At 48.0% G+C, this 230686-nt stretch carries 206 protein-coding genes, 4 tRNA genes, 2 rRNA genes and 1 riboswitch (2 of these 213 only partly in view); of the genes, 70 read left to right on the forward strand and 142 right to left on the reverse strand.

The window, feature by feature from the left end; all coding sequences use genetic code 11:
• Window positions 1-363: the final stretch of a phosphodiester glycosidase family protein gene (locus ACKTT9_RS32170; protein WP_407869208.1), read on the forward strand. The gene continues 1146 nt to the left of window position 1, outside the view; 363 of the gene's 1509 nt are visible here — the last part of the coding sequence; its start codon lies beyond the left edge, outside the window; the stop codon is at window positions 361-363.
• Window positions 364-456: 93 nt separating this feature from the next.
• Here the strand turns inward: ACKTT9_RS32170 and hemL are convergent, their stop codons facing one another.
• A complete protein-coding gene (hemL, locus tag ACKTT9_RS32175) occupies window positions 457-1755 on the reverse strand; it encodes a glutamate-1-semialdehyde 2,1-aminomutase (protein WP_407869209.1) in 1299 nt (432 codons plus the stop codon).
• Between the two features lie 72 nt (window positions 1756-1827).
• Between hemL and ACKTT9_RS32180 the strand changes: the two genes are divergently transcribed.
• Complete coding sequence (locus ACKTT9_RS32180; RefSeq protein ID WP_407869210.1) at window positions 1828-2487, forward strand: Crp/Fnr family transcriptional regulator; 660 nt, start codon at window positions 1828-1830, stop codon at window positions 2485-2487.
• On the opposite strand, the gene hemG is transcribed toward ACKTT9_RS32180, so the two are convergent.
• The 15 genes from hemG to lonB form a co-directional block, all read right to left on the reverse strand.
• Window positions 2484-3950: a protoporphyrinogen oxidase gene (hemG, locus tag ACKTT9_RS32185; RefSeq protein WP_407869211.1), complete on the reverse strand. Its 1467-nt coding sequence runs from the start codon at window positions 3948-3950 to the stop codon at window positions 2484-2486. The two genes, ACKTT9_RS32180 and hemG, sit on opposite strands and share 4 nt — an antisense overlap.
• Complete coding sequence (gene hemH / locus ACKTT9_RS32190) at window positions 3947-4894, reverse strand: ferrochelatase (protein WP_407869212.1); 948 nt, start codon at window positions 4892-4894, stop codon at window positions 3947-3949. Before hemH ends, hemG begins: the two co-directional genes overlap by 4 nt.
• Before the next feature lies 1 nt (window position 4895).
• Complete coding sequence (gene hemE, locus ACKTT9_RS32195) at window positions 4896-5960, reverse strand: uroporphyrinogen decarboxylase (protein ID WP_127455290.1); 1065 nt, start codon at window positions 5958-5960, stop codon at window positions 4896-4898.
• Between the two features lie 196 nt (window positions 5961-6156).
• Entirely contained in the window at window positions 6157-7152 is a 996-nt protein-coding gene (hemB, locus tag ACKTT9_RS32200) for a porphobilinogen synthase (protein WP_407869213.1), read from the reverse strand.
• 29 nt (window positions 7153-7181) lie between these two features.
• Window positions 7182-8714, reverse strand: a complete 1533-nt coding sequence (cobA, locus tag ACKTT9_RS32205; protein ID WP_407869214.1) for a uroporphyrinogen-III C-methyltransferase — start codon at window positions 8712-8714, stop codon at window positions 7182-7184.
• 5 nt (window positions 8715-8719) lie between these two features.
• Entirely contained in the window at window positions 8720-9667 is a 948-nt protein-coding gene (hemC, locus tag ACKTT9_RS32210) for a hydroxymethylbilane synthase (protein WP_127455287.1), read from the reverse strand.
• 13 nt (window positions 9668-9680) lie between these two features.
• A complete protein-coding gene (locus tag ACKTT9_RS32215; protein ID WP_407869215.1) occupies window positions 9681-10412 on the reverse strand; it encodes a bifunctional precorrin-2 dehydrogenase/sirohydrochlorin ferrochelatase in 732 nt (243 codons plus the stop codon).
• A gap of 2 nt (window positions 10413-10414) precedes the next feature.
• Window positions 10415-11248 carry a cytochrome c biogenesis protein CcsA gene (gene ccsA, locus ACKTT9_RS32220; RefSeq protein WP_127455285.1) on the reverse strand — a complete coding sequence of 278 codons (834 nt, stop codon included), beginning with the start codon at window positions 11246-11248 and terminating at the stop codon, window positions 10415-10417.
• Between the two features lie 33 nt (window positions 11249-11281).
• On the reverse strand, window positions 11282-12685 hold the full coding sequence (gene hemA, locus ACKTT9_RS32225) for a glutamyl-tRNA reductase (RefSeq protein WP_407869216.1): 1404 nt from the start codon (window positions 12683-12685) through the stop codon (window positions 11282-11284).
• 156 nt (window positions 12686-12841) lie between these two features.
• On the reverse strand, window positions 12842-13378 hold the full coding sequence (locus tag ACKTT9_RS32230; RefSeq protein ID WP_127455283.1) for an S-adenosylmethionine decarboxylase: 537 nt from the start codon (window positions 13376-13378) through the stop codon (window positions 12842-12844).
• Window positions 13379-13495: 117 nt separating this feature from the next.
• Window positions 13496-13903: an adenosylmethionine decarboxylase gene (speD, locus tag ACKTT9_RS32235; RefSeq protein ID WP_127455282.1), complete on the reverse strand. Its 408-nt coding sequence runs from the start codon at window positions 13901-13903 to the stop codon at window positions 13496-13498.
• Between the two features lie 326 nt (window positions 13904-14229).
• Complete coding sequence (locus ACKTT9_RS32240) at window positions 14230-14817, reverse strand: non-ribosomal peptide synthetase module (RefSeq protein ID WP_407869217.1); 588 nt, start codon at window positions 14815-14817, stop codon at window positions 14230-14232.
• A 243-nt stretch (window positions 14818-15060) separates the two neighbouring features.
• Window positions 15061-15729, reverse strand: coding sequence for a ribosome biogenesis GTP-binding protein YihA/YsxC (gene yihA / locus ACKTT9_RS32245; RefSeq protein ID WP_407869218.1), 669 nt, complete (start codon window positions 15727-15729; stop codon window positions 15061-15063).
• 23 nt (window positions 15730-15752) lie between these two features.
• Window positions 15753-18098, reverse strand: coding sequence for an endopeptidase La (lon, locus tag ACKTT9_RS32250; RefSeq protein ID WP_407869219.1), 2346 nt, complete (start codon window positions 18096-18098; stop codon window positions 15753-15755).
• A gap of 148 nt (window positions 18099-18246) precedes the next feature.
• On the reverse strand, window positions 18247-19965 hold the full coding sequence (gene lonB / locus ACKTT9_RS32255) for an ATP-dependent protease LonB (RefSeq protein WP_407869220.1): 1719 nt from the start codon (window positions 19963-19965) through the stop codon (window positions 18247-18249).
• Window positions 19966-20120: 155 nt separating this feature from the next.
• On the opposite strand from lonB, the gene ACKTT9_RS32260 reads away from it, so the two are divergent.
• Window positions 20121-20813, forward strand: coding sequence for an N-acetylmuramoyl-L-alanine amidase (locus tag ACKTT9_RS32260; RefSeq protein ID WP_407869221.1), 693 nt, complete (start codon window positions 20121-20123; stop codon window positions 20811-20813).
• Here the strand turns inward: ACKTT9_RS32260 and ACKTT9_RS32265 are convergent.
• The 6 genes from ACKTT9_RS32265 to ACKTT9_RS32290 form a co-directional block, all read right to left on the reverse strand.
• Window positions 20800-21564, reverse strand: a complete 765-nt coding sequence (locus ACKTT9_RS32265) for a divergent polysaccharide deacetylase family protein (protein ID WP_407873160.1) — start codon at window positions 21562-21564, stop codon at window positions 20800-20802. The genes ACKTT9_RS32260 and ACKTT9_RS32265 overlap by 14 nt on opposite strands.
• A 218-nt stretch (window positions 21565-21782) precedes the next feature.
• Entirely contained in the window at window positions 21783-22880 is a 1098-nt protein-coding gene (gene ispG / locus ACKTT9_RS32270; protein WP_315953643.1) for a flavodoxin-dependent (E)-4-hydroxy-3-methylbut-2-enyl-diphosphate synthase, read from the reverse strand.
• 98 nt (window positions 22881-22978) lie between these two features.
• Window positions 22979-24247, reverse strand: coding sequence for an ATP-dependent protease ATP-binding subunit ClpX (gene clpX, locus ACKTT9_RS32275; RefSeq protein WP_127455274.1), 1269 nt, complete (start codon window positions 24245-24247; stop codon window positions 22979-22981).
• Between the two features lie 12 nt (window positions 24248-24259).
• On the reverse strand, window positions 24260-24850 hold the full coding sequence (gene clpP, locus ACKTT9_RS32280; protein ID WP_127455273.1) for an ATP-dependent Clp endopeptidase proteolytic subunit ClpP: 591 nt from the start codon (window positions 24848-24850) through the stop codon (window positions 24260-24262).
• A gap of 199 nt (window positions 24851-25049) precedes the next feature.
• On the reverse strand, window positions 25050-26351 hold the full coding sequence (tig, locus tag ACKTT9_RS32285; protein WP_407869222.1) for a trigger factor: 1302 nt from the start codon (window positions 26349-26351) through the stop codon (window positions 25050-25052).
• Window positions 26352-26461: 110 nt separating this feature from the next.
• Entirely contained in the window at window positions 26462-27361 is a 900-nt protein-coding gene (locus ACKTT9_RS32290; RefSeq protein ID WP_407869223.1) for a hypothetical protein, read from the reverse strand.
• A gap of 173 nt (window positions 27362-27534) precedes the next feature.
• Between ACKTT9_RS32290 and ACKTT9_RS32295 the strand changes: the two genes are divergently transcribed.
• The 4 genes from ACKTT9_RS32295 to ACKTT9_RS32310 all read left to right on the forward strand — a co-directional run bounded on the left by ACKTT9_RS32295 (window position 27535) and on the right by ACKTT9_RS32310 (window position 30919).
• Window positions 27535-27608, forward strand: a tRNA-Arg gene (locus ACKTT9_RS32295).
• A 334-nt stretch (window positions 27609-27942) separates the two neighbouring features.
• Window positions 27943-28302, forward strand: coding sequence for a transposase (locus ACKTT9_RS32300; protein WP_407868515.1), 360 nt, complete (start codon window positions 27943-27945; stop codon window positions 28300-28302).
• Window positions 28303-28307: 5 nt separating this feature from the next.
• On the forward strand, window positions 28308-29204 hold the full coding sequence (locus ACKTT9_RS32305; RefSeq protein ID WP_407873025.1) for an IS3 family transposase: 897 nt from the start codon (window positions 28308-28310) through the stop codon (window positions 29202-29204).
• 599 nt (window positions 29205-29803) lie between these two features.
• Window positions 29804-30919, forward strand: a complete 1116-nt coding sequence (locus ACKTT9_RS32310) for an IS110 family transposase (RefSeq protein WP_407869224.1) — start codon at window positions 29804-29806, stop codon at window positions 30917-30919.
• Window positions 30920-31832: 913 nt separating this feature from the next.
• Here the strand turns inward: ACKTT9_RS32310 and ACKTT9_RS32315 are convergent.
• From ACKTT9_RS32315 to ACKTT9_RS32325, 3 genes are all read right to left on the reverse strand, one after another.
• Window positions 31833-31961, reverse strand: coding sequence for a hypothetical protein (locus tag ACKTT9_RS32315; RefSeq protein WP_258567559.1), 129 nt, complete (start codon window positions 31959-31961; stop codon window positions 31833-31835).
• 70 nt (window positions 31962-32031) lie between these two features.
• Window positions 32032-32145, reverse strand: coding sequence for a DUF4023 family protein (locus tag ACKTT9_RS32320; protein WP_082562468.1), 114 nt, complete (start codon window positions 32143-32145; stop codon window positions 32032-32034).
• A gap of 46 nt (window positions 32146-32191) precedes the next feature.
• The gene (locus tag ACKTT9_RS32325; protein ID WP_407869225.1) at window positions 32192-32548 is read right to left on the reverse strand and encodes a hypothetical protein; all 357 of its coding nucleotides are present in this window, start codon (window positions 32546-32548) and stop codon (window positions 32192-32194) included.
• A gap of 174 nt (window positions 32549-32722) precedes the next feature.
• Here ACKTT9_RS32325 and asnB point away from each other — a divergent pair, with 174 nt between their 5' ends.
• Window positions 32723-34567 (forward strand): asparagine synthase (glutamine-hydrolyzing), encoded by a 1845-nt coding sequence (gene asnB / locus ACKTT9_RS32330; RefSeq protein WP_127455269.1) that lies wholly within the window; start codon window positions 32723-32725, stop codon window positions 34565-34567.
• A gap of 48 nt (window positions 34568-34615) precedes the next feature.
• On the opposite strand, the gene ACKTT9_RS32335 is transcribed toward asnB, so the two are convergent.
• From ACKTT9_RS32335 to ACKTT9_RS32345, 3 genes are all read right to left on the reverse strand, one after another.
• The gene (locus tag ACKTT9_RS32335) at window positions 34616-35266 is read right to left on the reverse strand and encodes an XTP/dITP diphosphatase (protein WP_407869226.1); all 651 of its coding nucleotides are present in this window, start codon (window positions 35264-35266) and stop codon (window positions 34616-34618) included.
• A complete protein-coding gene (gene rph, locus ACKTT9_RS32340) occupies window positions 35250-36008 on the reverse strand; it encodes a ribonuclease PH (protein ID WP_157319244.1) in 759 nt (252 codons plus the stop codon). The genes ACKTT9_RS32335 and rph overlap by 17 nt, the downstream gene beginning before the upstream one ends.
• 177 nt (window positions 36009-36185) lie before the next feature.
• A complete protein-coding gene (locus ACKTT9_RS32345) occupies window positions 36186-37235 on the reverse strand; it encodes a GerMN domain-containing protein (protein WP_127455266.1) in 1050 nt (349 codons plus the stop codon).
• Window positions 37236-37507: 272 nt separating this feature from the next.
• On the opposite strand from ACKTT9_RS32345, the gene ACKTT9_RS32350 reads away from it, so the two are divergent.
• The gene (locus ACKTT9_RS32350; RefSeq protein ID WP_157319246.1) at window positions 37508-38470 is read left to right on the forward strand and encodes a phosphatidylglycerophosphatase A; all 963 of its coding nucleotides are present in this window, start codon (window positions 37508-37510) and stop codon (window positions 38468-38470) included.
• Between the two features lie 31 nt (window positions 38471-38501).
• The gene (locus ACKTT9_RS32355) at window positions 38502-38654 is read left to right on the forward strand and encodes a hypothetical protein (RefSeq protein ID WP_407869227.1); all 153 of its coding nucleotides are present in this window, start codon (window positions 38502-38504) and stop codon (window positions 38652-38654) included.
• 377 nt (window positions 38655-39031) lie between these two features.
• Here ACKTT9_RS32355 and ACKTT9_RS32360 read toward each other — a convergent pair whose 3' ends face one another.
• Genes ACKTT9_RS32360 through ACKTT9_RS32370 form a run of 3 tightly spaced genes read right to left on the reverse strand, consistent with a single transcriptional unit; the run spans window position 39032 to window position 41462 of the window.
• Entirely contained in the window at window positions 39032-40003 is a 972-nt protein-coding gene (locus ACKTT9_RS32360; protein WP_407869228.1) for an MBL fold metallo-hydrolase, read from the reverse strand.
• A gap of 10 nt (window positions 40004-40013) precedes the next feature.
• Window positions 40014-40745, reverse strand: a complete 732-nt coding sequence (locus ACKTT9_RS32365) for a class I SAM-dependent methyltransferase (RefSeq protein ID WP_157319248.1) — start codon at window positions 40743-40745, stop codon at window positions 40014-40016.
• A 39-nt stretch (window positions 40746-40784) separates the two neighbouring features.
• The gene (locus tag ACKTT9_RS32370) at window positions 40785-41462 is read right to left on the reverse strand and encodes a DUF6483 family protein (protein WP_407869229.1); all 678 of its coding nucleotides are present in this window, start codon (window positions 41460-41462) and stop codon (window positions 40785-40787) included.
• Between the two features lie 194 nt (window positions 41463-41656).
• On the opposite strand from ACKTT9_RS32370, the gene ACKTT9_RS32375 reads away from it, so the two are divergent.
• Entirely contained in the window at window positions 41657-41878 is a 222-nt protein-coding gene (locus ACKTT9_RS32375; RefSeq protein WP_145661635.1) for a response regulator transcription factor, read from the forward strand.
• A 193-nt stretch (window positions 41879-42071) separates the two neighbouring features.
• Window positions 42072-42257 carry a hypothetical protein gene (locus ACKTT9_RS32380; RefSeq protein WP_127455261.1) on the forward strand — a complete coding sequence of 62 codons (186 nt, stop codon included), beginning with the start codon at window positions 42072-42074 and terminating at the stop codon, window positions 42255-42257.
• Window positions 42258-42374: 117 nt separating this feature from the next.
• On the opposite strand, the gene ACKTT9_RS32385 is transcribed toward ACKTT9_RS32380, so the two are convergent.
• Window positions 42375-44399, reverse strand: a complete 2025-nt coding sequence (locus ACKTT9_RS32385; RefSeq protein ID WP_407873161.1) for an S-layer homology domain-containing protein — start codon at window positions 44397-44399, stop codon at window positions 42375-42377.
• 175 nt (window positions 44400-44574) lie between these two features.
• On the opposite strand from ACKTT9_RS32385, the gene ACKTT9_RS32390 reads away from it, so the two are divergent.
• The gene (locus tag ACKTT9_RS32390) at window positions 44575-48927 is read left to right on the forward strand and encodes a DEAD/DEAH box helicase (protein ID WP_407869230.1); all 4353 of its coding nucleotides are present in this window, start codon (window positions 44575-44577) and stop codon (window positions 48925-48927) included.
• Between the two features lie 9 nt (window positions 48928-48936).
• On the opposite strand, the gene ACKTT9_RS32395 is transcribed toward ACKTT9_RS32390, so the two are convergent.
• The 4 genes from ACKTT9_RS32395 to ACKTT9_RS32410 form a co-directional block, all read right to left on the reverse strand.
• Window positions 48937-51027 carry a molybdopterin oxidoreductase family protein gene (locus tag ACKTT9_RS32395; RefSeq protein WP_407869231.1) on the reverse strand — a complete coding sequence of 697 codons (2091 nt, stop codon included), beginning with the start codon at window positions 51025-51027 and terminating at the stop codon, window positions 48937-48939.
• The gene (gene nirD, locus ACKTT9_RS32400) at window positions 51024-51356 is read right to left on the reverse strand and encodes a nitrite reductase small subunit NirD (RefSeq protein ID WP_407869232.1); all 333 of its coding nucleotides are present in this window, start codon (window positions 51354-51356) and stop codon (window positions 51024-51026) included. The genes ACKTT9_RS32395 and nirD overlap by 4 nt, the downstream gene beginning before the upstream one ends.
• Window positions 51357-51378: 22 nt before the next feature.
• Window positions 51379-53802 (reverse strand): nitrite reductase large subunit NirB, encoded by a 2424-nt coding sequence (gene nirB, locus ACKTT9_RS32405; protein WP_407869233.1) that lies wholly within the window; start codon window positions 53800-53802, stop codon window positions 51379-51381.
• Between the two features lie 298 nt (window positions 53803-54100).
• Complete coding sequence (locus tag ACKTT9_RS32410) at window positions 54101-55342, reverse strand: nitrate/nitrite transporter (protein WP_407869234.1); 1242 nt, start codon at window positions 55340-55342, stop codon at window positions 54101-54103.
• Window positions 55343-55813: 471 nt separating this feature from the next.
• Between ACKTT9_RS32410 and ACKTT9_RS32415 the strand changes: the two genes are divergently transcribed.
• The gene (locus tag ACKTT9_RS32415; protein WP_407869235.1) at window positions 55814-56461 is read left to right on the forward strand and encodes an ANTAR domain-containing response regulator; all 648 of its coding nucleotides are present in this window, start codon (window positions 55814-55816) and stop codon (window positions 56459-56461) included.
• Window positions 56458-57489 (forward strand): anthranilate phosphoribosyltransferase, encoded by a 1032-nt coding sequence (locus ACKTT9_RS32420; protein WP_407869236.1) that lies wholly within the window; start codon window positions 56458-56460, stop codon window positions 57487-57489. Before ACKTT9_RS32415 ends, ACKTT9_RS32420 begins: the two co-directional genes overlap by 4 nt.
• 46 nt (window positions 57490-57535) lie before the next feature.
• Here the strand turns inward: ACKTT9_RS32420 and ACKTT9_RS32425 are convergent, their stop codons facing one another.
• The 3 genes from ACKTT9_RS32425 to ACKTT9_RS32435 all read right to left on the reverse strand — a co-directional run bounded on the left by ACKTT9_RS32425 (window position 57536) and on the right by ACKTT9_RS32435 (window position 60228).
• Window positions 57536-58096, reverse strand: a complete 561-nt coding sequence (locus tag ACKTT9_RS32425; RefSeq protein ID WP_407869237.1) for a nitroreductase — start codon at window positions 58094-58096, stop codon at window positions 57536-57538.
• Window positions 58097-58237: 141 nt separating this feature from the next.
• Complete coding sequence (locus ACKTT9_RS32430) at window positions 58238-59038, reverse strand: peptidoglycan-binding protein (protein WP_407869238.1); 801 nt, start codon at window positions 59036-59038, stop codon at window positions 58238-58240.
• A gap of 194 nt (window positions 59039-59232) precedes the next feature.
• On the reverse strand, window positions 59233-60228 hold the full coding sequence (locus tag ACKTT9_RS32435) for an SDR family NAD(P)-dependent oxidoreductase (protein ID WP_407869239.1): 996 nt from the start codon (window positions 60226-60228) through the stop codon (window positions 59233-59235).
• Window positions 60229-60309: 81 nt separating this feature from the next.
• Between ACKTT9_RS32435 and ACKTT9_RS32440 the strand changes: the two genes are divergently transcribed.
• Complete coding sequence (locus tag ACKTT9_RS32440; RefSeq protein ID WP_407869240.1) at window positions 60310-60663, forward strand: winged helix-turn-helix transcriptional regulator; 354 nt, start codon at window positions 60310-60312, stop codon at window positions 60661-60663.
• 343 nt (window positions 60664-61006) lie between these two features.
• On the opposite strand, the gene ACKTT9_RS32445 is transcribed toward ACKTT9_RS32440, so the two are convergent.
• The 4 genes from ACKTT9_RS32445 to ACKTT9_RS32460 all read right to left on the reverse strand — a co-directional run bounded on the left by ACKTT9_RS32445 (window position 61007) and on the right by ACKTT9_RS32460 (window position 63574).
• Window positions 61007-61195 carry a VOC family protein gene (locus ACKTT9_RS32445; protein ID WP_407869241.1) on the reverse strand — a complete coding sequence of 63 codons (189 nt, stop codon included), beginning with the start codon at window positions 61193-61195 and terminating at the stop codon, window positions 61007-61009.
• 87 nt (window positions 61196-61282) lie between these two features.
• Window positions 61283-62026 (reverse strand): MBL fold metallo-hydrolase, encoded by a 744-nt coding sequence (locus ACKTT9_RS32450; protein ID WP_407869242.1) that lies wholly within the window; start codon window positions 62024-62026, stop codon window positions 61283-61285.
• A 105-nt stretch (window positions 62027-62131) separates the two neighbouring features.
• Entirely contained in the window at window positions 62132-63028 is an 897-nt protein-coding gene (locus ACKTT9_RS32455) for a pyridoxamine 5'-phosphate oxidase family protein (RefSeq protein WP_407869243.1), read from the reverse strand.
• A gap of 15 nt (window positions 63029-63043) precedes the next feature.
• Window positions 63044-63574, reverse strand: a complete 531-nt coding sequence (locus ACKTT9_RS32460) for an HPP family protein (RefSeq protein WP_407869244.1) — start codon at window positions 63572-63574, stop codon at window positions 63044-63046.
• 157 nt (window positions 63575-63731) lie between these two features.
• Between ACKTT9_RS32460 and ACKTT9_RS32465 the strand changes: the two genes are divergently transcribed.
• Window positions 63732-64706 (forward strand): GntR family transcriptional regulator, encoded by a 975-nt coding sequence (locus ACKTT9_RS32465; RefSeq protein ID WP_407869245.1) that lies wholly within the window; start codon window positions 63732-63734, stop codon window positions 64704-64706.
• Window positions 64707-64915: 209 nt separating this feature from the next.
• Window positions 64916-65905, forward strand: coding sequence for a ketoacyl-ACP synthase III (locus ACKTT9_RS32470; protein WP_407869246.1), 990 nt, complete (start codon window positions 64916-64918; stop codon window positions 65903-65905).
• Between the two features lie 69 nt (window positions 65906-65974).
• Here the strand turns inward: ACKTT9_RS32470 and ACKTT9_RS32475 are convergent, their stop codons facing one another.
• The 15 genes from ACKTT9_RS32475 to ACKTT9_RS32545 all read right to left on the reverse strand — a co-directional run bounded on the left by ACKTT9_RS32475 (window position 65975) and on the right by ACKTT9_RS32545 (window position 78330).
• A complete protein-coding gene (locus tag ACKTT9_RS32475) occupies window positions 65975-66208 on the reverse strand; it encodes a hypothetical protein (RefSeq protein WP_407869247.1) in 234 nt (77 codons plus the stop codon).
• A 15-nt stretch (window positions 66209-66223) separates the two neighbouring features.
• Window positions 66224-67663, reverse strand: a complete 1440-nt coding sequence (locus ACKTT9_RS32480) for a glycosyltransferase family 2 protein (protein WP_407869248.1) — start codon at window positions 67661-67663, stop codon at window positions 66224-66226.
• Window positions 67660-68691, reverse strand: coding sequence for a GT-D fold domain-containing glycosyltransferase (locus ACKTT9_RS32485; RefSeq protein ID WP_407869249.1), 1032 nt, complete (start codon window positions 68689-68691; stop codon window positions 67660-67662). The genes ACKTT9_RS32480 and ACKTT9_RS32485 overlap by 4 nt, the downstream gene beginning before the upstream one ends.
• 4 nt (window positions 68692-68695) lie before the next feature.
• Window positions 68696-69904 carry a glycosyltransferase gene (locus ACKTT9_RS32490; protein WP_407869250.1) on the reverse strand — a complete coding sequence of 403 codons (1209 nt, stop codon included), beginning with the start codon at window positions 69902-69904 and terminating at the stop codon, window positions 68696-68698.
• A complete protein-coding gene (rfbD, locus tag ACKTT9_RS32495) occupies window positions 69901-70797 on the reverse strand; it encodes a dTDP-4-dehydrorhamnose reductase (protein WP_407869251.1) in 897 nt (298 codons plus the stop codon). Before rfbD ends, ACKTT9_RS32490 begins: the two co-directional genes overlap by 4 nt.
• Window positions 70797-71837, reverse strand: a complete 1041-nt coding sequence (locus ACKTT9_RS32500; protein WP_407869252.1) for an NAD-dependent epimerase/dehydratase family protein — start codon at window positions 71835-71837, stop codon at window positions 70797-70799. Before ACKTT9_RS32500 ends, rfbD begins: the two co-directional genes overlap by 1 nt.
• Complete coding sequence (rfbC, locus tag ACKTT9_RS32505; RefSeq protein WP_407869253.1) at window positions 71834-72400, reverse strand: dTDP-4-dehydrorhamnose 3,5-epimerase; 567 nt, start codon at window positions 72398-72400, stop codon at window positions 71834-71836. Before rfbC ends, ACKTT9_RS32500 begins: the two co-directional genes overlap by 4 nt.
• On the reverse strand, window positions 72397-73608 hold the full coding sequence (lhgO, locus tag ACKTT9_RS32510) for an L-2-hydroxyglutarate oxidase (protein ID WP_407869254.1): 1212 nt from the start codon (window positions 73606-73608) through the stop codon (window positions 72397-72399). Before lhgO ends, rfbC begins: the two co-directional genes overlap by 4 nt.
• Window positions 73605-74366 (reverse strand): sugar phosphate nucleotidyltransferase, encoded by a 762-nt coding sequence (locus ACKTT9_RS32515; RefSeq protein ID WP_407869255.1) that lies wholly within the window; start codon window positions 74364-74366, stop codon window positions 73605-73607. Before ACKTT9_RS32515 ends, lhgO begins: the two co-directional genes overlap by 4 nt.
• 18 nt (window positions 74367-74384) lie before the next feature.
• Window positions 74385-75122, reverse strand: coding sequence for a glycosyltransferase family 2 protein (locus ACKTT9_RS32520; protein WP_407869256.1), 738 nt, complete (start codon window positions 75120-75122; stop codon window positions 74385-74387).
• Window positions 75119-76231 carry a glycosyltransferase family 2 protein gene (locus tag ACKTT9_RS32525; RefSeq protein WP_407869257.1) on the reverse strand — a complete coding sequence of 371 codons (1113 nt, stop codon included), beginning with the start codon at window positions 76229-76231 and terminating at the stop codon, window positions 75119-75121. Before ACKTT9_RS32525 ends, ACKTT9_RS32520 begins: the two co-directional genes overlap by 4 nt.
• Before the next feature lie 5 nt (window positions 76232-76236).
• Window positions 76237-77046 carry a glycosyltransferase family 2 protein gene (locus ACKTT9_RS32530; RefSeq protein ID WP_407869258.1) on the reverse strand — a complete coding sequence of 270 codons (810 nt, stop codon included), beginning with the start codon at window positions 77044-77046 and terminating at the stop codon, window positions 76237-76239.
• Window positions 77047-77357: 311 nt separating this feature from the next.
• On the reverse strand, window positions 77358-77597 hold the full coding sequence (locus tag ACKTT9_RS32535; RefSeq protein WP_407869259.1) for a hypothetical protein: 240 nt from the start codon (window positions 77595-77597) through the stop codon (window positions 77358-77360).
• Between the two features lie 68 nt (window positions 77598-77665).
• A complete protein-coding gene (locus ACKTT9_RS32540; protein WP_157325868.1) occupies window positions 77666-78016 on the reverse strand; it encodes a restriction endonuclease subunit S in 351 nt (116 codons plus the stop codon).
• A gap of 23 nt (window positions 78017-78039) precedes the next feature.
• Window positions 78040-78330, reverse strand: a complete 291-nt coding sequence (locus ACKTT9_RS32545; RefSeq protein ID WP_157325869.1) for a hypothetical protein — start codon at window positions 78328-78330, stop codon at window positions 78040-78042.
• Between the two features lie 203 nt (window positions 78331-78533).
• Between ACKTT9_RS32545 and cysC the strand changes: the two genes are divergently transcribed.
• Together cysC and ACKTT9_RS32555 are read left to right on the forward strand one after the other, a co-directional pair.
• Window positions 78534-79154, forward strand: coding sequence for an adenylyl-sulfate kinase (gene cysC / locus ACKTT9_RS32550; protein ID WP_407869260.1), 621 nt, complete (start codon window positions 78534-78536; stop codon window positions 79152-79154).
• Between the two features lie 138 nt (window positions 79155-79292).
• On the forward strand, window positions 79293-80600 hold the full coding sequence (locus ACKTT9_RS32555; RefSeq protein ID WP_407869261.1) for a glycosyltransferase family 2 protein: 1308 nt from the start codon (window positions 79293-79295) through the stop codon (window positions 80598-80600).
• 15 nt (window positions 80601-80615) lie between these two features.
• Here ACKTT9_RS32555 and ACKTT9_RS32560 read toward each other — a convergent pair whose 3' ends face one another.
• From ACKTT9_RS32560 to ACKTT9_RS32585, 6 genes are all read right to left on the reverse strand, one after another.
• The gene (locus tag ACKTT9_RS32560) at window positions 80616-80819 is read right to left on the reverse strand and encodes a hypothetical protein (protein WP_407869262.1); all 204 of its coding nucleotides are present in this window, start codon (window positions 80817-80819) and stop codon (window positions 80616-80618) included.
• A gap of 12 nt (window positions 80820-80831) precedes the next feature.
• A complete protein-coding gene (locus ACKTT9_RS32565) occupies window positions 80832-81224 on the reverse strand; it encodes a hypothetical protein (protein ID WP_407869263.1) in 393 nt (130 codons plus the stop codon).
• Between the two features lie 51 nt (window positions 81225-81275).
• A complete protein-coding gene (locus ACKTT9_RS32570) occupies window positions 81276-81878 on the reverse strand; it encodes a hypothetical protein (RefSeq protein WP_407869264.1) in 603 nt (200 codons plus the stop codon).
• Between the two features lie 119 nt (window positions 81879-81997).
• Window positions 81998-83752, reverse strand: a complete 1755-nt coding sequence (locus tag ACKTT9_RS32575; protein WP_407869265.1) for a glycosyltransferase — start codon at window positions 83750-83752, stop codon at window positions 81998-82000.
• 22 nt (window positions 83753-83774) lie between these two features.
• A complete protein-coding gene (locus tag ACKTT9_RS32580; RefSeq protein ID WP_407869266.1) occupies window positions 83775-84806 on the reverse strand; it encodes a glycosyltransferase family 4 protein in 1032 nt (343 codons plus the stop codon).
• Window positions 84807-84827: 21 nt separating this feature from the next.
• The gene (locus tag ACKTT9_RS32585; RefSeq protein WP_407869267.1) at window positions 84828-85589 is read right to left on the reverse strand and encodes a sulfotransferase domain-containing protein; all 762 of its coding nucleotides are present in this window, start codon (window positions 85587-85589) and stop codon (window positions 84828-84830) included.
• Between the two features lie 201 nt (window positions 85590-85790).
• On the opposite strand from ACKTT9_RS32585, the gene ACKTT9_RS32590 reads away from it, so the two are divergent.
• The 8 genes from ACKTT9_RS32590 (at window position 85791) to ACKTT9_RS32625 (ending at window position 93116) form a co-directional block, all read left to right on the forward strand.
• A complete protein-coding gene (locus ACKTT9_RS32590; RefSeq protein WP_127456591.1) occupies window positions 85791-86201 on the forward strand; it encodes a hypothetical protein in 411 nt (136 codons plus the stop codon).
• 187 nt (window positions 86202-86388) lie between these two features.
• Window positions 86389-87372, forward strand: coding sequence for an SDR family NAD(P)-dependent oxidoreductase (locus tag ACKTT9_RS32595; protein WP_407873162.1), 984 nt, complete (start codon window positions 86389-86391; stop codon window positions 87370-87372).
• Window positions 87373-87385: 13 nt separating this feature from the next.
• Window positions 87386-88099 carry a sugar phosphate nucleotidyltransferase gene (locus ACKTT9_RS32600; protein WP_407869268.1) on the forward strand — a complete coding sequence of 238 codons (714 nt, stop codon included), beginning with the start codon at window positions 87386-87388 and terminating at the stop codon, window positions 88097-88099.
• Window positions 88096-89064 carry a GDP-mannose 4,6-dehydratase gene (locus ACKTT9_RS32605; RefSeq protein ID WP_407869269.1) on the forward strand — a complete coding sequence of 323 codons (969 nt, stop codon included), beginning with the start codon at window positions 88096-88098 and terminating at the stop codon, window positions 89062-89064. The genes ACKTT9_RS32600 and ACKTT9_RS32605 overlap by 4 nt, the downstream gene beginning before the upstream one ends.
• 16 nt (window positions 89065-89080) lie before the next feature.
• Entirely contained in the window at window positions 89081-90175 is a 1095-nt protein-coding gene (gene wecB / locus ACKTT9_RS32610) for a non-hydrolyzing UDP-N-acetylglucosamine 2-epimerase (RefSeq protein ID WP_407869270.1), read from the forward strand.
• Complete coding sequence (locus ACKTT9_RS32615; RefSeq protein WP_407869271.1) at window positions 90165-91154, forward strand: polysaccharide biosynthesis protein; 990 nt, start codon at window positions 90165-90167, stop codon at window positions 91152-91154. The genes wecB and ACKTT9_RS32615 overlap by 11 nt, the downstream gene beginning before the upstream one ends.
• The gene (locus ACKTT9_RS32620) at window positions 91151-91987 is read left to right on the forward strand and encodes an SDR family oxidoreductase (RefSeq protein WP_407869272.1); all 837 of its coding nucleotides are present in this window, start codon (window positions 91151-91153) and stop codon (window positions 91985-91987) included. The genes ACKTT9_RS32615 and ACKTT9_RS32620 overlap by 4 nt, the downstream gene beginning before the upstream one ends.
• A 79-nt stretch (window positions 91988-92066) precedes the next feature.
• Window positions 92067-93116: a hypothetical protein gene (locus ACKTT9_RS32625; protein WP_407869273.1), complete on the forward strand. Its 1050-nt coding sequence runs from the start codon at window positions 92067-92069 to the stop codon at window positions 93114-93116.
• 20 nt (window positions 93117-93136) lie between these two features.
• Here the strand turns inward: ACKTT9_RS32625 and ACKTT9_RS32630 are convergent, their stop codons facing one another.
• The 7 genes from ACKTT9_RS32630 to ACKTT9_RS32660 form a co-directional block, all read right to left on the reverse strand.
• Window positions 93137-93343: a hypothetical protein gene (locus ACKTT9_RS32630; protein ID WP_407869274.1), complete on the reverse strand. Its 207-nt coding sequence runs from the start codon at window positions 93341-93343 to the stop codon at window positions 93137-93139.
• Window positions 93344-93354: 11 nt separating this feature from the next.
• Window positions 93355-94329, reverse strand: coding sequence for a CotS family spore coat protein (locus tag ACKTT9_RS32635; protein ID WP_407869275.1), 975 nt, complete (start codon window positions 94327-94329; stop codon window positions 93355-93357).
• A 31-nt stretch (window positions 94330-94360) separates the two neighbouring features.
• Complete coding sequence (locus ACKTT9_RS32640; protein ID WP_407869276.1) at window positions 94361-95410, reverse strand: CotS family spore coat protein; 1050 nt, start codon at window positions 95408-95410, stop codon at window positions 94361-94363.
• 39 nt (window positions 95411-95449) lie between these two features.
• Entirely contained in the window at window positions 95450-96604 is a 1155-nt protein-coding gene (locus ACKTT9_RS32645; RefSeq protein WP_407869277.1) for a glycosyltransferase family 4 protein, read from the reverse strand.
• 68 nt (window positions 96605-96672) lie between these two features.
• A complete protein-coding gene (locus tag ACKTT9_RS32650; protein ID WP_407869278.1) occupies window positions 96673-98598 on the reverse strand; it encodes a DUF707 domain-containing protein in 1926 nt (641 codons plus the stop codon).
• Window positions 98599-98625: 27 nt separating this feature from the next.
• Window positions 98626-99492: a UTP--glucose-1-phosphate uridylyltransferase GalU gene (gene galU, locus ACKTT9_RS32655; protein WP_127456578.1), complete on the reverse strand. Its 867-nt coding sequence runs from the start codon at window positions 99490-99492 to the stop codon at window positions 98626-98628.
• Between the two features lie 43 nt (window positions 99493-99535).
• The gene (locus ACKTT9_RS32660) at window positions 99536-100861 is read right to left on the reverse strand and encodes a UDP-glucose dehydrogenase family protein (RefSeq protein ID WP_407869279.1); all 1326 of its coding nucleotides are present in this window, start codon (window positions 100859-100861) and stop codon (window positions 99536-99538) included.
• Between the two features lie 260 nt (window positions 100862-101121).
• On the opposite strand from ACKTT9_RS32660, the gene ACKTT9_RS32665 reads away from it, so the two are divergent.
• From ACKTT9_RS32665 to ACKTT9_RS32690, 6 genes are read left to right on the forward strand one after another with little or no spacing between them, the layout of a single operon-like run.
• Window positions 101122-101898 (forward strand): glycosyltransferase family 8 protein, encoded by a 777-nt coding sequence (locus ACKTT9_RS32665; protein WP_407869280.1) that lies wholly within the window; start codon window positions 101122-101124, stop codon window positions 101896-101898.
• Window positions 101899-101929: 31 nt separating this feature from the next.
• On the forward strand, window positions 101930-103051 hold the full coding sequence (gene glf, locus ACKTT9_RS32670; protein ID WP_407869281.1) for a UDP-galactopyranose mutase: 1122 nt from the start codon (window positions 101930-101932) through the stop codon (window positions 103049-103051).
• Between the two features lie 26 nt (window positions 103052-103077).
• Complete coding sequence (locus ACKTT9_RS32675) at window positions 103078-103854, forward strand: hypothetical protein (protein ID WP_157325910.1); 777 nt, start codon at window positions 103078-103080, stop codon at window positions 103852-103854.
• A gap of 11 nt (window positions 103855-103865) precedes the next feature.
• A complete protein-coding gene (locus ACKTT9_RS32680; protein ID WP_407869282.1) occupies window positions 103866-104645 on the forward strand; it encodes a hypothetical protein in 780 nt (259 codons plus the stop codon).
• 13 nt (window positions 104646-104658) lie between these two features.
• Complete coding sequence (locus ACKTT9_RS32685; protein ID WP_157325912.1) at window positions 104659-105429, forward strand: hypothetical protein; 771 nt, start codon at window positions 104659-104661, stop codon at window positions 105427-105429.
• A gap of 25 nt (window positions 105430-105454) precedes the next feature.
• The gene (locus ACKTT9_RS32690) at window positions 105455-106420 is read left to right on the forward strand and encodes a GDP-mannose 4,6-dehydratase (RefSeq protein WP_407873163.1); all 966 of its coding nucleotides are present in this window, start codon (window positions 105455-105457) and stop codon (window positions 106418-106420) included.
• 1048 nt (window positions 106421-107468) lie between these two features.
• Here ACKTT9_RS32690 and ACKTT9_RS32695 read toward each other — a convergent pair.
• From ACKTT9_RS32695 to ACKTT9_RS32720, 6 genes are all read right to left on the reverse strand, one after another.
• Entirely contained in the window at window positions 107469-107732 is a 264-nt protein-coding gene (locus tag ACKTT9_RS32695; RefSeq protein ID WP_407869283.1) for a hypothetical protein, read from the reverse strand.
• 407 nt (window positions 107733-108139) lie between these two features.
• A complete protein-coding gene (locus tag ACKTT9_RS32700; protein ID WP_407869224.1) occupies window positions 108140-109255 on the reverse strand; it encodes an IS110 family transposase in 1116 nt (371 codons plus the stop codon).
• A gap of 425 nt (window positions 109256-109680) precedes the next feature.
• Window positions 109681-110823 carry a glycosyltransferase family 4 protein gene (locus ACKTT9_RS32705; RefSeq protein ID WP_407869284.1) on the reverse strand — a complete coding sequence of 381 codons (1143 nt, stop codon included), beginning with the start codon at window positions 110821-110823 and terminating at the stop codon, window positions 109681-109683.
• Between the two features lie 26 nt (window positions 110824-110849).
• Complete coding sequence (locus ACKTT9_RS32710) at window positions 110850-111983, reverse strand: glycosyltransferase family 4 protein (RefSeq protein ID WP_407869285.1); 1134 nt, start codon at window positions 111981-111983, stop codon at window positions 110850-110852.
• Window positions 111984-112139: 156 nt separating this feature from the next.
• The gene (locus ACKTT9_RS32715) at window positions 112140-116900 is read right to left on the reverse strand and encodes a WIAG-tail domain (protein ID WP_407869286.1); all 4761 of its coding nucleotides are present in this window, start codon (window positions 116898-116900) and stop codon (window positions 112140-112142) included.
• 103 nt (window positions 116901-117003) lie between these two features.
• Window positions 117004-118170, reverse strand: a complete 1167-nt coding sequence (locus ACKTT9_RS32720; protein ID WP_407869287.1) for a glycosyltransferase family 4 protein — start codon at window positions 118168-118170, stop codon at window positions 117004-117006.
• A 200-nt stretch (window positions 118171-118370) separates the two neighbouring features.
• On the opposite strand from ACKTT9_RS32720, the gene ACKTT9_RS32725 reads away from it, so the two are divergent.
• The gene (locus ACKTT9_RS32725) at window positions 118371-119471 is read left to right on the forward strand and encodes a YheC/YheD family protein (RefSeq protein WP_407869288.1); all 1101 of its coding nucleotides are present in this window, start codon (window positions 118371-118373) and stop codon (window positions 119469-119471) included.
• A gap of 319 nt (window positions 119472-119790) precedes the next feature.
• Here the strand turns inward: ACKTT9_RS32725 and nagZ are convergent, their stop codons facing one another.
• Complete coding sequence (gene nagZ, locus ACKTT9_RS32730) at window positions 119791-121077, reverse strand: beta-N-acetylhexosaminidase (protein ID WP_407869289.1); 1287 nt, start codon at window positions 121075-121077, stop codon at window positions 119791-119793.
• A 90-nt stretch (window positions 121078-121167) separates the two neighbouring features.
• A complete protein-coding gene (locus ACKTT9_RS32735; protein ID WP_407869290.1) occupies window positions 121168-121464 on the reverse strand; it encodes a transposase in 297 nt (98 codons plus the stop codon).
• A 223-nt stretch (window positions 121465-121687) separates the two neighbouring features.
• On the opposite strand from ACKTT9_RS32735, the gene asd reads away from it, so the two are divergent.
• Window positions 121688-122476 carry an archaetidylserine decarboxylase gene (gene asd, locus ACKTT9_RS32740; protein WP_127456566.1) on the forward strand — a complete coding sequence of 263 codons (789 nt, stop codon included), beginning with the start codon at window positions 121688-121690 and terminating at the stop codon, window positions 122474-122476.
• A gap of 15 nt (window positions 122477-122491) precedes the next feature.
• Window positions 122492-123745, forward strand: a complete 1254-nt coding sequence (locus ACKTT9_RS32745) for an MFS transporter (protein ID WP_407869291.1) — start codon at window positions 122492-122494, stop codon at window positions 123743-123745.
• Between the two features lie 71 nt (window positions 123746-123816).
• On the opposite strand, the gene ACKTT9_RS32750 is transcribed toward ACKTT9_RS32745, so the two are convergent.
• The gene (locus ACKTT9_RS32750) at window positions 123817-125256 is read right to left on the reverse strand and encodes an NAD-dependent malic enzyme (RefSeq protein ID WP_127456564.1); all 1440 of its coding nucleotides are present in this window, start codon (window positions 125254-125256) and stop codon (window positions 123817-123819) included.
• 77 nt (window positions 125257-125333) lie between these two features.
• Window positions 125334-127028, reverse strand: coding sequence for a PLP-dependent aminotransferase family protein (locus ACKTT9_RS32755; protein WP_407869292.1), 1695 nt, complete (start codon window positions 127026-127028; stop codon window positions 125334-125336).
• A 132-nt stretch (window positions 127029-127160) separates the two neighbouring features.
• On the opposite strand from ACKTT9_RS32755, the gene ACKTT9_RS32760 reads away from it, so the two are divergent.
• Together ACKTT9_RS32760 and ACKTT9_RS32765 are read left to right on the forward strand one after the other, a co-directional pair.
• The gene (locus ACKTT9_RS32760) at window positions 127161-127751 is read left to right on the forward strand and encodes a GNAT family N-acetyltransferase (protein ID WP_407869293.1); all 591 of its coding nucleotides are present in this window, start codon (window positions 127161-127163) and stop codon (window positions 127749-127751) included.
• Window positions 127752-127865: 114 nt separating this feature from the next.
• The gene (locus ACKTT9_RS32765) at window positions 127866-129176 is read left to right on the forward strand and encodes an aminotransferase class I/II-fold pyridoxal phosphate-dependent enzyme (RefSeq protein ID WP_157325945.1); all 1311 of its coding nucleotides are present in this window, start codon (window positions 127866-127868) and stop codon (window positions 129174-129176) included.
• A gap of 422 nt (window positions 129177-129598) precedes the next feature.
• Here the strand turns inward: ACKTT9_RS32765 and ACKTT9_RS32770 are convergent, their stop codons facing one another.
• The 3 genes from ACKTT9_RS32770 to ACKTT9_RS32780 all read right to left on the reverse strand — a co-directional run bounded on the left by ACKTT9_RS32770 (window position 129599) and on the right by ACKTT9_RS32780 (window position 131755).
• Window positions 129599-130081, reverse strand: coding sequence for an SRPBCC family protein (locus tag ACKTT9_RS32770; protein ID WP_407869294.1), 483 nt, complete (start codon window positions 130079-130081; stop codon window positions 129599-129601).
• Between the two features lie 31 nt (window positions 130082-130112).
• The gene (locus tag ACKTT9_RS32775) at window positions 130113-131441 is read right to left on the reverse strand and encodes a DRTGG domain-containing protein (RefSeq protein ID WP_407869295.1); all 1329 of its coding nucleotides are present in this window, start codon (window positions 131439-131441) and stop codon (window positions 130113-130115) included.
• Window positions 131442-131554: 113 nt separating this feature from the next.
• Complete coding sequence (locus ACKTT9_RS32780; protein WP_127456559.1) at window positions 131555-131755, reverse strand: hypothetical protein; 201 nt, start codon at window positions 131753-131755, stop codon at window positions 131555-131557.
• A gap of 240 nt (window positions 131756-131995) precedes the next feature.
• Here ACKTT9_RS32780 and ACKTT9_RS32785 point away from each other — a divergent pair, with 240 nt between their 5' ends.
• Window positions 131996-132403 carry a cytochrome-c oxidase gene (locus tag ACKTT9_RS32785; RefSeq protein ID WP_407869296.1) on the forward strand — a complete coding sequence of 136 codons (408 nt, stop codon included), beginning with the start codon at window positions 131996-131998 and terminating at the stop codon, window positions 132401-132403.
• Window positions 132404-132749: 346 nt separating this feature from the next.
• Here the strand turns inward: ACKTT9_RS32785 and tatA are convergent, their stop codons facing one another.
• The 4 genes from tatA to ACKTT9_RS32805 are packed head-to-tail and all read right to left on the reverse strand — an operon-like array spanning window position 132750 to window position 136307.
• On the reverse strand, window positions 132750-132947 hold the full coding sequence (tatA, locus tag ACKTT9_RS32790; protein WP_127456556.1) for a twin-arginine translocase TatA/TatE family subunit: 198 nt from the start codon (window positions 132945-132947) through the stop codon (window positions 132750-132752).
• 53 nt (window positions 132948-133000) lie between these two features.
• On the reverse strand, window positions 133001-133732 hold the full coding sequence (gene tatC / locus ACKTT9_RS32795) for a twin-arginine translocase subunit TatC (RefSeq protein ID WP_407869297.1): 732 nt from the start codon (window positions 133730-133732) through the stop codon (window positions 133001-133003).
• Window positions 133733-133771: 39 nt separating this feature from the next.
• Complete coding sequence (locus ACKTT9_RS32800) at window positions 133772-135493, reverse strand: GMC family oxidoreductase (RefSeq protein WP_407869298.1); 1722 nt, start codon at window positions 135491-135493, stop codon at window positions 133772-133774.
• Window positions 135494-135527: 34 nt separating this feature from the next.
• Entirely contained in the window at window positions 135528-136307 is a 780-nt protein-coding gene (locus ACKTT9_RS32805) for a gluconate 2-dehydrogenase subunit 3 family protein (protein ID WP_407869299.1), read from the reverse strand.
• Between the two features lie 201 nt (window positions 136308-136508).
• On the opposite strand from ACKTT9_RS32805, the gene ACKTT9_RS32810 reads away from it, so the two are divergent.
• On the forward strand, window positions 136509-136877 hold the full coding sequence (locus tag ACKTT9_RS32810; RefSeq protein WP_407869300.1) for a c-type cytochrome: 369 nt from the start codon (window positions 136509-136511) through the stop codon (window positions 136875-136877).
• Window positions 136878-136918: 41 nt separating this feature from the next.
• On the opposite strand, the gene ACKTT9_RS32815 is transcribed toward ACKTT9_RS32810, so the two are convergent.
• From ACKTT9_RS32815 to ACKTT9_RS32880, 14 genes are all read right to left on the reverse strand, one after another.
• Window positions 136919-138631, reverse strand: coding sequence for an adenine deaminase C-terminal domain-containing protein (locus ACKTT9_RS32815; protein ID WP_407869301.1), 1713 nt, complete (start codon window positions 138629-138631; stop codon window positions 136919-136921).
• A 21-nt stretch (window positions 138632-138652) separates the two neighbouring features.
• Window positions 138653-139714, reverse strand: coding sequence for an ABC transporter ATP-binding protein (locus tag ACKTT9_RS32820; RefSeq protein WP_407869302.1), 1062 nt, complete (start codon window positions 139712-139714; stop codon window positions 138653-138655).
• A gap of 15 nt (window positions 139715-139729) precedes the next feature.
• Window positions 139730-140518, reverse strand: coding sequence for an ABC transporter permease (locus ACKTT9_RS32825; RefSeq protein ID WP_157323358.1), 789 nt, complete (start codon window positions 140516-140518; stop codon window positions 139730-139732).
• A 4-nt stretch (window positions 140519-140522) separates the two neighbouring features.
• Complete coding sequence (locus tag ACKTT9_RS32830) at window positions 140523-141344, reverse strand: ABC transporter permease (RefSeq protein WP_127456548.1); 822 nt, start codon at window positions 141342-141344, stop codon at window positions 140523-140525.
• A 27-nt stretch (window positions 141345-141371) separates the two neighbouring features.
• Window positions 141372-142304 carry a nucleoside hydrolase gene (locus ACKTT9_RS32835; RefSeq protein WP_407869303.1) on the reverse strand — a complete coding sequence of 311 codons (933 nt, stop codon included), beginning with the start codon at window positions 142302-142304 and terminating at the stop codon, window positions 141372-141374.
• A gap of 75 nt (window positions 142305-142379) precedes the next feature.
• Window positions 142380-143474 carry a PotD/PotF family extracellular solute-binding protein gene (locus tag ACKTT9_RS32840; RefSeq protein ID WP_407869304.1) on the reverse strand — a complete coding sequence of 365 codons (1095 nt, stop codon included), beginning with the start codon at window positions 143472-143474 and terminating at the stop codon, window positions 142380-142382.
• 256 nt (window positions 143475-143730) lie between these two features.
• Complete coding sequence (locus ACKTT9_RS32845) at window positions 143731-144081, reverse strand: DUF2294 domain-containing protein (protein WP_127456545.1); 351 nt, start codon at window positions 144079-144081, stop codon at window positions 143731-143733.
• Between the two features lie 279 nt (window positions 144082-144360).
• Window positions 144361-144442, reverse strand: a tRNA-Leu gene (locus ACKTT9_RS32850).
• A gap of 15 nt (window positions 144443-144457) precedes the next feature.
• A tRNA-Gln gene (locus tag ACKTT9_RS32855) sits at window positions 144458-144529 on the reverse strand.
• Window positions 144530-144546: 17 nt separating this feature from the next.
• Window positions 144547-144619: transfer RNA gene (locus ACKTT9_RS32860), tRNA-His, on the reverse strand.
• 179 nt (window positions 144620-144798) lie between these two features.
• Window positions 144799-147718: ribosomal RNA gene (locus ACKTT9_RS32865) — 23S ribosomal RNA — on the reverse strand.
• 215 nt (window positions 147719-147933) lie between these two features.
• A 16S ribosomal RNA gene (locus ACKTT9_RS32870) occupies window positions 147934-149469 on the reverse strand.
• The 16S and 23S rRNA genes sit together here with 3 tRNA genes alongside, the layout of an rRNA operon.
• A 278-nt stretch (window positions 149470-149747) precedes the next feature.
• Complete coding sequence (locus ACKTT9_RS32875; protein ID WP_157326734.1) at window positions 149748-150026, reverse strand: hypothetical protein; 279 nt, start codon at window positions 150024-150026, stop codon at window positions 149748-149750.
• A 149-nt stretch (window positions 150027-150175) separates the two neighbouring features.
• The gene (locus ACKTT9_RS32880; RefSeq protein WP_407869305.1) at window positions 150176-151399 is read right to left on the reverse strand and encodes an S-layer homology domain-containing protein; all 1224 of its coding nucleotides are present in this window, start codon (window positions 151397-151399) and stop codon (window positions 150176-150178) included.
• Between the two features lie 216 nt (window positions 151400-151615).
• On the opposite strand from ACKTT9_RS32880, the gene ACKTT9_RS32885 reads away from it, so the two are divergent.
• The 4 genes from ACKTT9_RS32885 (at window position 151616) to ACKTT9_RS32900 (ending at window position 156174) form a co-directional block, all read left to right on the forward strand.
• Window positions 151616-153259: an FAD-dependent oxidoreductase gene (locus ACKTT9_RS32885; RefSeq protein ID WP_407869306.1), complete on the forward strand. Its 1644-nt coding sequence runs from the start codon at window positions 151616-151618 to the stop codon at window positions 153257-153259.
• A gap of 152 nt (window positions 153260-153411) precedes the next feature.
• On the forward strand, window positions 153412-154188 hold the full coding sequence (locus tag ACKTT9_RS32890) for a DeoR/GlpR family DNA-binding transcription regulator (RefSeq protein ID WP_407869307.1): 777 nt from the start codon (window positions 153412-153414) through the stop codon (window positions 154186-154188).
• Window positions 154181-155005: a Cof-type HAD-IIB family hydrolase gene (locus ACKTT9_RS32895; protein ID WP_407869308.1), complete on the forward strand. Its 825-nt coding sequence runs from the start codon at window positions 154181-154183 to the stop codon at window positions 155003-155005. Before ACKTT9_RS32890 ends, ACKTT9_RS32895 begins: the two co-directional genes overlap by 8 nt.
• Window positions 155002-156174, forward strand: a complete 1173-nt coding sequence (locus ACKTT9_RS32900) for a sugar MFS transporter (RefSeq protein WP_127458725.1) — start codon at window positions 155002-155004, stop codon at window positions 156172-156174. The genes ACKTT9_RS32895 and ACKTT9_RS32900 overlap by 4 nt, the downstream gene beginning before the upstream one ends.
• A gap of 53 nt (window positions 156175-156227) precedes the next feature.
• Here ACKTT9_RS32900 and ACKTT9_RS32905 read toward each other — a convergent pair whose 3' ends face one another.
• The 3 genes from ACKTT9_RS32905 to ACKTT9_RS32915 form a co-directional block, all read right to left on the reverse strand.
• Window positions 156228-156773, reverse strand: a complete 546-nt coding sequence (locus ACKTT9_RS32905; protein ID WP_407869309.1) for a hypothetical protein — start codon at window positions 156771-156773, stop codon at window positions 156228-156230.
• A 61-nt stretch (window positions 156774-156834) separates the two neighbouring features.
• Window positions 156835-158265, reverse strand: a complete 1431-nt coding sequence (locus ACKTT9_RS32910) for a DEAD/DEAH box helicase (protein WP_407869310.1) — start codon at window positions 158263-158265, stop codon at window positions 156835-156837.
• Between the two features lie 150 nt (window positions 158266-158415).
• Window positions 158416-158937 (reverse strand): RNA polymerase sigma factor, encoded by a 522-nt coding sequence (locus ACKTT9_RS32915; protein ID WP_246069395.1) that lies wholly within the window; start codon window positions 158935-158937, stop codon window positions 158416-158418.
• A gap of 288 nt (window positions 158938-159225) precedes the next feature.
• Here ACKTT9_RS32915 and ACKTT9_RS32920 point away from each other — a divergent pair, with 288 nt between their 5' ends.
• On the forward strand, window positions 159226-159483 hold the full coding sequence (locus tag ACKTT9_RS32920; RefSeq protein ID WP_157326726.1) for a DUF2573 family protein: 258 nt from the start codon (window positions 159226-159228) through the stop codon (window positions 159481-159483).
• Between the two features lie 51 nt (window positions 159484-159534).
• Here the strand turns inward: ACKTT9_RS32920 and ACKTT9_RS32925 are convergent, their stop codons facing one another.
• Together ACKTT9_RS32925 and ACKTT9_RS32930 are read right to left on the reverse strand one after the other, a co-directional pair.
• Window positions 159535-160311 carry an SDR family oxidoreductase gene (locus ACKTT9_RS32925; protein ID WP_164819836.1) on the reverse strand — a complete coding sequence of 259 codons (777 nt, stop codon included), beginning with the start codon at window positions 160309-160311 and terminating at the stop codon, window positions 159535-159537.
• Window positions 160312-160415: 104 nt separating this feature from the next.
• On the reverse strand, window positions 160416-160874 hold the full coding sequence (locus ACKTT9_RS32930) for a chemotaxis protein CheX (RefSeq protein ID WP_127458539.1): 459 nt from the start codon (window positions 160872-160874) through the stop codon (window positions 160416-160418).
• Between the two features lie 286 nt (window positions 160875-161160).
• On the opposite strand from ACKTT9_RS32930, the gene ACKTT9_RS32935 reads away from it, so the two are divergent.
• Entirely contained in the window at window positions 161161-162852 is a 1692-nt protein-coding gene (locus tag ACKTT9_RS32935) for a PAS domain S-box protein (protein WP_407869311.1), read from the forward strand.
• Entirely contained in the window at window positions 162849-163643 is a 795-nt protein-coding gene (locus ACKTT9_RS32940) for a TIGR01457 family HAD-type hydrolase (protein ID WP_407869312.1), read from the forward strand. Before ACKTT9_RS32935 ends, ACKTT9_RS32940 begins: the two co-directional genes overlap by 4 nt.
• 320 nt (window positions 163644-163963) lie before the next feature.
• On the opposite strand, the gene ACKTT9_RS32945 is transcribed toward ACKTT9_RS32940, so the two are convergent.
• On the reverse strand, window positions 163964-164542 hold the full coding sequence (locus ACKTT9_RS32945; protein WP_407869313.1) for a PadR family transcriptional regulator: 579 nt from the start codon (window positions 164540-164542) through the stop codon (window positions 163964-163966).
• A 12-nt stretch (window positions 164543-164554) separates the two neighbouring features.
• Complete coding sequence (locus ACKTT9_RS32950; RefSeq protein WP_407869314.1) at window positions 164555-166081, reverse strand: MDR family MFS transporter; 1527 nt, start codon at window positions 166079-166081, stop codon at window positions 164555-164557.
• A 223-nt stretch (window positions 166082-166304) separates the two neighbouring features.
• Here ACKTT9_RS32950 and ACKTT9_RS32955 point away from each other — a divergent pair, with 223 nt between their 5' ends.
• Together ACKTT9_RS32955 and ACKTT9_RS32960 are read left to right on the forward strand one after the other, a co-directional pair.
• Entirely contained in the window at window positions 166305-167207 is a 903-nt protein-coding gene (locus ACKTT9_RS32955) for a LysR family transcriptional regulator (protein ID WP_127458534.1), read from the forward strand.
• A 26-nt stretch (window positions 167208-167233) separates the two neighbouring features.
• Window positions 167234-168040: a histidinol-phosphatase gene (locus ACKTT9_RS32960; RefSeq protein WP_407869315.1), complete on the forward strand. Its 807-nt coding sequence runs from the start codon at window positions 167234-167236 to the stop codon at window positions 168038-168040.
• Between the two features lie 53 nt (window positions 168041-168093).
• Here ACKTT9_RS32960 and ACKTT9_RS32965 read toward each other — a convergent pair whose 3' ends face one another.
• Complete coding sequence (locus ACKTT9_RS32965) at window positions 168094-170388, reverse strand: EAL domain-containing protein (protein ID WP_407869316.1); 2295 nt, start codon at window positions 170386-170388, stop codon at window positions 168094-168096.
• Between the two features lie 217 nt (window positions 170389-170605).
• Between ACKTT9_RS32965 and ACKTT9_RS32970 the strand changes: the two genes are divergently transcribed.
• Complete coding sequence (locus ACKTT9_RS32970; protein WP_407869317.1) at window positions 170606-171490, forward strand: helix-turn-helix domain-containing protein; 885 nt, start codon at window positions 170606-170608, stop codon at window positions 171488-171490.
• Window positions 171491-171519: 29 nt separating this feature from the next.
• Window positions 171520-172584: a ParB/RepB/Spo0J family partition protein gene (locus ACKTT9_RS32975; RefSeq protein WP_407869318.1), complete on the forward strand. Its 1065-nt coding sequence runs from the start codon at window positions 171520-171522 to the stop codon at window positions 172582-172584.
• Here the strand turns inward: ACKTT9_RS32975 and ACKTT9_RS32980 are convergent.
• The 3 genes from ACKTT9_RS32980 to ACKTT9_RS32990 all read right to left on the reverse strand — a co-directional run bounded on the left by ACKTT9_RS32980 (window position 172576) and on the right by ACKTT9_RS32990 (window position 174523).
• Window positions 172576-173079 carry a GNAT family N-acetyltransferase gene (locus ACKTT9_RS32980; RefSeq protein WP_407869319.1) on the reverse strand — a complete coding sequence of 168 codons (504 nt, stop codon included), beginning with the start codon at window positions 173077-173079 and terminating at the stop codon, window positions 172576-172578. The genes ACKTT9_RS32975 and ACKTT9_RS32980 overlap by 9 nt on opposite strands.
• Before the next feature lie 40 nt (window positions 173080-173119).
• Entirely contained in the window at window positions 173120-173626 is a 507-nt protein-coding gene (locus ACKTT9_RS32985) for a CYTH domain-containing protein (protein WP_407869320.1), read from the reverse strand.
• A gap of 78 nt (window positions 173627-173704) precedes the next feature.
• Window positions 173705-174523 carry an AraC family transcriptional regulator gene (locus tag ACKTT9_RS32990; RefSeq protein WP_407869321.1) on the reverse strand — a complete coding sequence of 273 codons (819 nt, stop codon included), beginning with the start codon at window positions 174521-174523 and terminating at the stop codon, window positions 173705-173707.
• A gap of 113 nt (window positions 174524-174636) precedes the next feature.
• On the opposite strand from ACKTT9_RS32990, the gene ACKTT9_RS32995 reads away from it, so the two are divergent.
• From ACKTT9_RS32995 to ACKTT9_RS33005, 3 genes are all read left to right on the forward strand, one after another.
• Complete coding sequence (locus tag ACKTT9_RS32995; RefSeq protein WP_407869322.1) at window positions 174637-176343, forward strand: glycoside hydrolase family 2 protein; 1707 nt, start codon at window positions 174637-174639, stop codon at window positions 176341-176343.
• Window positions 176344-176925: 582 nt separating this feature from the next.
• Window positions 176926-177213: a transposase gene (locus ACKTT9_RS33000; RefSeq protein WP_407869323.1), complete on the forward strand. Its 288-nt coding sequence runs from the start codon at window positions 176926-176928 to the stop codon at window positions 177211-177213.
• Window positions 177214-177224: 11 nt separating this feature from the next.
• Window positions 177225-178082, forward strand: coding sequence for an IS3 family transposase (locus ACKTT9_RS33005; RefSeq protein ID WP_407873164.1), 858 nt, complete (start codon window positions 177225-177227; stop codon window positions 178080-178082).
• Between the two features lie 155 nt (window positions 178083-178237).
• Here ACKTT9_RS33005 and ACKTT9_RS33010 read toward each other — a convergent pair whose 3' ends face one another.
• Window positions 178238-179017, reverse strand: coding sequence for an APH(3') family aminoglycoside O-phosphotransferase (locus ACKTT9_RS33010; protein WP_407869324.1), 780 nt, complete (start codon window positions 179015-179017; stop codon window positions 178238-178240).
• A 27-nt stretch (window positions 179018-179044) separates the two neighbouring features.
• Window positions 179045-179629: an AAA family ATPase gene (locus ACKTT9_RS33015; RefSeq protein WP_407869325.1), complete on the reverse strand. Its 585-nt coding sequence runs from the start codon at window positions 179627-179629 to the stop codon at window positions 179045-179047.
• Between the two features lie 242 nt (window positions 179630-179871).
• On the opposite strand from ACKTT9_RS33015, the gene ACKTT9_RS33020 reads away from it, so the two are divergent.
• From ACKTT9_RS33020 to ACKTT9_RS33040, 5 genes are all read left to right on the forward strand, one after another.
• Window positions 179872-181155 (forward strand): erythromycin esterase family protein, encoded by a 1284-nt coding sequence (locus tag ACKTT9_RS33020; protein WP_407869326.1) that lies wholly within the window; start codon window positions 179872-179874, stop codon window positions 181153-181155.
• Window positions 181156-181284: 129 nt separating this feature from the next.
• Window positions 181285-182235, forward strand: coding sequence for a magnesium/cobalt transporter CorA (gene corA, locus ACKTT9_RS33025; RefSeq protein WP_407869327.1), 951 nt, complete (start codon window positions 181285-181287; stop codon window positions 182233-182235).
• 30 nt (window positions 182236-182265) lie between these two features.
• Entirely contained in the window at window positions 182266-182946 is a 681-nt protein-coding gene (locus ACKTT9_RS33030) for a response regulator transcription factor (protein ID WP_407869328.1), read from the forward strand.
• Complete coding sequence (locus ACKTT9_RS33035; protein WP_407869329.1) at window positions 182943-184325, forward strand: ATP-binding protein; 1383 nt, start codon at window positions 182943-182945, stop codon at window positions 184323-184325. Before ACKTT9_RS33030 ends, ACKTT9_RS33035 begins: the two co-directional genes overlap by 4 nt.
• A 96-nt stretch (window positions 184326-184421) precedes the next feature.
• Window positions 184422-186113, forward strand: a complete 1692-nt coding sequence (locus ACKTT9_RS33040) for a S41 family peptidase (protein WP_407869330.1) — start codon at window positions 184422-184424, stop codon at window positions 186111-186113.
• A gap of 2 nt (window positions 186114-186115) precedes the next feature.
• Here the strand turns inward: ACKTT9_RS33040 and ACKTT9_RS33045 are convergent, their stop codons facing one another.
• The gene (locus tag ACKTT9_RS33045; RefSeq protein ID WP_407869331.1) at window positions 186116-186619 is read right to left on the reverse strand and encodes a DinB family protein; all 504 of its coding nucleotides are present in this window, start codon (window positions 186617-186619) and stop codon (window positions 186116-186118) included.
• Window positions 186620-186855: 236 nt separating this feature from the next.
• Here ACKTT9_RS33045 and ACKTT9_RS33050 point away from each other — a divergent pair, with 236 nt between their 5' ends.
• A complete protein-coding gene (locus ACKTT9_RS33050) occupies window positions 186856-187761 on the forward strand; it encodes a phosphotransferase family protein (protein ID WP_407869332.1) in 906 nt (301 codons plus the stop codon).
• Window positions 187762-187818: 57 nt separating this feature from the next.
• Here ACKTT9_RS33050 and ACKTT9_RS33055 read toward each other — a convergent pair whose 3' ends face one another.
• The 14 genes from ACKTT9_RS33055 to ACKTT9_RS33120 form a co-directional block, all read right to left on the reverse strand.
• Window positions 187819-189669 carry a hypothetical protein gene (locus tag ACKTT9_RS33055; protein ID WP_407869333.1) on the reverse strand — a complete coding sequence of 617 codons (1851 nt, stop codon included), beginning with the start codon at window positions 189667-189669 and terminating at the stop codon, window positions 187819-187821.
• On the reverse strand, window positions 189666-190379 hold the full coding sequence (locus ACKTT9_RS33060; RefSeq protein ID WP_407869334.1) for a formylglycine-generating enzyme family protein: 714 nt from the start codon (window positions 190377-190379) through the stop codon (window positions 189666-189668). The genes ACKTT9_RS33055 and ACKTT9_RS33060 overlap by 4 nt, the downstream gene beginning before the upstream one ends.
• A gap of 61 nt (window positions 190380-190440) precedes the next feature.
• Window positions 190441-191940, reverse strand: coding sequence for an extracellular solute-binding protein (locus ACKTT9_RS33065; RefSeq protein ID WP_407869335.1), 1500 nt, complete (start codon window positions 191938-191940; stop codon window positions 190441-190443).
• A 231-nt stretch (window positions 191941-192171) separates the two neighbouring features.
• Window positions 192172-192858 carry a FadR/GntR family transcriptional regulator gene (locus ACKTT9_RS33070; RefSeq protein ID WP_407869336.1) on the reverse strand — a complete coding sequence of 229 codons (687 nt, stop codon included), beginning with the start codon at window positions 192856-192858 and terminating at the stop codon, window positions 192172-192174.
• A gap of 333 nt (window positions 192859-193191) precedes the next feature.
• On the reverse strand, window positions 193192-194898 hold the full coding sequence (locus ACKTT9_RS33075; RefSeq protein ID WP_407869337.1) for a dienelactone hydrolase family protein: 1707 nt from the start codon (window positions 194896-194898) through the stop codon (window positions 193192-193194).
• A complete protein-coding gene (gene rbsK, locus ACKTT9_RS33080) occupies window positions 194895-195791 on the reverse strand; it encodes a ribokinase (RefSeq protein ID WP_407869338.1) in 897 nt (298 codons plus the stop codon). Before rbsK ends, ACKTT9_RS33075 begins: the two co-directional genes overlap by 4 nt.
• A gap of 25 nt (window positions 195792-195816) precedes the next feature.
• A complete protein-coding gene (locus ACKTT9_RS33085) occupies window positions 195817-197922 on the reverse strand; it encodes an ADP-ribosylglycohydrolase family protein (RefSeq protein WP_407869339.1) in 2106 nt (701 codons plus the stop codon).
• A 15-nt stretch (window positions 197923-197937) separates the two neighbouring features.
• Window positions 197938-199098 carry an ADP-ribosylglycohydrolase family protein gene (locus tag ACKTT9_RS33090; RefSeq protein ID WP_407869340.1) on the reverse strand — a complete coding sequence of 387 codons (1161 nt, stop codon included), beginning with the start codon at window positions 199096-199098 and terminating at the stop codon, window positions 197938-197940.
• A gap of 81 nt (window positions 199099-199179) precedes the next feature.
• A complete protein-coding gene (locus tag ACKTT9_RS33095) occupies window positions 199180-200652 on the reverse strand; it encodes an extracellular solute-binding protein (RefSeq protein WP_407869341.1) in 1473 nt (490 codons plus the stop codon).
• Between the two features lie 31 nt (window positions 200653-200683).
• Window positions 200684-201568, reverse strand: a complete 885-nt coding sequence (locus ACKTT9_RS33100) for a carbohydrate ABC transporter permease (protein WP_127458487.1) — start codon at window positions 201566-201568, stop codon at window positions 200684-200686.
• 12 nt (window positions 201569-201580) lie between these two features.
• On the reverse strand, window positions 201581-202507 hold the full coding sequence (locus ACKTT9_RS33105) for a sugar ABC transporter permease (protein ID WP_157319784.1): 927 nt from the start codon (window positions 202505-202507) through the stop codon (window positions 201581-201583).
• Window positions 202504-202815, reverse strand: a complete 312-nt coding sequence (locus ACKTT9_RS33110; RefSeq protein ID WP_157319783.1) for a DUF4387 domain-containing protein — start codon at window positions 202813-202815, stop codon at window positions 202504-202506. The genes ACKTT9_RS33105 and ACKTT9_RS33110 overlap by 4 nt, the downstream gene beginning before the upstream one ends.
• Window positions 202816-202817: 2 nt before the next feature.
• Window positions 202818-204179 carry an acyclic terpene utilization AtuA family protein gene (locus ACKTT9_RS33115; RefSeq protein WP_407869342.1) on the reverse strand — a complete coding sequence of 454 codons (1362 nt, stop codon included), beginning with the start codon at window positions 204177-204179 and terminating at the stop codon, window positions 202818-202820.
• Between the two features lie 40 nt (window positions 204180-204219).
• Complete coding sequence (locus ACKTT9_RS33120) at window positions 204220-205224, reverse strand: LacI family DNA-binding transcriptional regulator (RefSeq protein ID WP_407869343.1); 1005 nt, start codon at window positions 205222-205224, stop codon at window positions 204220-204222.
• 788 nt (window positions 205225-206012) lie between these two features.
• Here ACKTT9_RS33120 and ACKTT9_RS33125 point away from each other — a divergent pair.
• Window positions 206013-207116, forward strand: a complete 1104-nt coding sequence (locus tag ACKTT9_RS33125) for an IS4 family transposase (RefSeq protein WP_407869128.1) — start codon at window positions 206013-206015, stop codon at window positions 207114-207116.
• A gap of 1372 nt (window positions 207117-208488) precedes the next feature.
• Here the strand turns inward: ACKTT9_RS33125 and gcvH are convergent.
• Window positions 208489-208878: a glycine cleavage system protein GcvH gene (gene gcvH / locus ACKTT9_RS33130; protein WP_407869344.1), complete on the reverse strand. Its 390-nt coding sequence runs from the start codon at window positions 208876-208878 to the stop codon at window positions 208489-208491.
• A 161-nt stretch (window positions 208879-209039) separates the two neighbouring features.
• Window positions 209040-209137, forward strand: a riboswitch (glycine riboswitch).
• 206 nt (window positions 209138-209343) lie between these two features.
• Here gcvH and gcvT point away from each other — a divergent pair.
• The 3 genes from gcvT to gcvPB are packed head-to-tail and all read left to right on the forward strand — an operon-like array spanning window position 209344 to window position 213304.
• Window positions 209344-210438 (forward strand): glycine cleavage system aminomethyltransferase GcvT, encoded by a 1095-nt coding sequence (gene gcvT / locus ACKTT9_RS33135; protein WP_407869345.1) that lies wholly within the window; start codon window positions 209344-209346, stop codon window positions 210436-210438.
• A gap of 23 nt (window positions 210439-210461) precedes the next feature.
• Window positions 210462-211814, forward strand: a complete 1353-nt coding sequence (gene gcvPA, locus ACKTT9_RS33140) for an aminomethyl-transferring glycine dehydrogenase subunit GcvPA (protein ID WP_407869346.1) — start codon at window positions 210462-210464, stop codon at window positions 211812-211814.
• On the forward strand, window positions 211811-213304 hold the full coding sequence (gene gcvPB / locus ACKTT9_RS33145) for an aminomethyl-transferring glycine dehydrogenase subunit GcvPB (protein WP_407869347.1): 1494 nt from the start codon (window positions 211811-211813) through the stop codon (window positions 213302-213304). The genes gcvPA and gcvPB overlap by 4 nt, the downstream gene beginning before the upstream one ends.
• 59 nt (window positions 213305-213363) lie before the next feature.
• On the opposite strand, the gene ACKTT9_RS33150 is transcribed toward gcvPB, so the two are convergent.
• The 4 genes from ACKTT9_RS33150 to ACKTT9_RS33165 all read right to left on the reverse strand — a co-directional run bounded on the left by ACKTT9_RS33150 (window position 213364) and on the right by ACKTT9_RS33165 (window position 217893).
• Window positions 213364-213873, reverse strand: a complete 510-nt coding sequence (locus ACKTT9_RS33150) for a DinB family protein (RefSeq protein ID WP_407869348.1) — start codon at window positions 213871-213873, stop codon at window positions 213364-213366.
• 77 nt (window positions 213874-213950) lie between these two features.
• Window positions 213951-214925 (reverse strand): helix-turn-helix transcriptional regulator, encoded by a 975-nt coding sequence (locus ACKTT9_RS33155; RefSeq protein ID WP_407869349.1) that lies wholly within the window; start codon window positions 214923-214925, stop codon window positions 213951-213953.
• A gap of 766 nt (window positions 214926-215691) precedes the next feature.
• A complete protein-coding gene (locus tag ACKTT9_RS33160) occupies window positions 215692-216615 on the reverse strand; it encodes a Gfo/Idh/MocA family protein (protein WP_407869350.1) in 924 nt (307 codons plus the stop codon).
• 9 nt (window positions 216616-216624) lie between these two features.
• The gene (locus ACKTT9_RS33165; protein ID WP_407869351.1) at window positions 216625-217893 is read right to left on the reverse strand and encodes an MFS transporter; all 1269 of its coding nucleotides are present in this window, start codon (window positions 217891-217893) and stop codon (window positions 216625-216627) included.
• Window positions 217894-218025: 132 nt separating this feature from the next.
• Here ACKTT9_RS33165 and ACKTT9_RS33170 point away from each other — a divergent pair, with 132 nt between their 5' ends.
• Complete coding sequence (locus ACKTT9_RS33170; protein ID WP_407869352.1) at window positions 218026-218583, forward strand: hypothetical protein; 558 nt, start codon at window positions 218026-218028, stop codon at window positions 218581-218583.
• A gap of 69 nt (window positions 218584-218652) precedes the next feature.
• Here the strand turns inward: ACKTT9_RS33170 and ACKTT9_RS33175 are convergent, their stop codons facing one another.
• The 5 genes from ACKTT9_RS33175 to sigI all read right to left on the reverse strand — a co-directional run bounded on the left by ACKTT9_RS33175 (window position 218653) and on the right by sigI (window position 224680).
• Window positions 218653-219339 carry a lysostaphin resistance A-like protein gene (locus tag ACKTT9_RS33175; protein WP_407869353.1) on the reverse strand — a complete coding sequence of 229 codons (687 nt, stop codon included), beginning with the start codon at window positions 219337-219339 and terminating at the stop codon, window positions 218653-218655.
• A 152-nt stretch (window positions 219340-219491) separates the two neighbouring features.
• Window positions 219492-221000 carry a leucyl aminopeptidase gene (locus ACKTT9_RS33180; protein WP_407869354.1) on the reverse strand — a complete coding sequence of 503 codons (1509 nt, stop codon included), beginning with the start codon at window positions 220998-221000 and terminating at the stop codon, window positions 219492-219494.
• Window positions 221001-221021: 21 nt separating this feature from the next.
• A complete protein-coding gene (locus ACKTT9_RS33185) occupies window positions 221022-222035 on the reverse strand; it encodes an aldo/keto reductase (RefSeq protein ID WP_407869355.1) in 1014 nt (337 codons plus the stop codon).
• A gap of 393 nt (window positions 222036-222428) precedes the next feature.
• A complete protein-coding gene (locus ACKTT9_RS33190; RefSeq protein ID WP_407869356.1) occupies window positions 222429-223871 on the reverse strand; it encodes an anti-sigma factor domain-containing protein in 1443 nt (480 codons plus the stop codon).
• A gap of 29 nt (window positions 223872-223900) precedes the next feature.
• The gene (gene sigI / locus ACKTT9_RS33195; protein ID WP_127455543.1) at window positions 223901-224680 is read right to left on the reverse strand and encodes an RNA polymerase sigma factor SigI; all 780 of its coding nucleotides are present in this window, start codon (window positions 224678-224680) and stop codon (window positions 223901-223903) included.
• Between the two features lie 196 nt (window positions 224681-224876).
• Here sigI and ACKTT9_RS33200 point away from each other — a divergent pair, with 196 nt between their 5' ends.
• The gene (locus ACKTT9_RS33200; protein WP_407869357.1) at window positions 224877-225518 is read left to right on the forward strand and encodes a helix-turn-helix domain-containing protein; all 642 of its coding nucleotides are present in this window, start codon (window positions 224877-224879) and stop codon (window positions 225516-225518) included.
• Here ACKTT9_RS33200 and ACKTT9_RS33205 read toward each other — a convergent pair.
• Window positions 225489-226118: a hypothetical protein gene (locus tag ACKTT9_RS33205; RefSeq protein ID WP_407869358.1), complete on the reverse strand. Its 630-nt coding sequence runs from the start codon at window positions 226116-226118 to the stop codon at window positions 225489-225491. The genes ACKTT9_RS33200 and ACKTT9_RS33205 overlap by 30 nt on opposite strands.
• 85 nt (window positions 226119-226203) lie before the next feature.
• Here ACKTT9_RS33205 and ACKTT9_RS33210 point away from each other — a divergent pair, with 85 nt between their 5' ends.
• Window positions 226204-227076, forward strand: a complete 873-nt coding sequence (locus ACKTT9_RS33210) for a LytR/AlgR family response regulator transcription factor (RefSeq protein WP_407869359.1) — start codon at window positions 226204-226206, stop codon at window positions 227074-227076.
• A 68-nt stretch (window positions 227077-227144) separates the two neighbouring features.
• Here the strand turns inward: ACKTT9_RS33210 and ACKTT9_RS33215 are convergent, their stop codons facing one another.
• A complete protein-coding gene (locus tag ACKTT9_RS33215; protein ID WP_157318027.1) occupies window positions 227145-227567 on the reverse strand; it encodes a hypothetical protein in 423 nt (140 codons plus the stop codon).
• Between the two features lie 220 nt (window positions 227568-227787).
• On the opposite strand from ACKTT9_RS33215, the gene ACKTT9_RS33220 reads away from it, so the two are divergent.
• Both ACKTT9_RS33220 and ACKTT9_RS33225 read left to right on the forward strand, forming a co-directional pair.
• Complete coding sequence (locus tag ACKTT9_RS33220) at window positions 227788-228198, forward strand: DUF4912 domain-containing protein (protein WP_407869360.1); 411 nt, start codon at window positions 227788-227790, stop codon at window positions 228196-228198.
• 9 nt (window positions 228199-228207) lie between these two features.
• Window positions 228208-230686: the 5' portion of a 1,4-alpha-glucan branching protein domain-containing protein gene (locus ACKTT9_RS33225; RefSeq protein ID WP_407869361.1), read on the forward strand. 356 nt of this gene lie beyond the right edge of the window; the window shows 2479 of its 2835 coding nt (coding positions 1-2479); it begins with the start codon at window positions 228208-228210; its stop codon lies off the right edge, out of view.

Here is a 230686-nt window from a genome sequence, read left to right on the forward strand (position 1 = left end):
CAAAAGCCTGAATCCAGCAATGATCCAGTCAAGAATGGCGGGACATCACAGAATCCTTCAGAAACAAATAACGGTTCTGGCAAACCAACTTCGACGGGGAAACCGCAAACTTCACCGACGACAACACCAACATCAACACCAACGCCGACTCCACCAGCGTCATCAGCAACTCCGACGCCGACACCGGGAACAGGCGGCGGCACAACAGGTTCCGGAGGCTCCTCGACAGGAGCTTCCGCAACACCAAAACCGAGCGCAACACCGACGCCGAGCTCGAACGCTTCGCAGGGCCAGCAGCAGGGTAACAATAACGCTGCAAACCCATCTCAGCCCGTGACTAGTCCTCCAGTGAAAACCGAATAGGTCCGGGCTACATAAGACCGCCAAAGAGGCTGTATCCGAAGTCATCAATTGTAGATGACTCAGATACAGCCTCTTTTGTTGTCCATGCTGGTCTTACAATCTTTTCAACGCTTCGCGATGAGCATCAATCGTCGCCGCGATATCTTCATCCGTATGCGCCGTAGATACGAACATCCCTTCAAACTGCGAAGGCGCAACCGATACGCCTAGATCAAGCAAATGGCCAAAGTAAGCATTGAATTTCGCCAGATCGGACGTTTTGGCCGTCTCATAATTCGTGACCTTCGTCTCGGTAAAGAACGGACAAATCATCGAGCCTACACGATTAATCGTGCTTGCCACACCGAATTCAGCAGCATTGCGCGTAAATCCGGCTTCCAACATGGCGGATTTGCGCTCCAGCTCCTCGTAGACATTCGGCTCGCCCAGTAGCGACAATGTGGCATACCCTGCTGCCATCGCCAGTGGATTTCCGGACAACGTACCCGCTTGATAGATCGGACCAGCCGGAGCCATTTGCTCCATGATGTCCAGACGGCCTCCATAAGCGCCTACAGGAAGCCCGCCGCCTATTACTTTACCCAGACACGTTAAGTCCGGTGTAACGCCGTACAGGCCTTGTGCGCAGTTCTTGTGAACGCGGAAGCCCGTCATCACTTCATCGAAGATAAGCAAGGAACCATATTGCTTCGTAATTTCACGTAGTCCTTCCAAGAACCCCGGTGCTGGAGGGACAACGCCCATATTGCCAGCAATCGGTTCAACGATCAGAGCGGCGATTTCTTCACCGAACTTCTCAAACACTAACTGTACAGAAGCCAGATCATTATAAGGCACTGTAATGGTGTTACTTGCCACACTGCTAGGGACACCCGGACTATCAGGCAAGCCCAGCGTAGCTACACCGGAACCCGCTTTGATCAGCAGCGCATCCGCGTGACCATGGTAGCTTCCTTCGAACTTAACGATCTTGTCGCGTTTCGTATAACCGCGAGCCAATCGCAATGCGCTCATCGTCGCTTCTGTACCGGAGTTTACCATTCGAACCATGTCAATTGACGGCACACGATCAATGACCAGCTGCGCCATCTGAGTCTCCAGAAGCGTCGGAGCGCCAAAGCTCGTCCCCTTCTCGGCAGTCGCTTTAATCGCTTCCAGCACCGCAGGATGAGCATGTCCAACGATAAGCGGTCCCCAAGAACCTACATAATCAATAAACGTGTTGCCATCGATATCCGTAACGCGGGATCCAACACCTTTCTCCATAAACAACGGTGTGAGTCCCACCGCTTTAAAGGCGCGAACAGGACTGTTGACACCACCGGGAATGACCTTCTTGGCTTCTTGAAAAGCGGCTGCAGAGCGCGTGTCGATTCTGCTCGAATTTTCCATAATTTAATACCCCCCGTTAAACTTTCTATGCTAAAATATTGACATTATACCTATAAAAAGGCGGTACCTGACATGCTTGATTATATTAAAAAAGTCCCTTTATTCGCTCGGCTCAATGAAAATCAGCAGAACGCGCTGGCACAGATTTGCATAAGACGCTCTTACAAAGGGAATACCGTCCTTTTTTCCGAAAAAGAAATCGGCAACGTGTTTTATATGGTTGTCAGCGGGTCCGTTAAGATCTTCACAACCGGCAGCTCCGGCGAGGAGAAAATACTGTCCATCTGCAAATCCGGCGAGAGCTTCGGCGAGCTGTCTCTGATTGACGGCAAGCCGCGGTCAGCCTCGGCGCAAACCTTGGAAAACTGTGTGCTGCTTTCCATGACAGCGCAAAACTTCCTCGAGCTGCTGCGCAACCATTTTGATATCACATTGGTCATTATGCAAGAACTCAGCAACCGGCTGCGCGATACGAATCAGCAGGTCTATGATTTAACCTTTTTAGACGCCAGAACTCGGGTTATCAAAAGCTTGATTACATTGGCTAACAAACATGGCATTCGCTCAGAGAACCAGATCACCATCAAGCTCGTGCTCAATTACGATGAAATTTCTCAGCTCGCCGGTGTGCAAAAGGGGATCCTCATGCAAGTGATTCGCGATCTAGAGGAAAAACAAATCTTGGCCATCTCCCCTTCGGACTTCAAGTTGGATCTGGCCAAGCTGCGCTAGACGGAGGCGGAGGTTACAGCCGGCTCCTTAGCGGATTGATGTATGATACGGTCTGCAAGCTGCCAGGCAGCCTCTTTCCCCTGCCTGATGCAGTCAGGAAGACCAACCCCGTGGAAACCTGCCCCTGTCACCAGAACCTGTGGCATTGCGGCATTCAGCTCTTCGCGGAAGCGCGCAATCTGCTCCAGATGACCTACCGGGTATTGGGGCATTGAATGGTTGAGACGCGTTACTTCCGTAAACAGCGGCTCAGCCGTTAAACCGAGCAAGTTACGCAGATCATGGCGCGCTTTGCTGATCAACTGCTCATCAGACCATGCAGGCCATTCCTGCTCGCCTGAGCGGCCGATGTAGCAGCGCAGCAGCACTTTGCCCTCTGGCGCCGTGTGCAGCCACTTGGCGGAGGTTAACGTGCACGCGGTGATCGTGCTGCCCTCATTTCGCGGAACTAGAAAGCCCGAGGCGTCCAGTTCAAACGGAATATCTTTCCGATCAAATGCCATGATGACATTCGCTACGGAAATATAATCGATTTTCTTCAATTCGCTTGCTGGAGGGAAGTGACCCAACATTTGGGCAGCCTGATAAGTCGGCGACGTTACAATCACGCCATCGACGATTTCGCTGCTGCCATCTTCAAATAAGACCTCTGTCTGCTGTCCTGCCTGACGAATAGAAGCAACCCCTAACCCCGTTCGCAAGTCCGCTGACTCCAGTGCTGCCACTAAGCCCGAAACAAGCGACTGGAGCCCTTTCTTGAACGTGACGAAAACCGAACTACGAATCGCTGCAGGCAAATGTGCCGTTTCTTCCGGGACGTTTTTGCGGCTCGCCATCATGCCGAGGATCAAGCTGCGATGCTTCTGCTCCATCGTTCGGAATTGAGGAAACGTTGATTTCAAGCTGAGATTGAACGTATCTCCCGCATAAATCCCCGCTAACAACGGTTCCACAATTCGCTCCAATACTTCCTTGCCTAATCGGCGTTCCAAAAAATGTCCTAAAGACTCATCATTCGTTATTTCACGCTTAGGTAAAACCAGATCTAAAGCTGCCCTCACTTTGCCAAGCGGAGAGATGAGACCTGTTTTCATGAACGGAGTCATTTGTGTCGGAATCCCAAGCACTAAACCCGGAGGCATCCGATGCAGTTTGCCTTGACGCACAATATACGTCTTTTTGGCCTTCGGATTCGTGCCAGTAAGCTCCTGCTCAAGTCCAAGATCATACGCCAGATCAATAATAGGCCGCTTCCGGGCAAGAAAGGAGTCAGGCCCCTTTTCAATAACGAAGCCCTCTTTCTCGATCGTACGAATTTTCCCGCCAAACGCCGCCGCTTTTTCCACCACAGAAATACGAAATGGCCTGCCTTCCGCTTCCAAACGTTTCTTTAGATAAAACGCAGCGCTAAGTCCAGTAATCCCCCCGCCAACGATCATGTAGTGAGGTGTAGGGGTACTCATGACTGTTTACTTTCTTCCTGCCATTTGGTGTAAACAACATCACTAAGTGTTTGCATATATAACGGGTCCGTATTAAGCGATTCCGTTCGTTCTAAATGCAAGCCCAGCTCCTTAGCCAAAGCCTGCGCTTCAATATCAATGTCATAAAGAACTTCCAAATGATCGGATACGAAACCGATTGGGCAGAGCAGAACGTTCTTCACGCCCTCTTCTTTATGAATTTGCTTGAGAACGTCCAAGATGTCAGGTCCGAGCCATGGCATGGCCGTTTGGCCTGCGCTTTGCCAACCGAACTGCCAATTGGTCAACTGTACGCGTTCAGCGATAGCTTTGGAAGTCGCAAGCAATTGATCCGGGTATGGATCTTTCATTTCGAGAATTTTCTCAGGTAAACTATGTGCCGTAAAAATAACACGGATGTCACTCCGCTCCGCAACATTGAACTTCGTTAGCGCCTTTTCGACCCGAGTGCTCAGAGCATCAATCAATTTCGCATGAAGATGGTAATCCAGAACGAAGCTCATCTTAAGTCCAAGCTCCTCTGCCTTGTCCTTCGCCCTCTTCACATAGCCGCCAACGCTCATCGTCGAGTAGTGAGGGGCCAGAACGACTCCTACAGCCTCTGTGATCCCGTCTTTGACCATTTGCTCCACACCGTCTTCAACATACGGCTGAGCGTGCTTCAAGCCTTGATAGCACACAAACTCAACTTCCGGATGCTCGGCGCACAATGTGTCCTCAAGACCTTTGACCTGCTTATTCGTATTTTCGCGCAGTGGGAAGAACCCGCCTACAATCGCTTCATAACGCGCAGTTAATTCGTGCAGCTGCTCAGGCGTAGGCGGATGCCCGCGTCTAATATGCGTATAATACGCTTCCACCTGATCAAGACTTTCCGGTGTCCCGTAGGACATGACTAATACACCAACACGACGTTTTGTCATCCTAAACACCACTCTTTTCTGCTTGTTGAGTTAACACGGAATGCGAGTACGCATGAATGAATGCCGTCAAATCTTTGAGCTTTTCCAGCGACGCTTCCGGGAATAACCCATGTCCAAGGTTGAAAATATAACCTGGCTTCTTCATGCCCTCATCCATAATCGCTTTCGCCTGCTGCTCGATGACATGCATAGGAGCCGTTAGGATATAAGGATCCAGGTTGCCTTGCACCGCGAAGCGCTCGCCTACCCGCTCACGTCCTACCGGAATCGGAATACGCCAGTCCAAACCAATGACATCCGCTTGCAGATTGTGCAAATAAGGAAGCAATTCGCCTGAGCTTACGCCTGGGAAATAGATTTTCGGCTCCTTCAAGTGAGACAGCTCCTTGAAAATCCGCTCCATTGTAGGCAATACATACACTTGGAAATCTGCAGGAGACAACGCCCCTACCCAGCTATCGAATACTTGAACAGCTTTCGCACCTGCGGCAATATGGGATTTCAAATAAGTAATCACCATGTCACCAAGTTTATCCATCAGCGCAAACCAAACAGCAGGTTCAGAGTACATAAGCTGCTTCGTACGAATATAGCTCTTGGACGGCTTCCCTTCAATCAAATAGCTGGCAATCGTAAATGGCGCGCCGGCGAATGAAATCAGCGGAACTTCAAGCTCTTTGTCTAAAATGCGGATCGTCTCAATGATATGGGACAAGTCTTTGTCCACATCAATCGGACGCAAACGTTCAACATCCTGCGCCGTCCGAACCGGTGTATGAATAACTGGACCAACATCCTTGACAATATCAAAATCGATCCCAAGTGAAGCAACAGGATTCATAATGTCTGAATATAAAATTGCCGCATCAACACCAAGCTTCTTAATGGGCATCATCGTAACTTCTGCAGCAAGCTCCGGCTGTTTGCAAATCTCGAGCAGAGTGAACTTTTCTTTAATTTTCCGATAATCCGGATCGTAACGACCAGCTTGGCGCATGTACCATACTGGCAGCGTATCCACCTGTTCTTTCCGGCACGCTTTAATAAAATTGTCGTTGTAGCTCATGAGGCACCTTCCTCTGGTTTCCATCTATTCTCATTCATTATGCCCTAATTATACCCCTGTCACAACCGACGTAAGCTTACGTTTTGCGACAAATGTATGACAAAAGAACCACCCGCTACTAGGTGTGGCAGCGGTTCAATTTCCTCGGGAAACTGCCTGGCTGCGCCTTCTAGGTGGATGGTTCTAACTTTTAAAATTAGCTGTTTTTCAAATAGCGGGCAATATCTTTGGCAAAGTACGTCAGGATAATATCTGCACCGGCGCGCTTGAAGCTCAGCATGGTTTCCATCACGATCGCTTCTTCATTAACCCATCCTTGCAGGGCAGCAGCCTTAATCATGGAGTACTCAGCACTCACATTGTAAGCCACGACTGGCAGGTCGAAATTATCTTTGAGCATCCGAATGACGTCCATGTAAGCAAGAGCCGGTTTCACCATTAAGAAGTCAGCGCCTTCTACAACATCGCTTTCCGCTTCACGCAGCGCTTCTCTTCCGTTCGCAGGATCCATCTGATACGTTTTGCGGTCGCCGAATTGCGGTGTGGAATGTGCAGCATCCCGGAACGGCCCGTAATAAGCTGACGCATACTTCACCGAGTAGGCCATGATCGGTGTATTTTCATAGCCTGCTTCGTCCAATCCGGAACGGATCGCATGAACATAACCGTCCATCATATTCGATGGGGCGATAATATCAGCACCGGCTTTCGCTTGGGAAACCGCCGTTTTGACCAGAAGCTCAAGGGAGGCATCATTCGCAACGTCGGCTGCGCCTGTAATCGGATGATGATGAATGACACCGCAATGCCCTGTATCTGTAAACTGGCACAGACAAGTATCTGCAATAATGAGCAAGTTCGGGTTCAATTCTTTGATAAAACGCGTTGCTTGCTGCACGATACCTTCATCCATGTAAGCGGATGTGCCTTTAGCATCCTTGAAGTCGGGAACTCCGAACAGGAGAATGGCTTGGATACCTAGCGATGTAATTTCGTCAATTTCGGCTTTCAGCATGTCTAATGACAGATGGTAAACACCAGGCATAGAAGCAATTTCGGACTTTACGTTCGTGCCATGGGTTACAAAAATAGGCTGAACCAGATCATTGACCGTCACCTGATTTTCACGAACTAAATTACGAATAGCTGCATTACCGCGTAAGCGGCGATTACGAACAATGGGGAAACTCATAGAAGATTCCGCCTCCTTTTTTAATGCCATTATTTAGGTTGAATCATGCTTTGAACAAGTGAAGCAATGGTGGCCTCTTCAGCCATATACGTAATCGGCAGTCCATATTGACTTACCGTTTCTGCGGTTTTGGGTCCGATACAGGCAATTTCAACACCTTGCAGCAGAGATAAAGGCTCTTCAATGCCAAGCTGCTTCAAGGCTTCAATCAAATTCGTAACGGTGGATGAGCTCGTAAAAGTAATAATATGAATGCTATGATTTTGCAGCAGATGAATGATTTCATCTCCGTCATCCACTGTGAGCACATTCTCGTATACATCAACTTCCGTGACTTGCAAGCCAAGCTCGCGCATCTTAGCGGGCAAATAATCACGCGCCAAATCGGCTGTTGGCAGCAGGACCTTCTGACCGGCTATCAGATCAGCCTGAATGGCCTCCAGCATGCCTTCACCCTGATATTTGCTTGCAAGTACATCGGCGATAATGCCTCGCTCAGCAAGCGCCTCAGCCGTTCTGGGGCCAACAGCCGCAATGCGGGCTTTGCCCATTCTGCGAACATCGATCCTCCGCTCGCGCAGCCGGTTGAAGAAAAACTCCACCCCATTCACACTGGTCAATAAAATCCAATCGTAAGTATGAAGTTCATCTAAAGCCTCGTCCAATGCTTGCTGGGCTTCAGGACGACTTGGCGGCTGCAGCTTGATCACCGGGAACTCGACAGCTTCTCCGCCGAGGTCATCGATCAGATCAACCAGCTCGCTGGCTTGGCTTCTAGCGCGTGTCACCAAAATCCGACGGCCAAACAACGGCTTCTTCTCAACCCAAGCCAGCTTCTCGCGCAGCTTCACAACCTCACCGACAATAATGACAGCCGGCGATTTGAATTCAGCTTCTCTCACCTTCTCCGTGATGTCGGAGAGCGTGCCTGTGATGGTTGCCTGGTCAGCCCAAGTGCCCCATCTGACCAATGCAACCGGCGTTTCAGGGGGCTTGCCGCAGCGTATTAATTCACGGCTGATTTGTTCGATATTCGCAACACCCATTAAGAAGACCATCGTGCCGATTGCTTTGGCCAGATGCTCCCAGTCCAGACCGGAATACGTTTTATTGGGATACTCGTGACCCGTAATAATCGCGAAGGACGACGTGAAATTACGATGTGTGACTGGAATGCCCGCATAAGCCGGAACGGCAATGGAAGACGTAATGCCCGGAATGATGTCATAAGTCACATCGTGCTCTGCAAGCAGCTCCGCTTCCTCCCCCACACGTCCGAAAACGCTGGGATCACCGCCCTTTAGACGCGTCACGACCTTGCCTTGCAAAGCCAAATCTACGAGTAAATGATTGATTTCTTCTTGCTTTAAAATATGTTTGTCCGGAAGCTTGCCGACAAAAATCAGCTCAGCATCCGGTCTGCGATGCTTGAGTAAACGGGGATTCGCCAAACGATCATAGACAATGACATCTGCTTTCTGAATGGCTTCCAAACCACGAACCGAGATCAGCTTCGGGTCGCCAGGACCCGCGCCAACGAGATAAACTCTTCCCTTGTTCAAGTGGCTCACTCCCTTACCTCAGCTAGGATACGTTCAGCGCCTTGTTCAATCAGTTTGCCAGCAATAAGTTCGCCAAGCGCTTCCGGATCACGCCCGGAAGCCGTTTCCTTCAGCATGGTCGCGCCATCCGGCGTTCCGACCATGCCTGTCAGCGTCAGCAGCGGTCCTTCAGACCCGCTGCCTTCTTCGCTTACGCTCGCGTAAGCGCCGAGCGGCACCTGGCAGCCTCCGTTGAGTCTGCCGAGGAATGCCCGCTCTGCTCGCACCGCGAGCGCAGTAGGCTCATGCTGGAACTTGCCCAGCAGGTCCATCACGAAAGCATCGCCGCCCCGGCACTCGATGCAGAGCGCCCCCTGCCCGACGGCAGGGAGGCACTCTTCGGGCGGCAAGTACGCGCTGATGCGATCCTGCCAGCCGATCCGGTGCAAACCGGCTGCGGCCAACATGATCGCATCGAAGTTCTCTTCATCGAGCTTGCGCAGCCTCGAATCAATGTTACCGCGGACCGACTCGATGCGGAGGTCCGGGCGGAGATGCTGCAGCTGGCTGGCACGGCGCAGCGAGCTGGTGCCTACAAGCGCGCCCTGCGGCAGCTCCTGCAGGGAGCCGTATCCGCGCGTGATAAGCGCATCGCGCGGATCCTCACGCTTCGGTATCGCTCCGACCACAAGCCCTTCGGGAAGCTCGAAGGGCATATCTTTCATACTATGGACAGCAATGTCGATCTCGCCGTCCGTAAGCGCCTGTTCGATTTCCTTGACGAATAGCCCTTTGCCCCCTACTTTGGATAAGGTTACGTCCAAAATACGGTCGCCCTTCGTGACAATTTTCTTAATTTCAAATTGACAGTCAATCCCGTGCTCCGCAGCAAGCTGCTTTAAGAGCTCTACCGCCTGCCCCGTTTGGGTTAACGCTAGTGCGCTTTGTCTAGTACCTACAATAATGGTTCTCATCTCTACCCGCCTCCTAAACTCGCTGTCCGAAATCTGTAATCGTTGACCATGAAGGCCGGTCTGTATCCACTTGACCTGCTAATCCATTCGGCCAAGGTCCTCTTTCTATCGCCAAGTAAAGCTTGTCCTTCCAACTGTTGAACGAACCGTCACGAATTTTGTCCAGCACGTCCCAGTCCAGCATTTCTTTGAACATTCGCTGTCTGGCTTGCTTGTCCGCTATTTTACTTTGAACGAGATGCCGTACTTCGCTGAGAAAATCAAGATAAATCTCGTATTCCTCACCGTAATTGTTATCCAGCTCCCGGGCGATTTTACGTGCTGCCGAAGGACTTGCTCCCCCGGTTGAAACGGCAATCACCAGCTTCCCTCTTCGTACAACTGAAGGTTGTATGTACGAGCTAAGTTCCGGCTGATCCACAACGTTGACCAACTTCCCTTGCGCCGTTGCAAATTCATAGACTTGTGCATTTACTTCAGCGCTGTTAGTTGCCGCAACTACCAGTGTAAAAGGCATAAATTCTTCACTGGTCATCATAGACGGATGAAACGTCTGCCTGTGCAGGACTACTTGCGAATGATTGCCCAGTTCGACTAATCCCTCCGTGAATTCCATGCTGATCATTGTCACTTGGGCCCCAGCTTCGAGCAATGAGAAAACCTTACGTTCAGCAACAGGACCACCGCCAATTACCAAACATTGCTTTCCCGCGAGATTCACCATAATCGGGTACGGGTGCTTCATGTTCAATAGCTCCATATCCAGTCGTGAAAACCGGAAACTAAATTGGAAACAACAAAGTTAACCACGACAATGAAAAAAGCAGCCAGGTTCCAAGCGGCTAACTTGTAGCCGGAAATCCGCATCGACTTCTGTTGAAATAAATAGAACGCATAGGCGGCGAGCACAAAGAATGAATTAATCACCTTCGGATCATAGAGTAAATTGTGATTCCCCTCCAGGACAACCCAAACCACGCCAAGACTTAACGCCATCAGCAGCAATGGAGCTCCGATAATGACGGAAAAATACGTATAATGCTCAATTTTCTCAAGCGACGGCAATCGCATCACTGTTTGAGAAAACTTTTTAGCCTTTAACATATTGTGTAAAAACACATACATGCAAGAGAAGATTGCTGCAATGGAAAATGCCACGTAACTGCCGATCGCTAGGGAAATATGTATAAATAAGAGCTCATCGTTGACGTCCCAACCAGCTTTGATCGGCATGACATTCGGGTTTCCAAATATGTTTAAGGCGAGTATGGCGAAACCAAAAACGTTAACAAAAAACACGAACAATTCGATTCGGAAAAATCGGTTGACCAGCAAGGAAATAGACACGATCAACCATGAAAACATAAACAGGACGTCTGTCCCGGCAAATGCCCACTCTGTTAAATGATTGTATAAGTTAATTGCTAAATACGCGGTCTGAAGGACCCATACAAATAAAAGGAGCCCCGTCCCCATCCGTTTTGCGCTTCGGTTCGCATTCGCGAAATCCGAAAAGTAAAACAATAGGCTCAGGGCATACATATAAATCATCGCATCAAACAACCAGCTACGAGTTACCATGGCACCTCTCCTAGGCGATTAGCGCCTTTATTCTCAAGATTTTGCCAGAATGTCCGCGGTTTGTAACCCGCGTACGGACAGTTTCTCTTCCAGAAGCTGTTTCGCTTCCTGCGCTTTCTGCCCGGCTTCCAGCTCTTGTGCTAATTGATTGGCTTGCTCTTGTTGTTCTAATGTCTCTTCCAGGGCAAATAATTTCGTGAAGAGGTCGAGTGCTTCTTCCCCATGGCGTTCTCCCGCCATTTCCTTAATACGCAGGATAGGGTCGCGCAGCACTTGGTTCACGATGCTCTTGGTTAATTTACGAATCACTTTGATTTCACGCTCATCGAGATCAGGCAGCTTATTCAGCATGCTTTCCATCGTCTCTTCGTGAATCTGGCTGGCTTTCGCCTGAAGAGCGTTAATCACCGGACTTACGCCAAGTGTCTTTGTCCACTGTTCAAACACACCGATTTCCGTTTCAATCATTGTCTCAATCTTGGCGGCTTCTTTCTTTCTCTCCTGCAAATGCTTATCAACGATATGCTCCAGATCATCAATATCATAAAGGAACACGTTCGGCAGTTCGCTAATTTGCGGATCCAAATCACGAGGCACGGCAATATCCATCATGAACAGTGGGCGCGATTTTCTCTTTTGGACATAAGACTGAATATCATTTTTTGTTAAAACATAACCCGGAGCACCTGTCGAGGAGATAATAATATCCACCTCAGGCAAATACGATGCCATTTTGTCCATGGTGCACGGAATACCGTTGAATTTATCCGCTAACTCGGCTGCACGCTCAAACGTACGGTTAACGACGATAACTTTGTTAGCCCCGTTCGCATACAAATGCTTAACCGTGAGTTCGCTCATCTTCCCGGCACCGATAATCATAACGGTTTTATTGTTATATGTACCAAAAATCCGCTTACCGAGCTCCACAGCAGCATAAGAAACAGAAACCGGATTATTGCTAATGCCCGTTTCGGAATGCGCCTTTTTGGCTAAAGTAACGGATTGCTTAAACAACGTGTTGAAATAAGAACCCGTCGCTTTCATTTTTTGAGACGATAAAAAAGCTTCTTTGACCTGTCCTAGAATTTGGGTTTCCCCTATCACCATAGAATCTAAACCGCTGGTTACGCGGAATAAATGCTCAATCGCCTTCTCATTTTCATGCATATATAAATGTTTCTGAAACTGAGCCTTGGGAACTTGGAACCACCGCTCAATAAAATGTGTTAAATAATGATTGCACATCTGTGGTCGATCCACAATGGCGTAAATTTCCGTGCGATTGCAGGTGGCGACAATTACACATTCTAAGATGCTTTTTGTTTCTTTCAATTCCGCCAATGCGATCGGCAAATCTTGTTCGGAAAAAGCAAATTTCTCGCGAATTTCAACTGGAGCTGTTCGATAATTAAGACCAACTGTTACGATATGCAAGTGTACCACCTGCCCTTCTTTCATTTTCTATGAACATTATAGCACAGCAAACTATTCAATCCGACAAAATTTTTGAATAAATTATGAATGCTTCACTATGCTCGTTAGTTTTAACAGCATTCGGCTCGCCTATACCTGAATTGGCAAGAAGCCCATTTATTGAAGCAGTTTTTTGCGGAGAAAAGCCGTTAAATTGCTATCGAGCTCCGCCAGTTTCGTGTTTTGGGAAGACACAATATCTCCATTGGAGGCCATGATTTTCTCATATATCTCATACATGCTTTTATATTGCAGCCCCGCTTCTTTGAGCGTTTGCAGTTCATCAGGCTTTAATGCCCGTTCACCGCCGATCTGGAGTCGCTGCAAGTACTGCGATAACTGTATCATACTGGACATGGGAGTGAGATAATCCGATCCTCCTGCCGCCAGTACAAGACGTTCGTGCGTATAGCCCGCAGAGTATAAGGCCTGCTGGCTCGCCGCCAGCTCATCCGTCGTTTTGCTTTGCGCGGCTTCCTCCAGGTAGCTCATTAACAGTTCCATCTGAAATAACGAAACCTGATAAAGCAGATGGGATGCGTCATGTTTTTCTTTATGATGGCCAAGCATTTGTGACAGTTGATAGATGGGCCAAATGATGAGAAACAGAACAATACTGTACAGAACTGCTTTTCTCGTTAATTTTCGTCTCACTGCTTAACTCCCCGCTTCCCTTATTGGACATGTGCCGCAATAACATTGTATGGGAAGAAGGACAAACAAATAACCACGGATTTCTCCGTGGCCATCGTTATTGTTATGTGCAGAACCTTATTTCACAAGCTCTGCTAGCTTAATTTCAGGAGTTTCTACTTGCAATTCACCCATTCCGCGAACTAGTTTCTTCGCATGGAATGTTTCTGGTTTCAATACGGATACCATAAAATCAATTGCTAATTGAGGGTCCACTGTCTCACCGCAAGTATAACAGTCAAGCGCGGCAAAACCTCTCTCAGGATAAGTGTGAATGGAGAGATGACTCTCGGACAACATAACAAGTACAGTTGCTCCTTGTGGTTCAAATTGCTTGGATTGTACAGATAGTACGGTTGCTCCGCATACCTCGGCAGCTTCTACCATCTGAGCCTGCAACCATTCTGCATTGTTCAGAAGTTCGAAATCTACCCCCCAAGTATCTACAGCAACGTGTCTTCCGAAAGTTGAGTATTCAGTTTCCATCTTTCGGTTCCCCCTTCCTAGGAATAAAATGTGTGTAAAAATTTCATCCGCTAGGACCTACGTCATTCACTTCCCGAGGGTATTATCTCTCGCAACATTCAATGTCCTGAGTGAATCCTGGTTCCTATATTGTTTCAACGAGAATAAAAATAACATCTATCGACGAGAAATGCAATAGTTTTTTTTGCCAAAGCCCTTCTCATCCAAGCACGCAATATCTAATCTATGTAGAAGGCGTTTAACTTGTTCATTCGACTCAAAAAGTCGTAATTTGGACACAAAAAAGACCCTTAATCGGGTCTTCCATTTGCATGTATATGTGGTTGTTAAGCCTCCAAAATAAACAAACGATGTGTGAGCTCATTGAGGCGAGTGTCGATCTGCTGATGTTCTCCTTGATCCTGCACCATATTGCGCAAGTCGAGAAGATGATTAATTTGGTCGTAGATCATTTCGATCTCTTGTTCGACTTCTCTCTTTTGGAACATTTCCTGCATGAGGCCAATGGTATCTCGGAACTCATAAATGACCGTTATCAATTGCCCTTTAACTTCTTCAATCTTCACAACAGCGCCGCGTTCATAGTAGTACACCATGGTATAACTGGAATAAATTCGGTTTACCGTCGCGCTTCCTTTGAACTCTGATACAGCTTTTCGCATTAAATTAGCCAGTAAAGTATTACTTAATCTGCAGGATCCTGTACATTCATATAGGCCCGATTTCTTCTCAAATGATAGGACGATTTCTTGACCTGCACCATCTTGAAAAACAACTTCTTGATTGCCATTTTCCAAAACCTTCACTTGCAAAGTCACTTGATGGTCCACAAACATTTGAAAAAACCTGAACATCTCGGCTTCTGTTAACTGGAGGCAGGTCTTGACATATTCAGTCGCTAACCTTTGTGCCATAAAAATCCCTCGATTCTTTGTTTTCAAGCAATGAACAATTACCTTGTTTATTATTATACTACAAGCGGCATTAATATTCCTGCGTGCATTTCATGATAATCCGCCAAATATTCTGAAAAAACCAAGGAAATACGGAATGCCAGTAAATTTTCCCTAGAAAACCTCACTTTCCTGTATGCTTCTTCTTGATTTCCTCTCTCTTTTGGCATCTTGCTCAACTATACGCAAAAACCGCCCTTAGAATCAGGACGGTTCTCGCTGGATTACTTCTTCGTTTGTTTCAATCGTTCCAGCCGGGGCTTCAGCTGCGTCCGCTTCCGGCTCTCCATAAGCAATAGCTTGCTCCAGGATCCCCCACAGCTCGTCCTTCCCGAGCGTAAGCTCAGAAGAGAACATTAGAGGCTGAACGCCTTTATCCATTCCCAGTGTTTCTCGCACGATTTTAAGGTGTTTGGCCCATTGGCTTTTGGGAATCTTATCTGCCTTCGTTGCAACCACGAGAACAGGCACATCGTTATGTCTTAACCATTCATACATCGCTTGGTCATCCTTGGACGGCGGATGTCTTAAATCCACCAGCTGCATGACAAGACGCAACGTTTCGCGGTTCAATAAGTAATTCTCAATGAATTTTCCCCATTGTTCTCTTTTTGTTTTGGATACTTTCGCGTAACCATAACCGGGAAGATCAACAAAATATAAGTCCTGATTTACTTTATAATAGTTCAGTGTTTGGGTTTTACCCGGTTGGGAGCTAGTTCTGGCCAAGTTTTTGCGGGAGATCAAGCAGTTAATGAGCGAGGATTTCCCGACATTAGAACGCCCTGCCAGAGCAATCTCCGGCAAGGCATCCTCTGGATATTGGCTAGGTCCAACCGCACTGATAACAAACTCAGCTTGATTGACTTTCAAGAATGTTCAACTACTTTCTATGGTTATCCGACGTGAGCTGGCGGCCTATTCTTCACAAGTGCATGTTCGAGCACTTGATCCATGTGGCTGACCGGTATAAAGGTCATCTCATCGCGGACACTTTCTGGAATTTCGACGATATCTTTCTCATTATCCTGAGGCAGCAGAATGGTACGAATACCAGCACGATGCGCAGCAAGTGCCTTTTCTTTCAGTCCTCCGATTGGCAGTACGCGGCCGCGAAGTGTGATTTCGCCAGTCATCGCCACTGAGCGGGAAACGGGGATATTCGTCAATGCCGAGATCAAGGCGGTTGCCATCGTTATCCCCGCGGAAGGGCCATCTTTGGGTATCGCACCTTCCGGGATGTGGATATGGATGTCATTCTTCTCGTGGAAGTCAGGAGCAATCCCAAGCACATCAGCGCGTGTTCGCGTATAGCTGAACGCTGCTTGTGCGGACTCCTTCATGACATCTCCGAGCTTACCTGTCAGCGTCAGCTTGCCTGTGCCTTGCATCACGGTCACTTCAATGACTAGTGTATCTCCACCGACTTCCGTCCAGGCCAGCCCTGTGACCGCTCCGATCTGATCCTTCTCTTCCGCTACATTGTACCGGAACTTAACAGGACCCAAGTAGTCCTTCAGGTTCTCTTCCGTTACATGTACCGGCGTGGATGGGTCGGACACGATTTTCTTGGCTGCCTTACGGTTCATCCCGGCAACTTGCTGCTCTAAATTACGAACACCGGCTTCCCGTGTGTAATCACGGACGATTTTCATCAACGCTGCGTCATCAACGACAAGTTGATCTTCCTCTAAACCATGATCTCGCTTTTGCTTCGGCAGCAAATATTTCTTGGCTATCTGCATTTTCTCAATTTCCGTATAGCCCGGGATGTACAGAACCTCCATCCGATCTAACAAAGGACGCGGAATATTGTGAACAGCATTAGCGGTTGTGACGAACATGACATTGGACAAGTCGAACGGAACTTCAATGAAATGATCACTAAAAGTGCTATTTTGCTCGGGATCCAGAACTTCAAGCAGCGCCGATGCGGGATCGCCGCGGAAATCCATGGCCATTTTATCGATTTCGTCTAATAAGAAAACGGGATTATTGGCTCCGGCATTTTTCATCCCCTGGATGATCCTGCCGGGCATAGCTCCAACATACGTGCGGCGATGGCCGCGGATCTCCGCTTCATCCCTGACACCGCCGAGCGAGATGCGGATAAATTGTCTGCCCATGGATCTTGCGATCGAGCGGGCGATGGATGTTTTACCGACCCCTGGCGGACCCACCAAACAAAGGATAGGACCTTTCAGCTTTTTGACCAGCTTCTGTACAGCCAGGTACTCCAGCACGCGTTCCTTCGGTTTCTCAAGCCCGAAATGATCTTCATTGAGAATGTCTTCGGCGATGTTCAAATCAAGATCATCTACGGTCGATTTGGACCAAGGCAGCCCGAGCAGCCAATCAATGTAGTTGCGAATGACGCCGCCCTCTGCAGAGGTTGCCGGCATTTTCTCCAGACGGTCGATTTCTTTCTCGACCTTCTCGCGCACCTTGTCAGGCAGCTCAGCTTCCGCCAATTGACTCCGCAGCTCATCGACTTCGCCTGCGCGGCCTTCCTTATCGCCAAGTTCCTTCTGGATCGCTTTCATCTGCTCGCGAAGGTAGTATTCCTTCTGCGTTTTTTCCATCTGCTTTTTGACGCGTTGGCTAATTTTGCGCTCCAGTTCAAGTACTTCTCGCTCATTGTTGAGAATATTCAGCATTTTCTCAAGCCGCTCGCGCACATCCACGGTCTCCAAAATGTCTTGCTTATCCTTAATTTTGAGCGATAAGTGACTGCAGATGACATCCGCTAAACGGCCTGGCTCATCGATATCGGATACAGCCGCGAGCGTCTCTGGTGTCACCTTTTTAGATAAATTGATATAATGCTCGAATTGGTTCAGGACGGTACGCATCAGCGCATCAATCTCTGGATCCGTAATTTCTTGCTCAGGCAGCTCTCTCGCCGTCACTTCGTAGTATTCATCATTCACGAGGTACTCTACAATCTCAGCACGCAACACGCCTTCTACTAAGACACGTATCGTTCCATTCGGCAGCTTCAGCATTTGCCGCACCTTAGCAATGGTCCCGATGCGATAAATATCTTCTTTGGAAGGCTCTTCAATGTTGATCTCAGATTGAGAGCAGAGGAGTATCATGCTGTCATCCACCATTGCCCGCTCTAATGCTTTAACCGACTTTTCCCGCCCTACATCCAGATGTAGAACCATGCTCGGATAAACCAGCAGTCCCCTTAGAGGCAATAGCGGCAATCTGCGCACCTTGATTTTTCCGGGTCCCATCCTCTGCACCTCCATATATAGGGAGCTCTGAGCCCTGCTCAAAGTCTCTCATTATTGTATTCATCCGTTGCCCTTTACATTTTATCAAAACTGCACAGAAAACACCAATTGGCACCTAACGCGGCATGTGAGGTAATTGCAGCTGAATTTAGGAATCAATCGTATGCTGTGAATTCGCATGCAGAATCGGCAAAGTCGATGAAGCAATTGTTCTTTCCGCGGCAAAAGGCATAGGAATGACATTGTCATGAAGCTCAATTCCCAGCGCAGCACTCAAAACTTCCTCAATGGATTCCGCAGCAATGACCTCTACGCCTGGCAAATCGGCAAACATCTCCTGCCAATTTTCCTTCGGGATGATGACTTTGGTTGCTCCAGCTTGGAATGCTGCCTCCACTTTCGCGACTACGCCGCCTACCGGTTTGACTTTCCCATGTATGCTCATTTCACCCGTCATGGCCAGTTTGTTATCGACTGGAATCCTGTGTATCGCAGAGGCGATAGCTGTTGCCATTGAAATACCGGCAGAAGGCCCGTCAATCGGCACACCACCGGGGAAATTAATATGCAGATCATAATCGGAGGTGTTAAATCCGAGCTTGCGAAGGACTGTCAGCACGTTTTCTACAGAGCCGCGAGCCATGCTTTTTCGGCGAATCGTCCGTGATCCTCCTCCCATTTCTTCTTCATCCACCACACCTGTGATGTTGAATTTCCCTGTACCTGCGACAGCAATCGGAATAGCTGATACTTCAATCTCAAGCAAGGTACCCAAATTAGGACCATACACAGCTAACCCGTTAACAAATCCAACTTGCGGTTGGGCAGGCACTTTGCGTTCAGGTCTGGGAGGGATTTGTGATGAATTTACAACCCATTCTATGTCGGAAGCCGTAATTTCATCTCTTTTATCCGATAAAGCGATACCGGCTGCAAGTTGAATAACGTTCACAGCTTCCCTGCCGTTCGTTGCATACTTCATGACAACCCCGACGGCTGCTTCGCATTTCTTAAAGCCGATCTTATCCAAAGCTTTGCGTGCAATCTCTCCAACTTCTTCCGGTAAAAGAGGGCGGAAAAAGATTTCCAGACACCGTGACCGAATAGCTGGTGGAATCTCACTTGGCGTACGGGTCGTAGCTCCCACTAAACGGAAATCCGCAGGAAGGCCATTTTGAAATATATCATGGATATAACCTGGAATATTCGTATCTTCCGAGCTGTAATACGCGCTCTCAAGAAAAACTTTACGGTCTTCCAGCACCTTTAATAATTTGTTCATTTGCGTTGGGTGCAATTCACCGATTTCATCGATGAACAGAATGCCCCCATGCGCCTTGGTCACAGCGCCTGGCTTCGGCTGTGGAATTCCCGCAACGCCCATTGCGCCTGCACCTTGATAAATAGGGTCGTGAACAGAACCGATTAAGGGATCGGCAATTCCTCTCTCATCGAAGCGAGCTGTTGTCGCATCAATCTCCGTGAACTTAGAATCCGCGCGGAATGGAGATTCCTGATTTTTCTTCGCTTCCTCCAATACGACGCGGGCAGCAGCCGTTTTACCGACACCCGGAGGCCCGTAAATGAGAACATGCTGCGGATTAGCGCCGCACAGAGCGGCTTTCAAAGCCTTCAAGCCTTCCACTTGGCCAACAATATCCTGCATAGAGGAAGGTCTCGTTTTTTCCGATAACGGCTTTGTCAGTGATATGGATCTAAGCTTTCTGAGCTTCTCCAATTCTTTTCTGGATTCTCTATCGACAGCAGTCCGATTCGTCTGTTGGTTACGCAGTAAATTCCAGAAATACAGCCCGATAACAACCGCAAAAAACACTTGAATTACCATTAAAATAATACTTAGACTCATTGTCATGCCTCCTTAGTAAAACCTTAGCGATAACTTCCATTATTCCCGTGTAAAAGAAGGTTAATCCAATCCATGCAAACTTTTGAATGACGTATGTAAGCTCCCTTTATGAAGAAGGATAAGAGATGACCTTTCATGCAAAAGGATGTGGCATTTTGAAGCGCTTATTGACAATCGTCCTTCTTTTTCTGTGCCTCCTCGCAGCAGCAGGCTCTGATGCTTATGCTTTTGCAGGAAACCCCCTGCTCCCCTATGCCGATATCATTATTGATGTAGGCCACGGCGGTGTTGATTCTGGAGCTAAATACGGCAAATACCAAGAAAAAGATATGAACTTAGCAATCTCTAAAAAGACTTACAAACTACTTCAGAAAAAAGGCTACCGTGTCATTATCAACCGAACCGATGATTATGCCTTGAGCCAAGATAATAAATGGTCCTATGGAGGAAGACATCGCAAAGATTTAGCACAGCGATCCGGAATAGCCAACACGATTAAACCTAAATTGATGCTCAGCATGCATATTAACTGGTCAGGCAAACCAAATCGGCGAGGACCACTTGTTTTTCACCAAAATCGATCCGAAAGTATCCTGTTTGCCAATCTGCTGCAAAACTCGCTTAATCGTGTGTACGGCTCAAAGGAACTGCCTATTCTCGGTAAAAAATATTATGTGCTCCGAAATACCAAATACCCGGCTGTCATCGTGGAGTTCGGCTTTATTTCGAATAAATCCGACCGTAAGCTGCTAAGCAGCTCTCACCATCAAGCCAAGCTCGCAGATGCCGTTGCCCGGGCTATTGATGAATACTTTGGGATGGTCAATAATCCTACTATCTCGCGTTAAGATTCACCGTTTGCGAAAGAGGTACAAAGGTTGCATCCTTTTGAATCGTTGGAATGGCCTCTTTGATGACTTGAGCTGTTTTCTTGCCTGGAGGGCCAACATGTCCAATTGCAATGACCAAATCTCTGTCTTTCACAAACTTCTTAAACTTTACCATCTGCTTGCTAATGTGGCTGTAGGTATAGAGGTCATCAAAAAACAGCTGATTTTCCGAAAATGGAACGCCCTTCTGGCCCGCCAATTTCCCGATCAAGCTATGCGGTGTCGTGCGGCTGTCCAATAAAATGAGATTTTTCTCTTTGCAGATATCAACAAGAATATTCATGACTCTTTCATCGGCTGTTGCTTTAGAGCCCATATGATTGTTGATCCCTATCGCATAAGGGACATCCTCTATTGCCGCTACGATCCGCTTATGAATCTCATCACTGGATAAGTCCGTTGTAATGGCTCCCGGGCCAAGCCAACTCTTCTTACCTCGCACTGGCTCCATAGGCAGGTGCAGGATGACCTCATGGCCTTTGTCATGTGCTAGTTGAGCATCTTGCTTGGTAGAGGGTAGAAATGGCATCACAGCTACTGTGAAAGGAATGGGCAGATTCAACATTTCCGTGGTGCCATCCATATTGTTGCCAAAGTCATCAATGACAATGGCCACCTTTTTCGTCTTTGATTCAGCAAAAGGCTGATTGGGGTTCAGGCTATCAGCAGCGCCGGAATGTACGGGCAGCAGGAACAGCGAAATCCCCATCGTAACAGCCAAGGAAATTCGACGTGTTGCAGCGTTCTTTTTTAACAAAATCATGGTCATTCTCCTTCATCCATAGTAAAACTTGCGCGAATTGAGCAAGCTTTCCAGTTCTCTCATTATGCTTCTCTTGCGCCCCAAATATGCGTGCGCTGAATAACAAAAAGCCGTCAAGATCCCTTACAAGGGTTCTTAACGGCTTTCCTTATGTTAAAGAAAAATTAGTGCTTACGACCAGGAATGACGCCTGTTTCTTCATAGGCTTTGACGATGATATCAATTTCTTTCTTCAACTCATCGAGCAGTTCGGCTTCCGGCACCTTACGGATCATTTCTCCATAGCGGAACAGCATACCTTCACCACGAGCGCCTGCAATCCCGATGTCCGCCTCACGAGCCTCTCCAGGACCGTTTACGGCACAACCTAAGACGGATACTTTAATTGGCACCTTAATCTTGGCAATATAGTCCTCCACCTCGTTAGCGATCGAGAACAAGTCAATGTCAAGGCGTCCGCAAGTCGGGCAGGATACGAGTGTCGCCGCGTTCGTAATTAACCCGAACGTTTTGAGAAGCTCACGCGCCACCTTAATCTCTTCAACCGGATCCGCGCTAAGCGAAATGCGAAGCGTGTTCCCGATGCCCATGTTGAGAAGCGTTCCAATACCCGCGGCACTTTTCACTGCGCCCGTAAAGAGCGTTCCCGCTTCCGTAATACCAAGGTGAAGAGGGTAGTTAAAAGCTTTCGCAGCTAGTGAATAAGCGGCAATCGCCATCGGTACATCCGAAGCTTTGAGAGAGACGATAATATCATGAAAATCTAATTCTTCTAGAATGTTGATATGAAATAAGGCACTTTCCACCATAGCTTCCGGCGTCGGATAACCATACTTCTCCAGAAGATGGTTCTCCAACGAACCTGCATTGACACCGATTCGGATTGGAATACCACGCTCTTTACAAGCCTTAACTACCGCTTCAACCTTCTCGCGGCGACCGATATTGCCCGGGTTAATCCGCACTTTATCGATCCCGTTCTCAATTGCAGCAAGCGCTAGACGATGGTCAAAATGAATATCGGAAACTAGCGGAATATGGATCTGTTTCTTAATTTCTTTAATCGCTTCAGCGGCTTCCTTATTGTTCACGGTTACGCGAACTAATTGACAGCCTGCTTCTTCCAGACGAAGAATTTCAGCAACAGTGGCTTTTACATCCGCTGTTTTCGTCGTACACATGCTTTGCATGATGACTTCATTGCTGCCGCCGATGGTCAGATCGCCTACTCGAACGGGCCGCGTGTCTTTTCTATGGAACATTATGGTTTCTCTCCCCATGACACCAAACATCCTCCGCTCCAATTTCCTGTATAAGGAAACCGGATTGGAGGCTGTGTGTTCGTTAATGAAATTATGGGTTACGCACTTTCTTCTTTTTTCTTACCTGACGCTTGTGAACCGTCTTTCGTTGTCAGCACAGGCGTTAGCTTGTTCTGAACAGTCTCCTTGGAGACTACACAAGAAGAGACATCGGTTCTTGAAGGGACTTCAAACATCACGTCAAGCATAATGCTTTCGATGATGGCTCTCAGACCGCGCGCGCCGGTATTCCGTTTAATCGCTTCTTTCGCAATGGCATCAAGCGCCTCTGCGTCGAATTCGAGTGAAACGTTATCCATTTCGAGCATCTTCTGGTATTGTTTCACGAGCGCATTTTTCGGCTCGGAAAGAATACGAACCAGTGCTGCTTCATCCAGCGGCTCTAGGGTAGAGATAACCGGCAGACGACCTACGAATTCCGGAATCAATCCGAATCTGAGCAGGTCTTCAGGAAGTACCATGGATAGGTACTCGCCCGGTTTCAAATCTACTTTAGCTCCGTCTGTGCTGAAGCCGATCACTTTTTTACCGATTCTGCGTTTGATAATTTGCTCCAGACCATCAAAAGCTCCGCCGCAAATAAACAGAATGTTGGTTGTATCGATTTGAATAAACTCTTGATGCGGGTGTTTGCGTCCGCCTTGCGGAGGAACTGATGCAACCGTACCTTCAAGAATTTTGAGCAAAGCTTGCTGAACGCCTTCACCAGAAACGTCTCTAGTAATAGACGGATTCTCGGATTTGCGTGCTACTTTATCAATCTCATCGATGTAGATAATGCCGCGTTCTGCTTTCTCCACATCGTAATCTGCAGCTTGAATCAGTTTGAGCAAAATGTTCTCAACGTCTTCCCCAACATAACCCGCTTCCGTCAATGAAGTTGCATCCGCGATTGCGAAAGGAACATTCAAGATTTTGGCAAGCGTTTGTGCAAGAAGTGTTTTACCGCTTCCTGTTGGTCCTAGAAGAACGATGTTACTTTTTTGAAGCTCAACATCTTCCAGTTTGTTTTGTGAATTGATACGCTTGTAGTGATTATAAACCGCTACAGCAAGTGATTTCTTCGCTTGTTCCTGGCCGATGACGTACTGGTCCAAAATGTTGCGGATTTCCTTCGGTTTCGGAACATCCTTCAGATCCAGTTCTTCTTCGTGGCCTAGTTCTTCTTCCACAATCTCCGTGCAAAGCTCTATACATTCATCACAAATGTAAACTCCCGGACCTGCAACAAGCTTGCGAACTTGGTCTTGGGATTTTCCACAAAAGGAACATTTGAGTTGGCCTTTTTCATCGTTAAATTTAAACATGGGATCACTCCTTTATTTCAAGTCGTTTCGAGTGATAACCTCGTCGATTAACCCGTATGCCTTCGCTTCTTCAGCGCTCATAAAGTTATCCCGGTCGGTGTCTCTTTCGATCTTTTCAAGCGGCTGTCCCGTACGATCCACATAAATCTGGTTGAGTTTTTGTTTCGTTTTGATAATCCAATCCGCGTGAATCTTAATATCGGTCGCTTGACCTCTTACACCGCCGAGCGGTTGGTGAATCATAACTTCAGCATTCGGCAGCGCGTATCGCTTGCCTTTGGCGCCCGCTGTTAACAGCAAGGAACCCATACTTGCGGCCATACCTACACAAATCGTAGATACATCCGGTTTAATAAATTGCATGGTATCGAAGATACCCATTCCAGCTGTTACAGATCCACCTGGTGAGTTGATATATAAGTGGATATCCTTTTCGGGATCCTGAGCAGATAAAAAAAGCAGCTGGGCAATGACCAAATTAGCCACATCATCATCAATGGCAGTCCCAATGAAAATAATGCGGTCCTTAAGTAGACGCGAGTAGATGTCGTAAGAGCGTTCCCCACGTGCCTCTTGTTCAACAACCATAGGAATAAGACTCATTGTACCAACTCCTTTTGTGGCCAAAGCCATGTTTTCCAAATTGGGATTCAGTAACAGTTTAACATGTTTGAGCAGCAAAGTCATTTTTTCAGAAGACCGCTATGTATTCAATGAATTTCTTATGTTTGAAGGCAGTTTGTGGCTAAAATAGGGTAAAAGAAAGGCACGTTGCTTACGTACGTGCCTTTACTTACCTTATTTATACTGCTGCGGAAACATGCTTGCTATTTTCAAGCAAGAAGTCAACCGTTTTTCTAATCACAAGATCATTGCTCAGACCATCTAGGCTGCCGTTAGAAGCAAACAGCTCACGAAGTTCTGCCGTTGATTTTTGGTAGGATGGTGCATATTTCTCAAGTTCCGCGTCAACTTCTTCGTCGGATACTGTGATGTTTTCTGCAGCTGCAATGGCTTCAAGAACAAGGTTGTTACGAACACGCTTCTCAGCATCTTCTCTCATTTGATCTTTCAGCACGCTCTCGTTTTGACCGGAGAACTGGAAGTAAATCTCAAGCGTCATGCCTTGGGAGCGAAGACGTCTTTCGAATTCTTTCACCATTACATCAAGTTCTGCTTCTACCATGGATGCTGGAATTTCAACATCAGCGTTAGCCGCAGCCTTATCAACAACAGCTGTTTCCAGAGCAGCTTCTGAATCTTTTGTTTTGCGCTCTTGAAGACGGTTTTTCAATTCTTCTTTGTACTCAACAAGCGTGTCGAACTCGCTCACATCTTTAGCGAACTCATCATCAAGTTCTGGCAAGTTTTTGCGTTTGATGTCGTGAATTTTCACTTTAAACACAGCCGCTTTGCCTTTCAGATCTTCGGAGTGGTAGTTCTCAGGGAAAGAAACGTTAACATCTTTCTCTTCGCCTTTGCCAAGTCCTACAAGCTGCTCTTCGAACCCTGGAATGAAGGAGTTGGAGCCAAGCTCAAGGGAGTACTTCTCTGCTTTTCCACCTTCGAATGCTTCGCCATCAACGAAACCTTCGAAATCAAGAACAACTACATCGCCGTTAGCTGCTTGTCCTTCTTCAAGAACAACCAATTCAGCATGACGTTGTTGCAGACGGGAAAGCTCGCTGTCCAGTTCTTCGTCCGTTACGTTAGCATCTACAGCTTCAACTTCGATGCCTTTGTAATCGCCAAGCGTTACTTCCGGTTTAACAGTAACCTTCGCTTTGAATTTAAGAACTTGTCCTTTGCCGAATTGCTCTACGTCTACTTCCGGACGATCAACAGGCTCGATTTTAACCTCTTCAATCGCTTGTACGTAAACTTCTGGCAAAATGATGTCTAGTGCATCTTGGTATAGGCTTTCTACACCAAATTTAGCTTCAAAGATTGAACGTGGCACTTTCCCTTTACGGAATCCTGGTACATTTACTTTCGCGGATACTTTTTTGAAAGCTTTATCCAATGCATCTGCGACGCGCTCTGCGCCAACTTCCACTTCAAGAACGCCTACGTTCTTCTCTATTTTTTCCCAACTTGCTTTCATTTTATGCTTTCCCCTTCCAAAAATGTACGATGACATATTTTCACGTTACGCTCATTATAACCATTCTATTATAACATATAACAAATTCATTTCAAGGCGACCTTTCGCCCCTAAAACGGATCGGGGTTAAACTGCTTCACAAACGCCTGCAGCACGAGATGCGCCCGCTTCCATTGCAGCGCCATCGACCCTACAATCCCGTAATTATCTAGCAATTCCTCTTTGTTAACAGAACCGAATAATCGCTCTTGCAAAATCGCGTGCAAGGCGGATGCCCATACGTCAACGGCGCCTTCTTCGGTTTTCAGCAAGTCTGAATAAATGGCTGTTCCATAGGCATAGGCCAAAAATTCCTGCCAAGTTTGTTTGGCAAAATAAACAAAATCCGGCTGGCTTATTTCACTAATATCCCCGACTCTGCGAATCATATCACGAATTTGGGATGGAAAATCCTCCGGGCACAGCGGTGTCTCCTCGATCTGGACGGCAATCCTATTCCCGTTTTTGGGAAACTCAATGAATCCTTGCTCCCCCATTTGCTTAAGCGCCTGCAGCGCCTTGAACTGGATATGCGGGTGCCGCGGTTTTTCGCTAAGCCATTCCTTGATAGCCGAGCCTATGCCGGGTTGATCGATAAAACCCAATTGTTCAAGACTGCTTACTTGCTGTTCCAAATTACCTTCTTTGAGCAAGTCCAACAGTTTCAAGGCATATGCCCCATCATCTGACGACTTCTCATGTATGTATTGCCTTAATAAATCCTCTTCTTCCTCCAAATCCTCTTCCGATGGACTCGGCATAGGGAATAGCTCTTCTGGAAACATGGTTTGCAGCCAAATCCGCAATGCTTCCCACTGCTCGATCTTATCCGATTGGGCAGCTGGAAATTGAAGCAGAAATGTCAGCAGTTGAAGAGCATCGCTATACTGTTCGTTTTTTAGAAACCTAGTAAGTTCCTCTTCGTAATATTGCTCTGTTTTCGGGAAAAGAATAACATTATTCATCGACAACTCGGTTATGTGGATCACCTCAGAAATCTTGGTCTGCTGGTGACAGTTTACTTGATTGTTCGGGTGATTGCAAAATAATTTTAAAACAAGTGTTGACTTCTCTTAAAAAGATATGATAATATAACTCTTGCTTCGCCAAACAGCTACACGCTGCTAGGTAAGAAGAGGTCCATGTCTCAGTAGCTCAGCTGGATAGAGCACACGCCTTCTAAGCGTGCGGTCGGGGGTTCGAATCCCTCCTGGGACGTATTGCAAGGAGAGAAGATCGCGAAATTTCGCGATCTTTTTTTGTTAGAGGGGTAAGCGAAGCTTACCCCTCTATTTGTATAGAACAATCCACTCAATGAAATTTGTTGCTATCGCTTGGCGCTCTTAACAAGCTAAACTTCGGAGGTGAGATAAGTCCTCCGACGGTTCTATAAGAAGGGAACTACAGGGCGTTATTTCATCGAAACAGCCACTATTTTCGCGCGGAGGGGAACTGTGGGCCTCTATTTGTCCGTTTTCCTGTTTAGCCCCCTAATTGTATTGGAGAGTACCTAGGGAAATGAGGTACTATTAAATAAAGGGGGCTGAACGGAATGAGACAACGAAACAATGCATTCAAAGATGTTCGTAACAAAGTGGCGCATGAAGCTTTAGCCGGGATTAAAGTTGGTGTTCTTGCAAGGAAGTATGAGGTCTCACCGAAGACCATTCGAAACTGGGTAAAAGAGTTTCAAGATGAATTTGGTGCAGACGCCCTACCTACGATCGACGAACGCATTAACGACTCCAAACGATTGGCTGAGCTTGAAGAAAAATACAATCGAGCTTTAAAGGCATTGGGGGAAAAGGAACTTGAGAATGAAGTTCTGCGTGAGCTCGTAAAAAAGACGAGCCCTGCCTCAGTGATCGACTCCACGTTGCACAAACGTTTATTGGGCAGGGAAACGCGGTAGTTACAATACTAGAACTTACTGGAGTCGCTTCTTCGACGTACTACGACAGGAGAAAGTCCGAGCAACGAACCACGACGAAGAAAACAATCGCAGTACTTCGTGGTAGACCCGTGACAAATTACTCTTTTACGCGCTCAGGTGAAGCCGTCAGTGATGAGCAGATCGAAGAATGGCTGATGGAACTCGTTTCCGGTGAAGAGCATAGCTATGGCTACTTGATGCTGAATGAATGCTTGCGTATCCAACACAATCTGGTCATCAACAAGAAGAAAACGTACCGCCTATGCAAGAAGCTTGGCATCCTTCATCCGCAGCGGCGAAAGAAGATTCATTATCCACGGAAACTGGCTCGTAACCACACGATCAAACGTTCAAACCAACTCTGGCAGCTCGACATTAAGTACGGCTATGTGGCAGGTTATGACCAGTTCTTTTACATGGCGGGCATCATTGATGTGTTTGACCGCAGTATCGTAGGTTACCATCTAGGCTCTAGCTGCGACGCAAAGCAGGTCTGTCAAGCAGTAAGAACTGCCCTACGTTTACGTTTAACAGATGTTGAGGAAATGCCCATCATACGCACGGACAACGGTCCGCAATTCGTTAGCAAAGCATTCGGCGAGCTCTGCGAGGACGAGAAGATTACGCACGAGCGTATACCGCCAAAGACGCCAAATATGAATGCCTACATTGAATCTTTTCACGCAACACTGGAGCGAGATTTACTCACGAAAGAGGTTTTTGGTACATTCCAGGAAGCATACGACGCCGTTGAAACGTACGTTAATTTCTATAACAATCGACGCATGCACCAAAACCTTGGTAAACGATCCCCAGCTGCATTCATGCAGTGGGCAAGTGCCCACCCGGATCAGTTAGCGGACTACATTCGAGCCGTCTAAAAGAAGAAAACGAACGGAAAGAAGAAAGAAACAAAGGATTTCTAAGAGCAACGTTACTTTCGCTAACAATTCTCCGGAATTAGGGGGTCTGACCGTTTCTTGAAGAAAACGGGTTGAGGCGGTCAAATAAGGCCCTGTAGTTCCGCTGAACGCGGAAACGGGCTGAATTTGCTAGAATAGTGGCCCGTAGCTCCTCTAGGTGTATCGTTGGCCAACTTAACGTTAGTATGAACCCCTCTTCGCCAAAGTGTCTCAGTAATGCTGAATTTGTAGCGGCTATAAAGGTTCTACAACCTCAAAAATTCTTTCCTTTCGGGATCTTAACAAGCTAAACTTCGGAGGGGAGATAACTCCTCTCCAATGGTACTTTACGAAGGGAACTACAGGGCGCTATTTCATCGAAATAGCCACTTCTTCGCGCGAAGGGGAACTGTGGGCCTCTATTTGTCCGTTTTCTTGAAGAAAACGGGATGAGCGGGTCAAATAGTTATGATGAACGCACAACAGCCCCTAATATTTGCTGAATCGTAGGCTAAACTGGTAATGAACAATCAATCCATACCAATCCAGAGCTAATAAGCAAAATAGGAGCTGTTAATATGAAGCATACCACAAAATTCATAGGTTTAGACGTATCTAAAGACAAGATTTCTGTTGCTGTTGCAGACGCTGGACGCGACGAACCTCGCTTCGTTGGGCACTTCCCTCATAAACTGGAGTTCGTAAAGAAAATAATGAGACAACTCGGCAATGCTGAAAACTTAGAAGTTTGTTACGAAGCTGGCCCAACGGGTTATGTACTCTTTCACTGGCTAACTGCGCTCGGTATTACTTGTAAAGTTATCGCCCCTTCCCTCATTCCAGTCCGGACAGGCGATCAAATTAAGACAGATAAACGAGATGCCCTTCGTCTTGCTACACTGTTTCGCGCGGGAGAACTAACAGCTGTGCACGTACCAACTCCTGAACAAGAAGCTCTTCGCGATCTTGTTCGCTCAAGAGAGGATGCGAAAGAGGATCTCCATCGAGATCGCCAACGAGTATTAAAGTTACTTCTGCGGCGTCAAATTTCTCATCCACCTGCCATCAAAAATCGTTGGACACGAAATTACAGAGAGTGGTTGACCAGCTTGAAATGGGAAAGAGAATCTGATCAGCTCATGTTTCAAGAATATTTGCAGGCGATTCATGAATCCGAAAGTCGCCTTCAACGTCTGGAAGCGAGCATTATTCAATATGCTCAAAAAGGGGCTTTGGGTCCAGTCGTTAAAGCACTTCAGGTATTAAAAGGGGTAGCCATCATCTCGGCGCTTACGCTTGTTGCTGAAATAGGTTGTTTTACACGTTTCCGAAATCCTGCCATGCTCATGGCTTACCTTGGCTTGGTCCCACGAGAGCATTCTACAGGACTTAGTACGCGAAGAGGAAGTATTACCAAGGCGGGTAATCGTGGAGTTCGTCGCACTTTGGTTGAATCAAGTTGGAGTTATCGTCATAAGCCATCGATAGGCAGGGAACTTAGAAAACGAATGGAAGGTCAGGAAGGCGAACTTCTGGCTGTCTCATGGAGAGCGCAAATACGGCTGAACAGCAAATACTGTAAACTTGTGTACCGTGGAAAAGAATCTAATGTAGCTGTAACAGCAGTTGCGCGAGAACTAGTCGGATTCATCTGGGAAATCGCGTGTAAAGTCGAACGATCTGTAACGGCCTAAAACCGACAACAGGGTTTAGAGTGCCCAGCCGACAGGCTGGGACAAGACATAGTCTTCAAATCATCCGAGCTGTCAAGTCTAAACGTTGCGCTTCGCGGCCTTGACAGTCGATACTTTAGCAGGAATAAGATACCTAAGTATGGTGAAACAAAAGCAATAATTGGGCCCAGGAGCAAAGTAGGGGTTGAAGAGAGTCCGTGTGAGGCCTTATGCACAACTATAGGTTTGCTAATAGCTGCGTGCGACAATAGTTTACAGGAAGCTCTTCTTAACGAAAGTCATTAACTGCGGTAACCAGCCCGCGAATATCAGGATGCTAGCCGTTGCTTGCATTTTGCTCCTGTGCCGAGTTATTTGCTTACAAAAAACACTCAATTACTCTCGTACTAAAATGGGGGCTTGACAGAGTGCGTTCATATCAAGGCCCTGTAGTTCCGCTGAACGCGGCAACGGGCTAAATTTGCTAGAATAGTGGTCCGTAGGTCCTCTAGGGTGTATCGTTGGTCAACTTAACACTAGTATGAACCCCTCTCCGCCAAAGTGTCTCAGTAATGCTGAATTTATAGCGGCAATAAAGGTTCTCCAACCTCAAAAATTCGCTCCTTCCGGACTCTTAACAAGCTATACTACGGAGGAGAAGACAACTCCTCCAACGGTACTTTACGAAGGGAACTGCAGGGCGCTATTTCATCGAAATAGCTACTTTTTCGCACGGAGGGGAACTGTGGGCCTCTATTTGTCCGTTTTCTTGAAGAAAACGGGATGAGCGGTCAAATAAGGCCCTGTAGTTCCGCTGAACGCGGAAACGGGCTGAATTTGCTTGAATAGTGGCCCGCAGGTCCTCTAAATAGAAAAAGCCGCCAACCTACGGTTGCGGCTTCTTGAAGCATTATTTTAAAATACAAATCCGTTCCTACACAGAAGGCCGATTCGGCTGATGATGGCCAGGCTCAGTTGAATCCAAATTAGACTGCACGCGTGAAGATTGTTTCGAATGATCGATCGTGCTTTGCGCTTTTTGTTTCATACTTTTTTTGCCCATGATGAATTCCCTCCTAGTAAGGTGAGCCCGTAGAGTGATCTCTACAGGCTCTTGTTAATGCCATTAGACTTTAGTGCTTCTTGTGAGGCAAGTTACTGCCTGGCTGACCGTCACCTTGTGTCCTGAAATTCTTCGCGGCTTTCCTCTGCTTGTCGTGCAGCTTGCTAATGAAATGACTATCCATGAGCATTCGCCTCCTGAAGAAAGAATGGCACTACCCCTTTAGAATGTCACGCAAGGTCAAGATTTAAACGCATGGCTAAATTTAGAAGAGCGCCTCTAGCTTCTGCATCTGTTTTGACTCTTTCATAGAGTTCCTCGAAATTACTGCGATTTGCAATGAATTCAGGCTCTGTCTTAATGGCGATTTGCGTCCAATTAATCAGCAAATTCTCCGCTTGTGTCAGTTCATTATAGGCACGGTGCAGGCCAACGCGTTCAATGATATCTTCCATTTCAGTCTGTCCGACTTCTTGGCCCGCCTCTTTCAAATCGGCAATCCGTTTATCCGCTTGATTACTAATTTGCAAAAAATGCTCTCTGGAGGCTAGATAATCGATTTGTGCTTTGGAATGTTTCTTTTTCATGGCCATCACCTTTACTGTTTAGTAATAATAATTCATTAATAATAACAGGCTTGGATTTAAAACACAAAATCTATCCGATGACATTTCTCGCTATTCTTGGACAGACATTATATATTCCCAATTTGCATACCCTTTATCATCATGCTCTCTTCATAAAGAAAGGAAGGAACGTCTATGTGCGGAATAACGGGTTGGATAGATTGGCGGAAAGACTTGACCGGGTACCCGTCCATTCTAGAAAATATGACGGAAACGCTCCATTTGCGTGGACCGGATGCTTCTGGCACCTGGATCTCACAGCACTGTGCCCTGGGCCATCGACGTCTTAGTGTAATGGATCCGGAAAACGGCGCTCAGCCTATGATCCGGAAACAAGGAGACTACACCTATACGATCGTATATAATGGCGAACTTTACAATGCCCCCGAGCTGAAGAAAGAGCTCGAACTGCGCGGACATCATTTTCGAACAACCTGCGATACCGAGGTGCTGCTTGTTGCCTTCATTGAATGGGGGCGGGCTTGTGTAGACCGTCTGAATGGTATCTTCGCCTTCGCAGCATGGAACGACCAGGAGCAGTCCCTCTATCTGGTCAGAGACCGGCTTGGCGTAAAGCCGCTTTTTTATTCTCATCAGAACAGCGTCCTTCTATTCGGTTCTGAGCCAAAAGCCATCCTCGCTCACCCTGACTTTCAGGCGGAAGTCGGTGCAGAAGGGTTGGCCGAGATCTTCGCAGTGGGTCCTGCGCGCACTCCGGGACATGGTATTTATCGCAATATGTCGGAGCTGAAACCGGGACAATGCGCTATTTTTGACCGCAACGGCCTCTCCATCAGAACGTACTGGAAGCTGGAAAGCCAACCTCATCCGGATGATGTTGCAGCGACGGCGCTTCAGGTTCAACAACTGCTGAGCGACACCGCCCAGCGGCAGCTCGTCTCCGACGTACCGATCTGTACGCTGCTATCCGGAGGGCTTGACTCCAGCGCCCTAACTTCACTTGCCGCGGAGCATTACAAAGAAAGCGGAAAAGGCGCTCTGCACACTTTTTCTGTCGATTACAAAGATAATGATAAGCACTTCAAAGCCAATCTCTTTCAACCAAACTCAGATGCCCCTTGGATTAAGCGGATGACAGAGCATCTTGGCACCGAGCACCATTATATTGAGTTCGATACGCCTGAACTAGTGGAATCCCTGAAAACAGCCGTTTTTGCCCGGGATACGCCGGGAATGGCCGATGTTGACGGATCCCTTTATTTGTTTTGCCGGGAAATTAAAAAGGAAGCTACGGTCGCCATTTCGGGCGAAGCTGCGGATGAAATCTTTGGCGGATATCCTTGGTTCCACAACGAAGAAGCCCTCTCTGCCAATACGTTCCCTTGGTCACTGAAATTGCCTAACCGAGTCGATCTGCTGGCACCTGACCTAGTTGACTGGATTAAGCCAGTTGAATATGTCAGCAATCGTTATCAGCAGGCCTTAAGCGAGGTACCGCGGCTAGCAGGAGAAACGCAGCAGCAAAACCGGATGCGGGAAATGTCCTACCTCAACATCACCCGTTTCATGCCGACTCTTCTCGACCGCAAAGACCGCATGAGCATGGCTGTCGGGCTTGAGGTGCGTGTTCCATTCTGCGATCACCGTCTCGTTGAGTATGTGTGGAATATTCCCTGGGAAATCAAAACATCCGGAGACCGGGAAAAAGGCATTTTACGAAAAGCACTCAAAGGCGTTCTGCCTGATGATGTCTTAACCCGCAAGAAAAGTCCGTATCCAAAGACGCACAACCCTAATTATTTAACGGCTGTTCGCAAATGGGTGCTGGAAATTTTGGATGACCCCGGCTCACCGCTGCTGCCCTTCATTGATGTAAAAAAAATACGGGCACTCGCCAGCTCCGACACGAACGACTTCGATCTCCCATGGTTCGGCCAGTTGATGACGGGACCTCAGCTGTTCGCCTATTTGGCACAAGTGGATATGTGGTTGCGAAACTATAAAATATCAATTCGTTAATAGAAAAAGACCTGCTGTCCACTGTTGATGTGGGAGCAGGTCTTTTCATTAGGATTCATTTTGATCAGGAAGCCTATCCAGGAATAATCGTAAAGCTTTGGCGCGGTGACTAATTTCATTCTTCTCTTCCACCGTCAGCTCCGCCATCGTTCTTCCCAGAGAAGGAATATAAAACAGAGGATCGTAGCCGAAGCCACTCTCGCCGCGTTGTTCCGCTATAATGTAACCGGGGCAAGAATCCTCAGCCTCAATGGTTTCATTCGCCACCGGATCGATAAGCGCAAGGGCACAAACAAAGGCTGCCTCGCTTAAAAATTTCGGATGTCCTGCCTCCACAGGCAACCCATCAGCCGCCGCGAACTCGCTCAAAGCTTGGAGCAGTTTGTGATTGTTGGCTGCATCCGTTGCGTTTTCTCCGGCATATCTAGCCGAGTAAACACCAGGGTCACCGCCGAGCGCCTTCACGCACAAGCCTGAGTCGTCTGCAAGGACGGGAACATGAAGATGCGCCGAAATAATCTGTGCTTTGATCCGCGCATTCTCTGCAAACGTCTTGCCGCTTTCGACGATTTCCGGAAGATCCGTATAATCAGCCAAACTGCGGACCTTGTACCCTTTTGGGCCAAAAAGACTTTCAAACTCCTTGACTTTCCCCTCATTGCGGGTTGCAATCACAACAATATTACTTCGTAGCCGCATGTTGTACACCCCGAATACGATCCGCTATAGGGCCTAGCACTTTTGACTGCTCTTCAATCATCGTATGAATCCCTGATTCTGCAAGCGCAAGCAGCTCATCCAATTCCTTGCGTGAAAACGGAGAGTCCTCGCCCGTTCCTTGGATTTCTACAAATTGGCCTTGCCCCGTCATAACAACGTTCATATCCACCTTAGCCTGCGAATCCTCTTCATAGTTGAGATCCAGACGCGGTGTTTGGCCGATAACGCCAACAGAAACAGAAGCTAAAAAGTCGTTAATCGGAAACTTCGCCAAATTTTTATCCGTTGCCAGCTTATTGATCGCGAACGCCATCGCTACGAATGCACCGGTAATCGAAGTGGTTCGAGTACCTCCGTCAGCTTGGATAACATCACAGTCCAGGGTGATGGATCTTTCGCCCAATGCTTCCAAGTTAACGACGGAACGCAGCGCTCTGCCGATCAAACGCTGAATCTCCATCGTCCGTCCGCCAAGCTTGCCTTTGGCCGCCTCACGCTGATTTCTAACTTGCGTGGCGCGAGGGAGCATGGAATACTCCGCGGTTACCCAACCTTTGCCCTGTCCTTTCATAAAAGGCGGGACACGCTCTTCAACCGTTGCTGTGCAAATCACTTTCGTATCCCCGACCTCAATGAGCACCGAGCCTTCCGCATGTTTTATATAATGAGGGGTTATTTTCATAGGGCGCAATTCTTCATTTGTTCTTCCGCCAATTCGCATAAATCGTGTTCTCCTCCTGTCGCTTCCAAGGGAAGCTGAATACTCTTGCCCCATTGTAACAAAGTAGCCGGAGAAAAGCACCCTCATCAAGAACAATGATACCCGGCTGATCAAAAGGATAAGAAAACCTCTATGCAAGATTCCTTGCATAGAGGTCTATGAAGCGACGCAAGCTGATTAGGACTTCGTCGAATTAATATGAGCAGGTCTCGCTACTGGCTTCGTATAGTTCTGAGTACTATCCGAAGATGTAAATTTCACAGCGCCATCCACTTTAATTTGAACTTGCTTAAAGCCTGTGTTCTCCGTCAAGGAAAGAATAACGGACTTCAGAGCATCTTCAGGCGCTTTCTGGTCAGCGCCAAGCAGCTTATTCGAGAAGTCAACCGTAATCAAAGCGTCAGCCGGGCTAATGCTCTTCACTTCCGTTGCGGCGTTCAGAACGCTAGCCAGCCCTTTCTTCTGATCAGGCCCTTTGATCAGCTGATCTACAACGGCTTTAGCTACATTATCCGTTCTTTTGACGAGCCTTGTTACAGGTACATAATATTTGTAGTTTTGATCGTTTTGGTTAAGGAAGTAAAGCGTAACCGGTGTGGATTGCCCGAATTCCGCGTCTTCTGCTTTCTCAAGGTTAATCCCCATGGAACGCGCCAGCGGAGTATCCAGCGGCGTCTTGCCTTTTGGCATCTCTTTAAGATCCTTACCTTCAACACGGAGTTGAACTTTCTCTACCGTTGGGAAATTCGTCAAATTCCAAGTGATTGCTTCTAATATTTTTCTTTCGTTTTGCTGATCATACGTGAGGAACTCTTTTGAAAAATCGACAATGGCGCGTTTGTCTGAAGTTACATTTAAGGAGATGACTTTCGTCCCTTTTGGCAATAATGCCTGGAAGCCAGATGGGAGTAAACTGGAGACCGGACCGCCATCCACCATGTACTCCAGCGTCGTCTTCGCAACCGACACCGATTTCGGTAATCCCAGACTAAGCGGAGCGACGAAGCCTTTGGCATCCTTCACATACACCGTCATTTGGGATGAATTATCGTCGATCATATCGATCGTGACCGCAGCTGATGTCGTCTGAACGTCTGCTTCCGCACCCGTGGTCGGAGGTGCATCAATGTCAGCTTTTTTCCCAGTGCCCAGGACCGAACACCCTGTGGTCAGCAAGGCAATCACCCCCGCGATAGCGGCTGAACGAATCCAATGTTGATGTTTCATTTGCTTATTTCCTCCTTCGAGTTTTCGCAGAAGCCTCTTCTGAAGCGTCTGCCGCTTATTTACTTTTCGGCATGGCCTGTACATTGCTTTTTCGTATTATTATGTATACGGGGATTTGTCCGATTTATAACTACTTTTTGTCCACATGCTCAAAAAAGCAGTCCCGAAAAGCGTCCACCCTTTTTCTGCCCAATCCATGCCTTTTCGGCATCTTAACGCGATATGCTATACTTGTAAAAATAGACAGATTTGATCTAACTGGAGGCGCACAGATGAGAACATTCCTCAAAGATAAAACGCTCATTTTCAACGAATTCCGGGATGAAGTATTCAGTCACTATCCACAAGCCGTCATCGAAGAAGCTGTTGCCCGCCTGCTTGTGGAAATCAAAGGCATCAAAAAAATCCCTTACGAGACGATCACCACGACTTTATTAGGTGTTTTAAGCAAAACAGAAACTTACAACGTCATGACCACACTCATGGAGCTGCAAAAAAAGGTCAAACATGACTCCGAGCTTTTAGCTAGCATGAAAGACCCTGCCTACAACGTACATCGAACCATTGCCATGTCAATCTGTGGCTTGTATGGCAGCGGCGCAGCCTCCCTTTTTGGTTTCATGGATTGTAAATTCCGTTTTTTCTTTCCCACCAAACGCCCTAAATCGTTTATTTCAAAAGGCATTTGCGCGATTGTCGCTTCAACGGCAAGTGTCATCATTTCGGAGAATGTAAAAGTCGATTATTCGCAGCGCAATCTCGCTCTTCTGGCTGAGAGAGGTGTCCAGCTTGAAGATATGGTGGAAATTCTGGACCAGCTTCAGCGTCCCTACAATCCTGACATGGAGCGCAGCCTATGCGAAGAACATATTGTTGCTGTGCTGCGCAAACAACAGACCTTCCATGCGCTGCAGTTGGCGATCAAAATAGACACCGCCGTCGAAGCTGGCGAATTCAATCCGCAATATAATCATATTGTCGGGCAAGACGAAGGACTTTTCGGAGTAGATGAAAGTATCGCAACCGCTGTACCGCTGATGTATGGAACAATTGCGCTTACGAATTTCGGGTACTTGGACAAAGAGAAAATCGGGATCATTAAAGATTTGGACAGCGATCATTCCGAGGGGAAATGCAATACATTTATTGACGATATGGTTTGCGGCATTGTGGCTGCTGCTTGCGGCCGGTTAGCGCATAATAATATTCCTACTTATAGTAAGCCTTTGAAGTAGGGAAAGGCGTGGATGGTCGCGTTTTGCGAACATGCGTAATGCCGAGAAGATGAAGGCCAAGCTAGCGGAGATGCTGGGAAGACTGAAAGCGGTGATTGACGCGCGACGCGAACTCGCGGAGATGTCGAGAACAGGCGGAGCTAGCGGAGATGTTGGGACGATGAAAGCGGTGACTGACGCGTGATGCCAACTCGTGGAGATGCAGAGAACATGAAGGCAGTAACCGCCGCGCGACGCGAACTCGCGGAGTCGCCGAGACGATGAAGGCTGGGAGCTGTTTGAACGAGTCAGGAGTAGGTTAAGGGAACTAGAGGGTGCTATTTATGGGATATGAGCGATTTATAGATTTTAGCGGAACTACAGGACGCTATTTGATCTCAAACCGCCGAATTTCAGCCAAAATCGAGAAAATAGCGGATCGTAGTTCCCTTCAAACCGCGAAGTGACTGTTTCTCGCACAAATAGCGGTCTGTAGTTCCCTCCAACTCGCGTAAAGCCGCCGCCAATGACAAAAAAAGCACATCAACATCCGCTCAACATGGGGATGTGATGTGCTTTTATTTATTTAGCTACGTAGCGCACCAGCTCCGCGGCAGGGTCGACCTGCTGAACGCGGCCCTCCGCTTCCAGCAAGATGAGGTGAGCGATTGTCTCCGACAACGCGAACCTCATCTGATGCACGCTGAGCCGGTCGCCGAAGGTCGCGCGGCACACCTCATAAGCGCTAAGCGGCGCGCTTAGCTGACCCTCCATGAGCGCAAGCCGCTCATGATGATGGCGCACCAGCTCCTCGGTGCGTGCGCCAAAGCCGGACCAAGGCTCCCGGTGCCCCGGGTAAGCCATCTTGACCGGCAGCCTGCCGATCTCCTGCAGGCTGCGCAAGTACTCGCCGAGCGGGTTCTCTTCCACCTCCGGGAGGAAGGAAACGTTCGGCGATATTTGCGGCAGGACGTGGTCGCCGCAAAAGATCACCTCCGCCTCGGCATCGTAGAAGACCAAGTGACCCGCGGCATGGCCGGGGGTCTCCATGGCTTCGTACACGCGGTTCCCGAGGCGCACAGGGCCTTCACGCAGCAGCGTAACCTGCGGCTGCGGGGAAACCAAATCGACGAAGCTCACCATGTGCTTCGTCATCTCCGCTAGCCCGGCTTCCGGGAAGCCGTGCCGGGCAAAAAGCTCCAGCAGCCGCGCCGACATCGGCTGCTCCGGCCCCCACAGGAGCTGCACTTGCGCGTATCCGGTCTCCGAGAGGAGAACCGGCGCGCCCGTGCGCTCCTGGAACCAACCTGCCATCCCGTAGTGATCGGGATGGTGGTGGGTGAGCACGATCTGCTCGACGTGCTCGAAGCCGATCCCGCGCTCCTGCAGCACCTGCAGCCAGAGCGCCTCCGCGTCCGGGGTATGCAGCCCCGGATCCACGACCGTGTACCCTTTGCTGCCGCGAATCAGGTAGGCGTTCACCCAACGAAGCGGAAAAGGCAGCGGCACCTTCACTTGAGTAATTTCATCTGTATGTTCAGTTACGATGTTCATTTGCGAGTCGTCATCCTTCCTTATGCCCTACAAAAATCATCCGGCACGATGCATCAGCCTCATACGGATGACCGTCATAACTGCCGTATACGTGATCTATATGTAAACCTGCTTTTTGCAGCATCGCCTCAAACGCCACTCGGTCGTACAATTTCACCTGTTCCAAATACTTCCGCTCCGGAGATCCCTCCTGCGATATCACAATTCGCTTACGCACACAGCCATCTTCAATGGCTCTCGTTTCGAGAATTTGAATGTCTCCCTCCATCCGCTGTGATTGCGGTACGAGATGAGTTTGAACATAAATCGGATTCAGAAAATCGATAATAAAACGACCGCCCTCTTTTAGAAGACGATGCATCTCGTAAAACACCTTGGCATTCTGATCTTCCTCATCAAAATAGCCAAATGAAGTAAATAAATTCACAACCGCATCAAACTGGCGCCCCAAGGGAACTTCCCGCATATCACCGCGCACCCATGTCACACGCTTCTGCTTATCCAATTCTGCCGCTTCTGTCAAAAGCACTTCAGACAAGTCAACACCCGTGATTTCATAACCAAAATCAGCCAGTGCCAAGGAATGACGCCCCATCCCACAGCACAAATCCAACACCTCGGCCCCTTGCTCCAGGTCAAGCCAATCCATCATTTTTTTCACTTCATGATAAGCGCCTTGCATATCCCGATGCTTATATACTAATAAATAATCATTTCCAAAGCTTTCCTGATACCAAGCCATTTTATCACCTGCAATTTCTATTTATAATCGTTAGAGGTTTTAAAAAGAGTCCAATTTCTGCTGCACCCGGCGCAAGCTTTCTGCGGCTTCTTCCGTACTAAAGTTACCTGCTTCAAGCAACTTTTCTTCGGTATTTAGCAGTGTTTTATAAAAGGAAACGCCTTGCCGCAGGAACTCCGATTGGTCCGGATGGTCCTCCATATAATGAAACAGCACGTCCTCCGCCTTCGCGAAGTCGCCTTGTTTGTCATAATGGGCAAAAAGCAACCTCTTCATTTCCTCCGGAACCATCCAGGCCTTGAGCCGATCCAAACTGGTTTGTATGCGAGCAGCCACTTCTACATTCTCATCATCCTTAGGACTAACTTCTGGAGAAAGAGACAAGTGCAGCAGTAAATCGAGAGATTTTACATAGGCATGGTACGCCTCGTCCATTTGTTCATGCTGCTTCAGCAGATCTCCGTGACCGACGAACATATCTCCAATGACCATCGCTTTCGCCGTATCCAAATTTCCATGATAGGAGAGCAGCTCCAGGATATCCTTGCTTGATAAAGCCATTAACGAACGAACATTGAGCCCGAGTAAATGCCGGCTGGCTTCGTCCAACAGCTGCTGGGCATCTGCCAGTGGAATATGTTCCTTATTAAAAAGAATGCGATGCAGGACCTGAGTCATCTGCTCAATCTGCCGCATAAAATAATCACGTTTGAACATAAGAAACCCTCCTGTGCCCAAATGATATACCTCGTTTCAGCTTACCACGCCTCGGATAGAAACTCAAAAGCGGAAGTCGCCTATTTTTGCATATACACCGCACCATTGGCAGCAGCCCTTCATAAACTAATTTTGACTGTATCCCTAAACCTTGTATTTCCCAATACCCGAGCAAGGAGGGGTGACACACATCCATGGCCAGCGACCACAAAAACAAATTTCTACTTACGAACCGCGAACGCGAAGTATTCGAACTATTAGTGCAGGACAAAACGACGAAAGATATCGCACAGCAGCTTTTTATCAGTGAAAAAACTGTGAGAAATCATATCTCCAATGTCATGCAAAAGCTGAACGTAAAGGGTCGTTCACAAGCGGTTGTAGAACTGATCAAGCTTGGGGAATTAAAGATCTGATTCCGTCAGCAAACGGATCCATGTAAGCCTTCGATGCCTCCTATTGGAGGATTCGAGGGCTTTTATGTTGTTCGCGCGCGCGTTAAAAAGTGAACGTTTTGTTAACCCAACATTTCGACAGTAAATGATCCTTAGCATGTACTATAGTAGTAACTAACAAGTACATTACACCTTTAGGGGGCTATTTCAATCCATGATCGAAATGATTACCGAGCAAAAAAATGTGTTTTCCTTGTCAGAACTCCTGAATGTGGAACCAGGCATTCTGTTTCGACTCTGCCAGTATATTGAGTCAAGGGGCCATCATTTCACGAAATCAGAAGAAGGCGCCTTCCAATTCAATGATAATGATATTGCTGTGATTTTAGCCCATTATTAATGGGCTTTTTTGTTGCCTTGCAAACCACAGTTCCCACGCAAAAAAAGAAGCCCTATGCAGGGCTCCTTCTTCACTCTTTTTCTAACCTCTTCCCTATCTCCCATTGGTCTCTCTCCATCACTTTATCGTGATAGAAGTCACAACCTTATTCGCGCCTTTCAGCTGAATAAGCCGTCCTTCCTTAAATAACGCCAAGTTGCCTACGATAGTCACGCTGGAAGCAACTTGATACACGGTCGTCTGATCCTTGCCATTAATCGATTGCACGATAGAAATCGTGGCAAGCTCGCCTTGCGCATTAAGGGTCGTTCCTTTCAATTTCCCTTGCAGATCAAACGGCAAATTCTCATCAACGCTTTTTGTTACTTCAATATAGATGACTTTATTGTCAGAGGTGCGGATATCGACCTCGTCGCCTACTTTAAGGTCAATGGCTCTAACCTTCACGCCGCCACGATAGACGATGACATCCGGATGCAATGTAAAAGCGGTTGTAACTCCCGATTTCGTTAGCTTCAGCTCGCTATTGGTAACAGCTGCGCTAACGGTGCCGTTATTCGTGATAGGCTGCACCATTTTGGTCACTTCAATATAAATGACTTTGTTCTCGGAGGTGCGAACGTTAACTTCATCCCCAATTTTCAGCTCGGATAGAGCCACTTTCAAGCCATTGCGATACACCACGACATCCGGATGCAGCTTTATTTCAAAATTCACATTGTCTTTCTTGAGCTTTAGTACGTTGTTATTCACCGCTGCCGTGATCGTTCCGCTATTCGTAATTGCTTGTGCCGTTTGTGTTACTTCAATAAAAATAACTTTATTGTCCGAGGTCCGAACATTCACCTCATCACCGACCAACAGAGCGGTAGACGCAACTTTGACGCCATTTCGATAAATAACGATGTCTGGATGCAGCGTATAGTTGGTTGTAACACCTGACTTGGTAAGCTTAAGGACATTGTTATTCACAACGGCTGTGACGGTACCGCTGCTGGATATCGGAACAACCGATTTGGTCACTTCAACATAGATGACTTTGTTATCCGAGGTGCGAATGTTAACTTCATCCCCGATTTTCAGCTCATAAGGACTCACTTTCACACCATTTCGGTAGGCGACAATATCCGGATGGAACTGCAAAGATGAGGTAACGCCCGATTTGGTAAGGGTCAATGTATTGTTGGCAACCGCTGCGCTGACGGTACCGCTATAGATAATGGTTTGCACTGGTTTAGTTACTTCAATATATATAATTTGATTGTTAAAAGTCCGCACACTCACTTCGTCTCCAGCCTGCAAAGCCGAAGGAGCGATTTTCACTCCATTTTTGTAAATGTAAACGTCCGGATGCAAGGCATAGGTTGATGTCGCACCTGAGGTTGTCAATACTAAGGCGTTCCCGTTAACAACACTTTTTACAGTTCCCGTCAGTGTGTTATTTCCTTGTTCCGGCAATTGACCGCCTGTACGATCAAGCAATGCGGCAAGTTGAGCCCGTGTAACCGGCTGATTCGGCCTGAACGTGTTATCCTCAAAGCCATCTACCAGGCCTTTTTCAATGGCCACAGCAACATAACCAACAGAACCTGCAGGAATCTGCTTTGCATCTTTGAACGGCAGGGCCGTGTTCATTTTGGCTTTAGCCTGAGCGTCCAGCTTCAGAGCTTTGACCAAAAGCGTCGTCGCCCATAACCGATCGCCCTCTTTTTGAGGCTGAACGGAGTCGTCATTTTCGGAAAACAGGTCATTTTCCAGTGCAACAGCTACATATCCTACCGCCCAGGCCGGAATTTGATTGGCATCTTTGAAATTGAGATGTGTGCTCATTTTGGCTGAAGATTCTGCTTGGCTGCGAAGCCCCATAAGTCGGACGGCTGCTGTTATCGCTTCAATGCGTGAAACTGTGTTTTGCGGTTTAAAGGTACCATCCTCATACCCCTCAAATACACGCATGGATGCTAAACTCGCGATATAGCGTATGGCCCATTCCGCAGTTTTCAAATCGTTAAAAGTGAGGTGGATTTCGACCTTTCCATCATCTTTCTGATTGCCGTTGCCATTGTCTTTAGCTAAAACAGCTGTGCTGCTCCCCATGATTGTTACGAAAGCAAGGCCCGTCGCAATTACTTTTTTGAGCATCAAGCTTCACTCACACTCCTTCACCTTAGATAACCACATGTATCAGATCAATTCGTATAATTGGTTATTTTTAGGAGGGTACACTTTTATTTTCCTATCTTATGGGCACGCTCATTGGCGAAAGCGCCTACATTATGCTATGTTGGAAGAAATTATGAGCAAGGGAGCGAACGAAATGACGGCACATGCAGAGGGACCTCTGTCTCTTTTCCACCCGATTCTGAAGATGTGGTTTATTTCACGCTTCGGCGAACCCACCGACGTACAGAAGCAGGCATGGAAAGAGATAACTGCCAGGAAGCATACCCTCATCTCTTCCCCTACGGGTTCAGGTAAAACATTAGCGGCTTTACTGCCTTGTATGGATCGCATTGTGAAAATGAAACAGGCTGACGGCGAGCCCTACGCCCCCGGTGTACGCGTACTGGTCGTTACGCCGCTAAAAGCGCTGAATAATGATATTCATGATCATTTGTTTCATTTTATAGCGGAGATCGAGGAGCTTGCCGCCTCATTTGAAAAGGACACCGCCTGGCACGGACTGCGTGTCGGCGTCCGCACTGGTGATACTACGCAGAGTACGCGAGCTTCGATGTTAAAGCATCCACCGGATCTGCTGGTGACCACGCCAGAGTCGCTCTATCTGCTGCTTACCTCGCCGCGCGCGAGAGAAATGCTCAAGAGCGTGGAGCAAGTCGTCATCGACGAGATTCACGCTCTGGCAGCGGACAAGCGCGGCATGCATTTGTCGTTGACGCTGGAAAGGCTGGATGTGTGGTGCGGGCGATCCGTTCAGCGGATCGGTGTCTCTGCCACACAAAAGCCGATCGAACGCGTCGCACGTTATCTCGGCGGATGGGAAGCCGGCGAGCCGCGTCCTGTCGCGATTATCGAGAGCAAAGCCGAAAAGCACTACGCCCTGCAGGTCACGATGCCGGAGCCGGCACGTGCCGGAGCGGATAAAGAGGCCATCTGGACGCCTCTTGTAGAACGTGTGCTGCAGCTAATGGAAGGCTGCCGCACGGTGCTCATCTTCGCCAACAGCCGCAGGCTGTGCGAGCGGTTAACCCTGCGCCTCAATGATCATGTCGGTCATGAGATCGCGCGAAGCCACCACGGCAGCGTAGCCCGCGAGATCCGGCTCGAAGTCGAGCGCCAGCTCAAAGCCGGTGAGCTTCGCTGCCTGATCGCCACATCGTCGCTGGAGCTCGGCATCGACGTCGGCCATGTCGATCTGGTCATCCAGATCGACTCGCCTTTCACCGCTGCCGCAGGCATCCAGCGGATCGGCCGCGCCGGCCACGCCGTCGGCAGCATCAGCCGCGGCGTGCTGCTGGCGCGCAGCCGCAGCCTGCTGCCGGAGCTCGCCGTGCTCAGCCGGCGGATCGCCGCGCGCGACATCGAGGCCATCCGCATCCCGCGGGGCAGCCTCGATGTCCTGGCGCAGCAGCTCGTCGCAATGGTGGCTCTCAGCGACGAGCTGGATGTCGCGCTCCTCGCGCGCTTGCTCGCGCAGAGCGACTCCTTCCGCGAGATGCCGCGGGAGCGCTGGCTCTCGATGCTGGAGGTGCTCGCGGGTTTATACCCCTTCGCGCGTCCGCTCATCGCATGGGACCGCGAAACCGGCCGCTTGGAACGCGTAGCGGCTTCGCAGATGGCCGCGCTGACAGGCGCGGGCACGATTCCGCAGAGCACGGCATATCCCGTGCATCATAACGAAACAGGCCTTCATCTGGGCGAGCTGGATGAAGAGTTCATTCACGAATCGTCGATCGGCGACGTATTCCAGCTGGGTACGGCTTCGTGGCGCATCGTTCGCAAGCGCCCGGAACGCATTTATGTGCAGGAAGCCGAGAACCGGTACAGCGAAATCCCTTTCTGGCGCGGGGAGACTGGCGGGAAATCCTATCAGCTCGGGGTTCAAACGGGATTGCTTTGGCGTGAGCTGCGGGATCGCTTGAATGCGCAGTCTCATACAAAGGGAGATGTCGACGTCCAAGAATGGCTCATGGAGCAGTATTTTTTCGATACAGAAGCCAGTCATGCCCTGATTGGACTCATCCGCAATCAAATTGCGGTCAACACGGTACCGACCGATCAAACGGTTGTTATTGAAACTTTTGCCGATGAACAGAACCAAACGCATTACGTGCTGCACAGCTTATTTGGACGGAAAGTAAACCGGACTTGGCTTATGGCGCTCGAGAAGCATCTGAACCAGAACGGACACCAGGCCATCTATACAAATGCCAAGGACAACGGCATCGAATTGATTTTTCCCAGCTATCAAGAAACGGTTACGCAGGCTATCATGTCCCTTTCTTATAATGAAGCGGAACAATTGGTTATCGGAGCTGTCGCGGAATCCGGCATGTTCGGTGCGGCTTTTCAGCGGCTTGCGGAAACTTCCCTGCTGCTTTCCCGCAGTTTCACACGAATGCCCGCTTGGCTGAAAAGGCTTCGCGGCCAGGAGCTGATGAAAGAAGCACTGCCCTACAAAGAGCGGTTTCCGCTCTTTCAAGAAGCCATGCGCGAATGCTTGGAAGAGCATGTGGATTTGGAGCATCTGCGAAGTATCCTGGACGGGGTGCAAGCTGGTGAAATCCACTTTGCGGTTCATCGCAACCACTTCCCTTCACCGTTGGCGGCTCAATTTCAATCCGATTATGTCGCCCAAAAAATATATGAATCCGATAGCTTATCTCAGGATTTGCAAGTCGAATTACTAGGCTTCAGCCGGCAGATGGCTGCCGATATTTTTGGCGCAGAGACCGTTCGTAACGCGATAAATCCTCAAGTCCTGGAAGACGAAGAAGCCAAACTTTCCTGGGCGGAAGAAGCATGGACGTCAGCTCAACAAGTTTTTCGTTATTTAAAAGAGCGCGGAGACGCCTCCGTCACCGAACTCGTCAAAGCTGGGTCTACCACTGATTCCTCCGCTCAGACATGGATAAAGGAACTGCTGGAGCAAGGCAAAACCTCAGCCATCTCCTTCACCGGCGAGCCGCGTTATATATGCAGCGATGAAGTCACATTTTATACTTCGCTCACCTTAGATCCGCTCTCCAGAACATTCGTCTTCCAGAGGTATGCGGACGGGCGGCTGTCTTTCACCGCTGAGGAGCTCGCGGACCGCTACCAGCTGGAGATTGCGCATATTGAAAGCTGGATTGAAGAAGCTGTCGCTTCCCGCTTATTAGAACCTGCACCTTTCGCCGATCCTGAGGTGGAGTCGCTTTGGACAAGCAGCAAGGTCGCTTCCCGCTTAGTACGCCAATCTCTACAGATTCTGAGACGCGAGAACTCAGCTATTCCTCCGCTCACCTATCTGCTGCACATGCCGCTTATGCGCAAACTCATCGGAAGATCAAGCGTTCCCGGCATAGAGCAGCTGCGAGAAATCATCACGGATTTGCAGGGCTTCTTCCTGCCCGTTTCACTCTGGGAATCCGTTTTCTTCCCGACAAGGCAGTTATCCTACCGGAAACAGGACTTGGATATATTATGTTCATCAGGTGAAGTTTTTTGGATAGGCCACAAAGAAGAGGGTGAAAAAGAAGGTCGCATTGCTTTCTTTCTAGCAGAAAGTTCCACACTATTCGAACCCTGCCTTGCCGGGATGCACCATAGACCTGCCTCTTCTCCAGAACTGCTGAGCCTTATGGAAGCCAAAGGGGCTGTGTTTCTCAGCAAGCTTGGCCTTGAAACTGGAAAAACCCCTTCCTTATTATTAGAAGAGTTGCTCCAGCTTGTCTGGGATGGTCAGGCGGCCAATGATCAGTTCGCGCCGCTGCGGCTTCATGCCACGGGCACTTCTACTTCGAAGAAAGGGGACAAATTCCAATCAGGACTTGGACGTTGGTATGCCCTAAGCACACTGCATAATGCGGCTTTTGATAGGCAATCCTCCGCCATGCAGTGGACGCATCATCTGTTAGAGCGTTATGGTCTTATTACCAAAGACCTCGTCTCTGCGCTCTGTCCCTATCCATGGGAGGCGATTCATACCGCCTTGCGTCAATTGGAAGAGTGGGGGCTTGTCGTCCGAGGGCTGTTCATCACCGATTTGCATGCTCTTCAATTCGCGACGAAAGACTTTATTCGTCTGCTGCATCAGCCAGTGGCACAAGGAACTGACCACTCGTCTTCTTTCACGCTAGTTAGTGCTGTCGATCCAGCCAATCCTTGTGGGCTGCTTGTTCCCTGGCCTGAAAAACCCGGTATTTCCTTCTCCCGCAAAACCGGCAATTACTTAGCTCTCAAAGGCAGCGAGTGGTTGTATTGGATCGAAAACAACGGGAAGCGCATCTACCAGCTCTCTGCACATAGCCATGATTTGGCGGAGACTGCCCACGAGCTCAAGCTCATGTTCCGGCAACTGCTGAAACAGCACCAGCTGCGTAAAATCGTCATCGAGACATGGAACGGTGTCCGTATTTCCGATGCGCCTGAACAGGAGGCTTTGAAGCTTCTTGGCGCAGAAAAAGACCGCACCAGCTTCGTCCTTTGGCCTAGCCAATTAAGCTGATACGGTCTTCTATGCACGTTCCACTTGTACAGCACATATTTTGAACTCCGGCATCCGGCTCGTTGGGTCGAGGGCATCGTTCGTCAGCACGTTGATCGAGTGTTCACCCCCCCAATGGAAGGGAACGAACACCGTACGAGGCTGGATGCCTTCGGTTACCTTCACTTCGAAAACAAGTGAACCCCGGCGGCTCGTTAACCGGATCTTGCTATCCATGCCAAGTCCGATTCGCTTGGCGAGCCATGGATGTATTTCCGCAACGGGTACGGGAGCTTTCTTGTGCAGAGCTTCCGTCCGGCGCGTTTGTACGCCACTCAAATAATGGTTCGCCAGACGCCCTGTAGTTAAGACGAAGGGATACTCGCTATCGATCGGCTCTGCCGGCATTTTCGGCTGAATGCCGAATAATTTGGCTTTACCATCGGGATGATGAAAATAATCGGCGAATAATTGCGGTGTTCCCGGGTGATCAGGGGCAGGACATGGCCAGAATATCCCTTTTTCCTCTTGGAGTTTGTGGTACGTGATGCCGCTGTAATCGGCCTTCCCACCTGCAGAAGCGGCTGCCAGTTCACGAAACACGTCTTCGATACCTTCATATTGAAAATATCTTCCACGCCCCAGCGCTTCGGCCAAACCACAAATAATGTGATAATCGAGCTTGCTGTTTCCTGGCAGCTCCATCGCTTGGGGACGATGGAACACACGCCCCTCCAGATTGGTCATCGTACCTTCCGCTTCTGCGAAGGAAGAACCTGGCAGCAGATAATGGGCGTAGCGTGCCGTTTCTGTTTCAAACATATCCACAACAACTAGCAAATCCAGCTTTTGCAGCGCCCGCTCCACCATGCGGTTATTCGGACTTGAAACTAGCGGATTTGATCCAAGTACAATTAACGCCTTGATTTCACCCTCATCGACCTTCTTCAGAAGCTCGTAGGCGGAGACCCCTTTGCCTGGCAGCTCGTTGGGATCGATGCCCCATACTTTCGCAACATGCTCACGCGCAGCAGGATCTTCGATCGAGCGGTAACCGGGCAGTTGGTCAGCTTTTTGGCCATGCTCGCGACCGCCTTGGCCGTTTGCTTGGCCGGTAACGGCGCCATAACCGCAGCCTTTACGCCCTATTTTTCCCGTAACCAATGATAAATTAATATAATTCAGCGTATTCTCCACACCGTTGGATTGCTGTTCCAGTCCTCTTGCCGTCAAAACGATTCCCGTTTCCGCCTTGGCAAAGCCGCGAGCAATGGTTCGAATAACAGGCTCCAGAACACCGGTCAACTCCTCCACTCTTTCCGGCGTGTAAGATTTCACCGCTTCCTTTAAACTCTCAATGCCAGATGTCCGCTCTTGAATGAAACGTTCGTCGACAAGCTTCTCTTCCAGCATGACATGCAGTAGACCATTAACAAACACAGAATCGAACCCGGGCTGCAAACGAACATGAATATCAGCGACCTTCGAAGTCATGGTATTGCGTGGATCAATCGTGACAATGACCGCACCTTTCTTTTTGGCTTCAAGCAGATACGGCATCATGGTCGGCTGACACTCAGCAATGTTGGTGCCGGCTAGAATGATATATTTGGCATTCGGAATTTCAGACAAAGGCATCGACATGCCTCGATCAATACCGAAAGCTTGGTTGGAAGCCGCCGCTGCGGAAGACATGCAGTAACGGCCATTGTAATCGATATATTTACTGCGCAAAGCAACTCGAGTGAACTTGCCCAGCAAATAAGAAACCTCATTGGTTAAAGATCCGCCGCCGTATACGCCAATTGCATCTGCGCCAAATTCCGCTTGCAGGCTTTGGATGTGATTCGCGATGTCCCTATAGGCGTGGTCCCATGTCACCGTTTGCCAATGCCCTGCTCCGCCAGCCGACTTTACCAAGGGCTCGAGAATGCGTTCTGTATGAAACACGTGATCCAAAGCATTTAAGCCCTTCTGGCACAAACGACCTGTGGCAACCGGGAAGTTCTGGCTTGGTTTGGTAATGAGACCGGCTGTTTTGTCGCTTGTTACGATCTCTAGCCCGCACTGCATGCTGCAGAAGCAGCAATGGGAGGAAGGTTGATCTTTCGGTTTGGTCATACCAGAAACCCAATGAATATAAGGCCATTATGAACTTTCGTCGAATAAGTCCGCACGCATCCCGTATCCGGGGCTTGCACGAGCCCCGTTGAAAGATGGATTTTGCGATCATGCATCGGACAGAAGACATGCTCGTCACAGACGATACCTTCTGCAAGCACGCCTGCTTTATGCGGACATCGATTTTGAATCGCCGTCAGTTTGCCGCTGTTCATCTTGAAGAGGGCTACTTCCTCCCCTTGATACCGAATCGTCTTGCCTGTATTTACCGACAAATCCTCATAAGATACGGCCTCAACCCAAATCATTTGCTCTTCTTGTGTCTTCATGGTCTTCTCCTCCTGAGTGATTTCATTTGGTAAGCTCGACGACTTCATAGAGATCGCGTTGAATTTTTTTGCTATCGATGGCTTGTTTCCAAGGGTCTTTCGTAACGGCCAACGCTTGATCAATCCGGGCGCATAGTTGTTTGCGCTCTTCCTCGTTTTCAACGACAGCACGAATATGCTCAATTCCCAAACGGTGTACCCATTCGCTTGTACGCTCGCCGTATTTCCCGGTTTCGCGATAATATTGCAGATAAGCTTCGGTATATTCAATAATGTCTTGTTCTGTTTTCACGGTTGTTAAAAGATCGCCGACGCGTACCTTCACACCGCCGTTACCTCCGGCATACAGCTCCCACCCGCCATCGACGGAGACGATGCCCAAATCCTTAATACCGGATTCCGCGCAGTTCCGGGGACATCCTGATACCGCGAGCTTCACTTTGGCTGGTGTATTTAAGCGCTCAAAACGCTTCTCCAGCTCGATGCCCACCGCCATGGAATCCCCTGTACCGAACCGGCAGAACGTGTCGCCGACACATGTTTTGACCGTACGCAGGGCTTTACCGTAGGCATAACCGGAAGGCATATCCAGCGCTTCCCACATGGCCATCAGATCTTCCTTTTTCACGCCTAGCAAATCTAGACGTTGCCCGCCCGTGAACTTCACAGTCGGAACATTGAACTGCTCTGCTACTTCGGCAATACGCTTCAATTCCGTCGGATTCGTGACGCCGCCATAAATCCGTGGAACAACGGAATACGTACCGTCCTTTTGAATATTCGCATGCATACGCTCGTTAACGAAGCGCGAAGTGCTATCGTCCTTATACGTCTCAGGGCTAATCATGCCCAGGTAGTAGTTAAGCGCAGGGCGGCATTTGGAGCAGCCCTCTTCATTTTTCCAACCAAGCACGCTCATGACTTCACGTACATGCGACAATCCTTTTTCGCGAATCGCTTCGACAACCTCATCCCGTGTATGTGCTGTGCAAGAACAAATGGATTCTTTAACGGCATTTTTATCGTAGGAGGAGCCTAGCGTATAAGCCAACAAATCGCTGACAAGCGGTTTACATCCGCCGCAGGAACGGGAAGCTGTCGTGCAATTTTTCACTTCTTCAACTGAGGTCAAACCTTGATCTTTAATCGCAGAACAAATCGTTCCCTTCGTTACCCCGTTACACCCGCATATGATCGCATCGTCTTTCATCTCGGCAACACCGGATGCTGCTCCGCCGCCGCTCGCTGAATCCGTCAAAATCGCTGTTTTGGCCATCCCGCTGATATCGGTTTCCTCACGAATCATTTGCATGAGCCGCGTGCCGTCTGACGTATCTCCAAAGAGCACAGCACCAACAATTTTGTTGTCCTTAATGACCACTTTTTTGTATACACCTGTGAACTCGTCATGAATTCGAATCGCTTTGGTGCCTTCTTCATCCACGAATTTCCCGCCAGAGAAAACGTCAACACCAGACACTTTCAGCTTCGTATAAAGAACCGAGCCTTCATAAGGGCCTGTTTCCACGCCTGCCAAATGCTTCGCTAACACAGCGCCTTGCTCGTAGAGCGGCGCAACCAGCCCGTAGGCAACGCCACGGTGCATCGCACATTCCCCAACCGCATACACATTAGGAACACTTGTTTGCATATAGTCATTTACAATAATACCGGGATTGCAGTCTACACCAGAATTTTTGGCAAGTTCTACATTCGGCCGAATTCCCACCGCCATGACAACCAGGTCCGCATCCGTCATGGTGCCGTCTTTGAATTTCAACCCGGTAACCCGTTTGTGACCGACGATTTCTGCGGACTGCTTCGCTAGCAAGAAGTTAATTCCTTGTTCTTCCAGAGCCGCTTGCAGCATTTTGGATGCTGTGCGGTCCAGCTGACGATCCATGATCGCATCTGAAATATGAACGACATCCACTTTCATTCCTAGGTTCAAGAAACCTCTGGCGGCTTCCAATCCGAGTAACCCCCCGCCGATAACAACCGCCTTTTTATACTTTTTCGCGGATTCCATCATGATTTCACAATCACGGATGGTCCGGTAGGCCATGACCCCTTCTTTATCTGCACCAGGCATTGGAATCATGAAAGGATTGGACCCTGTTGCCAAAATCAATTTATCGTAAGGAACGGTTACACCTTTATCGCTCGTGACCGTTTGAGCTGCGGTATCGAGTGCCGTCACAGTTTGGTTGGTATAAAGCGTTATATGGTTGTTTCTGTACCATTCATAAGGATGGATAACAATATCTTCAATATTGGAGTCCCCCGAAAGGACATAGGACAGCAAAATCCGATTATAGTTCGGATGAGGCTCACTCCCAAAAATAGTTACCTCATATTTATCCGGAGCTAGTTTAAGCAAATGTTCAACTGCGTTAACACCGGCCATGCCATTTCCGACTAAAACCAACTTTTCTTTTTGAGTCATGGTCTCATCTTCCTCTCTACTGTGTCTATCTCTATATCCCATTTTGTTACACATATCCCTTTAAAAAAGTCCACTCGGGAGCAGCGATCTGCTCGATACGGATACTCCCAAATGGCAAATATGGGATATGGAGCTTAAGCAGCTCGGGGTGAGCTGCCAAAGACGGCAAGTCGTAAACGTCTTTGCGCATACAGCCTGCAGGAGGGCGCAAGCTGCATGAGCAAACCCTTTACTTCACTTGGCAGAAGCTGCCGATCCTGTTGATAACTCCCCACAGGACCAGCAGTCTACCCGTTACTTAAGCATGAACGCTATCAATGGCTGATGGAGCAACTTTCACTTTGCCGCCGTCGCCAATCCAGCTGCGCTTCCACTGCCCTTGCACAGATGCGATTAAAATAACGCAGCACACGGCGATTGCACTTAAAATAAGGAATCCTGGTGCGAAAGAACCTGTTGCCAATTTCACATTTCCGAGAATTTTAGGTAGGAAATATCCGCCCAAGCCGCCGGCAGCCCCGACAATTCCCGTGACCACGCCGATCTCTGATTTAAAGCGTTGAGGCACAAGCTGGAAGACAGAACCGTTCCCCATGCCAAACGCCATCATAGCGATGAATAACAAGACCGTTGTAACCGAAAGCGCTGGAAGCGTTGAAATCCCCGCCATCATTAATGCGACAACCCCATACAGTCCCATCAGCATCCGAATGCCGCCAATTTTATCGGCTAACCAACCGCCTACAGGCCGGAAGAAACTGCCACCGATTACGCATAAGGTTGTAAAATCAGCAGCACGGACCGGTGAAAGTCCGTATTGTGTATTAAAGAAGATAGTTAAGTACGTAGACATGCCAACGAAACCGCCGAACGTTACGCTATATAAAATACAGAACAACCAGGAATCCTTCTGTTTCAAAACTCTGCCATATTCAACAACCGTTTTGGGTGCTGGTTTGTTCGGGCTGTTTTTAGCCAAAATACTGAAAACAACCAACGTGATCGCAATTGGAATCATCGCAATACCGAAAACAACATGCCAGTCGCCATAATGCTGAGCAATCCGGTTGGCAAAAAGCGTAGCGAAGATTGTCCCGCTGTTCCCTGCTCCGGCGATCCCCATCGCCAAACCTTGATATTGCGGTGGATACCAGGAACTGGCTAACGGCAATGCGGCTGCAAAACTCGCTCCGGCAATACCGAGCATCAACGCTACGAAGTACATATCGCCCATCGTGTCAGCGAACTGCCATCCCCAGAACAATGGGATCAAGGTTAGCGTTAGTCCAATTTGTCCTGTAAGCTTAGGACCAATCTTATCGGTCAGTACGCCAAGCACCAGTCGGAGTACTGCTCCACCTAATGTAGGCAAAGCAACGAGGTTTGCCTTTTCAGCGGCGTTCAAATGGAAATCATTTGCGAGCACGACCGCCAGAGGCCCTAAAATCACCCATACCATGAAGCTCATGTCAAAATATAAGAATGAACTGAACAAAGACCCTTTGTGTCCCACTTGCAGAAAACTTTTCCGATCAACCATGTGCGTCCCTCTCCTTTTGAGGCTTTTCGCCTTCTCCTTTTTTCCTTATCCTGATTGCTCTCTGTCTGCACACCCATGGACAGAAAAGGCCGACAAACATACCCCTACATACATCGGGATGTTTGTCGGCCTCTTTGCCACTGCTGCCACTTCTTCGTGAACAGCATGTTTCGTTGTTTTTTGAAAAGTAAACATAAAAAGCCTATCCGGTTACGTATTTGTAAGGGGATAGGCGCCATTGCCTGCGTTAGGGGCACACCATTGTGCCGATTTCTAACTTGATTATAGTACGGCTTTACACCTATGTCAATAAACGTAACACAAAAAATATTTAAGCCCTCCATTTCACCTATTATATCGACAAAAATCAAATTCATATGCTATAGTAATGCCGTATAACCATTCAAACACCCAAGAAACCTCACATGAAGTTACCATAGAGTAAAAGCTTACAACGATGGAGGTATTCAAATGTTGCAATCATTTATACTGATCGACGAGTTGAAGCAAACTCGCTCAGCTACCTCCTCGCCATCCACAAACGAGATGAGCTATTCTAATCGTACACAAGCATCCATGCCTGACGAGGTATTGAAGGACTTGGGCTTTCGCGTCTATACAGCATCTACCAGTAAAGAAATTTCCTTCATCATTCCTAAAGTTGATGCTGTTTTATTAAGTGTAAGCCCTGATCAAGTGGAAACCTGGCGCAAACGCATATTGGCTGAGCGCAGCCTCCCCCTCTTCTGGTGGTGTGATTCGCACACTTTTCCTTCTAATGAATGCAGAATGGATGCAGGTATAGATGGTTTAATCGGTTCAACGATGAGTCCGCTTGAAATTCACTGCGCTCTGCTATTAGGCGTAAATCACTATTTTCATCGAACCGAATGGCAGCAGGAGCGCGAACAGCTCCTCTCCAAGCTGGAGGAGCGCAAATGGGTCGACCAAGCCAAGCGGATCTTATGCGAGATTAAAGGCATTTCCGAAGCGGAAGCCTACGACTTTTTGCGCAAACAAGCCATGAATGAGCGTAAACGTATGGTAGATGTCGCTACCTCCATCGTCAAAGTGTATCAATTACTACGAGATCAGAATCAAGGAGGCCGCAAACGATGATATCTTTACTAAAAGAAGTAGGACGCGGAAAGCGCGGAGCAAGAGATCTTTCGTATGAAGAGGCATCCCAAGCAGCAGAACTTATGTTAACCGGCGGCGCTACTCAGGCCCAAATGGGCGCATTTCTTGTGGCTGAGCGTATTAAAATGGAATCACCGGATGAGATTAAAGCCTTCATCCACGCGCTGCGTAAACGTACGTTTTCTTATCCGGTACCTGGCAGCATGGACTGCGCAGGACCTTATGACGGCCGCACCCGCACGTTCATTGCGACTCTGCCGACCGCATTTGTGCTTGCGGCTTGCGGTCTCCCGACTACGCTGCACGGCAGCCCGAGCATGCCGCCCAAATGGGGCATCACGCTGACTGACGTGCTGGACGCACTTGGCGTACCGGCGCTAACCTCGTCGCGCGAGGCGCTGGTATCCGCAGCAGCGCGAACAGGCTTCCTATTCGCGCCTACAGAAAGCTGGTGCGCACCGCTTGGCGAGCTGCGCGAGCTCCGCAAGGAGCTCGGCTTGCGGACTGTGTTTAACACCGCCGAGAAGCTGCTTCGTTTCACGGAAGCCCCGTTCATGGCTGTCGGTGTGTTTCATGGTACGGTTTTCGAGAAAATAACGAATTTACTCATCGAACTGGGGATTACCAGCGGAATCGTTGTGCAAGGCATGGAAGGCTCGGAAGATCTATCCATCGAAAAACGTACGAGGACCTACGTCATTCAAAATGGCTCCAGTGAACTATTCATTGTAGATCCTGAAATTTATGAATTAATGGTTGAAGTGCCTGAAGTCGAATGGACAGCGCAGCTGCAAGGTGAAACGGCGATGGCCGTTTTACGCGGAGAAGCTGAACTTCCTTACTTGAACATGGTGCTGCTGAACAGCGCTGTTCGCCTCTGGGTTTCCCAGAAAGCCGGCTCCATTGAAGAAGGCATCTACATGGCCCGTCATGCGATCGAGCAAGGAAAAGCACTTCAGACCTACACCGAGTGGACGGAAGCGATTAAGCCGGTGTCTGCAACTTAAATTAAGTTATATGCCCTCCGCAGAAATTTTCTGCGGAGTTTTTTTATTAGGCCATGACCGTTAAGCGCTCACTAGCCGAAACACGTGCTTGCCCAGCGGGAATCTTGCCGGGATAACCCGTATGCAAGCTGCCAATGATCCTCTCGTCAGGCTGTACTCCGAATGCCTCACGGAACGCTTCCAACTTCAGCAGCGGATAGGTTTCCCAGACCATGCCGATACCCTGCTCCCAAGCCAGCAAGCTGAAGTTCTGAATTAAGCAGGCAGCCGCCGCATAATCTTCTTCGGCAATTGCCGCATTGTCATTCACTTTCAAAATAACGGCGATAAACATGGGCACAGACATGAATTTGTCGTACAATTTCTGACCGATCTCCTTCGCTTTCTGAGGGTCCGGTTCGTTAGCTTCTCTAAACTTGCGAACAATCTCTGCCAGCTTATGGCGGCCTTCCCCTTGTATAATGACAAAGCGCCACGGCTGCGTCATCCGGTGATTCGGCACCCATACGGCCGTATCCAAAAGCTCAGTGACAAGTTCCACAGGAACGGGTTTATTTTCAAACTGATGGACTGACCGCCGTTCTCTCATTAACTTTTTTAGTTCCATAATGCCTCCAATCTATTCTTCAAATTAGTTGATAATGAATGTCCTTCTATTTATCATAAGTGATAATGATTATCATTGTCAATTTATTGCACAACAAAAAGCCCCTGCCCTTCGTTCAGGCAGAGGCTGATAACCTACTATTTACTTCCCGATAAACTGTTGAGTGAACATTTTACCGCACGGTCCTCCGGCAACAATACCGATGCCAATGTGCGTGTAATCTTTGCTTAGAATATTCGCTTTGTGACCAGGCGAGTTCATCAACGCCTCATGCGCGGCTTGCACCGTTTGGTTACAAGCGATATTTTCTCCTGCCGCGTTATAGGTTATACCGAATTTCTCCATCATATCAAAAGGCGAACCATATGTCGGTGAATCGTGAGAGAAATATTTGTTATCGACCATATCCTGGCTTTTGAGTCTTGCTGTCTTGGTCAGTTCAGGATCAGCGACTAGGGCTGCTAATCCCACAGCAGCTCGCTCCTTGTTCACCAAGTCCAACATTTGCTGCTCCTCTGCCGTCAGATCCGCACTCGGAGGAGCTTGGGGTGCCGGTGCAGGTGCTGGTGCAGGTGCTGGCTCAGGCTCGGACGGTGGCGGTTCGGAACGCGGCGGTGCTGGGGTTGGCGGCGTCTGCTTCTTGGGAATTTTCAAATTTCCATAAGCCCATAGGATGGACTGCAGGGTTTGATCATCAACGTTTCCGGTAACCGGAAGGCCGTAACGGCTCTGAAAAGCTTTAACACCAGATTGTGTTTGATTACCATAGTAGCCTGTAATGGGTCCGCTATAGTAACCCAGAGATTTCAGCATCCCTTGAACCGCATAAACATCCGGCCCCTTGGCCCCTTTTCCATAGGCAAAAGCGGTCGTTGAGGTAGAGCAGAACAAAGCGATACAGATAAGTATGATCCAGACATGCTTTTTCTTGCCATGAAACATGCGTTTACGTTCACTCCCTGTCGTCGTCAGTATCATTCGCCCGACACGGGCGACTGCCCTTAGAGTGACCTATTTTTTGGATTTTATCCATTTGCATGAATAATTCGCACAAGAGCTGACATTCCCAGCAATTCACGCCGAGTGCGCGCGGCTAGAGGTGAAGGAGGAGGAGCAAAGCACGGCTATTCCCCTTTTTATATCGTAAACTCGAGGTCAATTAATTTCTCGCTTAATCTCCAAAGTTTTTCTGCCAAATCTGGGTCAATGGTCCTTTGATATACACCTGCTTCAAAAGGATTGCTATCTTCAGCAACCACTTCTGCGATGTCGTTATTCTCACAATAAATGCCGCCCATTCCATCTAGTTGACGGTTTACAGCGCACCAAACGATTGTTGCTGCCCCTTCTTCAATCGTCTTGAACTCATCGTTAAAATATGGTAAAGCACGCTCACCTTTCTCATTCAAAGCGCCCATGGTGCGTAATTCTTCGTCTGACAAGCTGCGTGCCAAGTCCGTAATGATCGTACCAGGATGTACGGTGAATGCACGCACGCCATGTGCTTTCCCCCTCTTGTCCATCTCAACAGAGAATAAGGAGTTGGCTACCTTAGATCTAGCATAGGCCATCCACTTTTCATAATCTTTTTTTTCAAAATTAAGATCTTCCAAATCGATATGATGGAGTTTACCTATTCTTGAAGTGACGGATACTATTCTTGCCTGTTCAGCTTTCTTCAGAGCGGGCCACAAGCGTGCTGTTAATCGGAAATGTCCCAGATGATTCGTAGAGAACTGTGACTCATTACCGTGTGAATCCCTCGTGAGAGGAGTCGCCATAATAGCCGCGGCATTAATCAGAATATCCAGTGGACGATTGGAGTTCAGGAACCTTTGTGCGAAAACATCAATCGACTCTGGCACCATAAGATCCAAGCTCACCAGTTCAACGCCAGGAATACTCTGAGCAGCAACTCTTGCTTTCTCAGGCGTGCGAACAGGAACGATTACCTTGGCCCCTGCTTTCACAAGAACTTTTGTAACTTCTAAACCAAGTCCAGAATAACCGCCTGTGACGATCGCAACTTTCCCAGTTAAATCTTGTCCTCCTAGTGCTTCCGTTGCTGTTGTTCTTGGTCCGAAGCTAGTAGGAATTGGTTTTTGCATCGTTCTTTCGTTATCATTAAACATGTGTAGTACCTCCACGTCGCAATAATTGCTTCAATTTGTAATTAGTAGAATGAATTCATAAACAATGAGGATGGTTTTTTTATGATACATTTTAATAATGCTACCTACCGCTGCACTTCCGAAATTTTCCTGCACTTGATTAGTGGAAAGTGGAAGATACCCATCCTTAATCTATTATCCAATGGCACCTTACGGTTTAACGAATTACAAAGGCAGCTTCCTGAGGCCACCCAAAGGATGCTTACAATGCAATTAAGAGATCTTGAACGCGACGGCCTGGTTATTCGTAAAGTCTATCCGGTTGCACCGCCTAAGGTTGAATATTACCTATCCGATTTGGGCATCCAGACCGTGCCAATTTTGCAAATGCTATATGAATTTGGGGCGACATATATGGAAAATTTTCAGACACAAGATCCGGATTCAACGAAATAAATCTATCTGTATTTAAAGCCTCCTTCCTTCCGTCTTTCATAGGTTAGCAATTCTTCGCAGTTCTGAACAGTACGCACATTTTTGTATGAAAGGATACCTTTTGTACGATAGGATCAATAATGATCCTGTCTCATTGTATAAAAAAAACACGGACGCTGAAGTGTTCACGTCCGTGTTCCAAAGCATTGTCATGCTACTCTAAACTATAGAAAAACGTCGTCTCCGTAGTCCTTTGAAAGCCTTTTTCCCAGTTCCGTTGATAACCATATGACAGATTCGATCAACTCGGCGTCATACGCTATAAACTCCCGATTACCAATGGATTCATGAAAGCTGCGCGTGATCATACTCTTTGAATGAACTCGATCCATTCTTTCTCAGGACCGTAAATGAAAAAATAGCGAATCCCGCTAGGCATGGTTGCAATCTCTAAATCAATGAATGCGACACCTATTTGTTTGACCCGGTCCCACTCCGCCTGAATATCGGAAACGGATAGAGCCACGTGATGAACTTTACCTTCAGCGGGCAAATGGTCCCAACATGATCGATGCTTCTCTTCATCAGCTTATTTCCTCCTTTTAGCCGAACGCCTACTCTATTAACCTCAAAATTATCCTCAAATTGTAACGATCTCTTTGGTTTGTAAAATACTTAAATGAATGCGATCCTTAGCGCTTTGAGTTAATCGGTTCATCAGGTCTGGTGTCTGCGTATAAACAGGCGGATGATGCGCTGCCTTATAGTGAATAGGAACGAGTGTCTTAGCCCCAAGGATTTGTGCAGCCATAACCGCTTGTTCTGGTGTCAAACAGATGGGCTGGTCACTGTGAGGCGCAACGCCAGGAAATTGCAAAACTGCGCCATTCACGGGCAAACATGCGGCATCAAACGCCCCATAAGCTTGAACCAGCTTCCACCAGTGCCCGTGCCATAAGGTATCTCCAGCATGGATCATTTGCTTGCCACCGCCGCGTACAATCCAGGAAACTTGCGGGTCACCTGAACCATCCACGGATTGAGCGGCGATTATCGTGAATGGGCCGACGTTGAAGGTTTCACCGATAGAAGCGCCAGTTACGTGTTTTAAACCGCTGCTAGTCGCTAAATCCACGATTTCCTTAGGGACGAATACCGAAGCGTCCGCGCCGTAAGCAGAAATAATGGCTTGCGGATCGAAATGGTCCGCATGTTGATGCGTGATCAAGACGGCTATTGCTGAACCGAACGACTCCAAAGGAAAGAATGGCTCTTTAGGCTCGCCTAACCTGGAGGCTGGGAAATGATAAAGCGGATCGATGGCAATTGCAAAGCCTTCTAATTCAACACGTATTCCAGCCCAAGGAAGCTTTTGAATATTCATGGCTATCAACCTCTTTCAATTTCGGAATGTCAACTTCTGAGTTAATGCGAAAGACCTCGGCGTCCCGCTTACCCCCTCTCCAAAGAGCCTACCGTTTAGCTTGCTTTACGGATTATAGGGTGACAATTCAGTATCTTCCCAACGCAAATCATTAGCATTCTCCAACTGTACGACTTCGCTGATTTCAAACCGCACTAATCTTTCTGCACCAGGAAATACGGAGGACTCTTCCTCATCCCAAATAATTTCCGCCGAACCAGTTAAATGAAGCGAATGTCCGTATTCATAGTTGATAAATAGGAGCCCTGATAAAGGGTTCGAATAAATATTGCCCAATGTATTAAACATTGAATTACCGAAGTAATCAGGAAATAAGATCGTCTTCGCATCCTGTACATGAATAAAACCCGGATTTCCTCCTCGATGCGAGGCATCCATCTCCCCCTTATCGTTCATGCTGCCAATATAAAACGTGTCAGCATGAGCTATCCAATCCTGTTGCTGCTGGCTCAGTTCCTTATTTCGTTGCGACGACTTCAATAATCTAGAAGGGTCTTTCTCCGGACGAAACGATCTTTTCTGAATATATTTGGGACAATTTCCGTACATCTGCTGAGCGGTCACCATGAATTCTTTGTCCATCTTGGCCGTTCCGTTAATTCGAAGCCTGATTCTCCGGTTCGTATCGATAATGAGCAGCCCTATTTGTTTCTCTTTATCCGGCTCCTCTGCAAGAGGGTCAGCTTCAAGCAATTCGGCCCTAATGGCTAACCTCTGTTCGTCTTGTACCTCTGCAAACCCCGGCTGTCCTGTCAAAAATGTTACCCAAACCTTGCCTTTGCGATCCGTGGATGACAATACGGCGAACTGTTGAGTTCGGAGGAATTTAACGATTCCGTTCGAGAAATGGGAACTGATCATCTTTGAGTTCTGGGCAGCAACCGCTCCCTCGCCAGCCAGATTCTGAACGGACAACTCTCCTTGATGAAACACATCATTCATGCTGCTTCCCTCCATTCAAAACCAAAATGTAGGATACCTGCGTTTTTTGTCTAGATTGTTAATGATCAAAGCTACGACTACGATAAGCACCGATCCGATCAATACCGGTGTAATCAGAAAAGACCAGCTGCTACCGCTCAGAATAACGACCAAAGGATCGGCTCCTGCAGGGGGATGTGTTGTTTTGCTCAGCATCATCAAGCCGATGGCTAAGCCAACTGCAATGGCCATAACCCAAACGCTTCGGCCAAAGAGATGGAAACAGATGAGTCCTATTAAGGTGGAAATTAAATGCCCCCCGATAATATTGCGCGGCTGGGATAATGGTGCATCCCAGAGACCAAAAGCCAACACGCAGGTTGCACCAAATGGAGCCATGATCCACGCATTTGCGGTCAAATTCGTTAGCAAAGCTAATAGCGCTATGGCAATGAATCCGCCAATCGAGCCGATCAGCGCATTCTTTGGAACGACTTTTAATGGGCTTCTGTCTTCGCTTCCCATTTTCCGCCAAAATCTTGCCTCGTGATTCTTACTAATGTTCATCACTATCCTTTCGTTATATAACTAGTCAACTAGTTATATAATTTATTTTTCTGTCTGTCAACTGTTATTTACGGACCAATTCCGGTAGTATTGGTTTTATTTTGTTTGAATAAGCGCTATAATATAACTAGTCAACTATGAAAAGAGGTCGTTTGCAGTGGAAGAAGATAAACACTATTTCCTTCAGGTTAATCCCCATTTGACCTTTAACGTAAATACACAAATCAAAGAACAACTTAAATGGCTAATCGGAATCGAACAAATGGAGGCTGGCGATATGCTGCCGACTGCTAGTCAATTGGCAGATGAGCTTGGCCTTAATCGAAATACGGTCAACTGGGTATACAATCAACTGCGTGACGAAGGTCTTGTTACGATACAGAAAGGACGCGGTACGCAGATCGCTGATGGGTCCGAGACCAAACATCTCTTGGAAGAACGCAAACCCATGCAGCAGCTTTTGAATGATACGATTCGCGAGGCCGCGGCTATGGGATTTGATTTGCCGTCCTTTTTCATCGCTGGTCTTGCCTACTCATTGCTGCAGCCTCCCCCCCCTGCCCGCAAGCTGCGAATTTTGCTGGTAGAGTGTAGAGGACATGACTATCCTTTCTATCGCCAAGAAATCGAACGAGCAACCGAGGGAGAAGTAGAAACTTTATTTCTCGATGATAGTTCCCTAAATGATGATGTTGTAAGAGAAGCGGCCATGCGTTCTGATGTTGTCATCACAACCTTGAATCATACCGAAGAAACCAAAGCACTGTTTGCTCGCTTCGACAGTAAAGTCATTGTTATCGGGGCAATTCTTGAAGCCTCTGAGCTGCTTGAGATCGCCAAACTGCAGCCAGGTACACATGTCGCCTTTGTTTGCCTGGGAAGAACAGGCGGAGAATGGATGGCCAACCGGATTCGGGAAGCAGGCATTCATCAGCTTCATGTTGAGATTGTGGGGATGAACGAACCCGACCGCTTGAATGAAGCCTTCCAGCACTCGCACAAAATCTACGCCTCAGCTGCTGTATTTGCCGAACTGAAGGAGTTGCAGCCCGATAAAACGCAGCTATTCCCTATGAAGCTGGAACAAAGCAGCGAAAATTTATTGCATGAAGTTGCGTTACAACATAGATGAATCCCCTGAATGGGGATTCTTTGTGTTTTTACGGAAACATGCATCGAGGGGGTGGGAACTTCAGGGCTTGGAAATAAAGGACCATAGTTCCCAGCTGTGTGCTATTTATTGTGCTCATGCACCATTGACAGCAACCACATTTTACAGTAAAGTTGAATTATAATTAGTACCTGGTACTAATACTTGATAACAAAAGGAGCGAGCTTCTCATGCCTGTCTCAAATCCCTTGAATGCCCGTATTTCAGCAATAGGCAGTTATGTGCCTTCGCATATTTTAAGCAACGCCGATCTTGAAGCTATGGTGGAAACCAACGATGAGTGGATCGTTCAACGCACTGGCATGCGGGAACGCAGAATCGCCGCTCCCGAGGAATTCACTAGCCATTTATGTATAGCTGCCGTCCAAAACATGCTTGACCGATATCCGCAAGCGCTGAACGATGTGGAGCTGATCATTGTCACTACGCATACGCCAGACCTGCCATCGACACCGGTAGCTTGTATGATTCAAGCTCATTTCGATCTCCCTGCGGTCGGCGCCTACGACCTTAACGCCACCTGCGCAGGGTTCGCCTATGCGGTCCATACCGCAAGCGGACTAGTCGCGGCAGGCTTGCACCGCAAGGTGCTCGTGGTCGGCGGGGACGCGATGTCCAAAATCACCGACTATACGGACCGGTCGACCTGCATTCTGTTCGGCGACGGCGCAGGAGCCGTGGTGGTGGAACGCGAGGAGGAGCATCCGGCATTCCTGGCGCATCATGTTGGCTCCGACGGCTCCGGCGGCAAGCATGTTTATCGCACCGGCCTGTCCGAGCAGTGGCAGGACATACCGCTCACTGGCGGCGGCAAGCTAGTCCAAAACGGCCGCGAAGTTTATAAATTTGCGGTATCGACCGTACCGGAAGGGATCGAGCACTTGCTAGCCAAAAGCGGGCTGCCGAGTTCCGCGATTGATTGGTTCATCCCGCATAGCGCTAACCTGCGGATTATTCAATCGATTTGTGAAAAGAGTGAAATTCCTTTTGAGAAGGCCATATACAGCCTTGAGTATTACGGCAATACCTCTGCCGCCTCTATTCCTCTGGCGCTTGATCTCGGCGTAAAAGATGGCAGGGTGCAGGCAGGCGATACGCTCCTGCTATACGGTTTTGGCGGGGGACTAACGCACGCTGGACTTATTTTACGTTGGGGATAAACGCACGGTCTAAGTGAAACAAAGGAGGCGGCAGCACCTACGTACCGCGATCAAGCTGCCGCCCCTTGCTTAAGAGGCTGAATAGAGATGGTCGAAGCCTTGTTCAAAACCTTTGTGAAACCCATCCATATACCCTCTATCGTATCCATTGTCAAAGCCCTTATCGAAGCCTCCCCGATGTGTCAGGAGCGCTTTGGCAGGGCGATTTCTTTTTCTCAGGAGCACTTTTTTGCCACGAACCGGCTTCGCTTTCTTGAGAAGCTTACCAGTAACCTTTCTGCGCACAGATGACTTCACTTTCATAGATTCCTCACTCCTTTATACATTATTCGCCGCGATGATAGCGGGGGCAATAATCGGCAGCGCTGGCGCAAACCGATGAAAGTCATCCCAGCTCATGGCCGTTTGGTGACGCAGATCCAAATTCCAGTAGCGCAGCGGCCATTCATTAATGAATCGCTGCATTTTACCGTTTTTGACTTGATAGACGGCATGATCTTCGGTCCGCGCAAGCGCACCTTCTTGCAAGTGCCCATCAACGTAAACGCCCTGTGCAAGAGCGGCAAGCTTGTTCTGGACGTCATGTTGCGATAAGGAATGTCCCTTCGGCCAGCTCCGCAGATCGACTTGCGAGACGCGGGTAGCCGACAAGTGATGCGACTCCCCTTCGATCGGGTGGCGATGGCCATTCTCGATCCAATAGAGCTCTGATGTTACCCCTCGCACGACGATATGGCTTGGGTAGAAATCAATCATAGCTGCACTGCCGCCACCGAGCTTGTGGTGTACTTCATGCAGCAAACTGTGGGTTTCTCCCCATTTTCGCGCGTAAAACTCTAAATTTCTGCCATATACTTCTTCAAAACGCTGCTCGCCCAACGCTTTAATCGAGACGCTTCCGACATGATGAATGAAGGTATCCATAGCAATAACAAGTTCTAATCCCATGATGCGCGTTCGAAAACCGAAGTCATCATCCTCGCAGTTTCCAATCTCAAAACCTTCATCCAAGTATCCCAGCCGCTCGAAAACCTCGCGCCGCATAAGGACACAGAAGCCTGTTAATCTCGTGGTCACATGCCATTTGGCAGGGTTCGACTGATTAAAGTTTGCAGCGAAATGGTGCATTTCCTCCGTGGAGGTGTAATTCGTCTGCAGCAATTGCTCTCCGCTAATGTAATTCGTCATCGGGCCAACAAGCCCGAATTTCTCATTACTGTTAAGGCAAGTCAGCATATTTTTCAGCCAATCCTTGGTCACAATGGTGTCATTGTTTAAAAACAGCAGGTTGGAACCGCGCGCCATCCTTAAACCTTGATTAGTCCCTCCGGCGAAGCCGAGGTTGGAAGTAAAGATCTTGTAGCGGATTTTCCCCGTCAGGGACTTCAAGTACTCGGCCGTATCATCCGTTGAGGCATTATCGATGATGATGAGTTCGAAGGGCTCCGGCGTATATTCATAAATGCTGTCGATACAATTCTGGAGGTGGTGGCGCTGATCGTTCGTCGTAACGATGATGATGCTCGTTCCCTGAAACTTCGAGGGGGTGACCCCCGCATCCCAGCCAAGCTGGAAGGCATGATCGTGCGCACTATCGTAGGCCATGTTAAAACCTTCATTGTAACCGCGGTTATAACTTGCTTGGGAGGAGGAGACAACCTTGCCCGGCTTGCCTACCCTGCCCAGTTTGCCAATCTTACGAAACTTGCGGGATTTGCCCATGGATTTGTGGACCCGTCGCTTCACTGCTGTTCTCATCGGTAAGGAGCCTCCCCTTTCACGATAGAGTCCGCCAAATGCCCGAAATCGATCGCTACTTTCCCCATACTCGACGCAATCCATTCGGAAATGATGACAGCCGAAATCCCTGCGGAAACCAGCGCGATATCAAAATCGTAACCGGCGATGTTTTCCTTGATGTGCGGGATATCCTTCACGCCATGGACCGGCGTAATCTCGCCAACAATATTCACGCCGTTCGCGCGAAGCACTTCTGCCAAATGCGGCGCTAAGTTGCCAACCAGCAGCACCCTTCTGCCCTGTGTAATCCGTGACAGATACCCCTCGTGATAGATATAATAATTCACCAGCGAGTCCGTCAAAGTAAGTTCATGGTAGTTTATATGTTCAGCTTTAAACACCGCGAAAGCGAGCGGTTGGAAATTGCGCACCCGCAGCTTCGGAATACCTACGACGCTAGCTCCGCGAATCGCCTGCACTAGCTCTGCTTTAATTTCCAGATCCGGTACTTCTACGCCGGCATATGGGAGAAACGGGCCATCTTGCTTAATCTGTTCAATCGGTAAAATAGTCTCCTGCGCTAAGGTAAGCAGCTCCCCGTCACCTAGTCGGACGAGGGAAAATGGCACTCTGGCGTCAAGCGCAGCGATGATCTGGTCTCCCAGATCCCTTGCGGTAAGCAGGTGATAGATGTGCGGCCGCAAATGTTCCACGCCGGCGGCAACAATTTGTTCAATCGTAATTTCGGGCAGGATCTGATAGTCCGGCAGCAAGCGATCGACGATCGCATCGCCCCCATCATGTTTTCCATCCCGGTACCCTTTATCGAAACCTTTGTCATACCCGGCATTATACCCCTGATCGTAGACGGTCACGGTTTCAATCGGCATGAGCCGTGTCAGCGGCAGCGCGGCAAGTCTCCGGCGTTTTTTCTTTTTGCGGAGAGAAGAGAATAAGCCTTTGCGCTTGCGAGAAAGCTTGCCTCGCCGGAAGGAGATTACTTTGCCTAACTTCTTACCGCCTTGTTTCTTTTTTATGGGCAACATACGTTCACCCGCCTTTGTTCGTTATCGTTAACAATTCATTCAATCGTTTGCGATACGTATGATCCTTCAGCGTCCGCGCCAATCCTCGCAATGCGATATGCTGCCGCTCTTCTTCATGGGCTAAATAGTACTCTATTTTCTGGATAAGCTCCTGTGGGGAACTGAAGGTATCAATTTCTTCTCCCGGTTTATAGAAGGTTGCCAATTCGTCACGGACATCCGTTAATTGCAATGTGCCCGCTGCTGTAATGTCAAAAAGCCGAGGATTAGGCGAGAAAGCGGGGATTTGCCTGCTGTTGCTGTTATGGGATTTGTCATCGGTCGCCCGGTGAAGATTGATCACGATTTTGGCCCCATGGTAATACTTCATCGTATCTTGCGGGCTCAACCATAAGCCTTGAATTTTGGAAGACAACTTGTCGTAAGAACTTAGCCGATCCCACCAATAACCGTTAATCATGACGTCCTTGTGCTGCAGATAATCGGCGATTTCATCAATGAACGCAACCCTATTCCAGAAAGCTGTGCCAATGAAACAAATATCTTTGCGAAAATTCGTAGGCACATAGTCCAGCTTCACGGAATCCGGATTTATGCCGAACGGCAAATAATGCACATTCTGGCAGCCGAGTGCCTTATAAGGCTCAACACAGCTTTTCTCCAAGGTGAATACATAATCAAAGTGCGGGACGAGCCCTGTCGACTGATCCGAATGATACGGATCGTCCGGCAGCCAAATCGCCGTGCGAATACCGTGCGCCCGAATGGCTTGCACGACATCTTCCGGCAATGATTGCCCAATGGCATCGAGCACGAGGACAAGGTCCGGTCTTGTCTCTGCCGCAATCTGAACAAGAGGGTCAACGGGATTCACGACAATGACTTCTCTCACCATATCCCGCAGACTAGCCTCGATCCCTTCATCCATCGCGGTATAAGGCAATCCGTTAGCCCTAACAAACATTACCTTCAAATCCCAGAGAATGCCCCGCTCCTGCGGAATGTCCCGCATTAAGCTTTGGCAGCGTCCCATGTGAAAACCATGCGACCAGCCTTTTCCGTAACCCTGGTCACTCCCCTTTCGCCATTCATCCTGGTAGCGAGACAGGGGAGCCGGCTTCTTCACTTTCACGGCTCTGCGTACTCGTCTCCTCTGATTCTTCAGCGATCTGATCGGCAACTTCTTCGATTTCACGGCTCTTAAAGCGCTCATTCCATCTCACCTCCATGGATAACGACATATCCTTTGCGCTGCAAATACTGCTCCAAGGCGCTTTGCCAGCTTCTCATCGGATAAATACGATTCAGTTTGTTGTTGTCCAGCACACTATATAAGGGTCTGCGCACTTTTGCAGCGTACGCACTGTTCATAATCGGTATCGTTTCGCAGGTAATACCGCAAAACGCAAACGTTTGGACCGCCAGCTCATACCAGCTGCAGGCGCCTTCACCTGAACAGTGATACACACCGTAATCCGTTATCTCTTTTTCAAGGAAAGCCCGCACAGTTTCAGCCACATCTTGTGTATGCGTCGGTGACATGATGACATCCTGAACAACCGAAATAGGGTTACCTTGCTTCGAAAGTCTAATCATTGTCTCTACAAAATTGCCGCCCTTTCCACTGGCCCCAGCTTCGCCAAACAACGAGGATACACGAAAAACAAAGTAGGTATCCAAGTAAGCTGCAATAGCTTCCTCTCCTGCTGCTTTGCTGCTGCCGTAAGCATTGAGGGGACTGACCCGATCTTCTTCCGTATATGGCGCCTGCTTGCTGCCGTCGAATACGTAATCCGTGCTGAAATGAATGAAAAGCGTGCTATTCTGTTTGCAATAAGTCGCCATACGCAGAACGGCAATGGAATTAATGCGGAGAGCCTTGAGCGGATCGGCTTCACACTGTTCGGTGTTATGAAACGCCGTGCAGTTAATGAGTACGTCAATGCGGCCAAGCTTTTCAAGAATGGGGATAATCGTTTCTGTATTCTCCACATCCAGCATATCCCTCGTAACCGGGATGATCTCGAACTGGCTGTTTTCCTTCAATACCCGATGAATATCGGAGCCTAGCTGGCCTTTGGCGCCTAGCAGCGCGATGCGTTTCATTACTCGCTCGATCCTTGAATATCCAAGATACCGCCATAGAGCGTAGCGTCCTTAATAATTTTGTGCCACTTGATAAGCTCGCTGTACCAATCCAGCGTAATCGTTTGATCCATGCTTGGTACATCGCCTGCAGCCAGAGCGTTATAAATCTCTAATGCTCCTTGTGCAGCCGTCCATTTGCCCTGCCAACCTAAGGCTTTCTCGATTTTGTCAAAATTGACGCGATAGGAACGGTGATCGGGCGCTCCGTACCAGGCAATCGTTACAGGTTTTGGAATGACTGCGGTAATCTCTTGCGCTAATTGGCCGAGCTGATAATTGTTGCTGTCCGAACCCACGTTGTAGATTTCGCCGTTGATGACTTTCGGATCAGCTTCCAGCAGCAAGCACATGACATCCGTTGTGTCTTGAACATGAACGAACGGTCTCCACTGAGAACCGTCTCTCATTAAGGGAATGACCCCATTCTGATAAGCGCCTAACGCCATGCCATTAATGGCCAAATCGAAGCGAAGGCGGGGAGAATGCCCGTAGACAGTAGCCTGCCGAATGACAACGACGGTGAAGGCCTCATCAGCTAGTGGAAGCACGCCGTGTTCCGCCATTTCGTTTGCTTTGGCATAGGTCGTGAGCGGGTTTGTCGGCGAATTTTCATCGACGATGACTTCCGGCGCTTGAAAGCCGTATAAGCTGCAGGAAGACGGGAGAATGTACCGCTTCACGCCAAGTTTCTTCGCTTTATGTGCCGTGCTCACACGGGAAATATGGTTAATCTGGTGCGTTGCTTCCTGAAACAACTCACCGCTCGGGTCGTTGGAGATCGCCACTAAGTCAATGACGGCATAAACGTCAGCGAAGGCTTCCTCCTTCAGACGGCGGGAGTCCTCCTTGATCGTTACCAGATTCGGATGCTGCGGGAGCTTATCGATACCGAAGAAAAAGCGGTCAACAGCCTTAACGGCATAACCTTTATCCAGCAGCTTCGGTACCAACACACTGCCGATGTAGCCGCCCGCTCCCGTCACCATAATGGTTTTCATGATAAGTCCCCTCCATAAACAAAGTTATTGTCCGCCAGCGCAAGCGTAGGCTGCTGACGATCCCTATCCGACAAGATCGGATTCGATACCGGCCAATCGATACCAAGGGCAGGATCGTTCCACGCGATGCCTCGGTCATGCTCAGGGGAATAATAATCATCCACTTTGTACAGCAGCTGCGTATTCGGAACCAAGGTACATGCGCCATGGGCAAAGCCCTTCGGAACCAGAATTTGCCGTTTGTTTTCTGCGCTTAAGATAACGCCGACCCACTGTCCATAAGTTGGGGAACCTTTGCGGATATCAACGACGACGTCATAAACCGCACCGGATACAACGCGAACGAGTTTCGTTAACGCTTTTGGCGCCAATTGGTAGTGCAGGCCTCGAAGAACCCCCGATTCTACGGAAAGGGAATGATTATCCTGAATAAAGGCATGTTGAATGCCCTCGCCAGCTAACGTTTGTTGGTTGTAACTTTCCATAAAAAAACCGCGATGATCACCATGCGCTTTCGGTTCGAGCACCAGGACCCCCGGCAGCTTGGTCGAAATCACTTTCATGAAAGGGCTCCTCCTCGTTGTTTCATAATATGATCCACGACATAAGCGGCAAAAGGCATCGAACAAGTAAATGCCGGTGAGACCGCATTGAGTACATGCATTGAGCGTTTGTCGCCTTCGATGACAAAATCTTGCACGAGCTCCAAGGTTTCAACGTTGAGCAGCTGTGCTCGAATACCCGGTCTTAGAAAATGTCCGAAGCCCTTGGGGTCGATTTCTCTGACCATTCCCATCCCTAACCCGATGAAATAGGATTTGATATATTTGCGCATTTCCTGAAAGGCCAAGCGTCTAAAGTGAAACGAATTTGTGATAAACAGCTTCAGCTCAAAGCCGACAATTTGCAGGAATTCCTTCAGGTTGAAGCCCTGCAGCCCTTGGTAATTTTCCCGCCAAAAAGCCGGCATTGCCGTAGGCCCGATCTTAATGCTGCCATCCACCGTTTTGGTATAATGAACCCCGAGAAATGGGTTTTTCAAATTGGGAACGGGATAGATGTTCGTGACGACATCCGTTTTGTTTTTCGTATATTTCAAGTAAATGCCTTTGAACGGAATGATCGTATATTTCCCGCCGAATCCGAAATCATGGGCAATGCTGTCGGCGTAAAGCCCGGCGCAATTGATCAAATAGTTGTATTTGAAGGTGCCTGAGCTCGTAAAAAGGAGATCTCCCCGATGCTTGCGATATTTCGTCAAGAAATGGAACTCTACACCGTTCTCTACATTTTCACGTTTCAGAGTCCTGCAAACTTCTACGGGATCAACCGACGCCGTTGTTGGTGAATACAAAGCTTTCCGGTATGTCTTTGCATTCGGATCAATGGAAGCAATCTCTTGCTCATTCATCCAGATGAGCTGCACGCCATTGATGTCTGCGCGCAGCTTCAGCTCTTCCAGGCCGGCTAACTCACTTTCATCTTTGGCGACGACCAGCTTGCCGCATTCATTCAACTGCAGGCCATTAAGCTTACAGTAAGCTCGCATGGCCTGATTGCCTTCTTTCGTGAACTTCGCTTTCAAGCTGTTCGCTGAATAATAGAAGCCGGCGTGCAGAACTCCGCTGTTTCGTCCACTTGCATGTGCAGCCACATCAGACTCTTTTTCCAGGATGCAAATGGACACTTCCGGCTCTCTTTTCTTCAGCTCACGGGCGATCGTGAGGCCAATAATCCCCGCTCCGATGATGATGTAATCGTACTTCCTCACTTGTCATCACCGGCGCTTGACTTGGGTGCTGCAGCCTCAACGTTCGGATATTCGCGCAGCTTATCGGACGCTTCGAACCAAGAAGGAAAGGTGCCAGCGTCGATCCACCACCCTGTCAGCAAGTGATAGCTGAGCTTGCCTTGACTCGCATATAAGTTATTCACATCGGTAATCTCCATCTCGCCACGCGCAGACGGCTCTACCGTCTTAATCAAGTCGAATACCGTAGAATCGTACAGATAAATCCCTGTAACACAATACGAGGATTGCGGATGCTCGGGTTTCTCTTCAATCCGCTTGATCAGGTCGCCTTCCATGACCGGAACCCCGTATCTTCTGGCGTCCTCTACTTCCTTCAGAAACACTTTGGCTCCTTCCGGCTGAGCTTCAAATTGCTTTACGTACCCAGCCAGCGAATCCTCGAACAGATTATCGCCAAGCAGCACAAGCAGCTTCTCGCCCGGATGCACGAAATTCTGGGCAAGCTCCAGCGCATCGGCAATGCCGCCGGCTTCTTCCTGTATTTTGTAGGAAATGTTAACGCCCCACTCCTTCCCGCTCCCCAGGAAATCCGTATAGAGGGAAACGGAGTGTTTACCCGTGATCAGAAGGATATCGGTGATTCCCGCTGCTCTCAGCTTCTCAATCCCATAATAAATCATAGGATATTTACCGACGGGTAGAAGATGTTTGTTAATCATTTTCGTCAAGGGTCGCAGACGTGTGCCAGTTCCCCCGGCTAGAATGACTCCCTTCATAGCAACGACATCCTTTCATCATGCTTTCTCAAAAAATGCTTGGGGATCTACGCCCCACTTTTCTATAAAAAGCTTGCGCGAACGCTCCACGATAGCTTGCAGTTGGCTTTCGCTTTTCTTGCCGAAGCTGGCGCTGCCATGATGGAAGATAAAGGTGTCTTCGGTCAGCATCAGCTTGTAGCCGGCTTTCCTCGCGCGATAGCAGTAGTCGTCATCCTCGTAATGCCCGGGACTGAATTGTTCATCCAGGTAACCGATCTTATCCATCACTTCACGTTTGAATAAAAAGCAGAAGCCAATCAAACGCTGAACTTCTTTGTATTTCCCTTTATTTCCCACATTGTACTTCAGAACCATATCCGGTAGATTCGTATAGGGCTCTTTCATTTGTTGAATACCGCTGGCATAGTTGGTCATTGGACCTACGATGCCAATATCATGTCGAGAATACAGACAAGTGAGCATATGATCCAACCAATTAGGTGTTAGCAGGACGTCATTATTCAGCAAAAGCACGGAGCTGCCCCTGGCCAGCTTCATGCCGGCGTTACAGGCTGCAGGAAACCCTTTGTTTTCGGAGAAGGACACGAAGGGAACCTGCTCACGAATCAAAGCATCCAGTGTCCCATCGGTAGAGGCATTGTCGACCACAATAATTTCATAGGGGATTCGTGTATGTTCTCTAATGGAGTAGATGCAATCTAGAAGCAGCTGTCTTTCATTAAAGCTTGGGATGATGATACTTGTGCTGTTCATATGGATCCCCCCGACAGAGCAGTTCTCGTACGAAGAACATCCTTAAATTCTAGTCTTCTTCCACGTTCATGAAGCAGCATATGGAGGGCCTCCAAATGATCGCCTACAATCAGATTTGAAATGGGATTCGTGCTCCCTGTGTTCAATCGGGTAGGTTTGTTGGCCGTAACCACATCGATGCTTGCTGGTGCACAAATACGCAATCCATAACGGATTGCCTTCGCCTGCGCTTTAGGAGGTACCATTAACGCTGCGCTGCCGATAACCTGGAGCGCTTTGCGGGAAAGCATGTGGGGAATCGCCGTCATGGAGTTGGCACCCAGTTCCGGTCGACCCTGAACCCGGTTAACGAATTGTTTCACCATAGACACGCCATCGCGATGTGTGAAGAGACCGATATAAGGGGAAATGTCGTTTAAAGCAACATCCCAGCCTTGATCAATGGCTCGAATGAAAGGCAACAATTCCTCGGTTTGAATCGGGATATCACCATCCAGGAACAGCACCATGTCGGCTGTGCTAAGCTTGGCGCCAATCGACCTGCCAACGTCATGGCCAACGAGATTCGGATAATGAACAATCGTTGCCCTTGGGCACTGCTTGGCGATATGAACGCTATTGTCGGTTGAGCCGTTAATGACGACAATAATTTCCTTCATCGGCATTCTTTCCAGCGCGTTCAGCACGCGCGCAATCGTCTTTTCCTCATTAGAGACCGTAATGACGGCTCCAATGGATTGCCTTGTCGGAACAAGTACGAGATTCGGGGTTGGCATCCCCTGCTTCTCGCTATAACCTTCAAGGAACGCTCGGGAGACAGGAAGGTACTGCCCCGCCGAAATCGTCCCAATTTCCCCGGATGTATAAAAGGAACACCATAGGGAGTTGATATACGAGTTCGGATCCACCCCATCGATCAACGGGTGGTCCGTAGCATAACGAGCGCCAATTCCGTGTACTCTTCTTTTTAACGCGACAGACAGCGTCGCTGCTGTTCTGGTTGGTCTGGAGCCCCTGCGCAGGCGGCGTACAGGGACGGGGGTTCTCAGCGTTCTCAAGGCTCTCACTTTTGGCCTTTGTTTCACACGTTTCTTCACTGGTTTATTCAACAGCTTCACCCCACAAAGGTTCGGTCCCTTGTTAAATCCGTTAGCTGACCACGCTCATTCGTCTGTTCATGCAGCCAATTCAGGGCTTCGAGGTGATCTCCAAGAATAAGATTTTGCAGCGGGTCCACCTTAAATTTTCTTCGTTTTCTAGGATTCGTCCGACCCACATTCACGTTGTAAACCTTGTGCAGCGTGAGTCCTTTCACACATGCTATCGTCTGAGCGAGTGGCGGCACGGCTAAATTAGCGGCATGAATCTCGTTTAGCGCTTTACGACTAATAGCGTGCGGGATTGTCGTCATCGAAGCTCCTCGCAAGTCTGGCCGGGAAAGTGCAACATTAAGCGCGTGTTTAGCTAGCACTACAGGATGCACATCCACCTTCTCTGTTTTGCCAGAGTAGCTGTTTAACGCGACATCCACCCCACGATCCACCGCCTGCACGAATGGCCGCAAATCCTTGGCTGCAATCACCATATCCGCATCAATGAACAGGATGGTGTTCCCTTTCGCATGACTCGCGCCAATGCCTCGGGGGACATCATGCCCTAACGATTCCTTAAATGAAATCACCCGTGCCCCCATCTGGCGGGCGATTCGCTCCGTCTCATCGTAGGAGCCATTGACGACCACAATGACTTCTGTAGCTGGATGAACCAATCGGGCTTGACGAATGACGGACGCGATTGTCTTCCCTTCGTTCATTGCAGGGATGACGACAGATACTTTTGGCGATTGATGATTTGAAATGGGCTTGAAAACAGGCCTCGTTCTCCTCCTGGGTACTAACAACTTTCGCTGCCCACGCTGTTTCATGTCCACACCCTCCCACTGTGATGTGCATTCGTTTTCGTTCCCATTGTATGTTTATCCATCCCGATGGACACGGCATACGTTTAAGCCCGTATTATCTCTAGCTCAAAATAGGACATCTATCACAGATCGCCTGCAAGGCAACTGGATCATGTACGTTCGACCTGCTTTTATAGTATGACTGCCTTGGGACAGATTCATATGCACTTACCTAGCTTGGCTAGAAATTGGCGAATGACTACTACGGTTTTGATGAAAGCGCTTATAGTCAAAAGGAAATTAGCATCGTGTATGTAAAAAAGCCCCATCCTCTTCTATGCCTTCGAAGAAGAGGGGGGCTTGCGTTTGCGCTTGCCTTGAAGAACGCCAGTATTCGCGTTTAACCACGGTTGTTTGGCCGTTCCTTTTTGTTTCACACGAATCGGTAATCCGATGATTTTCCTCGTCAAAATCCGTTGATAACTCACGATAGCTGTCAGATTGTCAGCAACTTGACCGGCCAGCTTCGGCGAACTCTCTACCGAATCGGCAACACTCTCAATGATTCGGGCCAAGGCCCGTTGGCTCCTTGCGAGAGAATCTAGTATATCCAGCTTAATCTGCTGCTCTCTTTCATTTATCTTCATTTGTTAAAGTCGAGGCCTGAACCTCCGAACAAATCGCCAAATCCGCCGCCAGCACTGCCGCCAAGGCTGGAATTATCCTCTTCTGCAATGAGTACGCCCAAGTTTTTGGCGAAGGCTACCTCCATCTTGGTAATGCCATCGATCACCTCGATGAGCTGTTCATGGATATCCACCGCTTGTTTCACATGCTCGGCATTGCTTTCATAGGCGGCTGTTGACAGGTGCTGGCATATCCAGTTGCGCGACTTCTCGGCATGCAGCGCCTTAGCCTCCAGAATGAGAGCTACATTATATTGAATCTTGGCGGTAGCATCCAGGTAAGACAAGTAACTATCATTTCTGCTCAATGTCTCCACTCCCTGCCCCTCATTTATTCATCAGCGGGTTGTTCTTTCATAACCTTCATAATGGGCGAAAGATTGTCCGCGATGGCATCCTCTAAATCGGCAAGACTGTTTAAATAGCTGGTTATCCCTTTGGTAATACTCAAGGAATGTTCCATTAATGCTTCGATTTCTCCGAAGGAAGGATTATGGTCAGGGATTTCACTAACCATCTTCGCCATATGAGCAATCACCTCGCGTTTGGCTTCCAGGGTACGTGCCAACTCGTGCTGCGACTTCGCCATATGCTCCAGAATCGAAGTAATCTGATCCTGCATGTGTATTTCCCTCCTCATGCGCTTAGGCTATCCCAATTAACATATGCGGTTTGAGTTGAAGTGGGAATACACCCCATTCATCCAATTTTTCAAAATCTAGTTTTTCATCTATCAGATTGGATTCCTATAAGGATTTCAGACCAGAACCTGACATTCTCTTCTAACATATACATATAGAAATACATGCTAAGGAGGGAAACCCTTTGTCCGATAAACACATTCAATGGCAGCCTTCCAACGTGTCCAGAAGCGAAAGGCACCACCTGAATTCCCACAAAAGCTGTGTGCTTTGGCTCACAGGGCTTTCCGGCTCAGGCAAATCTTCGATTGCTTATGAAATGGAACGACTGCTCTTCACCCAACATATACGTTCTTATGTATTGGATGGAGACAATCTTCGGCATGGTTTAAACGGCAACCTCGGTTTTTCTCCGAATGATCGCAGTGAAAACATCCGTAGGACGGCAGAAGCGGCCAAGCTGCTCATGGACGCTGGGATCATTACGATTGTTGCTCTCATTTCGCCCTACCGCGCGGATCGGGAGCTGGCGCGTTCCTTATACGCCGCTGGGGAATTTATCGAGGTTTTCATCGATTGCCCTCTTGAAATCTGCGAGAAACGAGATCCGAAAGGGCTTTATGTAAAAGCGCGGGCAGGCGTTATTCCTGACTTTACGGGAATTTCAGCACCTTATGAGCAGCCCAGTAGACCCGAAATCGTGATTTCGTCCGATCAGCACTCCTTACAAGCTTCTACCTCTCGAATCTATGATTATCTCATTGTCCATAAAGTGATTGCTCCACAATCTAGTTTCACGCTTTGAGTCCGTGTCCTGCTCGGGACAAGTCCCTATGAATAGGCTCAACTATTCTTAGTGCGAGCTTGCCCTCAGCAGAACCACACCCCTGCCATCCGCATAGAATGCAATAAGCCTGCTGATGATCGGGGGAATTATTCGCCTATGCTGGTCTACGTGCTAGGAACGTCCAACAAAGCTCATACCGATGCTACAATAGCCAATCTGTCCCATATCGCTCCGAATTGGTCCGTTATGCTCCTGCATGATTACGACGCAGCAGCCTTGAACGATCATCTACTTGCTTATGATCAACCCTTTTTTATGACTCTGCATGCAGGAGACTTACTGAGCAGCAGCTTTATCTCCGAGCTGTCCACACAGCTTGCAGCGCTGCCGGAGCATTGTGCCGGCATTGTCTATGAACGCGGGGCCGCCAATACCCTGCACAATCTTTCTTCCCCTCCTCTTGTTTGGAGATCAAGCGCAGTGCGATCCAGTGGCCGTCCCTTTTTCCTGGAGAAGGATGAACTGCCCTTTGCCAATTATTTGCTTTACGATAATCAGTTTCAATTAAAGAGAGAATGGTCGTGGCAGACCATCAATAGCAAATGGTGGCAGCCCCAGGCCAAACATTACCCCAAATGGCAAAAGGCGCAGGAAGAGTGGGACCTGATCAGACCCATTCTGGAAGCAGGATCAAACACTGCCCTGCCGAAAGCAAAGCCAACTCCCGCCATTAGTATCGTGATATGCACCTACAATAATGCCGACTATCTCCTTTGGGCGATTCGAAGCGTTATTGCACAAAGCATGCCTGATTGGGAACTGATTATTATGGATGATGCCTCCAGCGACAACACGCAGATGAAACTGGCATCCTTACCCGCAGATCCGCGTATTCGTACGTATGTAAACCAAGCTAACTATGGCAAATCCCATTGTTTGAATGCTGCTTTATCGGTAGCTGAGGCACCTTGGCTGCTGGAGCTTGATGCCGATGACTGGCTGCCGCCAGACGCCATTCGGCGTTTGCTTAACACGGCTGATACCCTAGCACATGATACTTCACTCTTGTACGGGGATTATTACGAGTGGACAGAAGGAGCACGAAAACAGCTTATTTTCGGAGGGATACGCAAGACACCTGCTGAATTTAACGCTGAAGCGTTTCTTGCCGGAGCTCTTCCGATAGCACCTCGATGCTATCGGGTTGAGACCCTTCACAGCATCCATGGCTGGATGGTGAATGCTCCTTACGAGGGTAGGTTATACGAGGATTTCGAAATCATCATCCGCTTGTCGCACGCTCATCGATTGAAGCATCTGCCTGAGCCTCTCTATCATCGGAGAGTCCGCCAATCCAGCATTACGCATCAACATTCCGAGAAGTATGCCGGCTGGATGAAGTGGATGAAGGAACAGACCGTCCTCCTTCGGGGGGACGGAGGAGACACACAGCCGTTGACGTAATCTCCTCCCTTCCGATTACGCTACTACGCGCACATAATCAATCTGATCCGCCACGATGGTTACAATTACTGGTGGACTATAGTAATACGTGTTATTGATTTGTATCGTAAAAATACAATCATCTACGGAAGCTAATGTGCCAATAATAGGCGGATTACTCGTGAAGTACACCTCAACCGTTCTACCAATAAAACTCGCCAGTAACTCTGCGAATGACATAGTTTCTCCTCCTTATATCACGGATTCAATGCTGGAAGCTGGAATAAGGAGAATATCTCCTGACGGCTCAAGAATTTCAATGACATCGGAACCAACAAGGATCAGCGTACCGCTCTCTGTTCCTGCGCCTGTTTGAATAGTAACCTGTGTATTTAAGCGTCCCTCGACTGCTGTTAACGGATTACAGCCTGCGGTTACCTGCTCACGGACCAAGAAATACGTTGTAACGTTACCGTTACCGTCAAAATCGACTAATGTGAATCCAGCTTCCATTAATGAGGCAAGCACAGGTGTTAACTTAGCCCCTATTGCAAGCCCGGGAAAATCTAACGTAGCGTCATACAAGTTAATAACTGCACGCTGCGTAGAATAACTGTTACCGGCTATAATTAATACGATTTCCATTTAATATTGCCTCCTTCTAAGGGGTTGTAATGAACTTAACCGTACCGTTCGTTATGAAGCTACAACCGGTGTATAAGGTCTGAAACCGATGATATGGCAAATCGAGAAAATAACGATTTGATCCATGTCGTTCCCCGTTGTCGGACGAAGAATTAACGTCGATTTACCAATTTTCTCAACCATTCCGATCCGGTTTGGCGGCTCTCCCCCAGAACCTGCTCCGCTTGATGTGAACAGTTCAACCTCTGTATCCCAATATTGCTCCAATAAGTCTCTCAACTCTTCGTTACAACTCTCATCCGGGTAATCCACTTTAACCTTCACTTCTGTTTTTGGTGTCTCGACTTTGACGTGAACATCGGGTCTAGGAGTCTCTATGTTTACGATAGGAGGAGGTGTTGTGACATGAACTTCCGGGGTTGTAACATGGACTTCGGGGGGATTGGTTTGAACATTGACTTCTGCTGGAGGCGTCGTAACATGGACAATAGGAGCTTTCGGCTGCTTGCATATGACCTTGATCGTTCTTTTTCTTAATCTTTTCTTGCATACATGACACTTATTTTTCTTGCCTCTTTTCCTCGTGCTGCAGTCATTTTTCCTAACAACGCGAGTGGTTTTCTTAACCACGCTGTCTTCTGTTATACGGGACATAGGGCACCTCCAAAGTTTTTACATAACCTAACAAAAATTGGATTCCATCACACTCCTATACTACTCAGCGAAATAGACCCTCGTCCTAGACTATCACCTAAAAATATAAATCTGGGTATCTATCGCGATGCTCGAATATCATATAGCACTCTTTCAAAGGCATCTACGCTGCGTTCCCACGTCCATTTCGAAGCCTCAGTTTCCCCGGCAGCCGCCAGTCTTCTGCGCAAATCGGCATCCTCAATCAACCGGCCGACATCGTCTGCCAAGCGGTTCTCATAGCGGTAGGACATCAAACCGTTTTGTTCATGCCGGCAGTAATCCATATTTCCCCCATTGTAGGTTGTGACCAGAGCCGCCCCACAGCGCATAGCCTCCAGTCCTGGTAGTGAGGCAGAGTCATAGGTAGAAGAGTTAACGAATATATCCGTCTCGTTATAGTGATAGGCCATAGCACCATCGTGCCCGGGAGTTAAGTAGCGAAAAGTTGGATGATTGGCTTTGATCGCCTGTAAAAGAGGGGAGCTTCTAAACTCTTCTGGAGGAGACATCAGGTTGATGCGGACATGGGGATACTTGGCCTGCACCATTTCCAGTTGGTTGATCAAATAATCCTGTTCTCTGTGCCAGGAATAACCGCCCTCCGGCCTCCGCATAATCGCCGATATTTGCAGTTGGGTCTGCGTATTGCGAATATGGAGGTTCCTGAAAGCATTACCGACGCCCACCGGCACAATATGCGCCTGATGACCGTGATTTAGTGCAATAAGCTGCTTTTGCCAATTGGAGAGGACAACGGTGTGTTTCGAAATATGATAAGTAGGGAAAGAAAGTTGATTCTCCGGGAGAAAGGTAGGCTCGTAGCATAGGCTTAAGCGGACGTGCACGCCTTTTCCGTTCAAGCTGGCCTGATGGGCTCCGGGTACAATCGTATAGAAATTGGAAACAATGATATCCGCTTTGGGATAATCTTTTTCAAGAATCATATAGTTCTGTTTGGTGCGGATGATTTTGGCATTAATCGTATAGTTTACGACGCCCTCAGGTGGCATCAGAACGCTAACGTCATGGCCTTTGGCCGCAAGCCCATTGACCATCTCTGCCAACATTCTCTGCGCTCCGCCGATGCTGAGTGTAATAATAGGAAAAGTGATCGTCAACCTCTCCTTGGCGATTAAGGCATCCAGCTGTTTCCGGTAGATGGCTTGAATCGACTGGATCTCTTTGACAATTGCGCTTTCATGCTTGCGAGATCCCATTTCGGGGTGCACCCGGTAGCGAACAAGGCTTTCATTTAAATAGAAGAAGTGAAACCGCTTCATGACTCGCATCCAAAAATCATAATCCTGCGTATATTTGCGAGTCTCATTAAAATAACCCGTCTTCTGGAAGACATCCATATGCAGCATCACGGTACAACCGTTGATAATACAGCCTTTTTGCATGGTTTTATAGAATTCCATTTTGGTGGAACAGCCAATACCTGAAGGACCTCCAAAGATGGCCCCCTGCCCATCCATATGAACATAGGAGGTGTAGCTGACTTTAGCCCCTTTTTCCTGCATAAAAGCCAATTGCCTAGCTACTTTGTTTGGCTCAAACATGTCGTCGGAGCTAAGCCATGCAAAATAATCGCCAGTGGCGTGCCGGATACCGGCATTCAGCGCACTCGCCGTACCGCCGTTTTCTTTTTCAACATAAACAATCCGGTCCATATACGGAACAATTTTCTCCATATGCTGGGTTGAGCCATCATTAACGACGATGATTTCAATATTCGGATAGGTTTGGCTCAGCGCACTTTCAATCGCTGTGCGGACATAAGCACAGTTATAGAAAGGAATCACAATGGAGACTTTCGAATTTGCATTCACGGTTGAAACACCTACCTTGTTCTTAGTTCAGCGAGGCACGTTTGTTGTAAATTTCCTCCAATGCGTTCACGATATTGCGTTCAAAATGGGCTTTCGTTAATCGTGCCGCACTGGCTTTGCCACCAAAAGCGAGTTTTTCCGCCAACTGGCGGTCCGATAACACGGCACAAATGCCCTGTGCCAGCTGCCTGGGATCCCTTGGTTTGGTGACATATGCGCTTTCCATGTGCGAGCAAAAGTCCATGACTCCGCCTGAATTCGTCGTCACGACAGGCGTACCGCAAGCCATGGCCTCCAAGGGAGGCAGCGAGAAGGCTTCAAACCAAGATGATGCGACGAAAACGTCGGCTGTCCGAAAGAGCTTCGCCATCTCAAATTCATTTTTGGGATAAAAGATGCGTTCCGGAATACCTAACGTCACGAGTGAGACTGCGCCATCCGGGCAGATCAGATAAACCATATAATCGCCTGCGTACTCGTTTTTGATAATTTCCATACAAGCATAGAAATCATCAAATCCTTTTAGCGCATAATCTCTCCTGTCCCGTGCGATGTACAGAATCACTTTGGTTGTTTTCTTGCTAGGATGCGGGTGAATGCGAGGGCCTTGCGGACGAAATATGCGAGGGTCTATACCAAGAGATACTATGGTGCTGCGCCGCCCTACGTGATCAAATATTTGCTGATCCAACCAACTGGAAATGGAAAGGATCGGGACATCTTGGGCATAAGTCCATAAAGCTGCCTCGCGGTTAGGTACCCAAAGCGGCTCGAAGCCAAGGCTTAATCGAACCGTTTGTTCTGGCCATGCCTCGAAAGCCGATTGAAAGGTGGTATAGAAATTAGGCAAAATAATATCACCATAAGGAATATAGTCTGCTTCCAGCTTCGGAACGATCGTCAGCTTGCAAGGAATGTTATACTTCACGGTTGCCGTCCTGGGGATGACGACCTCAACCTCATGTCCCTTTTTCGTAAGGGCTCCGGCGATATCGACCAATACCTTACAACCGCCACCGATATGCAAATCAGCCGCAGGTATTACGATTTTCATGGTTAACCTCCATTTCTCCGGTTATGACCAAAGCATATCTTTTTCATAGCCGGTTTGTATCAATACATCACCTGCCACACGTTTGAAGGCTGCTATAACCTCTTCGTCAAATTCATTTCTCCAACCGCCTACAACACCTTTGCGAAAAGTAAACGAGCTGCCGCTATCCATATTCGCTTCCATGCTGCGAACCAACTTCGCTATCGGCATGGGCGGTACGCTCCCCTTCCACAAAAATTCCGCCATCGCTGTAATCGTTCTCCGCCTTGACGCCTTCGAAATCATCAACTCTTCATACGTCGTGATAAAAATACCCGGCACGGACAACCAACCCTGAAAGACCCCGAACCAGTTTTTAATATTCGGGTAGTCATCCAGTCCATTAATCAGGAGTAAATAACGTTCCTTCTGAGTTGGCAGGGCGACTAACTCCTTATAAATAGGATAATCCGGGAGTTTCTCGATGATGTAATACGTTAGGGACACAAGCACATCTCGTAAATCCCTGATCATAAAGATGGTTTTAATGCCAGGCCGGACAAGGAGTTTGGCCCATTCGGGGGAGTAGTATACATGTCCCATATACACATCATTCGGGACTGCCTTGCTCAGGATTGAAGCTTGTAATGGCAAATCCTTAACCAGGCCCTCATAAAAGACATAGTCGTTCATGACCGAACCGGGAATGCCTAACAACAGCTGATTCAGAAGGTTTGTTCCACTTTTGGGAACCGTATTTAAAAAAATAACGGGCCGAAGCTGATAAGCTCTGCGTGCATCCATGATCGGCAGCACCTCCCAATATTTGTTTAATTGTTTAGATTTAGCGTATGTGTCACAGCACCAACTTGACCTGTTAATGCGTCTATATCCCTTAACAAAGTTAGAACAGTCACACATTTTACCATTAAAATGGTAAAGACCAACTCCCATCCAAGCAAATTCTATTAAATTTAATAGAATATAGGAAAGGAGGTGATTTTCATGTCAAACATTGTTAGCATCGGGACAAGCGTTCCCGGATCATCTAGCGGCTCTCTCAATCGCGTTGTCTCCACGACGCCCATCACACTCGCAGAATTCGGATTAGCGATTCCACAAGGACCCAACAGAGTTCTTCTAACGGCTACCGTTGGTGTCTCCTCCACTCTTCTTGCTCCTGTGCTCCTATTTAACGTGTTGCGTGGCAACGCCGTCATTTTCTCCGCCCGACAAGAAGCCCTTCTGTCCACTGGGCAAGAACTAACCGTCTCCTTCCAAGCCATTGATACCAATGTGCCAGCTACTTCGAACCAAGGCTACTCCTTCACTGTACAATTGGAACCAGGTTTATTAACTGGGGCAACGGTTACAGGTCCAGTTACACTCTCCGGTATTTCTTATACGTATGGCTAACGGAGAACTTTGAATAAAACAGGCTGCCCCAAAAGATCTTCAAAGATCCGCTGGAGCGGTCTTTTCACCATACCTGCTTTTACCTATTTTTTCCTAATCCTCTTTCCCAATGGGGGATAGTCCACTACTTCCATAAACAAAGGGAATAGACTGTAACCATATGTTGGAAGGGGTGATCTCATTCATGATGAGAGGGAAGCAAGTGCTGGTAACAGGTGCCGCCGGCTTTATCGGCAGCCATCTCGTACACCAGCTAGTTGCGGAAGGTGCGAAGGTCAGAGCCTTTATTCGATATAACTCAACGAATTCACGCGGTTTTCTCGATCAACTGCCCCGTGATATTCAAAAGGAAATTGACGTCGTCAAAGGAGATTTGCGTGATCCTCATGGCGTCTATCGTGCCGTGAAAGGCATGGATGCCATTTTTCATTTAGGAGCGCTGATCGCTATTCCTTATTCTTATCAACATCCCACGGATGTTGTGCAAGCCAATGTCATTGGCACCCTAAATATCGCGCAAGCCGCCTTGGATTTAGGGACAGCGAGACTGATTCACACCTCCACCAGCGAAGTGTACGGAAGCGCACGTTATGTGCCTATGGATGAAACGCATCCGCTGCAAGGCCAATCCCCCTACTCCGCAAGTAAGATCGGCGCCGATAAGATCATTGAAAGCTTTTATTGCTCGTATTCACTGCCTGTCGTAACGGTCAGACCCTTCAATGCCTACGGTCCGCGACAGTCCATGCGAGCAGTCATTCCTACCATTATTAATCAAGCGCTGCATCAACCCGAAATCGTCCTCGGCAATCTCAGTGCGACCCGTGATTTTACTTTCGTAGAAGATACCGCCAGAGCTTTTATTTGTGCGGCCAGCCATGATGCAGCTATTGGGCAGACAATAAACGCCGGATCAGGGGCGGAAATCTCCATTGGCGAGCTTGCACAAACCATTCAGCAAATTGTTGGAAAAGATCTGCCTGTGCGTATCGCCAGCGAACGGGTACGGCCGGAAAAAAGCGAAGTGGACCGCCTCTTCTCGGACAGCAGCAAAGCCGCAGCTTTGATGGGATGGAAGCCAACCGTTCCTCTGGTGCAAGGCTTGGCTCGAACGATTGAGTGGATGAACAACCATCCCGAGCTGTATCGGCCTAATGAATATGTCGTATAAGGAGTTGATTTCTGTGGAAGTCGTAATCATGACGGGCGGCAAGGGGATGCGCATGGCGCCTTATACCAAGGTGCTTCCCAAAGGGTTATTACCCGTTGGCGAACAACCCATACTGGAGATCATCGTGAAACAGCTCCGTAATTATGGGTTTACCTCCATCACCATGGCATGCGGCTACTTGTCGGGGCTTATACAGACCTATTTCGGAGATGGCAGCTCTCGGGGTGTCTCCATCTCTTATTATGTAGAAAATGAGCCCCTGGGCACTGTGGGTCCAATTAAACTCATCAGCCGCAGGTCCGGTCCATTCTTGTTAATTAATTGTGATGTCCTAACTACCTTGGATTTCTCCCGCTTTAGAAATTTTCATATCCAAGGCGGCAGCATACTTACTATCGCTTCACAGAAAAAAGGGATTCCGATAGAGCTTGGGGTCCTCGAAACACAGGATGAATTCGTTACTGACTTCGTAGAGAAACCTACCCGATCGGCCTATGTCAGCATGGGCATCTATATGATGAATCCGGAAGTAGCCGATTATATCCCTTCCCATCAATATTTCGACATTCCTGATTTGATTCATGCCCTGCTAGACGCAGATGAGAAGGTCCGCCATTATGAAAACAATGATTTCTGGCTCGATATCGGCCGCCCGGTGGATTATACCTTGGCCAATGAGCAATTCGGCAAACTCAAATCTCTCTTGCTGCCCGGCGAACCGGTATGACGAGCACGACGAGGGTGGCGAATCCTCCACTCGTACTCCTTACGGGAATTAACGGATTCGTTGGGCAGCACATGGCGGCCTATCTCTTGCACCAAAACATGAACCTGCTCGGGATCGGACGCAGGTCCAGCTGCCTTATGAAGCATCCGAATCTGCACTACATTTCAGGAGATATCACGCAGAGCGCTGTCCTTACGCAGCTTCTTCAGGAGCATCCGGTCACACATGTCGTCCACTTGGCCGGAGCTAACGATGTAAGTGCATCTTATGCGGATCCGGTTCAAGTCCTGCATACGAACGCGTGGTCTACGTTACACATGCTGGAAGCTGTAAGATCTGCTGCAGCAAGCAGAATTCAAGGGTTTCTAGCCATAGGAACCGCTTATGAATATGATTTTCAAACGATGCCTTTAACAGAAACCTCGCCTATTCTGCCTGTCAGCCCCTACGCCTGGAGCAAACAGATCATGACTTCATTCATGCAAATGTATGGCAGCGTATATGCCGTTCCAACGTTCATAGCCAGGACTTTCAATTTGATTGGCCCAGGAAACGCAACCGGCGTATGTGCTCTGCTCGCCAAGCAAGTCGCGATGATGGAAAAAGGCTATCTCCCTCCTAAGCTCGTTATGGGCAACACGGCTGTACAGCGCGACTTTCTTGACGTACGTGATGCTGTTATCGCCTACGCCTCACTCCTGCAGCTAACCGCAGCACCTTTCGGCCAAATATTTAATGTATGCAGTGGAACAGCCTCCCCCATTAGCACCATTGTTGATCTGCTGCAGCATTATGCGGCAATCAATTTCGAGGTGGTAGTCGACGAGCGTTTAATTCGCCCTAAGGAAGCCCCCCTCGTTCAAGGGGACAACACCAAGCTTCGCGCAGCAACCGGTTGGGCACCCACCCTTTCACTCGCCCAGTCGGTATCCGATACGTTGGATTACTATCGAAGCCTCTTATGAAAAGGAGATTTACGCGATGAAGATCATGACAGTCCTAGGAACACGCCCCGAAATTATCCGGTTAAGCTTAGTGATCGCCAAACTGGATCTCCTTGCCGATTCACATCTCCTCGTGCATTCCGGACAAAATTATGATCGCACGCTAAGCGACGTCTTTTTCGAGCAAATGGGCATTCGGCTCCCGGACGTTCATGTTCGGCTTCAAGCGCAAACCGTTGGCGAGCAAATTGCGCAAATGTTCGTCGAAGTTGAGAAAGTGCTGCTGAAGGAGAAACCGGATCGCATGCTCGTTCTTGGCGATACCAACAGTGCGCTCACCGCTCTCATAGGCGAGCGGCATGGTGTTCCTGTCTATCACATGGAAGCTGGAAATCGCTGTTACGATACCCGCGTTCCTGAAGAGATTAATAGAAAAGCCATCGACGCCATCTCTACCTGCAATATGCCTTATACGCCCGGCGCGCGCGAGAACTTGCTGCGGGACGGCGTTCCTTCTCAGCGAATTTGGATGACGGGGAATCCGATTTATGAGGTGATGGAGCATTATAAAGGGCAGGCGGATGCGAGTCTTATTTTAGAAGAACTAGGCCTATCGGATAAGGGATATATCCTCGTTACCGCTCACAGGGCCGAAAACGTCGATAATGAAGCCCGGCTGCGGCAAATTATCGAAGGCCTGCAGCTTGTAGCCGAAGATACACAGCTCCCTATCATCTGCAGTACGCATCCCCGGACGAAGGACCGCCTCGATAAGCTTGGGGTCATGGCTTCCCACCCGCTCATTCGCTTTCTTCCGCCCTTTGGATTTTTCGACTTTCTGAAGCTGCAAAAGCATGGCGCCTGCGTCATTACGGATAGCGGCACGGTGCAGGAAGAAAGCTGCATTCTGGGCGTACCGGCCGTCACCATTCGCCAAAGCACCGAGCGGCCGGAAACCTTGCTTTGCGGCAGCAACTTACTATCCGGTCTTGTGCCTGAGCGGATCGCCGCCAGCGTCAAGCTGATGATGCAGCCTCACCATACATGGCAGTGTCCGGATGGCTATCTGGACCCGAATGTATCGAGTAAGGTTGTCAATATTGTACTAGGAGGACAGAGCTATGTTTCATAATCAAACGATCCTCATCACAGGGGGAACCGGATCTTGGGGGCAGGAGCTTACCCGCAGCCTCCTGCAGGAGGGACCTAAGGAAATTCGCATTTTCTCCCGCAACGAATTCTCACAAGTGAAGATGCAGCGAGACTTCGCCTTCCATCCTTCTCTCACTTTTATGATCGGTGATGTCCGGGATCAGGAAGCTGTCGAGGACGCCTGCCGGAACGTCGATTATGTCTTTCATTTGGCCGCCCTCAAACACGTGCCGATCTGTGAAGCCCAACCGGATGAAGCGCTCAAAACGAATGTAAAAGGAACCGAAAATGTCATCCGAGGCAGTATTCGGGGCGGCGTCAAAAAAGTCATCGACGTCTCCACCGATAAGGCCGTAGATCCAATCAATTTTTACGGAATGACCAAAGCTTTGGGAGAAAAGCTCATGGTTCGGGCGAATGATCTCAGCTCCACAACCCAGTTTGTCTGTATTCGAGGCGGCAATGTGCTTGGCACCAACGGCAGCGTCGTTCCTTTCTTCAAAAACCGCATTTTGCAAGGAGAAGCCCTCCCTCTGACGCACAAGGACATGACCCGTTTCTTCCTGACGCTGCCTGAAGCGATTGAATTGCTGCTAAGTGCGGCCAAAGCGGCTGTAGGCGGAGAAACCTTTGTGATGAAAATGAATGCCTGCCTCATTCTTGATTTGGCTGAAGTCCTCATGGAGCAATTATCGGACCAACCTCTGTCCGTGAAGGATGTCGGTATCCGCCCCGGAGAGAAGCTGCATGAAGTGCTTATTTCTTCACATGAAATCCCTTATACCTATCAATACAATGAGAAATACTTTGTCATCCTCCCTGCGAATGCGACGCCCTCCCTCTATGACCATTACAGTCATTTGCCCAAAACAACCTTCACCCAATATGCCTCCAACGATTCACTCATGACATCCCAAGAGATTTTACAGATGCTGCTTAAAGGAGGATTTCTTCCTTGAAACTACTCATTATCGGCGGTCAGGGCATGGCCGGACACATGTTGAAAAGCTATTTTACCCGTCAGCATAAGGGTGACGTATGGACGACCGTGCGATCCGCCGATCCGGCGGACCCTCGGGCTGTGGCGCTGGACGTCAGGAACGATGAGCACTTGCGGCATCTGCTGAAACAGATTGGGCCAGATGCCGTCATCAACGCTGTCGGCTTGCTGAATGAAGAGGCTAGAACGCGGCAGGCTGAAGCCATTTATGTCAACAGCCTGTTTCCCCATATGCTGGCTGCATTTGCGGAGCAGTATGGGTTCCGCCTTTTTCACATCAGCACCGATTGTGTGTTCTCAGGTTCGCGCGGAGATTACACGGAATCTGATCTCGCGGATGCCCTGTCGGTTTACGGCAAAAGCAAAAGCCTAGGCGAAGTCATCGGCAGGGGCGTGTTGACGATCCGTACTTCGATTATCGGGCCTGAGTTAAAAGAGAACGGTATTGGGCTCTTTCATTGGTTTATGCAGCAAAAAGGCGACATTCAGGGCTATCGCAAGGTGTTCTGGAACGGGGTTACGACGTTGGAATTGGCCAAAGCAATCGACTGGTGCTTCCAGCATCCTATTGATGGGCTTGTCCACCTTGCCGGCCAGCCAAAGCTCTCCAAATATGACTTGCTGAAGCTTATTCAGCAGCAATTCCATCATGATGCCGTCACCATTCACGCTAACGATGAATTCCTATCCGACAAGAGCTTAGTCTCCACAAGAGCTGACTTCAACTATCCGGTTTCTTCTTATCCACAAATGATTGCTGACTTGCATGCGTGGATGGAACACTCTGACTAGCTTTTCACACTTTGTCAGCTCCAGAATATGATAAATACAGCGCAGCAGCGAAACAACTCTTAAGGTGGTGAGTGCCGCAATGGATATGACCCCTACTCATATAAATGAACTGATCCAAAAAAAATTGGTCATTATCGTAATCGCTCACGAAAACGAACAGGTATTGGCGGCACAGGTCGAAAATATTCATTTTTTCAATCCTGAAGCCGGCATTCTTCTTTACAACGGCGGGCCTAATCCCGATTTTGGAAAAAACGTGAACATCTGGTCCTTTCCGCACAGCCATCCCTTAAAAGCCGGCATTATCGCGCCGGGTATGTGGGAGATCATGAAATGGCTGGAGGAAATCGGCGCCGGCTATGAATATCTCATGTCGCTGGATCATGATGTGATGTTTGTGAAACACGGCTTCCAGCCCTTCTTGGATGAGGTGATGGCCGAGTCCGACAGCATGGGCTGGAGGCTCGAAAACAATCGGGATCACGACTTCTCCCTGCCTGTACGAAACATGATGAACGAATGGCATTTATGGCAGCCGGTCTTCCGGACAGACGGCTTTCTGACCTACTTTAACCCCGGCCAAGTCTACAGGCATGATATCGTCAGACGTATGCTCGCACATGTCGACCATGCCGCTGTAGATCACCTCTTCGGTATAACGGAAGCCGCTGCCTTAGAAGAAGTATTTTTTGTCACACTGGCTATGGCCTGCGGCGGCAGGGTTCGGGAATACCCCGAGGGAGCCAAGTATAACGACATGGTCCGCTGGGGCGAAAACGTCACCTTCGAAAGTGTACAGCGACATCGAGATCATCCTTACTACTACTGGATTCATCCGGTAAAAGGGGATAAACTGCTGGAGATGCATCAGCTTTTGCTGCCCAAACCGGAACCAATTCCAAGTGCCTTGCCCGCTCCTCGCCCTACCGCTCTAAGAAGGAAAAGAATGAGGCGCAAGAGACTTCTGAAAAGACCACTTCTTCGAAGACGCCTCAAACGGCGTAAGCTCAAGTTAGGACTGCGCAGCCGAAAAAGAACGATAAAAAAACTTGCCAAAAAGCCGCTGCGTTCCCGATCTGCCACGAAACAAAAAACGGCCAAACCCAAAAAGAGGACGAAGCTGGGATAATCCCCACTCCGTCCTCTTATTTATTTGTCCACCCATTCAATTCCGATTGTCAATTTATTTGCACCCAAATCGCTCTTATGACTCACTTTAAATTCCATATCTACATCCGGCAAGGTGATTTGTTTACCTCGAATAACGAGATTATCTGCTGTTATTTGATCCGCAATTTTTCTTAGCAGTTCAGCAAACTGCAAGCCCCGGCCGACAAATTCCTCTTCTGACCTCATATTGATCCCCCTTAAAATCCCTTGATGAGTTTCTTAAGAACAGGCAGCTTCTCCATTTCAAATAACACAATCTTGTTCAGCTTTTTTTCGTCCCCTGGTTCGCCTTTTTTAAAAGGCGTTTTGACATAGCCATAATGCTTATGTGGAAACAGCAAATCAATATAAAGCACCTGCATTTGCTCAGGCGTAAACGGAAGAACAGCTTCATAATAGCTCATGCACCGTTTCAGCTCATCCGCATCCCAGCGTCCCAGCTCTTCCATGCGCTTCGTCAGGAGCTTCCGGATATCGCGCAATGGAATGTCATACGTCAGATTATCCAAGTCCAGCACACACACGCCTCGATCCGTTTGGATCGCATTGCCCTTACCGTAATCCTGGTGGCACATGTAACCGTGATGACCGATGTCAGCCACCCAATCCGCATAACAGGACGCTTCCAGCAGCTTGACGGCATGGTTTGCCATCTGAATCATCGCATCGCCGGTCTTCACATAAGACTGATGGAAAAGCGTTTTTCCTTGCTTAGCCTGCTCTTTCCACTGCTTGAGCTCTTCGCACATCCCGCTAAAATGACTCGGCCATACCCCCATCCGGTTATAGACCTCACAGTCATCAGGAGGGATAAACCCTACGGTATCCTTATGGAATTGAGCGAGACCCTTCAACCCCGTATAGAGATGCTCCGGCACCCGATCCATTTCCAAGTCGCTTCCCACAACCCAAGCATAGAGAACCAACGCATAACCTTCATGGACAAAATAGAGCTGGCCATCCTTCGTTGGAATAATCGCTGCAACATTGGCTCCTTTTTGGTAGAGATAAGCCTGTGCTGCTGTGGTGAATTTGACGATCGGAATGGACTTCCGTATCCGCTTCAGACAAACGGTTCCTACAGAAGTCTCCAGCTTCCATATCGTTTTAATACCGCCGCTTTGTATAACCTGGATGTTTTTGATGACTATCTGTGGATAACTTTGTGCCATGAGACGTTTCCCCAAATGGAGTTCTTCCTGACTAGGAACCACGTTTCACCACCTCATCCAGACGGGCGAGGAACGATTTCAGAACCGCATTTTTGCTCAGCTCGGTAGAAATCATATCTTTCAAACGGACGATATGTTTGTCAACTGTCCATTGGTCCTCGCGGTTTTCATAATATTTGGACACTTGTCCGTAAAACAAATGGGGAAACTGAATATCTGCTGCCAGAATCAGATATTGTTCTTTCGTTAAAGGATTGACCTGCTGGTAAAACTTCATCATTTTGAGCATCATCGGGAGGTTCCAGTTGGCGTCTTTCTTCATGACCTTGTTTAATATTTTCCTCATATCGCGCACAGGCAGATCTACCGTCAAGGAATCCATGTCGTAGACATAGAGCTTTCCATCTTTGCCTACAACCAAATTACCGGCCGCAAAATCTTGATGGCACAGTGTTTTGGTCTTCTCCGTTTCCTTCACCCACTGTTCAAAATACGGCTGATTCAGCGTCGTAAGTGCTGCTTGCGCTTGCTGTAGGAAAGTATCTACATTCGCTAGGAAGACACGGTCAAACTCATTTTTATTTTTAACCTGCTGGCGCTGCTCTTTCCAGGCTTTCAGGCGCTCCATTCTCGTTTGCAAATCCGATTTCCATTTCGTCAACAGATAGGAAGGGTAGAAACCGTTGGGAGATTCGATCCCTCTTGATGCTTTATGAAAAGCTGCCATTCCTTTTAGCATGAGAGCTAAATCACCATCATTGTTATATTCCGGTGAACGTCCGTATACGGTTTCAAAAACGACGAAATATTCCCCATTTAATTTCACATAACCTTCGCCAGAACTGGTTTTGAGCACACCAGGCGTGTTAACGCCATTGTTTTTGAGATAGGTAATGGCATGGAGCATGAAATCAATATGGGTTTCATCGAATGGAACCTTTTTCATAATCCATTCACCCATGTCGGTTTGGATGGACCAGACTGCTTTTTTCCCTTTAAAGGATAAGAGATAAATATTTTTCACCTTCAAAGGATAGTACGTCATAACCTTCTTCACTACGTCCGAAAAAGTAGTATCCATGCTGACACCTCCGTAGATGTATGGCCTCAAGCTTTAAGCTCATTTGCTTTTGTCTGGGGCGTATAAGTTTTCAAGCCGCTTAGCCGCATGCTCGAAACCAAAGTTGCTCTCTACAACTGCTCTGCCTGCTTTGCCTAGACGCAGCGCTTCGGCAGGATTGGATAGCAGAAACGTAATCGCCTTTACGAATGCCCCTGGATTGCTGTAATCCTCGATCACAATACCGTTAGCATTCGGTTTGATAATTTCTGCATTCCCTCCGCGATTGGTTGTAATGATCGGAAGTCCCGCGCCCATCGCTTCAAAATGAACTCTCGCCAGAGGTTCCTGCCACTGGGAAGAGCAAACGAAAATATCTCCTAGCAAATAGTGGACGGGAATCTCACTCGGTGGAACAAAACCTGTGAAGATCACCCGGTCCCCAAGCGATTTGGCCAGTTGGCGAAGATTTGCCCCGTACTCATCCAACTGCTCATTATGGAACCATTTACTTCCTATAATAACGAGCACGGCATCTTTCTGGGTACTGCTTACCTGCTCAACGGCCTTGATCAGCACGTCGGGACCTTTCGTTTTGCTTAATCGCCCTACGAATAAAATGACCTTTTTATTGTCCACGCCATATTTTTGGCGGAGTTCCTTCCGAAGATCCTGCGCTTCAGGTGTCCAGATCGGCTTATAATGCTGCAAGTTGATACCTGAGTATACCGTCTTCACTTTTCCCTTGGCCGAAGGGAATCGGCTGATAATCGTTTGGCCGATATAATTGGAGATCGACATAATTTTATGAACCATTTTGATTACGGAACGACCCACTTCCGGTGTGATCTTTCCTTCTCGGAACATCTCATTATGACAGCTGACGACAAAACGGGCGTTCGGCATGGCTGCTTTATATGCAGGCACATTTTTCGGACGGTTAAACACGTGGATCACATCATACTTTTGGTTGCCGGCGCGCTGCTTAGACAACTCCTTGGCAACGTCGTTCACATAATCCTCGCGCGGAATCCGTATATATTTGACTCCGTCAACCACTTCCCGATTGGGGAGATCGGGATCCGTAATGCAGAAAATCGTGAGATCATGCCTACTGCCAATATGCGGGGTGACGCCATTGATTAGAATTTGAATGGCGCCACCCCTAATAGGCGGAACGGTAAGCATTTCAGTGCAAATAAATGCAATCTTCATCTTTACCACTCCAATCAGTGATTCTTCGTGGAGGTTTTAATCCTCAGGATGATGCCACATGGTTAGATTTACGCGCCCACCTTCTTGCCAAACTTGCTCCAAATGGTTGACTGGGGCTTAGCCCAACCTCCTCCTGGAGCCGAAAGTTTCTTCATGCCTACTTTAGGCTGAATACGCTTCTTCCCACTTTTGGGCTTCTTAGGAATGACTGCCTTCACCGGTTTAACTGTTCTAATTGTTCTAATTGTTTTAATTGTTTTAATTGCTTTAACTGTCTTAACTGCCTTAACCGTCTTCACTCTTTTCTTTAAAAGCGGCTTTTTATTGTTCAGCACTTTCTTTCTCTTGCCCGCTACTTTTTTCAGCATCGGCCTTTTCCTCGGAAGCAGTCTTTTCTTCAGGACGACGCGTTTCCTTCGTATCAATGGACGCCTTGCTTGCGCAGATGGACTCGGCTGCGGTTGCGGCTGTGGCGGATTCGGATCCACATAAGGAATATCCCCGGCCATCAGCTGGTTGTGCAGGTGAAGGAGCCGATCTCCTTTGACAGGATGGATCGTATGATACATATAATGGTGCATGGCGGCGTGCGCTTCATTCTGCTCAATCTCATGCTCATGCCGCATCACATTCAACCGTTGGTCCCGTGGAAACTCACGGCATTTCCCACCCAATGAGGCTGCGAAGGTGACAAAGAAAAATTCTTCCAAGGCCACAACTTGACTCTCGGAGAGCCATTGATCAACCAACGAGACATCCGCAGCTTTCAGCATCTTCTTCACAATACCACGCCGGTAAACCTGCGTAGGATTAAAATAGCGAAGGAAATGGTCGGTCTGGAACAAGGAGCCCCAACGCCCCCATTCTTCCCACATCGATTGCTTATTCATGTTGTCTGCCTCACGTACGCTGCGACAGGTTTGCATATCCCAGCCCATACAGTCGTAGCCCCGCATCGTTTGATCCAGATAAGCTTCGAAGCCAGGCTTCACGAAGAGCATATCATCGTCAAGATTGACCAAATATTCGTAGTTCACCTTATGCTCATCCAGCCATTTCATTACGTCCCATAGAAAGGGCGCCAGATGCCCCCAGGTCAAGTGGCGGCTGTACTCGCAGACGGCGGCATTCATGCCTTTCCCGAATTGGCTGTCTTCGCCTCCGTTATAAAGGACAATGCCCGCTTCCGGGTTGAATTTACGAATATTTTCAATCTGTGCAGCAAGGACGTGCTCATCTTTGTGAGCCAACAGCGCAAACATGACGCGTTTGCCCTTCGGTTTGCCGCCATAATGGGTCATACGGAAGTTAATAGCTGCATCATATTCGGCTGTAATTCGATACAAATCGTCCCATTGGGAGCCTGATATATTTTTATAGAGCTCGCCGCCCCCGACACGTCTTGTATGTTTGACAGCGACCTCATCGATAATGGCCAATTTTTGATGCGGATACCCCAGGACCTTAGGCCAAACAAAATCGAGGCCCCAGCCCGATTCACTCTTTTCAAACGTAGGCAAAAGCTTCTGGAAAGTTTCTCTCGTGTAGAGTGGAACCATAGGTTCAATAAACTGGGAATATCGTAAAAAGTAGTTGCTATTTTGCAGCGTGATTCCATGTCCATAGTAGGAGTCTAGTGTTAAGCTCGGCTGTGCCAACTCCAGACCCTGCTCCATGAAAATCTTAAACATGCGATTAATGTCATAAGCATTTGCGCTTATATCATCATCCGGCATCCAGATGGCATCATAGTGATAGATTCCATCTCCAAAGGCTTCAATCGTATCCTTCACCGTAGGCCATTTCAACCCTGGGATTTCATGATAGAAGTCACAATCGTTCACATACCTCTGCGGCGTATTTCCGAAATAACTAAGACAAAGATCGAAGTTTTTATACTCCGCAGGCTGCAGCCATTGCTGATGGATAGAGGTATCGCCCACTCTGCCGATTACAAGAAACCTCTTGTCACCTTTGACTTCAAATCGCGTCATTTCGCTCGCTCCTTTTTAACCCAATCGTTATTTCCTTTCGATAAACCGGATATAGTCCAAAATAGGCTGTCTCAAATCTTCCCGCTGCACCGAGATATCAAGAATCGCTTTCACATAACCCAAATGATCGCCAACGTCATGCCAGACGCCGTTAATCTCACAAGCGTGAACCGCCTCTTGCTCATTCAGCTTCGAGATCGCATCGGTCAGCTGGATTTCTTGCCCGACGCCCGGCTCCTGCCCCTCCAGGATGTCGAAAATAGCGGGAGTCAAAATATATCGGCCAATCATGGCCAGATTAGACGGAGCCTCCTGAGGCTTCGGCTTCTCCACAAGCTTCGTAATATTATAAAAGCGATCAAACAACAGCTGGGCATCAATGATGCCGTAGCTCGAAACATCCTTGGGATTCACAGGCTGCACACCGATAATCGATGTTTTGTACCTATCGAAATAATCCATCATCTGTTTCAAGCAGGGAACATCGGACTGTACGAATGTATCGCCAAGCAGAACAGCAAACGGCTCATCATTAATAAACTTTCTGGCGCACCAGATGGCGTGGCCCAAGCCTTTCGGCTCTTTCTGGCGAATGTAGTGGATATCGATCAGTTGCGCCGGCTCCTGCACCTTTTCCAGCATCCTCAACTTCCCTTTTTGCTGCAAATGGTATTCCAGCTCAAAAGCGTTGTCGAAGTGGTCCTCCAGCGCACGCTTGCCTTTTCCCGTCACAATGATGATATCCTCAATGCCTGAAGCAACCGCTTCCTCCACGATAAATTGAATCGTAGGTTTATCAATGATCGGCAGCAATTCTTTTGGCATCGCTTTGGTTGCCGGCAAGAACCGGGTACCCAGACCTGCTGCAGGAATTATTGCTTTCCGAACTTTCATAATGATCATCATCCTTCTGTGTGGATTGGGATAGGATGAACGATCACTTCATCCTACCGATGCTTTGATAGACGAATCCTTCTTCTTTCATCATGTAGGGATTAAATAAGTTCCTTCCGTCAAAAAGTACCGGCTGCTTCAGCAAGTTCTTGATACGACCAAGGTCCGCCGACCGATACTGCTTCCACTCTGTAAATATCAACAGCGCATCCGCATCCATAAGAGCTTGATAGAGCCCTGTGAAATACGTAATATTCTCTTCACCTAAAGCCTGGTACGCATTCTGCAAGGCGACCGGGTCGTGAACTTGAATCTGGACCCCGCGTTTCCTTAACTGTTCGATGGTCTCAATGGACGGTGCTTCCCGAATATCATCCGTTTCCGGTTTAAAGGATAATCCCCACACGGCCAATCTAAGCCCCTTCAAATCTTCACCAAAATGGCCTACAACCATCTCAAACAGCTTTTGCTTCTGCTTATGGTTCACTTTATCGACAGCTTCTAAGATATGCGTTGGAATATTCCGCTCCGTGGCGCTTTGGATAATAGCCCGTACATCCTTAGGGAAACAAGAGCCGCCATAACCGACCCCAGCTGATAAAAAGTAATGGCCAATCCGATGATCGAGCTCCATCCCTTGACGAACCCGTTCAATATCGGCACCGACAGCTTCACAGATACCAGCCATTTCATTCATAAAACTTATCCGTGTGGCCAACATCGCGTTGGAAGCATATTTGGCAAGCTCAGCAGAGGCAATATCCATGTGGACGATAGGAAATCCTTTGCTCGTAAGCGGCAAATACAGCTTCTCCATATAGGCCAGTGCTCTGGGGTTGCTGCTCCCGACAACAATTCGGTTAGGGTTCAAGAAATCATTGACGGCAGCGCCTTCTCTTAAAAATTCCGGATTCGAAACAATATCGAATTCCAAGTCCGTGAGCCCTCGGTTCTTCAACTGCTCTTCAATGATGCCTCGTATGCGCTCGCTGCTGCCGATAGGAACCGTTGATTTCGTAATCACAATGGCATAATCCCGGATGCTTGCACCAATCTGCTCGACGGCCTTCATCACATAAGTAAGATCAGCAGACCCGTCTTCAGCCGGCGGAGTACCTACAGCGATGAAAATGAATTGGCTCTGTGCAACAGATTCGCTAATATCCAGTGAAAAGCTTAACCGACTCTCTAGCACATTTCGTTCAACCAGCCGTTCCAATCCAGGTTCGTAAATGGGCAATTGACCGCTGAGCAATGCGGATATTTTAGCGGGATTATTATCCACGCAAATCACTTCATGCCCCATTTCCGCCAAACATGCCCCAACCACGAGTCCTACATAACCAGTTCCAATCATGCAAATCTTCATGGCCGCTCTCCCTTGTTGTGTAGAGTTCATTGACGCTAACCGCAGGTGCGGGTAGACATTAATCACTGTCATCTTAAAGTGTATGCGCCTTGTCTTATTACAAACTCGGACGGATAACTAACCTCTAGGAAAAATCAACTTTTACCTACCTGAGCAAGCTTTATTCTGCTTTTCGGGACAAACGTACAAACCACCCTTTCCCTCCGGTAATACAAATATCTAGACGGGTAAAAACCAATGTGTACGAAGGAGGATTACGCTTGGAAAGAATCCATATCGTCGTGGCTACCAATGACAAGTACGTGAAGCATTTGGCAGTGATGCTTACTTCCTTATTCGAACATAAATCAACGAATCGGCCCCTCTCCCTGTATGTGATCGACGGCAAAATATCTAACGAGAACAAGCAGAAGCTTCATAATGCCTTGAAATCCTACCAAGTGGAGCTTTCTTTTTTAACGGTAGAGGACTCTCTCTTTCAAGATGTCGTCGTTCGTTATCATTTGAGTAAAGAAACCTACTATCGAATTGCGATTCCAGCCCTCTTGCCGAAGGATGTCCGCAAAGCGCTTTATTTGGATTGTGATCTCATTGTGAAAGAGGATATTACCAACCTGTGGGATGTCAACATTGATAAGTACCATCTCGGCGCTGTGCCAATCCCCGGTAAAGTGCTTCGTTTCGAAGAACTTTCCATTCCTGAAAAATTTGGATATTTTAACGCAGGCGTGCTGCTCCTGAACTTGAAAAAATGGCGTGATAATCAAACCTCGGAGAAAGTTCTACATTATATGAGAAAAAATCCGGAGAAGCTTAAATTCATGGATCAAGATGCTTTAAACGCCGTTCTGCACGAGAAGTGGCTCAAGCTCGACCCCAAGTGGAACTATCAAGTGCACCGTTCCCACCATCAGCGTTTCACTCCTGCCATCATTCATTACACAACGGATAAAAAGCCGTGGAACAGCTGGCACAATCCCAAGTTTAAAGATGAGTATCTCAAATATGCGAAAAAAACCAATTGGAAACTAGACTAGCGGCACAACCCAACGTTCAGGAGGTCGAGTAATGAAAACAGATTGGTTAATCATTGGCGCAGGCTTCACAGGCGCAACGCTGGCAGAGCGAATTGCCTCCCAACGGGGAGAGAAGGTCCTGATTGTCGACAAAAGAGATCATATTGGCGGTAACTCCTATGACTGCTATGACGAACACGGCATACTGATTCATAAGTACGGCTCCCATACCTTCCATACGAACTCGAGTATGGTCTGGAATTACCTCTCCATGTTCACCCCGTGGCGTCCTTACTTTCATGAAGTGCGCGTGGTGATTGACGGCAAGAAGGTGCCTGTCCCTTTTAATCTCAACTCCATCTACGCCTTGTTCCCTCCCAAATATGCAGAAAAGCTGGAAGCGCTGCTGATTGACCACTTCGGTTATGGCGTCAAAGTGCCGATCTTGAAGCTTCGCCAAAGCGCAAGCGGAGAACTAAGCGACTTGGCCGATTTTATTTATCAAAACGTATTCTACAAATACACGCTGAAGCACTGGGAGTTAGATCCGGAACAACTTGCTCCGTCTGTGACGGCACGAGTCCCTGTCTACATCTCACGGGATAACCGCTATTTTCAAGACACCTATCAAGGACTCCCCAAACACGGCTATACGCCTATGTTCAACAAAATGCTCAATCATCCGAATATTAAAACTTTACTTAATACCGACTACAAAGAGCTCATCGGCGAAATAACGTACAAACGAATGATCTATACAGGACCGATTGATGAGTACTTCGACTATATGCACGGTCAGCTTCCATACCGCAGCATGCGCTTTGAATTCGACACGCTGGATACCGAGTACCATCAGGAAGTCGGGACAGTCAACTATCCGCATGAATACGACTACACCAGGGTTCTGGAGCAGAAGCATCTCACGGGTCAGCAATCTCCCAAAACAACCATTTCTTACGTGTACCCTGAAACCTATACCATAGGTAAAAATGAACCTTACTACCCGATTCCGCGCGATGAAAACAAAGACCTCTACAAGCTGTATCAAGCGGAAGCTGACAAAATCAAAGATACCGTGCTGTTTGCGGGAAGATTGGCCGATTACAAATACTACAATATGGATCAGGCCGTCGCTCGTGCGTTAACGCTTTTCCATAATGAGATTCAGAAATAAGCGTATAGGCAGAGGAGGCTGCATTCATGATTTGTATGGCTTTATTAGCACACGAGAATGAACAAGCATTGCGCAATCAAATTCGAAATATCCGCAAATATAATCCCCAGGATGTCCAAATCGTCTTCTACAACGGCGGTCAGGATACGAATTTTGGTAAAAAGGTTTGCGAAGACGAGAATGTCCTGTACTGTCCTTACAGCCGCCCTTTGAAGCAGCGCACAAGCGGCCGATTTTTCTATGATGTCATGAGGTTTCTTGAGGATAAAAAAATAGCCTATGAGTACCTGGTTTATTTGGAATATGACATCATGTTTGTCAATGGCGGGTTTCGCGAGTACTTGTTAAGTAAAATGGAAGGCTACGACTGCCTGGTTAAAATACTTCGCAAAGAAGTCGATCCGAAGAATGCCTCGTGGCCTCCTGCCAGAGACATGTGGAAGGACTGGGAACGGTGGAAGTCGATTTTCGAATCCGATGCCTTCTACCGTACCTCCTCTCCGATGTCCGTCTTCCGTCATGGCATCATTAAGAAGATGCTTGGAGGGCTGAATAAGAAGCGCCTGGAGCATCTGTTTGATACGTCGAACATTCCTTGTCTGGGTGAAATGTTATACATTACATTAGCCAAAAAATACGGCGGCAAATGTAAAATTTACGGGGATAACACCAAACGGTTTCTACGATTCCGCCCCGCCATTACACGGAAAGAAATCAAAGAGGCTAAAAGCCGGTCTGACGTTATGTTCGTTCATCCCGTGAAAGACGCCGAAGTTCGTGATTGGATTTTTAATCAACCCTAGGAGGCTGGAACATGCTCTGTTTTGCACTATTAGCGCATGCCGATGAAAACGCCCTCTACAAACAAATCCGTAACATTCGCAGATATAACCCGAATAACGTACTCATTGTTTTGTACAACGGCGGACCGGATGCAAACTTCGGCAAAGCCCTTTGCAAAAAAATGAAAGTCATGTACTGCCCTTACAGCAGGCCTTTGCAGAAGGGGAAGACGGGGCGTTTCTATTATGACGTTATGAGATGGCTAGAGGAGAAAAACGTCAACTACGATTACTTAGTCTACACCGAATATGATGTGATGTTCGTCAATCACGGATTTGAACGCATGGTCGAGAATGAGCTTAGAGACCACGACGCTCTGGTGAAATTAATCCGCCATGAGAAGGACCGTAAGCGCAATTGGTGGATTCCCGGCAAAACGATGTGGAAGGAATGGCACCGCTGGAAGCCTTTCTTCCAGACGGATGATTTCTATGGGACTTTTAATCCGATGCAAGTGTATAGGCGCTCCATCCTGAAGCGGATGTTGGCTATCATTGATACGCCTATGCTGGAACAGTTGTTTAACGCTACGAATGTATACGCCTTAGGCGAGATGCTCTATATTACGCTGGCCAAAAAATGCGGCGGACGCTTAAAAGCATACCCTAAACCGAGTGTAGATTATCTTCGCGTGTACCATCGCATTCGTCTGGAAGACGCCAAAGAGGCCAGTCAGCGGTCTGAGGTCATGTTCGTCCATCCGGTCAAGGACGCTGATGTTCGCGATTGGATCTTCAACCTTAAAAAATAAAGGAGGAAGCCGCATGATTTGTTTCGCTCTATTAGCCCACGAGAACGAACCTGCGCTTCGCCAACAAATTAGAAACCTTCGGAAGTATAACCCGAATGCTTTTATCGTGCTTTATAATGGCGGCACGGACAGGAATTTCGGCAAAGAGGTCTGCCAGAGCGAGCACATCCTCTATTGTCCGTACAGCAGACCCTTGCGCAGAGGACGGACCGGAAGATTTTTCTATGACGTCATGAGATGGCTGGAAGATATCCGAATTCCCTACGAATATTTAGTGTATACCGAATATGATGTGATGTTCATTCACGGCGGATTTGAGTCGTTCCTGAGCAATCACATGGAGGACTACGATTGTTTAGTAGAGGCTCTTAAAACAGAGACGACACCTCACAAAAGCAATTGGACGACGGCACTTGGCATGTGGAAGGAGTGGGGACTTTGGCAGCCGTTTTTCCAAAGTAATCACTTCTACGGCACTTTCAACCCGATGCAGGTTTATCGGCATAGCCTTGTGAAGAAGATGCTGGCCAGAGTGAACAAACCTTTGTTCGAGCAAATTCTTGCCAAAACGGATGTTTTTGCGCTGGGAGAAATCCTGTACATGACGTTAGCCATGCAGTGCGGAGCCAGGTGCCAAGAGTATCCTAGCAAAATCAGGCAGTGCTTCCGCTATCGACCGAATATTTCCTTGCAAGAAATTCAAGCGGCTTCACAGAAGTCGGAAGTCATGTTTGCCCATCCCGTCAAAGACGATTCTGTCCGCGCTTGGATAAGCGCATTATGATCAAGCAGCCAAGGAGGAAACCATGATGAAACAAAAAATTCTGGTTACCGGGGGGGCGGGATTCATCGGAAGCCACCTGGTGGACTCTCTTCTCTTGGACGATAATTACGAAGTGCTTGTAATCGATAACTTTGACGATTACTATGAGCGCAAAGTGAAAGAGAACAACATTCAGAATCACTTGCGTTCACCTAGATATGAACTAATCGAAGCCGACATTCGCGACAGAGCCGGTATGGACCGCATATTCAGCGCTTGGAAACCGGACGCCGTCGTCCATTTAGCCGCCAAAGCCGGGGTCCGGCCATCCCTCGAAATCCCAAGCACCTACGTCGACGTCAATCTTGCGGGCACGGTCAATCTACTGGATGCTGCCGTCAAATACGGCGTTTCCAAGTTTGTTTTTGGATCGTCCAGCTCGGTGTACGGCTTGAATGACAAGGTGCCGTTCTCGGAAACGGACCCTACCCTGCTCATCGCCTCGCCATACGGCGCCACCAAAGCTTCAGGCGAAGCGCTGTGCCGCAGCTACAGCCATTGCTTCGGCTTGCCGATTGTCGCTTTGCGCTTCTTCACCGTATTCGGCCCACGTCAGCGGCCGGATTTGGCTATTCATCTGTTCGCCAAAAAAATCGCAAAAGGCGAACCGCTTTCCCTGTTCGGAGACGGCACGACCAGTCGCGATTATACGTATGTAGCCGATATCGTTGCCGGCATCCGTAAATCCATCGACTTCGACCATCCCGGCTACGAAGTGTTTAACCTCGGGAACGACCACCCGACCAGTTTGCTGGACCTTGTCACCGTGTTGGAGAATGCGATGAACAAGAAGGCAATCATCCACTGGAAGCCGATGCAGATCGGCGATGTCCCACGAACATGGGCCAACTTCGAGAAAGCTCGCACACTACTCGGCTACACGCCATCCACGAGCTTGGAGGCTGGCATTGCGCGCTTCGTGCAGTGGCTGGAGGCGGAGTCACTAGCTTAAGCGGCTTGGCCGTTGGCGGTGGCGCTTAGCGGAGCCTGAGGGCGCTATTTCTGCCTTTTGGTCCGTTTTCGCATTCTTGGGGAACTACAGGGCCTTATTTCAACGATTTGGGCGGAGTTTCAGCCCAATCCGTTGAAATAAGGGACCCTAGTTCCCCTTCCGTGCGAAAACGGCCTATTTCGCAGAAATAGCGCCCTGTAGTTCCCCTCGGCCGGGCGGCAAACTCGGGCTTGGGTCCTGTTCCTGCTCCCGGCCCCGGCCCCAGTTCCTGCTCCAGTTCCTGCCCCAGCCCCGGCCCTTGCTAAGGCCCCTAACGGGAGCCCGCCCCACAGCCCAAAAAAGCCAACCGCAAAGTTGGCTCTCACACACAGCACATGCTACTTGTAGATAACACCGATTCCTCCTGCTATTTGCTGCAATTGTTCCACTTTTTTCTTAAGTAGCTGGATTTTCTGGCGTTAGTTTTGCCGAGTATGCCCAATTCTCGCCTCCTACGGCGATTTAGCTGGGGTTTCTACCGTTATTTCGTTCCCTGACACTGAGCAGCGCAGATTAACGGTAGTTTTTCAAGCTACTTTAGCTGAGGCGATCAGTGAATGGTCGCCTTGCAGCACATAGAGGAACCTGAAGGCGCTATTTCTGCCCTCAGGTCCGTTTTCACATTCTTGGGGAACTACAGGGCCTTATTTCAACGATTTGGGCGGAGTTTCAGCCCAATCCGTTGAAATAAGGGACCCTAGTTCCCCTTCCGTGCGAAAACGGCCTATTTCGCAGAAATAGCGCCCTGTGGTTCCCCTCGGCCGGGCGGGCAAACTCGGGCTCTGGTTCTGGTTCTGGTTCAGGTTCAGGTTCAGGTTCTGGTTCTGGTTCTGGTTCTGGTTCTGTCTCCGGCCCCAGCTCCAGCCCCTGCCCTTGCTAAGGCTACTAACGGGAGCCGCCCCGCAACCCAAAAAAGCCAACCGCAAAGTTGGCTCACACACACAGCACATGCTACTTGTAGATAACGCCGATTCCTCCTGCTATTTGTTGCAATTGTTCCACTTTTTTCTTAAGTAGCTAGATTTTCTGGCGTTAGTTTTGCCGAGTATGCCCAATTCTCGTCTCCTACCGGCGATTTAGCTGGGGTTTCTACCGTTATTTTGTTCCCTGCCACTGAGCAGCAAAGATTAACGGTAGTTTTTCCAGCTACTTTAGCTGAGGCGATCAGTGAATGGTCGCCTTGCAGCACATAGAGGAACCTGAAGGCGCTATTTCTGCCCTCAGGTCCGTTTTCACATTCTTGGGGAACCACAGGGCCTTGATATGAACGCACTCTGTCAAGCCCCCAATTTAGTACGAGAGTAATTGAGTGTTTTTTGTAAGCAAATAACTCGGCACAGGAGCAAAATGCAAGCAACGGCTAGCATCCTGATATTCGCGGGCTGGTTACCGCAGTTAATGACTTTCGTTAAGAAGAGCTTCCTGTAAACTATTGTCGCACGCAGCTATTAGCAAACCTATAGTTGTGCATAAGGCCTCACACGGACTCTCTTCAACCCCTACTTTGCTCCTGGGCCCAATTATTGCTTTTGTTTCACCATACTTAGGTATCTTATTCCTGCTAAAGTATCGACTGTCAAGGCCGCGAAGCGCAACGTTTAGCCTTGACAGCTCGGATGATTTGAAGACTATGTCTTGTCCCAGCCTGTCGGCTGGGCACTCTAAACCCTGTTGTCGGTTTTAGGCCGTTACAGATCGTTCGACTTTACACGCGATTTCCCAGATGAATCCGACTAGTTCTCGCGCAACTGCTGTTACAGCTACATTAGATTCTTTTCCACGGTACACAAGTTTACAGTATTTGCTGTTCAGCCGTATTTGCGCTCTCCATGAGACAGCCAGAAGTTCGCCTTCCTGACCTTCCATTCGTTTTCTAAGTTCCCTGCCTATCGATGGCTTATGACGATAACTCCAACTTGATTCAACCAAAGTGCGACGAACTCCACGATTACCCGCCTTGGTAATACTTCCTCTTCGCGTACTAAGTCCTGTAGAATGCTCTCGTGGGACCAAGCCAAGGTAAGCCATGAGCATGGCAGGATTTCGGAAACGTGTAAAACAACCTATTTCAGCAACAAGCGTAAGCGCCGAGATGATGGCTACCCCTTTTAATACCTGAAGTGCTTTAACGACTGGACCCAAAGCCCCTTTTTGAGCATATTGAATAATGCTCGCTTCCAGACGTTGAAGGCGACTTTCGGATTCATGAATCGCCTGCAAATATTCTTGAAACATGAGCTGATCAGATTCTCTTTCCCATTTCAAGCTGGTCAACCACTCTCTGTAATTTCGTGTCCAACGATTTTTGATGGCAGGTGGATGAGAAATTTGACGCCGCAGAAGTAACTTTAATACCCGCTGGCGATCTCGATGGAGATCCTCTTTCGCATCCTCTCTTGAGCGAACAAGATCGCGAAGAGCTTCTTGTTCAGGAGTTGGTACGTGCACAGCTGTTAGTTCTCCCGCGCGAAACAGTGTAGCAAGACGAAGGGCATCTCGTTTATCTGTCTTAATTTGATCGCCTGTCCGGACTGGAATGAGGGAAGGGGCGATAACTTTACAAGTAATACCGAGCGCAGTTAGCCAGTGAAAGAGTACATAACCCGTTGGGCCAGCTTCGTAACAAACTTCTAAGTTTTCAGCATTGCCGAGTTGTCTCATTATTTTCTTTACGAACTCCAGTTTATGAGGGAAGTGCCCAACGAAGCGAGGTTCGTCGCGTCCAGCGTCTGCAACAGCAACAGAAATCTTGTCTTTAGATACGTCTAAACCTATGAATTTTGTGGTATGCTTCATATTAACAGCTCCTATTTTGCTTATTAGCTCTGGATTGGTATGGATTGATTGTTCATTACCAGTTTAGCCTACGATTCAGCAAATATTAGGGGCTGTTGTGCGTTCATCATAACTATTTCAACGATTTGGGCGGAGTTTCAGCCCAATCCGTTGAAATAAGGGACCCTAGTTCCCCTTCCGTGCGAAAACGGCCTATTTCGCAGAAATAGCGCCCTGTAGTTCCCCTCGGCCGGGCGGCAAACTCGATCTCGGGCCCTGTTCCTGCTCCCAGCCCCAGCTCCTGCTCCTGCTCCTGCCCCAGCTCCTGCTCCTGCCCTTGCCCTTGCCCCAGCCCTTACTAAGGCCCCTAACGGGAGCCGCCCCGCAGCCCAAAAAGGCCAACCGTAAAGTTGGCCTTCCCACACACTGCCACCGCCCTCGCCACCTCACACATACAGCTCTTGCAATCGTTTGGCAACATGCTGGAACCCATAGTTGCCCTCCACAAACTTACGGCCAGCACGGCCTAACTCATTCGCTTTCGACGGATTCGTGAAAATGTGGCTGATCGAATTCGCAAATGCCCATGGATCGGTATAGGCGCTTATGACGATACCGTTCTTATGGTTCGAAATGATCTCGGCATTGCCCCCGCGATTCGTCGTAATGATCGGGAGGCCCGCCCCCATGGCCTCATAGTGCACTCTGGCCAGTGGCTCCTGCCACTGGGAGCTGCAGACGAACACATCCCCGAGCAGGTAAATCGAGGGAATCTTGCTTGGGGGCACAAAGTTCGTGAACACAACTCTGTCTTTCCCCAACGAATCGCCAAGCCTTCGCAAATTCGAGATATAATCGTCTACACGGTTATCGCTGAACCATTTGCTTCCGACAATGACCAGCACGGCGTCATTATGTTTTTGAACGACCCGCTGCATAGCCTGCAGCAGAACATCGGACCCTTTATTGGCGGACAGCCGTCCAACGAATAACACAACCTTTTTATTTTCGACGCCGTATTTTTTGCGCAATGCCTTTCTTTCAGCCTGAGCATCTTCCTGCCATATGGGTTTGTACTGATCCAGATTGATGCCAGAGTACACCGTCTTCACTTTACTTGCAGCTTCAGGGAACCGATCTACGATCGTTTTTCCAATGTAGTTGGAAATGGACATGATGTTGTGGGTTATTTTCACCACATGGCGACCCTTGTCATCCGGCAGTTTCTGTTGGCGAAACATCTCATTATGACAGCTCAAAACAACCCGGCTCTCAGGCATAGCCTGCTTGATAATAGGGACATACATGGGACGGTTAAACACATGAATAACATCAAATGTCCGATTACCGGCCTTCAACTTTTTCAACTCGTTGGCGACGTTTATTTGATAATCATTTTTCGGAACCCGGATATAGGTCACACCTTTTACCACCTCCCGGTCACGAAGGTCATTATCTTTTATGCAAAATACCGTTATTTCATGGCTCTCGCTTAAATAGGGAATCACGCCATCAATGAAAATTTGAATAGCTCCTCCCCGAATAGAAGGAACGGTTAGCATTTCTGTACAAACCAAAGCAATCCTCACCCTGTTCACTCCAATCGTATACGGTTTCATGTGGTTTCATATAAATTCGATAGTCGTTGCGCATACTTCTCAAAGTTATAACGATCCGTAATCAATTTCCTGTTCTCGCGTCCTATTCGGATGCGTTTCTCGCTGTTGTTTAACAAGGTGATAATGGCCTGAGCGTAAGCTCTTGGGTCTGTGTAAAGATCAATGATACAACCGTTTTTCTCATTTTGAACAAGCTCGGGATTCCCGCCTCGATTCGAGCTGATGATCGGTATGCCGGCTGCCATAGCTTCATATTGAACTCTTGCGAGCGGCTCCTGCCATTGGGATGGGACCACAAGAACGTCGCTCATCGTATAATAGCTGGGAAGCCTGTCTACCGGTATAAAATTGGTAAAATATATATAAGAGGACACAGCCAAAGCTCTTTTTCGAAGTTTCGTGACATATGTGCTAATGGTCCGGTCACCATACCACTTGCTGCCAATGATCACTAGCGCTGTTTTGGGATATTTTCTGATAACGAGCTTCATGGCGTTAATTAGATGATGGCACCCTTTTTTGGGCAGCAGCCTGCCGACAAAGAGGACGACATGGAAGCCAGGGGGAATACCCAATTCTCCCTTTAGCTTGTCAGCAATCTTTTTACCTTCCCTTGTAAAATGAGGCGTAAACCGCTTAGGATCTTCTCCCGTATAAAGCGTGGTGATTTTGCTACTGACTGCAGGAATGGCTTTGATGATGTCCTGTGCAACGAATTTACTGACCGTAATGAGATGATCGGCTAGTTCGTAAGCTTGAAGTGCAGCCTGTTCACGAGTCTCATGATTGATTAATAAGTTGTGAAGCGATAAATAAACGCGGGCATCCGGAACGGCTCTCTTCATTTCTTCAACCCAATTCGGTCTATTAAATAATTGAATTACGTCAAACAATCGTTTTTCACAGTAGCTCAGCACATCATTGAAATACGTGGATTGGTCATAACGAATGAATCTCACGCCATTCATCCGTTCATCATTGCTGAGCGAAGGATCCTGTATCGAAAAAACGGTAACCGAATGGCCCAATCTGCTTAAGTATGGAGCCATGCGATCAATCAATAACTCAATCGCTCCGCTTTTGATCGGTGGACAGGGCAAAGAATCCGGGCAGATTAAGGCAATTTTCATGAAAGTCCTCCTTTCGTAGATACATGCCATTTAGGGTTATTCTCTATCCTATTCTTCAAGACGCATAAATGATTGTACATATCCAAAAAAAGCTCCGCGAATCACACAAAAAAAAAGGATCACGCACATGAGACGCGATCCTTTTGGAGGAAGCCCTTATCCTTTTGTTCCTATGGAAATCCAGTTTATGATCCCGTACGCGTCCGGTGAGAAACGGGAACGCACAATAATCATTTGGGCAGAATGCGTTTGTTTTTGTTTGATTACGGCATAACAAGAAGAGTGGCTGGTTGTCGCTGTGATGACATAGTTAACATCAGCATACGGCTCATCAAAGAGTAACGTGACCTCGACGATTTCGTCCTGCACCTTCAATTCAAAGGGAACCAACCCGAATTGTTGCAGAGCCGCCGGCTTTGCCGCAGGAGTATGCACGGCATTGAAGCTAAGCTTGCTCTCATCCACACTGCCAGCCGCCAGCTTCGTACCTTCGACTGCGCCCTCAGCCAGATGTTCCCCATGAACGGCGCCGGCGATGATTTTACCTCTGTCTACACTGCCCGGCGACAGATGGAAGCTGCTAATCGAGCTAGCTACCAACTTGCTGCCGTCCACACTGCCTGGCGCCAGCTTGCCGCTATCCACGCTGTTAGCCGCCAGTTTGGAACTGTCAACGGAGCCTGCTCCAAGATGGAAAGCGCTAATCGAGCCGGAAGCCAGCTTGCTGCCATCGATGCTGTTCGCTTGGAGTTTAGCGCCATTCAAAGCACCTTCCGCAAGATGTTCACCACTCACCGCACCGGCTGCCAAAATGCTGCCATCGATGCTGCCTGCCGCCAGCTTCGAACCACTCAACGCGCCGTCGGCCAAGTGATCTGCCGTCACTGCGCCCAGAGCCAATTTACTGCTGTCCACGCTATTCACAGCCAGTTTACTGCTGTCGATCGCGCCATCCGCAAGATGGCTGCCGTTTACCGCGCCGGCTGCAAGCTTGCTGCTATCGATACTGCCTGCCGCCAGTTTCCCGCCGTCTATAGCACCTTCCGCAAGATGTCCGCTGCCCACCGCACCGGCTGCCAACTTGCTGCCATCCACACTGCCAGCGGATAAATGGTAGCTGCTGATCGCGTTGGAGGCTAATTTGCTGCCGTCAATGCTGCCTGCCGCCAGTTTCGCGCCGAACAGGGTGCCGTCCGCCAAATGATCTCCTGTGACTGCGCCAGCGGTCAATTTGCTGCTGTCTACGCTGTTCGCAGCCAGCTTGCCGCTGTCAATCGCGCCATCCACGATATGGCTGCCGTTCACTGCGCCAGCGGTCAACTTGCTGCCGTCGACACTGCCTGCCGCCAGCTTCACAGCATCCACTACGCCGTCAGCGAGATGGTAGTTGCTTACTGCACCGGCTACCAGTTTACTGCCGTCCACGCTGCCTGTTGCCAGTTTCGCGCCTGTCACCGAGCTCACACTAAGATGCTCGCTGCTCACCGCGTTATCTACGAGTTTGCTGCCGTCCACGCTAAGCGCCGCCAGCTTGCTGCCGTTCACGGCACCTGGTGCGATGTGATCGCTGTTCACGGCGCCGGACACCAATTTGCTGCTGTCCACACTGCCGGGTGCCAGCTTCGCTCCATTGATGACCCCGTCAACCAGATGATCTGTTTTTACAGCGCCTACTGCCAGCTTAGAGCTAACGACACTGCTGTCCGCAAGCTTCGACGCATCAACAATCCCTGCCACCAGATGACTTCGCAGCACAGCGCCTTCCGCCAGCTTCGTGGAGTCAATGCTACTATCCGCCAAATGTTCCCGTTGAATTGCGCTTGGAACCACTTTGCTGCCGTCCACGCTGCCTTTTGCAAGCTTACTGGCGTCAATCACTCCGTCCACGATATGCTCATGGTTCACAGCGCCAGCGGTCAGCTTGCTGCTGTCCACACTGCCTGTCGCCAATTTCGCGCCATACACCGAGCTATCCGCAAGATGATAATTGCTAATCGCGCCAAGGCTCACTTTGGTACCATCCACGGAATTTGCCGCAAGGTTGTTATTTTCGACCGCCGCTTCTGCCAGATGCTCATTAGCGATTACGCCAAGTCCAAGCTTCGCTCCACTAACGGCGCCATCGGCCAGCTTATCGCCGGTCACAGCACCAGCTGTCAGCTTCGTGCTATCCACGCTTTCCTTCGCCAGCTTCGCGCCGGTCACAGCACCTTCCGCGATGTGCTCGCTGCTAATCGCCCGTGCTGCCAACTTCGCGCTGCTGATCGCTCCATCGGCCAAATGCCTTGAGCTTAACGCACCGGCTACCAGCTTACTGCCATGAATGCTCTCATTAGCCAGCTTCGCTGCCGTAATTGCACCGTCAACAATATGCTCGCTATGCACAGACTTATTGGAGATTTTGCGGCCCGTTACGCTGGAATCGGCCAGTTTAGCTTCAGTCACAGCCTGCTCACCTAGTTTGCTAGTTGTTACGGCTTGCTCCTGCAATGACCTGGTAGAAATTGCTCCAGGTTGCATATGCTGCGAACTAACGGCGCCATTCGCCAGCTTATCTTCGGTGACTGCCGCTTTCGCAAGCGTTTCTCCGGTAATGGATTGTTCCATTAACTTCGTTCCATCCAAGCTCCTGTCAGCAAAAATATTGAGTGTAATCGAGCCCTGCGCCAAGTGCTGGGACGAAATCGCCCCCGGCTTCAGATGGCTGCCATCGATACTATTTTCCTGAAGATGGCGAGTTTCAATGCTCATGGAAGCAATTTTCGTACCCGTCACCGCTTCTTCAGCAATTTTACTTGTCGTAATCGTTTGATCCTGCAAATGCTGCGTTGTCACGGCCTCTTCAGCAATATGATCGCGCCCAATCGCCGATTCCACGATTTGTTCAGCGCCAATCTCGCCATTTCCGATATGCTCGGAGCGGATAGCGCCTAACCCCAGCTTCTCACTCGTAATGATCCCATCCAGCAGGTGTGTCGTTCCAATCGTCTCTGGCGAAAAGTGGATACCAAGAATCGCCCCTTCGGCCAAATGCTCACTCGCCACAATACCTTGGTTCAAATGCTCGGCGGTGATTGAACTTACCGCAAGCTTATCGGAGGTCACGCTTTGCGACTTCAGCTTCGACGTATCTACACTGCCTGCCGCCAATACATCTGTCGTCACAGCTCCCTCTTCCAATTTGGAGGAAGAAATGATCCCATCGGCCAAATGCAGCTGCGTGATTGCCCCGTCGCTGATATGCCTTTCCTCAATGAGATTCTCCGTTAAATGGCTTGATGTAATGGACTGATTTTGCAATTTCGAGCTGGAAACGATGCCTTCGGCCAGATGCCAGTTTTGAATCACTTGCTGCCGGATATGTTTGCCTTCAACCGTGCCTTCAACCAGCTTGGATGAAGTGATCGACTCATCTTGCAGCTTGGCATTGGATATGCTGTTGTTGGCAAGATGTTCACTCTGAATCGCCTGTTGTTGGATATGTTTGGCTTCAATCGAGCTTTCTACCAGCTTCGAAGAGGTGATCGATTCATCCTGCAGCTTCGCATTAGAAATGATATTGTCAGCGAGATGTCCGATTTGAATGGCTTTCGGGAAAATATGTTTATCCTCTACCGCATTTGCTGCTAGTTTGTCTGCCGTAATGGAGCCATCCTGGATCAGTTTGGCATGTACCGCACCCTCTGCCAGATGTCCGGATTGAATCACGCCGGAAGCAAGATGTGAGGTTTGGATAGACCCGTCTGCGAGGTGCTCCGTGCGGATCGAAGACTTCACGATGTGCTTAGCTTCAATCGACAACGGGGCGATCTTTTGATTCGTAACAGCTTGATTCGCTAACTTCTCCTCTGTGACCGATAAAGGAGCGAGTTTATCCTCTGTAATAATCTGATTTTCCAGATGGTAACTGTCGATTGCCCCGTCAGCGATGTGATCGGCTTCAATTTGACCTGGCGCAATACTCCGGCTCTGAACGCTTCCATCGGCCAAATGTTCGTTGAAAATAACTTTGGACTGGATATGAACGGAGCAAATGCTTTCATTCGCAATTTTTTCTTCCGTAACAGCTTGATCTCTTAACTTATCCGTTGTAATCGCGGCATCCATCAGCTTGGCGGTGTCGATGCTGTAATTGGAAATATGTTTGGCTTGCACTGCACCGCTACGTATTTTGTCAGCTGTAATGGACTGGTCGTCAATCAGCTCATTCGTAATAACCAACTCGGATAAATGCTGTGACAAAATGGAGCCGTCCGCAATCTTAATGGAATCAATCGTTTGATCGGCAAGCTTATCCGCTGTGATGCTGTTATCCAGCAGTTTGCTTCCGGGAATCGTTTGATCCTGAATTTTGTCACCGGAGATGCTGTGTGGAGCGATATGTTCATCATAAATGCTGTGCCCGGCGATTTTATCACGCGTCACGCTGGCTGATGCTAACTTTGACTGATCGATTGCAAAATCCTTAATGACTTTAGTCCCGATGCTTTGCGGCTTGATTTTACTTTCGTCAACCGAACGATTTGCAATTTTCTCCCAAGTTATCGCTTCTTCCACGATATCATCCGTATAGACGACAGGGTTTACAAATTTGCCTGTTTTACGCTCAGAAAGCAGCAGCAGCGGAGGTGCTGGCACAGAGGTCTGAGATACATTTACCACTGTTGCGGGTTTATTTACTTTGGCCGGCTCTACAATCGCCGTTTTCACTGCCGGTGTTTTGGGCGTCGTCGTTTTGGGAGTAATACTTGTTTCAACGACGGGTGCAACCTTTGGACTTGTTTCCGCTTTCTCCTGCTTAACCGGAGCAGGTGAAGGCTGTTCACTTTCATCGAGCCATTTCAACTCATTTGTTCGGGAGTTCACTTTTTGCACATAAGGCCTTTCTCTGTTGCTGCTGCTCTTACGCTTACTCATAGACTCCTCTCCATTCCACATAAATTGGTCATTTGTAACATATTCAAGCTCAATCCCAGATGTACGTTAGCCCTGAAAAATGTGCGGACACCCAGATAAATAGTTACCTCCCCAATTTATGCTTGTATAACTCATACCTTATTTCTGCCGCCTTATCCCACGTGAACAATTGATCGACTCTTTGAATACCTTGCTCCCCCATGGCTCGTCTCAGCTCTTCATCTCCCAAAAGACGTAATAAATAAAGAGGCAGGTCCGACTCGATCTTGCCCAAATCAACTAAACACCCGACCGTCCCATTCTTAATCACTTCGCCGATCCCGCCTGAATTTGTCGCTACGACGGGAACTCCAGAAGCCATAGCCTCAATATTTACGAGTCCAAAAGCTTCTCCTTCCTCGGAAGGCACGGCAACAACGTCAGCGAGGTGATACCATTTCGGGATGTCAGCGTGTGAGGTGTAGGGGACGAATTTCACATTCTGAGGCATCTTGCTCCCTTCCCGGAACAGCCTTTTCACATAAGCCGTCGATCTTCTGGAGCCATAGAAGGCACCGCCGACTAGAATTAAGACCGCATTCGGCTCCGTCTGAATCACCGTTTTCATCGCTTTGAGCAGATGGTGCACCCCTTTTCTCGGGATAAGCCGACCTACGAAAAGAATGATCTTCCGGTTCTCATAGCCGAGCTTTTGCAACATTTGAGCGCGGGATTCACTCCCCTCCGGAGACCATCTTGACGTAAATTTGGTAACATCCACGCCCAAATGTTGCGTCACAATTTTATGTGCGGCTGACGGTACTTTCGCCTGCACCGCCTGCTTGAGATAATCGCTATTGACGATCACGACATCCGCCGCGGCTAGGCATGCCTTCAAATATTTCTGCGAGATATAAGGCAGAGAAATAAATATTTTTGAGTGCAGCACCAGACTAATGAAGCATCTTGGAAAACGTTTGCGCAGATAGAGCACGAAATGCGGCCGATTCTCAACCTGGATGACACTGGGTTTTCGCATCGCGATTTTCCGAGAGACGGCGGAAATATAGGAACGAGAGCCCCCGTAAGGAACCCTTATATACGTACATCCTTCCCGCATTTCACTTCTTGGTTGATACTTCGTTCTTCTCCCCAGAACACAAACGGGCATAAATGTAACGAGCTTTTCGGCCGTTTTTTGGACAACCTGTTCAACCGAAGAGCTTTTTCCTGAGGGAATGGGAAAAGAACCTGGCGTAACAATGACAACACGCATAGGTCTCTGGCTCACACGTAACTCCCCCTTCCTCTTCTATACATATGCGGATATACAGGCAAAGTTTGGGCAGCTGTCCGATACTTGCGCAAAAGTATCAGCATCCGTACAAACAAGCTGCACTGCTTTTCCATAAGCTGTAAAGGAGCCTCTATCGTGTCGCGGCGTGTTGGCAAGCCAGTTTTTCTGGCGAAAAACTCTAAGGAGTGAAGTAGATGGTCAATCCCTATGTGGGTATATTAGTGAACGATTCCTTATACGAAGGCATTCCCCTAGGGAACACAAAATATGAAGCCATCCATTTTTACAGTGACGCTGGCAAACAATTTGGCATCACCCCTTGCTACTTCCGTATGCAGGATGTTCACATTCATACGATGAGAGTTCATGCCTATGTGCAAAGAGGGACTCGATATGTGCGTGAATGGATTGCCCTGCCGAAAATCATTCATAACCGCGCCATTTACTTGGACGCCACCTCCGATCAGGAGCTGGAAAGTTGGACACAGCACGGCATTCACGTTTTTAACCGATGGAATCGGTACAGCAAGCTGCAAATTCACGAAATATTGCTGCTGGATGACACCATCAGACCCCATCTGCCCGGCACCTACCCCGCCACCCTCAAAAATATGAAAGTCATGATGAGTGCCTACGACTCTATCATTATCAAACCAACGAACTCCAGCATCGGGCGCGGTGTTATGAAAATGGACCGAACCACCACGGGCTGGCAGCTTGTTTATCCCGCGACACTGAAAATCAGCAATAAAGTTTGGCGGCAGGTCAACTTTCGCAAACAACTGCCGTTAACCCTGCGGCGCAAAATCCAAAGCCGCGCCTACCTCGTGCAGCAGCGCCTGCCTTTGGCTACCTATGACAAACGTCCCTTCGACATGCGTGTATCTGTGCAGCGCGGAGCCTGTGGCGATTGGGGCGTGACAGGAATCGTTGCCAAGGTCGCTTCACGCAAGCTGTTCTTGACCAATGTGGCACAAGGAGGCCAAGTGAGGACGTTGACGGAAATTTTGGCGGCCGACTATCCGTCGCTGAATTCCCGCGCGGTGTGTGAACAAATTTCAGAGTTCGCCCTTCAGGTAGCGAGGTTTCTAAGCAGGCATTTGCCGCATTTGGCCGATCTCGGACTAGATATCGGGATCACCACGGATGGTTATCCTCTATTCATTGAATGCAACGGCAAAGATCAGCGTTATAGTTTCCGAGAAGCGAACATGCTGGAAGAATGGAAAGCCACCTACTATAACCCCATGGCTTACGCCAAATATTTGTTGGATGGCGGTACGCCGGTTTATTAGCCCATACCGCACTACTATGGGAACTACGTTCCCTATTTTGGCGAAACACAGCGAATTGGGAAATCAAAGGGAACTAGGATCCGCTAATCCCCCGATTTTAAGCTATTTGACGGCAAATGCGCGTAAATAGAACATTGTAGTTCCCCTAAAACTGCCAATTTAGCCCATTCGCCGCAAATAGCACCCTGTAGTTCCCCTCCCTCTCCACAAGCTCTCCATCGCACTCAAAATGACACCACATGGGTCCCGCTTCTTCCCCAAAAATCAAAAAGAGTGCCCAGGGGTCATAACATGACTAGGGGCACTCTTTTTATTTGTGCTATTTCGTACTTAGCACTTTCTTAACAGCTTGATTGAGGGCGGCTACATCAACTGAACCGACGCTTTCATCCTTCAGTTTATATTTTTGCTTCAGCTTCTGAATTCTTGCTACGCTCTGATCGATCGTTTCCATCGGAATCCGCTTATCCTGAACAGCTTGTCGCAGCGCCTCAATCACTTTTACAACTTTATTGTAGTCATGTCCGACCATAATCACATTAGCTCCGGCCAAAACGGATTTTACAGCGGAAGCGCTGATATCATAGTTTTGTTCAATGGCTCCCATCGTCATGTCATCGGTCATGATTACACCTTGGAAGCCCATCTCCTTGCGCAGCAAGTCCGTCATGATTTTCTTCGACATCGATGCCGGGTTCTGTCCGTCCACTTTGGGCAGCAAAATATGGGCAACCATCACAGCATCTGCGTCTTGTTTAAAAGCTTCCGCGAAAGGGATTAATTCAAGCTTACGCAATCTGTCCAAATCGTTCTGGACAATGGGCAGCCCTACATGCGAATCAACCGATGTATCGCCATGCCCCGGGAAATGCTTAACGACTGACGTGATCTGCTGATCTCGCAGCCCCTTCATTTCTTGAATACCCATAACGTTGACAACAGCAGCGTTTGCTCCAAAAGAACGGTCGCCGATCACCGGATTTTTCGGATTGCTGTTAATATCCAGCACAGGAGCGAAATCAACGTTTAATCCATACGCACGAAGCTCTGAACCGATCAAATTGCCGATGTTATAGGCATACGTCTTGTTATTCGTCTTGCCGATCTCCTGATTCGTTGGCGTTTTCTGAAGCTCCTCCGGCAGCCGTGTTACCCTTCCGCCCTCCTCGTCCACACCGATCCAGAGCGGCTGCTTATTTTTTGCATTTTTTTGCTTCAGTTCATTCACCAGCGAAACCAATTGGTTTGAATCTTTGACATTTGGCTTATATAAAATAATGCCTCCCACGTGGTACGTTGAAATCAACGCTTGGGTATTCGCATTTACGCTGTATCCGTCGATGCCGGCCAAGATCATCTGTCCCAGCTTTTCGTCCAGTGACAAGCCTGCCGTCGGGTTTGAAGGCGTTGGACTTGGAGTCGGCGCTACAGTAGGAACTGGCGTAGAGACTGGCGTAGCTGCCGGAGCAGAAGCAGACGGCGATGGGGACAGGGGTGCGGCTGAAGACGTGTTATCTTTTGGAGAAGATGCACACCCCGCTAAAAAAAGAGATAACACAGCCGCACACATCATACTCTTGGTATATCTAGGAATTACAAAATTCACTCTAACACCTGCCTTTATAATAAGTCATGCCTATTAGACGATGTGCCAAATGAAATAGTTACATAGGACGTTGTTACAAATAACACAGAACTACTCTTTCCTAATCTCTATTAGCAGCCGTTTCCACATTAAGTAGATCCCGTAACATCCCAAATAACCTCCGCTTAAAAGGAATAATTGGTTGTTGAAAACGCCATGAATATTCGTCATAAATACCGTATCGTCCCGTAATATGTCATTAACCGCCAAAGCGGAAATAATACCAAAGACATATGCACTGACCATTGCCAGAATATGAAACCAAATACGGCAGCTTATGAACATCCATGAGCCAACTAGCATGCAGGCTGGAATTAGTAACAGAATCAATATAATCATAATAGACATTGTACCCGTTCACCTCATTAACAGCATTGACAAGCATATTTCACCTCAAACAGCCTTCAGACTATTTTTTTAGCCGCCTACCTTGCCGTTTCTTCTTCATTCGACAATTGATTCTTTTACCTTTCTGTGGCAAGATTAGCGAAGAACCATAAACAGGCATCTTTGAAGAAACTTGAACGTTGGTCAAAAGCCCGCCTAACCACGAATGAACAGGAGTTAATTTATGTCAAAACCGTTCTTCAAATTGCTAACCGAGCTCTCCTCACGTAAATGGGTATCCCAAGTGACAGGAGCTTTTGCCAGGTCCAGAGCAAGCCGGATGTTCATTCCCCGTTTTGCCCAAACTTACGGTATACGTATTGAAGATGCTGAGAAGCATGTAAAAGATTACAAATCCCTAAATGATTTCTTTACTCGCCGCTTAAAGCCGGGTTTACGCCCGATTCACGAAGACGAGACGCGCGTCGTAAGTCCGGTTGATGCCATGATTACTGGGATCGGGGACATTAAAGACGGCTTGATCGTCAACGTCAAAGGTCAAGATTACACCATTGAGGAGCTGCTTAACCGGTCGCCCCGTACAGTCAATTACAAAAACGGCTTCTATTTCGTCCTGTATTTAAGCCCAACCGATTATCACCGCATTCATTCTCCGATTACGGGGGACATCCTTGAAAAAGAGCACGTGCTCGGCAAAGTGTATCCGGTGAACGAATTCGGCCTTCGCCACATGAAGCGAGTTCTTAGTCGCAATGAGCGATTAATCACTTTCATTCAGCATCATACAGGTGAAGTTGCTGTCGTTAAGGTCGGAGCGCTGAACGTGAGCTCGATTCAGTATGTCAAACCGCTTCCCAAAACATTGGAGCGCGGTCAAGAGCTGGCTTATTTCGAGTTCGGCTCAACCGTTGTGCTGCTTTTTGAAGATGATATGTTTGAACCTCGCCCAGACCTTAAGCTTGGTTCCAAAGTGAAAATGGGAGAAGACCTCGGCCGTTTCCTAGATAAATAGCGAGAGGAGCGCATCATGGCTGCCATAACAACACCATCTCCCAAATCCAATAGCTTGCAGGGTGCAGGAGATATCAAACCAACTGTTTACCGGATACTGTTTGCCATCGGCCTTGTCCATTTGCTGAATGACTCTATCCAATCCGTCATTCCCGCCATCTTCCCCATTTTGAAAAGTGAAATGGGATTAAGTTATGCCCAAGTCGGTTGGGTACAGTTCGCCATCAACTTCACGGCTTCCATCATGCAGCCCGTAGTCGGCTTATACTCGGACCGCAAGCCATCACCCTATCTGCTGCCGATTGGCATGGCATCGACCCTTACCGGGATGCTGCTGTTAGCCTTCGCTCACTCGTATTGGGTTGTGCTGCTGTCTGTATGCTTTGTGGGGCTTGGCTCCGCTGCTTTCCATCCGGAAGGCTCACGAGTGTCGCATATGGCCGCCGGAGGACGCAAAGGCTTGGCACAGTCCATCTTCCAGGTGGGCGGTAACTTCGGCCAATCCTTGGCGCCGATCATGACCAAATGGATTTTCATTCCGCTCGGACTTTTCGGCTCCATATGGTTCACAGGCGTTGCTGCGATTGCGATAGCCGTTCAGATGTTCATTGCTCGCTGGTACAAAGCCGAGCTCGCAACGACTCCGGTTAGAGCCAAGTCTACTGTGAAGCGGACCGTCAATCCCGTGCATCGCAAACGTGTGTTTTTCGCTATCTATGTATTGATTTTCCTTGTATTCGTCCGTTCATGGTACGGTGCTGCAATGAGTGGTTACTTCGCTTTCTTCTTGCATGATACATACGGCTTATCCATCAACCGTGCGCAGGACTTCATCTTCTTGTTCCTCGCAGCCGGCGCTGTAGGTACTTTTTTTGGCGGTCCGATCGCGGACCGGTTCGGTAAGCGCAATGTCATTTTCTTCTCCATGCTAGGCTCAGCGCCATTCGCATTGCTGCTGCCGCATGTTGGGATTACTTGGTCTTATATTTTACTTGTCGTCATCGGCGTCATTCAATTATCCAGCTTCTCCGTTACCGTTGTTTATGCCCAAAGCCTGTTCCCTGGCAAAGTAGGAACCGTATCCGGCCTAATTACCGGGCTCGCCTTCGGACTTGGCGGTATCGGCAGTGTCGTTCTTGGAAATCTCTGCGATGCGATCGGTACGACGCATGTGATGGAATTATGCGCGTTCCTGCCGCTTCTCGGGATTCTGACCTTCCTTCTCCCTTCTGACCGTAAGCTAAAAGAATGGACGGAGGAACAGAATTAAAACAAAAACCTTGCTCTGCAAGCTGGAAACAGCTGCTGGAGCAAGGTTTTTTTGGCTTTAATTATTGATTTTTATTCGTGATGAGACTCTTGTGTTTCACGTTGGCTGCGGCGACGAGCTACACCGGATTCAAACGCTGCTTCCATAACCGCTTCGCGTACTTTCTCAACAACGGCATGATTGAATACGCTCGGAATAATATAATATTCATTTAGCTCATCTTCATTCACTACCGCGGCAATCGCTTTGGCTGCAGCGAGCTTCATTTCTTGCGTGATCCGGGAAGCGCGGCAGTCCAGCACCCCACGGAAAATACCTGGGAAACAGAGCACATTATTGATCTGATTCGGATAATCCGAACGGCCCGTCGCCATGACGCGTACGTAAGGCTCTGCCTCTTCCGGCGTGATTTCCGGTGTCGGGTTCGCCATCGCGAATACGATTGGATCCGTAGCCATTTTCTTCACATCTTCTACCTTCAGAACGCCTGGACCGGATAGGCCGATAAAAATATCAGCGTCTGCAATTACATCGGATAAAGTCCCTTTTAGTTTGAAAGGATTCGTGTTATTCGCATACCAATCCCACATGGAATTTGTATAGCTTTCACCGCGTACGATTGCGCCTTGACGGTCTACACCGATGACGTTCGTGACGCCTGCAGCAAGCAGCATTTTCGTGCAGGCAATTCCTGCCGCTCCGATGCCCGTGATAACAACCTTACAAGACTCCAGCTGTTTGCCCACCACTTTAACTGCGTTAAGCAATCCAGCAAGAATAACAACCGCAGTTCCGTGCTGATCGTCATGGAACACCGGAATGTCCAATTCATTGATCAATCGTTCTTCAATTTCAAAACAACGCGGCGACGAAATATCCTCTAAGTTAATTCCGCCGAACGCAGGTGCGATGGCTTTGACAGTACGAATGATTTCCTCTGTATCTTGTGTGTCCAAGCAAATTGGGAAAGCGTCAACGCCCGCCATTTGCTTGAAGAGCATAGCTTTACCTTCCATAACCGGCATAGCCGCTTCAGGGCCGATATTGCCAAGTCCGAGGACGGCTGTTCCGTCAGAAACGACGGCAACTGTATTACGTTTAATCGTTAATGAGTGCGCTTTGGATGAATCCTCATGAATCGCCATACAGACACGAGCGACTCCTGGCGTATATACACGGGACAGATCGTCCCGATTTTTAATCGGAATCTTCGGAGTGACTTCAATTTTTCCGCCCAAATGCATAAGGAACGTCTGGTCGGATACGTTAATTAACCGTACACCTGGAATACCTTTCAATACTTTAACAATGACTTCGGTATGATCCGGATCGCTAACTTGAACGGTAATATCACGTGTTGTTGTTGTTTTACTGGCTCGCGTCACGTCAACCGCGACGATATCGCCACCGGCATCGCCTATGGCTGTAGCAATTTTCCCAAACGTGACCTGTTCTTTATGTATTTCCAAACGCACAATCACGCTTGTGCCTCCACCATTTAATCCTGCCATTTAGGGATCACTCCTACAATAAAATGATTAATTGACCACATGTTAGATCATAGCATACTCTGTCAACCATGCCAAAATCATATTGTTGATTTTATGACAATTTCTGAAACTTCTCGCAAGGCGGCAACGCCTTGGCGTATTTCCTGCTCCGTGAGATGCGCAAAACCGAAGCATGCCCCGGCCTTCCCCGGGGGGATGCCGTAGGAACCGGCGTCGCTCCAGGCGACGCCGATCTTACGGCACTCGGCTGCATAAGCGGCATAGGTGCGGGGATCTCCCCGCCACCAGCCGAACAGATGCAGCCCCGCATCACTCTCCACCCAGTCGAAGAGGGTGGAGAGCTGCTCCTGCAGCAGCGCTTGCAGGAGCAAGAACTTGCTCGCGTACACCCGCCGCATGCGGCGCAGGTGTCGCTCGTAGCCGCCGCTCGCCATGAAGGCGGCGAGCGAGCGCTGTTCGAGCAGCCCCGAAGGGTGCGGCTCGTATAGCCGCTTCGCGGCTACAAAGGCGTCGTGCAGCGCCTCCGGCAGCACGACATATCCGATGCGCAGGTCCTGCAGCATCGTTTTGGAGAAGGTGCCGATGTAGACCACTCGGCCCTCCTGGTCCAGCACCTTGAGCGGCTCGATCGGCCGCCCGCGGTGCCTGAACTCGCTGTCATAGTCGTCTTCGACGATGACAGCGCCCTGCTCCGCCGCCCAGCGCAGCAGCTGCTGGCGGCGCTCCAGCCCCAGCACCGCCCCCGTAGGGAATTGGCGGCTGGGCGTCACGAACAGCAGCCGTGCGTTCCACGGCTGCGGGACAAGCCCTTGCTCATCCACAGGAGCGTGGATGGGCACACCGCCGGCCGCCGACACCGCGCGGCTGGCGCCTTGGTAGCCCGGGCGCTCCAGGATGACGGGATCGCCTTCGTTTACGAGCACCTGGGTCAGCAGCGCGATCGCTTGCATCGACCCGTTAACGATGACGATGCGCTCCGGCGGCGCCTCGATGCCGCGTATTCGCCTCAGGTGCTGTGCGATCGCTTCGCGAAGCGCATAATGCCCCTCGGCGACGTATGCCTCTTCCTGCGGCGACTCCGTCATCCGCCGCACCTGCTCGTACATCCCGCGGTTCCATAGCTCCCGCGGAAACTCATCCAAATGCGGCCGACCCATCACGAACGCAATCTTTTTCCCTTGATCTTGCCCTTTCTCTTGCTCTTGCTCTTGCCCTGGCTCCGGCTCTTGCTCTCGCTCTCGCTCTCGCCCTTGCCCTCGCTCTTGCCCTTGCCCTTGCTCTCGCTCTCGCCCTTGCACTCGCTCTCGCTCTTGCCCTCGCTCTTGCTCTTGCTCTTGCCTTCGCTCTCGCCCTTGCTCTCGCCCTTGCCCTTGCTCTCGCCCTTGCTCCAGCTCCAGCTCTAACTCCCGTCCTTGCTCCCGCCTCTGCCAGCGTCCATCCCGATCCGCCTCACAAACCCGCGTCCCCCAATCCGAAAGCCGAATATCCTTCCCTTCGAACGGCACCTGCTTCTCCTGCACCCCGTTATAAACAACATAAGTCCCTCTGCCCACATCAGCTTGCAAATAACCCTCAGCAATCAGCATATCGTACACTTGATTAACGGTGCCCCGCGATAGCCCATAAAGTGCAGCTAATTCACGGCTTGATGGCAGCTTCGTATGGCGCAGCAGCTTATTCGCCAAAATGTTGTCATGCAGCGCATGATACAAAGCCGTATATTTACTCCCGTATTTCGCCTGGTAGGTATGGTACGGTATATGAAAATCCATACTCGCCCCCCTTTTGCCTTTTTCAATTGGTCCATAAAAACACAATTAAATTGGATCTTTTTATTAAACCATTTTTCCATTATGCTTACTAAAATCTCATAAATCCGGCTTTTTGACAAGGAGAATATGCCCATGAATTTCCAACCAATCACGCTAGAAGGTACCCAAGTTACTCTACTGCCGATGCAGGAATCTCACATTAGCGCTCTAGTGGAGGCGGCGTCGGATCCTGCTATCTTTGCCTACATGACTCCGCTGCTTCAACCTTCAGCCGTTGAACAATTTGTCCGCCAAGCGCTGGATGAGCAAAAAGCTGGCCTAGGCATTCCATTCAGCGTATACGACAAGCACTCCGACAGTTTCGTCGGCAGCACGCGCCTTTTCGACTACTCTGCCGCAAATCGGCATGTCGAGATCGGCCATACATGGTACAATCCGCGTGTTTGGCGAACCAGAATCAATACGGAGTGTAAGTATTTGCTGCTGCGGCACTGCTTCGAAACCTTAGACCTCCTGCGTGTGCAGCTTAAAACAGACCTAAGAAACGAACGCTCCCAAGCGGCAATTGCGCGTATAGGCGCCCAGAAAGAAGGTACGCTTCGCCAACATCGCGTGCTTCATGACGGCTATGTGCGGGACACCGTGATGTTCAGTATCATTGACCGTGAATGGGTGGATGCGAAGCAACGCCTAGAAGGATTTTTAAATCGAGTAAACGTTTAGATCCGAATAAAAATCTATCCAAAAAAATTTGTTTCTCGCAGTGACGTTCTCCAGGGAAAGTGGTATAATAACTGCAAAAAATGAATAGCAAATTGGAAGGAATGACCCATGCTTATGAATCCTCTGGCACGACAGTTAAACGAGACCCTGGAACGTGAAAATTCTCACGTATTTGACATGCTTTCTGCATTAGGTAAATCGATTTACTTCCCGAAAGAAGGCATTCTTAGCCAATCGGCTGAAGCCAAGGCAAAGGCCAAAAAATACAATGCTACGATTGGCATTGCGATCGAAAACGGTCAGCCGATGCACTTGAAGGTCATTCAAGATACTCTCTCTACCTACGCACCCAAAGATATATATGAATACGCGCCGCCAGCCGGTAAGCCCGAGCTCCGCAGCGCATGGCGCAAAAAAATGCTCGAAGAAAACCCTGAGATCGGCAGCAAACTGATCGGCAACCCGATCGTAACGAATGCGTTGACGCACGGTCTTAGTATTGCAGCGGATCTTTTCGCTGATGTAGGCGACTCCGTTATTATTCCAGACAAAAACTGGGAAAATTACGAGCTCACTTTCGAAATCCGCCGCGGCGCAAAAATTGTGAACTATCCGCTCTACAACGAGGAGCAGAAGTTTAATGCCGCTGGCCTGCGCGAAGCGCTTTTGGCTCAACAATCCAAAGGCAAAGCCATTGTTGTTTTGAACTTCCCGAACAACCCGACAGGCTACACGCCTGGGGCTGAAGAAGGGAATGAGATTGCTGCCGCGATCAAAGATGCAGCTGAAGCTGGTATCAACGTTGTTGTACTAACCGACGATGCCTATTTCGGACTTTTCTTCGAAGGTTCCCTGCATGAGTCCTTGTTCGGTAAATTAGCAGACATTCACCCGCGCGTGCTCGCTGTCAAAATTGACGGTGCTACCAAAGAAGAATACGTCTGGGGCTTCCGCGTTGGATTTGTCACTTATGCCGGCCAAAGCGAAGCGTTGCTGAGCGCACTAGAACAAAAAACAATGGGGATCATCCGTGCAACGATTTCCAGCGGCCCTCACCCATCGCAAACTTTCGTGCTTCATGCGCTTAACTCCCCGGAGTTCAATCAGCAGAAGCAAGAGAAATATGAGATCATGAAAGGCCGTGCTAACCGTACGAAGTCCATTTTGGACTCCGGCAAGTTCGACGATGCATGGGGCTACTACCCATTCAACTCTGGTTACTTCATGTGCCTGAAGCTCAAAACTGTTGATGCCGAGGCTTTGCGTGTCCACTTGCTGGATCAGCATGGTGTGGGTACTATCGCTCTTGGAACGACTGATCTTCGCGTCGCTTTCTCCTGTATTGAAGAAGGCAGCCTGGAAGAACTGTTCAACCTCATCTACCAAAGCGTAAAAGAAATCGAAACCGTCTCCGCTAGCAAATAGCCGAAACGAAACAAAGAGGCTGCCTTATAGGGTCTATACCGACCTATGAGCAGCCTCTTTTTTATGCGAATATTATGAAAATTTTCCCATTCAGACACTTGCCACCCGAGCATGATTAGCGGGCAACCAGCTGTCCTGTCCTGATTCATGGTATACCCTTTGTCATGAACCTGCCAACCAAGTCTAACGGACTCCACTGCCGTTAATATCGTCAAAATAGCCCCGTCCCACTATCTAACGGACACAGGAAACCTTATTCGCCGATTTCGAGGCGAAATCAAGACAGAAACAAGCAAATAGCGGCGCTGGTGTCCGTTAGATTTTCAAAACGCCTATAATTCGCCAAATAACATCAACTGTGTCCGTTAGAGAGTCAGGGAAGCGGCAGCGCACCAGGCCAACTGTTCCGGTCAGCCTACCTATCAACCAACCTGTTTCACCAGCTCACCATACTGCTCGTACCATTTCTTCCACTCATCCATCGGGAATTCCATCGCTTGCCCATCCAGCAGCGCAGCCATCATGTCCAGACAAACATGCCAGCCGGCTAAGTCCTTTGGCGTGTGGTCCGTCATCGTGCTAATGAATTCTTTTAAAACAAGCAAGGAACCTTCTGATCTTGACGAAACTTCAAACCGGACACGATCCTTCCCCCATGTGAACTCCAATACGGAAATCGGCTCATAATCGGTAATCTCCATATCTATTAAAGTACCCGAGCCATCCTTCATATCAAATTTCATATGGCCACCCTTGCGCAGATCATCGGCTTGAAGATTGGCCATCCATTTCTCTAGGCGCTCATTCTCGGTAAGGGCTGCCCAAACCTCGCTGACAGCATGCCCAAGCGGACGATCGAACTGTGCGATATACCCGTTATCCTTTTTATGAATCGAAGCAAGCATGTGCATATCCTCCTTTGATTTTAATTCAATTTTATAGGATGCGTGCCGTAAACATCGATCTGGCCACCCTGGCTCCATTCGCCGTGATTTCCATATCAATTTTGCAGAATCGGCGCGTCATTTCCACAATCGTCGGCACAATTTCAAAGACCTCGTCCATTTGCAGCGGAATCAGAAAATAACTGGATGAGCTATCCAGAATGAGATCGCCCTTCTTATGCTCCTTCACCGTGCGATAAGCTGCACGAATCATAATCGTGGTGAGCACCCCCTCCGATACCAAACCTTCGAAGTTCGTCATTTGAGGCGTAATCGTCCCTCTAAAAGACAACTTGCCCTCGGCATCGCGCACTTCGTCGATCCCTGCATAGATCTGCACCTCGAACGTCTCTGCGTTCTGCGGCTGCTGCTGCATATGCTGCATTGCCTTCATGACATCTTTGCGGCTAATGACGCCGATCATTTTCCGCTCGTTATCAATAACAGGCAGCAGTTCAATCCCTTCCCACACCATCATGTGCCCTGCTGAAGCGACCGATGTTTTCAAATTAATCATGAGCGGATTCGGCGTCATTAAGCTGCTGATGAGTTGGCTCGGCTTCGCACCGACAATATCCTTGGTGGTAATCATCCCAATGGGCGCCCTTTTGCCGTCGATGACAGGATAGCGCGTGTGCATGGTTTTCTCCGCCAGCTTTTGCATATCTTTGACGGTGTCCGTTCCTTCCAGCGAGTAAATCGGACTATCTTTCCGCATGATGTCGCCGACCATCAGTATTTTCTTTTTAATCAGCCTGTCTTCCATCGCGCGATTGATCATCGTAGCCACCGTGAACGTATCAAAAGAACTTCCGATAATCGGCAGGTGAAGTTCATCTGCCAGCTCTTTGACTTCAGGCGTCGTATCGAACCCGCCCGTAATTAGCACCCCGGCCCCTTGGCTAAGTGCGCACATATGGGCTTGCACGCGATTACCGACAATTAGCAAGTTGCCCGCTTCAATGTATTTCAGCATCGCTTCCAGCTGCATAGCGCCAATTACGAACTTGTTCAGTGACTTATGTATGCCTGTTGCTCCTCCAAGAACAACGCCTTCCACCACATTCACGATTTCTGCGAACGTTAACTTATCGATGACAGGCTCCTCTTTTTTCTCCATGCGTATCGTACCAATCCGGCGTTTGGTGCTGACTAGCCCGATGTTTTCCGCCTCTTTGATGGCTCGATAAGCCGTTCCTTCACTCACATCCAAATCTTGAGCAATTTGCCGAACAGACAGCTTGGTGCCGACAGGCAAAGATTCAATATACTTCGTAATTTGTTCATGCTTCGTATGCAGCTCCGAATGGCCTGTGCTCATCGTTCACACCTCGCTGAACTGTGCTATAACATTGAAATAAGTATAGTCTATTCAACTGGAAAAAGTAAGATTAAGGCTCCACCAGCCGCTGTCCAATATAAAAACCTGCCGGATTACCCGACAGGCTCTGTGTCATAATCAAATCCATAATAAAGTGCCAAGGCTACTGGTGATATGGGATAGAAAGCTGTCTCTCCACACTCCTCGTGTTCTCTTCGTTCCTGCCGATTCGCCATAACTCTCTGAAAGTCGTAGGTGCGGTGGCGTGGAACCTTTTTACTCTCGAACTCCATCGAAGATGCCAAGCTGCTCATAACATGCTCCCCCTTCATCATATCGATTAATGTATTATTACATTAAACACAATTACAATATATTATATAAATAATGAAATTATATGTGAAACAATACCAAAAATTTAATTTATTTTATAACAATATACCGTCTTATCCGTTTAATAAAATATTTCATCCAATTTGATTCCTCGTGACTTGTTTTTCGTTGTATAAAACATACAATAAGTGTGAAGTAAAAATTTGGAGGGGATCTGCTAAATGGCTAAGACATTTTTGAAAATTGCTGCGATTTACATCACGCTCGCTGTTCTACTCGGAATGTTGAAGGGCATTATTCAAGATTTTAGACTGGCCTCGGTCCATGCGCACTTGAATTTGCTAGGTTGGGTTTCGATGGCGCTCTTCGGTCTCATCTATCACTTCTATCCGCATGCATCAGAAACGCGCCTTGCCAAGCTTCACTTCTGGTTACATAACATTGGCTTGCCTCTTATGCAGGGTGGACTCGCGATTGAGATTATTTCCGGCAATTCCGCCATGCTCCCGCTTGTCATTGTCAGCTCCTTGCTTGTCGTTATTGGCATCATCCTCTTTACGATAAACTTGTTCCTGCAGCTTGGAAATACAGCTGTGAAACAAGCGAACAAAAAGGATTTGCCCGGCTAATCCTATAAATACGCAAAACCTCGACCATCCTTCGCGGAGGGTCGAGGTTTTGTTGTGAAAAAACCGCCAGGAATTCCACATCCTGACGGTCCTTTAAGCGAACAGCCCTATACCAAGGGAACTAGAGTCCCTTATTCGGAGCAAAAAGAGCTGTTTCCTTTCTAAGCGGAACTACAGGCTCTTATTTGTCCCCCGTGGCACATTTTTCAGCTCAATTTGATAAAATAGAGGATCGTAGTTCCCCTACTTCTTGAAAAGTGTTCCATTTCATCAAAATAGGGGACCATAGTTCCCTTCCTCTCATTTGATGAGTCACCCTCATCTTCCCTACAGCCGACTCACCATCTCAAAAAGGCTTCTTCCCTTCATTTTCAATCAGATGCTCACGTTCGCCCTCATCCATAATATTACGCGTTGAATTGCGGAACTCTCGCAGCGTATCGCCAAATGCTCTTCCAAGCTGCGGCAATTTGGACGGGCCGAAGACGATTAAAGCAATGGCCAAAATCAAGATTAAACCTGATACACCAATATTGTTAAACATACGTATCCTCCTTTTATAAAAACTTTGCTACTTATCAGACTGCTTTGTCTTCCTCAACTATTCTCCAGCCTACCTTGCCTCATCGCTCTCCACTGCCAGTTGGAAGCCAACGCGCTGATCTCAAACAACAGCAGCAAGGGCACGGTAACCGAGAGATGTGAAACCATATCCGGAGGCGAAATGCAGGAGCCTGTGATCGTTAAAGCGATGTACGCGTATTTCCTGGACATTTTCAAGCGCTCCGGCGTCAGCAGTCCTATTTTGGTCAGAAAGAGAAGAATCACAGGCAGTTCGAACGCGATCGCCATCGGAAAGACGATTTGGAACAGAAACCCAAAATACCGGTCGATGCCGTACGTTTCCACCGCGCCAATCGTTTGATTCATGCGCATCATAAAGCGAACCATCATAGGGAAGACAACCCAATAACTGAACGCTACCCCGATGATGAAAAGCGCAAAAGCCACAGGGATGTAGGGAAGAGCGCTCTTAGACTCCGCTTCTGTTAGCCCTGGCCTGACGAATGCCCACAATTGGTAGAGCATCACCGGCACTGTAAACAATAAAGCGAAGAGAAAAGCGCACTTCATATAAATCATCAGCCCATCTGTAAACGAGAACACATTCCACTTAATCTCACCGATCATAGGCTGCGTTTTCAAATACAGCAAGATGTCACTGGAAAGATACAGCCCTGCGCAGAGCATAACTAGAAACCAAGCAAGAACAATAATCAACCGCTTGCGAACCTCAGTGAGATGCAAAATCAAATCTTCTTGCCCCATCTGATCCCTCCGATCTATAGGGTCATGTCGGCGCATTGTTTAAACGACCATTCCGCCTTGTTTCAAATATTTCGCGATCCCTTCAACGGCTCTATACGCAAGAGCTCCAACGGTACCTGTCGGGTTATACCCGCTGTTATGAGCGAATGCCGATGCTCCGACAACGAATACATTTTCTGCATCCCACATTTGCAAATAGGAGTTCACAGCTGAAGTCGAAGGATCCGAGCCCATGATCACACCGCCTGTGTTATGCGTGGACTGGTATGGCACGATATTGTAAGGCCCGAGCTGATCCGATGAACCAATGCTCGTTGGATTCATTTCCTTCATAATTTCAGCGGCTTTACCGCTCACGAATTTGATCATCTGCCGATCCTGTTCTTCAAAATCAAACGTAATTCGCGGCAGCGGGAGCCCATAGGCATCTTTATAAGTAGGATCGAGATCTACATAGTGATGCTTCCAAGGTAAACTTGAACCTTGCGGGGATACGGCCAAAACACTGTTCGCGTATTTGAGCGATTTCTGTTTAAAATCTTTCCCCCAAGCTGGCGTGCCTTTCGGAACGGAATTGGTAGCAATTGGCCGTTGTCCGGTTTGCGATATCCGAATCCCAGCTCCATGAAGGAAATTAAGACTACTGTGGTCAAAATTATCTCCATTAAAGTCCGGAATCTCCATACCCAGCGATCCAGCACCGGCAAACAGATTAAATTCTTTGTCATCAAAAAATCCGGTAGCCGAGCCGCCGTTCGTTTGATAGCAGTAATTTTTACCGATTACTCCTTTACCGGAGGCTGGATCATAAGGTTTACCCAATTTGGACGTCAGCAGGAGCTTAATGTTGTTGAACACATAGCTGGCCATAATGACCACATCAGCAGGCTGCTCGAACTGTTCTCCTGTCACTGTGTTGACGTACACAACGCCGCTAGCTTTTTTGCCGTCATTTAACACTTGAATCACATTCGAGTAAGAACGAAGTTCGAAGTTACCCGACTTCTGAGCAATCGGCAGCACTGTGACCACAGCATCCGCTTTGGCTCCATACTCACAGCCGAATCGCTCACAATATCCGCAATACTGGCAGGCTGCTCTGGTGATCCCGTCCGGATTCGTATATTGTTCGGATAGATTCGCAGACGGCATCATGTAAGGGTGATAACCCAATTTTTTCGTCGCATCCTCGAACAATTTCAGAATCGGCGTTTTCACCATGGCCTTGGTTGGAAATGGATTCGAACGCTTGCCCACCATCGGATTCTGATCCGGGTCCCCCGAGATGCCAGCCAGCTTTTCAAATTTATCAAAATAAGGCTCTAATTGGTCATATGTAATGCCCCAGTCCTGGATGGTCATTCCGTCCGGGATTTTCTGTTTGCCGTACCTCTCGACCGTTTTGCTGTAGATTTCAAAATCGTACGGAAGAAACCGGTACGTTTGTCCATTCCAGTGAATGCTCGACCCGCCAAGCCCTTCACCCAGCAAAAAGGAACCATATTCTCGCATAGGAACTGCCGCTACTTTATCCGTATTACGGAACGTCACCGTTTCTTTGGATAGATCCTGCATCAGATCGTATCTGGAGGCGTATCGCAGCTCGTCATGTACCATGTAGTAATCCTTGGTGTCTCTTGGCTTTCCGCGCTCCAAACCAACCACCTTGACTCCTTGCTTGGACAGCTCGGCAGCAATGATGCCCCCGACCCATCCCATTCCAACAATAACTACCGGAACTTTTGGCATTTTAGTAGCCATGTGCTTTATTCCCTTCCCTCATTGGATTTCACACTTAATGAACAAAATGATCATGCAAGCTCCGCGGTTCCATAACAGCGAATTGATCCTTGTCCATGATATTGGTGTAGCTCATTTGGTTGCCCGGATATTTCCTCATCTTCCAACCCTGCATATCCTTATTCCCCCCATATAGCGGGTCTGAATACACGCCTTCCATCACAAGCACACGGAATTGGTTGAAAAAGGTTTTACCCGTTACGCCATTTACCACATTAATTTCGCCTTTTTCCATCGAGGTCAGGATCGCATCCTGTTCCTCAGGAGCCAGCTCCACGAAGGATTTGGTATATTTCGACTTGCTCGTTTCCTCCATGCTCTGCAGGCCCATAGTAATCAACTCGTGGCGCTGAATACTTAAGTAGTCGCCTTGCGTCGCTTCCCCTTTGACAAAGGGACCCATCCGATATGTGCGGGCATTCACTCCCCATGGGCTTGCCAACTGATGATCGATGTAAAAGGCAACTCCTAAGTCCGTGGCCCCCGGACCGCTTTCATCTTTGGGGAAAATGCGTTCAGCCGCAGCTTCCGTCATTTGCAGCTGAGCCTGATTGAAGAACATAGGCGCTCTGTTGTAGTCCATTCCGGTTTGAGCTTGCGGGGATGCCGATGGTGATGGCGAAGGGGTTGGCGTCGTGGACTTTTTGGTAAATCCACCGGAAATCGCACTGCCAATCACCCCTCCGACCACCACTCCACCTATGGCGGTACCGGTATATTTCAGGAAACTGCGTCGCGACTGGTCAGGAGAATTTTCCACATTTTTCTCAGCCATTTGATTGCCTCCTTGGAATTTTATGAACGATAGGTTAGTTATGGTAGTTATGGATATCATGAGCCCATACCCGTTTTCTTATTCATTGTTGTATGAAAAATTAGCAATTCGGGCAATGTAAATTTACAGTCATTATGCAGATTTTGCATGCAACCAGTGGCTGTCTTGCACTTGAACCTATGTATATGAGGAGAAGTTCACATGAAGAAAACGTTATTAGTCCTCTCTCTGCTGCTCGCCAGTTCTTTAGCTGCTTGCGGTAAAACCGAAACAAAACCGAGCCCGGCCGCTTCTGCAAGCCCATCTGTGTCAGCTAGCCCATCAGCGAGCACAGGGACTACAACGAAGGTTGAAGCATCCGCTGTGTTCAAAGCCAACTGTGTTAGCTGCCATGGCGTCAACTTGGAAGGTGCCGTAGGACCTAATCTTCAAAAAGTAGGCAGCAAGCTGTCTAAGGACCAAGTAGCTTCAACAGTGACAAACGGGAAAGGCGCAATGCCTAGCTTTAAAGGCAAGTTATCCGATGATGAAATTTCATCCCTCGCTACTTGGCTTGCCGACAAGAAATAAACACAAAAAATCCCGCCTCATAAAGAGTGCGGGATTTTATATTAATTGGAGACGATTAACGGCACGACTTTACCGCTGTTCACGTCGATTAGACCGTGGTCGGTAATTTTCAAAGCAGGACTTACAGGTAAAGAATGCGTGCTGATCGACATAATAGGATTATAATGACAGTAGCCTAATGATTCCATCGCTTTACGTAGATGTTCTACTTCTTTAGCAACTTGCTCAAGTGGAGCTTCCGTCAAAATACCGCCGACAGGCAGCTTAAGCGAAGCGATGACTTTTCCGTCTTCTACGACGCTAAAGCCCCCCTGATTGTTAATCACTTCGTTCGCCGCGATGACCATATCCTGAGGATTGTGACCGACTACAAGTAAATTATGATTATCGTGGGAGTACGTCGTCGCCACAGCTCCGCGTTTAATTGTATCGCCGCCAATTAAACCATAAGCGCGATTTCCGTTTATACCATAGCGTTCAAAAGTAGCAATAAGTCCTTTTCCACTATCCTGCCACATAAGTTCACCAGAACGGACATGAACCTCCGTATGATGCTCCTCTGTAAAGGTAGAGCCGTTTTTCACCATCATAACACGGCAAGCATATGAACCGTCCTCTACGTCTACGTTAACTGAGAAATCCGCTTCTGTTAACGGCGACATCTGGACGCTTTGATAATAATGCGGCGGAAAAGCTGGTGCGTTCGTGACTGACGTATAAGCCTCTCGAACATCATAAACCTTGCGTCCGTGCTTGAACACTTGGTCAATCGTCAGAAGCTCCAGATCAGAAATCAACTGAAAATCGCCAACTTTACCCGGTGCAATAACACCACGGTCATACATCCGCATTCTTTTAGCTGGAGAAAGGGTACTGGCATAGATTGCATGTTCAGGCTTCATGCCCATCTCGATCGCTTTACGCACAATGTGATTCAAGTGACCGCGTCGCTCGAAGGAATCCGCCATGACATCGTCGGTAACAAAGCAAAAGTGCTCTAACACTTCATGCTCAATCAAATAATCCATCACTTCAGGTGTCATTGATTTCTCTTGAATTTCAATAAACATGCCCGCAGCGATTCTGGCTTCCATCCCTTCAATCGTCTGATGCGTGTGATCGGAATCGACTCCGCTGTAAATCATCTTATGCAGGTCCAAATCCAGCAGTTTCGGCACATGCCCCTCTATAATAAGGTGCGGATAGTGTTTGCGAATATGGTTGATAATCTGATTTGTTTTGCAGTCCGGATCGGTGATGACATCCACGAAGTTCATAATTTCACCTAAGCAAATAATTCGCTCCGTCCGCAGCAGCTCGTCCATATCCTCGATTTCAATCGAGCCGCCGGATGTCTCCATGGATGTGGCAGGAACCGAACTAGGGAGTGCGTAGAACATGTCCGCTACACAACTCTTGCTCGCTTTGATGAATTCTTTGACCCCGTCCAATCCGAAAACATTGGCGATCTCATGAGGCTCGGGAACAATCGTTGTCACCCCGTTGCGAATAAGGCCGTACGAAAACGTCTCCGGAGTGACCATTGTACTTTCGATGTGCAGATGGATGTCAATGAGCCCTGGAATCATGTAGCGCCCTTGCCCGTCCAAACGTTCGGCAGCTGCAAAGCTTTCAGCACCTTTAGTCCCGATATATAGAAACTTACCATCCAGAATGGCTGCATTACCTTCAATGAATGTTTTAAAATAACTATTATAAATCTTTACATTTTCGATCAGTAAATCAACCTGCATATGCCTTTCCCTCCAAGTACACTACTCTACTAGAACCAATTTCTCGCTTGGAAAATGAAGCCGAACCTCTTGACCGCTCGGATACGGGAATTCCATTTCTTTATTGACCGTAATGTCTCCCAGTATCGTCTGAACGACGTATTGATAGCTTCTGCCTAAGAAGGTGCTCACTTTCACACGTCCTGTCACGACATTGGGACCTTCCTCAATCTCTCCCGCCATACCTAGAAGGACATCATCCGGACGAATAGCGCCTTGCATCCCGACCTGCTCTCCCTTACTGGCATGTTTGGTTACAGTGAACATATGATCTTTCACTTTCAGCGCAATCACTTCTTTTTCATCATACCTGGTGTCAAAAGAGATAAAATTCGTGAAACCAATAAAACGAGCTACGAACTCTGTTTTGGGATATTTGAAAATCGTCGCCGGAGCACCCAGCTGCTCAATAATCCCTTTATTCATAATGGCTACCTGATCCGAAATAGAGAAGCACTCTTCCTGATCATGCGATACATAGACGGTAGTAATACCAAGCTCCTGTTGAATACGGCGAATCTCCACACGCATATTGATGCGCAGATTAGCGTCCAGATTGCTAAGGGGCTCGTCGAAGAGCAGCAGCTCAGGTTCGATGACTAGCGCCCGGGCAATGGCCACCCGCTGTCTTTGACCGCCTGAAAGTTCTTTCGGATAACGCTTCTCGAAGCCGGACAAGCTTACCGTTTCCAGAATTTTGCGAACACGTCGATCAAGCTCCGCTCCGCTTACCTTCCGAAGACGCAGGCCGAAGGCCACATTATCGTAGATGGACAAGTGCGGGAACAGCGCATAACTCTGGAAAACGAAGCCGAAGTTACGCTTGCTGACGGGAATGCGCGTGTAGTCCTTCCCATTTAAAGCAAATTTGCCTGATTTAGCTTCCAAAAAACCGGCGATGAGCCGCAAGGTCGTCGTTTTCCCGCATCCGCTTGGACCGAGAAGCGATATTAAATTTCCTTTTTCTACACTTAAATTGAAGTCCTTCAAAATATATTGCTGGTCGTAGGCAACCGAAATATTTTCCAAAGTAAGCAATGCCATGGATGAAAGCCTCCGTTATCGTTTGGTGAAGTAGGATAAACCCATCAACCGTTCAATGATGAACATAAGTACCGCAGTTAAAATCATAAGTAAAACCGAAATAGCAGCAATCGTAGGGTCAAAATGGTTCTCCACGTACGTCAGCATCTGAATAGGCAGCGTGCTGATGCCAGGACCCGTCATAAAGACCGAGATGTCGACATTATTAAAAGATTCCAAAAACGCGATCAGAACAGCTGCAATAATACCTGATTTAATGTTAGGCAAGACCACTTTAAAGAAAGTTTTCAGCCGTCCAGCGCCAAGACTAAGAGCAGCTTCCTCTACCGCGAAATCGAAGTTCGATAAGCTTGAGGCAACGACGCGGATAATGAAAGGAAGCATGATCACCGTATGCCCAATCAGCAGAGCTGCATAGATCGGAAGGTTATACGTGACGATAAGATACCTCAGCATCGTAAAACCAAGGACGATACCGGGAATCAGTACAGGGGAAATAAAAACGGCATTCAGCGCCTCTTTCCCTTTAAACGTAAACCGGCTTAACGCGTACGCCGCTGGAATTCCAAGCAGCAAAGCAAACAAGTTACCGATCAGCGATACAATAATAGAGGTACCCGCGGTCGTCATGAACATCTTAACTTCCCAAATGTTGCGGTACCATTTCAACGAAAATCCTGTCGGTGGGAATTTCAGTACACTCCCTGGCTCAAATGAAGCAAATGCTATAATAACGAGCGGCCCGAGCAAGAAAATATAGACAAGAAGGGTGAAAAACGCCAGCCCTCGATTCTTTTCCCGCATACTTCTACCCCTTCGGATTTAATTTAGTCGCCAGTTTATTCATAAGCGCGATGACGACGAAGGTGATCACGATCATAATCACGGCTATGACGGAGGCTAGATGCCAATCGTTAAGCGTAATCGCATTCTGATAAAGGAAAGTGGAGATAACCCGCTGCTTGCCACCGAGCAAAGCAGGCGTTGTATATGCCGTCAAACTGCCGACAAAAACAAGAATACTTCCTATGATTAATCCGGGAACGCTGAGTGGTACAATGACCTTCACGAAGGCTTTAAATCGGTTAGCCCCCAAGCTCTCCGCTGCTTTGATCAGATCCGGATCTATATTCTCAAGAACACCGACCAACGTAATAAGGATGAGCGGTAAAAATAAATGGATGAGACCGATCATCATGGCCGTTGGCGTATATAAAATATCCAGTGGCTCCTTGATGAGACCGATCGCGATCAACGCGTTATTGAGTAACCCTTTTTTACCTAAAATAATCATCCAGCTGAACGACCTAACGACAGAGCTTGTCAGCAGTGGAAAAATAGCCAGCGCAAGCAAAATCGCCTTCTGTCTCGGTCCTTGTTTGGATATAAAATAGGCTACCGGGAACCCCAGGATGATACAGAGAATCGTGGTTACCAAGCTGACGCGCAGCGTCGTCCACACAATTTTGAGGAAGTACGGGTCTTTGAAAAAATTTAAATACCCTGCAAAGGTAAATGTTCCTTTATCGAAAAAGGTCGAACCTATCGTAAGAAGGATCGGAACTACCATGAAAACCGTCAGGAATAATACGCCCGGCAGCAATAGTAATAATAAGTACGTTTTTTTCATGCAGCTATACTCCTGTTCCTTGGTTCGCTATGCACGTAACGTGCGGATAAAAAGTTCGAGAAATTCGTCAGCCGCAACCTCGGTGCATACGTGCACGTTGGCCGCTTTGGACAAGCGATTCTGGAAATCGCATACCGTTTGCCCATCGCATAGCTCACTTTTGGTTTCTACATCGACGTAGTACTTGCGGGTAGTGACCAGCTGTTTATTTAGAGCTACTCCGACAGCAAGGGGATCATGAAGCGCACAAGCTCTAACACCATTGCGTTCATAGTAACGTTCCATATATTCCGCAGTGCTCTCCTTCACATATCGGGCTATTGGCGAGTCACCAAGTGCACGGATATGCTCATCTGTCAGCAGTGCTTTCCTTGTTACATCCAACCCGACAAGCGTCAAGTTTGGAAAACCTGCCTGGAATACGATTTTGGCCCCTTCCGGATCGACGTACATGTTGAACTCCGCTGTAGGCGTCACATTGCCGAAACCTTGGACGACACCGCCCATCACAATCACTTCTTTCACCTGATGAACCAGCTCAGGATACTTCATAACCGCCAAAGCCAGATTCGTCAGTGGAGCCGTCATGACCAAAGTGACCTCTCCCGCATGCTGTTTCACCTGTTCCACGATGAAATCAACTGCATGCCCGTCCGCTGCCTCCACGTGAACCGGCATGTCAAGTAATGCCCCGCCAAGCCCATCTTTACCATGGACGCGGTGCTCAAAAAAAGTTGGGCGCATCAAAGGTTTATTCGCGCCTTGAACGACACGAATCTCATGCTCCTTCTCCAGTAATTGAAGAATTTTGCATGTATTCTTGGTCGCTTGCTCCAGCGATACGTTTCCATTCACCGTAGTGATGCCTAGTACGTCCATCTCTCCGCTTCGTACAGCAAGCAGGATGCCTAACGCATCATCGATCCCTGTATCCACGTCGAGGATGACTTTCTTTTTCATAACCAAGCCCCCTTCAGGTCCTTTTTAAGAAAACAAAGGTATACACCCAAGCATATACCCTTGTCCACTTTGATATTATTGAGCAACTTCCTTGTTCCAACGGTCGATCCAAGATTTAAGATGCTCATTCACGAATTTCATATCCATTTTGATCAGCTTGTTGACTACATCTGCGCCATACGTAATCCCTTGCGCTTCATCAGCTGAGAGTTGCAGCGTCGTGTTTACAGGTGAATCCACTTTTGCTTTCGCAGATTTCTCTTGTACTTCTTTGCTCAAATGCCAGTTGATGAAATCTTCCGCTAGCTGCTTATTTTTGCTTCCTTTAATAACGTTGACCGTGTTCATTACGGCATATGCCCCTTCTTTCGGGGAAATGAACTTCGTATCCGGCACAGCCGCTTTCAAATCCTTCACATACATCTCCATGATCGGACCTGCAGCAATTTCTCCTTGTGCGAACATATTCACGAATTCAGAAGTTTGTCCATAGTACTTGACGACTCCTTTATTCAGCTCCTTCACCTTGGTGAAAGCTTGATCCTCGTTGAACTTTGCATTACCGGATACCAGTGACGCCGCATCCAGCACCATTGGACCTGTCGTAGACGTAATGTTTGGCAGCGTCAGCTTCTTGGAGAGTTCAGGACTCCACAGGTCGCTCCACGACGTGATCTCTTTGCCTACTGCTTTCGGATTGTAAGCAATTCCGAAACGGCCAACGGTATAGGCAGGACCATAGTCTTCACCAAGCGGTGCTTTCGCAATATCGTAGATATCTTTTAAATTCGGAATACGGCTGCGGTCGATTTTTTCAAAAAGTCCTGCTTCAATTCCTTGCTGTGCATAGTAGTCGGATAAATAGATAAGATCCACTTTGGAACTGCCTTGTTTCACTTTGTTTAAACGCTCGGAGTTATTGCCGATTTCCAAAACAATCTTCACATTATGCTCTTTCTCAAAAGGCGCATAAACTTCTTTCTTGAAGAAATCATCGGAAAAACCCCAAGTGGAAATAACCAATTGTGTAGGTTCCCCTGATGTTCCCGCAGGTGAAGCTGTTGCGGCGCCAGTATTCCCCTGATCTTTCGCAGGCGCGGTACCGCATCCCGTCAAAGCCAGTCCTACTACGGATAAAGAAATCAAACCACGAAGCATTTTTTGTTTCATCGTTAACATCCTCCCAATATCATATATATAATTTGTAGCGAAAATCCCTTTGTTAAATTTTTACTAGTATTCTACAACGGCTTACAAATATATGCCGCGCTCTTGCTAAGACCTGAAAAAAATAGAAAAGTGCCCTTGATAGAAGATAACTTCTAACAAGAGCACTTTTCATCGTAAACAATGGAAAGAGACATCAAGTGATATTCAAGCGGGTATGCCCTTAAGATAGATCAAAAGAGATACACCGTGGTCTAGACTATTTAGTTGGTTTAAGAATAATGTTCGTGATGGCCCATTGCGTCGGCGGATCATAGTCTCTTAACACCGCATCCATGGACAACCCTAGTTCTTGCTCCAGCTTTTCCCGGATTCTCTTCTTGTAAATAGAGGACATGTAAAAATCGACCTCGTGTTTAAGCGTAGGAGCCTCTCCTTCTAAAGCCGTTGAGCGGGGTGACCGACGATGCTTGGCATGAAACGTAATGATATTCTGATCCAAGGAAACCTTCAGCAAGGTTGTACCAAAACCGAATAATTCTTTGGATATCTCGTTATACAGGTGACACAGCTTCTTCTTGTATTCATTAGAATCATCCGGTACGGACATTAAATCACCTTCAAGAGGAATAATTGATCTGTATTTTTTCGAGCTATACTAATAATACATAGGATTCCTTAATTAATCAAGGTTATTGTTCGTGATTTTATATGGAATTTAACGTAATTCGACCTAATCTCTTGTAAAATATCCGTTTTTCCGAATGTCGTTCTTTAAATTAATAGTCTCAATTAGCAGCAATTGGATATAGGAGGTTCCTCGTTATTTGGTGACTCTGTTATAAAACAAAAAAACCTTACATATGTAAGGTTTTTCGTAAAACTGGGATGCGGTCGGAGGGATTTGAACCCTCACGCCTTGTGAGCGCCACCCCCTCAAGATGGTGTGTCTGCCGTTCCACCACGACCGCTTAAAGGAAAGTAAACTGGGGATCTAGGATTCGAACCTAGGCATGACGGAGTCAAAGTCCGTTGCCTTACCGCTTGGCTAATCCCCAACAAGATAAGGGAAAAGGGCGACCGATGGGACTTGAACCCACGAATGCTGGATCCACAAACCAGTGCGTTAACCCCTTCGCCACGATCGCCACAGTAGGGATTTATTCCCTGAAGACTAGATACGAAACTTGCGTAAAGTGAATTTGTCATCTACGTTAGACGTAGCGACTAGCTGCTTAGTCAGCTGGAATCTGAGAGACTTTGAACTACGTTCAAAGATCCCTATAAAATCTGAGAGACTTTTGACTCCGTCAAAAGATCCCTATATTAGGTTAAGCCCTCGACCGATTAGTATTCGTCAGCTGCATACGTTGCCGCACTTCCACCTCGAACCTATCAACCTCGTCGTCTACAAGGGGTCTTACATACTGGGAAATCTCATCTTGAGGGGGGCTTCGCGCTTAGATGCTTTCAGCGCTTATCCCCTCCGTACATAGCTACCCAGCGGTGCCTCTGGCGAGACAACTGGTACACCAGCGGTACGTCCATCCCGGTCCTCTCGTACTAAGGACAGCTCCTCTCAAATTTCCTACGCCCGCGACAGATAGGGACCGAACTGTCTCACGACGTTCTGAACCCAGCTCGCGTACCGCTTTAATGGGCGAACAGCCCAACCCTTGGGACCTACTTCAGCCCCAGGATGCGATGAGCCGACATCGAGGTGCCAAACCTCCCCGTCGATGTGGACTCTTGGGGGAGATAAGCCTGTTATCCCCAGGGTAGCTTTTATCCGTTGAGCGATGGCCCTTCCATTCGGTACCACCGGATCACTAAGTCCGACTTTCGTCCCTGCTCGACTTGTAGGTCTCGCAGTCAAGCTCCCTTATGCCTTTGCACTCTGCGAATGATTTCCAACCATTCTGAGGGAACCTTTAAACGCCTCCGTTACATTTTAGGAGGCGACCGCCCCAGTCAAACTGCCCACCTGACACTGTCCCCATACCGGATCACGGTACCAGGTTAGAACTCCGATACGATCAGGGTGGTATCCCAACGGCGCCTCCACCCAAGCTGGCGCTCAGGCTTCAAAGGCTCCCACCTATCCTGTACAGATCGTACCAAAGTCCAATATCAAGCTGCAGTAAAGCTCCATGGGGTCTTTCCGTCTTGTCGCGGGTAACCTGCATCTTCACAGGTATTAAAATTTCACCGGATCTCTCGTTGAGACAGCGCCCAAGTCGTTACGCCATTCGTGCGGGTCAGAATTTACCTGACAAGGAATTTCGCTACCTTAGGACCGTTATAGTTACGGCCGCCGTTTACTGGGGCTTCAATTCATAGCTTCGGAACCGAGGTCCCTAACCACTCCTCTTAACCTTCCAGCACCGGGCAGGCGTCAGCCCGTATACTTCGCCTTGCGGCTTCGCACAGACCTGTGTTTTTGCTAAACAGTCGCTTGGGCCTTTTCACTGCGGCCCCCTCGGGCTATTCACCCTACCGAGGCACCCCTTCTCCCGAAGTTACGGGGTCATTTTGCCGAGTTCCTTAACGAGAGTTCTTCCGCGCGCCTTAGAATTCTCTTCTCACCCACCTGTGTCGGTTTGCGGTACGGGCACCTTCGCCTGGCTAGAAGCTTTTCTTGGCAGTGTGAAATCATGACCTTCGGTACTTAAAGTTTCCCTCCCCATCACAGCCCAGCCTTACGATGTGCGGATTTGCCTACACATCAGCCTCACTGCTTGGACGAGCATCCATCAGCTCGCGTCACTATCCTTCTGCGTCACTCCATTGCTCATAACGGCTACGGTGGTACAGGAATTTCCACCTGTTGTCCATCGACTACGCCTTTCGGCCTCGCCTTAGGTCCCGACTTACCCTGAGCGGACGAGCCTTCCTCAGGAACCCTTAGGTTTTCGGCGGATCAGATTCTCACTGATCTTTTCGTTACTTATACCGGCATTCTCACTTGTATGCGCTCCACCTGTCCTTACGGTCAGAATTCAACGTACATACAACGCTCCCCTACCCATGCACTAACGTGCAAGCCATAGCTTCGGTGGCGTGTTTAGCCCCGTTACATTTTCGGCGCAGAGTCACTCGACCAGTGAGCTATTACGCACTCTTTCAATGGTGGCTGCTTCTAAGCCAACATCCTGGTTGTCTGTGCAACTCCACATCCTTTCCCACTTAACACACACTTGGGGACCTTAGCTGATGGTCTGGGCTGTTTCCCTTTTGACAATGGATCTTAGCACTCACTGTCTGACTCCCGGATTTAAGTTTGTGGCATTCAGAGTTTGACTGGACTTGGTAACCCTTGGCGGGCCCCGCACCCAATCAGTGCTTTACCTCCACAACTCCACATCCGAGGCTAGCCCTAAAGCTATTTCGGGGAGAACCAGCTATCTCCGAGTTCGATTGGAATTTCTCCGCTACCCCCACCTCATCCCCGAATTTTTCAACATTCGTGGGTTCGGGCCTCCAGTGAGTGTTACCTCACCTTCACCCTGGACAGGGGTAGATCACACGGTTTCGGGTCTACGTCCACGTACTAAAGCGCCCTATTCAGACTCGCTTTCGCTGCGGCTCCGTCTTTTCGACTTAACCTCGCACGGGAACGTAACTCGCCGGTTCATTCTACAAAAGGCACGCCATCACACATATAGAGCGCTCTGACTTTTTGTAAGCACACGGTTTCAGGTTCTTTTTCACTCCGCTTCCGCGGTGCTTTTCACCTTTCCCTCACGGTACTGCTTCACTATCGGTCACTAGGGAGTATTTAGCCTTGGCAGATGGTCCTGCCGGATTCCGACGGGGTTTCACGTGACCCGCCGTACTCAGGATACCTCTAGGAGATTCGTTTGATTTTGGCTACAGGGCTTTTACCTTCTATGCCGGACCTTTCCAGATCACTTCGCCTACCAAACTAACCCCATGATGAGGTCCTACAACCCCAAGGAGCAAGCTCCTTGGTTTGGGCTATTCCGCTTTCGCTCGCCGCTACTGACGGAATCACTTTTGTTTTCTTTTCCTCCAGGTACTTAGATGTTTCAGTTCCCTGGGTCTGCCTTCAACCATCCTATGTATTCAGATGGAGATAACTGCGCATTACCACAGCTGGGTTCCCCCATTCGGACATCCCCGGATCAAAGCCTGCTTACGGCTCCCCGAGGCATTTCGTCGTTCGCCACGTCCTTCTTCGGCTCCTAGTGCCTAGGCATCCTCCGTGTGCTCTTTCTAGCTTAACCTAGAAAAATACATTTGGTATTGCTACCTAAGTTCTTACTTTACATTTTGTTTCGTTATCTAGTTTTCAAGGAACAATGTTGCAACCATTACATGCGCAAAGCGATGTTGGTTGTCAACTATTTTGAAAGGATTAACCTTTCAAAACTGAACACGAGTGAGTAAGCGATGTGTGCTTTCGCACTTGACTGGTCTTATCAAGACCGAGTCTCCATAGAAAGGAGGTGATCCAGCCGCACCTTCCGATACGGCTACCTTGTTACGACTTCACCCCAATCATCTACCCCACCTTCGGCGGCTGGCTCCCTTGCGGGTTACCCCACCGACTTCGGGTGTTGTAAACTCTCGTGGTGTGACGGGCGGTGTGTACAAGACCCGGGAACGTATTCACCGCGGCATGCTGATCCGCGATTACTAGCAATTCCGACTTCATGCAGGCGAGTTGCAGCCTGCAATCCGAACTGAGATCGGCTTATAAGGATTGGCTCCACCTCGCGGCTTCGCTTCCCGTTGTACCGACCATTGTAGTACGTGTGTAGCCCAGGTCATAAGGGGCATGATGATTTGACGTCATCCCCACCTTCCTCCGGTTTGTCACCGGCAGTCATCTTAGAGTGCCCATCCGAAATGCTGGCAACTAAGATCAAGGGTTGCGCTCGTTGCGGGACTTAACCCAACATCTCACGACACGAGCTGACGACAACCATGCACCACCTGTCTTGGGTGCTCCGAAGAGGGGCACTATCTCTAGTGCTTACACCCAGATGTCAAGACCTGGTAAGGTTCTTCGCGTTGCTTCGAATTAAACCACATACTCCACTGCTTGTGCGGGTCCCCGTCAATTCCTTTGAGTTTCACTCTTGCGAGCGTACTCCCCAGGCGGCATACTTACTGTGTTAACTTCGGCACCGAGGAATCGAATCCCCAACACCTAGTATGCATCGTTTACGGCGTGGACTACCAGGGTATCTAATCCTGTTTGCTCCCCACGCTTTCGCGCCTCAGCGTCAGTTATAGGCCAGAAAGTCGCCTTCGCCACTGGTGTTCCTCCACATCTCTACGCATTTCACCGCTACACGTGGAATTCCACTTTCCTCTCCTACACTCAAGTCAACCAGTTTTGGATGCGAACCGGGGTTGAGCCCCGGGCTTAAACACCCAACTTAATTAACCGCCTGCGCGCGCTTTACGCCCAATAATTCCGGACAACGCTTGCCCCCTACGTATTACCGCGGCTGCTGGCACGTAGTTAGCCGGGGCTTTCTTCTCCTATACCGTCACACAAAGCGCAGTTACTCGCCTTGCTGTTCGTCTAGGGCAACAGAGCTTTACGATCCGAAAACCTTCATCACTCACGCGGCGTTGCTCCGTCAGACTTGCGTCCATTGCGGAAGATTCCCTACTGCTGCCTCCCGTAGGAGTCTGGGCCGTGTCTCAGTCCCAGTGTGGCCGTTCACCCTCTCAGGTCGGCTACGCATCGTCGCCTTGGTGAGCCGTTACCTCACCAACTAGCTAATGCGCCGCAGGCCCATCTATAAGCCACAGATTGCTCCGTGTTTCATGATTCTCTCATGCGAGAAAACCAGTTATCCGGTCTTAGCTATCGTTTCCGATAGTTATCCCAGTCTTATAGGCAGGTTACCTACGTGTTACTCACCCGTCCGCCGCTAAGCACCGAAGTGCTCCGCTCGACTTGCATGTATTAGGCACGCCGCCAGCGTTCGTCCTGAGCCAGGATCAAACTCTCCATGATAGAAAAGCTGATTGTACTCATTGACTTGCTAGCGAGATTATTCATCTCATTTATAGTCGATTGCTCGACTGTGCTTACTCACTCGTTGTTCAGTTTTCAAAGATCAATTTTTTTCGCATTCCGTCCCACTCTCGCGGCCGGAATTACAATATAGCATATTCAACCAATCAGATGCAAGCTTTATTTTTACAATATTCGATAAAGTTTTCAGCTCGTCTTGGCCGGAAAGACAATATACCATGGTGATTAAAATAATGCAACCCTATTCTACATTTTTTTTAGGAATGTCCATGATTGAGCATGTCTTCTACTAGTTCCTGTTCGAAACGCTCTTTTAGAGCATCGTTGCTAGGAGCTATGGATAAGCTGATCTCTTTAAACTGCCGGACGATATTCTGCACGCCTTCCAAGTTGCCGCTCTGGGCTAAATGATCGGTTTGATCAATAACGTGATAAGCAATCGCCTGATAAGCGTCAGTGAAGCTCTGCTCCACATTGGCTGCAACTCGATAGTCCGCGTAAAATCTTTTGAATGTCTCCATCAATGTTTCGTTCATATTCATGCCACTCCTTTCAAGATAAAGAACAGTTTCCCACAAGGAATGCAAGTTTATACAGCATAAAAGCACAACAGCCCCCTGCTGTAAGAAGCAAGGAGCTGTTATGAATATTCAACCTTTTTATATCTCTATATGAATGCTCTTTATTATTTTACATCAATTGTAGTAACAACTTGGTTTTGTCCTTTAAGCTCAACAACATGGGTAGGTGTAAAGTTACCAAGGTTACCAGTCAACGCAACATTAGCTGCAACGTTATAAACCGTAGTTTGGCTTACACCATTGATCGTTTGCGTAATGGAAATGGAAGTGATTTTACCTTGTCCATCTACAGTAGTACTATTTAATGTACCTACAACATCAAAGCTTTGGTTAGCATCAGCCATTTTAGTAACTTCTACGAAAACTACTTGATTGTTGAAAGAACGAACTTTCACTTCATCGCCAACTTGAATTGCGGAAGCAGCTACTTTCACACCGTTACGCAAGATGAATGCATCCGGGTGAAGAACATAGTTAGTTGTAACTCCCGCTTTCGTTACTGGAAGCACGTTGTTGTATACAGCTGCATTCACAGTTCCAGCAGTGGAGTTTTGGTCATCAGGCATTTGGTTGCCTGTACGATCCAATAGTGCTGCTAATTGTGCACGAGTCACGCTTTGGTTCGGTTTGAATGTGTTGTCTTCGAAGCCGTCAACAAGACCTTTTTCGATAGCTACAGCAACATAGCCTACAGATCCAGCAGGGATTTGTTTAGCATCTTTAAATGTAAGTTGAGTGTTCATTTTTGCTTTAGCTTCGGACTCTAGTTTCAGAGCTTTCACTAACAGCGTTGTTGCCCATAGGCGGTCCGCTTCTTTATTGGGTTGAACGGAGTCATCGCTTTCTGTGAATAGATCGTTTTCAAGTGCTACGGCTACGTATCCAACTGCCCATGCAGGGATTTTGTCCGCATCTTTGAAGTTTAATTTCGTTGCCATTTCTGTAGCAGATTCGGCTTGCTCACGCAATCCCATCAATCTTACAGCAGCTGTAATCGCTTCAATACGGGAAACGGATTTATCTGGTTTGAATGTACCATCTTCGTATCCTTCAAACACTTGTTTGGATGCCAAGCTAGCTATGTAACGCATTGCCCATTGAGCGCCTTTGAGGTCGTCAAAGTTAATGCGGATTTGAATGTTGCCGCTAATGTTACCTTTACCGTTGTTTTTACCATTATTAATAGAAGTAGTATAGCTATTGTTATTGTTTCCTTTACCACGATCATCATGGTCATTTCCTTTGGCAAACGCTGCAGAAGCGCCTCCCATTACCATTGTTAAAACAAGTCCTGTTGCTACAGCTTTCTTCATTAGGTTCTTTTTCATATCAAGTTCCCTCTCCCATATTCATATAGTTGGTATAAATAATGTGGAGCCTTCGCGAAGGGTTCCTGGTTATGCTACAACAATTCGCCATTGTAAATATGTTTAGGGGGGTGGAGAAATAAATCTTTAAAACTAGAAAATTGTCGAGTCTATTAAATCCCCCCTGAAACTGCTAAACTTAACGATATAAAACACTACCGCAAAAGGAGCTCATGTATGCGTTTACGTAATCCCAGAGTTCAGCTCGTTATTGCTCTAGCCGTTATTTTAATTGCGTTGTCAGTCTATTCTTATAGCAAAATCGGACTCAAGCAAGCAAATGTAGAACCTGCTGTTGTTACAGTGCCGACCAGCACGCATCAAGATTCTCCTCCTGCTAGTGAAGCCCCGCCAACACCACCCGTAGAAACCAAAAATACGTATCCATCCGAGCAATTTGACGTTGTTGTCATCGGCAGCGAACTGGAGGGTCTCTATCTAGCGAGGGCGGCTGCAGACGAAGGTTTGAAGGTAAAAGTGCTCGATCCTCATAAAGCTTTTGGAGGCCAGATCCTTCAAAGTCAAATGTTGTTTTTGGATGAAACACGTGACGATCAAGGCCATTTATTAGTGCAGGGCCGGGCTAAAGAATTGTTCGATGGCTTCCGAAACGCCAAAATCCGTAAGCTTTCCGAATTTTCAACGTATATGGATAAACTGGTCAAAAATATTCCTGTCGAATCCGGCGTTATCCTAAATGACATTGAGCAAATCAACACACCAGACAGCATGCACAAAGTCGCTTCTATCGTTTACACGACAGATAAAAATGAAAAGAAGAAGATTACGGCCGGCTACTGGGTCGATAATAGTGATTACGCCGCACTCATCTCTCGACTTGATGCCAAGAGATTGCCAGGACTGGAGAAGTTTTATGGGCAAAAAGACATCGAATACATGAGCGCCGGTATGATGATGAAGTTCACGCATGTCGATTGGAAAAAGTTCAGCACAACTTTCAACGCGTTAAAACCTGAAGAGAAATCCAAACAATTTGGCGGCGGTTCTGTCAATGACAGCTATGCGATCGGGCTCAGCGGTATGACAAAGGCCTATCACCCATCCAATGACCGCGTATTTCTAAGAGGTTTAAATGCTGTGAATCAAAGAGACGGGGAAGTTTTGATTAACGCCCTTCTGGTGTACACCGTTGACCCATCCAAACCCGAATCCATCCAAGAAGCTGTTACACTGGGCAACAAAGAGACGGCATCTATTCTGGGACATTTCCGTAAAACCTTACCGGGTTGGGAACATGCCGAACTTGGGGAACTGCCAACTTACCCTTACGTAAGGGAATATAATCACTACGAAATGGATTATGTTTTAAAGCCGTCCGACCTGCTTTCTGGCGCCATGTTCTGGGATAATGTCAGCATTGGCGGCTATCCGCTCGATTTACAGGGCACTAGCGCCAACAAATGGGGCATTGAGATGGGACGTCCCGATAAATACGGGATGCCGCTGCGCAGCTTTTTATTAAAAAATTACGACAATGTCATTGCCGCTGGGAAAAATGTGGGCTCTTCAGCAATCGCATACGGAAGCACAAGAATTCAACCGAATACGAGTCTGGCTGCTGAATCCATTGGCATCATACTGGGGCAGTTACAAGGTAAACAAAAGCTTAGAGAAATCACGCCTGAGGAGATGGCCAAGCTGCAGCAGTATTTAGCTGCTCATTATCAAATCAAGCTAACCGGGGTAACCGGTACCAATAAAATCAGCGGTTGGAACGAAGATGAGATCAGAAAGCTGGATAGCGGAGAAATTACTTATCCTAGCTACGTGAAAACTCGCAAAAAAACAGCTGTGAAATAACCAAATCCGTGCATTCGCTCCTTAAGCGAGTGTGCGGTTTTTTTACGAAAATTTAAGAAAAAAAGGTGTTGAAAAACCAAACTTCCAGACATATAATAAGCAATATACTTAAGTTCACTTATAAACACTTACGCGAAAGGAGCGAGAAACCTTTGTTTCAAGAAGAAAGACTCATATCCATTATTGATTACTTAAAATCAAATAAGCGCATTACGGTCGACCTGATTTGCGAGCTGTATGATGTATCACGAGATACCGCCCGGCGTGACATGGTAAAACTTGAAGAACAGGGCCGTATTGTGCGAACACGCGGCGGCGCCATCCTCCCTACACTTTCCAAAGAAGTCGGCAATTATGAACAACGCCTCCAATCAGAGTCTTCTTCCAAACTAACCATCGGCAAAACAGCCGCAGGACTCATTCAAGATGGCGACTATATCATGATGGATGCCTCCACGACAGTGCTGCATGCGGCAAGTGCACTATCTTCCAAACAGAACGTTGTGGTGACAAGTTCTATAGAAATTGCTGCTATTTTAACCCGCAAAGATGAAACTACGATCCACATTCTTGGTGGCGTATTGGATAGCAAACACCATAGCGTCTACGGCGCGAAAGCCATCGAGATGTTGAACGATTACCACGTCGATAAGCTGCTGATCGGAACCTGCGGAATTACGGAGGAAGGGCTGTCAGCCCCCAATGAAGAGGACAGCTATTTAGTCCGCGCCATGATCCAACATGCTGACCAAGTCATCGTTTTAGCAGATCACTCTAAGTTCGGCAAGCGGCTGTTCCATCGCGTGGTTGGTTTTGAAAGCATCGATATCCTGGTCACAGACCAAGACTTAAGCTCCGAAATGAGAGAGAAATTACTGGCAAGTGAAGTTGAAATCGTTTTGGCAAAAGGAGATGACTTAGATGATTAAGCTTATCGTAAGTGATTTGGACGGTACTTTGCTCGATCACAGCAAGAAAGTTAGTTCAAGAGAGCAAGCTGCGCTGAAAAAAGTGAAAGAAGCCGACATCCTGCTTTGCCTGGCCTCAGGAAGAATGAATGTGGAGATGCAGCAGGTTCTTGAGGAAATCGGACATCGTGCCTACTCCGTGTCGCAGAATGGCGCATTCATTCATTTGGAGGACGGCTCGTTTCTGAAATCTCAGCTTTTTGAGCCTGAATTAGCGTATCGAGTGTATCAATTGCTGAAAGATTTTGACGTCGTGAAAATCGTTTGCTCTGGCGAAGCCAATTACATCACGCATTTAACGCCAGCTTCCGATGAGGTTCAGTCACGTACATTCCGGCCTTTTATTATAAAGGAGGACATTGAGCAGTCCCTGCAAGCCGAACTTCCAATTTGTAAGATTTCTACATTCGGGGATATTCAAATCCTTCTGGCAATTAAAGCTTTAATAGAAGAAAAAATGGGCGATCAAGTTGAGCTTTTCATCTCCGATAAAGATTGCTTGGACATCATGCCACGGCAAGTTTCAAAAGGTAACTCCCTCCTCGTCCTCATTGAGCAATTGGGTCTAAAACCGGAGGAAATTGCCTGTGTCGGTGATTCCTTCAATGATGTATCCATGTTCGGGATTACGCCGCATAGCTTTGCTATGAAAGGTGCCCATCCGGAGGTCAAACAAAAAGCAAACTATCATGTCGAGTCTGTTGCTGAAGTCGTTGATCATGTATTTGCCTATAACGATAAATACATGCAAGAGCAAAAAGGAAGCACAATGGTATGAGAAGATTATTAATTATGGGGTGCCTGTCCTATCTATTAACAGGGTGCACCCACGTTATTTTTGGAGCGGTATTACCCGAGCTGCTCACTCATTATGGACGCAGCTACAGCGATGGCGGGCTGTTGGTGTTCCTTGAATTCGGCGGATTTTTGCTTGGCGTGCTCAGCATGCCGGCGTTCAGTCGCCGATTCAGCCGCCGAAACACGATTACGACGGCTTTCGGATTGCTTTTCCTGGCCATGATGACGATCGTCATGCTGCCCCCTTGGGCTTTGGCCGTGAGCCTCACCTTCGTAGCCGGCGTGGCTTTCGGACTCGTAGAAGCGAGCATTTCAACCTTCGTGTTAATGGCGGCAAAGGATAAACAAGCCTCGGCCTTCAGCACGCTCGAAGTTTTCTTCGGACTTGGCGCACTATTCATGCCGATTGTATCCAGTATTTTGATTGCCAACGGGTTATGGAAATATGGATTTATGCTGTTGGGATTAAGCGCGCTTGCAACAGGACTCATCTGGTCGAAGCTTTCCTTGGGCGAGCATGACGAATTGTTGGCTCACAAAGCCGACAAGTCACAGCAAGAGGTAAAGCCTCCAGCTCTGACAAGGAGTTCGTTAACCTTCCTAATTCTGTTCATGCTTGTTTTCTTCATCTATGTAGGAATGGAAAATACAATTGTTAACTTCCTGCCTTCGATCTTTATCGATCAAATGCACACTTCAAGCTCTCTGTCCTCTTTGGCGGTAACAGCTTATTGGATTGCGATGGTGGCAGGTCGACTATTTGCCGGCGTGCTTGCCGAGAAAATGACCTATTTCCGTTATTTGGCCGTCGCTTTTGGCGGCAGCTTGATTACTGTCTTTTTGTGGCTGTTCAGCACGCAGTTATGGAGCAGCTTCGCTATTGTTCTGCTGCTTGGACTCTTCATGTCAGGGATGTTCGCTGTAGCTCTTATTTATGCCAATCAATTACTCCCTGGGCGCACGGAGCAAACAACAAGCACGCTTATCGCTGCAGGTGGCTTGGGCGGATCCGTCATTCCGCTTGGCGTCGGATGGGGAATGGATAAGTTTCAAGTTGGCTTATCGATTTGGTTTGTGTTAGTTGGCATGTGTGTGGTTTTCGGCATTGTTCTCTACTCCCGCAGGTGGAAGGTTCAGGCTTCTAGTTAAAAATAAAGGACAACCCCTTTCGTCGGGTTGTCCTTTTTGGTGCTGCCGCGCTATTAACGCAGAGCCTTCAATTGAATAAGTACGGCTTTTTCCTCGAACTTTACATCCTTCACTCCTATTAAAAGCGGCAAGTGATCCTCGATCGAGAGCTCGATTGGAGCGAACTGAAGCCACTCCTTTGGCACTTGGATGCCTCTAACCGTCGTGCTCTGATGCTGAATGACCACATTCGGCGGATCCCATGCCAAGGTAAAAAGTAATTGGGCGCCAACAGGCAACTTGTCCTGCCATCTCACATTAACGTCAGCCACGAGGTTGCTTCCCTGCAAGGTGAGCTTAGCTCCTTCGATTCGAATGCCATTGGGCAGATCTGGATGGGCTGACAGCTGTTTTTTGACCAGATTGTTTAAATCTTGCTCTGTGATCTGAACCTCGAGCTTCCGGTTCTTGACAATGTCCGCGATTTTACTGCCAACTGAAATTTCTTGATAATTCAGGTCTAGATCCTCGGTAGGTTGGATGTGCCGGATGAACAACACCGTGGCGGCCGCAAGGATAAGGACGACCACGATGAGAAAAATAAATCGTTTTTGCAGCACGTTTCAACACCCCGCAGAAGACAGATTTGGCAAGCCGTATAAGTCTAGATGTAAATTACGGCTACTCTTTGTTCTGCTGTTTTTCCTTCAGCCAGCGAGGAGCGCCCTTGCTCTTGCGATCTCGCTCGCGTTGGGCTTTGCTCACGGCCTTGCCGCCGGCGGCCGTGTGCTTCGGCGCTGGCGGCTTCGCCGGGGCAGCGCTGGATTCGCGCGCTTCCGTCGCCGGCGCGCTAGTGCGAACCGCGCCCGCAGGCGCGGCAGCATAGTGCGAGCCGGCGGAGCCGCTGCGCACAGGTGCTGCGCCCCGCGGGCGTGCAGCTTCACGGCGGCTGCGCATCGTAGCCGCACTGCGGTCCTGGGCCGGATCGACGAGCCGGCCTTCGTACATCGCCTTCGGCGCGATCGTGATACCGAGCTGCTTCTCGAATTTTTCGAGAATGAACTGCTCCTTCGGTGTCACGATGGAAATGGTCGTGCCCTCGCGGCCCATCCGACCGGTCCGACCTACGCGGTGAAGGTAATACTCCGCGTTGGTGGCAGGATCCAAGTGGAAGACGTGAGTCACGCCTTCAATGTCCAGCCCTCTTGCTGCAACATCCGTGGCCAGCAGCAGCTGGAATTTCCCATCCCGGAAATTCCCCATGACTTTAGCCCTATCCTGTTTGCTTGCTTCTCCGTACAAAGCTTCAATAGATAACCCAACATACTGCAGCTTAGCCACAACTTGAGCGATATCGTCTGTAACATTGATAAATACAATCGCAGACTTCGGTTTAATCAAACGAACCAGTCTCCGAAGCGTATCCACCTTCTCGCGCTCCTGGCAGAGCACATACATGTGCTCCAGCGTTTCCGCTGTGCGCTGGCTCGGGTTGATTTTAATAATAACAGGCTCCTTCAACCATCTACCGGCCGCTTGCTCGGTGCTTTGCGGAATGGTCGCAGACACGAACACCTTTTGACTGGATTTCAGCATGCCTTTTAGCACAGACTCGACATCCTGCATGGAACCAAGCTCAAATACTTGATCCACTTCATCGACTACGCCAATTTTCACATGGTGCAGAGTCAATTTCTTGATTTTCATAAGCTCAAGCAAACGCCCAGGGGTCCCCACAACAATATGAGGGTGCAAGCGAAGCTTCTCGACTTGTCGAACAACAGCCGCTCCACCAATCAAAGACTGCGAACGAATCGGACCGCCAGCCGTTAATTTTTCGATTTCTTGCATAATTTGCATACCCAGCTCCCTGGTAGGAACAACAACTAATACTTGCAGCTGTTTCTGCGCAGGATCAATTTGTTCCAGAGCGGGCAGTAAATAAGCTAACGTTTTGCCTGTGCCTGTTTGGGACTGAATGATCGCATCGCTGCCTTGTTTCAAAACCGGGATGGCTTCTGCCTGAATCGGCGTTGGCTCACCTATACCCAAATCTTTCAATTTATCTAAATAAGTTTGTGCAATTTGCAACTGTTCAAAGCTTGTACTCAATGGACGTAAACCCCTTTTCTCATTCAACCTAATGATCTTATTATATGTCACGCTGTATATCGATACAAATCGATACTTTGAAAATGCTGCTCATAGACATAGACGGCCCGCTCTCTCCCTATAAGCAGAAATAAGAGTCCATCTGGACTCTTATTTCCCCGTTCCCCATTCTTCCAGCAGTTTCTGCTTGATGACATCTCTGGCCCGGAATAACCGCTGCCGCACAACACCCTCAGTGACCCCTAATTCAATCGCCATATCCTTGTAAGATAAATTATGTATCCATTTCATTGCAATAATTTGACGGTAGGAGGGAGTTAGCTGATTAATGTAAGAGATGATGGCTTCCCGCATGAGCTTCAGCTCGACTTCTTGATCCAGGGAACCCAAATAATCCGAGGTAGGTGCCGTTTCCTTGATGCACAGCATCAGTTCCGTTTCTAGCTCATCGCGGTTGCGTTTGTGCTTGCGAAGATGATTCAGCGTGACATTCCGGGTCAGTTTCTTGACCCAACTTTCATATTTATCAATATCCTGAAGCAGCGGCGCCTTCCGCACAGCTCGAAGAAAAGACTCTTGAATAATATCCTCCACGGCCGCATGATCCCTAAGTATAAAATAAATCATCGGATAGACGAGTAGATAAAACTCTTGATATATCTGTTCCTGCACGCTCTTCTCTAAAGTGTAAAAATCACTGCTAAATAACAGTTTGAGAGACTTCGAAATAAACGCCCCCTAGCCAACCAGGTAAAAACATTCTCTGTTTCTTACCCTTATTTTAGGGCAAAGCAAGGGAGTAAACAACAATAAAAACTTTGTAATATGGTAATAAAACCCACTTAGTGCTTATGTTGGTTTTTTTCGTGCTATGGACATGGGTCGCCCTATTTTGACAGCTGTCATATCATCAGATAAACTAGAAGTGTCTTACTATTTTCCATCCGAAGGGATGAAACTATGAATACAGATTTTGAGAAAGAATTCAACGCACTTGTGTTAAAAACCGCAGAACTCATTACGGGAGATACATCGCCTGAAATGCTTGAGAAAATAAAAGTATGGGCATTTTTTAATCATGTTCATAAATCGCTCCCGGCCCTGACTTCTCATTGGAATCAAACGCATCCCGAAAGCAAAGCGGAAGTGCGCCGAATTTTCGAAGAGATTCGTGATTTAAATCAAGCTCTGCAAGCTAACAAGCCTGAGTCGAAGTAATTCGCTCACCATGAAAAAAAGCGGATTCCCAGTCCATAGACCGGGACCCGCTTATTTTTTATTTAAAATCCCCGATGCCAAACGGTCGAATAGCCGTGGGAATAAGTGAAACAGCTTAATGCCAACGCCAGCTACAAAGGGAAGATTTTTCTCCGGTATTTTTTTCTCAATGGCATGGATCAGTTCTTTCACAACCTTCTCCGGTTTGAGCATAAACCATGCTACATTTTTAACATAGTTCCCGCTCGGATCTGCTTTATCGAAAAATGGTGTGGAGATCGGACCCGGATTAATCGCCGTCACAGAAACCCCCGTTCGCATTAATTCCTGGCGCAAGCTGTTCGTGAAACCAAGCACCGCATGTTTCGTTGCCGAATAGCCCGTAGATTTGGCCGAACCGATTTTCCCCGCCATGGACGCTATGTTAACAATATGACCACTTCCCGCCTTCAACATATGAGGCAATACAGCTTGCGTGCAGCGGACAACCCCCATATAGTTCACGTTCATCATATCCTCAAAGTGCTCCAGCGGCGCACCGGCGAATGACTCAAATATCCCGTAACCGGCATTGTTGATTAAAATATCAATACGACCGAACTTCGCGATAACCTGACTAACTACGTCCTGTACTTGCTGAGTATTCGTAACGTCAAGCGCGTAAACAGCATGCTGGCCTTGAATGCCTGCAGCAATCGACTCAAGCTTGTCTGTACTGCGGGCTGTCAAAATGGGAATCGCCCCCATCGCCGCAAATTGCTGTGCCATGACAGCGCCGATGCCGCTTGACGCTCCGGTGATCAAGACGATTTTGTTCGAAATGTTCAACGTCATTTCTCCCCATTCCAGTAAATTACAAAAAAAAGAGGACCGCTTTCGCAGTACTCCATTCATTCTAGCTTATGTATACAACATTTCATTCCATATTCATATTACGTAATTAACACTTGAATGTCCAGTTCGCCAATGCTATCCATAATCAAAGGGATCGTCAGCGCTCTCTTCGGCACAAAACCGGCAGCCGTCGCGGATTGAACCAGCTTCGGAGGCGTGATATCTACCCTTACGCCTTGATTAAACAACATGGTGCTTGCATTCCCGCTAATCATATTGCCTAGCTCCGATATAGCGCTCTTGCCCATTTCGTCCATCTCCGTAATTACAAACCCGCCCATCATCGCGGAAACCATCTTCAAAGCGACGTCCTCAGCCAAGCCGAATACAATATCGCCTTCCATTTGTCCGGTCATCCCGATTTGGATCCAAATATACTTTTCCACAAATTTGACGTCTTTGACGCCGAGCTGCCCTGTAGTTGGGCGAATGTTAGCAACCTGCTCGATGACAATTCTAGCCGACTCCAAAAAAGGATTAATGTACTCAGCCTTCATAGCTCCGCTCCGATCTCATTTGTGAATAAGTTCCACCAAAAACGACCTTTTTCAACATTATACCTAAAATACTAGGACAAGTATACTGTATTTTTTCATAAAATAGTTCCTTATACTCACATACAGACACTCTTCCTGCCTTCATACTAAAATTGTCGAATCTGGATTTATGGATCATTATCAGCAGGAAATACAGCAAGTAATCTGGAAGAATATATAAATATGTGTCGAATCCTGATAGGCTTGCAGGGTATTCGTCCTTTTAAAGGAGCGATGAAAGGCAACCATGATGAAACAGAAAACGACAATAAAACATTACACGTTATATCAACTTACGCTTGTCTATCATATTATCGCTCTGCTGCTAATCGGTACGAACTTTTTCATCGTTCATCAGCTTCCATATGTAGTCGAGCACCGTCCCATCGGGCTGGCTATCGATATTGTCGTACTATGTACGATGCTCGGATTAGCCTTATACGGGCTTAGAAGAATCAAAAAAGGTGAAACTTCCATTCTGGAAACCGCTGAGCGGTACCAATCTCTATACGACAATCATCCGGACTCGATTATTTCTTTTAGCCTGGATGGTGAAGTGCTGTCAGCCAATCACGGGCTTGAGAGCCTCCTGGGTCTTGGGCGCGAGAACGCCACGACTTCTTTTATCCCAATGATCAGCCCGCCTGATTTGCTTAAAGCCTTGCATCATTTCCAAGTGGCGTCCGCCGGGATGCCGCAAAATTTCGAGGCTGCTTTTATTCATCAAAACGGGATTCCGATCCCTTCTAATGTAACGTTCGTCCCGACGAAAGTCGACGGTCAAGTCGTGGGGATTTACGCGATTCTCAAGGACCTGACAGAAGTGAAAGAACAGAAAAAAGTTATCGACAAACTCTATAAGCAAAATCAGCTCATCCTCAATTCCGTCTCCGAAGGCATCTATGGGATTGATATGAGTGGGCGCACGATCTTCTGGAATCAAGCTGCGGAAGCGATAACCGGCTGGAAAGTAGATGAAATGCTCGGCAGGCAAATACATAATCTAATTCGGCCTGAGAAGGCCGACGGCACTCCTTTTTCGCGTGAAGAAAGTCCTGTTTTGAATACGATTCTAAATCGGGATGCTCCTATTATGAAAGAGGACCTGTTCTGGAGAAAGGATGGCACTTCCTTCCCTGTCGAGTTCATGTCGAGTCCCATCCTGGAGGAGAAGGGGCACATTCTCGGTACCGTTATTACATTTAAAGATATTACCGCATTAAAAAAGACCCAGGAGCTGCTGATCAAATCGGATAAGCTATCAGCTGTAGGGCAACTGGCGGCTGGGGTGGCTCACGAAATCCGCAATCCATTAACAGCTTTGAAGGGGTTCCTGCAATTATTGAAAACAAACAATACCAAAGAGCAATATTACATAGAAATTATGCAAAAAGAGCTGCAGCGCATTGAGTTTATCGTGAATGAGTTCCTGTTCGTCTCAAAACCGCAGGCTACCAATTTTGATACCCGAACCATTGACTCTATTGTGATGAGCACGATCGAGCTGCTACAACCTCAAGCGATATTGGAAAATATTCAAATCGAAGCTGATATTGAGCCTAATCTGCCCCCTGTCTCTTGCGACGAGAGGCAAATTAAACAGGTTTTCATCAATATTTTGAAAAATGCGCTGGAGTCCATGGAAGAGGGCGGTTTAATGCGTATCGAAGCTGGAGCCGATGCTGCTAAGAAAAACATCACCATCCGTTTCATCGATCAAGGATGCGGTATTGCACCAGAGCGGCTGCCCAAGCTGGGGGAACCCTTTTATAGTACCAAGGAAAAAGGCACCGGTCTTGGCCTCATGGTATGCTACCGTATTATTGAAGCACACGGGGGCATGATGGAAATTCAAAGTAAGTTGGAAGAAGGAACGACGGTTGAAATTACACTTCCTTCCACACAAGTTAAAATAGCCGAAGGAGTGTCTGTAATATGAACGGTTTTCTCATAGATTTGGATGGTACGTTATATCGGGGGCATGAACCGATTCCACATGCAGCTGCTTTCATTCAGTGGCTGCAGCAGCACCAATTGCCCTACTTATTGGTGACGAACAATTCGTCCCGTACACCAGCGCAAGTCGCCGAACATCTGCTGGCGTTCGGCATTGAAGTGCCGGAGGCGGCGGTCTATACGTCCTCTCAGGCCGCCGCCAAGTACTTGACCGAGCAGAGCCGGGGCCGCAGCGTGCATATGGTCGGCGAAGCCGGACTGCGGATCGCCCTGGAGGCGTCCGGCTTCGATATGGAGGAGACGACGCCTCCGGATTACGTCGTCCAAGGCATTGACCGCAGCTTCACTTATGCGAAGCTGACCGAAGCGGTCCGCCACCTGAAAGCCGGCGCGACCTATGTGTTAACCAATCCCGACCGCATGCTGCCGTCGGATGGAGGTCTTATGCCAGGGGCTGGCTCCCTGGCCGCTTCGATCACCGCCGCCTCCGGCGTGGAGCCGGTGGTGATCGGGAAGCCTTCGCCGATCATCATGGCTTACGCCATCGAGCGGCTTGGTTTACCTGCCGCCGATGTCTGGGTCATCGGCGATAACGTGCACACCGACATCCGCGGAGGCGTGGTGTCGGGGTGCCGCACGGCGCTCGTGCTGACCGGCGTCGCAACGCCGGAGAACGTGCACGAGCAGATGGCGTCGGCGGGCGTGACGCCGGACCTGGTTTGCGATGATTTGGCACATTTCATCGCGCAGTTTAGTAGGCTTGGCGGGATATAAGCCGCAAATTTCAATAACCCTAGCGGGAATACCGCTAGGGTTTTTATTTACGGGAACTACAGGCCTCTATTAACAGGAGAAACACGTTGTTCCCTCTTGGAGCGGAACTACAAGGCTTTATTCCGCCTCCATCACCCGATTTTCAACTCATTCCTGCAAAATAACGGACTGTAGTTCCCCTCACGGGTGGAAAATGTATCTTTTCTACGGAATAGCGTATCCTAGTTCCCTTAGCAACCGTATGGACACTCGAAAAAAAAACCTCCAACCCACACTGCGTGTGGAATTGAAGGTTTTTTCGAGATTTCTCCGACGCACGATCAATCCAAATGGTCCCAGTCGACCTCAGGCGGGGAGCCCTTTTCCTGCAAACGGCCTTCCCTTGCATCCTTTTGCAGCTGCTCCAGCCATTTTAACTCGCTGAACGAACGTTTATAGGTGCCAATCATCATCTGTAAAATAACGCGAGGAACTACGTTCCTATGCTCTTCATACAAGCTTTTCATTCGGTTCATGCTCATTTTCTGAGCCAATATTTTATTTTCCAAGATATCGGCTATTTTGGCTTGATCGCCATGCACGGAAAATGGCAGAGCGACGTAAAGCGGGTGATAGTGTTTGATTTCTTCATGAAACTGCTCGATCAACAGCTCTTGAAATTTAAGCTTCCCGGCCTCCGTAATTTGAAAGACGGTTTTCTCCGGTCGATTCGTATTACGCACGACTTCAAGTGCTTCCACATGACCGTCTTTGCGCAGTTGATCCATCGCATAATAAAGCGAGCCGTCTTGCAGCTTCATATAATTATGCATGCCTCTTTCTTTCATCGTTTGCCGGATCTCATACGTATGCCGGTTGGCTTCCATCAACAGACCAAGTATGACGAGCTTCATCGACATAGCGGTTACCTCCTAGTGCCCTACAGGTGCATTCCCTTTGACAGGAGCTTTCCCCACTTCCAGCTTCGCATTCCCCATAAGTAAGATAAACGCGAGTCCAATGACAGCTAAAACAATCGTTGTTTGAAAAACAACTGCAATGGAATCCGCAAGTGCGATCAGCAGCTTGTGCAGCACATCGGGAGGAATGTTGGCACGAACCTGAGGCTGCAGCAAGGCGCGCGCATCATGAAACTTTTCAGCCATAGCCGGATCTTGTAGGGTTTGTGTAATGTTATCTCTAAGTGAGTTTACCTGAATACTACCGAATACCGCAACTCCAATGGCGGAACCTACGGAACGGAAGAAGCTAACAAGCGAAGTCACTGTACCTCTGCGCCGGAAGTCTACTTTATGCAAAGCGGACATAGAAGTAATCGGGAAGCATGCTCCGATGCTAAGTCCCATTAGAATCATAAAAGTCGTGATGACCCAGCGCTTGGAATCGAACGAAATGCTACCCAAAAGCGATGTGGCCACAATCAACAAGGCTACGGATACAAGCATCACGTTGCGGTAAGAGAATTTTCCTATGAAACGTCCGCCTAATGCGGAGCTGACAACAACACCCAGCATCATCGGCGTGAGTGTAGACCCAGCGCTTGTTGCAGAGCCTTCAAATACACCTTGAATAAACAAAGGAATGTACGTCCCCCCTGAAATCAAAACAGCCCCGTAAGCAAAGCTGACACCCATGCTTGCGGTGAACAGGCGGTTTTTGAACAGGTCGAGCGGAACGATTGGTTCGGCTGCAAATTTTTCAACCGTCAGGAACACGGCCAACAGTACGGCAAACCCTGCAAAAAGACTAATAATTTGCCAGGAGGCCCACGCATAGTCTTTACCACCAAGCTCCAATGCAAACATCAGGGATACAATCGCTGCTGTCAGTAAAATGGTACCGCTCCAGTCGATTTTGGCCTTGCTGTGCTCCACAGTCTCATGGTAGGCGAAAATAATAAGCAACAAGGACACAATGCCGAGTGGTAGATTAATGAAGAAAATCCATTCCCACGTGACATAGTCCGTGAAATAAGCGCCGATGATCGGACCGAGTACGCTTGATAAACCGAATACGGCCCCGAAAAGCCCTTGCATTTTACCCCGTTTCTCCGGTGGGAAAATATCAAAAATGATCGCAAAGGTAATCGGCATCAAGGCGCCGCCTCCGATACCTTGAATCGCGCGATAAACGATGAGTTGGGTCATCGATGAAGCGGTTCCGCAAAGCGCAGATCCGATCATGAATACGATAATCCCGATGATAAAAAATAACTTACGACCGTACATATCCGAGAGCTTTCCGAAAATCGGCATGGCTGCCACGTTAGCAATCAAATAAGCTGAGAAAACCCAGACATACTGGTTGAATCCCCCTAGTTTGGACACAATGGTTGGCATCGCTGTAGAAACAATTGTTTGATCCAGCGCAGCCAGCAAAAGTCCTAACATCAACCCGACGACTGTCCAGGTAGGGTTAGACTTGCGTGTTAACGACATGAAATAAATCTCCTTTACCATTCAATTTCTTATATACTAATTATTATAATCAAATTTGAGTATATGGCAATGAAATTCGACAGGCCGTTGTCCGAGTTTTCCGGGAGACATTGCCGACCCCCTCCTTCCTATCATATAATAAGCTTAGAAAAGGTTTTTATGCCCTTTACAATTTCGATAAATTTTATTTGTAATTACAATTTGAATAGCAGGAGGTAATCGCATGAATATGAACCAGTTGGAAACGTTGCTCACGATTTCCAAGACGATGAGCTTCCGTAAAGCTGGCGAAATTCTTAACTTGACCCAACCTGCCGTTTCCGCGCAAATTAAGAGCCTAGAAGACGAATTCGGCACGATTCTCATCGATCGCAACCAGCCTGTCACGTTAACGGATAGCGGAAAGCTATTTCTGGAGCATGCTGAGAAAATGCTGCGGATCGCCAGTGACCTCAAGCAGCGCTTGTCAGATTTACACCAAACACCACAAGGCCATATCCACATCGGCACGACGACCTCAATTGCCATGCAAATTTTACCGCGGGTGCTTTCTTATTTCCAGGACCAATTCCCTTTGATCAAAACGACCATTCACTCCATGACTTCTTCACAAATTATGACCTCAGTTGAGAATAGTCAAATCGATATCGGGATTACTTATTTATTTGAGAAAAATCAGGCCTTAGAAACTTCCGTGCTGTATTATGACAATTTCGAGCTCGTTGTATCGACGCAGCATCCACTCAGCCGATTCGCCCATTTATCCATTGAAAAACTGCGCAATATTCCAATCATCATGCTTTCTCCAGAGACCGCAGGGCGACGCTTTGTCGATCAAGTATTCAAAAACTATGATGTCGCGCCTCATATTGTCATGGAGTTGTCCAGCAGTGAAGAAGTGAAGCGAATGGTTGAATTAAATCTCGGCGTCGCCATCATTTCCAAGCTGTCTGTAGCGGATGAACTGCGGCACGGCACTTTGAAAATTGTAAAAGTAAATGAGTTGGATAGTACCCATCCTGTAGGTGTAGTATATAAGTCGGGACGTTACTTAAATTCTGCCATGCAGCAGTTCCTTCGAGATTTAAAAGGGATGCCGGAAACTCAATTTCTTGGCTCAGAATAAATTACAGGCTTAGGAGGTATTCTCGTATGAAATTCGACCTACATACCCATCATGATCGGTGCGGGCACGCCCAGGATAAAATTCGCGACTATATCGAAGCCGCTATTGCCGGCGGTTTGAAGGCGATTGGGATCTCAGACCACTCCCCTTATTTCGGAAGTCCGGAAGATCACGCACAACCTTTAATCGCCATGGCCAAAAGTGAATTTCCCCGCTATATCGAGGAAGTGCTTCAGCTGAAAAAAGAATACGAAGGTAAAATTGATGTCCTGTTAGGCGTAGAATCCGATTATTTCCCTGAGCATGTTGATGTTTACCGTCAGGAGTATGCCAAATACCCGTTCGACTACATCATCGGTTCGGTGCATTTGTCCGGCGGCGTCAGTATTTTCAATCGCAACAGATGGAAGGATTTGAATGACGCGCAGAAAATCGAGCAGAAGGAAGAATACTATCGCCTTATTGCGGAATCCGCCCGCTCCGGCATGTTCAACATCCTTGGGCATATTGATGCTATGAAAGGCTTTTACCCAGCTTTCTCTGACATTCCAACGCCTGCCGTCAACGAAACATTGAAAGTCATCGGTGAAACCGGTGTGGCTATCGAAATCAATACGTCAGGCAAAACCAAAGACGTGGGCGGTTGGTACCCTTCGCACGCGATGTTAGAGCAAGCCCTTCACTACGGCGTTGAGGTAACGTTCGGCTCCGATGCGCATATTCCAAGCCGTGTTGGCGATGACTGGGATGAAGTGAGCAAAACGCTGAAAGAGATCGGCTTCAAACATTGGGTTTATTTCAAAAATAAACAAAAACAAATTGTTCCTCTATAAAAACGAGGCTGCTCCGCAAGTAGATGATTCTACTCCGGTGCAGCCTCTTTTATTTAAATAGCATTCATAAAGCCAAGCTTCGGTTGCATACTCATCTGCAAAATAACCTGCGTCTGATCGGCCGACATCGGTTGGAAGAAGTAATACCCTTGAATTTGGCTGCAGCCGTTCGCGACCAAAAATCTAGCCTGCTCTTCCGTTTCAACCCCTTCAGCAATAATTTGCAGTTGGAACGATTTGGCCACCGAAATGATCGCTTTGATCATAGCCCGGTCCTTGTCATCAGTGTGTACGCCGCGAACAAACGATTGGTCCAGCTTGATTTTGGTAACGGGAAATCTTTTCAAATAACTGAGCGAAGAATAATGCGTGCCGAAATCGTCAACGGATATCGCAATACCTAGTTTGCGCAAACGTCCGAGAGCCTCCAGCTGGTCATCACGCATCGCAACATTTTCGGTGATTTCAATTTCCAGATACTTGGCCTCCAGGCCTGTTTCCTCTAATATTTGAATCACTTTATCGACAAATCGTTCATCATTCAGCTGTTTAACGGAGAGATTAACGGATATCGTCAATGGTTCTTGCAAAATGTTGTGCCACGCCTTCATCTGCATGCAGGCGCCACGCATCACCCACTCGCCTATAGTAACGATAAAGCCCATTTCTTCGGCAATCGGAATAAATTCTGAAGGGGAAATGTAGCCCTTCGTCGTGTGGTTCCAGCGCAGCAAGGCTTCAACACCTATGACTTTACCCAGATGGCAATCAATCTGCGGCTGATAGACAATCTCAAGTTCGTTCCGATCCATGGCCTGACGAAGGTGGTTCCCCATTTCAAGCTTGGATACGGAATTCATCGCCATTTGTTTATCAAAGAAACTGTAAGAGCTCCCGCTCTCCTTTTTGGCCATATACATAGCGATATCCGCATTTTTAAGCAGGGATTCCCATGTCAATCCGCCATAAGGATACTGCACAATCCCGATGCTTGCACTGATGAAAAAAGCACGGCCCGATAACAGGCACGACGGCTTCAAAATCTCAATCAATTGCTCGCAGAAATCCCGAACGTCCTGCTCATCTGCGCAATCTTCGAGCAGAATCGCGAACTCATCCCCGCCGAATCTGGCGAAGGTGTGAAAGGGAAGCTCGGATTGCTGAATCCGGTTTACAACCTCACGCAGCATCAGATCGCCCATATGATGGCCATGCGAATCATTGACCATTTTAAAGTTATCCAAGTCAAAAAACAGCACCGCCAGCGAGGTATGGCTGATTTCGTTGTAAACGATCTGTTCCTTCAAAACCATTTGAAAATACGTACGATTATGAATCCCTGTCAGTACATCATGATAGGCCAGATAGGAAAGCATTTGTTCGGACTCCATCAGTCTTTTGGTCGATTCTTGCAGCTCCTGCTGCCCGGCTAGCAGCTCCTCATTCACCGCCGTTAAATCTTCATTGGCGAGCTGCAATTCCTGCGTTCGCTCATTCACTGCTTTACTTAATGTATCACGCTGTCTAAGCATATAAAGGAAGAAGAGCAGACCGAGAACCAATATCGTAATGAATGAAGCTCGTGTCACTAAAATCTGCTGCTTGATGCTCTCAACCGCACTGTTCGGAGGAAGCGCACCCAGCTCCCAATTATGATCCGCAAGCTCAATGTTGGCCTTCGTGTGCCTCTCTTGAAAGACCGAATCATCCCCAAAAAAGGCAGGTTGACCCGGATTGCGGATCGCAAGTCGTTCATTTCTGGGGTCCCCGTTCTTTATGCCCGCTTCCGCAAGCAATTGATCCACATCGACTCCAACGGAAACGAATCCCCAGAATTCCCCGTTTTGATAAATCGCTTTGCGCGCAATTAACCCATCCATCCCCTGCAGCAGCTTAAACGGACCATCCATGGTCATCCTCTTCGTTGTTAGCGCGTTTACAATTTGCTGCTGTACGTTCGGGCGAGGGTCGTTCAATAAATCCCAATTCATTATACTTTCATTGCCCTTAAGCGGAAAAACGGCCTTTACAATCCCTTTGGGGGCAATGAGTAGATTAAGTGTAGAAGCTTGAGCGCCAAGATATAGAGAAGCAATGTAATTCAGTACTTCTTGATCATCTTTGTTTTGCAAATAATTTGAACTAACATAAGCTTCCAGACTGACCATTAAGTTAAAATTGCGGTCAATAACCGATTGCAATACCAAAGCCCTTGAGGATAATTGCGACTGTTCGGTCATTCTAAGCTCATTCAATAAGGAGTTTCTGTACTTATCGAGAACAAACTCGGAAGATGAGACCAATATGACGAAAACTAGAGCTATAATCGTGTATTGCATCGTTTTCATGAGACTCTACTCCCGTCATCCTTAAACTTTAAACGTCATAATTCGACATCTCCTCTCTATTATTTCATCTGCGAACCGCTAGATCAATCTTTTTATATGAAATGGATGTCTTCCAAAATCAGGACATAGAACGAGTTTACATCCCGAATAGGTCTTGCACTTTTCACAGATTGTGTGAAACAATAGAGGCAAGTCACACCCTTGTGGGGGGATGTCTATGAAGACGCATCTCGGATCTCTCGGAAGTCTGCGTCCTACGGTCAATTTCAGTAATTATTTTCAAGCTCCAGCAGGTACGTTCTGGGGGCCGCGCACCATTCCCGACTGTCAGCTCATCCTCTTGGTCGCTGGTTCCGCCAGTTTTGAATTCGCAGGCAAATGCCTGAATTTGCTGCCTGGGAATTGCCTGTTCTATGGCTCAGACACACCGCATCGACTAACCATTTCTTCCGATGGTCCCTCGACGCTGGGGAGCATCCATTTTAGCTGGGACTCCGCCTCGACCGAAGCCATACATCCAGAACCGACAATCATTTTACATACGAGAGAACATTTAGTAAAACCTGCCAAAACCTATACCGTTCATGTGGAAGGTCATGGGGATGTGGATATGTGGCATTTCTACGAGTTTACGCAGCTGGAAAGCCTGTTTGCCCGGATCGCCAAGGAATTCGTCCATCAAGAGCCCGGTTACGGTTCAATTGCCCGCGGTTACCTCATTCAAATCCTTACCACTTTGCTGCGTTATCAAATGGACAAACGTTTTCGCGCTGCAACCGAACATAGCAAAATTGCAGCATCCATTGAAGCGATTCAGCAGGATGCGTCCCGCAATTGGTCAACGCCCGAGCTTGCTGCTATAAGCGGCTATCATCCCACCTACTTCGCAGAGTTGTTCCGCGAAGCAACCGGCTATGCCCCCAAGCACTATTTGGTTCTGGAAAGAGTGAAGCAAGCGCAGCTGCTTTTGCTGCACGAATCCACCATTGAAGCCGTAGCCATGAAATTAGGGTATTCCAGCATTCATTATTTTTGCAGAAATTTCAAGGCGGTTACCGGACTGACCCCAACGGAGTTTAAACAACGCAATGTCGCACTTTAGATGAAATCTAGAACGATTGGAGATATGTTATGGATATTATAGAAATTCCTATCGCATTAATTGATGAAGACACGGACCAGCCCAGATATCAATTCGATGAAGAAGCCCTTCAAGAACTTATGAAAAGTATTGAGGAAATTGGTCTGCTTTCTCCCATTAAAGTAAGAACAACAGCAAACAATCGTTACAAAATCATCTATGGAAACCGCAGGTATAAAGCTAGTAAAATGCTCGGAAAGCCTACCATGTCCTGCATTGTGTCTAATGTGACAGATGAGATGGAAATTTATTTGGAGCAAATTGCGGAGAATTTGACGCGGGAAGGTTTTTCACCGATTGAGGAAGCCGAGGCTTTTCATAAACTGATGAACGATGCGAAGTTCAGCTCTTCTATTAAGTACCTCTCTAGCAAACTCGGCAAACCTGAGTCCTATATCAAAAATAAATGTGATCTATTAAAATTTGGTAACGCCGTCAAAAAGTTGATTGTCAGCGGCACTGAAATTCGCAAGGACAAGCTGACCGAAGATCAGCTGCTGCCTATCAAAGATCTCGCCATCGAGCATCGCGATCCACTTGCCTTGATTATTGCAAGAGACGAAATGCCAGTAAGCGACGTGAAAAAAATCGCAAAAATGTTCAAAGATAAGGATATTTCGGAGAGTACGAAAGGGAAGCTTTTGTACAAATCGGGGCACGAGTTGGTTGAAACGTGGTCTGTTTTTCAAAACAACCGCGCCGAACGAGCTAAACCTGCTCCGGCAAAGGCACCGGCCAAAGCTCAAAAAGCAGAAAAAGCCAGCACGACGATCGATACGCCACTGGCGGAGCAAAGCGGGCACTTGCCAAGCAGCCAATCTCAACGTGTTGAGACTGCGGCAATGGAAATGGCAGTGGCCCCTATTCAAATGAAACTGCAGCAACTTCTCTCGGTTGTACAAGCTCCAACGGAGAGCGATTTGCAGAGCGATGCTTCCAAGCTCGACGCCAGCGAAAAAGACAAGTTTCTAAACGATGTCGATACGTTAGTCGAGCATTTGGAAAAGCAGTTAAGCCAGTGGAAAAAAGTCAGAGAATTGGCTTATTCAAAATAACTTTTTCGCATAACAGTGCCTTGGTAAACCACCGTACATCGGGCGGGAGAACTGCAGCGTCAACCCAGCGGACTCTAAATTTTGCCGGCTTATCACATTGTCTGGATGAACAGTAGCATATAAATAGAGCATGTCCTTCTCCCGCGCGCGCTGTTCTCTCCAGGCATGAAAACGCCGCTGCAGGCCTTGTCCTCTCACCGATTCGTGAACAATGGACCCTTCCAGCGAAGCCACTCTTGGCAGCTCTGCCTCAGGCACGCCAAACTCACGTCCGAGATTGCCGGCGCTTAGCCCAGGGAATGCAATCACCGTATAAGCAACGAGTGTATCTCCTTGGAAAGCGCCGTACATCTCACCTTTTTGCTCAACATATTCGTATAACGCTTCTAAACGATCCGTCGAATAATAAGCACTGGACGGCAGCCGTGAAACCACATCCATCAAAAGTGCTTGCACCTGCGGCACATCCTGCTCCCCTAATCGTTGTATGTCCAAAATCAATGGATCCTCCTTCAGCTGAATGCTCTAATGTGCTCTAATCCCCCATGGCCGACTTTTTTTGCAAGGCAACCCACATCGATTTATTACGGTATTCGTCCTCTGAGCCAAGTTCGCGTCCAAACCAAGCTGGCGCTTCAAATTGCTCCGCGGCTTCAATGCTTGGAAACTCGACCTCAACTACTGCCAAATCCACTTGCTTGTATTCATCAATTTCATAATAAAGTCCCGCATGTTCTACCGTAGTACGAATCTTCTCTAACGGAATCAACCCCGTGTGATCCAAAAGTTGTTTATACACCGTTTCAGAGATGTTGTACTCAATTTCTTCGCGAACCATCCCATGACCGGACTTGAACGTATGCGTAAAATGCGACTCGCCAGAGCTATCGACTAGCTTTCGCACTCGAATTTCCTGATCCTCCGAAAAAGCCAAATACGTTTGATAAATGTACTGCTTGGACACCAGCTTAATGTCTTGATTCTCTAATTCACTCGCAGGGAATGCAGGCAATAAAAATTTTTTTTCAATTTCAGCACTCATAGGTAAGCCCCTCTCCCAAACCAATCTTTATTTTAACCATCATTTTACCATAAAAATGCTTGCGCAACCTGATGCCAGTTATTTGTACAAGGCTCTGAAACGAGCTGGGGAAGTGTCATTCCAAGCCCGAAACATTTTACCAAAATGAAATTCATCGGCAAAGCCGCAAGCGACCGCGATCGCTTTCATGGGTTCCTCTGTCAGCAGCAGCAGAGTTTTGGCTTTCTCATTGCGAATTCGGTTCAAATACTCCTTGGGGGATATGCCCATCTGCTGCATGAACATTTTCCGCAATTGGGAAACGGAGATATGAAAATTCCGCGCCAGCTCCTCCATCTTGAGAGGACGGTTGTAGCAGGTTTCCATCCAAAACTTTGCTTGCTGAAAAGCTTTCATATACGGGTCCGTCGACTCCTGCGTATCTCTCATATAATGAAGCAATTTGGAGAGCACGTATTGAAACTCTGCTTGTCTCTCATGCGGATCGGTCCCTTGGATCGACCACATTTGCTTAAACTGCTCATGAATCCAAACCGCTTGCTCCGGAGAATATAGTTTGATAAAAGGCAAGTTCAGCGTGTCCAGGTACACAGGCTTTTGCCAAATGGCCTGCTCATAAGGCACATCGAAAGCATCAAATAAAAGCATACGGATGTATAGCGGTTGGTCTATGGAAGATGACATCGTAAGGGTAAAACCCGGCTTGAGATAGATCAGCGTCCCTGTCCTCACTTGAATGGGCTTCTCATCCGGTGAATGCGAGAATTCCCCCTCCCCGCTCATAATCCAGTAAAGCGAATGAACATCCATCGTATTGCGAATATCCTTCCACCCAGGCACGGGAAGCTTCTCATAGGTCAGACGAAGATGATAAATTCTGTGAGCTTTCGATTCCATATAACCACCACCTGCAAAGCGATTTTGACAAATGATAATACCCTTTATCCATAGATTAACCCCATTTCTCCATGATACGCTTTACGAAACAGACATGAAAGGGGATTTTTCCTTTGATCCGTACTTTTGGACAACATATCCTTCGCAAAACACGCACACTTGATGGACTATGGGATTTTGTCACAGATCCAAGCAATTTAGGCACTACAGAGGAATGGTACAAGAAATTTCCTTCCGATTCCCGTAAGCTCGTTGTTCCTTCCTGTTGGAATAATGAATTAGGCTTATTCGAATACATTGGCGTTGCATGGTACCGTACCTATTTTGATACAACCCAAGACAGCAATATTCGTTTGATCTTTGAGGGCATTCTTCATCATGCCGATATTTATGTGGATGGTCAGCATCTTGGTTATCATTTTGGTGGGTATACACAGTTTAGTACGCTGCTTCCGCATTTGGCCCAAGGCCAGCATGAACTTATTATTCGTGTAGACAGCACTTTGGACTGGCAGACACTGCCTACCGATGTGGCGGATTGGTACTCCTACGGCGGTATTATCCGTTCCGTAGAGCTGCAAGAGCTGCCTGACGTCTATATTGATACGATGAAAATCGATTACCATTTGACAGGTGATCAAGCGGATATCAGCTTGCAAGTACAGGTCAACTCGCTAAGCGATACAGACAGTGAAGTCGAGGTTAACGCTTCTACAAACGGACTCATTTTTCCCGCTGTCACCGTGCAGCTGCTAGCAGGCCAATCCACACAATTAACCTTACGTGGAACCCTCGCTAACATCCGTCGATGGGATGTAGGCCGCCCCGAACTGTATACGTTCACCGTTCAGGCTGGCGAAGACGACCTTATCGACCGTACAGGATTCCGAACAGTTGCCGTCGACAATGGCCAAATCCTTTTGAACGGGCAAAAGCTCTATCTGCAAGGGGTTAATCGACACGAGGAGCATCCGGAGTGGGGCTTTGCTTTCCCGCCGAAGCTCATGCTGAAAGACCTTGCCATTTTGCAGGATCTGGGCTGCAACATCGTGCGCGGTTCGCATTATCCGCAAAGCCAGTTCTGGATGGATCTGCTGGATGAACACGGCATGCTTCTGTGGAGCGAAATCCCGATGTGGGGCTGTTTCATGAGCACAGATACGCTGGCTAGTCCTCTTTTTGCAGAACGTGGCGTTAAAATGCTGGATGAAATGATTACCCGCGATTATCATCATCCTTCGATCATTTTCTGGGGAGCTCATAATGAAATCGATACACGCACGACTGAGGCGCTTGAGCTAACGAAAAAGTTCGTAGGTAAAATCCGCAGCATGGACGAAAGCCGTCTAGTCACGTATGCCACCATGCACCCTGTGGAAGATATCGTCCTGTCTTACTTCGATGTTATCGGCATCAATAAATATTACGGCTGGTACGAGGGGAACGTAAACGGGTTCCGCGATATGCTGCAAAATTATTACCGCAATGCGGAAGCGCAAGGCGCTGGAGACAAGCCTCTGATCATGAGCGAGTTCGGTGCGGCCGGTATTTTTGGAGACGCCGGCTGGGAGCCGCGCTTGTTCAGCGAAGATTACCAAGCTGACGTTGTGCAGCAGGCGCTGCACATTTTCCGCGAGGACCCGCGCATCGTTGGTACGCTGATTTGGCACTTCGCCGACATCCGAGTCGATGTGCGCAGCGACCGCCCATACTTCCGCGATCGTGCGCGGAGCTTTAACAACAAAGGATTGCTGAATGAATACCGCAAGCCAAAGCTGGCTTACCGAATCGTGAAGGACATCTATCGTTCGAAGCGATAATAGGAAGGGACCCTGCCTTGGTGGCTGGGTCCTTTTTTTGCTGCGGGGTTGGCGGACGGGATTTCGAGTGAAAACGTAGAACCTAGGTGCTGCTTCGAGATGTCGTATACGGACTCGGTAGCTTGAGTGCAACCTCAGTAGCTTCAAGTGCAGCTCAGTTGCTCAAGTGCAAACTCATTACCTCAAGTGCAACCTCAGTACATCAAGTGCAACCTCAGTAGCTCAAGTCACCCACAGTAGCTCAAGTGCAACCTCTGTAACTCAAGTCACCCTCAGTAGCTCAAGTGCAACCTCTGTAGCTCAAGTCACCCTCAGTAGCTCAAGTGCCACCTACACAAAAGGTGCAACCCCAGTACCTTAGGTGCAACCTCGAAATCTCGCGCACAAATTCAAAATTTCGCTCCAATTAAGAGTATTGGGGAACTAGAGGGCGCTATTTGATCGAAATCAGCCGTTATCCGTATGTGAGCGGAACTACAGGATCTTATTTGCTACCAGATGGTGCTAGTCTTTTCTTTAGACACACACTAAGGAACAACCTTTATAATAAATATAACAACAATAAAGGTTAGAGGTGTGGACATGGGAGATATTCGTGAAAGTTATGAGGAAGAGTTTAAACGCAAAACGATTGAACACATGGAGTCTAGCGGGAAGAGACCCATTGACATTGCACGCGAACTAAATATTCCTAAAAGTACCTTAAGCCGCTGGATCAAACAGTATGGTTCAGGTGCGGCAGTACCACAGAATCAAATATTTGTGGATCATGAACGACTAAAGAAATTGGAACAATTAAATCGCGAACTGCAAGAGGAAAATGAAATCTTAAAAAAGGCGATGCACTTCTTCACAAAGGACCCCCGCTGATTTATCCGTTTATTCGTAAACACCGCTTCCAGTACGGGGTCGAGAAGTTGTGCACTGTCATGCAAGTATCTAGAAGCGGATTTTACAAGTGGTTAGTGCGTACGCCGAGCCCTCGCGAAATCGAGAGAAAGAAGCGTAAAAAGCGTATACGGGATGTTTTCTTTCTCTCTAAAAAACGCTATGGCAGCCCCAGAATTACAGCTGTACTGAAGGCAGAAGGCATGAAGATATCCTCCAAAACAGTCGCTCGTCTAATGAAAGAAATGAAGCTAAAATCTTGCATGGCGCGTAAGTACAAAGCTACAACGAATTCCAACCACTCTATGCCTGTGCATGAAAACACACTCAATCGTAAGTTTAAAGTCCTCGCACCTAACAAGGTCTGGGTGACGGATATCACCTACATTCGCACTCGCGAAGGCTGGTTGTATTTAGCTAGCGTTATGGACTTGTTCTCCCGTAAAATTGTAGGTTGGTCTACAGGAGCTCGGATGACGCAAGAGTTAGTCCTGGACGCCCTAGATATGGCTTACAAGCGGCAGAAGCCCGATCCAGGCTTGTTACATCACTCGGATCGTGGCTCGCAATACGCCTGTTCAGAGTACCAAAAACGGCTAGCTAAATACAAAATGGTGGGGAGCATGAGCCGCAAGGGAAACTGCTATGATAATTCCTGTATTGAATCTTTTCACAGCACGCTGAAGAAAGAACTTGTGTATGTGACAACATTCAAAACCCGCGAGCAGGCCCAAAAAGAGCTCTATACTTACATTGAATTCGATTATAACCGTAGCCGAATCCACTCCACTTTGGGGAATAAGTCGCCCCACCAATTTGAGCAACTCTACTTTGAAAATCTTTTAGCGTAAATCTATGGTTGTTCCTTATTTTTTTGTCCGTTCTATTGACAGAAGACCAAGATGGCTGTATCTCGTCCGAAATCGGCAAAATAGAGGACTGTAGTTCCCTCTGAGCTGCGATCTCTCCATTTTCGAACAAATAGAGGACTGTAGTTCCCATTCATTCAAAAAAACTCATCCACGAGTTGATAATAATGAACTTTAGCCTCATCTACCGTTGGCAGGCCATAAGCATCCAGGAAAGTTTGCACATATTCATGACCAAAGTTATATCGGATACTTCGAATTGCCAGGGCTATATCCTGATACCGATCTGCCATCCCCGCCCTGCCCCAATCAATAAAACCGTGAACCTTGCCATCCTTGAGGATGATATTGGGTAAGCAGTAGTCGCCGTGCGTAAAGACCAAATCCTCGGTCTCGGGCCTCAAGTGCAGAAGCTCCTGCGCTAAATCCTCCGCTTTTCGTCCTTGTCTCTGCGAATCAAAATCTTCTTCATCAACAAGCTGCTGCTCCACACGTCTTGTAGCTTCAACGATCTTCGACTCCAGCGTTTGATCAAAAGGACAGCCATCCACGGGGACTTCATGAACGCTTCTAAGTCCAATGGCTAATTGCTCCATTAATTGCGGCAGCATGCTTTCATAGGACTTGTCCGAAGCATTGACTCCTTCAATCTCCGTCATTAGCAAGTATTCATTGGCATCGTCTTGTCCATAATATACGAGCTCTGGAACAGGCAGTTTACCTTGCAGCCAAACCAGCCGTTCCTTCTCGTGATGAAGACTTTCAACTGCCGTGCGGGACTGGATTTTTATGTATAAGTTGGATGAGGCACCTGACAAGAAGTACGTTTGAGATTGAGATAAACCAAGGGTGATTCTTTGCCAGTTGTAACCGTTTGTCAATTTCGACAAGTCCTCTGGAAGCGCTATACTTTGCATACTGAGATCCCCCACTCCGCTTATGAGTTAGTTGTCTTGAGAATTCAACAAAGTCATCTTTATCGATTTAATCAAAAGAGCATAATCAAAACTGTCAGGAGTCGTTGTGTTCACTTCTATCATTGTACCACCAAGAGTTAGCGGTGTAAGGTCGCCCCGCATGATTTTCTCTTTATTTTCCTCCTGTTCAATCCACTCCAAATCAGAGTGAGCAGCATGGCGATCTTTTGCCCCCATACGTGTCAGGAACCGCTCTAGAAGCACTTTCCCATCCGTTCTGCACAGAATTTGAATGGGCTCGAATCCGGAAGTACGCTGTAAATTCAAAAATTCAGCGCTTCTTAACTCAGGTCGGCCAAAAAATCCTTCAATGATCATGGATTGGCCTGCTGATAACAAAGTGCCTGCAATAGCATAAAGCATGGTAAAAGAGGCCGGTGCCATCAAAGGAGGACAACCGTTATTCTGGCAGTCTAACGCATCGTAAAGTGTTTCATATATACCATCCCTCGAAAATAATGGCATACGCAGGTCTTGTTCAAGCCGCTTCGCTAAGGTTGTTTTTCCTGTGCCGGGAAGTCCGTTAATGATGATGACAAAAGGTTTTGACATGAGCACGAGCTACACCTCCATAGATTAAAAAAAGGGACCTAGCCAACGGGGCCAGGTCCAAAGTTTATATTAAAAAAGGGGGTCTTGTTTATTATAATACCCCACATATATTAGAGGACTGTAACAGAAATATTCCAATTGTGTTACAAAAAAATGGTTTTATGACGAACCGCCTTTTGATTATGCCAAATTTGTACATACTACAGAAGAAAATCCAGAGGAGAGGAGTTTGCCCGATAACCATGAAGATGAACGGGAACATCCAAGAAGCCATCGTGGAACAAATCAAACAGCAGGCTGTTCCTCTTAACACGCCAGATGATCTAGATGATCTTATTGACGCCATCGGAGATAAGAAATATGTGCTGTTGGGCGAGGCAACGCATGGTACATCCGAGTTTTATAAATTGCGCACGGAGTTAACTCGCAAGCTTATACAAACGAAAGGGTTCTCCTTTATTGCCGTCGAAGGCGACTGGCCCTCCTGCTATGAGGTCAACCGTTATGTCAAGCAGTATAAAGATGCAAAACCAAACACACGTGAAGTGCTAGAAGGATTTAACCGTTGGCCGACTTGGATGTGGGCTAATGAGGAAGTAGGCGAACTTGTCGATTGGCTCCAGCGGCACAATGCGGATAAACCCGTGGATCAGCGCGTAGGCTTCTACGGCCTCGACGTCTATAGCTTATGGGAGTCATTCGAAGAAATCGAACGTTACCTGCTAGAAAAAGGCACGCCGGAGCAGCTCGCGACCGCACGCTCAGCATTCGCCTGTTTTGACTCCTATGATAAGGAGGGGCAAAACTATGGCGCCTCCGCAGCTTTCTACGGAGAAAGCTGCAAAGACGAGGTCGTGAAGCTTCTGCAAGAGCTTCACGCGAAGCGCGTGCGGTACGACGAAGACAGCGAAGCGGCCCTTAGCGCGGAACTCAACGCGCTTGTTGCCGTGAACGCGGAGGACTACTACCGCACCATGGTCCGCCACGACGCGGAATCGTGGAACATCCGCGATCGACACATGACCGAGGCGCTGCGCCGCCTCGTGCAGTACCATGGCCCAGACGCCAAAGTCATCGTCTGGGAGCATAACACGCACATCGGCGATGCGCGTGCAACGGATATGCTGGCCGACGGCATGGTCAACGTCGGCCAACTCGTGCGCGAAGCGCACGGCGAAGCCGATGTGTTCGCCATCGGCTTCGGCACTTACCGCGGCACGGTCCTAGCCGCGAAAGATTGGGGCGCGCCGGTGGCGGCGATGCACGTGCCCGCTGCCCAGCCGGGCAGCTGGGAGGAGCTCATGCACCGCGCCGGCGCGCGCGATCAGATCCTCCTGCTGAGCAGGGAGGATCCGATTCTCGGGCACGAGGTGCTGGGGCACCGTGCCATTGGGGTCGTGTACAGCCAAGCCTATGAACGCGGGAACTATGTTCCCTCGGTGATGGCGCGGCGGTACGACGCCTTCGTGCATGTGGATGAAAGCCATGCGCTTCATCCGCTTACCATCGAAAAAGTGCTCGTGTGAATTCGCACGAGCACTTTTTCTGCCTTTTCCCACAAAAATCGCCCAATTATTGCCCAGGAAATTCTGATCTCGCCTCTTTGTATGGTAAAATATGTAGTTAATAACGTATTTCAACCTAGGAGTTTTATTATGATTCGTTCATTAGCAGTTACGACCGATTTTACCGTACATCACGATGTCCCTCTTCGCCAGCTCGACGACCCCAAGTTTAAATGGTATTGGGTTGATTTTCACAATCCCAGTGAAGAAGAAGCGTTGGAGCTCAAAGACCATTTTAATTTTCACCCATTGGCTATTGAAGACTGTTTCTATTTGCTGCAAAGACCGAAAATGGACCATTATGAAAATGTCCATTTCTTTGTCATGCATGCGATGAATGCGAAGACCCTGGATGCAGAAGAAGTGGATATGTTTCTGGGGAGCAACTTTATCGTCACCTTCCATCAGCATGACTCCAGAGAAATTGAGGATGCTTGGTGCCGTCTGTCCGAGCAAGAAAACCTGCGAAGCGAAGGCCATATTTATGCCGCCTACTTAGTGCTCGACAACTTGGTTGATCAGTATTTTCCCAGTGTTTATCAATTAGAGGATCAGCTGGATGAAATCGAAAACAATGTGCACTCCGAGTCCATTGAGGTGCTCATGAACGATATTTTTGAAATTCGCTCCAAGTTGTTAAAAATACGCCGGACCATCGTGCCTATGCGCGATCTTCTATACAGGGTCATCAATACCGATCGGATTGAACAATTTCGCGAGCACATTGTATTTTTTACGGACATTCACGATCATTTGCTCAAGCTTTCCGAGATGATTGAATCCAACCGCGACATGACAGCCGATATGCGTGACAGCTACATCTCCTTGAATTCCAATCGCATGAATTCGATTATGAAAACATTGACGGTGATAACCACGATCTTCATGCCCTTGACATTCATTGCCGGCATATATGGGATGAATTTTGCGCACATGCCCGAATTAGAATGGCATTGGGGGTATTTTGCCATCCTCCTTATCATGTTCGGCATAGGGCTTGGCATGTTCGCCTGGTTCTGGAAAAAAGGCTGGTTTAAGTAGCTTATCTCATAAAAAGGAGTCGGAAGGTACATGAGCAAAATACTTATTGTTGATGATGATGCGCACATTCGCGAGCTGATGAGCCTCTTTCTACAAAATGAAGGCTTCGATATTATAGAAGCGGAGAACGGAGAGCAGGCAATCTCTATACTGGAAAATACGGTCGTTGAGCTTGTCATTCTTGATATTATGATGCCGCTGGTGGATGGCTGGGACTTGTGCAAAGAGATCCGAAAGCGAGATCCTCATATCCTCCTTTTAATGGTGACGGCCAAGGGGGAATCGACGCATAAAGTAAAGGGCTTCCAGCTAGGGACAGACGATTATTTGGCGAAGCCGTTCGATCCGGTGGAGCTCGTGCTGCGCATCAAAGCACTGTTGAAGCGATCCCGGATCTCATCCTCCAAGGTCATACAATTGGGTGAGGTTCATCTAAATCTGGGTACCTACAAAGTCGTTCGCGGGAATGAGGAACAAGCCCTTCCTCTAAAAGAGTTCGAGTTACTGTTCAAGCTGGCCAGCTACCCTGGCCAAATTTTCACACGAGAGCAGCTGATCACTCAAATTTGGGGGATGGACTACGAGGGCGATGACAGGACCGTCGATGTGCACATCAAGAGGCTGCGGCAGAGATTCGCCAGCGATATCAAACACTTTTACATTGAAACGGCGCGTGGTCTCGGATACAGACTTGTGGTTGTGGCAGGATGAAAAGCTTATATGTACGTATAGTGCTCACTTTTTTAGCAGCAATTGTAATCGGCCTAATCTCCTCTTTTATTATCGGAATCGCTATATTTCAAAAAGAGTTAAACGAGTTGGGACAAAACGACATGATCAAAGTAAGCGACAACATCGTTGAACTTTATAAACAAACACAGCCTCAAGATCTGGAAGCATTCATGGAAAAAGCATCCCAGTTAACGGTGTATCCGATTCAACTCTTTACTGCTTCAGGCGAAAAGAAACTATATGGAGCAGACAATAAAGAGCAGTTCATTGCGATTGACAAGGAACCCGTCCAACAGGTGTTGGAAGGTGCACGATATCGATCAAAGGTGAAATCAGAGGGGGACTTGTATATTGGGCTTCCGTTTGCGTTTGAAGGTAAGAACTATGCCCTCTTCTTGCAATCTTCCACCAAAAATGAAAAGGCCGTAATCCGGTTATTGATCACAATTCTGTTTCTTGTGCTTGTTATAGGAAGCTTATGTATTTTGATTGCCGCCCGATTCTTGGTGAGGCCCCTTAAACTATTGACCAAAGCAACTAAAAGACTCGCTAAGGGCGATTTCGATGTGGAATTGAAGCTTAAGCGAAAAGACGAACTAGGGATTCTTGCCCGAAGTTTCAACGAGACGGCCCGTGAGCTAAAACAGTTGGAGACGATGCGACAGGACTTTGTCTCCAATGTTTCCCATGAGATACAATCGCCGTTAACGTCCATCTCGGGTTTTGCGAAGGCACTAAAGCTCGACCATCTGGTTACAGCGGAGAAACGCGGACGGTATTTGGACATCATTCTGAAGGAAAGCGATAGGCTGTCACGGCTTAGCGATAATCTACTCAAGCTTGCTTCTCTTGAATCCAAGCATCATCCTTTTGTAGCAAAAACATTTAACCTTGATGAGCAAATCCGACAGGTCGTTGTTTCCTGCGAGCCGCTCTGGTCTGTCAAACATATTCGGATCGACCTGAAGCTGCCCATAGGAGCCAAAATTACGGCAGATGCCGATCAACTCAATCAAGTGTGGATTAACCTGCTTGGGAACAGCATCAAATTCACTCCTGACAATGGGATGATTCGCATCGAACTCCTCGCAAACAGCCATTCGTATACCGTTATCATAAAAGATTCAGGGATTGGTATGACGCCTGAGGAATTAAATCAAATCTTCGTGCGGTTTTACAAAACGGATAGATCGCGCAACAGTACGGGAAGTGGTCTAGGTCTCGCTATTGTTAAGCAAATTGTCCTACATCATCATGGAAACATTGAAGTAGAAAGCACAGTCGGACAAGGGACGAAGTTCACTCTGCATATTCCTAGTACTCCGCCAAACACGCTTTCAACAAAAGCCGGTACCTGATGGTGCCGGTATTTGTGGCGTTCACGCTCCGTTCATATTTCTTTTCTAATCTTGAGAAGCAACGCAAGCCTCAGATGAAGGAGCTGGAACATGAGCATGATTGGAGATTTGTTGGGTTCATTGAAGTGGTTCACTGTTTATGAACTGCTGTTATTTGCTATCATTTTAACTGTGTTAGTCTGGTATGCCGTGCCTATTCAAAAATATGTCAGATGGTTTGATTTTTTGCCTAGTGCTGGTCTCCTTATTGCAATTGTAAGTGTGCTAAGTGGTGATACGACCCTAATAGCGTTAATATTCTACGCAGTTGCCGCGATTCTGTTCTTATGTACGATTAAGAAGGTATTTAGACCGGTTCGTCACATCCCCGTGCCCAAGTTCAGAACATTAAGAGTCATCCTGTGTCTACTCGGTATGCTTCCTCTTGTCTTTTCGTTGCTACTGGCGGGTGAGTCACGTTATAATCCAGTGAGCCATTTCAGTCATATGGGTTATTCGCGAGCATTTGTACAGTTGAATGAGCGCCTATCCCGGGAGTACCCGTTTGGTGATTGGAAAAAGATAGACTGGGCAGCAATGAAAGATAAGTACGAACCTCTATTTCAACAAGCAGAACAGCAAAAGAACAAAGATTTATACTATACAACGTTAAGATCGTACCTTTATTCCCTTCGAGATGGGCATGTCAAAATCGTAAATGAGAAATTGTTCGACGATAATCACATTTTTAAACAAGAAGTCGGCGGTGGTGTTGGTCTAAGTACGATCCAATTAGATCAGGGCAAGGTAGTAGTCAATTTGCTCTTAGCGGGCAGTCCAGCTGAACAAAGCGGCATCCAGCTTGGAGCTGAGATCATTTCTTGGGATGGAAAAGAGGCACAAGAAGCTTATCAAGCCACCTACTGGAGCGAAAACCCGATGGCTACGGATGGAGACCGGAACGATAATCAAGGAAGGTTTATGGTAAGAACGTCCATTGGGAAAGAAGTCCAGGTAGCTTTTAAAAACAAAGGGGAGACTGAAATAAAAAAAGCAACTTTAATGGCTTATGACGACAATTACGAGACGCTAAAGAAAACAAGAGTCAAACTAAATAAAACGGATGCGCCGGTGGAAGGCGAAATCCTAAGTAACGGATATGGCTATGTGAAGATCAGATATTTTCTTCCAAGCACGACAATGCCTCATCCGGATAAAGTCTTGGGAGCCAAACTAAAAGAGTTTCAGGAAAAGCAAATAAAGGGTCTCATTATTGATGTTCGTGATAATCCGGGCGGCAGTGATGATCTGGTTACTGCAATGGCAGGTTATTTTGTAAATAAGCCGAAACTTTATGAGTATGTAAGCTATTACAATCGTCTGGCTGGCAAGTTTGAAATCAATGCCATTGAAACTCGTATAATCAAACCTGCCGAGCTTTACTATGGCGGTAAGTTAGCTATTCTGATCAATCAACGAACAGGAAGTTCCGGAGAAGGCCTGCCTCTTGTGATGAAGGGCTTGCCCCATGCTCGAATTGTTGGATTTACCTCTACAAATGGATCCTTTGGGGTTGTTTCAAGCCCTATTCAAATTGAAATGCCGGAAGGCTTTCTCTTGCAGCTGCCGGATGGCAGGTCGCTAAATCAAGATAAAAAGATTCAAGGAGATAGTGACCATAAAGGGCAAGGCGGCGCCATTCCCGATATTGACATTCCCTTAAATGAACAGACTTTCGAGCAAAAATATGTACAAGGACAAGACGTTGAGCTGAACTATGCGATTCAAGCTATGGAGAACATGCAGTAAAACTATCCGGCATACCAGAACAGACCGTACTCCGTCATTACAGAGGCGTGCCCCATTTGGCGCAGCATCGCTGTAATATTTCCCCGGTGATAGGTGCCGTGATTGACCACTTGAAGAAGCATTTCCGCACGGCTGGTTTCCCGCACCCCTGCATAAGGATTATCCAGCACAATCGTTTCCTCCAGAGATGCTTGCTCATCCAAGTAGGCTTTGAACCTCTCCGATAATTGAACATACATCATTTCAAGCTCCTCCATGCTCTTGGACTCCGCATCAGCCGTCAACGGGACCGAATCCGCCATGGCTTCGTTCATGCTTTTACCTTGCATCATGTCTAACCAACCGGCATCCACAACATAGATGTGTGCGATCACCTTCGACACCGTAGGAAAAACACTTTGAATCTCGCGTGTGTACACATCTTTTCCCAACTTTTTCAAGTGGGTCAACATCGTTTGATTCGCCCATACATGGAAATCGTACATGTTCCGTATTTGCTGAGTCATAACTATCTCTCCTTTGGCTCAAGGCCATTTCTCATTGTTACCATCATCATACAGGAGGATCCCTGACAGCATACTGTCAGTTATTATTTCAGAAAATTGTTTTATTTTTCCTGTTTTTAATTTTCGTGATAGACTAGAAAGTATCCTGCTTTCATGTTTCATATAGCCAGGCTGCGAATAAAAAACATAGGATGAATAAGGGACGGTGATGGCAAATGTCCGGGATTAAACCCAACATGGATACCCGATCAGCAGAAGCTTTCTTGCAGCAGTTTTTGAATAAACCCGTGACCGATGTGCGGCCGATTGAGCAAGGCGAAGTGAGCAAAGTGTTCAGCTACTCTCAACACAATGAGGAATTTATCATTCATTTTAACAGTGGCCGTGAAGGGTTTGTCAGAGAGCGTTATGTGCATGAAACATTTTCACCCCAGGGTCTGCCGGTTCCTCGTGTGCTGGAGATTGGCCGTGCGAACGAAGAGCTATGCTTTTCCATTGCCGAAAAGGTACCAGGACGTACCATCATCTCCTATCCGGAAGCCGAGATTAGGCGGATTCTTCCCGATCTCCTCCACCATTTTAAAAATATGAATGAAGTCCAGCTTGGTGAAACCAAAGGGTATGGCTGGATTCAACCTTCGGGAGACGGCACTCACGAGACTTGGCCTGACTTCCTGGCTTCCTTCTTTCGGGAAGAGCAGACGGGCTTTTGGCATAACTGGTATACGCTATTTACGGACACTTTCTTGGAAAAGGATGTTTTTCAACGCTTATATGACATCATGATGGAGTTGTCGACCTATTCACCGCAGCAGCGATATCTCGTGCACGGCGATTTCCATCTGGGGAATATGCTGACGGACGGGCATTGCGTTACGGGGATCGTCGACTGGGAAATGGCCTTCTATGGCGATTTCGTGTTCGACTTGGCGACACAGCATCTCTGGACGCCACAGCTGCAAATTCCAGAAATGGTGCGCAGCGCTTGGGCCAGCGAGGGGCGAGACATTCCGCATTTCGAGGAGCGGTTGAAGTGTGCGCTGCTTTTCAAAGGCGTAGACGGCCTCCGATTTTATGCTAAAAAAGGCGATCGGAACGCATATGATAGTGTGAAGGCGGAGCTTTTGCGATTGGTGGATTGAGACAAAAAAGAGCTAGGCGATTTGAATTCGCTTAGCTCTTTTATTATAGCGTCCTGGTTACAATGTCAAACCCACTCTAATGATCGACAACTCTTTAGACTTCACAGTCCCCCGAATTAGGTCATCCCCCTCCAGCCGCTCCACTTGCACCGGAAGATCATCCCACAGCTCTGTTACACTCGTGATTCCCAAGCTTGTGCTTTTCAACAAATCCCCACGAATCTCTTCATCGGTATCATTGTAAATTGTATAAATAATGCTCGTACCATCATCAGATGGGAAGGCATTGCAGAACAATCCACTCTGTAGGGTCGGATACAACGGAACAGGATTTGAGCTTTGGTAGTTCGCCTTATGCTCCCGCCAGATGTGCTTCCACTTCTTAATGGCTGCCTGCTGCAGTTTATTATAGGGCAGCCAACTGCCAAAAACATCCTGCCAGACCAGTATGCCGGTACCATTAAAGATAGCCCGTTTAATGAGCAAATCCTTGCGAATGCCTACATGCCAACGCGAAATAATCGGCGAGAAATGCTCGGTCATCACATATCGGAAGATATCGGTTTCCGGCATCGATTCCTTATTTTTAAACTGGTTCCACGAACCCGTAATGATTTCAATTTGATGTTTCTTTTTCGGTCGCCCTTCGGAACAGAACACGAAGTCAGGTTTGATTTCATGAACAGCATCACGGAAACTGTCAGGAACACTGTCCATGGTGTCTAGGAATACACCGTCAATATTCGTTTCTCTTACGATCTCCACGATACTCAGGGTGGACTGTTTCACCGACTCGTCAAAGCCAATATCCCAAGGTTTAAAAGGTAAAAATACTTTTACGCCGCGCTGGTGGAATTGCTCAACCGTTTTTGTCAATCCCGGCATGCCGCCAGGAAACTCCCCGAAAAACTCCCACTGATTTCTACTGTCTACCCCAAGCCGCGGATATTGATGCCATAACAGCACGGAATCGTAGCCACCGAATGCTTCTCCTTGCTGGAGTAAACGTTCCACATCGATCTGATTCTTCTCAAAATCATACGCTTCTTTGCTGAAGATATACGTAAAATGCTGCAGGAACGTATCTTTATACCATTTTAATTCCGGCCGCTCATACTCTTTAAAAGATATCGGTTTACGAGCATTCTTCCTCCAACTAGTGAAGAACTCCACCCACCCGCGTTTGATCGCCGAGAACTTGATTTCCATCACATCCGCTGGCACCGGATCAGGACGAAGCAGCAAGCGATGATGTTTAAGCTCTGCAAGAGACGTGATTTGTTTTAATTCCATGTTGCGGTTTTGCACCCAAATAAACCAATATTCGTTCAAATTGGGGAACTCCAGGCTGAAACCGTGCTGCTGGCTGGGGTGAAAAATACCGAGCGGCATCGTAAACTCAACGTGCATCTGCATGATGCTGCTGCCATCTCGTTTTGCTTGCGGGTTAGACGGAAAATAGTAATGATTTGGCTGCTCTTCGTCCCATCTAAGGTTCGCCAGGAATGGCATGTGTAAGTAAACTTCCTTCGGCCCCATTTCATCCCATGTAGCGCCAAGCTGAATCAGGTATCGAATCGATTGATCTTCCAAATGATGAAGAAAAATGACTTTGGCCATCAATTCATCTTGCCCACATCGAATCGATAGTGAAACGGATACCAGTTCTTCCGTTTGATCACCGCCCGATTCCATTCCCGTAATAAGCCACTGGCTGCAAGGAAGCAGGTGCCCCCCTTCAAGCTCCATCGTGAACAACTCAGCCTCTTCAGCCGTCAGTTCAGCCCGCTGAAGGATGGCACTATGAAACACTTGATGCAAAGAGAGATGACCGTCATGCTTGATGGCAAACCCCATCTTCTCATTTTTAATTGTGGTGATGTAAGTGGCTTTATCGCTCAAAATCATCGTGTCACCTCGTAAACGCAGCGGAAACCAACGGTTTCACAGCGGTTTAACCCTTCATTCAGCAGTTGGAATTTCAGATGATAATCTGTCGGATGTGGACCGCCCTCCGCATGCCATGTATGTGGCGCTTTATAGTAGGATCCTCCCCGCAAAAAAGTGAATTTGTGCTGCTCATCGTTTACGGTATCCTCCATCCATTCCCAGGTATTACCGGTCAGATCGACACAACCATAAGGGCTAATGTTGGAGGCAAAAGCATCGACCGGCATCGTATCCGAACCGGAAGAATGGCACTTCTCGGCGTGAAAGTGATCGCCCCACGGCCACTTTAATTTCTGGCTGCCTCCTGCCGCGAGCTGCCATTCCGTCTCCTTCGGAAGCCTTCCGCCTTTCCATTTGGCATAAGCTCTCGCATCCTCTTGGCTGACCCAGATGACCGGATGATTCTCTTTGCCCTGAGGGATGCCGTTTTCTTGCCAATGCTTGATGAAGTTGTGACTGTCCTCAGGATAATAGCCGCTTTCATCCAGAAACTGTTTGTACTTCTCATTCGTAACAGGGTATTTGTCTATATAGAAAGCCTCTACCGTAACCAGAAAGGGGCCGTGATCACACTGGCAATCCCCTTCCATTATGCGATGTTGAACACGATAAATGTACGACGTTTCCGGAATGAACACCCGATTGTCATCTCCAGTATGAAATTCCATTGCTTTCACCTCTCTATTCATGGGTAAAAGTGGGGCTTGCGCCCCACTTGCCGTCAGTTGTTTATTTAATCGTTTTGTTTGCGTATTCTGTCATTTCTTTACCGCCTGCTGCGTTCCACTCTTGAACAAACTTATCGAAATCGGCCGCGCTTTTCTTGCCCGTTACGAGATCCGCTGCAAACTCTTTGTACTTGGCAGAGGCAGCATCCCACTTGGCAGCGAGTTCAGCAGGAATCACAAAGCTGTTGTCTTTGGTCGACATGGAAGCAAACATTTGTAGAGATTTACTTGCCGGCTCAGAGAAATATGGTGTTGCTGGATCAAACTCTTTATCCGGTTTGAAGTTCACTGTTGACTCTACAAAGTGCGGGAACCACGCGGCAAATTTGTCCGTTAATTTGATTTTGTTATTGACGATTTGGTATTCGTCGCCTTCAACGCCCAGCTTATCCAGCATCTGACCTTTTTGGCCGGCCATATATTCCAGTACCGCAAAGGCCATTTCTTTGTTCTTGGATGTCTTGGCGATGGCAAAACCGCGGCTTTCTTTGCTGATATCAACCGGGGTATATCCTTGCGCTTTCCCTTTCGCCGGCGGCAATGTCATGACTTTGGCGGCTGCTCCATTTTGACTAATTGATTTGTTATTGTAGATGTCGATTACCTTGCCTTGCGTACCTGCCATGATAGCGGCTTGACCATCATAGAAGGCTTTCTCTTTCGTATCCCACTTCTTGGTCAGGAACTCAGGATCTAGCAAGCCGTCTTTGTACAATTTTGCGTAAAATAAGAGCTTATCTTTTTCAAACTGTGTTGTTTTACCGTAAGTAAATTTACCGTCGTCCCCTTTGATCCATGTGGATGTCAGGCCGAAGGATTGACCGAACATGACGTCAAGCTCATCGAGTGTCCCGGCCACTGTGTAGACGTATTTAGCACCGCTTTTCTCCTTCAAGTCTTTGAAGAAGGTATAATAGTTGTCGCTTGTCGGATTCGCAAGCAGGTCTTTGCCCGATGCGGTTTTATCAAACCAATCCTGGCGAACCACAGGTACAGCGCTATTCGGAGGCGACAGCCATAGCAGATATGGATAGTTCTTCATTCTTTCTTGGTTATAAACATTCATCGATGCCTTCACATTCGTCGACTTATCGATAAAAGGCGTCAAATCTTCCAGAATTTTTTGCGTTACAGCAAACTGGTAGTCGCCGCCTTGGAAGTAAATAAGGTCAGGAATATTACCGCTTTGCAGCAGCAGGCCCAGCTTCTCCGAGTAGGTTCCGCTTTGAACAGGAACAATTTTCAGCTTAATGTTTTTGCCTTCCGCTTTCATTCCTTCTTCGATGCCTTTCACCAGCTTCTGAACGCCGGGGTCATCTCCCATTAAATCTTTCGCTACGATGGAAAGTGTGACCGGCTCTTTACTCGCATCCCCTGCGCTTGTTGCTGCAGGAGCGGACGTTGGAGCTGCTGTGTTGCTGGAAGACTTGCCGCCGCCGCTGGAACATGCGGTTGTTACAACCATTAAAGCCGAGACCACCATGAGAAGTGCCTTTTTCATTCTATTTCCTCCCTTTTTTGTCTTTCTATTATTCTTTGAAGCCGTCTTCCATACTTCATTCATATCGTAGTCGTGCCTGCCAGTAGAAGAATGGGATCCGGAACGAGAATCGTCATTGATGTTCCTTTAGCTTGTAGCCGCTTACAATTCAGTTAAAGCGATTACACGAACAAATTTGGGTAATTGGATGATCCAATTAGGAGAGACGGATAACCTTCATCCGTTTTTTGGCTATTTCATTTGAATATTTTGTTTGACCTGCTTCAAGTGGTACAGCAGCGTTTCTTTGGCTTTAAGCGGATCTCTCTCTTTTATCGCCTGAAAAATGTTAAAATGCTCCTTATACACTTCGTTTCTGCGACCAGGTATCTCAACCGTCTTCGTAGCCGTTCTTTTCAACAAATCCATGTTAAGATCGATGAGATTCACCAGCACCACATTATGTGTAGCCTTAGCTATGGATAGATGGAAAGCTTGGTCTGGAGAAACGGGATCATCCGATTCCGTGTCAATGGTACCCCATTTTTCGAGAGCGCTTTCAATTTCTAGAATATCCTGTTCGGTTGCTCGCAAGGCTGCCAATTCCACGATACCGGTTTCAAAAATTTCTCTAGCCTCCAGCAGCTCAATAATCGTAGCTCTCTCAATATTATCGAGGATTCTCGTTTTATCTTCCGCTTTGCTGAGGTTCTTGTTAAGAAAACGGCCGCCGCCGGGACGAGTTTCAATCAGCCCTTCTCGTTCGAGAATCCGGAACGCTTCACGCAAAGTTCCGCGGCTGATTCCAAATGCTTGGGCAAGCTCTCTTTCCGTAGGCAAAACGTCTCCAGGCGCAAGGTTGCCTTCAAGAATCAGTTTTTCGATCTGCTCAATGACATCCTCATACACTCTGTGGTACTTGATTTTCTTTATTGTCATGATGAGTACCTTCCGTCTGGCAATATGCTGAGAATTGGATCATCCAATTACCCACACTTTTATAGTAGTAAGTAGCTCAGATTGTGTCAACAGTTATTTTGACCCTTTTGGGCGCAGCCATGCGCCTTGGAGTGCCCGTCCTCATATAAGGAGACTACGGATTTTCTCCGTAGTCCTGTTAAGCACTTCTAGCGATCCTTTAACCCGGCTCAGTTAACGTAGAAGCAAAAACTACCGCTATTTCGAGCTGCACTGTGGCAGGGAACGAATAACGGTAGAATCTAAATCACAGAAAATAGCAGGAGCAATCGGCGTTAATGGTAACCCGCCATCTTAAACAAAACGAACCGCCCCAAGAGCCGGCCTACAACCGCTGCTTGCATCCACCTGCTCAGGTACAAAAGACACGGAAATCTTGTGCATTTTGTCCCAAGATGAGAGCCCTGTGCCGCCTGCACTGCCAAACGACTGCCTTGCCAGTCGTACGTCTATCCAGCCGAGCACTCCCTTTACCTCACTCACCCAAACAATCTGTCCCGCTTGATCCGGGCGATAGAAAACCGAAATCTCCCACACGCCCGGAACATCCGTGTACAGCCTGAGCTGCAGCTGCAAATGGTCTTTGTCCTCTTGCATCATCGGATCGACCGGCTTATGCGTGACCAGGGCGAACCTCATGCCCGGTTCGTCCAAAGCAAGCGCCTTGCCTCCAGACGGATCATCCACAAATACATAGCGGAAATCGGTGTCGTAAGGCTCCGTCCGCTGCTCCGGACAATGCCATCCATCCAGCCCGTGAGTGAAATCAGCCAACTCCGGGGTTAAAGGCATACCGGATGCAGCAGCTCCCAGATAAATGGGCGAGAATCGCAGAGGGAAGCTGCTCGTTTTTACGCCATCCGCATAAATGGCATCCACATAAACGAAACCGCTTATTCCAGGATCAATAACCGGGATTTCTACGCTGAAGCCGCTGTCTGGCGAACAGTCGATTTCCTTCACATGCCAGTATCTGCCCGGCGGAAGCACTTCGCTCCAGTCATACCAAGACCAGCAAAAGCGGAGCTTCTGAGGTAGCACGGATAGCTCGTCAGCGCCAAATTCGGCGGTCACCCGCAAGGCTCCCTCGTGAACCGAAACCACAGCCGCCGGGGCTTGCGGCCAATGCCCGTCACCTTTGACCAAGGCATCCATCCAGCAATCCAAGGTAGCGCCTGCCCAGCCATCCAGATGATGGTTTTGATTGGCTGCGAAAAACAACCCGCGCTTCGCCTTCGGAAGGTGGGCAGCTCCTTCACAAATCGCGTCCATCCAGCCCCAATAGTCATTCGTAGCTGACATGATCAGCATTGGCGACTGTTCCCGCTCGGCTAATCTCCAACCGCTAAGCAGCTGCTCCCATTCGTAGGTATCTTCCAACGTGTGTGGCCTGCGAACATTACGGTTCAGCCGTCCTGGCGACATATGCTTGCCACAGCCATAAATAGGAGCCGCCGCCTGCAAACGGCTATCCCAGGCGTTAAGCAGTCTCGTTACCGTGCCTCCTCGGGAAATACCGAAAGCCCCCATCCGATCCGCGTCCACTTCTGGCAGCTGAGCCAACCACGTAACCATCTTTTTCGCATGAATGAGGCGCGTGAACATGACTGATTGCAGCGGGTCAAACTCCTCTTCCATGTCTTTCGTAGGCATGTCTGCCAAATCAGAGTAATGCGCCTGTCCAGAGAGTTCCTCTTTCCAATCGTAACTAAGCGCGACATACCCTTTACTCGTCCAATGCCGGACATGCTCCAAATTCGCCGTCTGCGAACCTCCCCCGTGGATGTGCAGCATAGCAGGAAAAGGCGTTTCCCCATAAGGAACGCCTATCCAGAAATACGTTTTCACCCACTCGCCCGGGATAAGCTCAGTCTCCAAAAACATAGCAGCATACTCACCATGCTCATCTGACCTCCGCTCCACCGTATGAATACGGTGTTCACCTAAGTGCTCGGCAGTTTTTAACAACTCACGAAAACGGATCTCCCCTGATCTCATCATAGACCTGCAAGCTCCGATAAATACGGGATCGAATGCTGCGCGCCCCTCCGGGTAACCGAAATGGAAGACGCATGCTGCGCAATGTTTACCGCTTCATCGAGGGATTTACCTGAAGTAATCATAGCTGCAAGCGTCCCTGAGAACGTGTCTCCAGCAGCTGTTGTATCTATGGCCTTCACTTTACGGCCTTCCATGTACACATTCTCGGTGCCGTTATAGTACACAATGCCCTTCTCGCCAAGTGTAATCAACGGGAAGCGAATCCCTTTGCCGCGTAAAATATCCAGCGCCGCAAAAGCATCCTCCGTGGTTTTCACTTCCACATTCGTGTACAACCGGCACTCGATCTCATTCGGTGTGAAATAATCCACACCATCCAAAATCTCATCATCGAGTGGAACGGCAGGTGCCGGATTTAAGAAAATCGGCACCTTGCCTTTCACAAGTCGAATGGCTTCATAGACGGTTTCCAGTGGAATTTCCAGCTGCAGCATGACTGCTGAAGCTGCGAGCAACTGATCTTTGTAGCTTTCAATATAGTCAGGTTTAACCAGGTTATTGGCGCCGCCGTCAAGAATGATCGCATTATTCCCATCGCAAACCGTAATCGCGGCTACACCTGTTGTAACTTCAGGTTCAATTCCTACATAATCAGTTTTCACACCGAACCCTTTGAGGCTGCCGATCAACGATTGCCCAAAAATATCGTCGCCAACTTTCGCCATAAACCAGGTATCAGCGCCCATTTTTGCGCAAGCAACTGCCTGATTGGCCCCTTTGCCTCCGGCGGATAGCATAAATCCATCGCCCCGCATTGTTTCGCCCATCTCTGGAATACGGCTAGTCTGCATGACCATATCCATATTTGCACTGCCAATTACGATTATTTTCATAACGTTCCCCGATCCACCCACAAATTCAAATTTCCGTAAATCTAATATGTTTAAAATAAGTTCTCGCTGCAGTTCTTGTGCTTACACCAAACATACCGTAATCGAATGTATCGTCAGTGTGCTTCAAAACTTCTTGCCCGTCAATAGCAAATGTTAGGGTATTTCCCTGCACCGTCACTTTGAAATCATAATCTTTGCCCAGCTGCCAAGGGAACTCCGCACCCGCCAGCTTCGTGAACCCGAAGTTGTTGATATACAGAGACACTTGATTCGCTCCGTCAAATCCTACGTGATAACCTCTCATTGCGCCTTGCGCACGAACAGCCACTAAGTGGGAATGTCCGCTTTGAGGGTTGAGCTGAACAGATACGGAGTAATCTTTGGCAAAATAATTACCTGTGTAGGCTTCGCTTGGCTCCGCCGTCATGAGATACATAGCACCATTCTCCAGGCTCCAAGCCCCGTTGTTATGCGCAAATGGCGTGATGCAGCCGAAGTTGCTCAATTGCTTGTTGAAATCAATTGTGTAATCTGCGTTGCCATAAATCCGGAATTCATCGATGAAAATGCGTCCCAAGCTTTTCGGCTTACGAGTCGAATAAGCTTCCAACACGATACCGACTTCATCAATCAGTTCGCCTTCGGAATCCGGGAGCACAAATTCAATATGCACCCACTCTTGATCAACGAGCTTCACATAACCTTGTACAAGCTCTTTTTTGCTTTTGGACAGGCGCACATAAGGTGCGATGCCCATTGTTTCGTTGCCGCCCCACTGATCCAAGAAGATTTGCATGGATACTTTTTGACCGGAGGATGCTTTAGGCGCAAATGTCGGTGAATATCTTTCGTCACTGAAATCATCGCGTGTATAAAATGGTTTGTAGAATACTTTTGATTTTTCCCCACGAACCATGCGGTCAAAGACGACCTCCAGAGAGCCTGTTCCTTTGAAGGATTTCTCCGTGGAGTGCTTTGCCTGACAGAAAAACGGATCCGAGATACGGATGTTATGTGTGGATCCCGGCAGTTCGAAATCGAAATAAATATCGTGCTCCGTGAAGCTCTCCACAAGGCCTTCCGGGCAAGGAACATTCGCCAAGCGATGTCCGAGAATAGCCAATTCTTTCGCGTAAGTCGGAATATCAAGAATGTTCATGAAACCCGAAATCCCTGACATTACGATGGAGTCGTTGATCGGTTTGCGATACTTATCCGCAATACCTTCCAAGCCACAAGCTACACCAAGCACAGTACCAACGTTACCAGCGTTGCAATCCGTGTCCCAACCGCACATTGTTGCAATCTCAACCGTTCTGTTGAAATCACCTTGGCCGTAAATCATGGACAGTACGCAGACGCCTGCATTAGGAATGATGTGGCATACGCCGGTATATTTGTCGTAACCCCAGTCTCTTTCCAGCATATCTCGGCATGCTCTGAAATCATTCGGATGCTGCGCGTGGAACGCAAGAACTGCTCTGGACACTTGAGCATAAATCGAGTCAGCTGGAATTTGAGCCAAACCGGCTTCAATAATTTCATTGATATCGCTTGTTTCGAATGCTTTGGAAATAGCTGCGCAGAAAAATCTCGCGCCTAACACGCCTTCGCCATCATGAGAAACGCGAGCTGCCGCTTCACCGAAATCGGCCGCTTTTTTCGGATTGCAAGGATTGACAAGACCCCATGTGTCGATGAAAATTTGACCGCCGATTTGTTCGGCGATAATAAGTCCATTTTGCTCAATCGAACCGGACTGTGGAGCTTCAATGCCTTTTTTCAAATTGATGTAGGCTGTATGCTCTGTACTTACGCCATAACCGCCCCACCAGAACATCCCGATCCCCTCACGGGCATAGTTCAACCAAGCGCGAGCGACATCGTTAGGCGTAATATCGCGGTCTTTCGCATCGTCATACAGCGCGCGCAAGAAGTAGAAAGGACCATTCGCATCGTCGTCCGCCGCAAAGTTTTTAAATTCTTTGACATAGTCGGTAATGTCACCATATGTGCTTTGTATTCTTTCATAAGTCCAAATCGTCGGTTCTACCGGAGCGCCCAGTCTTATGCCAATGTTCATACCTAAGTAACCTGAATAAAGTTTTTCCAAATAATTAGAAGGAATCAACGATTACACCACCTTTTAAATAATAGAACGAATCTGTTGTTGTCTACGGTTGCTCAGTGCAAGATCTTGCTCAATAATAAATGAGGCTGCTTCAATAAATTCATTGCAGTGTTTCTCGATTTCTTGCTTATTAATCTGTTCAATAATCGCAATTTCATCTTGCGGAATAGCCGCAACACCATGCATAGCTCCAAGAATGGCACCAGCCATAACACCAATAGAATCCGTGTCGCGTCCCGAGCTTACCCCGTCTTTTACAGATTCCAATAAATCCCCATCATGCAAAATAATGTAAGCCAATGCCAAAGGAAGTTCCTCAATCGAGAATAATCGACTTGGGGTATAGTGGTTAGAAGGAATGCCTACTTTATGAATGCTTCGATTGACATCATCGCCCATTGGCGAGTATTTGGCCATTGCCGCATGCAGCTGCGCAACAACTTCAGCCCGATTATTCTTGATTGGCTTGAGCGAACGAGCGGTGTCACACAGGTCTTGAATCGCTTGCTTCGTACCATCTTTTGCATACGTTAAGGCTGTTTGAATGATATCTTCTACCGTCACACCGGGTTCAAAAGCTTTCGCAACACAGGCAGCCAGTACGCCCGCCGCTTCCAAGCCATAACTGACTTGATGACCGGATGCAAAAAGGATCGCTTCATCATACGCTGCCTTCGGATTGCAGGCATTCACCATGCCGATCGGCGAGATATACATGGCAGCACCGCAGTTAACCATATTGCCATAGCCGCCTTCACGAGGCTCGCAATTGGCAAGCACATGACGGTTGAAGATATGCTTCTCCGGATAAAACAAACGGTCCATCACCATCGCGACTTTCCCCAACTCCGGAATGTATTTGGGACGGAACGAGATTTCTTTGACAAACTCATTAGCCAGATCGTAAGCGTCTAAATGGCGGCGTTCAATGCCGTATACATTCATAAGCGCTAGCGTCATGAGCGTATCATCAGTAACGATGCCCTCGCCTCTCATTCTGCCGAGTCTCTTGTCTTCCGACCAATCCGCTTTCCACCATTTGGTCATCGTCGTTTCAACCCGACCATACTTTTCATAAATTTCATTAAACGTCATTTTCTCAACGACAGCGCCCATTGCATCGCCATACGCCGTACCAAAAACAACGCCTTTCACTCTATCAGCAAAAGTAACCATTTGACTTACTCCCTTCTACAGGGAGTGCGGGGCTGTTACGCCCCACACTTTGCAGTTCATTTATTGGCCTCAAAGCCCGATTTACTTAATTGTTTTATTCGCGTAATCCGTTACATCTTTACCGCCTGCAGCGTTCCAAGCTTGAACGAATTTATCGAAATCAGCACCTGTTTTCTTACCCGTTACGATATCAGCCGCGAATTCTTTGTAAACCGCTGTAGCTGCATCCCATTTCGCTGTCAAATCAGCAGGCATAATGAAGATATTGTCTTTGGTTGAATTGCTCTCGAACATTTTGAGCGATTTCGCTGCCGGTTCCGAGAAGTAAGGTGTCGTTGGATCGAACTCTTTGTCCGGCGTGAAGCTGATCACGGACTCAACAAAGTGCGGGTACCAAGCGGCAAACTTGTCAGTTAATTTGATTTTGTTATCCACGATTTGGTACTCGGAGCCTTCAAAACCAAGCTTATCCATCATTTGACCTTTTGGACTAGCCATGTATTCTAATACGGCAAAAGCCATATCTTTGTTTTTGGACGTTTTGGAAATCGCGAAACCACGGCTTTCTTTGCTTGTATCTACCGGTGTGTAGCCTTGTGCCTTACCTTTTGCCGGCGGCAGAGGAACGACTTTCGCGCCTGCGCCATTTTGTGCCGTAGATTTGGAGTTGTACAAGTCGATTACTTTCCCTTGCGTACCCGCCATGATCGCCGCTTGACCATCATAGAATGCTTTTTCCTTCGTATCCCATTTCTTTGTCAGGAACTCAGGATCAAGCAAGCCCTCTTTGTACATCTTCGCGTAGAATTCCAGTTTTTCTTTTTCAAACTGCGTTGTTTTGCCGAATGCGAATTTACCGTCTGTACCCTTGATCCAAGTTGTTGTCAATCCGAAAGCTTGCCCGAACATAGCATCCAACTCATCAAGATTGCCCGCTGTTGTGTAGGCATATTTCGCGCCGCTTTTTTCCTTCAACTCTTTGAAGAACGTGTAGTAGTTATCGATTGTTGGGTTTTCCAAAGCTGCTTTACCGGATGCTGTTTTGTCCATCAAGTCTTGGCGCACGACAGGAATAGCACTATTAACCGGCGATAACCATAGCAAGTAAGGGTAGTTCTTCATTCTTTCGATGTTATAAGGATTCATAGAAGCCTTAACATATTTGGATTTATCGATATATGGAGTCAAATCCTCCAAAATTTTCTGAGTCGTTGCAAATTGATAATCTCCGCCTTGGAAATAGATCAGATCAGGGATATTGCCGCTTTGTAAGAGCAAGCCCATTTTCTCGGAATACGTTCCGCTTTGAACCGGCGTAATTTGCAGCTTTACATTTTTACCTTCTGCTTTCATGCCATCTTCGATGCCTTTAATCAACTTCTGAACGTTAGGATCATCTGGTGCAAAATCTTTAGCTAAAATGGAAACCGTCGTAACCGCCTGGCCATTTTGCGTTGCGGATGGTGCAGATGTGTTCGTTGAATTGTTCCCCCCGGAACTGCATGCTGTTGTGACCAGAACGACTGCTGCCATTGCAAAAAGCGCTTTTTTCATGTGGATTGCCTCCCAAGATAATGTTTGAATACTATTCTTTCACGCCGCCTTCCATTACTCCTTTGGTATAATGCTTCAGAATAATGGGGTACAGCATTAGAATCGGAACCATAGCAATGACAATCGTAGCCGCTTTCAAGGACGAGAAGTCCAATTGTGCGATATGGTTGTTTTTCATCAAATCTGCCGCACCGACCAAGGTCGTCGTATCTCCTTCAACAACGAACTGCCTGAGCAGTACTTGCAGTACGGTGTTGCTTCGGCTGGATAAGAAAATGCTCGATTTGAAAAACTCATTCCATCGAGCCACCGCATAGAACATACCGATGGTCAAAAGCGGAATGCGGGACAGTGGTAAGATAATCCGCATGAACACGGTCATGTGCCCAGCGCCATCGATTTTCGCAGCCTCAACTAAGGAATCCGGAATTTCTTCAATAAACCGCATCATAATGATCAAATAAAAGACGTTAATCGTGCGGTAGAGAACCATCGCCCATAGATTATCCAGCAAGTGCAGGTCTTTGATGACCATATATTCTTGCACGATCCCCGGTTCAAAAATCATGATAATGATGAGGAAAATCATGATCGGCGTTTTACCGACCAAATTTTTACGCGTTAATACGTAAGCTGTAATGGTGGTGAAGAAAATGCTGAAAGCCGTTCCGACAATCGTAATAAATAAAGAGTTCATTAACGCTTTCCCGACGATCGGATTGCTGAGCACGACCTGGAAATTGATGAACGAGAAACCTTTTGGCAAAATGTCATAGCCGTGCAGCATATGAACTTTGTTAGGGTTCGAGAAAGCTTTGGCGATCAAGTTCATGATCGGTACAAACATCGTCAGCGATATGAGGATGAGTATGGCACCGAGCACTAATTTGGTGAACGAAAATTTTTGGACACTCATGCTAGCTCCTCCTTACCATGCGCCTTTCGAGGTCAGTTTCTTGGAAATGAAATGCGTGGAAAGCACCAGCACGACCCCAATCATACTTTTGAACAAATTAGCCGCTGTTGCGAATGAATATTGACCGTTGATCAAACCAACGCGGTACACATAAGTATCAATGATATCAATCCGGCTATTGACGGAATCATTCGTGAAGTTCAACACTTGATCCAGCCCTGCATTCATAATAAATCCGACATTCAGAATGAAGATGGTCACCATCGGAATATACAGATGAGGCAATACAATTCGCGTCACAATGTGCCAGCGGTTGGCTCCATCAACGTGCGCCGCTTCATACAAACTTTGATTTACACCCATGATGGCGGCAAGGAAAATGATCGAATCCCATCCGATATTCCGCCATGCTTCACTGGCAACAAGCACCCATCTGATCGCTGATTTATCAGTCAGAAAGTCGTGCGGTTGAAACCCGAAAACCTGAATGATCTCGTTGACTACACCGTTTGATTTGGATAAAAAGTCGAACCATACTCCGGCAATAACAACCCAGGACAGAAAGTGCGGCAAATACGAAATAACTTGAATCGATTTCCGGAACTTTCCGTTAATGAATTCGTTAAGGATAAGCGCGAAGATGATCGGAATTGGGAAAATAAGAAACATTTTCATCGCACTGATGATGAGCGTATTTTTTAATACTTGCTCAAAGATCGGAGTGCTGAAGAGCTCTCGAAAATATTTCAATCCAACAAAAACGTTGTCTCCAAGAATTTGATAATCGTAGAAAGCTAATTTCATGCCGATAATCGGCCAGATGTGAAAAATGATAAAATAAGCGATTCCCGGCAAAAGCATCAAGTAGAGCACTTTGTCGCTCCACATTTGTTTAACTTTGGAATGCGTTCTGATTTGAATCGACTCCTTTCCTATCATACGTCGACTTCCAATTCCATCAGTGGGGCATGCTGTTGAGCTCCGTATACGTCACGATCCAAAAACGTGCCTGAAGAAACTTTCCGCGCGAACGTAATTTTGAAGCCGAGCGCTTGATCGAAAAAGACGATATGCATGATCTTATCTTGCTCAATGTTGTAAAGCTTCGATACCAAATCTTTGTTAATGATGCCGGAACTCTTGATTTTGTAATACTTCTCCGGATCTGTAAAAAGGGCATCCACCGTAATTTCAAACGGTCCGCTGTTTTTGCTTCTCAGTACTTTCGCTGCATCTACTAGCTTCATAATTACACCTCGATATACTCGTTGCGGAACATCTCCACGCCATCCGCAACTTGCATCAAATGATAAACAGAGAATTCATACACAGCGCCGAAAGGGATATCACTTGGGGCAAAAGGGAACGCCAGATTACCCGCTGTCGATTTCCTGCCCTCGTAGCCGTAATGCAAGAAGGTAGATCTGACGGAGCTGCAAATCGTGTTCGCCAACTCTTGTGTCTTTGCAATAACTTCGAAGACGACGCCTAATTCGTGACCGGCTGTTTTTTGTGGCTCCAATTCACCCAACACGCCGTTAAGGCCGTAATTGATGAAATTGATTTCATAATCCTCTTGCGGTATCTCACTGTAATATTCCCAAACCTGCTGTTTGACCAAGTCCTCAACTTCTTCAATCCGTTCGATCAAAAGTGGATCGCGGATGCCTGCGACGACGAGCGTACGATAAGCGACTTTCATTGCCCCTTCGAGCTTGATTTTATATTCAGGCGTTGGCATGATCCGGCTGCCGCGCACTTCAACGCTATCGTCTCCCAATTCCTTAAACTCACAATGTTCAAGATCCAGAACAAGTCCAGGACCATGAAGCAGATAAGGATGATCTTTCTCATAAAACGTGTGCGCAGCTACGGAAACGGCCGTACATTTACGCTTGTCGTTCAGCGGTTTAACGATAAAAGAATCTTTGGTCAGAATGCCCAGCATGCAATCTTTCGTTGTCCCCGGTTCTGCACAAAGCGCTGAGCATTCAAGAATTTTACCCAAATGGTAAGCAAGCGCTGTATCAAAACCATGATGCATGGCTACCGCGGCAAACGGCGAAGGGTCGTAAGCGCGACCACAGATGATAATGTTAGCGCCTTCTTGAAGCGCTGCGATAATGGGTTCATGTCCCATTTGGGCGACAACACCGTTCGTAGCTTCCAATCTTTCCTTCGTAAGCGTCTTCACTGCAAGGCCAAGAGGTTCGCACTCGCCTGCTGCTAATTTGGCTTCCACGACCTCTTTCGGAATATCCGCCCAGATTGTCGCAACTTTCAGCCCGGTAATGTTGTTTTCTTCAAGAATTTCCATAATAATCGCCCGTGTCCATTCCACATGGACCTTTGCGCCACTGCCTCCGGCAGATCCGATAATGACCGGAATCTTGGCTTCAGCGCCCGCTACGATCATCAGTTCCAAGTCTTTCTTGCAAGCTTGTTTGCTGACAATCGCCGTACCCGCTCCTAATTTATGAGGACCGGCATCCGTTGACCCGGCATCTACGACGATCGCATCCGGCTTATGTTCCATCCCTCTTATAAACGATGACTTCGGAAATCCGTAGCCTAACATCCCGCAGGGCGCCAAAATTTTGAATTGTTCCATTGCTTTACAACCTCCACTGTCCATCATCCGATTCGATGGTTCATTCTTTTCTTTTTCTTCTCGTTGATTCGCGAGGAATGAGTTTGACATCGAATAGATGCGTTTGATGTTCGCTGTTGTCACCCTCGATTTTCTTAATAAGAAGCCGTGTTGACAGCATCCCCATATCATAAATCGATTGTGCGACCGTCGTAATTTCCGGCTCTACGATGACCGTAAGGTCAATACCGTCAAAACCGCACAACGCAACTTGATCAGGGACGCGCACGCCCATTCGCTGCAATTTCTTAAGTGCTCCAACCGCCATCGTATCGTTACCTGCAAAAATACCATCGATATCAGGATGGCGCTTCATCAGGTTTTCAACCGCTTCCATTCCGCCGTCGACGCGGAAATAACCAGGTTCGACGAGGCTTGGCGAATACCAAGGAAAATGTTTCACAGATTGCTCATATCCCATGAATCGCTCTCTTCCGGTTACCGTATCCTGCGGGCCGTAGATATGAGCAATTTTCGTGCAGCCCTCATCGAGCAGATGCTGTACGGCTTGCTGCGCTCCTTCCAAATGCTTGGAGCTGACGACCGTGCAAGAAGTCTCTCGCGGCGCTCTATCCAGCATAATGAAAGGAATTTTCTCATTATTCAAAGCATCAACGTCGTCAGAGCGAAGGCTGTAGGAAGCAAACAAAATGCCGTCTACATACCGCTGCTTCAGAACCCTGATGTAGGTCTGCTCTTTGTCCGCTTGATTATCCGAATTGCATAGGATTACTGTATACCCATACATGCGCGCAACATCTTCAACAGCTCTGGCCAACTCCGCAAAGAATGGGTTCGTGATATCCGGGAATATTAAGGCGATCGTTCCTGTCTTTCTTCCAGCAAGCCCTCTAGCCATCGCGTTCGGTTCGTACTGAAGCGTTTTGATCGCTTGCTCTACCCGCAATTTTGTTTCTTCATTGACATATCCGTTTTTGTTCAAGTATCGGGAAATGGTCGCTACGGAAACGCCTGCCAACTTTGCTACATCTCTGATTGTTGCCACTGGTTACGACTCACTCCTACTAAAAAGCAAACCCGTACTCTTAGCAAAGAAATCCTTGCGTAGGGTACCGGTTACATGCTCCCGAAATTTTCCTTTATCTCGATAAATACTATTATTTACACATTGCATATTAATTATTTATGTTACCTCGATAAACGATGTGTAACCGGTTACCTATTTCATGTTTCTTATTATATGCCTCCTCTTTAAAAGCTGTCAAGTCCAAACTCAGTTTTACCGACAAAAATCGACTTTTTCCTCGGGGTGGTATTTGTGTGAAATTGAGGCGGAACGTTTGGCTGGGGTGATGCTTGTCTACCCAAACTCAACAGTCGAATGAAGGCACGTTTGCATTGGGTTTATCCACTTCCGTCCGAATTCAAGTGAGTGTTCGAGCGAGTGTTCGAGTTCAGTGTGAGTTCAAGCTGAGTGTGCGTGCAGTGTGCTCGCAGTTGCGTTCAAGCGGGATCTACGCTTAAGTGCGCGTTCAAGTGCAATGCTCGTAAGCGCTATATTGTACTTTGTGCAACTTGAGAGCGCCCTACAGGCTTCACTCCTTCCCTTCATTGCACTTTTTACAACCATTTGACCTCAAAAGGGCTATTTTGCCCCTTCCTCCCTCCAAATGGTTGTATTTTGTACAATGGAGCAGCTGTTTTGCATAGAAAATATGTATTTTGGTTGTACTAAGTGCAGGCCTGTTGATTATCCACAAAATGGCAGGTAAAAAGGCCGCCCATTCGGTAAACTGTTTGTACCCCTACAAACATCCGAAAGAAGGCGACCTCATGAAAAAGTCTACTATGTTCTCGAATATTCTGCAAACAATTATACCGAAAGAAGAAGTGCTTCCTCTTATCAAAGAAGAGTCCTACGTTGATTCTGCGCGGAAATTTACTGTTTATGATCTCTTTCTTTTTTTATCGCAAGCCGCACTCCAGCAATGGGACGGCTACCGAGATGGTGAAAAACGCATGTCTTCTTGTGGACTTGTAAAAGCTGATCACTCCACGATTTCAAAAAAAGCCAAAGATGTCCCATTTGAGGTGTTCAAGCAGCTGTTGCGTCTGATGATTCAGAAATGTAATCGCCCAACGCGTCGTCGTTTAGGTATCCCTAAGGAATTGCTTGTAGTGGATTCCACTAAGATTACGGCTGGTAAAGAACGATGGCCATGGGCGCCGCTAAAAGGTGAAAAAGCAGGAATTAAACTCCACGTTTCAATCATTGCAGATGCAGGTCAGCTACATAAAGTTACAGAAACAACGGGGAATCGCCCAGATCTATTAAGCTGTAATGACGTACGCGACGACCGTTTCATACTAGTAGCTGACCGCGCTTATGGTAAGCATAAACAATTTGATGATTATCAGGAACAAAACCAATATTTCGTGATTCGCCTCAGGGATAACACACATTTTCATGAACCTAAACGGAGGACACGTAAACGTCCATTTGCTGGCACAATTGAACAAGATTTAACCTGTCAGTTAGGAGCGAAGTCGACGCTTTCAAAAAATAGGTTTCGTGTCGTTATTCTAAAGGATCCGCATGGCAATCCTGTTATTCTGGCAACCAATCTACATAGGCCCTCTGTCGAAAAAATTGCTGAGATGTATAAGAAGCGGTGGCAAATCGAGGTTTTTTTTCGTTGGATTAAGCAGCATTTGAATGTACCGATGATATTTGGAACAACGCCAAATGCCGTTTATGGCCAGTTGTACACAGCTTTATTGGTATATGTCTTACTAAAATTTGTATTCGAACAAGGAAATTCCAAAGTACATCCAAGTGCCCAGTTATCTTTTGCCGAATTTGATCGCTTATTTAGTATGAACGACTTGCAGGCAGAATGGTTGGTCTATTTGACGAGTAATTTCACTTTCTCATGAACCCACTTATTGGTAAATCAACAGGCCTGTACTAAGTGCAACATAGGTTGGATGCTTGTCTACCCTAACTTCAACAGTCGGACGAAGGCACGCTTGCATTGGGTTTATCTACTTCCGTCCGCGTTCAAGTACGGGTTCGGGTTCGGGTTCGGGTTCGGGTTCGGGTTCGGGTTCGGGTTCGAGCGTTCGAGTGTTCGAGTGTGGTGTGCGTTCAAGCGGAGTGTGCGTGCAGTATGCTCGTAGTTGCGTTCAAGCGGGTCCACGTTCAGCGCTATATTGCACTTTGTGCAGGTTGAGAGCGCTTTATAAGCTCCAACCCTTACCTTCATTGCACTTTTTACAACCATTTGACCTCTAGAGGGCTATTTTGCCCCCTTCTCCCCTAAAATGGTTGTATTTTGTACAATGAAGCGGCTGTTTTGCACAGAAAATATCTGTTTTAGTTGTACTAAGTACAACATAGGTTGGATGCTTGTCTACCCAAACTTCAACAGTCGAATGAAGACACGTTTGCATTGGGTTTATCCACTTCCGCCCGCGTTCAAGTGCGGGTTCGGGTTAGGGTTAGGGTTCGAGTTCGAGCGAGTGTTCGAGTGAAGTGTGCGTTCAAGCGGAGTGTGCTTGCAATATGTTCGCAGTTGCGTTCAAGCGGGGTGTGCTTGCAGTATGCTCGCAGTTGCGTTCAAGCGGGGTGTGCTTGCAGTATGCTCGCAGTTGCGTTCAAGCGGGTGTGCTTGCAGTATGCTCGCAGTTGCGTTCAAGCGGGTGTGGCTTGCAGTATGCTCGCAGTTGCGTTCAAGCGGGGTGTGCTTGCAGTATGCTCGCAGTTGCGTTCAAGCGGGTTGTGCTTGCAGTATGCTCGCAGTTGCGTTCAAGCGGGGTGTGCTTGCAGTATGCTCGCAGTTGCGTTCAAGCGGGGTGTGCTTGCAGTATGCTCGCTGTTGCGTTCAAGCGGGTGTGGCTTGCAGTATGCTCGCTGTTGCGTTCAAGCGGGTGTGGCTTGCAGTATGCTCGCTGTTGCGTTCAAGCGGGTGTGGCTTGCAGTATGCTCGCAGTTGCGTTCAAGCGGGGTCCACGTTCAGAGCTATATTGCACTTTGTACAACTTGAGAGCGCTTTACAGGCTCCAACCCTTACCTTCATTGCATTTTTTACAACCATTTGACCTTTAAACGGCTATTTTGACCCCTCCTCCCCTAAAATGGTTGTATTTTGTACAACGAAGCGGCTGTTTTACAGGGAAAATATGTGTTTTGGTTGTACTAAGTACAACATAGGTTGAATGCCGGTTTACCACATCCCCGCAAACAAAAAAACGAGCCCTACTATCGAAGAAACGATAGCTAGGAACTCGTTTTTAAGCAAAAGTCGTCTTACTCGTTGCCGATATACGAAGCATACTCAGCAGCCGTCAGCAAGCCTTCGAGCGCATCAGCGCCGGATACCTCGACCTCAACCATCCAGCCTTCGCCAAACGGCGCACTGTTTACCAGCTCCGGTGATCCTTCCAAAGAGCCGTTCACAGCTGTTACTTTGCCGGAAACGGGCGAGAAAATGTCGGAAACCGTTTTGACGGATTCCACACTGCCGATGCTTTCATTTGCGGTAATGGAAGCTCCAGCCTTAGGCAGTTCAACAAACACAATATCTCCCAATTGATCTTGGGCAAAATCAGTAATACCTACACGAACAACCGTGTCTGACAGCTTTTCTACCCACTCATGTTCTTTGGTGTATAACAAATTGGCTTGTACGTTACTCATCGTTTTACGCCTCGCTTACCAGCAAATTTTGCTTTTAGCTTAATCTAATGGGAACATCAAAGTCAAGGCGGACGAAGGTAAATTTTATGAAAAGTAACAATTGACAATTCACACCTTCATAGGCAAAAATTAATACAATACTACAAATTGAATATTGGCGAATGATGGTGCAGGGAGAGACCGCAGAGAACGATCGCGGCGCCGAAGGAGTAAGCCGAGTAACGGTGAATCTCTCAGGCAAAAGGACTTGTACCGGACGCAACTCTGGAGAGCTTCGAATGACCGCGCATGCGGAAACTCGGACACCAAAGGGGAAACTTGACGGCCGGATAACATGGGTCTAATCGAGGTAACTCTCAGGTAAAAAGGACAGGGCAAAAGGTATGTTTGTGTTGCATATCTTTTGCTCTTTTTTGTATTTTGGGCAAGATATGGGATGTACAAAATCGAAGGTGAGGTAAACGCATGCTGAAACGAACACCGCTCTTCCCTGTATATGCGGAGCATGGAGCGCGAGTTATTGACTTTGGAGGCTGGGAGCTGCCTGTGCAGTTCACAGGTATTCAAAAAGAGCACGATGCCGTCAGACAGCAAGCCGGGCTTTTTGATGTGTCGCATATGGGTGAAGTCCGGGTTACCGGGGAAGACGCCCTCTCTTTTCTGCAAAAGATCACCACGAACGATGTGGCAAAGCTCGAAAACGGGCAATGCCAATACAGCCTCATGTGCTACCCGGACGGCGGTGTTGTTGACGATCTGCTCGTTTATAAACGAAGCGACAACAACTACATGCTAGTCATTAACGCCTCCAACATCGACAAAGATATGGCATGGATGCAGAAGCATCTTATTGGCCGCACGGAAATCACCAACATATCCGATGAAACCGCTATGCTCGCTTTGCAAGGTCCCCACGCCGAACGGATTTTAGCCAAATTAACAGACGCTCCTATTCAGACTTTGAAAACGTTTCGTTTCCTACCCGACGTGAAGGTAGCCGGTATTAACACCCTGCTATCCCGTACAGGTTATACCGGAGAAGACGGCTTCGAGCTGTACGTCGATAGGCACGATGCCGTTGAACTTTGGAAGCTGCTCCTGGAGGCAGGTCAAGAACAAGGGCTCGTACCGGCTGGCTTGGGCGCTCGCGATACGCTGCGTTTTGAAGCGCGGCTTCCCCTTTACGGGCAAGAGCTTTCCCAGGATATTTCGCCGCTAGAAGCTGGTCTGAACTATTTCGTGAAATTGGATAAAGGGGATTTCATCGGGCGTGATGTGATCGCTGGGCATAAAACGAACGGCACACCGCGCAAGCTCGTTGGGATTGAGATGATTGACCGTGGCATTCCGCGGCCGCATTACAAGGTTTTCACGACGGAGGGTGCGCCTATCGGGGAAGTCACAACGGGCACACAGTCCCCTACGTTCAAAACGAATGTGGGCCTCGCTTTAATTGATTCCGCCTACAGTGCGCTGGGCACGGAAGTGAATGTGGAAATTCGCGGGGCACAGGTCAAAGCGAAAGTCGTGGCCACCCCTTTTTATAAAAGAAAGCCGTAACCCGGAGAGGAGCACGCCCCACCATGAAGCATCGTTATTTGCCTATTACCGAGCAAGATCAGAAAGATATGCTGGCGACAATCGGCATCTCCTCGATGGAAGAGATGTTTCAAGATATTCCGCAAAAGGTTCGCTTTCAAGGCGAACTGAACGTATCGAAGGCGCTGGATGAGCAGGGACTGCTGCGCTACATGCGCGGCCTATCCAGCCGCAACGCCGACTTCGACCGCTACGCCAGCTTCCTCGGCGCCGGCATTTACGATCATCACCTTCCCGTGGTGATTAATCATGTCATCTCGCGCTCGGAGTTTTACACCGCGTATACGCCTTATCAGCCGGAGATCTCCCAAGGGGAGCTGCAGGCGATTTTTGAATTCCAGTCGTACATTTGCGAGCTCACCGGCATGGCCGTAGCGAACGCCTCAATGTACGACGGCGCCACGGCGCTGGCCGAAGCCGGCGCCCTTGCCAGCGGAGCGACGAAGCGCAGCCGTCTGCTCGTCTCTCGCGCGGTGCACCCGGAGGCGCGCGCCATCTTGCGCACGACCGCCCGCGGGCTGAACTTGGAAGTGGTCGAGATCGGCCTCACACCGGATGGTGTGACGGACCTCCACGACCTCACTTCCAAGGCCGAAGGCGCCGCCGCCGTCATCCTCCAATCGCCGAATTTCTTCGGCTGCATGGAGGATATCGGCGCGGCAGAGCCGATCGCGCACGGCGCGGGCGCCCTGCTTGTCGTGAGCGCGAATCCGCTCACGCTCGGGCTGCTCGAAGCGCCGGGCAAGCTCGGCGCTGACATCGTTGTCGGCGACTGCCAGCCGCTCGGCATCCCAGCTGCGCTGGGCGGGCCGACGTGCGGCTACTTCGCCGTCGCCGAAAGCTGGATGCGCCGCATGCCGGGGCGCATCGTGGGCCAAACCGTCGACCGCGCCGGCAAGCGCGGCTTCGTCTTGACGCTCCAAGCGCGGGAGCAGCACATCCGACGTGAGAAAGCCACGTCGAACATCTGCTCCAACCAAGCGCTTCTCGCGCTTTGCGCATCCGTGTACTTGTCCACGATGGGCAAGCAGGGCATTCAGGACGTTGGCAAGCTCAACGTCCAAAAAGCTCACTACGCGGCGAAACGCCTCACCGCGTCCGGCAAGCTTTCGCTGCCATTTGCAGGCAGCTTCTTCAATGAATTCGCCGTCAAGCTTCCAGACGGCGCGAATGTGCGGGAGCTAAGCAGCAAGCTCCTGCAGCGTAACATCATCGGCGGCTACGACCTTGGCCGCGATTATCCCGAGCTCGCCGGCCATATGCTAATTGCCGTCACCGAGCAAAGAACGCGCGAAGAGATCGATGCCTTCGCTGATGCACTGGAGGAACTCGTATGACAACAAGTACGAATGAAAGCAACATTACCGTGAAAAATGACGGCAAAGCCCTCATTTTCGAAATGAGCCATCCGGGCCGTGTCGCTTATTCCCTGCCGGAATCCGATGTGCCGGTGCTGGATTTGAACGACGTTTTGCCTTCCAAGTTCCAACGCAAAAGCGCCGCGGAGCTGCCGGAAGTGTACGAGGTGGATGTCATCCGCCACTACACAGCCCTCTCTCGCCGCAATTTTGGCGTGGACAACGGCTTTTACCCGCTTGGCTCGTGTACCATGAAATACAATCCCAAAATTAACGAAGACGTCGCCCGCTTTCCAGGCTTCGCCAAAATACATCCGTACCAGCCGGAAGAATCGCTGCAAGGCGCCCTGGAGCTGCTCTACAACCTCCAAAAGGACCTTGAAGCCATCACCGGCATGGATCGCGTCACCCTTCAGCCCGCAGCTGGCGCACATGGCGAGTGGACCGGACTCATGATGATTCGCTCCTACCATGAAAGCCGCGGCGAGAAGCGGACCAAGGTCATTTGCCCGGACTCCGCACACGGCACGAATCCAGCCAGCGCTACGGTCGCAGGCTTTGAGACCATCACAATCAAATCCAACGAACGTGGTCTCGTGAATCTCGATGAGCTTCGCAAAGCCGTTGGACCGGACACAGCAGCCTTGATGCTCACCAATCCGAACACACTCGGACTGTTCGAGGAGCAGATCGTCGAAATCGCTGAGATCGTTCATGCTGCAGGCGGATTGCTTTATTACGACGGCGCTAACGCGAATGCCATTATGGGCATTACCCGCCCCGGCGACATGGGCTTCGACGTCGTCCATCTCAACCTGCACAAAACAATGAGCACCCCGCATGGCGGCGGTGGTCCCGGCGCCGGCCCTGTCGGCGTCAAAGAAAAGCTCATCCCGTTCCTGCCTACACCGCTTGTGGCGCAAAAGGAAGACGGCAGCTTTTATTTCGACTACAACTATCCGCAGTCAATTGGTCGCGTGAAAGGCTACTACGGCAACTTCGGCATCCTTGTTCGCGCCTACACCTATATCCGAACGCTTGGTCCGGAAGGCCTGCGCAAAGTATCCGAGTTTGCCGTGCTCAACGCCAACTATATGCTGGCTAGGCTGACGCCTTACTTCGACGTGCCGCATCCGCGTTTCTGCAAACACGAGTTCGTGCTATCAGGCAACCGTCAGAAGAAGCTTGGCGTACGCACGCTCGATATTGCCAAACGATTGCTTGACTTCGGCTATCATCCGCCGACCATCTACTTCCCGCTTAGCGTCGAAGAATGCATCATGATCGAGCCGACCGAGACGGAAAGCAAACAAACGCTGGACGAATTCATCGACACAATGATCGCTATCGCCAAAGAGGCCGAAGAAAATCCCGATATCGTTAAAAATGCGCCATACACCACCGTGGTCAGCCGCATGGACGAAGCGCTTGCCGCCCGCAAGCCTGTCCTGAATTGCAGCTGCGGATAAAAAGATGGAGCTGCCCTAGAAGTCTTATGATTCTTAGACCTCTGGGGCAGCCCCTTTTCTTACTTATTGACCTCATATAAATAGAAGACCCAGTCGCTTGAAGCCCCCGCATGTCCCAGCTGACGTAGCATCGAGGAAATATTGCCTCGGTGGTAGGTGCCATGATTCACGATATGCTGAATTAATTCTTGAATGCTGGCATTCAGCACGCCAAAGGTTGGATGCGGAAACTGCTTTTTCGCTTGTAGATCGTCTACGCTATTCAGGAAAACGCGATACTCCTCGGCTTTTTCCCAATACGCTGCTTGCAGCTCCTTCAGACTTTTACCCGATGTTTTAGCTTCAATCGTGCCTAACAGTTCTATAATCTGCTCATAGCTGTTCCCCATCATGCCTGACAACCAAACCGTATCCACCTGGTAAATGTGCACCAGCCCGTTGTAAATCGTCGGAAACACATTGTCAAGCTCCTGATGCAGCACTTCCTCCGGCAATTCCGTCAGCCGTTCAAATACTTTTTTATTGGCCCAGACGTGATAATCATAGGTTTTGATCGTTTGTTCTCTCATGCTTCATCATCCTCCTCAGAATGCAATGCTGTGTTAAACATGAGCTCATTGTACCTCGGCTTCACTGACAAAAACGGTCAGTCAATCGGCAGGGACGAATAATAGTGATGTAAGTTCAGCGTAATCTCCCGCAGCATCTTAATAAGCATTTGAGGTTCCTTAACTTGAATTGTACCTCCATAACTGAGGAGTTGATAGGGAAGATGAGTGTGGATGGCTTTCTCCTGGACTTGAAAATGGGCTTCATATTGCGAGCGCTCTACTAGGGCATGGGCCAGGAACCAGTGCCCGCACAGGTCGTCCAGCGCTTGCTCACTCCCGGTGATTTTAACGGAGATCAGTTCTTCCGGTTTATCTACTTCAGGCAGGACGCTTGTGAGAATAAATTGGCGGGCCGAGAAATCGATCGGCCTCTCAAATGTCGTATCCATCTTGGACAACTCCCGGATGCGATCCACTCGAAAGCTGCGAATTTCGTTCCGCAGCTGACAGTGTCCAACGACATACCATTTGTTTTTCCAGCAAACGAGTCCATACGGATTCAGATCGCGGGTTTCAGCTGCCGCACCGTAGCCTTTTTGATAGTGCATGCGAAGCGTGACTCGTTTGGCGACGGCCATCTCCACTTCTTGCAGCAAGGAAGATTCAGCGGCATCCGCCTGCGGCGATATAACGTCCAGCCCCTGCTCATGAAGATGGATTTGCTCCAATTGCTCCCGATTGGTGTACAACTTAAGCTTGGCAACAGCCTGACTCAGCTTCTCTCCGTAGGGATACCCTGTCTCCAAAGCAAAGGAGGCCGCGTGGATAAGCGCCTTCTGCTCATCCAGATCGAAGACGAGCGGTACCTCGTTAAACTGCCCGAGCAAGCGGTAACCGCCATGATGCCCGGAATCCGATATGATGGGAACACCGCTCGCGCATAGCGCATCGATGTACCGGTACACCGTGCGGATGTGAATCTCCAGCTTTTCGGCTAATTGCTTCGCCGTTATTTGTTTATGTGATTTGATGAGCCATAGAATGGCTAGCATTTGATCCGCTTTTGACATTCGGGGCTAGTCCTCCTAGGGAAAGGTTTCCATATGATATCATCATAGCATGTTCCGGTCTCTTATTCTGCTTGGAGCTGAGGTTACTCTTCAAGATTCGATTCGCACGCGCATTTACCTAAGTGGCTGGCCATACGGTTCATATTCACGTTACATTGGAAGAATTCCAATGAGAAGGTCATTTTAGGCTCGTAAATCGGCTTTCAATTGGATGATTTCCAATAAAGCCTCTGAAATGAGCCATAATCAGGTCATTTCCAACCATCTCGTTGGAAATGATCCAATGAACTACACGAATAATCCGCCTAGACGACCTGCTCGTTGGATTTACTCCAACTAAACTTTATAACCAGATCTACGTATCAATCCTTCATCAGACCAAAGTGCCTCAAAAAGTGCCTACTGAGTAAATTAGCCGCTATCCCACACGAATCCTCAACAAATGGGAACTACGATCCCCTATTTAGCAATACAGCGCCACTTTAGTCCGCTATGCGAACTGAGGTCCTCTATTCCACCATTTTCAGCTCGAATAGCACCATCTCCCGTCAATTAAGACCCTGTAGTTCCCCAAAGACCCATAATCAGCTCATTCCGCTCAAATAGCGCCTTGTAGTTCCGCTCCCCCCATGCTCCCGCACAGCAACATACACTCACAAGCACATACAAGCACCCTTAATACGTTGCCACCCAACCAACCCAACAAAAAAAACCATCCCCAAGTAGAACACTACGCTCTACTCAAAGACAGCCCCTAGCAACATTTCTAAACAGACAGCCGCTCAACCAGCTGATGAGACGCGAGCACCAGGTCGCCGCGGATCGTGCAAGCATTCGGGTCAGCCAAGCTGTCCAGGAAATGCTGGACGACGCTGGCAAATCCCCTTCTCTCCAGCACGGTGTCCCAGCTTCCGAAGGAACGTACGCGCGGCGCGGCGCCTTTTTCATAGAAGACCGCTGACTCTAGATTCGTCACCTCGACCGAACGGCCGCTGCCGTGCAGCTCGACTTTTTCCAGATCCACGCCAGCCAGCCTCACCATGCTATAAGTGCCCTGCGATGAGCTAAAAGACAGTGTACCTGAGGCATGAAGCAGCTTTCCAACTTCATCCACTTGTTGATGAGACGAAGCCACTTCATAGGGGCTTTCCCCCAGCCAGAGCAAAAGATCCAGCATATGGATCAAATCATCATACAGCGTCTCTTTCGCGCCATGACCCTGCTGCTTAATCCGATGCTTAACCGCTGAACACCAATCGAAGTCACCTGCTTCCTTCAGCCAATCCCGCGCTTCGAGATAGAGCGGAGCAAACCTGCGGTTAAAGCCCGCTGCAAGGAGCACGCCTTTTCGTTCCGCATAAGAAGCCATCTCTACCGACTGCTCCCAATCGTAGGACAATGGCTTATCTACATAAACCGCCACACCCTGCTCCATGCTTTTCATAGCAAGTTCATAATGGGTCGGGGTCGGGCTGTGCACGAAAACAGCGTCCAAATCAAGCGCGAGCAGCTCTTCGAGCTTCGTTGTTCCGAACGGAATACGATATTTTGTCTTCATTCTTTCAACGGTTGCCGGTGTGGAGCTCATAATGCCAGCGATGTCTACTTGTTCATTAACGGAAAGCAGTGGAAGATATACTTTTTGCGCGATATCCCCAAGCCCGATGATTCCGATTCTTTTTCTTGTCATTTTGAAAAGTCAGCTCCTTATTTGTTTCCCGAGTACAAGGCGTCCTACCACGAATCCAAGTATCATCAGCACAGCGCCCACAAGTGTCGAAACGCCATAAACCTGCATCCACATCGGGGCCTCAGCAATGAGCTCATATACTTTTCCCCCAACAATCGGTCCTAAAAAGGCGGCAAAACCCGTAATCGCTGAGTACGTTGCAATGTACATGGGCCTTTCACTTTTCGGTGTATCGCCAATTGTAAATGTGAAGACCATCTGGTTAAACCCGCCGAGTCCTACACCCAGCACGATATGAACCGCATAAAGCACGACAATCGCCGGAATGAAGGCAATCGCCCCCCACAACAGACAAGCGAGGGCAATGATCGGTAAAGACCATAACAGCAAGGTTTGCGCTGAATAACGTGCGTTCAGGTTACCCCAAACATAGTAACTTGCCATCATGACCAACGTATGGACAACGGTGATGTAGGAGACTGTTTCATAATTAATGGCCATGAGCTTTAGCATCACATAGGAAAATAGCGGTACGGTCAAACTTTGCACAAATAAAAATACAGCTAAGAAAATAATCGCTTTTATAAAAGCGCGGTCCTTCAATGGCTTCCCAATCATTCCAATCGGATTCGATTCCTTGGATGGCTCGAAAGGCGGATTCGGATACAAGCAATACGCCAGTATATTGAGGAGCGCGCAAACGCCGACAATCATAAATAAATAGGTAAAACCCTGTCCTCCAGGATATTTATCCAGAATCTGCCCGCCTATGAAAAGGGCAAGGGAACTTACTCCGCCTAGAATCGTATTGCGAATTCCGAAATACCGCCCGCGAACCGGGCCCGGAACCGCATCACTAATTAGCGAGGTCCATACAACACCGCCTGCGGCATTGCCCAAATGAGCCACCGTATACAGAATGATGTACATCACGACCCACCAATCTTGCGGAAACAGAAACGGGATCAAACCCACGGAAGCCCATAATAACCTGTGAGAGGAGCCGAAAATGAGGAGCATCCGCTTGCGGTTCCTGAATTTTTGCATCGCTACAGCCATACCGATTTGGATGATATTCACCACGGTCGTGACGGCTAGTATAAACCCGATCTCCGTCGATGTCGCACCAAGGTACAATAAATAACCGGTCAAGAAAGGACCGCCCAAAAGCTGAAAAATCACAACAGCCGGGAATCCTTCCAGCGTAGCGATGAGGAGACTTTTTCGGTAGTAGGAGCGTTTTTTTCGGGGATTCCACAAGCTGTCCAGCATTTTCATAAGCGTGCTCGCCTCCATTTTGTAAGGGTAAAACCTATTGAAAGATCTAATAGTTTACAAGATATAGGGCGCTTATGGTAAAATGGGACAGACTACCTAATCTATCATGTCAGGCGGGATCATCGACATACTATGAAACCAAACCATTTTGGTCTTATCACAAGCTCAATACTCTTTTTGACCTTTATTGTACTCTCTCTTGTGTTTCAGTCAACAACTTATTTGTATATCGCCAGTGTAGGCCCGCTTCTCATTGTTCCTTTCCTTCCTGATATTCGTTCAGGCCAGTACATCAAGCCGAATCAGGCCAAAGGCGCTGTCCGACTTATTACGATGGAGAACAAAGACAAGTCAGGTTCCGATTTCCTAGTGATCTTGTTCGAGCAAGGTTTTGTTAAATGGGACCGTGGGCAGCTCTATTTCAATCTGGATGATGTCATGAGAGATGTTTATGTCAAACCAGATCCTTTTGCCGCCACAATGACGGTGCTCAAATATGACTTATCCCTGCATCGCAGCAAGAAGGGCTGGGTCGGCATCTCCTTGCCGCAGCTTCAGCAGCGTATGAGCCAGCTCTCTTATACGACGAATGAAATCAACAGAATCGTTATTCAATTATCCGATGTGAATGAGCTGCTGCAAAAAACAGTTTCGCAGCCTGCCGCAGCCGGAAGAAGTGTCGGTGCTTAAGCGACAAACGAGGCTGTCCTACGGTCATTGGATGACTTGGGGCAGCCTCTTTTTTATGGAGCCGAATTTTTAAGCCGATTTCTTGTACTTGATCCAGAAAAAAAGTATGAATGGTAACGCTGAATTCGAAGCGAAAAAAAACAATAACGACGGCAGGCCCGTGAGCGGCACATACTCAGCACCTTTAAGCGGAATTAATAATTGATCACCAATAGGACCGTCAGAGAAAATGATTGCCGATGTTGCATTCCAACCAAGATGGCTGCCTACTGCGATGGCCATGGAACCTGATTTTGAGTACGCATACGCCCATACAAGTCCCATCACAAAAGTAGCTGCAAACATCAAGATCATGACAGGAATATTGCCGAACAAACCATACGAGAACCAGTGATAAGCCCCAAACGCGGCTGCCGAAAGAACAATTCCCAATCGAACACCCAGACAGCGGATCAGTATGACAAGCAATGCACCTCGAAATAGCAATTCTTCAAACCAAACAGACTTCAAACTCCACCAACTTGCGGAGAAAAATTCTGACCATTGATAGCCTGAATTTATTTCCCAGCCCGCTGACGTAACCATAGACTCTGTCCATTTGACAACCACACAAACGAACAGCCCAATCAGTAAAGCAATTCCAAACTGCCGTAGGCGCAGACCAATGGGATTGTACCCTAGTACGGACAGTTGCTGCCTAATCGTGAAGCGAAGCAAAAGCCATGACAACAGTAAAATCACGATAATGCCTAACATTAGAAATCCCCTCCCTCTTTATTTATCAAGCATTAGTTACGCACATAAAAGGTAAAAATTCCCACTTTTTTCATACCAAAAAAATCAAAAAAAAGGCTCTCCCTCGGTCAATCGATGACTTTTGGGACAGCCTCATTTTTATTAGAAAGCATTTATCTTAATTGATCGCCGCATAAATAAGCAGCTAATGTCCGCACCATAACGCCTGTTGCTCCCTTGGGCTCAATGCCTTTGCCTGACCATAACCACGCAGTGCCGCCGGTATCGAGATGAATCCAAGGCGTTTCTTCGGCGAAGTACCCGATGAAAAGACCTCCGGTAATAGCTCCCGCCCAGCGATCTGAGGAGGCTTGGTTTTTAATATCCGCCACATCGCTTTTCAGCATCTCGCGATACTCCGGGTAGTTAGGCAGCTGCCAGAGCTTCTCGCCCGCTTCGCCAGCCGCTTGAAGCAATGGCTTCAGGAACTCATCATCGTTCGTCACAGCTCCCGTCGCTACATCGGCGAAGGAGATTAAGATAGCGCCCGTCAAAGTAGCGACATCGATCAGGCGATTTGCTCCGAGCTTCTTCGCGTAGGTGATCCCCTCCGCCAAGATGATACGGCCCTCTGCGTCCGTATTCAGCACTTCCACGGAGTGTCCGCTCAGCATCTTCACGATATCGCCTGGACGATAAGCCGAGCCGGACGTCATGTTTTCCGCGGATGGAATGACGACGACCAAGTTGATCTTGGGTTTCAGCTGCCCGGCGATGTGAAGAGCTCCAAGCAGCGTAGCGGCTCCGCCCATATCGCTGATCATCTCTTCCATGCCGTCGGGGCTTTTCATCGAGATGCCGCCGGTATCGAAGGTCACGCCTTTGCCGACGAGGCCCAGCACGTCGGCTGAGTCCGGATCACCCTTGTATTGCAGGGTGATCATCCGTGGCGGGTTGGCGCTGCCTGCGCCAACCGCGATCAAGCCGCCCATTCCGCGGGCGGCGATTTCGTGCTCATCCAGCACTTCGCAGCCGAAGCCGTAGTGCTGGGCAAGCTTCATGGCTTCCTCTGCGAGGGTAGCCGGAAGGAGCTTATTGGCCGGGAGGTTCGTGAGATCCCGGGCATAGTTCGTGCCCTCCGCAACCGCCTCAGCGGCTGCGATCGCCGACGCCAGAAGCGCTGCATCCGCAGCCGCTTCTGTGAGCAGTACCGCCCGGCGCAGCTCTGCGCGCGCCGGCTCGTTTTTGCGGTACACCGCGATGCGGTATGTACCGAGAAGCAGCCCTTCGGTCAGCGCCGTGACGGCGGACCGGCTGTCGAAGCCGCTTGGCAGCTTCAGCACCAAGCTTTCGAGCTTCAGCGCGAGTGCCTCGCGCGCTGCATGCACGGCGGCTGCTCGCAGCGTATCGCGCGAGGTTGCGGGGCCAAGCCCCGCAACGAGCACGTACGCGTACGGCAGCAGCCCGTAGGTGGGCAGCGCCTCGAGCTCGCCTGAGGCGCCCGTGAAGATGCCCTTCGCGCGCAGGCGCTGAAGGGCTTGATCGAGCTGCGGCTCGTCGAGGACGGAGTCCTCGCGCAGCTCGGCTTCACTTAGGCAGACGACGATGGCGTCTGCCCCTTGCTCGTTATGCGTGAATGACGTGAACACGCCCGTCGTAATTGCTGTGTTTTTTTCAAACATAGTGTCATTCTCCCTGTTAGCTTAATAAAAAGATGCTGCCTTCTGAATAACGGACTGCATAGGCAGGTGATATGGGCATTTCTCTTCGCAAATCGGCTTCTCTTTGCACGGATCATGGTCAGCACAGCCTACTATTCTATCCTTTTGTCTTTCGAAAAATCCCTCGCCCTTCGGCAGTAAACCAAATTTTTCTCTAAACTTGCTCGAAATCATCACATCCGGAATGGCAATTTCAAGTGGGCAGGAGCAGTAGTTGCATCGTCTGCAATCATGTTGACCGAGTTCAACGGCCAATTGTTCGAGCTCTTGACGCTCTTCCGTTCCAACCTCCTGCTCTTGCGCAGCCAGGTTTTCCTGCACTTCCTTCACACTGACCATCCCCGAAATGGTTACATGAACGTTCTGGCTGTAAGGATACCGGATGGCCCGGTCAACGGGTTGAATAAATCCTCCTGATAGTGGCTTCATCGCAACCTTCATCAAATCCATCTCTGTTGCTTTGGGAATAAGCTCCTCTAAGGCAAAAGGCTGCGCTAAATTCAAATGAAACAAAATTTGATCGAATTGCCCTTTTGCGATCCATTTCGTCAGCAAATCCGGCCGATGTCCGGAAATTCCGATGAATCGGACTTTGCCTTCTCGCTGAGCTTCAAGCGCGGCTTTGTAAGCGCCTTCGATATCCATAGCCTTTTTAAATTCAGTTACGTAGTTCACATAGTGAATTTGCAATAAATCGACATGGTCCGTTTTCATACGTACCAGGCTTCGCTCGATCTCCGCCTTCGCCGTTTCGTAATCACGCGCCCCTGTCTTCGTCGCCAAAAAATACTCGTCCCTGCGATGCGAAATGCATTCGCCGATGATCTCTTCGCTGTTGCGATAGGCGGCTGCAGTGTCGATATAATTAATGCCGTGATCCAGGGCATAATTCAACGCCTCTCTAGCCTGTTCCAAGGGTACATTGGGAAGATTCATTGCCCCAAAGCCCAGTGACGATACGTTATAGCCGGATTTACCGAATCTCGAATACCTCAAGCCAAGATCACCCTTCCATTCCGTTAACGAAGATATGAATAATTGCACATGCAACTATTGTAATACAACTCTATCCTACTTTCCACGAGATCGTGCATGCTTAGAGGAACTACAGGGTGCTATATCTTTAGAAAACTGTATATTGGAGTGCGTATGGGAACCACAGGGCGCTATTCTCTCTAAATGAACAGCAATTCGTCGCAAACTAGAAAGTAAGGGATCAGAGTTCCCTTACATCTACCAAGCGCCTGTTTTGCAGCAAATAGTGGCCCCTAGTTCCCCTATCGGAAAATCCATGTAGATCTCGCTAGGTGGCTGAGGCAGCCCCTGCCACCTCTCCCCAAAATAAAAAAACCTGAGACACTCATCAAAGTGTCTCAGGGTTACAATTCATCAATCATCCTTGCCGTCCTTCTTCTGTCCCCAATCCCGATTGCCCCAATTCCAATTGAAATTGTTATCATCTGACTTTGGAGTCGATGTCGGCTTTGCCGTCGGTTTCGCTGTCGGTTTTGCCGTCGGCTTGCTCGTGCTTGTTGGTTTGACGGTAGGTTTTACACTAGGCTTTGGGGTCTCTCGTGGCTTTGACGATGATCCATTTTTCGGATCATCGTCATTGTCGTCCTTACTGCCTGGTTTTGATGTATTTTTGTCCTCATCGTCATTATCCTTGCCGTTGTTATCCCTGCCATTGTTATCTTTGCCGTTTTTATTATCGTTGTCGTTCTTGCCATTCTTGTCATTATTGTCATCTCTATCGTCACGGCCATTTTTAACATTCTGGCCGTTCTTGTTATCATTGCGGTTGTTTTTTGGCGTAGGCGTAGGTGTCGGCTTCACGCTAGGCTTGCCATTGTTCTCGTTTTTACCGATCTTGGTATTGTTATTATTGCCATTGCCATTTTTATCGTTCTTGTCGTTCTTGTCATTCTTATCGTTTTTATCATTGCTTGCATTGCTTTTGCCTTTATCTCGGTCATTTTGAATTTGCTGAATTCGCTCACTCAATTTCCCTGATTTTTCATCGGCGACAAGTCTTTGCAGTGAAGACTTATCGATAGGCTTTGATGATGGCACCAGCTTGTCGATCCCGCCGTTTTCTTTGGCCAGCTGATGAATGGAGACGCTTTTGATGTCATCCAGCGATACTTTTGCTCCGTTGTCTACGGCATTGAGATAGATGGCATATTTCCCTGCGGATACACCGCTGGCCTTGGCTTCTTGTCTCACTTCTTGCGGTGCTGCGAACGCCGTCACTTCATAGTTTTGAACTTGATCGGGATGCGATTGCTCAATATGCTTGCTCACCTGATTCTTCAATTTGGTGGCTATCGCCTCATCATTCACCGCTGCTTTTTGTTCTACGACTGTAGATGAGATGATAATATCGCCTTCCCCTTTGGCAAGGGCTCCCTGCTCCGCTTTATCTAAGATGTCTGAGGTAACAGCTTCTAACGACTTGCCCTTGTACTCCAAGGTGCTGATTAACTCATCGCCGTCTGAATTTAATCCCTGTAGATCTTGAACAACCTCTTTGTCATCAATCCCAATTTCGACACTTGGGTTGATATCGATGGTTACGTAAGCAACCACTTGGCCACCTGGCACACTTCCCGTTAAAGTGGATACCAAGACGAAGCACACGATAATTGCGGCGGCCAAACCAGATAGAATTCCTATTTGCGGTACCCGGAAGCGTCTTATCGCAGGTGCGAACAGGATTTCTTCTCCTACTTCACAGTTTCGTGTTCCCCTAGGGAGCTTCTCAAATCGACCCTCTGGACTCATGACAATAATGGAGCTGTCACTAATTTCCATTACGATTCCCTTGTTCATGCGCTGTTCTTCCTTTCTTAATGCCGTCCTCATTCTCGAATATGTAAATAATCCCGCAAGTAAGGGTATGGACCGTTGTAGATGAGAGCAATAGCTATCAAATACTTACGGTTGCGCTCCAAGGTTTTTCTAGAAACCTGTACTTGCTCCAGCAGCTCTTTAATGGGTAGCTGCCGTTTCGTTAGAAGAGTCCGCATAAGTTCCGCATCCTGTGCCAGCGTCCGACCAATGCCGAAAAGCATCTGTCTGGAATCGTCATGTTTAGGAGAGGCTTCCGTCAACTCAGAGAAATCGATATCAAAGTCACTTAAGCAGCGACTGAAATCCATAATTTCACTTCGCCGTTCTTCAAGTCCTTTTTGCTTTTCATAAGCTTCTATGGCTTGATGAACCTCAATCGGATTGAGTAGGTTATCTTCATCATCTTCCTGATCGAATGAACTATAAGGAATCTGTCCTTTGAAACGTTGTTCTTTTCGCAAGAAATCAATTAACCTTCTCCGCATGACGGTTTCGGCAAACCCGAGGAAAGATCTCCCCATCACAGAAGAATATTGATTAATGGCTTCATTAAATGCCCCTAAAGCAATGCTGAATTCATCATCCCTAGCCGGATCTATATACCTTTTACAGAACCTGCTTGTCACTTTAGCCACATAGGGCTGATAGTCTGAAATAAATTGATTCCTAAGTCTTAGGTCTCCTGATTGAATTTGATGTATGGTAACCTCAAGGGAAGAGGCATAGGATTCACTTTGACCCTGGGATTCCTTTTTTCCAAGGAACCTTTTGAATAGTACCAGTAGCACCTTTCCACCTCACAGTATAGTAATTTCGTCCTTATGTATATCAATTCGGGGGGTACAATATATGTAAAACAGAAATAAAAAGCAAATTTATTATAACATAGATGTCCAAATGAGCACCTACTGGGAAATAAAACCTCTGTAGACGATTTCAATTTAAACTAGAATCCTTTACAATTATGGTAAGGAGGTGTTTCATTTGGAACAAGGTAATCAATTTGGCAAGTTTCTCGAGACGCTGCGAGGCAAGATGTCCTTGCGCAAGGTTGCCAGCAAAAGCGGCCTGTCTCATGCGTACATTCGAGACTTAGAGCTCGGACGTAATCGTACCACGAATGACATCATCAAGCCATCCCCTGACACCTTAAGGAAGCTTTCGCAAGCTTATCAATATCCTTACACGGATCTTTTAATGAAAGCCGGATATCTGGAAGAAGCGTCATCTTGGCAGACGCCTAACGAAATCCGTTTAGATAATGTCTGGTATGTGGAGTTCGGTACGAAATCGATCAAATACGTCTCACAAGATGGCATGGTGGAAGAAAACGTAGAATCACTCGTGGCTTTTACTAGTTTCATAGAAGCATTAATGGATCTTCAATTTGCAAAAATGGATATGCACCTGTTCGTCAATCTGAACAAAATAAAAAAGTATGCCCCCTCAGAAGGCAAACTTTATTTTGATGCTTATGAAGAAGGACCTTATGTTACCATCGCTGCCATGGCGCAGATGAAACATCATCAAACCCTTGTGGATTATGTGGCTCGCAATACTGGCGCTACTGCTCAGGCCGATGGCGATGGCCATCCCTTATCGTTGAAAGCTAAGCTCCTTACCTAGCATAACATAGATGAATAGAGCTGTTGCGATACCAAGCATTTGAATCGGCATCAGTGCGCTTAGCACGCTGTTTGGATAGGAATGTCGGTAAATAATTCCAACGATTACGACAATAATGAAAAGATAGAAGCCTGCATTTTCTTTGGTTGGCATTATTCGCGTGTAATGCGTCAAGAACGTAAAACCCAGGCGAAGTTTATGTATTCCTGCAAGAATAGCGCATTTCGCGCCTAATGCCAGAAGCAGGACGATAACGAACTCATCCGGTTTATTTTTCATTGCTGCATACGAAGTGAGCGGAGTCAGTTCCCATATCGCATAAACGCCAGTCGATACAATCACAGACAGGATGTATCCGGATAATGCGAGAATGACGGCAGGAATCGGATAAAATTTCCAAACAGATACTAATAGCACACAGATGATACTTATGTATAAAATAGGCCTTTGGCCTAGGTATGTGACCAACATTCCAGCCAGGAAAGCCAAAGCAATCGGCAACCCGTGCGGCTTTATTTTTTGTCTAAATAGAACCAATGAGAATAAAATCATGGGAACAAAATCAAGACAGGTCAAGATAAATATCGCCCATGTAAACAAATACTAACCCCTCATTTCTAAGCTTGCTCTTCAGAAATTACATCAATTAACTCTGCAACTAGAATTATACAGGATAATAGATCTTTTGCGTTCAATATGGACTAAGTTGGCTGTTTCTGAGCATAAGCTGACAGAATGCATAGATGGTCTTAGAGAAATGGAGTGCGATGATCGTATGGGGCATCCTTACACCGTTGCCATTGTGGAAGATAATCATTGGGTTGGTAAATTACTTGAAATCTATTGTCAGCAGTGCGAATTAGATGTCGTTTCGATCGCCACGGACGGCGAACAATTCATTCGAATGTATGAACAGCTTCTCCCGGATATCCTGCTTGTCGATATTGGCCTGGAAGGCAATCTGAACGGCATTGCCATGGTACAGACTTTACGCAAAGCCGGTTATCAGCAGAAGGTCATCATGGTTAGCGGAACGACCAATATCGATCATATCCTCACGAGTTTTCATGACCTGGGCTCTGTTTATTTCTTGTCAAAGCCCGTGATGCTGCCTGAGTTTCAAGCCGCCATCCGCAAAGCCATTACCGAGATTCAATTGGAACGCAGTCATACACAGCAAACGCCAGGCTCAATGAAAACAAATTGGATTACTGTAAAAAATCAAAAATCGCAGTTACCGATCTCGGAGGAATCGATTCTTTTCATCGAGAAAGAGGACAAGCGATTAACCAGAATTCATCTCAAGAATGGTGCACAGATGGATTCCAGCACCAACTTATCGGATATCTTATCTCAGAGCTCGCCATTGATGTTCAGCCCCTTCAAGGGCTTTCTTGTCAATATGCGGCATGTTGTCAGCTACGTGAAGGACAGCGGATTTCCTACATCCCGCAGGTTTCTTATTCACTTGAATCATACGCCCATAAAAATCCCTTTAAGCAGAAGTCTGCAAAAAGAATTCGGGCGGTTGCTCCAGGAATTGCATGACCAAGTCTAGACTCATCACAACAAAAAGCCGCCCCCTCTTCCGTTAGGAAAAGATAGCGGCTTTTATCGTTAGAACCTCTACATGGGCTTGGAGGTTTTTTTGTTTTTCAGCTTATCGCGGCGTACACTCAGCATTTTCAATCGTTTCATGAGCTGCTCTTCCCATTCGGCATCCGCTAAGGATTTCGCCACCATGAGCAGATCCAGCGCCATATCGATTTGGCTGCGCACAATATCCATAGGCTCTTCGCCTTCATGATTCACACAATTGTCATGCAGCAAATGGTCTTTCCCATCTACGTATTCTAAAAAATCGACCTCGGCAGCCCCATCACCATGGGCGTATTCCGCCAGTATCTCGTATTCGTTCTCTACCAGATAGTGAACCTCAATATGGTGACATACCGGGCAGAAGAGAATCGGCACATTATGAATTTGTGTACGGATGTGCTTCAATGTACCTTTTGTTCCAATCATACTAGCGCCACAACAAAAACTCATCGATATCACTCCCTTTGCGTTTTCCGTGAGGAAAACTTGCATCATAGCATCATCTTTGTCACCCGGATTAATCCAATATATTCGCCTTAAAAGTGTGAAATTCCTTTTTTACGAGACATCTAGATTTTAGCAATCCACGCATATTTTTCTGTTGAAAAGCGAATGCTTTTACAAGAAAATGGTCGCCCGAAATGCGATTGTCCAGAAAAGAGGAATAACCTTGAAAACTTCACCAATCTCGGAGTATGAGGTGCCTGGAAGGTATTACAAGGACTTACTCCATCTTATGGTTGTAGGTACAAATTCGCTCTATACATATTGGGAAATATCTGACAGGCGCAGGTGGCTGGTGTCCCAGCATTTTGAATGTGACTTCGGCGCTATGCCGTGTGTCATCCGTTTGTACGATGTGACGCATGTACTCTTTAATGGACATAATGCCCATACCTCCTGGGATACAACCGTGCCGCCTGAAACTACGAATGCCTACTTGCATCAAGCTGGGGCTAATCGCAGCTATATCGTGGATGTAGGGACGTATACGTGGGAGCATGAGTTTATCCCTTTACTTCGATCCAATTGTGTCGCAACCCCCAAAGATTCGGAAGAGAATTGGGGAGAACCGAGGTGACGATAAGTTTTGATTAATCGCTTGAAATCGAAGCCTGAGATTAAGGGGTATTTCGCCCTCGTCCTGCATGCTCATCTTCCTTATATCAGCCACCAAGGTCCGGACGTTGCGTTGGAAGAACGCTGGTTTTTTGAGGCTATGACAGAAACGTATTTGCCATTATTGGAAGTCATGCAGCAGCTCTCGCAAGATCAAATTGATTTCCGCATGACCATCTCCATAACTCCAACACTTTTATCTCTGTTCAGCGATCCGTTCTGGCAAGCCAACTATCGGGTTTATCTCCAAAAGCTCATTACGCTAACAGATAGCGAACAGGTTCGGTTGCAACAGGACCCCGTCCTCCTTCCGGCTGCCTACCAGTATTCGCAGAAGTTTCAAAAGCTGCAGGATTTGTACGAAAGTTATGACGGAAATGTCATTGTCGCCTTCAAACATTTTCAAGAATTAGGACACATAGAAATCGTAACATCCGCCGCTACGCACGCCTATCTGCCTTTGATGCAAACGGAAGAATCTATAAGAGCTCAGATTCTAACCGCGGTGAAAGACTTTGAGCGTTATTTCGATCAAAAGCCACGCGGCTTCTGGTTACCCGAATGCGGCTATACGCCGGGGATTGAGCGGATTTTGAGCGAAGCCGGCATCCGGTATATATTCACGGACGCAACCGCCGTTGCTTTTGCATCCCCTCACCCCCATCGTGAACAGTTGGCTCCGCTGCTGACGTCGACTGACGGCGTGACGGCATTTCCATGCGATCTAACATCTATGCATCAAATTTGCTCTCCTGAGGATGGGTATAGCAGCGATTTTCTTTATCGAGATTATTACTCGGCTAACGAAGCAGGGTTCAAATACGACCGCAATACAAGTAAAGGCCGGCTCAAAATGCCCTATCATCCGGCACTCGCCTCCGAAAGAGCGGAAGAGCATGCCGATGATTTTCTCAAACATCGCCAAAAACAGGTGCAACAAGCGCTTCGCTGGCTGGATCGAAAGCCGGTTATCGTCTCCTCTTTTCAAGCGGAGCTTTTTGGGCATTGGTGGTATGAAGGTCCCCACTTTCTGGAGCAGCTATGCCGCAAAATGTTTCTCGATCAGACGACGGTGAAAATGATTACGCCCAGCGAGTATCTGGATGAGTATCCTACGGCCGGCGTTGGCCAATTGAACCCTTCCAGCGCAGGCCGCAACCACAGCTCTGAAATCTGGCTGCAAGCAGGCAATGACTGGATTTACTGTCATCTTCATGAAGCGGAGAAGCGGATGATTCACTTCGCCACAAATCAGGAGCATCTTCATCACGCTGAGAAAACAAATACCGATGTGTTCAAACGTGCTTTGAATCAAGCCGCCAGAGAGCTCATGCTGGCTCAGAGCAGCGATTGGGCGTTCATGATGGACTCGGCAACCTACGCGGATTATGCCAACCGCCGGATAAAAAAGCATCTTGGCTGCTTCCATCTACTTTGTGATCAATTGAATAGCAACCAGATTGATGAGGATTTCCTTGCTGCACTAGAGGAACAAGACCACTGCCTTCCGGATGTCGACTATCAAGCTTTCAGAAGCACCAGCCTCCAGTCGCCTATTCCTATAATTTCTAGCAGAAGTGAATGGGAAGACTTACTCGAAGCTACAAAACATCGCCACAATGTGTTCATGCTTGCGTGGGAATATCCGCCCAAACAAGTCGGCGGTTTATCGAAAGCCGTCCATGAACTGTCGGAAGCCCTTGCTTCCCTCGGAGAAATCGTGCATGTCATCACGACGTCCTATGACGGCGCACCTTCTTTTGAGAATAAAAATGGCGTCTATGTCCATCGATTGCCTGTTCAGCATTCCGGTGATACATCCTTTTATCATTGGACTTTTGAAATGAATCTCGCCATGACGGATCATCTGGTCAACTGGGTGGAGAATGGCGGCCGCATCGATCTTCTGCATGCCCATGATTGGATGGTTTTTCACGCTGCGAGAGAAATAAAAATGAGTTATAACATCCCTCTGATAGCGACGATTCACGCGACGGAATGGGGAAGAAATCAAGGGAATTTGGGTTCTGACCTACAGCGCAAAATTCATCAGTTAGAGTGGAAACTGACGTATGAGGCCAACCGCGTTTTTGTTTGCAGCTCCTATATGAAAGAGGAAGTTGTCCGCATCTTCAGCTTGCCTCCGGATAAAGTCATTGTTCATCCGAATGGCATTCAGCTCTCTCTGGCATCCAGCAAGGAAACAGCGAAACGTCCTCGTGAAATTGCGAAACAGGATAAAGTCATTTTCTATATTGGCAGGCTTGTTTATGAAAAGGGAATTCATACGCTCATCCATGCCATGCCGGGCATCTTAACGCATGTGCCGCAAACAAAGCTCATCATTGCCGGCTCAGGACCGATGGAAAACGAACTTCGCGCGTTAGCGGCCCATTTAGGAGATCGCGTCTTATTTACTGGCTTCATAGAGGATAGCTACCGTACCCAGC

Origin of the sequence: Paenibacillus sp. P36, from assembly GCF_045866505.1 — a bacterium.
GTDB classification, from domain to species: Bacteria; Bacillota; Bacilli; order Paenibacillales; family NBRC-103111; genus Paenibacillus_E; species Paenibacillus_E chondroitinus.

Bases quoted from the DNA above. Each gene is read 5' to 3' on its own strand.
- hemL (WP_407869209.1), bottom strand. From the start codon at position 1,755: ATGGAAAATTCGAGCAGAATCGACACGCGCTCTGCAGCCGCTTTTCAA.
- ACKTT9_RS32180 (WP_407869210.1), top strand. From the start codon at position 1,828: ATGCTTGATTATATTAAAAAAGTCCCTTTATTCGCTCGGCTCAATGAA.
- hemG (WP_407869211.1), bottom strand. From the start codon at position 3,950: ATGAGTACCCCTACACCTCACTACATGATCGTTGGCGGGGGGATTACT.
- hemH (WP_407869212.1), bottom strand. From the start codon at position 4,894: ATGACAAAACGTCGTGTTGGTGTATTAGTCATGTCCTACGGGACACCG.
- hemE (WP_127455290.1), bottom strand. From the start codon at position 5,960: ATGAGCTACAACGACAATTTTATTAAAGCGTGCCGGAAAGAACAGGTG.
- hemB (WP_407869213.1), bottom strand. From the start codon at position 7,152: ATGAGTTTCCCCATTGTTCGTAATCGCCGCTTACGCGGTAATGCAGCT.
- hemC (WP_127455287.1), bottom strand. From the start codon at position 9,667: ATGAGAACCATTATTGTAGGTACTAGACAAAGCGCACTAGCGTTAACC.
- ACKTT9_RS32215 (WP_407869215.1), bottom strand. From the start codon at position 10,412: ATGAAGCACCCGTACCCGATTATGGTGAATCTCGCGGGAAAGCAATGT.
- ccsA (WP_127455285.1), bottom strand. From the start codon at position 11,248: ATGGTAACTCGTAGCTGGTTGTTTGATGCGATGATTTATATGTATGCC.
- speD (WP_127455282.1), bottom strand. From the start codon at position 13,903: ATGGAAACTGAATACTCAACTTTCGGAAGACACGTTGCTGTAGATACT.
- ACKTT9_RS32240 (WP_407869217.1), bottom strand. From the start codon at position 14,817: ATGGCACAAAGGTTAGCGACTGAATATGTCAAGACCTGCCTCCAGTTA.
- lon (WP_407869219.1), bottom strand. From the start codon at position 18,098: ATGGGACCCGGAAAAATCAAGGTGCGCAGATTGCCGCTATTGCCTCTA.
- lonB (WP_407869220.1), bottom strand. From the start codon at position 19,965: ATGAGTCTAAGTATTATTTTAATGGTAATTCAAGTGTTTTTTGCGGTT.
- ACKTT9_RS32265 (WP_407873160.1), bottom strand. From the start codon at position 21,564: ATGGGGATTTCGCTGTTCCTGCTGCCCGTACATTCCGGCGCTGCTGAT.
- ispG (WP_315953643.1), bottom strand. From the start codon at position 22,880: ATGTTCCATAGAAAAGACACGCGGCCCGTTCGAGTAGGCGATCTGACC.
- clpX (WP_127455274.1), bottom strand. From the start codon at position 24,247: ATGTTTAAATTTAACGATGAAAAAGGCCAACTCAAATGTTCCTTTTGT.
- clpP (WP_127455273.1), bottom strand. From the start codon at position 24,850: ATGAGTCTTATTCCTATGGTTGTTGAACAAGAGGCACGTGGGGAACGC.
- tig (WP_407869222.1), bottom strand. From the start codon at position 26,351: ATGAAAGCAAGTTGGGAAAAAATAGAGAAGAACGTAGGCGTTCTTGAA.
- ACKTT9_RS32300 (WP_407868515.1), top strand. From the start codon at position 27,943: ATGAGACAACGAAACAATGCATTCAAAGATGTTCGTAACAAAGTGGCG.
- ACKTT9_RS32310 (WP_407869224.1), top strand. From the start codon at position 29,804: ATGAAGCATACCACAAAATTCATAGGTTTAGACGTATCTAAAGACAAG.
- ACKTT9_RS32315 (WP_258567559.1), bottom strand. From the start codon at position 31,961: ATGGGCAAAAAAAGTATGAAACAAAAAGCGCAAAGCACGATCGATCAT.
- ACKTT9_RS32320 (WP_082562468.1), bottom strand. From the start codon at position 32,145: ATGGATAGTCATTTCATTAGCAAGCTGCACGACAAGCAGAGGAAAGCC.
- ACKTT9_RS32325 (WP_407869225.1), bottom strand. From the start codon at position 32,548: ATGAAAAAGAAACATTCCAAAGCACAAATCGATTATCTAGCCTCCAGA.
- asnB (WP_127455269.1), top strand. From the start codon at position 32,723: ATGTGCGGAATAACGGGTTGGATAGATTGGCGGAAAGACTTGACCGGG.
- ACKTT9_RS32335 (WP_407869226.1), bottom strand. From the start codon at position 35,266: ATGCGGCTACGAAGTAATATTGTTGTGATTGCAACCCGCAATGAGGGG.
- rph (WP_157319244.1), bottom strand. From the start codon at position 36,008: ATGCGAATTGGCGGAAGAACAAATGAAGAATTGCGCCCTATGAAAATA.
- ACKTT9_RS32345 (WP_127455266.1), bottom strand. From the start codon at position 37,235: ATGAAACATCAACATTGGATTCGTTCAGCCGCTATCGCGGGGGTGATT.
- ACKTT9_RS32350 (WP_157319246.1), top strand. From the start codon at position 37,508: ATGAGAACATTCCTCAAAGATAAAACGCTCATTTTCAACGAATTCCGG.
- ACKTT9_RS32355 (WP_407869227.1), top strand. From the start codon at position 38,502: ATGCGTAATGCCGAGAAGATGAAGGCCAAGCTAGCGGAGATGCTGGGA.
- ACKTT9_RS32360 (WP_407869228.1), bottom strand. From the start codon at position 40,003: ATGAACATCGTAACTGAACATACAGATGAAATTACTCAAGTGAAGGTG.
- ACKTT9_RS32365 (WP_157319248.1), bottom strand. From the start codon at position 40,745: ATGGCTTGGTATCAGGAAAGCTTTGGAAATGATTATTTATTAGTATAT.
- ACKTT9_RS32370 (WP_407869229.1), bottom strand. From the start codon at position 41,462: ATGTTCAAACGTGATTATTTTATGCGGCAGATTGAGCAGATGACTCAG.
- ACKTT9_RS32375 (WP_145661635.1), top strand. From the start codon at position 41,657: ATGGCCAGCGACCACAAAAACAAATTTCTACTTACGAACCGCGAACGC.
- ACKTT9_RS32380 (WP_127455261.1), top strand. From the start codon at position 42,072: ATGATCGAAATGATTACCGAGCAAAAAAATGTGTTTTCCTTGTCAGAA.
- ACKTT9_RS32385 (WP_407873161.1), bottom strand. From the start codon at position 44,399: ATGCTCAAAAAAGTAATTGCGACGGGCCTTGCTTTCGTAACAATCATG.
- ACKTT9_RS32390 (WP_407869230.1), top strand. From the start codon at position 44,575: ATGACGGCACATGCAGAGGGACCTCTGTCTCTTTTCCACCCGATTCTG.
- ACKTT9_RS32395 (WP_407869231.1), bottom strand. From the start codon at position 51,027: ATGACCAAACCGAAAGATCAACCTTCCTCCCATTGCTGCTTCTGCAGC.
- nirD (WP_407869232.1), bottom strand. From the start codon at position 51,356: ATGAAGACACAAGAAGAGCAAATGATTTGGGTTGAGGCCGTATCTTAT.
- nirB (WP_407869233.1), bottom strand. From the start codon at position 53,802: ATGACTCAAAAAGAAAAGTTGGTTTTAGTCGGAAATGGCATGGCCGGT.
- ACKTT9_RS32410 (WP_407869234.1), bottom strand. From the start codon at position 55,342: ATGGTTGATCGGAAAAGTTTTCTGCAAGTGGGACACAAAGGGTCTTTG.
- ACKTT9_RS32415 (WP_407869235.1), top strand. From the start codon at position 55,814: ATGTTGCAATCATTTATACTGATCGACGAGTTGAAGCAAACTCGCTCA.
- ACKTT9_RS32420 (WP_407869236.1), top strand. From the start codon at position 56,458: ATGATATCTTTACTAAAAGAAGTAGGACGCGGAAAGCGCGGAGCAAGA.
- ACKTT9_RS32425 (WP_407869237.1), bottom strand. From the start codon at position 58,096: ATGGAACTAAAAAAGTTAATGAGAGAACGGCGGTCAGTCCATCAGTTT.
- ACKTT9_RS32430 (WP_407869238.1), bottom strand. From the start codon at position 59,038: ATGTTTCATGGCAAGAAAAAGCATGTCTGGATCATACTTATCTGTATC.
- ACKTT9_RS32435 (WP_407869239.1), bottom strand. From the start codon at position 60,228: ATGTTTAATGATAACGAAAGAACGATGCAAAAACCAATTCCTACTAGC.
- ACKTT9_RS32440 (WP_407869240.1), top strand. From the start codon at position 60,310: ATGATACATTTTAATAATGCTACCTACCGCTGCACTTCCGAAATTTTC.
- ACKTT9_RS32450 (WP_407869242.1), bottom strand. From the start codon at position 62,026: ATGAATATTCAAAAGCTTCCTTGGGCTGGAATACGTGTTGAATTAGAA.
- ACKTT9_RS32455 (WP_407869243.1), bottom strand. From the start codon at position 63,028: ATGAATGATGTGTTTCATCAAGGAGAGTTGTCCGTTCAGAATCTGGCT.
- ACKTT9_RS32460 (WP_407869244.1), bottom strand. From the start codon at position 63,574: ATGAACATTAGTAAGAATCACGAGGCAAGATTTTGGCGGAAAATGGGA.
- ACKTT9_RS32470 (WP_407869246.1), top strand. From the start codon at position 64,916: ATGCCTGTCTCAAATCCCTTGAATGCCCGTATTTCAGCAATAGGCAGT.
- ACKTT9_RS32475 (WP_407869247.1), bottom strand. From the start codon at position 66,208: ATGAAAGTGAAGTCATCTGTGCGCAGAAAGGTTACTGGTAAGCTTCTC.
- ACKTT9_RS32480 (WP_407869248.1), bottom strand. From the start codon at position 67,663: ATGAGAACAGCAGTGAAGCGACGGGTCCACAAATCCATGGGCAAATCC.
- ACKTT9_RS32485 (WP_407869249.1), bottom strand. From the start codon at position 68,691: ATGTTGCCCATAAAAAAGAAACAAGGCGGTAAGAAGTTAGGCAAAGTA.
- ACKTT9_RS32490 (WP_407869250.1), bottom strand. From the start codon at position 69,904: ATGAGCGCTTTAAGAGCCGTGAAATCGAAGAAGTTGCCGATCAGATCG.
- rfbD (WP_407869251.1), bottom strand. From the start codon at position 70,797: ATGAAACGCATCGCGCTGCTAGGCGCCAAAGGCCAGCTAGGCTCCGAT.
- ACKTT9_RS32500 (WP_407869252.1), bottom strand. From the start codon at position 71,837: ATGAAAACCATTATGGTGACGGGAGCGGGCGGCTACATCGGCAGTGTG.
- rfbC (WP_407869253.1), bottom strand. From the start codon at position 72,400: ATGAAAGTGATTTCGACCAAGCTGCCGGGGGTCCTGGTGCTCGAACCG.
- ACKTT9_RS32515 (WP_407869255.1), bottom strand. From the start codon at position 74,366: ATGAAGGGAGTCATTCTAGCCGGGGGAACTGGCACACGTCTGCGACCC.
- ACKTT9_RS32520 (WP_407869256.1), bottom strand. From the start codon at position 75,122: ATGAACAGCACAAGTATCATCATCCCAAGCTTTAATGAAAGACAGCTG.
- ACKTT9_RS32530 (WP_407869258.1), bottom strand. From the start codon at position 77,046: ATGAAACAGCGTGGGCAGCGAAAGTTGTTAGTACCCAGGAGGAGAACG.
- ACKTT9_RS32545 (WP_157325869.1), bottom strand. From the start codon at position 78,330: ATGCAGGATCAGATTACTTCGATTCTGGAGCATATGGCGAAGTCGCAG.
- ACKTT9_RS32555 (WP_407869261.1), top strand. From the start codon at position 79,293: ATGCTGGTCTACGTGCTAGGAACGTCCAACAAAGCTCATACCGATGCT.
- ACKTT9_RS32560 (WP_407869262.1), bottom strand. From the start codon at position 80,819: ATGTCATTCGCAGAGTTACTGGCGAGTTTTATTGGTAGAACGGTTGAG.
- ACKTT9_RS32565 (WP_407869263.1), bottom strand. From the start codon at position 81,224: ATGGAAATCGTATTAATTATAGCCGGTAACAGTTATTCTACGCAGCGT.
- ACKTT9_RS32570 (WP_407869264.1), bottom strand. From the start codon at position 81,878: ATGTCCCGTATAACAGAAGACAGCGTGGTTAAGAAAACCACTCGCGTT.
- ACKTT9_RS32580 (WP_407869266.1), bottom strand. From the start codon at position 84,806: ATGAAAATCGTAATACCTGCGGCTGATTTGCATATCGGTGGCGGTTGT.
- ACKTT9_RS32585 (WP_407869267.1), bottom strand. From the start codon at position 85,589: ATGGATGCACGCAGAGCTTATCAGCTTCGGCCCGTTATTTTTTTAAAT.
- ACKTT9_RS32590 (WP_127456591.1), top strand. From the start codon at position 85,791: ATGTCAAACATTGTTAGCATCGGGACAAGCGTTCCCGGATCATCTAGC.
- ACKTT9_RS32595 (WP_407873162.1), top strand. From the start codon at position 86,389: ATGAGAGGGAAGCAAGTGCTGGTAACAGGTGCCGCCGGCTTTATCGGC.
- ACKTT9_RS32605 (WP_407869269.1), top strand. From the start codon at position 88,096: ATGACGAGCACGACGAGGGTGGCGAATCCTCCACTCGTACTCCTTACG.
- wecB (WP_407869270.1), top strand. From the start codon at position 89,081: ATGAAGATCATGACAGTCCTAGGAACACGCCCCGAAATTATCCGGTTA.
- ACKTT9_RS32615 (WP_407869271.1), top strand. From the start codon at position 90,165: ATGTTTCATAATCAAACGATCCTCATCACAGGGGGAACCGGATCTTGG.
- ACKTT9_RS32625 (WP_407869273.1), top strand. From the start codon at position 92,067: ATGGATATGACCCCTACTCATATAAATGAACTGATCCAAAAAAAATTG.
- ACKTT9_RS32630 (WP_407869274.1), bottom strand. From the start codon at position 93,343: ATGAGGTCAGAAGAGGAATTTGTCGGCCGGGGCTTGCAGTTTGCTGAA.
- ACKTT9_RS32635 (WP_407869275.1), bottom strand. From the start codon at position 94,329: ATGGCACAAAGTTATCCACAGATAGTCATCAAAAACATCCAGGTTATA.
- ACKTT9_RS32640 (WP_407869276.1), bottom strand. From the start codon at position 95,410: ATGGATACTACTTTTTCGGACGTAGTGAAGAAGGTTATGACGTACTAT.
- ACKTT9_RS32645 (WP_407869277.1), bottom strand. From the start codon at position 96,604: ATGAAGATTGCATTTATTTGCACTGAAATGCTTACCGTTCCGCCTATT.
- ACKTT9_RS32650 (WP_407869278.1), bottom strand. From the start codon at position 98,598: ATGACGCGATTTGAAGTCAAAGGTGACAAGAGGTTTCTTGTAATCGGC.
- galU (WP_127456578.1), bottom strand. From the start codon at position 99,492: ATGAAAGTTCGGAAAGCAATAATTCCTGCAGCAGGTCTGGGTACCCGG.
- ACKTT9_RS32660 (WP_407869279.1), bottom strand. From the start codon at position 100,861: ATGAAGATTTGCATGATTGGAACTGGTTATGTAGGACTCGTGGTTGGG.
- glf (WP_407869281.1), top strand. From the start codon at position 101,930: ATGAAAACAGATTGGTTAATCATTGGCGCAGGCTTCACAGGCGCAACG.
- ACKTT9_RS32675 (WP_157325910.1), top strand. From the start codon at position 103,078: ATGATTTGTATGGCTTTATTAGCACACGAGAATGAACAAGCATTGCGC.
- ACKTT9_RS32680 (WP_407869282.1), top strand. From the start codon at position 103,866: ATGCTCTGTTTTGCACTATTAGCGCATGCCGATGAAAACGCCCTCTAC.
- ACKTT9_RS32685 (WP_157325912.1), top strand. From the start codon at position 104,659: ATGATTTGTTTCGCTCTATTAGCCCACGAGAACGAACCTGCGCTTCGC.
- ACKTT9_RS32690 (WP_407873163.1), top strand. From the start codon at position 105,455: ATGAAACAAAAAATTCTGGTTACCGGGGGGGCGGGATTCATCGGAAGC.
- ACKTT9_RS32700 (WP_407869224.1), bottom strand. From the start codon at position 109,255: ATGAAGCATACCACAAAATTCATAGGTTTAGACGTATCTAAAGACAAG.
- ACKTT9_RS32710 (WP_407869285.1), bottom strand. From the start codon at position 111,983: ATGAAAATTGCCTTAATCTGCCCGGATTCTTTGCCCTGTCCACCGATC.
- ACKTT9_RS32715 (WP_407869286.1), bottom strand. From the start codon at position 116,900: ATGAGTAAGCGTAAGAGCAGCAGCAACAGAGAAAGGCCTTATGTGCAA.
- ACKTT9_RS32725 (WP_407869288.1), top strand. From the start codon at position 118,371: ATGGTCAATCCCTATGTGGGTATATTAGTGAACGATTCCTTATACGAA.
- ACKTT9_RS32735 (WP_407869290.1), bottom strand. From the start codon at position 121,464: ATGTCTATTATGATTATATTGATTCTGTTACTAATTCCAGCCTGCATG.
- asd (WP_127456566.1), top strand. From the start codon at position 121,688: ATGTCAAAACCGTTCTTCAAATTGCTAACCGAGCTCTCCTCACGTAAA.
- ACKTT9_RS32745 (WP_407869291.1), top strand. From the start codon at position 122,492: ATGGCTGCCATAACAACACCATCTCCCAAATCCAATAGCTTGCAGGGT.
- ACKTT9_RS32750 (WP_127456564.1), bottom strand. From the start codon at position 125,256: ATGGCAGGATTAAATGGTGGAGGCACAAGCGTGATTGTGCGTTTGGAA.
- ACKTT9_RS32755 (WP_407869292.1), bottom strand. From the start codon at position 127,028: ATGGATTTTCATATACCGTACCATACCTACCAGGCGAAATACGGGAGT.
- ACKTT9_RS32760 (WP_407869293.1), top strand. From the start codon at position 127,161: ATGAATTTCCAACCAATCACGCTAGAAGGTACCCAAGTTACTCTACTG.
- ACKTT9_RS32765 (WP_157325945.1), top strand. From the start codon at position 127,866: ATGAATCCTCTGGCACGACAGTTAAACGAGACCCTGGAACGTGAAAAT.
- ACKTT9_RS32770 (WP_407869294.1), bottom strand. From the start codon at position 130,081: ATGCTTGCTTCGATTCATAAAAAGGATAACGGGTATATCGCACAGTTC.
- ACKTT9_RS32775 (WP_407869295.1), bottom strand. From the start codon at position 131,441: ATGAGCACAGGCCATTCGGAGCTGCATACGAAGCATGAACAAATTACG.
- ACKTT9_RS32780 (WP_127456559.1), bottom strand. From the start codon at position 131,755: ATGAGCAGCTTGGCATCTTCGATGGAGTTCGAGAGTAAAAAGGTTCCA.
- ACKTT9_RS32785 (WP_407869296.1), top strand. From the start codon at position 131,996: ATGGCTAAGACATTTTTGAAAATTGCTGCGATTTACATCACGCTCGCT.
- tatA (WP_127456556.1), bottom strand. From the start codon at position 132,947: ATGTTTAACAATATTGGTGTATCAGGTTTAATCTTGATTTTGGCCATT.
- tatC (WP_407869297.1), bottom strand. From the start codon at position 133,732: ATGGGGCAAGAAGATTTGATTTTGCATCTCACTGAGGTTCGCAAGCGG.
- ACKTT9_RS32800 (WP_407869298.1), bottom strand. From the start codon at position 135,493: ATGGCTACTAAAATGCCAAAAGTTCCGGTAGTTATTGTTGGAATGGGA.
- ACKTT9_RS32805 (WP_407869299.1), bottom strand. From the start codon at position 136,307: ATGGCTGAGAAAAATGTGGAAAATTCTCCTGACCAGTCGCGACGCAGT.
- ACKTT9_RS32810 (WP_407869300.1), top strand. From the start codon at position 136,509: ATGAAGAAAACGTTATTAGTCCTCTCTCTGCTGCTCGCCAGTTCTTTA.
- ACKTT9_RS32815 (WP_407869301.1), bottom strand. From the start codon at position 138,631: ATGCAGGTTGATTTACTGATCGAAAATGTAAAGATTTATAATAGTTAT.
- ACKTT9_RS32820 (WP_407869302.1), bottom strand. From the start codon at position 139,714: ATGGCATTGCTTACTTTGGAAAATATTTCGGTTGCCTACGACCAGCAA.
- ACKTT9_RS32825 (WP_157323358.1), bottom strand. From the start codon at position 140,518: ATGCGGGAAAAGAATCGAGGGCTGGCGTTTTTCACCCTTCTTGTCTAT.
- ACKTT9_RS32830 (WP_127456548.1), bottom strand. From the start codon at position 141,344: ATGAAAAAAACGTACTTATTATTACTATTGCTGCCGGGCGTATTATTC.
- ACKTT9_RS32835 (WP_407869303.1), bottom strand. From the start codon at position 142,304: ATGAAAAAGAAAGTCATCCTCGACGTGGATACAGGGATCGATGATGCG.
- ACKTT9_RS32840 (WP_407869304.1), bottom strand. From the start codon at position 143,474: ATGAAACAAAAAATGCTTCGTGGTTTGATTTCTTTATCCGTAGTAGGA.
- ACKTT9_RS32845 (WP_127456545.1), bottom strand. From the start codon at position 144,081: ATGTCCGTACCGGATGATTCTAATGAATACAAGAAGAAGCTGTGTCAC.
- ACKTT9_RS32875 (WP_157326734.1), bottom strand. From the start codon at position 150,026: ATGAACGAAACATTGATGGAGACATTCAAAAGATTTTACGCGGACTAT.
- ACKTT9_RS32880 (WP_407869305.1), bottom strand. From the start codon at position 151,399: ATGAAAAAGAACCTAATGAAGAAAGCTGTAGCAACAGGACTTGTTTTA.
- ACKTT9_RS32885 (WP_407869306.1), top strand. From the start codon at position 151,616: ATGCGTTTACGTAATCCCAGAGTTCAGCTCGTTATTGCTCTAGCCGTT.
- ACKTT9_RS32895 (WP_407869308.1), top strand. From the start codon at position 154,181: ATGATTAAGCTTATCGTAAGTGATTTGGACGGTACTTTGCTCGATCAC.
- ACKTT9_RS32900 (WP_127458725.1), top strand. From the start codon at position 155,002: ATGAGAAGATTATTAATTATGGGGTGCCTGTCCTATCTATTAACAGGG.
- ACKTT9_RS32920 (WP_157326726.1), top strand. From the start codon at position 159,226: ATGAATACAGATTTTGAGAAAGAATTCAACGCACTTGTGTTAAAAACC.
- ACKTT9_RS32930 (WP_127458539.1), bottom strand. From the start codon at position 160,874: ATGAAGGCTGAGTACATTAATCCTTTTTTGGAGTCGGCTAGAATTGTC.
- ACKTT9_RS32935 (WP_407869311.1), top strand. From the start codon at position 161,161: ATGATGAAACAGAAAACGACAATAAAACATTACACGTTATATCAACTT.
- ACKTT9_RS32940 (WP_407869312.1), top strand. From the start codon at position 162,849: ATGAACGGTTTTCTCATAGATTTGGATGGTACGTTATATCGGGGGCAT.
- ACKTT9_RS32945 (WP_407869313.1), bottom strand. From the start codon at position 164,542: ATGTCGATGAAGCTCGTCATACTTGGTCTGTTGATGGAAGCCAACCGG.
- ACKTT9_RS32950 (WP_407869314.1), bottom strand. From the start codon at position 166,081: ATGTCGTTAACACGCAAGTCTAACCCTACCTGGACAGTCGTCGGGTTG.
- ACKTT9_RS32955 (WP_127458534.1), top strand. From the start codon at position 166,305: ATGAATATGAACCAGTTGGAAACGTTGCTCACGATTTCCAAGACGATG.
- ACKTT9_RS32960 (WP_407869315.1), top strand. From the start codon at position 167,234: ATGAAATTCGACCTACATACCCATCATGATCGGTGCGGGCACGCCCAG.
- ACKTT9_RS32965 (WP_407869316.1), bottom strand. From the start codon at position 170,388: ATGAAAACGATGCAATACACGATTATAGCTCTAGTTTTCGTCATATTG.
- ACKTT9_RS32970 (WP_407869317.1), top strand. From the start codon at position 170,606: ATGAAGACGCATCTCGGATCTCTCGGAAGTCTGCGTCCTACGGTCAAT.
- ACKTT9_RS32975 (WP_407869318.1), top strand. From the start codon at position 171,520: ATGGATATTATAGAAATTCCTATCGCATTAATTGATGAAGACACGGAC.
- ACKTT9_RS32985 (WP_407869320.1), bottom strand. From the start codon at position 173,626: ATGAGTGCTGAAATTGAAAAAAAATTTTTATTGCCTGCATTCCCTGCG.
- ACKTT9_RS32990 (WP_407869321.1), bottom strand. From the start codon at position 174,523: ATGGAATCGAAAGCTCACAGAATTTATCATCTTCGTCTGACCTATGAG.
- ACKTT9_RS33000 (WP_407869323.1), top strand. From the start codon at position 176,926: ATGGGAGATATTCGTGAAAGTTATGAGGAAGAGTTTAAACGCAAAACG.
- ACKTT9_RS33010 (WP_407869324.1), bottom strand. From the start codon at position 179,017: ATGCAAAGTATAGCGCTTCCAGAGGACTTGTCGAAATTGACAAACGGT.
- ACKTT9_RS33015 (WP_407869325.1), bottom strand. From the start codon at position 179,629: ATGTCAAAACCTTTTGTCATCATCATTAACGGACTTCCCGGCACAGGA.
- ACKTT9_RS33020 (WP_407869326.1), top strand. From the start codon at position 179,872: ATGAAGATGAACGGGAACATCCAAGAAGCCATCGTGGAACAAATCAAA.
- corA (WP_407869327.1), top strand. From the start codon at position 181,285: ATGATTCGTTCATTAGCAGTTACGACCGATTTTACCGTACATCACGAT.
- ACKTT9_RS33030 (WP_407869328.1), top strand. From the start codon at position 182,266: ATGAGCAAAATACTTATTGTTGATGATGATGCGCACATTCGCGAGCTG.
- ACKTT9_RS33035 (WP_407869329.1), top strand. From the start codon at position 182,943: ATGAAAAGCTTATATGTACGTATAGTGCTCACTTTTTTAGCAGCAATT.
- ACKTT9_RS33040 (WP_407869330.1), top strand. From the start codon at position 184,422: ATGATTGGAGATTTGTTGGGTTCATTGAAGTGGTTCACTGTTTATGAA.
- ACKTT9_RS33045 (WP_407869331.1), bottom strand. From the start codon at position 186,619: ATGACTCAGCAAATACGGAACATGTACGATTTCCATGTATGGGCGAAT.
- ACKTT9_RS33050 (WP_407869332.1), top strand. From the start codon at position 186,856: ATGGATACCCGATCAGCAGAAGCTTTCTTGCAGCAGTTTTTGAATAAA.
- ACKTT9_RS33055 (WP_407869333.1), bottom strand. From the start codon at position 189,669: ATGATTTTGAGCGATAAAGCCACTTACATCACCACAATTAAAAATGAG.
- ACKTT9_RS33060 (WP_407869334.1), bottom strand. From the start codon at position 190,379: ATGGAATTTCATACTGGAGATGACAATCGGGTGTTCATTCCGGAAACG.
- ACKTT9_RS33065 (WP_407869335.1), bottom strand. From the start codon at position 191,940: ATGAAAAAGGCACTTCTCATGGTGGTCTCGGCTTTAATGGTTGTAACA.
- ACKTT9_RS33070 (WP_407869336.1), bottom strand. From the start codon at position 192,858: ATGACAATAAAGAAAATCAAGTACCACAGAGTGTATGAGGATGTCATT.
- ACKTT9_RS33075 (WP_407869337.1), bottom strand. From the start codon at position 194,898: ATGATGAGATCAGGGGAGATCCGTTTTCGTGAGTTGTTAAAAACTGCC.
- rbsK (WP_407869338.1), bottom strand. From the start codon at position 195,791: ATGAAAATAATCGTAATTGGCAGTGCAAATATGGATATGGTCATGCAG.
- ACKTT9_RS33090 (WP_407869340.1), bottom strand. From the start codon at position 199,098: ATGGTTACTTTTGCTGATAGAGTGAAAGGCGTTGTTTTTGGTACGGCG.
- ACKTT9_RS33095 (WP_407869341.1), bottom strand. From the start codon at position 200,652: ATGAAAAAAGCGCTTTTTGCAATGGCAGCAGTCGTTCTGGTCACAACA.
- ACKTT9_RS33100 (WP_127458487.1), bottom strand. From the start codon at position 201,568: ATGAGTGTCCAAAAATTTTCGTTCACCAAATTAGTGCTCGGTGCCATA.
- ACKTT9_RS33105 (WP_157319784.1), bottom strand. From the start codon at position 202,507: ATGATAGGAAAGGAGTCGATTCAAATCAGAACGCATTCCAAAGTTAAA.
- ACKTT9_RS33110 (WP_157319783.1), bottom strand. From the start codon at position 202,815: ATGAAGCTAGTAGATGCAGCGAAAGTACTGAGAAGCAAAAACAGCGGA.
- ACKTT9_RS33115 (WP_407869342.1), bottom strand. From the start codon at position 204,179: ATGGAACAATTCAAAATTTTGGCGCCCTGCGGGATGTTAGGCTACGGA.
- ACKTT9_RS33125 (WP_407869128.1), top strand. From the start codon at position 206,013: ATGAAAAAGTCTACTATGTTCTCGAATATTCTGCAAACAATTATACCG.
- gcvH (WP_407869344.1), bottom strand. From the start codon at position 208,878: ATGAGTAACGTACAAGCCAATTTGTTATACACCAAAGAACATGAGTGG.
- gcvT (WP_407869345.1), top strand. From the start codon at position 209,344: ATGCTGAAACGAACACCGCTCTTCCCTGTATATGCGGAGCATGGAGCG.
- gcvPA (WP_407869346.1), top strand. From the start codon at position 210,462: ATGAAGCATCGTTATTTGCCTATTACCGAGCAAGATCAGAAAGATATG.
- gcvPB (WP_407869347.1), top strand. From the start codon at position 211,811: ATGACAACAAGTACGAATGAAAGCAACATTACCGTGAAAAATGACGGC.
- ACKTT9_RS33150 (WP_407869348.1), bottom strand. From the start codon at position 213,873: ATGAGAGAACAAACGATCAAAACCTATGATTATCACGTCTGGGCCAAT.
- ACKTT9_RS33155 (WP_407869349.1), bottom strand. From the start codon at position 214,925: ATGTCAAAAGCGGATCAAATGCTAGCCATTCTATGGCTCATCAAATCA.
- ACKTT9_RS33160 (WP_407869350.1), bottom strand. From the start codon at position 216,615: ATGACAAGAAAAAGAATCGGAATCATCGGGCTTGGGGATATCGCGCAA.
- ACKTT9_RS33165 (WP_407869351.1), bottom strand. From the start codon at position 217,893: ATGAAAATGCTGGACAGCTTGTGGAATCCCCGAAAAAAACGCTCCTAC.
- ACKTT9_RS33170 (WP_407869352.1), top strand. From the start codon at position 218,026: ATGAAACCAAACCATTTTGGTCTTATCACAAGCTCAATACTCTTTTTG.
- ACKTT9_RS33175 (WP_407869353.1), bottom strand. From the start codon at position 219,339: ATGTTAGGCATTATCGTGATTTTACTGTTGTCATGGCTTTTGCTTCGC.
- ACKTT9_RS33180 (WP_407869354.1), bottom strand. From the start codon at position 221,000: ATGTTTGAAAAAAACACAGCAATTACGACGGGCGTGTTCACGTCATTC.
- ACKTT9_RS33190 (WP_407869356.1), bottom strand. From the start codon at position 223,871: ATGAACAAGGGAATCGTAATGGAAATTAGTGACAGCTCCATTATTGTC.
- ACKTT9_RS33215 (WP_157318027.1), bottom strand. From the start codon at position 227,567: ATGAGTTTTTGTTGTGGCGCTAGTATGATTGGAACAAAAGGTACATTG.